The sequence below is a fragment of the Pseudomonas sp. LRF_L74 genome, from assembly GCF_965644255.1.
Classification (GTDB): Bacteria; Pseudomonadota; Gammaproteobacteria; order Pseudomonadales; family Pseudomonadaceae; genus Aquipseudomonas.
Map to the genome: position 1 here is coordinate 55176 of NZ_CBFFRH010000007.1, position 227532 is coordinate 282707.

Consider the following 227532-nt stretch of genomic DNA (forward strand, 5'->3'; position numbering starts at 1 on the left):
TAGACGCGCATGCGGAAGCTGTCCGGGTATTTCTTCAGCAGGGCCTGGGCACCCTCGGACAGGCGATTGGCATACTGCCCGACATTCTGCGCGGTGATCTCGAACAAAGGCTTTTCGCTGGCGAATACCTTGGCCGGGATATCGCCCACCGTGCCGCCCGATACTTCGACTCCGGTGGCGCCTGTCCATCGCGGAATGCCGCCGTCGGCATTGCCGGCCATCTCGCCGCCCAGCGGCATCAGACTCTTGCCCAGCTCAGCGGCCTTGCCCGCCTCGACGGCCGCCTGAACCAGCGGCGCACTCAACATCAGGGCAGCCATGGCAACCCGGAGCATATTCTTGTTGTGCATGATCATGTCCTCTAACGGCAGTCAGAAAGTGCGCTGGACCGACAGCGAGATGAAATCGCGATCGCCATGGAAGTTGTCGTAGGAAAGCTCCGGCACTGTGGTGTCGTACTTGATCACTGAGCCGGCGGGGCCGTAGTAGTGCGTGTAGTTGAGGCCCAGTTGCCAGGCCTTCTGGTACTCGCCCTTGAGACCGAGACTGATGTTGCCGCCGTGCTCGGCGGGGAACAGCGCGCCATTGACCGAAGATCGGCCACTGATGCCATAGCTCGCGCCGATGGGCACCTGCAGGTCGAGACCGGGCATGACCTGGAAGTATTCCGGGGTGAAGATGAATTGCAGCGCGCTGGCATCGCGGGTCGCCAACGGGTCGAGCTGATCGCGGTTGTCCGTCACGCTGAGACGCCGGTTGAAGGCGAACTCGGCAACCAGGGAGGCACCGTCATACACCGGGCTGGCGGCGAACACGCTGATCGCCGAGAGATTCAGGTGCAAGGTGCGCCCTACGGGATAGGCGGCATGCTTGTCGTTGTCGGCGCCGGCCAGCCCCGAGAGCAGCACCGTATTGCCGGATGCGACCAAGGGCATGTTGTCACGCACCGAGACTTCGCCGGCCACGTTGGTCTCGCCAAGCAGGGTGCTGAAACTCGCGCCCAGGGTGCGGATGTTCTCGCCATAGACCTGCTCGTAACGACCGGTATCCGGGTACACGTAGAATTGCGGCATCTTGTCGTGGTACTGCGCGGCGTAAATACCGTACTCGGTATCGCCCAGGGTGAACTTGACCTGCACGCCCCCCTGCCCGGAATCACGCGCCTCGATGTCGTTGTCGCGATAGACCACCGCGCCCGGTCCGAGGATCAGGCTCTCGCCACCGTCATCGATGAAGTCGGCGAAGCTGAAATAGCTGCCTGCGGCGGGCAGGCGGCTCTTGCGCCATTCGAGCTGGTAATAGGCGCCAATCGAGACGTCTGGGTTGATCTGCAACTGCGCGGAAACCTGCCCGACCGGACGCAGGATCTCCTTGAACTGCGAGTTGGGCACCGAGAGCGCCTTGATCAGGTCGAGAGAGGTTTGCGCCGCGGCGATGCCGTTGCTGCCAAAGAACAGGCTCTCGCCATAAAGCTGGGTAAAGCGTCCGGCCTTGAGGTTGAGGCTCATGTCCGAAACGTCGAAACCGCCATAGACGAACGCATCCAGCAACTCGGCCTTGCGCCCGTGGAGCTTCTCGGTATCGCGGGTGAACTCGTCGTAGCGCACCGAGGTCGAGTTGATCAGTGCGCCGCCGAGAGCGCCCGGGTTGTCATTGGACTTGTTGTAGACGTCGTCGTACCAGGCCGCCCCGCTCAGGCGCAGGCCGTAGCGGCGCTGATAGCGCAGGTCCAGTTCGGAAAGCAGGTCGAGGCGGTTGGAGATCAGCCCCTTGTCGAAATTCAGGTCGCCGTCATTGGTGTTGGCCTGCACGCCGGAGGACTCGTCGGCGACATCGCTGGCCGCGCCACTCAGGCGCCAGGCCGCGCTGTACTTGACGGTGTTGTCCCAGGACAGGCTGAGATCCGGGTTGCCGGTGTCGATCGGCATCGCCGCCGTCACACCACTCAATGACAGGCCTACAGCCATAGCAACGGCCGATAACGGAAGCGCCCCCACTGCCGCAGGCGCACAGGTGTTCTTGCACATGCCCTTCTCCTCGAAATCTTTTTTGTTTTTGTGAATTTCGTTCCCGTCCGCCTTGCGGCCTGACGAGAAGAGAACTGGCTGTAACGGTATGGGCCACGAGGATTACCGTCCAATACCATAAAGCCAGCCACTCGATACCCATTCGGTATCGAATACAGCCTTTATGATGGGTAATTGCCACGTACGGATACCCTCGGCTAGCCTGCGAGCAAACGAGCATTACCTTCTCGGTATCGGGGAGAGGAGAGAGAACCTATGGACCTGCGCCACCTGCGCTACTTCATCGCCGTCGCCGAAGAGCGCAATATCGGCCGTGCGGCCGCTCGCCTGCATATCTCCCAGCCACCGTTGACCCGGCAGATTCAGCAACTGGAAGAAGACCTGGGGGTGCAACTGTTCACCCGTACGCCAAAGGGCATGGAACTGACCCCGCCAGGCCAACTGCTCCTCGACGACGCACGCAATATCCGCGCCCTGGTCGAGCAAGCGACCGAGCGCACTCAACGCGCCGGCCAGGGGCTGCTCGGACGCCTGGACATCGGCATCTTCGGCTCGGCGATCCTCTACACCATTCCTCGCCTGTTGCTGGCTTTTCGCAATGCCTATCCCGACGTCAAGGTGGTATTGCACAACCTCAACAAAGAGCAGCAGATCGAAGCACTGAGGCAGCATCGCATCGATCTGGGCTTCAACCGCATGATCAGCCCGAACACCGATATCGTCTGCGAGCGCATCGCCAGCGAACGCCTGCTGGTCGCCGTACACGAGAGCAACCCGCTGGCCGGCCAGGACGTCATCGCCTTCCCCGATCTCGCCGGGCATCCGCTCATCCTCTTCCCCAGCGGCCCGCGCCCCAGCTTCGTCGACAAGGTCATGGGCATGTGCCAACAGGCCGGCTTCACCCCCGAAGTGGTCCAGGAAGTCGGCGACACGGTCACCGGCATTGCCCTGGTGGCGAGCAATTTCGGCATCTGCCTGGTCCCCGAATCAGCCACCGTGTTGAGCCTGCCTGGCGTGCTTTATCGACCGCTGAGCGAGGTTCCGGGTAATGGCCGGATCGATTTGAGCTGTATCTATCGCCAGGATGACGCCTCGTCCATCCTCGCGTCGTTCTTGACGATCGCCAGGCAGCAAGGCACCGACACAGATCGCTGAGCGAAAAGAAAGCCTAAAAAGAAGCCCCGCACTAGGCGGGGCCAAAAAGGAGCATCGTTGAAGTTCTTGCGGATGTAACGCTTAGAACGCGTATTGGGCGCGAACGACGAAGCCGTCGCCGCTGTCGTCGCCTGCGGCTGCCGAGTTGATCACGCCGTCAGCTTTGGCCTTGACGTAGGTGGCGCTGATGCGAACGGCTTCGTTGGCGTACCAGTTGACACCCAGGTTATGGGTCTTCAGATCGACGTCGCCGACAGCACGAGTCGCAGTCGCGACGGTGACGTTGTCGTCTTCCACAGTGAAGTCATCGTAGCGGTAGAAGACTTCCCAGGCGCCGATCTGCTTGTTGGCAGGCTTGATCGCATCGAACTTGCCCAGCTTGTAGATGCGCGGCTCGCCCGTGATGGTGTAGGCCGCCTGCAGATAACCACCTTTGGCCTCACGGTCGGCGATGGCGGTGTCAGCTTTCAGCTTACGGGTCATGTACTCGCCTTGCAGGGAGAACGGCCCCATCGCCCAGGCTGCTTCCAGGCCCCAGGCCGTGTCGTTGTCCCAGGCATTCTCAGCGGTGAAGTTGCTGCCAACGCTCACGCGGTTGCCGTTGTCGCCGGCACTGTTACCGCCGTCGGTCGAAACGCCACGCATGCCCATACGGGTACGGAAACGCGACTCGTAGCTCGCAACATCGGCATCGCGACGCGCGAAGTTGGCACCGAAGTGCAGTACGTTGCCATCCGCATGCAGCGGAGCGAAGACTACGCGGGCGTTGAACTGCTTGGTGCTGTCGCCGTCGGAGTCGTTTGCGTCCTTGGCCGTGATGCCAGCGGAACCGTAAACGGAATCGGCGACGCTACCGGAGAGTTGCACACCCAGGCCGCCATCGTGGCTGTTGACCCACTCCATCAGGTCGTAGCCGATGTTGCGCTCGGGAGCCGTTACCCACTTGGAGCTGGTGGCTTTCTCCAGACCGAAATCAGGGTCGAAGCGACCGACCTTGATGACCAGCGGACCGAAACCGGTGTAGGCCAGGGACGCTTCGTCGAAGTAACCGTCGCTAGCCTTGTCGCTGCCGCCGGAGTTGTGGGACAGGTCGTAGTTGATCTGGTATTTCCAGTCGGTGAACATCGTGCCGCCGACTTCCAGGAAGGCGCGACGGAAGTAGGCCGCATCGGCATTGTCGCCATTGACGGTGTAGAGACCGTCGAACGTGCTGTAGTCGGCCTGGACACGACCGCCGATCTTGAATGCGAAAGCCTTGTCGGTGGTTGCGACTTCGAGGCCACCCTTGGTCTTGACTACGATGTCGGCACCGTCGGTGGTGACGGTACCGGCGAAAGCCTGGGCGGAAACGGCCAGGGCCAGGGCGCTGGCTGCGAAACCGGCAAAGTGCTTACGGATCATTAAAGATTCCCCTATTGGTCTTTAGCGTCGGAAACACGCGGGCCTCTGGCTCGCGGTGTTGGTGGGGAATCTTGGCGGGGGGGTATTTCAGGCAGGTTTCCGGTAGGTGAAAGTTAAATGACAACGGAACTTTTTATCTCGAATATAAATAAGGACGTTGTGCCCACAGCGCTGCCTCACCTCTCATACATGTGCGTGATAGTGCCTCTCAGGAATTGCAATGCTGCGCTTCTGGTCATCCGTTTCACTGCTACTTCTGCTTCTCGGGGCGCTAACCTGCCACGCCGGCGAAGTGCTGGTGATGGGCGACTCCACGTATCGCCCCGTTGTCTACCTGGACCGCTTCGGCCGACCTTCCGGCCTGCTGGTCGACATGCTCCGCCAGTACAGCAGGATCAGCGGCAACCCGGTCACCGTGCGCCTCTACCCGTGGAGCCGCGCCTACGGCAGTGCGCGGGATGGCGAAGGCGGCATCATCGGCCTGTCGAAGACCGAGCAGCGGGAAGCCCTGTTCGATTACTCCGCGCCCCTTTATGACGACGACATTCTGGTCGTGGTGCGGGCAGACCGGACGTTCGCCTTCGACAGCCTGGACGACCTGCGTGGCAAGAGGATCGGCGTGCAGCAGGGTGCCAGCTACGGCGCCGAGGCCAATGCCGCCATGGCCCACGGCACGCTCGAGGTGGTACCGGACATCAACGCCCGCTCACGCCTGCTCAAAGTGCTCTATGGGCGCATCGACGCGGCGTTCATCGGCAATGGCAAGGCCGGACTGGAATCGTTGCTCAGCGCCGATCCGGAACTGGCCGCCAGCCGTGGGCGCTTCGTGGTTCTGGAGCGCCCGTTGGTCCACGACACGCTTTATCTCGGCTTTGCCAAGTCGATGGGCATGCGCGAATTCCTCGACGACTTCAACCGCGTGATGGAACAGATACGGTTGGAGAAAAACCAACCCGAGTGACGAATAACGGCCGAACCGCAGTTGCAGTTTCGCCCGCGAATTGCTGAAGAGCCTGGCTATTGCAGCGACGTTACTCGAAATGCGCAGCGGCCGTTGTGCGATGGCGTTCCCTCCAGCGTTTCGGCGATTCGTCGAACCATCGGTTGAACGCGTGGGTGAAGCTGGATGTTTCGGTATAGCGCAACAGCTCGGACAACCTGGAGATGGTCATGTTGGAGCGCTCCAGGTAATGGCAGGCGAGCTGCCGACGCACGGACTCGAACAGGCCGGTAAAGGTGTGCCCCTCGTCCTTGAGTTGCCGGGTCAATGTCCATACGGGCAGGCCGAGTCGCTCGGCGACGTGTTCGATACGGGGTATATCGGTATGGATAGTCTCGATGATGTCGGAGCGGACACGCTCGGCGATCGTGAAACGCACCGAACTCGATAGCCTCAGGGCGCTGAAGCTTTGCTTGGCGATCAGCAGCAACTGGGGATCGGCCCCCGGCATCGGGCGGGCCAGGTCCGACGCGTTGAAAATGAGCGCATTGGTCTCTTGCCCGAAACGTACGTCAGCGCGAAACGCTTTGTGATGATCCTGCCAGCAGTCTGGCCGGCCGTGGTTGAAGTGGACCTCCAGCGGGGACCAGCGCTCGCCCAGCGCCCGCCGCATCACATTGAAGACATTGCCCAGGGTCATTTCGGCATCATGCCGACGGCTGATGATATTCCCGTCGAGCAGTCCGTATTCCAGGCGCACCGTGCCGCGCAGGTAACTGAGCTTGAGCGTGCTACGGCTCTGAAACTCCGGGAAGTAACGGCTCATGTTCATCAGTGCTTCGCCGAGCGTCGCGGATGACAGCCCGATATACCCCCACAGCCCGAGAAACTCGGGTTGGTACTGATTCCCCAGCCAGAGACCGAAGTTATCGCTGTGGGTGAGCTGCGCAGCGGTATCGATGGCCTTGAGGAAGGCCGGCAGAGGGATGGGCTGGTTAGGATCGCCCAGCACGTCCGGATGGATGCCCGAGCGCTCGAAGATGTCCTCCGTTTCTGCGCCCTGACTACGCACGAACGAGGCGAACCCGGATACCACCGCGCCCATCACGGTGGTGGGCGTGGCGGCATCGTGAACAGGTATGGATCGGTGCATTTCCGACCTCCGCTTATGGAAACTCAGGCAGGTCACGACAAGCAACTCCTATACCGCGGGCTCGATACCCGTCTTTTCTGCCATGGTCTGGGTGCCCGGCACGAGGAGGCGCACCAATGGCGTGCCTGGCGCGCCATTTCGGACCACCCGGATGTTGTCCGGTAACAAGGAGTTGTCATTTCAAAACAAGTTTTCAGGGTGAGCATTTCTCAATACTGGCATCAACGTCGTGGCGGGTCGTTCCCCCTTCCGTCCATGAACCCATGACCTGATAGCCAATGATTGAGGGAGGCCTCCATGGGAGAGGTTGAAAAGAAAAAACTGCAGGGCTCGCTTGGCGTCGCCCCGATTGTGATGATGGTGGTCGCCACCGCGGCGCCCTTGACCGTGATGGTGGCCAATACCCCGCTGATGGTCAGCATGGGCAATGGTGTCGCGGCCCCGGTCGACGCATTCATCGCAACCGTGATCATGTTCCTTTTCACGGTCGGCTTCGTCGCCATGTCGAAGCACATCACCAATGCCGGGGCGTTCTACGCGTTCATTCAGAAGGGCCTGGGACGCTCCATCGGCCTCGGCTCGGCGACGCTGGCGGTGGCTTCCTACGCGATGATCCTCGTCGCGCTACAGGGTTTCATCGGCTATGCCACGGCGGATGCGATCAATAGCCTGCTTCACGTGGACGTCCCATGGTGGATGTACTCGTTCCTCGCGGTGGGCGTGATCGCCTACCTCGGATACCGCGATATCGAACTGAGCTCCCGGTTCCTGGGGATCGCCCTCGTGCTCGAGATCGCCGTGGTCATCCTGGTGGATATCGCCGTCCTGTGGGACAAAGGCCCGGCGGGAATGGAAGCAGCGTCCTTCGAGATGGCCAGTATCGTCTCCGGATCGCCTGGTCTCGGCATTCTGTTCGCGATCTTCAGCTTCATCGGCTTCGAGTCGACCGTGATCTATCGCGAAGAAGCGCGCGATCCGGATCGAACCATCCCGCAGGCGACCTACACCGCCGTACTCCTGGTCGGTGCGTTCTATGTGCTGTCCATGTGGTGCGCGGTCAGCGCGATTGGCCAGGCGAACATCACGGCATTCTCCGAGACTCATGGCGCCGACATGTACCTGGCCATCACCGAGCACTACTTCGGGGTCATCTTCATGGACGTGATGCATGTCCTGCTGATCACCAGCCTGTTCGCCTGCGCCCTGTCGCTGCACAACATCGTGGTTCGCTACAAATACACCCTGGGCCGCTTTGGCGTACTCAGCGATCGCTTCTCGAACGTGCACCCGGAGCATGGCTCCCCGCACATCTCATCCGCCGCCCTGTCCATCTTCAGCGTGGTCGCCTTCGTCATTCTGATCGTGATCGGTGCCGACCCCGCGACCGAGATCTATGCCTGGGGCGCGATGGCCGGAACGCTCGGCTACATGACGATCCTTTCCCTGACCTGTGCCGCTGTCGTCGTGTTCTTCCGTCGGGAGAAGACCACCGGCCAACTCTGGAAAACCCTGATAGCCCCCACCGGCGGCCTGATCGGAATCCTTGGCTGCCTCTGGGTCGCGGTATCCAACCTCCCAGACCTGATCGGTGGCGACAACGCCAAGACCGTATCGATCCTGGTCGTCCTGTTCATGCTGTGCACCTTTGCCTTCGGTTTCTGCATCGCCGAACGCTTGCGTACCCGCCAACCCACTCGCTACGAGGCGCTGCGCCAATTGGCGTAGGCCCATCAACCCCGCTCGCTCCCCGCCGCAAAGGAAATCCGACAATGCTCAATCGCCTTCCCAACACCGCTACCGTCGAACACGTCAGCGCCTCTCTCAAAGAACACGGCTACGTGATCATCGACCAACTGGCCAGCCCCGAGGTCATGGACAGGATCGCCACAGAAATGGCTCCGTACATCGAGAGCACCCCCTTCGGCGAAGACAAGTTCGTAGGTTTCAGCACACAGCGTACCGGCGCGATGATCCTGCGTTCCGAAACCTCCCGCGACCTGATCATGAATCCCTTGGTCGTCGCTGTGGCGGGCAATCACCTGAGCAAGGCGTCGACCTTCCAGTTGCACCTGACCCAGGTGATCACCGTCCATCCGGGCTCGCCTGCCCAGGTGCTGCATCAGGATCAACTGGCCTGGGACTTTTTCCAGTTCCCGGACGACTACGAAGTCCAGTGCAACACCCTGTGGGCCTTGACTGACTACACCGCAGAAAACGGCGCCACCCGCATCGTTCCTGGCAGCCAGTTCGCTGGTGGGGGCCAGAAGTACCCGCCGGAAGCGGGCATTCCCGCCGAAATGAAAAAAGGCTCGGTGCTGCTCTACACCGGCAAGGTCTACCACGGCGCCGGCGAGAACAAGACCGACCAGGTTCGCCAGGCACTGAACATCACTTATGCGGTGGGCTGGGTACGCCAGGAAGAGAACCAATACCTGGCGACGCCGCCTGAGGTCGCTCGCACGCTGCCGGATGACCTGCTGAGACTGATGGGCTATCAGTGCGGCTGCTTCGCCATGGGCTACGTACGCGACTTCGAAGACCCCCTCGCTTACCTCAAAGGCAGCACCGAGCGCCGCTCCTCGGGCTTCAATGCGCTGAGCGACACGGCCAACCAAAGCTCCTCCGAATATGCCAGCGCCCTCCTCTGACAACGACTGAATCCGAAGGCCACCGAATGACCACAATCGCCGAAACAGCCATGGCATTTTTCGAAGTCTGCGAGTCGGGCAAGGGCTGGCAGGAATGCCGCCGCTTCTGCCACGAAAACGCCACCTTCAACGTGCAGGCACACTCCCTGGAGCATCTCGGAACGGTCGAGGCATACAGCGACTCGATCCCTCATCTGCTGGAGATTCTTCCCGACGCCCACTACACGCTGGTGAGCGTGGCCACGGATGAGAAACGCCAGTCGGTGATCGCCTATGCCCGCTTCCACGGCACTCATAGCGGTATCGACGCGTCCGTGCCGGCCACCGGGAAAAGCCTGGTTTCCGACTACGTGTTCATCATGCGCCTAGAGGCAGGCAGGGTCGCCGAGGTCACCAAGGTCTGGAACGATGGCCATGCGGCCAGTCAACTGGGCTGGACCTGACAAGGTCAGGAGCATCCCCATGGATGCTCCGACTCGATGGCAGGCCGTGCTCATGCGCACGCGCAGCGCATGAGCGCTCCCGCCTTTCCCTCATCGCCCACTCCCCCCGACTCCCTGCCCGAATCCTGCGCAAACGTCTAGAATGCGCGCCCCGGTTCTTCCTGGCCTCTGACACCCAGGCAGGCCTGCCCCCCCAGAAACGCGATACCCGGAGTACACCCGATGAAGCACTGCGCAAGTGCCCTGGCCCTGGCCGGCGGCCTGCTCGTTGCCGGCCAGAGCATGGCCGGCGACCTTCTGCAATGGCACGACGAGAGCCTGACCTACCTCAACGGCGTCGATTTCAAGGTCGATCCATCCAAGCAGCAGACCCTCACCTTCGAGCACGCCAGTGGCTGGAGCTTCGGTGACCTGTTCATCTTCGTCGACGGCATCAAGTACAACACCGAGGCCACCAACGGTGCCGGCGATGGCCACACCTTCTATGGCGAGATCAGCCCACGCCTGTCGTTCGGCAAGATCAGCGGCAGCGACCTGGCTTTCGGGCCGATCAAGGACGTGTTGCTGAGCGCCACCTACGAATTCGGCGAGGACGATGTCGACGCCTACCTGCTCGGCCCGGCCATCGACCTGAACATCCCCGGCTTCGACTATTTCCAGATCAACACCTATCTGCGCGAAACCGATGGCAAGCGCGATGGCGACGGCGTCTGGCAGATCACCCCGGTATGGAGCTACACAGTACCGCTCGGCAATTCGGACCTGGTGATCGACGGCTTCATGGACTGGGTGGTGGACAACGACAAGAGCTACCACGCCAACCTGCACTTCAACCCGCAGATCAAATACGACCTGGCCAAGGCCCTGGGCTTCGGCAAGAAGTTCTACGTGGGCGTGGAGTACGACTACTGGAGCGACAAGTACGGCATCGAAGACAGCCGCGCGTTCCATACCGACCAGAGCGCGATCAGTGCGCTGGCGAAGGTGCATTTCTAGGTTATGTACGAAAAGTGCCTGCGCTCGGTGATGCTTCGTTAAAAACGGGTTCGGAATGCTCATTTACAACGCGTAAACTCCGCTTCCTCACCCGTTTTTGCCTCGCCTGCGCGGCCCGGCCTGACCTTCGCTCGACGACTTTTCGTACAGAACCTAAGAGCCCGTTCACGATCTCAGATCGGCTCCCCGGGTAGCGTTGAGGCAGGAACAGTCGTCCGGTGTGTTCAGTCGTCATTCCCGCGAAGGCGGGAACCCAGAAGACCCGGTTCATGAGGCCATGGACAGGCGCTCAAACGATCCTCAGCCGTTCGTAGTAATACGGCAGCCGCAACAAGGCATAACGCGCCGCCGCCGCGCGCACTTCGTTGCGGCGGCCTTCGAACTCGATGGTTTCGCTGACCACGCCCTCGTGCCCGTTGACACTCATCGAGCAGGCGAAACACATCAGGCCGTCGCGAGCGTCATCCTCGGAGTCGGCCAGGCCGGTGTTGGCCAGCACGATCTTCGCCTGGCTCAGCTTGAGCGCGCCGACGGCCATTTCCCGTGCCACCTCCTCGCTGCTCAGGCCATGCTTGCGCATGGTCTCGAAACTGACCCCGAGCAGGGTGTTCTTGGCGCTGGCCGAATAGACCACGAAACCGCTCTCCAGCACGCTCCCGCCGCCCGGCACGTCGGCGATCATCGACGCCATCAGCCCTGCCGTGCAGGACTCGGCGGTGGTCAGCGACAACTGATACTTCTCCAGGAAACTCACGACCTGCTCGACGCTTTGCATGGGGGGCATTCTCCTCTCGGGCTGGCTTGCCCGTGATGCTTCGAAACAGTGCGCATGCACAAAGTTCACGCGCGGTCCCGGTCCAGGGCCGGACGGTTTCCAGCGCTCGCCGACAACCGACGGATGGACGGTAAAAAAGTCGAAACTTCCGCGCCGCAGAGCCAGTCATCCACAAGGTGGGGGGCATTTCTCATCGAGGATCGAACCAACCAACGAGCGAGACGGTAGGTGTCGGCACGCCCGATGCAACGGTAGCGCAGGCATGTGGAGTGGCACGGGCATCGCTGTCCGGCCGGAGGCTGAACGACAACGGAGAGAGACCATGGCAAATGCTGCTGCGACCGCCAACGGCGACAAGAGCGAAACACGGGTCACCCGTCCGTCTTTCCATCTGGAATCCATGAACAGCCAGAAGAAGCGCGTGCTGTTCGTCACCAGCGAATGTTCCGACTTCATCAAGGCCGGGGGCCTGGGCGACGTGTCCTCCGCGCTACCCAAGGCGCTCAGCTCGCGCCACGACATTCGCGTCTTGCTGCCTGGCTACCGGCAGATCGTCAACGCCGGCCATGAGATCCGTATCGTCGGCCGCATGGGAGGCCATGCCGCCCTGCCCGCCTGCGAGGTCGGCCGCATCGACCTGGCCGATGGGCTGATCGTCTACGTGCTGCTCTGCGCCGAACTCTACGAGCGCGATGGCACGCCCTACGGCGACGAACGTGGCCATGACTGGCCGGATAACCACATCCGCTTCGCCCGCCTGGGCCTGGCCGCCGCCGAGATTGCCGCCGGCACCGCCGGCATCAGTTGGTGCCCCGAGCTGGTGCACGCCAATGACTGGCCGTCGTCCCTGGCTCCGGCCTACATGGCCTGGCGCGGCCAGCGCACGCCCAGCGTACTGACCATCCACAACCTCGCCTACCAGGGGCTGGTGCCGATGGAGTGCAGCCCCGAGCTGGGCCTGCCAGCCTCGGCCTGCTCGCCCGACGGCATGGAATTCTACGGCAAGCTGTCGTTCCTCAAGGCCGGCATCGTTTATTCCAGCCACATCACCACCGTCAGCCGCACCTACGCCCACGAGATCACCACGGCAGACTTCGGTTGCGGTCTCGACGGCATGTTGCGCCGCAAGGTGGACGAAGGGCTACTCAGCGGTATCACCAATGGCATCGACGACAGTTGGGAGGCGTCGACCGACAGGCATCTGGTGGCGACCTTCGACTGCAACGAATGGCAGGGCAAGCGCGCCAATGCACGCCACGTCGAGCAACTGTTCAGCCTGGACCGCGACGAAGGGCCGCTGTTCGCTGTGGTCTCGCGCCTGGTGCAGCAAAAAGGCATCGACCTGACCCTGGCCATCGCCGAACGCATCGTCGCCGCTGGCGGGCGCATGGCCGTGATCGGGCGTGGCGAAGGTGGCCTGGAACAGGCCCTGCTCAAGCTGGCCCAGGATCATCCAGGGCGGATCGGGGTGAATATCGGCTTCAACGAGACCGATGCCCGGCGCATGTTCGCCGGCAGCGACTTCCTGCTGATGCCGTCGCGCTTCGAGCCCTGCGGCCTGAGCCAGATGTACGCCCAGCGCTTCGGCTCGCTGCCTGTTGCCCGGCGTACCGGCGGCCTGGCCGATACCATCGAGGATGGCGTCAGCGGTTTCCTGTTCGACGAAGCCGATCCCGAGCATTACTTCGCGGCCGTGCAACGCGCCATCAATGTCTACCAACACCCCGAGCTGCTCAACGCCATGCGCTGCAAGGCCATGGCCTCGCCGCAGTTCTGGGCACAGTCGGTCGATCCTTATGACCGTCTCTACCAGCGCCTGCTGAAGAACGCCGCTCGCCAATTGCCAGGAGCGGTCGCCCGGGGTCAGGCTTGATGGCCACGCCCGAACGCAGCCACGGTGCCGTGTTGCTGGACGACGCGAGCACCCGTTTCGCGCTCTGGGCACCCTCCAGCCGCGCAGTGGCGCTGGAGTTGGCCAGCGGCGAGACTCACGCCCTGCAACAACGGGCCGATGGCTGGTTCAGCGCAACCCTGCCTTGCGCCGCCGGTACGGCCTACCGTTTCATCATCGAAGGCCACCTGCATGTCCCCGACCCCGCCTCGCGCGCCCAGGTCGATGGCGTGCATGGCTGGAGCCAGGTAGTCGATCCCCGCCGCTACGCCTGGCGCAATCCGGACTGGCCGGGCCGGCCATGGCACGAAACCATCCTCTACGAGGTACACGTCGGCTTGCTCGGCGGTTTCCTTGGCGTCGAGGCCTGCCTGCCGACGCTGGTCGAGCTGGGCGTCACCGCCATCGAGCTGATGCCCCTCGGCGAATTTCCCGGCGAGCGCAACTGGGGCTACGACGGCGTGCTGCCCTTCGCGCCGCATCGCCGCTACGGCACGCCCGACGAACTGCGCGGCCTGATCGACAGCGCTCACGGTTTGGGCCTGATGGTATTCGTCGACGTGGTCTACAACCACTTCGGCCCGGACGGTAACTACCTGCATGAATACGCCAGGGCGTTCTTTCGCGAGGACGTGCACACGCCCTGGGGCGCGGCCATCGATTTCCGCCGCCCGCAGGTACGGGATTTCTTCTGCGAGAACGCCCTGATGTGGCTGCTCGACTACCACGTCGACGGCCTGCGCCTGGATGCGGCGCATGCGATCAATGACAATCCATTCCTGATCGAGTTGGCACAGCGCGCGCGCGCGGCCGTGGCCGGCGACCGCCACATCCACCTGGTGCTGGAGAACGAACGCAACGACGCCGACCTGCTGCGACAAGGCTTCGACGCGCAGTGGAACGACGACGGCCATAACGTCCTCCACCATCTGCTCACGGGCGAACAGGAGGGCTACTACGCCGAGTTCGCCAAGGATGCCACGGCCAAGCTGGCGAGTTTCGTCGGCGAAGGCTTCATCCACCAGGGGCAGAGCGACCGGCATGGCGAGCCCCGTGGCCAGCCCAGCGCGCACCTGCCGCCAAGCGCCTTCGTGCTGTTCCTGCAGAACCACGACCAGGTCGGCAACCGCGCCCTGGGCGAGCGCCTGGCCAGCCTCGTCGCGCCCCAGGCACTGCGCGCGGCCAGCGTGCTGTTGCTGCTCGGCCCGATGATCCCGCTGTTGTTCATGGGCGAGGAATGGGGCTCGCGCCAGCCCTTCCTGTTCTTCACCGACCATCACGCCGAGCTGGGCGCCGCGGTACGCGAAGGGCGTCGCGCGGAGTTCGCCGAGTTCAGCGCCTTCGCCGACCCGCAGGCGCGCGAAGCGATCCCCGACCCGAACGCCCTCGCCACCTTCAGCGCTTCGCTGCCCGACCATGACCCCGGCAACCACCCCGAGCATCGCACCTGGCGCGCCTTCTATCGCCACCTGTTGCACCTGCGCCAGGCGCAGATCGTGCCGCGCCTGGTCGGTGCCCGCGCACTTGGCGTGGAGGTATTCGGCGCCAAGGCGATCTCGGCGAGCTGGCGCCTGGGCGATGGCAGCCTGCTGCGCATCGACCTGAACCTGAGCGATACAACCCGGCCGGTCAACCCTCCAGAGGCCCACGCCACCCTGCTGTTCGGCCAGGCCATCCACACCCACCAGGGGCAACTGCCGCCCTACAGCGCAGTTGCCCTGCTACAGGACGCAGCATGAGCGACAGTCAACTCGCCGACCTGGCACACGCCGCCGGCATCAGCACTGCCTGGATCGACGCCAATGGCCGCCAGCAGCATGTCAGCCCGCCAGCCCAGCGTGCCCTGCTCGAAGCGCTCGGCTATCCGGCGCAGAGCCCGCAGCAGATCGCCAGCAGCCTGGCCACGCTGCAGCATGCAGAGCAGGAGGCCGGCCCCGGACCGCTGATCGTTCACCAACAGGGCCACAGCCTGGCGCTGGGGCAGTATTTCCGTAGCCATACGCGCTGCCAGATCAAACTGGAAAGCGGCGGCATCATCGACGCCAGCCTGGATGCCGATGGTGGCCTGGCGGCGATCGCCGAGTGCGGCTATCACCAGCTTCTCATCGCTGACCAGGCGCTGGCCCTGGCCATCGCTCCGCCGGCCTGCCCGAGCCTGCGCGAGCTGATCGGCCGCGACCATGCCTGGGGCCTGACCGCCCAGGTCTATGCCCTGCGCCGCCCTGGCGACGGCGGCCTGGGCGACATGGCCGCGCTCGAGGCCCTGGCCCGCAGCGCTGCCGAGCAGGGCGCCGACGCCCTGGCGATCAGCCCGCTGCACGCGATGTTCAGCGCCAACCACGATCAGTACAGCCCCTACTCGCCCTCCAGCCGCCTGTTCTTCAATCCCCTGCATGCCGCCCCCGACAGCCTGCTCGGCCAGGACGAGGTGCTCTGCGCCATCGCCAACTGCAACCTGCTGGAAGAATGGCAGCGCCTCGAACAGCTGGAGTTCATCGACTGGCCGGCCGTGGCCAGCGCCCGTTACCGGGTGCTGCGGCGCCTGCATGAGCAATTCGTCGCCAGCGCGCCGGCCCGACTGGCCCTGGACTTCGCCCGTTTTCGCCAGGAAGGCGGCGACGCGCTGCTCCAGCACTGCACCTTCGAAGCCCTGCACGGCGTCATGAAACAGCAGGGCGAGTCTGGCGACTGGCGCGTCTGGCCGGAACACTATCGCGCCCCTCAGCACGCGGCCGTGGAGCGTTTCGCCATCGAACACGCCCAGGAAGTCGAGCTGCACGCCTTCAACCAATGGCTGATCGCCCGCGGCCTACAACGCGCGCAAGACGCCGCCCGCGAAGCCGGCATGGGCATCGGCCTGATCGCCGACCTGGCGGTGGGCGCCGACGGTGCCGGCAGCCAGGCCTGGGCCAGGCAGAGCGAGCTGCTGCCATCGGTAACCGTCGGCGCGCCGCCGGACATCCTCAATCGTTCGGGCCAGGCCTGGGGCGTTTCCGCGTTCTCGCCCAAGGGGCTGCGCCAGCATGGCTTTCGCGCCTTCATCGAGATGCTGCGTGCCAGCCTGGCCCATGTGGGGGGCGTGCGTATCGACCACGTCATGGGCCTCAAGCGCCTGTGGGTCATCCCCCAGGGCGCCGAATCCCGCGAAGGGGCCTACCTCGACTACCCATTCCAGGACCTGCTGCGCCTGCTCGCCCTGGAAGCCTCGCGGCATCGCGCGCTGGTCATTGGCGAAGACCTCGGCACGGTGCCGGACGGCCTGCGCGAAGAACTGGCCCGGCGTCATCTGCTGGGCATGCGCGTACTGCTGTTCGAACAGCGGGATGGTCGCTTCATCGCGCCGCCACACTGGCCACGGGATGCGCTGGCGACCACCACGACCCATGACCTGCCGAGCATCCGAGGCTGGTTCGCCGGGCGCGATATCGACTGGCGCCTGCAGGCCGGCCACTGCACCCCGGAACAGACCGAAGTCGATCGCCAGCACCGCCCGGGAGAAGTCGCGGCGCTGCGCGCGGCCCTGGCCGAACAGGGCGAGCTGGAGCATGGCGACAGCGACGAGCACTGCCTGGATGCCGCCATCGGTTTCATCGGCAAGACGCCCGCACCGTTGGTGTTGCTGCCGCTGGAGGATGCCGTCGGCGAACTGGAACAGGCCAACCTGCCCGGCCCCGGCAATATCCACCCGAACTGGCGGCGGCGCTGGAGCCGCAACGCCAGCGAACTGCTCGACCAAGCCGATGCCCGGCGTCGCCTCGCACGCCTGGACGCCGCTCGGGATGGCCGCCAGCATGATTGATCTGCGGGCAACCATCCGCCTGCAACTGCACCAGGGTTTCACCCTGGATGACGCCGCTGCGCAGGTGCCCTATTTCGCCCGGCTCGGTATCAGCCACGTCTATGCATCGCCGCTGCTCAGCGCACGGCCAGGCTCGCTGCATGGCTACGACGTGATCGACCCGACCCGGGTCAATCCCGAACTCGGCGGCGAACCGGCCCTGCAGCGCCTGGCCGCTGCCCTGCATGCGCAGCGCATGGGCCTGATCGTCGACATCGTGTCCAACCACATGGCCGTCGGCGGCGATGGCAACCCCTGGTGGCTCGACGTGCTCGAATGGGGCGCGAACAGCCGCTATGCGCAGTTCTTCGATATCCAGTGGCAATCCCATGACCCACTGATGGTCGGCCAGCTGCTGGTGCCCTTCCTGCGCAGCGACTATGGCGAGGTGTTGGCCAACGGCGATATCAGCCTGCATTTCGACAGCCATGACGGCAGCCTGTATGCCCGCCACTACGAGCATCGCCTGCCGCTGACGCCATCGAGCTACGGCGAGGTATTGCGCCTGAGCGGCGACAGCGCCTTGGTCGACCTGGCACCGTCCTTCGATGCGCTGCAGGGCGAACCCAATGCCTGGCGCCAGGCCCCGGCCTTGCGCCAGGAACTGGCCTACCTCGCCCGTCAGCAGGCTTCGGCGGCGGCCCTGGAAAAAGCCCTGCGACTCTACCGGCCAGAGACCGAGCAAGGCCTGCTGCGCCTGCACAACCTGCTCGAACGCCAGCACTATCGGGTCGCCAGTTGGCGCACGGCGACGGACGATATCAACTGGCGGCGCTTCTTCGACATCAACGAGCTGGGCGGCCTGCGCGTCGAACGACCGGAAGTGTTCGAAGCCACCCACGGGAAGATTTTCGAACTCATCGAACAGGGCCTGATCGACGGCCTGCGCATCGACCACATCGACGGCCTCGCCAACCCACGGGCCTATTGCCGGCGGCTACGGCGTCGCGTGCAAAGCCTGACAGGCAAGCGCCCCCAGGCCTTGCAGCAGGCCCATTTGCCGATCTTCGTGGAAAAGATCCTCGGCGCCGGCGAGCGCTTGCCTGGCGACTGGAAAGTCGACGGCACCACCGGCTACGAATTCATGAACCAGGTGTCGCTGCTGCAGCACGATCCATGCGGCGAACAGCCGCTGAGCGCACTCTGGCATGCACTCAGCGGCCGCCCGGCCGACTTCCTGGCCGAGGTTCGCGAAGCGCGGCAACTGCTACTGGCCACCGCCCTGGCCGGCGACCTGGAAGAAGTCGCCCAAGGGCTGTTGCAAGTCGCCCGCGGCGATATCGCCACCCGCGACCTGACCCTCGGCGCGATCCGCCGGGCGCTGCTCGAATTGATCAGCAACTTCCCGGTCTATCGCACCTACGCTGGCGCGGCGGCACGCAGCGAACAGGACCGGCGCTGCTTCCAGCAGGCCCTGGCCGGCGCCCATGAACACCTCGGCGAGGCCGACCGGCCCCTGCTCGCCCACCTCGACCGCTGGCTCGGCGGCCAGCGCCTGCGCGACGTGCCGCCCGGCCCGGCGCGGCGCCTGCGCCAGAAGGTGCTGACGCGCTTCCAGCAACTGACCTCGCCGACGGCGGCCAAGGCCGTGGAAGACACCGCCTGCTACCGCTCCGGGGTGCTGCTGTCGCGCTACGACGTGGGCTTCGATCCACAGCATTTCAGTGCACCGGCAAGCGCATTCCACACCGCCTGCGGCGAACGCGCGGCCCGCTTGCCGCGCAACCTGCTGGCCACCGCCACCCACGACCACAAGCGTGGCGAGGACACCCGCGCACGCCTGGCGGTACTCAGCGAACGGGCCGGCTGGTATGCCGAACGGGTGCGGCACTGGCTCGGACTCGGCACCAGGCTGTGCCGCGACCTCGACGGCGAAACGGCCCCCAGCGCGGCCGACCAGGCCTTGCTGTTCCAGGCCCTGCTCGGCAGCTGGCCACTGGAGTTGTCGGCCGAGGATAACGAAGGCCTGGGGAACTATGCCGAACGCCTCGCCGGCTGGCAGGAAAAAGCCCTGCGCGAAGCCAAGCTGAAAAGTACCTGGAACACACCCAACGAAGCCTACGAGTCAGCCTGCCGCAACTACCTGGATAGCCTGCTTCGCACGGAGCGAGGGCATGAACTGCGCAGCTCCATCGCACAGGCCGTAGCCGAAACTGCAGCGGCTGGCGCGCTCAACAGCCTGGTCCAGTGCACCCTGCGGCTGACCACGCCTGGCGTGCCGGACCTGTACCAGGGGACCGAGTTCTGGGACTTCAGCCTGGTCGACCCGGACAACCGGCGCCCGGTGGACTACAGCGCGCGCGCCGAGGCCCTCGGCCATCTGAACGAATACGCCGAACTGATCCAGCGCTGGCGGGACGGTCACCTCAAGCAGGCCCTGATCCACGCCCTGCTGAGCGTCCGCAAGGCCCAGCCGCAGTTGTTCAGCCAAGGCGACTACCGACCGCTGAGCGTGGAAGGCGTACACGCCGACAAGGTCCTGGCTTTCTCGCGCAGCCATGCCGACCGCCACCTACTGGTGGTGGTGCCACGCCTGGCCCGCGACCTGCTTGGCGACAGTCCGCTGCCGCACATCCCTGCCGGGCGCTGGGGCGATACCCGCGTGCGCCTGCCGCAGGCCCTGGACGCAGGTCGCCTCACCAGCCTCTGCTCCGAACGCACGTTCCACGGCGACCAGGGCAGCTTGTCGCTGGCCGAGGTGCTGGTGGACTTTCCCGTCAATGTCCTCTGCCTGAAATCCTCTCTACAGGAGCACCGCCCATGAGCGCCGACGAAACCCGCATCCGTGAATTCGCCTATCAGATCTGGGAGTCCGAAGGGCGCCCCGATGGCCAGGACCTGCGCCACTGGGAAATGGCCCGCAAGCTCGCCGAATCGGAAGCCGCCGGCCAGGCCGGCAAGCAGCAGCCGAGCACCCCGGGCAAACGCATCAGCAAGCCAAGGGCGGTGACCCTGGCCGAAGCCGAGGCCGGCGCCGACGAGCCGGCGCTGCTGAAAAAACCGCGCGCACCGCGAACCGCCAAACCCAAGGCCGAGACGGAGAAACCGGCGCTGCTGCAGAAACCCCGGGCACCGCGTACGCCCAAAGCCTGATTCGAAGCGGAGCCGTTCATGAGCAAGACAGACAAGGACAGCAAGACCATTGTGCCAGTCCAGCGCTCGCGGGTCAGTGAAGGACACCCCTTCCCCCTCGGCGCGACCTGGGATGGACTGGGCGTCAACTTCGCCCTGTTCTCGGCCCACGCCACACGGGTCGAACTGTGCCTGTTCGATGCCCGTGGCGAGAGCGAACTGGAGCGCATCGAACTGCCGGAGCGCAGCGACGAAATCTGGCATGGCTACTTGCCCGATGCCCATCCCGGCCAGGTCTACGGCTACCGCGTGCACGGGCCGTACGAACCGGATGCCGGCCACCGCTTCAACCCCAACAAACTGCTGATCGACCCCTACGCCAAGCAACTGGTGGGCAAGCTGCGCTGGTCGGAGTCGCTGTTCGGCTACACCATCGGCCACAAGGACGGCGACCTCAGCTTCGACACCCGTGACAGCGCCGCCCATGTACCCAAGTCCAAGGTCATCGACCCGGCCTTCACCTGGGGCAAGCACCAGCCAGTGCGCGTGCCGTGGGACAGCACGGTGGTCTACGAGACGCACCTGCGCGGCATCAGCATGCGCCACCCTGCGGTGCCGGAACACCTGCGCGGCACCTTCGCCGGGCTGATGAACCGCGACCTGCTGCAGCACATCCGCTCGCTCGGCGTGTCGAGCATCGAACTGCTGCCGATCCACGGTTTCGTCAACGACCAGCACCTGCTGGAAAAAGGCATGAACAACTACTGGGGCTACAACAGCATCGCCTTCTTCGCGCCCCACGCGACCTACCTGGCCAGCGGCCAGATCAGCGAATTCAAGGAGATGGTCGCGCACCTGCACGACGCGGGCCTGGAGCTGATCCTCGACGTGGTCTACAACCACACCGCCGAAGGCAACGAGCTGGGCCCGACCCTGTCGATGCGTGGCATCGACAACGCCAGCTACTACCGCCTGATGGCCGAGCAGAAGCGTTACTACATCAACGATTCCGGCACCGGCAACACCCTCGACCTCAGCCATCCCTGCGTGCTGCAGATGGTCACCGACTCGTTGCGCTACTGGGTCAGCGAGATGGGCGTGGACGGCTTCCGCTTCGACCTGGCGACCATCCTCGGCCGCTACGCCGAGGGCTTCGACGAGCGCCACAGCTTCCTGGTCGCCTGCCGCCAGGACCCGGTGCTGAGCAAGGTCAAGCTGATCGCCGAGCCCTGGGACTGCGGCCCCGGCGGCTACCAGGTCGGTGGCTTCCCGCCCGGCTGGGCGGAATGGAACGACCGCTTCCGCGACAACGTCCGCGCGTTCTGGCGCGGCGACGAGGGCCAGCTCGGCGAACTGGCCAGCCGCCTGACCGCGTCCGGCGACCTGTTCAACCAGCGCGGCCGCCGCCCCTTCGCCTCGGTCAACTTCATCACCGCCCATGACGGCTTCACCCTGCGCGACGTGGTGTCCTACGACCACAAGCACAACGAAGCCAACGACGAAGGCAACCGCGACGGCAACGACAACAACATCTCCTGGAACCACGGCGCCGAAGGCCCAAGCGAAAACGAAGAAATCCGCGCCCTGCGCCTGCGCCAGATGCGCAACATGATGGCCACCCTGATCTTCGCCCAGGGCACGCCGATGCTGGTGGCCGGCGACGAGTTCAGCCGCACCCAGCACGGCAACAACAACCCCTACTGCCAGGACAACGAGATCAGTTGGGTGGACTGGAACATCGACGAAGAAGGCCGGTCGTTGCAGGACTTCACCCGTCGCCTGCTCAGCTTGCGCCGCGCCTATCCGGTCCTGCGTCGCGGACGCTTCCTGGTTGGCGACTACAACGAAGACCTCGGGGTCAAGGACGTCAGTTGGCTGTCGCCCTGCGGCAACGAGATGACCCCGGAGCAATGGCAGGACCCGCACGCACGCTGCCTCGGCATGCTCATGGACGGCCGCGCCCAGCCCACCGGTATCCGCAAGGGCGGCGGCGACGCGACGTTGCTGCTGATCCTCAACGCGCACCACGACATGGTCAATTTCGTCCTGCCGGAGGTCGCCGAAGGCAACGCCTGGACCTGCCTGGTCGATACCAACCGCCCCGAACTGCGTACCCGCGAACAATTCGCCTTCGCCGACGAGTTCGCCGTCACCGGGCGTTCGCTGCTGCTTTTCGAACTGCTGCGCTAGGGGGTGTTGACGTTTCGGCTTGGCGGTTTTGAGGCAGGAGCGGACGCTTACGTTCACCGTCATTCCCGCGCAGGCGGGAATCCAGAAGCGCTTTTTTGGGCTCCCGCCTTCGCGGGAGTGACGGCTAAACACACCGAGTAATGACGTCCGCTCCTGCCTCGTAGCAGCCATTCAAGCTGAAACGGGAACAGGCCCTAGCTTCAGCTCGAAAGACCTTCCCGGATGCGCCGATGGTTGCTCACCACTTCATCGATCACCGCGCGAAAGACGTGCAGAACCAGCTCTTGCTTGACGCCATGGCGCGCCGCCAACTCGCCATACCTCAGTGCCTGCCCCGCCTCCCGGGCAGGATCGACCGCTTGCAATCGGCGGGTGGCCTTCAACAAGCCCACCTTGTCGGTCGCCTGGAATCGCAAGCCGAGCAGTTCGATGATTCGCTCATCCAGGCTGTCGATCTCGGCCCTTGCCGCCCACAGTTCATCGTCACTCATCAATGCCACTCCTCAGGGTCTGCCCCCTAAAATAACGTCCGCGCGTCTCCCCGATAAACCGGCAGATACACCGCGCACCTGCGAAATCCACGCTGCGGGTTCAACTGCGTACCTGAGCACAAAGCCATCGCGTCTTGCTGGACAGACGTGCCTCGCTGCTCTACAAAAGCCCCTCGCAACGGGAACCCCACCTTTTCGCTACGGTCTTTTCTGCTCCATGCGGTGATGATTACAAGGATGGCGATGGCAATTTCACAGCAAGGGCGCATGGCCCAGGTCACCAGCCCGCTTGGCACCGACGTGCTGCACCTGCAGCACCTGGATGGCCACGACGAGTTGGCCCGGCCATTCAGCTACGACCTGGCGCTGACCTCGGCCAACCACGCCCTGCCGCTCAACGCCATGCTGGGCAAGCCCATGGGCCTGGCCCTGCGCCTGGCGGACGGCAGCGACCGCTATTTCCACGGCATCGTCGCCACCTGCAGCCAGTCGGCCGGGCGCGGCCAGTTCGCCAGCTACCGGGTGGTCATCCGGCCCTGGCTGTGGCTGCTCTCGCGGACCTCGGACTGCCGCATCTTCCAGAACATGACGGTGCCGGACATCATCAAGCAGGTGTTCCGCGACCTCGGCTTCTCCGATTTCGAAGACGCCCTGACCCGCTCCTACCGCGAGTGGGAATACTGCGTGCAATACCGCGAGACCAGCTTCGACTTCGTCAGCCGGCTGATGGAGCAGGAAGGCATCTACTACTACTTCCGTCACGAGCAGGCCCGCCACGTGCTGGTGCTCGGCGATGCCTATGGCGCGCACCATGCGGCGCCCGGCTACGCCAGCGTGCCCTACTTCCCGCTCGACGACCAGATGCGCGAGCGCGACCACATCTACGACTGGCACCTGAACCACGAGGTCCAGCCCGGTTCGCTGGAACTCAACGACTATGACTTCCAGCGCCCCAGCGCGCGCCTGGAAGTGCGCTCGATCATCGAGCGGCCGCATGGCAACGCCAGCCACCCGCTGTACGACTACCCCGGCGAATACGTGCAAAGCAAGGACGGCGAGCAGTACGCGCGCAACCGCATCGAGGCCCTGCACACCCAGTACGAACGCGTGCGCCTGCGCAGCAACGCGCGGGGCATCGCCGCCGGCCATCTGTTCAGCATGACCGGCTACCCACGGGAGGATCAGAACCGCGAGTACCTGACCGTCTCCAGCCGCTGCACCATCACCCAGGAACTCTATGAAAGCGGCGCCGCCAGCGGCACCTTCCAGTTCGAGAGCAGCCTGGACTGCATGGATGCCCAACAGGTCTTTCGCCCCTTGCCGGTGACGGCACAGCCCATCGTGCGCGGGCCACAGACCGCCGTGGTGGTCGGCCCCGCCAGCGAGGAGATCTGGACCGACGAGTACGGCCGGGTCAAGGTGCATTTCCACTGGGACCGCCACGACCAGTCCGACGAAAACAGCTCCTGCTGGATTCGCGTGTCGCAGAACTGGGCCGGCAAGAACTGGGGCGCGATCCAGATCCCACGGATCGGCCAGGAAGTCATCGTCAGCTTCCTCGAAGGCGACCCCGACCGGCCGATCATCACCGGCCGCGTGTACAACGCCGAGCAGACCGTGCCTTACGAACTGCCGGCCAACGCCACCCAGAGCGGGGTGAAAAGTCGCTCCAGCAAGGGCGGCACGCCGGGGCAGTTCAACGAAATCCGCATGGAAGACAAGAAAGGCGCGGAACAGCTGTACATCCACGCCGAGCGCAACCAGGACATCGTCGTCGAGAACGACGAGACCCATGCCGTGGGTCGTGACCGCAGCCGATCCGTGGGGCGCAACGAAACCGTCGACGTCGGCGCCAACCGGACCAAGAAGATCGGCCGCAGCGAGCGCTACAGTATCGGCCACAACAAGACGGTCAACATCGGCCGCTTCAAGGTCGAAAGCATCGGCATGGCCAAGATGACCAACGTCGGCATGGGCTACAACCGCAACATCGGCATGGCGATGTTCTCCGCCATCGGCCTGAGCCGTACCGACTTCATCGGCAAGACCTGGTCGGTGGCGAGCGGCGACAAGATCGAGTTCAAGGTCGGCGACTCGCAACTGACCCTGACCCCGGACGCCATCTACCTCAGCGCCAAGGACATCCACCTCAAGGCCGAAAAATACCTGCACGCCGATGCGCCATCGGACATCCTGCTCAACTCCGGCACCTCGCAAGCGGCACCGGAGCACAGCGGCAAGGTCGAGCCCGGCACGTCGGTCGGCGCTCTCGGCGTGGTCGCCGGTGTACTGCGTGACCTCGGCTCGCAAGTGCTGAACAAGGTCCTGGGCAAAACGGCCAAAGAGCCGGCCGCGACCCAGGACAGCCTGACCTTGCAAAGTACCCAGGCGGCAGCCAGCGTGGCCCCCGCCTCGACGTCGGTGAGCACGGGCCTGGGCAGCGCGGTGGATGCCATCGCCGCCCAATCGCCCACCCTGCAAGGCAACCTGCGTCAACTGCAGGAGGAAGGCTGGCAGATCGCCTACGGCCCGGCTGGCGAAGGCACCTACGTGCAGCAGGAAGGCGACCTGAACAAGATCGTCATCGACGGCGACCTGCGCAATGACCCAAGCACCGTGGCCCAGGTCCTGGCCCACGAGGCCGGCCATGCGACCAACCCCTACGAGGCCGACCTGACCTCGCGCGCCGCCTATGTCCAGGGCGCGCTGGCCGACGAAGGCGCCGCGGTGCTGAACAATATCAAGGTCCAGCGCGAGATCATCGCCAACGGCGGGCCGGACATCGGTATCAACGGCAGCAGCCCCACCGCCTACAACGCCATCTATGATCGCTACCTGGGCACCGGCGACACCGCTGCCGCGCAGCAAGCCATCGGCCAGGTCTGGGGCTCCGAAACGTCCTCGGTGAAGCGCGATGGTCAATTCGTCAATTACAACGACTACTACGGCGGCTGGTATGACGACCAGGCCAGCGACTAGTTTCCAACGGCATTCACCCAGGTGGCTCGGCGCCCTGCTTCTGGCCTGCGCCGCCTGCTCAACAGCGAACGGGATCGAACAGATGAACCAAGCCCCTCTCACGCTCTGGCAAGTCATCGAGCGCCTGGCCAGGCTGGCGCCCCCGAGCCCCGCCCGGATCGAGCAAACGCTGGGCAACAACCTGCGTCTCGAAGCGCAGGACGAGCATCGCACGCGCTGGGTCGGCGATGAGGTACTGCTCAAGGACAACGTGCGCATCGCCCAGACCGGCCTGACCCTGCTGACGCGCACGCGGCAAGCCACTGTCGGCCTGTTCATCGGCGGCGCCTGCATCGGCCGCGACGCCCTCGACGCGCAGTACGGCGAACTGCGCCTGGTCGCCGCACCACGCGGTCGTTCGCTGAACGAGTCCAGCGTGTGGGAAAGCGCCCAGCCCTGGGGCCGGTTGCGCTTCTCATTCAAGGAGAGCAACCCGGAGTGCCTGCATAGCGTGTCCATCGCGCCTTCGGCCCCCGGCGCCGCCGAGTAGCCAGGTTCGACGTGCGGATCGATAACAGAAGCGGCTTTCCCCATGCCTGGTTCGAGAAGACCGGCCCCGGCGGCGTCGTCTACGACGTGCTGGTACTGCGTGGCACTTTCGCCTTGCGCGGTGACAACCGCCGCCTGGAACGCGCCGACGAACAGGCGCCCATCGTCTACGCCGACGAATACGACGGCCATCCCGAAGCCAACCCGCTGCAAAGCGTGTTGCGTCGCGAGGGTGACCTGACCCTGTTCAAGCCGGCCAGCGACGTCTACATCACCGGCACCGCCCATGCCGAGGGTGGCCATGCGCAGCCCGCCTGGCTCGCCGGCATCCGCATAGGCAATCGGCGCAAGCTGGTGCGCTTGCACGGCCCACGTCGTTTCCTGCGCGAAGGCCAGGCATGGCGCTTGAGCGAAGCCGAACCGACCACCCAGGTGCCTCTCGACTATCGGCATGCCTTCGGCGGCTGCTATAGCCTGGCAGCCACCGAGCAAGGGCCGCTGGAACGGGTCTACAACCCCGAAAACCCTGCGGGATGCGGCTGGCTGCCAACCGATGCCGATCTGCAAGCCCTCTCCCCCGAAGCCGCCGAACTGGTCCGCCAATGGCGCGATGGACTGGATGAGTTACCAGCCCCCCAGATCGAAGACCCGCAGGCACCGCTGGCCAGCCCCTACGATGCCCTGCCCGTCCAGGGCCTGGCGCCGCTGGCGCGCTGGTGCCAGTCACGCCTGCAATATGCCGGCACCTACGATGAGCGCTGGCAGGCCGAGCGCCATCCACTGCTGCCGGAAGACTTCGACGAACGCTTCTACCAGGCGGCGCCCAGCGACCAGGTCCAGCCGGGCTACCTGGCCGGCGACGAACACGTCTCCCTGCTCGGCCTGCTGCCCGAGGGCCTGAGCCACTTTCGCCTGCCGGGCATAGTGGCGCTGGCGGCGCTGACGCCCTTTCGCGGGCCGGTGAAAAAGGGGGCGCTGGTACTCGACACCCTGGCCATCGACCTCGATACGCGCCTCGTCTCGCTGGTCTGGCGCGCCACCTTCGAGCGCGGCGCCCCCCTGCGGCGGCTGGCGCTCGGAACCCTTGAGCTGTCATTGGCCGAGGACAGCGGGCATGGATGAGATCGTTCTCCCCACCCTCGTCATCGACGAGTACAGCAACGCCGATGCGTTTCGCCTGGACTTCGGCATCGACAGCCTGGCCCAGGCCCAGGCCGTTATCGACAACTCGGATCAGTTATTCGCCGCTCACGGCCAGGACTGGGAAAACGACCGGGCCTACTTCGACGAGACCGCCCAGGAAGTAAAACGCTACTTCGAGGAAGGGCGGTACAAGGAAGGCGAACTGGCCGAGTCGAAACCCAGCGAAGACGGCATGGACCTGTGGGGCGACGCCCGCCACGCCGCCAACGACAGCCACGACTGGAAGGCCGTCTGCTCGACGCCCGACTTCTGCAAGGTCGGCAACGCGGTGGTGCCCTTCGACAGCTTCGCCACCATCGGCAACCAGACCCAGTCCTCGCCGGACGTGAAAGCCCAGGGCGTGCCGGTGTACCGGGTCGGCGACATGCACAAGGGTGTGCAGGGCGACGCCGGCTCGCATATCGTCGCCGGCACCTCGCTGGGCGGCGGCTACGTCAAGTTCCTGCAGGGCCAGGATAACGTCAAGGTCAATGGCATCCCCCTGGTTCGCCAGGACAATTTGTGCCTGGTCAACTGCAACGCCGCCGGAGTCGGCGGCGCGCTGGGCAAGGTGGTGACCACCCAGCGCAGCGCCGACAGCCAGGCGGAAAAGCCAGCGGAGCAGGAGACCAACCCGCAATTGCAGGCACTGCTCGACGCCGAGGCGGACGAGCGCTCGTTCTGGGAAAAGACCAAGGAATTCGGTTCCGGCGCCTGGAGCAGTACCAAGCGCATTGCCAACGCCAGCGCAGACGATCCGCTGGATACCGGGGTCGGCGTACTCAAGGGGATCGGCAACCTGCCCTCGGACCTGTGGAACCTGGTGGTGATGGCCAGCAAATACAGCTCAGCAGGCGGCATGCCGAGCATTGCCATGCAGGCCAACGCGATGGAGAAAGCCGCCCTCGCGGCCCACCAGGCGGGCGACCTGGACAAAGCCAATGAGTTGGCCCGCCAGGCCAACGAAATGATGAACAGTGGGTATGTCGGCGATATCTTCGAACCCACCAGCGACGCACAGAAAGGCGGCGCCGTCCTGTCGATGTTCGTGCCGCTCGGTGCGGCGGCGAAAGGCGCCGGTGCGCTGGGCAAGGCGGCACGTGGGGCCAAGGCCCTGGATGCGGCGGCCGACACCGTCAAGGCCGCCGATGTCGTGGCCGATGCAGGCAAGGCCGAACATATCTCCGAAGCGGCCAAGACAGCAAACACCGCAGACGAAGCCTCGAAGGCAGCTGACGCCAGCAAGACAAACCAGGGAAAATCAGGCGTCCAGATCAAGAAACGCCGACTCAAAGCCAACCACAGCTACGAATACAATGGCTACAAGTACACCACAGATGCCGAAGGCCGAATCAGTTCGGTAGAAGGCAAGCTGTCCCTCAAGAAAGCCGAACGCAACGAGTATGCTCAGCGCACGGTTGGCAAGGACGATGGTCGTCTGGCAGACGATCAGGGTGGACACCTGATAGGTTCGCAATTCAATGGTTTCGGCGGCAAGGAAAACCTCACCCCGATGCATAAGAGCATCAACAACTATCACTCGGGCGAATGGGGACAGATGGAAAAGAACTGGGCCAGTGAATTGGCCGCTGGCAACGATGTGCAGGTTAAGATCAAGCTCGTCTATGGCGACAGCAGCGCACGCGCCACAGAGTTCAGGATTACCGAGACCATTGGTGGCGTCTCGAGCAAACGAACGATAGTCAACCCAACGGGACCCTGACATGACCCCAGAAATACAGCACCTTCACCAGACCATCGCCCAAGGTATATACGATGAACTGCCGCCAGACGGCTGGAGCACGGCCCGTTACCAGTTCCTGGCGATCACCCGTTTTTTCGAGGAAAACGGCACGTACCAGTCGAGCGACGGCCAGCAGCGCTCATTCGTCGTCGAAGACGAGGTAAGCGATGCATTTCGTGAGTTGCGCGGCAAGATGGCAGCAATCAATGAAAAAGGCCACGCTTGGTATACGTGCATCGTCGACATCACCCCGGATGGCAATTTCAAGCTCGACTTCGTCTATGACGAGCTCCCCTCATTCAAGGTCATCCCTTCGGCGGACAAATGGGACGACGAATTTCGCACCTATCCTCGCCCCGAACTGAAAAGCCACGCCCCTACTCAACCGAATAGCTGAGTGCCTGCGAGAAACCGCAAGACGAGCCTGACTGTGGCTGGCGTTTTCCTCGGCGGCGTGAAAGTCAACGCCTATACGGCAACGCTCACCTGCCTATCATGATTTGCGCCTCACGCTTTCCGGCTACAAATTCAGCGGGGAAGTGTCAAGCGCTCCAGGCTTTGGAGAATCATGAAGCGAGCAACAAATGCGCCTGCTTCGACGAGTGGATCGCTTTCAATAAGGAGATCGTTGGCAAACGCCAAACCCGGCTGGATCAGAAGGTAATCGCGGCGGCGGATAAAAGTTTTCGCGACCTGAGAGATGTTTCGCACACGACTGAACGCTGCAATCACACGCGACTCCAGGGGCGACAGCTTCGACAAAATAAGAACCGCGCACGGGCATCTTGACTGGGCGGATGACAGCGAAGCAGGTCGCCAACCACCCTCCTTTAGTCGCAAATGGAATGCATCACCGATAGCAAAGTGTGCTCGCCCGTGTTTTTTCCGTTACCATCGCGCCCCGTCTTTGTGCACGACAGAGCGGCCGAGCACTTTTTCGGCCACCTGCAAGTCTGCCAAGGCGCCGCTTTAACGGACATCGCCACCTGGATCAGGCAGTCCCCACGTTCAATGACTCGGCCGAAACCGGACGAGCCTGCTTTTGGAGTTTTCTCATCAGTACGCCTGGAGTGAGGTTCGACCTCCTGGCCGTACAGACGCAATCGATGGTCCCGAACATCCTTGATGGGATGCGGACCGCCCCGAAGACCGATCCTATTCCAACAAACGGTCATAGCCAGCTCAGATACGCCATTGCGGCCCCACCATACAGGTGCGGCCTGCCGTGGCGTTTTTGCGTGGTGCGTCTTCGGTGCCGGCTTCGCGTTCCAACTGTTTCCAGCAAGATCTACAAGAGGTATTCCAGTTATGGATGCGGTAACAGCCGAAAAGGCAAAGCAGGAGCATGAAAGCAAGCTCAGCACGTCGCTGAAATCCCGGCACCTGACCATGATGTCGATCGCCGGCGTAATCGGCGGCGCACTGTTCGTCGGCTCTGGCAGCGTGATCCACAGCGCAGGCCCGGCTGCCGTACTGGCCTACCTGGCCGGCGGCATCCTGGTGGTGTTCATCATGCGCATGCTCGGCGAGATGGCGACCTCCTCGCCGGACACCGGCTCCTTCTCCACCTACGCCGACCAGGCCATCGGCCGCTGGGCCGGCTTCACCATCGGCTGGCTGTACTGGTGGTACTGGGTCATCCTGATGGCCTGGGAAGCCTACGTAGCGGGCAAGATCCTGCATGGCTTCTTCCCTGACGTCAGCGTCAACGTGTTCGTGCTGGCCACGACCCTGGTGCTGATCACGGTCAACTTCTTCAACGTCAAGCACTACGGCGAGTTCGAGTTCTGGTTCGCCCTGATCAAGGTGGTGGCGATCGTCTGCTTCCTCATCGTATGCACCGCGGCCGTACTGAACATCTGGCAGTTCGGTGAAGTACGCGGCATCACCCACCTGACCGCCGAAGGCTTCATGCCCAATGGCATCAGCACGGTGATCGGTGCGCTGCTCGGGGTGATGTTCGCCTTCCTCGGTGCCGAGATCGTCACCATCGCCGCCTCCGAAGCCAAGGACCCGGCGACCCAGATCGTCAAGGCGACCAACTCGGTGGTCTGGCGCGTGTGCCTGTTCTACGTCGGCTCGATCTTCCTGATCGTCTGCCTGGTGCCGTGGAACGACCCGCACCTGGGCGTTTCCGGCTACGGCGCCTACCGCCGCACCCTGGAACTGCTGGGCGTGCCTTATGCCGAGCTGCTGATGAACTTCGTGGTACTGACCTCGGTGAGCAGTTGCCTGATCTCCGGCCACTACACCGCCTCGCGCATGCTGTTCTCCCTGGCCCAGCGCGGCGACGCGCCGTCGTTCTTCAAGATCACCCGCACCGGCACCGGCGTTCCGGTGTACGCGATCATCGGCTCTTGCCTGGTCGCAGTGTTCTGCGCCGTGATCAATTTCAGCGAGACCCTGGGCCCGAAAGACGTGCTGGAAACCCTGATGAACACCACCGGCATGATCGCCTTGCTGGTGTACCTGGTGATCGCCTTCTCGCAACTGCGCATGCGTCGCAAGCTGGTCGCCGAAGGTAAGGAAATCCGCCTGAAGATGTGGTTCTTCCCGTGGCTGACCTACCTGGTGATCCTGTTCATCGTCGGCAGCCTGGTGACCATGGCCTTCATGCCTGACTACCAGGTGCTGGTGATCTCCACCGGCATCGCCGCCGCCGTCGTGGTGGCAGCCGGCCTGGTCGTCCATCGCCGCGCCGCCAAGCGAGGCTTGGCACACTGACGGCGACAAAGGGGCTCCTCCAGACCGTGTGAAAACTACTGCGCTTTCACACGGCCTGCTTCGAAGCCCTTTTCTTTTTGTCGCGAAGGCATCGGAAATTCAAACTGGTGGCGTCAGCCCACCGACTCCGATGCCTGCCCATACCTCTATCGCCGCCTCCCCATTATCTCGACCTGCTTCTCGCAGCAGCCCTCGGCCAAATGGAATAATGCGCCCCGCAAAATACTCGGAGGCCCGCATCGACGACATCCATGACCCGGAGAACGTCAGCCTGCACCAGGTGTTTTACAAGCCAAACCAATTTGGCGCTCAGCAGAATATGCTGCCCACCGTCAGGAGGTCGCCCCCCAATATGCATCCACTCGAATCTTCATGGGCTCCCGCCTGGGCTGGTATCGGCGCACTCGGCGATGGGCTGAACCACAGGCAGGCATTGCTCTCTGCATACAACGAAGGCCATCGCGTCTATCACTCGCAGCAGCACCTAGAGGAATGCCTGGAGTTCTTTGACGAAGTCCAGCGCCACGCCGAGGACGCCCCCGCGCTTTGCCTGGCGCTGTGGTACCACGATGCGATCTACCCCATCCCCGGCAAAGACAAAAAAGAGCGCAGCGCACGCCTCGCCGCCAAGCACCTGTTGGCCGCAGGCGTTGCCCCGGAACGGGTGCGACGCGTCGAGGCGCTGATTCTCGCCATCCGTCATAAATCCGTACCCCAGGACCATGATCAGTGCCTGATGGTGGATATCAACCTGGCGATCCTGGCCGCGCCCGACGAGCGTTTCGACGAATACGAACAACAGATTCGCCAGGAGTACCGCAAGGTTCCGGGTTTCCTGTTCCGACTGAGACGCAAGGCCATCCTGCGCTCCCTTCTCAAGCGGCCAAGGATTTACGCCAGCGAACTTTTTTACGAGCGCCTGGAAGATATCGCTCGCTACAACCTGAGGAGAGCCATCGCGTGATTCGTTTCGCCCTTTACCCCCTGGCGCTGCTGCTATCCATGTCCAGCCATGCCGACAGTTTCTGCGAGCGACAGAAGATGGACCGGGAGTTCCCCGCCGGCATTGAAGGCCTGTATCAGGTGGTCGGCAGGCGTAGCGTCGATGGCACGCCCTACTTCGGCACCTTGCAGGTCGAGTATGGCGATGACGCCTACACCTTGCGCCGTACCGTACAAGGCAAGACCCAGGCCGGGCGTGCCTGGTTCGAGCGCTGCGGAGCCGACCGGATATCCGGCCTGGCCATGGAGATCGGTGGCGAACAGGGTTTCTGCGCGACCGGCACAGATGGTGACAATTACTACCGGTTCACCTGCCGGCTCTCGGGCAAAGGCAAGGAGCGTCGCCAAGGCCTGGAGGCCTGGTTTCAGGAGCCTTGAGAACGGAGCACCAAGGCTCCCAACGGCGGTAGATCGACCAGCAGCGAATAGGCCTGCCCATGGCTGGCCTGCTCGACGGCGAAGGCCTCGTGCAAAGTGCCGGCATTGGAACCGCTGTAACGTGCGGCGTCACTGTTGAGCAGCACGCTCCAGACACCTGCGAGCGGCACGCCGATGCGATAGCCCTGGCGCGGCACCGGGGTGAAGTTGTGGATCACCAGCAACGGTGCGCCCTCATTGCCCACCCGTAGCCAGGCGTAGACGCTGTTGGTCAGGTCGTCACCGATCAGCCAACTGAAGCCATCGGCGCGCTCGTCTATCTGGTGCAAGGCGGGTTCATGGCGCAGCAGATGATTGAGATCGCGCAGCAGGCTTTGCACGCCCTGGTGCTCGGCATAGCGCAGCAGGTACCAGTCCAGTTGCGCATCGTGGTTCCACTCGCGCCACTGGCCGAACTCGCAGCCCATGAACAGCAGTTTCTTGCCCGGATGGGTCCACATGAAACTCAGGTACAGGCGCAGGTTGGCGAACTTCTGCCAGCGGTCGCCGGGCATCTTGTCCAGCAGCGAGCGCTTGCCGTGCACCACCTCGTCATGGGAAATCGGCAGGATGAACGACTCGGAGAACGCGTAGAGCAGGCCGAAGGTCAGTTGATGGTGATGGTGCCCACGATTCACCGGGTCTTCGCTGGCGTACTTGAGGCTGTCGTGCATCCAGCCCATGTTCCACTTATAGGAAAAGCCCAGGCCGCCTTCGCGGGCCGGCCGGCTCACGCCTGGCCAGGCGGTGGACTCTTCGGCGATCACCAGGGCACCAGGTACTTCAGCGGCGACTACGTCGTTGAGATGACGAAGGAAGTCGATGGCCTCGAGGTTCTCGCGGCCGCCGTGGCGATTGGGTATCCATTCGTCGGGCTTGCGCGAGTAATCGCGGTAGAGCATCGACGCCACCGCGTCCACCCGCAGGCCATCGATGTGATAGGCGCGCAGCCAGTGCAGTGCCGAGGCGAGCATGAAACCATGCACCTCGGTACGACCCAGGTTGTAGATGTAGGTGTCCCAGTCCTGATGAAAGCCCTCGAACGGGTGGGCGTATTCGTAAAGCGCCGTGCCATCGAACTGGCCGAGGCCATGGGCGTCGGTGGGAAAATGCGCCGGCACCCAGTCGAGAATCACACCAATGCCGGCCTGGTGGCAGGCATCGACGAACGCGGCGAAGTCGCTCGGGCTGCCATAGCGCGAGGTCGGCGCGAACTGCGACAGCGGCTGATAGCCCCAGGAACCACCGAACGGGTGTTCCATGATCGGCAACAGCTCAACGTGGGTGAAGCCGAGATCCTGCACGTAGGGAATCAACTGTGCGGCCAGTTCATGCCAGTCCAGCGGGCGAGGATCGTCTTCACCGTCATGGCGCCAGGAACCGACGTGTACTTCATAGATGGACAATGGGCGGTCATGGGCCTGGCGGGCCTGGCGATCCTCCATCCAGGCCGCGTCGTTCCAAGCGAACGCCAACGGCGCCGACACCACCGATCCCGTGGCCGGCGGCAACTCGGTGGCCAGGGCCAGTGGGTCGGCCTTGAGTGGCAGCAGGCCGTCCTCGCCGAGAATTTCGAACTTGTACACCTCGCCCGCCCGCAGACGCGGCACGAACAGTTCCCAGACACCGGCAGGATGGCGCAGGCGCATCGGATGCCGACGTCCATCCCAACCATTGAAGCTGCCAACCACCGACACCCGCCGCGCATTTGGCGCCCACACGGCGAAACGCACGCCGTCGATGCCGTCCTGGGTCATCAGTTGCGCGCCCAGGCATCTACCCAGCTCACGGTGGTTGCCCTCGGCGAACAGGTACAGGTCCATCTCGCCAAGCAACGGGCCGAACGCGTAGGGGTCTTCGCTATCCTGGACGCCCTCGGCCCAGTGGATGCGATAGCGATAATCGGGACGATGGCCAAGGCCCAGGATGAACAGGCCAGGCGCCTCGTCCTGCCGCATTTCGCCAAGCGAGTCGCCGCTGAGCGCATCGACCAGCTCAACGCGCAGCGCGCCAGGCAGGTAGGCGCGGATCTCCACGCCCCCGTTCACCTCGTGCGGGCCGAGAAAAGCGAAAGGATCGTGATGCTCGGCCCGTACCAGTGCCTCGATATCGGCACGTGAGCGGCGCGCGTTCTGGCTCATGAGTGGCTCCCCGGTAAATGCGTGCAAAGCTGCGCCAGCCAGGCCGTCCAGCGGAATATTCATCCAGTCCGGGCGATAGCGCGCTTCGTAAAGAATTTCGCAGGCGCTTTCTCGATGCTGGCCATTGCAAGAGCCATGCCCTCGCCTTCACTCCAGGCTTGAATCGCCCGAACAAGGTGCCGGCCGTCAGCGAAGACGTGACTGGCCCCTGGGCGTGGAAAGCACGGCAACACGTGAGTCACTGCCGTCACATCCGCGCCCCCCGTTCCTGTTCCGAGCCCCACCCTCTCGCAAAAGTTCAGGGAGATGCGGCGGGAGGCTGCCTTTCACTTACCAGAGCCTATTGCCCCGCGTAGATATCCGACTGTTTATAAACATCATGGACATGGCGCAGCAGCACCATGACGATCGCCGCCACCGGCAATGCCAGCAGCACCCCGGTGAAACCGAACAACTGGCCGCCGGCGAGGATCGCGAAGATCACCGCCACCGGGTGCAGGCCGATGCGGTCGCCCACCAGCAACGGCGTCAGCACCATGCCTTCGAGCAACTGGCCGACGGTGAACACCGCCACAACGCCGAGCAGCGGATAGAGTTCGATGCCGCCGTACTGGAACAACGCGGCAACCACCGCCGCGCCAAAACCGATGACGAACCCCATGTACGGCACGATGCTGGCCAGGCCAGCGAGCAAACCGATCAGCAGGCCCAGTTCCAGGCCGACGATCATCAGGCCGCTGGAATAAATGGTCGCCAGCGCCAGCATCACCAACAACTGGCCACGGATGAAGGCGCCGAGCACTTCATGGCATTCGCGCACCAGCCTGACCACCACGCTCTCGCCGGAGCGCGGCAACAGGTCGCGCAGCTTGCCGACCATGACATCCCAGTCACGCAGCAGGTAGAAACTCACCACCGGGATCAGCGCCAGGTTGGCCAGCCAGCCCAGCACGGCCAGGCTGGAAACGGTGACCTGGGCCAGTACCACGCTGACGATATCGGTGGTCTGGCCGATGTGCTGGCTGAGCGCCGCCTTGATCTTGTCGAAGCGCCAGAAGCCGTCGGCCAGGCCGAACTTGGCCTGAACCCAGGGCAGTGCCTGGTGCTGCAGCCAGTCGAGCATCTGCGGCGCCACCTCATACAGGCGCACCAGTTGCCGGCCGAGCATGGGGATCAGCACCAGCAGCAGGATCAGCAGCAACAGGCTGAACAGGGTGAACACCACCACCACGCCCCAGGTGCGCGACAGCTTCAGGCGCTCCAGGCGATCGACCAGCGGATCGCCGAGGTAAGCCAGCAGCATCGCCACCAGGAACGGCGAGAGGATCGGCGTCAGCAGGTACAGCAACCAGCCGCACAGGACGATGCCTGCCAGCCACATCCAGCGTCGTGAATCGGTCATGTCAGGCTCTCGCGAAGCGCCCCGGGCGGGGCGCGGTAAGTATGGAAAGAGGCATCACAGTCCTTTGTGACAGGTCGGCATCACTGCCAGCGGAATCGCAGCAGGTTATCGGGTTTCTTCTCGACGGGCGGCGTCGCGCCTGGAGCGGTCGCTGCCTGATCGGCAGGCTGGGCCGGATCGGCTGGCAGCGCCGGCACTTGCCCAACCTCATCGGCAGGCACCTCCTGCAAGCCGGCCAGTGCCAGTTGTGCGCGCAGTTGCTCGGCGCTGGCCTTGACCTCCCAGAGCATGCGGTCGCCCTCGACCTTGCTCAGGCGGCCGCCGAGCGGATCGAGCAGGTTTTCCAGCTCGGCATAGCGAGCCAGGTCGGCCCCCTGGATTTCCACCTGCAACGAACTGGCCGCGCCAGGCTTGACCACGAAGCGCGGCGCCAGGCGCTGACTGACATCCAGCAGCACGGCGTCGGCCAGGGCCTGCTGATTATCACCCTCCGCCTTGCCATTCTCCTTGGCCTCTCCCAGCGACAACGTCCACTGGGCACGCCATTTGCCGTCGGTCTCGCTGGCATGGACGATCAGCAGCGCATCGGCGCCATAACGCTCGGAAGCCTCGCGCAATGGCTCGACCTTGCCGGCGTCCAGCGCCTCGGGGGTCGCCAGCAGTTGCTCCTGCAGGTCGGCCAACGGCAGGCGCAGCGGCAGGCCACGGTGCTGGGCCGCCTGCAGCAGGGGCTTGGCGCTTTCCTGGGCATCGCCGACCAGGCTGTTGCCATCGGGATTGCTGCTCAGCCACCAGGTCAGGATTGCCGGGCGGTTGGCGCTCCACAGCGGCAGGCCAGCAGCGTGCAACTTGTCATCGGTGGTGGCCGGGTCGAAGTCGACCACCAGCGCATCGCCTTCATAGGCATAACGGCTGACCAGTTGCTGCGGGTCCTTGCGTACGCCACCCAGGCCAGGGCTCTGCATCGCCCTGGCATCGCCAGTCAGGCGCAGCACCAGGGTTTCCAGGGCCTTGCCCAGGGCCGCCTCGCGGACATCCGGCTGCTGGCTGGCCACCGGCTCACGTACCTGGTACAGGTCGGCGACCTGGGCAGCGAAGGACGGCAGACTCAGCAACGAACAGCCCAGGGCGAGCAGACTCAGATAAATGCGCATGGGGACTCTCATAAAGCAATCGGGACCGCGCGGCAAGCACACGGAAAGGGCTCTACCTTAAACAGCCACCCGCCGTGCGGCAACATCGGCAACGGCTTAGCCGGTAGTAGCTGGCGGGCAAGCCTGATAAAATCGCGCGCCTTCACGGACCGGTACGTCGTGCTGCCTGGTCGTCAACCGCATTCCCTCTGCAAAGGCCATACCCCATGAGCAAGCAACCCTCCATCAGCTACAAGGACGCCGGTGTAGACATCGACGCCGGCGAAGCCCTGGTCGAACGCATCAAAGGCGTGGCCAAGCGCACTGCGCGCCCGGAGGTGATGGGTGGCCTGGGCGGCTTCGGCGCCCTGTGCGAAATCCCGGCCGGCTACAAGCAGCCGGTACTGGTCAGCGGCACCGACGGCGTCGGCACCAAGCTGCGCCTGGCACTGAACCTGAACAAACATGACAGCATCGGCCAGGATCTGGTGGCCATGTGCGTCAACGACCTGGTGGTCTGCGGCGCCGAGCCGCTGTTCTTCCTCGACTACTACGCCACCGGCAAGCTGAATGTCGACGTTGCCGCCACCGTGGTCACCGGCATCGGCGCCGGCTGCGAACTGGCCGGCTGCTCCCTGGTCGGTGGCGAAACCGCCGAGATGCCCGGCATGTACGAAGGCGAAGACTACGACCTGGCCGGCTTCTGCGTCGGCGTGGTGGAAAAGGCCGAGATCATCGACGGCTCCAAGGTCGTGACCGGTGACGCCCTGGTCGCGCTGCCCTCCTCCGGCCCACACTCCAACGGCTACTCGCTGATCCGCAAGATCATCGAAGTCTCCGGCGCCGACATCGAAGCCACCGAGCTGGACGGCAGCAAGCTGGCCGACCTGCTGATGGCGCCGACCCGCATCTACGTCAAACCGCTGCTCAAGCTGATCAAGGAAACCGGCGCGGTCAAAGCCATGGCCCACATCACCGGCGGTGGCCTGCTCGACAACATCCCGCGCGTGCTGCCGGAAGGCGCCCAGGCGGTGCTCGACGTCGCCAGTTGGAAGCGCCCGGCGGTGTTCGACTGGCTGCAGGAACAAGGCAACGTCGACGAGCACGAGATGCACCGCGTGCTGAACTGCGGTGTCGGTATGGTCATCTGCGTCGCTCAAGACCAGGTCGAAACCACCCTCGCCAGCCTGCGCGCCTCTGGTGAGCAGCCGTGGCTGATCGGCCAGATCGCCCAGGCCGCCGACGGTGCCGAACACGTCGTGCTGAACAACCTGAAACAGCATTGATGACGGCAGCCTGCAATGTCGTGGTGCTGATCTCGGGCACCGGCAGCAACCTGCAAGCCCTGATCGACCACATCAACGCCGGAGAAAACCCGGCGTGCATCGGCGCGGTGATCGCCAACCGCGCCGATGCCATCGGCCTGCAACGTGCGGCCGCTGCCGGTATCGCCACCCAGGTGCTGGACCACAAGAACTACGCGGATCGCGAAGCGTTCGATGCCGCGCTGATCGAAGCCATCGACGCCCGTCAACCACAGTTGGTGGTACTGGCTGGCTTCATGCGTATCCTCAGTGCCGGTTTCGTACGGCATTACCGTGGACGTCTGCTGAACATTCACCCGTCTCTGCTGCCCAAGCACAAGGGGCTGCATACCCACCAGCGCGCACTAGAGGCCGGCGACAGTGAACATGGCTGCAGCGTGCACTTCGTCACCGAAGAGCTGGATGGCGGCCCCGTGGTCGCGCAGGCAAGAATCCCGGTGCGCTCATCCGATACCGCCGAGAGCCTTGCCCAGCGCGTTCACGCTCAGGAACACCTCATTTACCCCCTGGCCGTACGCTGGTTCGCCGAGGGTCGCCTGCAACTGGGTGACAACGGCGCACAACTGGACGGCCAAAACCTGCCGGCCACCGGCTGGCAGTTCAGTAATTAGGAGATTCGCCGATGCGTCGTGCCCTGCTGTTGCTCCTCGCCGCTGTCACCCTGCCCACCGTGGCAGCCGACAAGCTGGAGCCCTTCACCGCCAGCTACACCGCCGACTGGAAACAGGTCCCGGTCAGCGGCAGCGCCAGCCGCAGCCTCAAGCAACTGGACAATGGTCGCTGGGAGCTGTCCTTCGAAGCCTCCATGCTGGTCGCCAGCCTCAAGGAAACCAGCACCCTGCAAGTCGATAACGGCGTGTTCCTGCCGCAGACCTACCACTTCGAACGCAGCGGCCTGGGCAAGTCCAAGGAAATCGAGCAGGACTTCGACTGGACCCAGAAGAAAGTCCTCGGCAGCGACCGTGGCGACCCGATCAGCGTGACCCTGAATCGCGGCCTGCTGGACAAGTCGACCTATCAACTGGCCCTGCAGCATGACGTGGCGGCCGGCAAGAAAAGCATGAGCTACCAGGTCATCGACGGCTCGGAGGTGGAGGTCTATGACTTCCGCGTCCTCGGCGAGGAGCGCGTGGAAACCCAGGCCGGCACGGTCGATGCGATCAAGGTCGAGCGTGTACGCGACCCGACCCAGAGCAGCCGCAAGACCATCCTCTGGTTTGCCAAGGATTGGAACTACCTGCTGGTACGCCTGCACCAGGTGGAAAAGGACGGCAAGGAATACCAGATCATGCTCAAGGACGGCACGGTCGACGGTCGCCCGGTCCAGGGCGCCAAGAGCTGATCCAGCGACATCTGAACAAACCGGGCGAAAGCCCGGTGATGCCCGCAACGACTCAAATCCTGGTGCTCCGTTCGTTGCACTGATGCAACAGTCCTTTGCCGGCCGCACGGTTAATTAGCTTGCTAACGAAGTGTATAACGGACCTGCGACATCTCGCCGCACCCGTATTTCGAGGAGACAAGCATGAACGTGATCGTGCATGAGCGTGACAGCGAACATCTTTCCCAGGAAGCCCGCGCCCTGGGCATTCAGGCCTGGGATGTGATCCAGAACGGACAACTGGTCGGCATCTTCCGCTCCGAAGAAGAAGCCGACGCCTATCGTCAGGTGCTGGAAGAAGCACAGCCGCACTCCTGACGGCCTGCGAGGGCTAAGAACCTGTTCACGATCTCGCGCGCTGGAGATCGTGAACAGGTTCTTAGGAAACAGCCGCAAGCCTTCCGCAAGCCTTCACCACATAAGGTCGTCAGGAACCTGGTAAGCCGCATAGGGATCGTCTTCATCCGGCGCTTCGGTCGGCGTGTTGAGCAATACCACCCGATGGGCGTCACGCTCCTGGATCTTCAGCGCGGCGTCACGCGGGATCACTTCATAACCACCCGCATGGCGCACGATGGCCAGCGACCCACGGCTCAACTTGTCGCGCATCAGGTCGTTGACCGATAGGCGCTTGACCTTTTTGTCGTCGACGAAGTTGTAGTAATCCTCAGTGGTCAGCTTGGGCAACCGCGATTGTTCGATCAGTTGCTTGATCTGCGCGGCAAGGGCTTTCTTCTGGGCCTTTTCCTGTTGCTGGCGATTCAGCTCCTGGTCGCGGGCGGTCTTTTCCGCCTGGGCCTCCAGGGCCGCACGCTTCTGCGAATCATCGACCTCCACCTGGTTTTTCTTTTCCAGGCGCTGCTGTTTCTGCTTCTGTTTGCCGGCCTGCTTGGCCTGCTTTTCATTCACCAGTCCTGCCTTGAGCAACTGGTCGCGAAGGGAAAGGCTCATGCGTTATCCATATTCATTGCAGTGGAAGACGAAGGCGCACGTTGCGCCAGGAAGAATCTGAACGGGCAGCCCGTCTCATCTTCGATCAGTTCGAAACCGACCTCGGCGAGCAGCGCCGCGAAATCCTGTCGATGCCAGGCCTCGGCGAACGGCTCATAGGCACGCTTGGCCAAAGCCCGGAAATAGGCACCTCTCCAGCCATAGTGACGCCACAGCCAGGCATAGCCCCGCGCCCACTGCAACGGCGACGGTTCAAGCACCGCGAGACGGGCACCGGGGCGGGTAATCCGTGCCAGCTCCTGCAATGCCTTGCGCAAGTACATCGGCGGGATTTCATGGAACACAAAACATACCGCTATGGCATCGAACTGGCCATCGGCCAGGCGTGTTCTCTCGGCCAGCCCCTGAACCCACTGGATCCCCTGGTGACTACGGGCGGCATGCTGCAACAGGTAAGGAGAAGGGTCCAGCCCCCAGACCTCGCCGATGCCGGCATCTTTCAGGGCCTGCGCCTGGCGTCCGGCGCCGCAGCCCAGGTCCAGTGCGCTGGCGGCACCACGCAACGCGTCAGCCACGCGCTTGCGCCCGCCCGTGAGGGTGCCGAGCATGACCTTGTCGAAACCCTGGGCATAGCCGCGACTGAAGCACTTGGAGTAATTGCCGTTGGGCAGGTTATGGAACTCCTGCAGCACGTACTTGGGCAGCCAGTCCGCTCCCGGCACCCCGGCAGGCAGTTGCACGCGCTGGTGATTACGGCCGCTAAGGGTGCGCCATACGCGCCCCAGGCTGGGCAGGTGCTTCCAGTCCATCTGGTCGGCCCAGGCATCGGGAAGCTCGATGCTCGCCCAGTCGACACGCTCGGCGTCCAGGTGAGGGGGATCAACGACCGGTTCATCCTCGAACGGGCCTGCATCGGCAGTGGCGATAGTCGTGGTCATAATCGTACAGATCTGGCGATACGGATCTCCTTGGCCCCATGCCATCGCGCCGGGCCGCTCCCCTTCCGTATCCGTTACCCCGTAGGCCGGGAAATCAAAAACCGCCAGGCGATCTCAGCCGCCACAGCCGGTATGCTGTTTCTCCTGCTTTTTGGCTTCGCTCCAGAGGGCGTCCAATTCGGCAAGCGCGCAATTCTCGATTGGACGCCCCGCCCTGCGCAAGGACTCTTCGATAAAACGAAAGCGCCGCTCGAATTTAGCGTTGGCACTGCGCAATGCCGCTTCCGGATCGACCTTCAGGTGACGGGCCAGATTGGTCACCACGAACAGCAGATCACCAACTTCCTCGGCGATGGCCTCGGGCTCACCCTGGCTCATGGCTTCGAGCACTTCATCCAGTTCTTCGCGAACCTTGTCCACCACCGGCAAGGCTTCGGGCCAGTCGAAACCGACCTGGGCAGCGCGCTTCTGCAATTTGGCGGCACGACTCAAGGCAGGCAGTACGGCTGGAACATCATCGAGCAACGACAACTGTTCGGGCGCCTCGGCTTTTTCCGCGCGCTCCTCGGCCTTGATCTGCTCCCAGCGCTCCTTCACCTGTACATCGTCCAGGCGCGGCATGTCCGGTGCGCCATACAGGTCGCCATCGGGAAACACATGGGGATGGCGGCGCACCAGCTTGCGGGTGATGGCATCGATCACCGTGGCGAATTCGAAACGCCCTTCTTCCCTGGCCAACTGGCTGTAGTAGACGACCTGGAACAGCAGGTCGCCCAACTCGCCGGGCAGGTGATCGAAGTCGCCGCGCTCGATGGCGTCGGCAACTTCATAGGCTTCTTCGATGGTGTGCGGCACGATGCTCGCGTAGTTCTGCTGTATATCCCACGGGCAACCGTACTGGGGGTCGCGCAGGCGCGCCATCAGATGCAGCAAATCGTCGAGCACGTACATGGCAGCGCTCATCCCGCGCTACGGCTACGCCGCGCCTCGATGATGTTGGGCAATTGGGAAATCCTCGCCAACAGCCGGCCCAAGGCATCCAGGCCTGGAATCTCGATGGTCAGGAGCATGGACGCGGTATTGTCTTCCTTGTTCGACCGGGTGTTCACCGCCAGCACGTTGAGGCGCTCGTTGAGCAGCAGTTGCGAGACGTCGCGCAGCAAGCCGGAACGGTCGTAGGCGCGAATGACGATGTCCACCGGATAGGTCTGCACCGGCACCGGCCCCCAACTGACCTGGATGATCCGCTCAGGCTCGCGACTGGCCAGTTGCAGCACCGAGGCGCAATCCTGGCGGTGGATGCTGACGCCGCGCCCCAGGGTGATGTAGCCGACGATCGGATCGCCGGGCAGCGGCTGGCAGCAGCCAGCCATCTGGGTGAGCAGATTGCCGACTCCCTGGATCTGCACGTCGCCACGCTTGCCGGGCTTGTTCGAGCCGGCGCGGCGCGGGATCAGCTCCAGTTGCTCGTTGCCGCGCTCCGGCTCGACCAGTTGCTGGGCATGGTTGACCACCATCGCCAGGCGCAGGTCGCCAGCCCCCAGGGCCGCATGCAGGTCCTCGGCGGTGCGCAGGTTGCTCTTCTCCGCCAGTTTGTCGAAGTCCACGGCCGACAACGCCAGGCGCGCCAGTTCGCGTTCGAGCATGGCCTTGCCGGCGGCGACGTTCTGGTCGCGGGCCTGCAGCTTGAACCAGTGGACGATCTTCGCCCGCGCCCGCGAGGTGGTGATGTAGCCCAGGTTGGAGTTCAGCCAGTCACGGCTCGGCGCGCCGTTCTTGCTGGTGATGATCTCCACCTGCTCGCCGGTCTGCAGGCTGTAGTTGAGCGGCACGATGCGCCCGTTGATCTTGGCACCGCGACAGTTGTGGCCGATCTCGGTGTGCACGCGGTAGGCGAAGTCCAGCGGCGTGGCGCCCTTGGGCAGGTCGATGGCATGGCCGTCCGGGGTGAACACATAGACCCGGTCGGGCTCGATGTCCACGCGCAACTGTTCGGCCAGGCCACCGATGTCGCCCAGTTCTTCGTGCCATTCAAGTACCTGGCGCAGCCAGGAAATCTTCTCTTCGTAGTGGTCGGAGTTGCCCTTGACGTCGGTGCCTTTGTAGCGCCAGTGGGCGCAGACACCCAGTTCGGCCTCTTCGTGCATCGCCTGGCTACGGATCTGCACTTCGAGAATCTTGCCGTCCGGCCCGATCACCGCGGTATGCAAGGAGCGATAGCCGTTTTCCTTGGGGTTGGCGATGTAGTCGTCGAACTCCTTGGGAATGTGTCGCCACAGGCTGTGCACGATACCCAGGGCGGTGTAGCAGTCACGCACCTGCGGCACCAGCAGGCGCACGGCACGCACATCGTAGATCTGGCTGAATTGCAGGCCCTTGCGCTGCATCTTGCGCCAGATCGAATAGATGTGTTTGGCCCGGCCGCTGATGTCGCTCTTGATCCCGGCGTCCGCCAGCTCGGTCCTGAGTTGCTGCATCACATCGGCGATGTACTGCTCGCGGTCCAGGCGCCGCTCATGCAGCAGCGTGGCGATCTGCTTGTACTGCTCGGGCTCCAGGTAGCGGAAGGACAGGTCCTCCAGCTCCCACTTGATATGGCCGATGCCGAGCCGGTGCGCCAGCGGCGCATAGATGTCGAACACTTCGCGGGCCACGCGATGGCGTTTGTCGTCATCGGCGTTCTTCACCGCCCGGATCGCACACGTACGCTCCGCCAGCTTGATCAGCGCCACACGCACGTCGTCGACCATGGCCACCAGCATCTTGCGCAGGTTTTCCACCTGCGCCTGGGAGCCGAGTACCAGGGAGTCGCGCGGGTTGAGGCTGGCGCTGATCGCCGCCATGCGCAGCACGCCTTCGATCAGCTTGGCCACCACCGGGCCGAAACGCTGCTTCACCACCTCCAGGTTGGTCTGGCCTTCGCGCACCGCGCGGTAGATCAGCGCGGCGACCAGCGAATCCTGATCGAGCTTGAGGTCCGCCAGGATCTCGGCGATCTCCAGGCCCGTGTGGAAGCTGGAGCTACCTTCGGTCCATAGATTCTGCGCGGCGTTGGCCTGCTGCTCGACATCACGGGCGAATTCGCAGGCGGCCTTCAGCGCCTCGCGGTCCAGTGCCGGGTCGACGCTCAATGCGTGGTCCAGCCACGCTTCCAGGTTGATGCTGCCATCGACGTTGATGGGCTGTTGCGCCCTGACCTGCACCATTCTCTTACCTTCCCTACGGCGGCGGACAAGCCTCTCGCCGGATTTCACCAGCTTTCTACGAAGCGGGCCGACTTTGACCTGCTTCGAATAATGCCATCGCCTCGACATGCGCCGTCTGCGGGAACATGTCGAGAATTCCAGCTCGCTTGAGCCGATACCCCTGCTTCACCAGCTCGGCCGTGTCACGCGCGAGCGTCGCCGGGTTGCAGGACACATAGACCAGCCGCCGAATACCCAGCGCCCCAATCCCTTTGACTACCTCGAACGCGCCGTCGCGCGGCGGATCGAGCAACATCGCGTCGAAGCCCTTGCGTGCCCAGCCGGCCTCGGCAAGCGGCTTCGACAGGTCAGCCTGGATAAAGTGCAGATTGGCCAGACCGTTGGCCTCGGCGTTGGTCCGCGCCCGCTCGACCATCACCTGCACGCCCTCTATGGCCACGACCTCTTTCACCCTCTGCGCCAGCGGCAAGGCAAAGTTGCCCAGGCCACAGAACATGTCCAGCACCCGCTCCTCAGGCCCTGGCGCCAACCAGTCTAGCGCCTGCCCAACCATCGCTTCGTTTACCGGACCATTGACCTGAACGAAGTCGCCAGGACGGTAATTCAATTCCAGACCCCAGCTTTCCAGACGATAGCCGAGCGCCTGCTCACCGCCATCGGCTTCGGGCTCGGCGACACCTTGCAGCCATAACTGCGCCTGCTGGTCACCACAGAAATCCCGCAGGCGCTGCAGATCGTCAGCGCCCAGGGGCGCAGTGTGGCGTACCAGAATCGCCGTCGCATTGCCGTGGAACAACTCGACATGACCAATGGCCTGCGGCTTGTCCAGGCCACGCAATGCCCGGGGTAACGCTTCGAGGATTGGCTGCAAGGGCTGTACCAGCACCGGGCATTCGGCCAGCGCGACGATGTCCTGGCTGGCCGAGGCACGGAACCCCACCTCCAGCTCGCCGCACCGCGAATCCCAGCGCACGGCGATGCGCGCGCGCCGCCGATAGCCGTACTCGGGACCGCTCAGGGGGGCGGCCCAGGACTCGGGCTCGACAGCGGCCTGGCGCTGCAGCAGTTCGGCCAGATTGCGCTGTTTCAGGGCAAGCTGCTCGGCATGGGGCAGATGCTGCACACTACAGCCGCCGCAATGGCCGGCATGCCGGCAAAGCGGCTGGCGACGCATCGCGACAGCGCTGAAAACGCGCTCGGCACGGGCTTCGACCACCTGGCTGCGCGCAGCCTGCACACGGGCCTCGACCTCTTCGCCAGGCAAGGCACCGGAAACGAACCAGCTACGGCCGTCGAGAAAGGCGATACCACGCCCATCGTTGGCCAGGCGCTCGATCCGCAGGCGCTGCTTCTTGCCCACCGGCACCTGGGCCTTGCGCTCGCCGCCCGCAGGCTGGAAGCGCAGACCCGAACTTCGCTTGGCCATGATTACTCTACGTCGACGTCGTAGACGCCCGACGACAGATAACGGTCGCCGCGGTCGCAGATGATCGCCACCAGGGTCGCGTTTTCCAGTTCCTGGGATAGCTGCAGCATGGCGGCCACCGCGCCGCCGGACGATACGCCGCAGAAGATGCCTTCTTCGCGGGCCAGGCGCCGCATGGTTTCCTCGGCCAGGGCCTGGCTCATGTCGACCACCCGGTCGACCCGGCTGGCATCGAAGATCGATGGCAGGTACTCCACGGGCCAACGGCGGATACCGGGGATGGCCGAACCTTCCTGAGGCTGCAGGCCGACGATCTGGATCGCCGGGTTCTGTTCCTTGAGGTAACGCGACACGCCCATGATGGTGCCCGTGGTGCCCATGGAGCTGATGAAATGGGTGATCTGCCCGGCGGTCTGGCGCCAGATCTCCGGGCCGGTGCTGACATAGTGCGCCTGCGGGTTGTCGCCATTGGCGAACTGGTCGAGGACGATGCCCTTGCCCTCGGCCTGCATCTGCAGCGCCAGGTCACGCGCGCCTTCCATGGTCTCGCTGAGGATCAGCTCGGCACCGTAGGCGGTCATCGCCGCCTTGCGCTCGGCGGTGGAGTTGCCCGGCATAATCAGGATCATCCGGTAACCCTTGATCGCCGCCGCCATCGCCAGGGCGATCCCGGTGTTGCCCGAGGTCGCCTCGATCAACGTGTCGCCGGGGCGGATGTCGCCACGCTGTTCGGCGCGGGTGATCATTGACAGGGCCGGACGGTCCTTCACCGAGCCGGCGGGATTGTTACCCTCCAGCTTGAGCAGCAGCGTGTTGCTCGTCTCGCCGGCCAGGCGCTGGAGACGGACAAGCGGCGTGTTGCCAATGCAATCGGCGATGGTTGGGTACTGCACGGTCATGATCGGTCCACACACGAAATGGGCGCACATGATACCGGCAAAAGCCGCCAAGCCATATCGCGTAACGCTCACGTGGTATTACCGATTGGCATAAAGGCCGCAGGCTATGGGTCGCCAGCGTCAGGGAAGAGCAGAAACCCATCGTTTTTCGCCTGCCGCCTCAGACCACCCAGGCCGCGACCAGCGCCGGCACGGCGATGACTGGCAGCCAGTTGCTCAGCTTCGGCGCGTAGGGCAGGAGCAGCAGCAGAGCCAGGCCGGCCAGTGAGCACATGCCGAACCAGCCGACCGGGCCCATGGCCCAGCCCCAGCTCAGGATGCAACCGGCGAAGCTCGCCAGCAGGCACGCCCAACCCGCCCCGCGCAGCAGACGCAGCCGGCCAGCGGGCGCACTCGTGCCCCAGAACTGCTTGTAATGGCGCTCCAACCCTTGGCAGAGCATCAACATGCCGCAATAGGCCAATGTCACTGCGCTAATCAAGGACAGGCTCATCAGGCGCCCTCCGCGAGCTTGCCCGCACGGCGCGCGGCACGCGTCTTGGCTGGCTGGCCAACGCGCCAGCACGCCCAGGCCAACAGGACGCCCAGGAGTACCGAAGTCGCCTGCAACCAGACGTGGTTACCACGGCTGCTATCCACCAGGTCCAGAAACGGCAAACCGATGCACAACAGCGCCGCCAGGCCGAGTTGCTCGCGCCAGGCCCGCATTCGTGGCCGGACGATGGCGTGGGCCAGCGTCGCCGCCCAGACCAGGAAGAACAGATTGACTTCCCAGGCGCTGCGCTGCGCCAGTTCCACCGGCAACAAGCGCCCGCCCCACAGATAAGCCACGCACGCCAGGCTCAGGCCGGCGACCACCGCGATATTGATGCGCTCCGCCGCATGGTAGAGCACAACGCCTATCACGCCCTCGTGGTCATGGCGACGCTGACGCTTGACCGTGAACAAGACGACCCCGGTGGCGAGCATCGCACAACTGGCCAGGCCACAGATGAAGTACAGCCAGCGCATCGGATAGCCACCGAACTGGGCAAAGTGCAGCCCGCTCATGACCCGCTGGGTCAGTTGCGCGGGGCGGCTGGCGCTCGGCGCACGCAGCACCGCCCCGGTGACGCCATCGAACAGCATGCTTTCCCCCTTGGTCAGTTCGATGCGGTTGCCAAGCACCGGTCGCGCTTCGATACGCATGCCCGCCTGCCCGGGATTCTGGATCGACAGGCTGGCGATCGGCCCCAGCGTACGCTCGGCAACTGCGAGCAATGGCCCCAGTTCGGTCATGCGCGCCGCTTGATGCCCACGCCGCTCATCGCCGGCAGGCGCTGCCTGTTGCGCTGAACCTGATAAACCACGCCCCTGGGCCTGCCACTCCTCGCCCATGCGAGCGTCCCGCGAGCCACGTCCGGCCCTTTCCGGCTGGGCGGCCGGGGGGCGCACCGGCTCATCGTGCCCAGCGCCCGCATGCTGTGCGCCCCGCTCGGCTGGCCGCGCGCCATCCGGGGCCACCTCGGCCTGCTGCGCCGGGCGGCCGCCACGGCCGAACGCCTCGCGGTTGCCGTCGAACAAGGCATCCACCGCGGCCGGCATATAGATGAGGTAGAAAATCACCAGGCCGGTGTAGGTGATCATCAGATGAAACGGCAGCACCAGCACCGCCGTGGCATTGTGCGCGTCGAGCCAGGAACGCTGGCCCTTGGCTGGGCGGAAAGTGAAGAATTCCTTGAAGAATTTCTTGTGGATGACGATGCCGCTGAGCAACGCCACCAGCATCGCCATGGCGGCCAGGCCAACCACCCAGATGCCGATATTGCGCGGCATGTGCAGGGTGAAGTGAAAACCGAAGAAGAAACCACCGCCCGCGGTCTGGCGCACCGCGATGGGCTCGCCACTGATCGGGTCGAGAACCTGTCCGCCGCCACGTGCTCGCTCACCGGCGGAAACGCTCAGGGCCGCAGAACGTTCGGTTGGCAGGCCGATGTTCCAGGCCGGCGCGTCGCCCTTGTTGGCCCTGAGGTAATCGATGGCGACCTGGGCGGCACGCAGTTGATCGACATCGTGGACGGGGATTTCCGGACGCATCCAGCCATCGATCTCCTTGTCGAACACCGCCAGGCTGCCGGTCAGGAAGATCGCGAACAGCAGCCAGCCGAAGATCAACCCACTCCAGGTGTGCAGCCAGGAAAGCGACTGGGTCAGGGTTTTCTGTTTCATCCCAGTGCCTCCAACAGTTGCGACCAGAAGCCGATGATCGCCAATGGCCCGGCCAGGCCCAGGCCGATCCAGGCGCGCCAGGCACTGCGACAGCCGAATGCCCAGAGGACGGCCAGGGTGTAGACGAGAAACGCCGGCAATGTCGCGACGATGGGCGCGGTCATGGGATCAAGCGGCAACAGGCGAGCGAGCGCCGCAGTGAAGGCATAGGTGAACAGGTAGCCACCGAGTACGGCGGCGATGATTCGCGATACGACAGGCCAGGCGATCACGGAGGATTTTTCTTTCATTTTGTTCGGCACTCGCTACGACTGCGCCAGGCGTATGCCTGGCGCAGTCGACGAACCATTGACGGTCAGAAGGTCGTGGTGATGGAGGCGTAATAAGCGCGCCCGGGCTCGTTGTAGGTGTTGGCGCCGTTGGAGGTCTGCCGGTAGAGGCGTTTGTCGAACATGTTGCTGACGCCGGCGCCGAACGACAGGTTCTTGTTCAGCGCGTAGGTGCCGCCAAGGCTCCAGACATGGTAGGCCTCGCGCTCGCTCAACTGGGTCGCCGCGGTGACCGCCACGGCAGTGGTCGGGTTGAAAATGCGCGGCTTCTGCTTGCCGTAGTAGGTGCCGGTCAGGTTCAGCGAGAGATCCTGGGTGACCTGCCAGTCGAGCATGGTGTTGACCGTGTACTTGGGCACGATGGTCAGCGGGTTGCCGTCCTTGTCTTCGTTGTGCTGCATATAGGTGAAGTTGGTGTTCCAGCTCAGGGTCTCGCCGGCCTCGCCCAGCAGCGGGATGCCGAGGTTGCCTTCCCAGCCCTTGATCACCGCATCCTGGGCGTTATCCCACTTGAGGATGCCGGCGTACTGGGTCGGGTTGTTCGGGTTGACCACGGTGCCGGTGACCACGTTGGAGGAGACGATCTTGTTCTCGTAGTCGTTGCGGAAATAGGTGACCCCAGCCGACCAGCCATCGCGCGCGAAGCTGATGCCGATCTCCTTGTTGATACTGATTTCAGGGTCCAGATCCGCGTTACCCAGTACGTAGCAACCACCCGAGCTGGTGGTCCCCGCGGCACAGCCGTTGCCGTTGCTGCGATACAGGTAGTTGGGGTTGAGCTGGTACAGGTTGGGTGCCTTGAAGGCACGGGCGATACCGCCCTTGAGGGTGATGTCCTCGGTGAGCTTGTAGGACGTGTTCAGGCTCGGGCTCCAGTTCGCACCGAACTGGTCGTGGTGATCCATGCGCAGGCCTGGCGTGAGAATCCAGTCTGGCGTCAGCTCGATGTTGTCCTCGACGAACACCGCCATGATGGTCGCGTCCATTGCGCTGGAACGGCCGGCGGCGGAGTTTTCCAGGGCATACCAGGAACCCGTGCCGATATCGCGGTCGAGGGTCGCCGGGTCGTCCATTTCCTGGCGGTTCCACTCGGCACCGACGGTCAGTACCTGAGACACCAGGGCCTGGAAAGGAATATCCAACTGGCCTTGCAGCAGATAGCTCTCGTAGGTGCTGGTCTGCTTCTCGGCATTGGCGCTGATGTTGCCGTCCACCGAGCCGGTCTGGCCTTCGTCCAGGCGGCTGTTGCGGGTGTTCTCGTACTGCATCAGCACGCGCGAAGAACCGAAGTCCCAATCGCCACGGTGGGTGATCGAGAAGTCCTGGCGGTACATGGTGTTGGTTTCACGCCCGACCCAGGCGCCGGTGGAGGTGGTAGGCGTCAGGGCATTGGCGCTGCTGCCGGTGCCGACATCGCCCGTGTAGATGTTGCCCTGGCGGCCAAAGCCCGCTTCGAAGTCGATGGTCTGGCGCTCGTCCGGCGTCCAGCTCAACAGGCCCTTGATGTCCTTGTTGCGCACGCCTTCGCGACCAGCGGCCAGGGTCGTGCCGGTGGCCAGGCTGTCCTGATTGATGTCGGCATCGTCGGCGTCGGTCTTGGCCAGGTTGCCGTAGACGCGGAAGGTCAGCGAATCGGTCAGCGGTCCGGCCAGGCTGAAGTTGGTACGCTTGGTCATGCCTTCGGCGTCGTCTTCCGGGATGCTGGTGAACGCCGTGATGGAACCGGACAGGGCCTTGGTCGGGCGCTTGGTGATGATGTTGACCACGCCGCCCATGGCCCCGGAGCCGTAACGCGCGGCCGCCGGGCCGCGCAGGACCTCGATGCTCTCGATCTGGTCCGCCGGCACCCAGTTGCTGTCGCCGCGGGTATCGCGCTCGCCGGCACGGGTATAGCGCACCGAGTTGCGCGAAGTGACCGGCTTGCCGTCGATCAGGATCAGGGTGTTTTCCGGCCCCATACCGCGCAGGTCGATCTGCCGGTTGTTGCCACGCGAGCCGCTGGAACTGTTGCCGGTCAGGTTGACGCCCGGCATCTTGCGCACGATTTCGGAGATGTCGTTAACCGGCGGGCGCTTCTTGATGTCCTCGGCGGTGATGGTCGATACGCCCGGAGCCTGCTTCAGCTCCTGCTCCGCGGTGCCCAGCACGTGGGTGTCCTGCAGTTCCAGAGTCTCGGCTTCGTCCAGCGCATCCTGGGTTTCCGCCTGCACGTGCATGGGTACGCTGGTGGCCAGCAAGGCCAGGGTCAGGTAGCTGAGCTTGAATGGGGATTGCATCGGCATCTCTCTCCTTGGTGTGACAATCGGACACGAAGCGAGCGCCTAGCAGCGATCTGCCGTCGTCTCCGGTCCGCAAGCGAGCAGATGATATTTATTGCTAATTGAGAATAAAGACTATTTACAAACTATACACTTGCCAGCCTCAGGTTCAGCCGCAGGCCGTCCTGGCCGTTCTCGGCCCAGAGTTCGCCGCCCTGCATGCGCACCGCGCCACGGGCGATGGCCAGGCCAAGTCCATAGCCTTCGCCTCCCGGCCTGGCCGCCGAGAGACGGGTAAAGGGACGAAAGATAGTCTCCAACTGCTGCGGCTCCACACCACCGCCCTGGTCTTCCAGATGCAGATGCCAGTGGCTGCCGACCCGCTCACCGCCCAGGCGCACCCAGCCTCCCGCCGGTGAATGGCGGATGGCATTGCGCAGGATGTTTTCCAGGGCCTGGGCCAGGCCGTTGAGATGCCCCCGCACCCGGCAATCGGCAGGCAGCTCGCAACGCAGCCGCTGCGCCGACCAGCCGCTCTCGAAACAGGCATTCTCGCCAAGCACGCCCCACAAGGCCGGCACATCGATTTCCTCCAGCTCAGGCTGCGGTCGTTCAGTGTCCAACCAGACCAGCTCCAGGGTGTCGTCGACCAGTTGCTGCATCCCCTGCACTTCCCGTTCGAGACGCTGACGCAGGGCCTCCAGGTCCGTGGCGCACTCTCCGGCAACGCGCAGGCGCGACAGCGGCGTGCGCAGCTCATGGGACAGATCGCGCAACAACTGGCGCTGATGGCTCACCGTGTGCTGCAGGCGCTCGGCCATGTGATCGAAGGCCCTGCCCAGTTCGCCCAACTCGTCACGCCGCCTGCTGAACGCCGGGGACACCCGGGTGTCCAGGCGATCCGCCCGCCAGGCGTCGGCACGCTCGCGCAGATGGTTGAGCGGTGCCACCAGTTGCCGATAGATCAGCACACACAGCAACAGCGCCAGCACACCCGGCGCCAGGCCATGGATCAGCAATTGCGAGGCCCGGCCGAAGCCCTCGGGAACGAAGCGCTTGGGCAACTGGATCAGCAATTGCCCGGAGCCCGGCTCACGCGGAAAGGGCACGTTGAGGTACAGCAGCCCCTTGGCCCGCACGCTCATCAACCCATCGGGGCTGCGCAGCATGCGTATGCGCTCGAAATCCTTGGGCGTCAGGTCGCGGGTCCCCAGGCTGTGCATGTCCCGACTGGTGACCGCCAGCCAACTGTCCGGCTCGCGCTCCGCCATCTGCCCCAGCCAGCGCTCGACCCCCTCGCGCCCGCCGCTGGACCAGGCCTGCTCGGCTTGCGCGGCGTAGGCATGCAACTGCTGGCGGGCATCGCGACTGAGCAACGAGCCGTTCTGCTGCAACAGGTTCGACCAATACCAGGTGCCCCAGGCAATCAGCAGGCAGACCCCCAGCAGCAGCGCCGCCAAGCGCCAGAACAGCGAGTACCTGGCCAGCATGTCAAGCGTCCTCGCGCTGGAACTGGAACAGATAGCCCTTGCCCCACGCCGTATCCAGCCGGCCACTCAGATACCCGATGCCTTGCAGCTTGCGCCGGATATGACTCACATGCATGTCCAGGCTGCGATCATGCTGGGAATAGGAGCGATGCAGGACCTGCTGGTAGAGAAACGGCTTGCTCAGCACCTCGCCAGCGTGGCGCACGAGTATCTCCAGCAGGCGATATTCAGTGCCGGTCAACTGTGCCCACTGGCCGTCGCGGCCGGCATCCTGGCGCTCGTCATCCAACTCAAGCTCCGGTGCATTGGCGGCCGGCGGCACGTTGCGCTCATAGGCGACCCGGCGCAACACCGCTTCGATGCGCACCACCATCTCGCTCATGCTGAACGGCTTGGGCAAATAATCGTCCGCGCCCTGGCTGAAGCCGGCGATGCGATCCTGTTCGGCGCCGAGGGCGGACATCAGGATCACCGGGATGCCCTTGCGCCGGCGCAGGTCGGCGAGAACCTCCAGGCCACTGGCGCCGGGTAGCAGGATATCCATGAGGATCAGGTCGAAGTCGCAGGTGCCGAGCAGCTCGCGAACAGCCTCGCCGTCATGACGCAAGGTCACATCGAAGCCACGCTCGCTCAGATGGCTGCTCAGGTGGGAGGCGAGTACCGGGTCGTCCTCGATGGCAAGAATCCGAGGGACCGTCTGGATGGCTGTGAGCATAGGAGGAATGATTGCGGATGAGAATGGTTCCTCATGATCGCATTACGTCGACTTTCCTGCATATTCCTGATCATCGAATCGTTACACTGCGCAAGTCATTTATCCAAGGGCGTATGAGCGTGTTCAAGGAACTGGGCATAAAAGGCCGCGTGCTGCTCCTCACTCTGCTTCCCACCAGTCTTCTGGCACTGGTCCTCGGCGGTTATTTCACCTGGATGCAACTGGCCGACCTCAAGGATCAGCTACAGCGGCGCGGCGAACTGGTGGTCCAGCAACTGGCGCCCCTGGCCGCGCCCTCCCTGGCCCGCAACGACGCCAAGCGCCTGGAGCGCATGGCCAAGGAAACCCTCAACCAGGACGACGTGCGCGCGGTCGGCTTCCTCTCCAACGACCGCCAGCCGCTGGCCCAGGCCGGCCCGAAGATGCTCACTCCGGCGCCACTGAGCGACGGCAGCCCGCTGATGCACAACAGCAGCGAAGATGCCACGCGCTTCCTGCTGCCGGTCTACGAGCGTCATCGCGTACTGGCTGGCGAGGAATACGACACCGACGGCGACCGCCTGATCGGCTGGATCGAGCTGGAGCTGTCCCACCACCGGACGCTGCTGCAGGGCTACCGCAGCATGCTCACCAGCCTGCTGCTGATCATCACCGGGCTGGCCGTCACCGCCCTGCTCGCCCTGCGCATGAGCCGCTCGATCAACGAGCCGCTGCGGCGCATCACCCAGGGTGTCGCGCAGCTCAAGGACGGCAACCTGCACACCCGCCTGCCGGCCCTCGGCAACAGCGAACTGGATGAATTGGCCTCCGGCATCAACCGCATGGCCGAGTCGCTGCAAAGCGCCCAGGACGAACTGCAACACAGCATCGACCAGGCCACCGAGGACGTACGCCAGAACCTGGAAACCATCGAGATCCAGAACATCGAACTGGATTTCGCCCGCAAGGAAGCCCTGGAGGCGAGCCGGATCAAATCCGAATTCCTCGCCAACATGAGCCACGAGATCCGCACCCCGCTCAACGGTATCCTCGGCTTCACCAATCTGCTGCAGAAGAGCGAGCTGAACCCGCGCCAGCTGGACTACCTGGGCACCATCGAGAAATCCGCGGAAAACCTGCTCGTGATCATCAACGAAGTCCTCGACTTCTCGAAGATCGAAGCGGGCAAGCTGATCCTGGAAAACCTGCCGTTCAACCTGCGCGACCTGATCCAGGACACCCTCACCATCCTCGCCCCCGCCGCCCACGAAAAGCAGCTGGAGCTGGTCAGCCTGATCTACCGCGACACCCCGCTATCGGTGCAGGGCGATCCGCTGCGCCTGAAGCAGGTGCTGACCAACCTGGTGAGCAACGCCATCAAGTTCACCCGCGAGGGCGGCATCACCGTGCGCGCCATGCTCGAAGAGGAAAGCGACGACCGCGCGCAACTGCGCATCAGCGTGCAGGACACCGGCGTCGGCCTGTCCGATGACGACATGCGCGCACTGTTCCAGGCCTTCAGCCAGGCCGACAACTCGCTGTCGCGCCAGGCCGGCGGCACGGGCCTGGGCCTGGTCATTTCCAAACGCCTGATCGAACAGATGGGCGGCGAGATCGGTGTCGACAGCAGCCCTGGCACCGGCTCGGAATTCTGGATCAGCCTCAACCTGCCGAAGAGCCACGACGATGGCGATGCGCTTTCGCGCCTGCAACTCAACGGGCGTCGCGCGGCCCTGCTGGAAAGCCACGAACTGACCCACCAGGCGCTTACCCACCAACTTGAGGATTGCGGCCTGGAAGTGCTGCCCTTCGCCAACATCGAGGCCCTGCTGGAAAGCGTCACCACCCGCCACCAGGGCGAGCAGCACATCGATCTCGCGGTGCTTGGCGTGCGTGTGCGGGAGTTGCCGCCCGAACAGCTGCGCCAGTACATCTGGGAGCTCGACCAGCTCGGCTGCAAGACCCTGTTGCTCTGCCCGACCACCGAGCAGGCGCTGTACCACGAAGCGCTGCTGGACACCGGCAACCAGTTGCAGGCCAAGCCGGTCTGCACGCGCAAGCTGCACCGCGCCCTGTGCGACCTGATCAGCCCGCGCCAGTCGCGCATCGACACCCGCGCCCCGCTGACCAGCCGTGCGCCACGCCTGCTGTGCGTCGACGACAATCCAGCCAACCTGATGCTGGTGGAAACCCTGCTCGGCGACATGGGCGCCGAAGTGATCGCCGTGGACAGTGGCTATGCCGCGCTGGAAAGCGTTCAGCGCAACAACTTCGACCTGGTGTTCATGGATGTGCAGATGCCCGGCATGGATGGGCGCCAGACCACCGAGGCGATTCGCCAGTGGGAACACGAGCGCGAACGCAGCCCCATGCCCATCGTCGCCCTGACCGCCCATGCCCTGGCCAATGAAAAGCGGGCCCTGTTGCAGAGCGGCCTGGACGACTACCTGACCAAACCGATCAACGAGCGGCAACTGGCCCAGGTCGTGCTCAAGTGGACCGGTCTGGCCCTGCGCGCCAATACACCGGCCGCCCTCGACCAGGCGCCGGCCAGCAGCAGCCTGCGTATTCTCGATGTCGAGGAAGGCCTGCGCCTGGCCGCTGGCAAGGCCGACCTGGCGGCCGACATGCTGGGTATGCTGCTCGCCTCCCTGGACGCCGACCGCCAGGCGATCCGCCAGGCACGCGAAGTGGACGACCGCACCACCCTGATCGAACGCGTGCACCGGCTGCATGGCGCAACCCGCTACTGTGGCGTACCCCAGCTACGCGCGGCCTGTCAGCGCAGCGAAACCCTGCTCAAGCAGGACGACCCCGGCTATAACGCCGCACTGGATGAACTGGACGCCGCTATCGCTCGCCTGGCTGACGAAGCACACAACGTCACGCCTTAGGGGCTACTGGCACTTCAGATCAGGTGGCTGCGTCGAGGCAGAAGCGGACGTTCGTGCGATGACCGTTATTACTCGGTGTATTTAGCCGTCATTCCCGCGCAGGCGGGAACCCAATAAAAAAGCGCTTCTGGGTTCCCGCCTGCGCGGGAATGACGATTGAGGGTAGAGCTGGCGTCCGCTTCAACCTCGCAGTTGCCATTCGGCGCCCCCGCAAGCTGAAACGCTCTGGCATGAAACGGAGACAGGCCCTATCCGTGGTAGCATCCGCGCATTTTCCGGAGGCACCATGGCCGAGCACGATTTCCGCTATACCCTGTTCAACCCTGCCCACACCCTGATCGAGTGCCGCGCCCTGGCACCCGGCCGTTATCAGGTCACCGGCAACGGTGGCGCCATCCAGAACGGCGACGTCCTGCTGGTCACCCTCAAGGGCAGCCGCAGCCTCACCCTGCGCCTGGAAGTGGAAAAGGTCCGTCACCTGATCAACCCGCCGGGCCAATGGCTGGCCGTGGCCACCGGCCCGGTGTTCCGCGAGCTGTCGATCCTCAACTGGCAGGTCAAGTGCGACAGCTGTAGCAAGGTGCTCGACTTCGAATTCGCCGTCGACGCGGCCCTCGGCGAGGCGGCTCGCCAGCCGGCGGCCGAAGCCCGCATCCATGAACTGGGCTGGCGCAACCTCGACGGCCAGCACCGCTGCCCCCGCTGCCTGGAAGGAACCCCATGAAACGCATTGCCGGCCTGACGCTGATCGCCTCCAGCCTGCTCGGTTGCGCTGCCGAGCCTGTCAGGCTGGAACAGGAAAGGACTTACCAGGTGGAGTGGATCGGTGGGCGCCCATTGATCGATAACAGCCGCCTCAGCGTCACCTTCGGCGAAGATCAACGCGCCTACGGCAACGCCGGCTGCAACCACTGGTTCGCCCACTACAGCCTGGACGGCGAAAGGCTCAGCTTCGGCCCACCCGGCAACACGCGCAAACGCTGCGCACCAGCCTTGATGGAACAGGAAAAACGCTTCCTAGACGCCCTCGGCAAGGTGCAACGCTGGGATATTTCCTCCCAGCAGCAACTGCGCCTGTGGCCCACCGAAGGCAAGCCAATCCGGCTGTGGCTGGAGAATCGCTGAGGCAGCGAGCGCCGCATGCCCCAAGCGCCAAGCGCCAAGCGCCAAGCCGTAGACTCCGAGCCGCGTCCAACTCGTACGACCACCCACCTTAGTGGCTTGCGGTCGCGCCCGCCTCATCCTCGCGCACCCGGTACCAGGCCACGTACAAGGCAGGCAGGAACAGCAACGTCAGCAGCGTCGCACTGAAGATCCCACCGATCATGGCGTAGGCCATCGGCCCCCAGAACACTTCGCGGGCGATGGGGATCATACCCAGGCTGGCCGCGGCGGCGGTCAGCAGGATCGGCCGGCGGCGGTGATGGGTCGCCTCGATCACCGCCTGCCAGCGGCTGTAGCCCTCGGCAATGAAGGCGTCGATCTGGGTCACCAGGATCACCGAGTTGCGGATGATGATGCCGATCAGCGCGAGGATACCGAGGATCGCCACGAAGCCCATGGGCGTGCCGGTCGGCACCAGGGCCAGGACCACGCCAATCAACCCCAGCGGCGCCACGCTGAACACCAGGAACATCTTCTGCACGCTGTGCAACTGGATCATCAGGAAGGTGGCCATGAGAAACAGCATCAGCGGCACCACCTGGGCAATCGGCCCCTGGGCCTTGCCGCTCTCCTCGACCACGCCGCCCACCGCCACCTTGTAGCCGTCCGGCAGCTTGTCGGAGAAGGCGCGGATCTGCGGTTCCAACTGATACACCAGGTCGGTCGGCTGGATGCTGCCGTTGACCGCCGACTTGAGGGTGATGGTCGGCTTGCGGTCACGCCGCCACACCAGCGGCTGCTCCAGTTCGTAGCGCACGGTGGCGAAGGCGCGCAGCGGAATCGAGGTGCCGCTGGAGTTGGCGATCTGCAGGTTCTCCAGGGTCTCCGGCGAACTGCGCTCACTGTCCTCGGCGCGGCCGATGACATTGATCAGGTAGATGTCGTCCTTGACCTGGGTCACGGTCACCCCGCTGACCACGCTGTTGAGCACCTTGGCCACGTCTTCGGAAGAAAGCCCCAGTTGCCGCGCGCGATCCTGGGCGATGTCGATGCGCAGCACCTTGCCCGGCTCGCTCCAGTCATAGATGGTCTCGCCGATATACGGGTTCTGGTCGAGCATGCCGGCCAGTTGCAGGGCCAGGGTGCGTACCTTGTCGAGGTCCGGGCCGCTGACCCGGTACTGGATCGGCCGGCCCACCGGCGGGCCCATTTCCAGCGGCTGGACGAAGGTGCTGACACCGACGAACTCGTCGCGCAGGCGCTGTTTCAGGCGGGCCATCAAGCGCCCGCGCGATTCCAGGTCCTTGCTCACCACCACGACCTGGGCATAGAAGGGATTCTGCAACTGCTGGTCCAACGGCAGGTAGAAACGCACCGCGCCCTGGCCAATGTAGGTACTCCAGCGCTCGATGTCGGGATCATCCTTGAGCAGCGCCTCGAGCCGGTCGACCTGGGCACGGGTCTCGTTGATCGACACGTTCTTCGCCAGGTTGAGGTCGATCAGCAGCTCCGGCCGGTCCGACGTGGGGAAGAACTGGTTCTGCACGAAGCGCATGCCGAAGATCGATCCGGCGAACAGCGCCACGGTGATGCCGATGGTCCACCAGCGGTGACGCATCGCCAGTTGCAGGCCGCGATCGAAACCACGCTCGACCCGCCCCGGTGGCTTCTCGCCCTTGTGGCCGAGGGACTTGGGCAGGATATGCACGGCGATCACCGGGGCGAACAACACGGCGACGATCCAGGAAAACAGCAGCGCCGCGGCGATCACCGCGAACAGGGTGAAGGTGTATTCCCCCGCCGCGCTGCCATTGAGACCGATGGGCACGAAGCCAGCGACCGTGACCAGGGTGCCGGTGAGCATCGGGAAAGCCGTGGAGGTGTAGGCGAAGGTGCCGGCATCGTGCAACGAGTCGCCCTTCTCCAGGCGCGTGACCATCATTTCCACGGTGATCATCGCATCGTCCACCAGCAGGCCGAGGGCGATGATCAGCGCGCCCAGGGAAATCCGCTGCATGGTGATGCCGCTGTATTCCATGAACATGAACACCATGGCCAGCACCAGCGGGATCGAACAGGCGACCACCAGGCCGGCGCGCACGCCGAGGCTGACGAAACTCACCGCCATGACGATGATCACCGCCTCGAACAGCGCGCGGGTGAAACCGCTGACCGCCTCCTCGACGACCTTGGCCTGGTCGGAGACGGTATGCAGGTCGACCCCGACCGGCAATTCATTGGTCAGTTCGCCCATTTTCCGGTGCAGCGCTTCGCCGAAAGTCTGCACGTTGCCACCGTCGCGCATGGCGATGGCCAGGCCGATGGCCGGTTCGCCGTTATAGCGGAACAGGGTCTGCGGCGGATCGACGTAGCCACGGCTGATCTCGGCGATATCGGCCAGGCGATAGAAGCGATCCTGCAGGCGCAGGTTGACGTTGCGCAGGTCTCGCTCGGAAGCGAACTGGCCGCTGGTGCGCACGGAAATACGCTCGGCACCGGCCTCGATCACGCCAGAGGGGGTTACCGCGTTCTGTGCCTGCAACGCACCGAGCACCTGGTTCTGGCTGATGCCGAGGGCGGCCAGCTTGCGCGTGGAGAAACTCAGGTAGAGCACTTCGTCCTGGGCCCCGATCATCTGGATCTTGCCGATATCCGGCACACTGCGGATATCCGCGCGCACCCGCTCGACATAGTCGCGTAGCTGGCGTGGGCTCAAACCATCGCCGGTGAAGGCATAGATCGAGCCGAACACGTCGCCGAACTCGTCGTTGAACGCGGGTCCCTGGAGGCCCTGGGGAAACTCGCCCTGGATGTCGTTGATCTTCTTGCGCACCTCGTACCAGATGTCCGGCACGGTGGAAGCCTTGGTGGTGTCGCGCAGGAACACCATGATGGTCGAGCGGCCCGGCGTGGTGTAGCTCTTGGTGTAGTAGAGCGAGTCGAGTTCTTCGAGCTTCTTCTCGATGCGGTCGGTGACCTGGTTGAGGGTTTCGTCCACCGTGGCGCCGGGCCAACTGGTCTGGATCACCATGGTCTTGATGGTGAAGGACGGGTCTTCCTCGCGGCCGAGGTTGAAGTAGGCAATCACCCCCATCAGCAGGGCGACGAACATCAGGTACCAGACGAAGGACTGATGCCGCAGGGCCCAGTCCGACAGGTTGAATCCTTGCTTCATGGCTGTACGCCCCCGCCCAGCTTGACCGCCTGGCCATCGCGCAGGTCATTGACCCCGGCGCGGACCACCTTTTCCCCCGCTTGCAGGCCGCCGGCGACACTGACGAGACCGTCGTCGTGGGTGACCACCTGCACCACGCGCGGATGGACCACACTGCGTTCGGCATCGATCACCCAGACCCGGGTCTTGCCATCGACCGTCTGCACCGCGCCCACCGGCAGCACACTCAGTGCGGCCATCGGCCGCGACAGGCTGACGCTGATCGAAGTCCCCAGGCGCAGCGCCTCGGGCGTCTCATCCAGGCTCAAGCGCACACGCCGGGTGCGCGTACCGGACTCGGCGCGCGGTTCGACCTCGCGCACCTGGCCACGGGTTTTCAACGTAGGGTCGAGCTGCGAGACAATGTCATAACGCACATCGGCATCGAGGCCATCGGCCAGCGACAGCGGCAGATCGAACACCGCCTCCTTGACCTCCGGCCGTGCCAGCGTCACCACCTCCTGCCCTGCCGCCACCACCTGTCCGGCTTCGGCATGCCAGGCGGTGACCACCCCGGTGAAGTCGCTGGTCAGGCTGCTGTAGCCGAGGCGATCGCGCGACTGGCTGGCGCTGGCCTTGGCCTGGTCGCGATTGCTCAAGGCGTTGCTCAATTGCGTCTGCGCCTGTTCCAGGTTGGCCTTGGCACCGACGCCACGGGCGAACAGTTCCTGCTGGCGCTTGGCATCGGCCTGGGCATTGATCAACTGCGCCTGGGCCCGGGCCAGATCGCCCTCGCTGGCGCGCAGGGCGTTCTGCTGGTCGGTGGGGTCGAGCGTGGCCAGCGCCGTGCCGGCCTCCACCTGGCTGCCCACATCGACCAGGCGCCGGGCGATACGCCCTGGCACACGAAAGCCCAGGGTCGTCTCGTAGCGCGCCTGGATGCTGCCAGCGAAACGGCCGAGTTGCCGTTCGGTCTGCGGCTTGACCTCGACGTACAGCACCGGCCTGACCGGCGCCGCGGGTTCCGCTTCCTTGTCGCAGCCTGCCAATGCCCCAAGTATCAGTAGCGCGCCTATGCGTCGGTTCATCATTGGCCTTCCCTGGCGATATCCACGGTCTGTTGCGGATGCAGCAGTTGCCCACCGGCCACCACGATGCGGTCCCCCTCGGCGACACCGGCGCTGATGATCACCTTGTCGGTCAGGTAACGGCCGACCCGTACCGGTCGCAGTTGCGTACGCCCCTGCGCGTCCAGGCGCCAGACCGCCGGCTCGTGCTCGGCCTTGGTCAGGGCCGACCAGGGCAGCTCGAAGCTGCGCGTGGCAGCCGCATCGACCGTGGCACTGACCGCGGCCCCCAGGCCCATGGCCTCGGGTACCTCGTCCAGGGCCACCTTGACCTGCACCGTACCGGACTGTGCCGAGACGGTCGGCGTCACCTCACGGACATGGCCGCTGGCCCGTACCTTGGGATCATCGAGCAGCACCACCTCGATGTTCTGTCCCGGTGGCGCGGCCAGCAGCGCTTCATAGACGTTGAACACGGCGTCGCGCTCGCCGGCGCGCGCCAGGGTGAAGATCGGTGCGGTGGCCTGCACCACCTGCCCCACTTCGGCCTGGCGCGCGATGATCACGCCGTCGGCCTCGGCCTTGAGATCGGTGTAGCCAAGCTGTTCGCGGGCATCGGCCAGTTGCGCCTCGGCGGCGGCCAGGCTGTTCTTGGCGCTGCGCTGGTTGGCCAGCGCGGCATCGTATTCGCTGCGGCTGGTATAGCCCTTGGGCAGCAGTTGCTGCTGGCGCCAGAGGTTGGCTTCAGCCAGTTTGTGCTGGCTGCGGGCGGCATCGGCGGCGGCCTGGGCGGCGTTCAGGTTGTTCTGCTGGTCCTGCGGGTCGAGCCGCGCCAGCACCTGCTCGGCCTTGACCTGGTCACCGACCTCGACCAGACGCTCGATGACCTTGCCGGCGACACGAAACGACAGATCGCTCTGCACCCGCGCCTGGATATCGCCGGTAATCGAAGCGCTGGCCACGTAGTCGCTGCCGTGTGCTTCGATCACCCGCACCAGAGGGGGCTCCTTGACGGGGATGGAATCGTCACCACAGCCCGCGAGCGTGGCGATGGTGGCAACGGCCAGCCAGAGAGGCAGCGGTCGCGCGGGCAGCCCGGTCATGCAAACTCCTTGTGCGGGTGGATCGTCCGAATGCCTGGCCGGGATGTGCGCCGGTCATGGCTTCGAAATTGTTGTGATGCGCCTGCCAGCTTCATGCGCCGGTTCCCCAGGGGAACTATCGGCTGCATGAGCGGGGCGAGTGCTGATTTATACAGTGAAACGCTTCGCGTTACATGTCCTGAGTGTGACTGGATGGTCAATCGGCGACAGCGCCATCAGCCCTCGAACAAGGCATTGATCCGCTCGAACGGCATGGCGTTGCCGACGGCCGACAGGCTGCGCTCGCCGAACAGTTGCCGGGAGGCATCGAAGAAGGCGCCATAGGCGACTCGCGCCAGGCTCGAGCCGAGGCTGACGCGCTTCACGCCGAGTTCGGCCAACTCATCCAGGCTGAGTCTCAGGGCCGGCAAGCCGACCAATATGTTCAGCGGTTTGGGCGCCACTGCCGCGACCACCTCGCTTATCTGTTCGCGGGTAGTCAGGCCTGGCGCGTAGAGCACGTCGGCCCCGGCATCGGCATACGCCTTGAGACGATGGATGGTGTCGTCCAGATCAGGCCGGCCATTGAGGAAGTTCTCCGCCCGCGCCGCGAGCGTGAAGGCGAACGGCAGCGAGCGCGCCGCCTCGGCAGCGGCGCGGATGCGCTCGACGGCCAGCTCGAAGGCGTAGATCGGATCGCTCGCGCGCCCCGAGGCATCTTCGATGGAGCCGCCGACCAGGCCGATCCGGGCCGCCAGCCGAATGGTCCGGGCGCAATCCTCGGGCCCATCGCCATAGCCATTCTCCAGATCGGCGGCCACCGGCAACGGCGTCGCCTCGACGATGGCACGGGCATTGGCCAGCGCCTCCTCCCGCCCCACCGCCCCCTGCGCATCCGGCCTGCCCAGGGAAAAGGCCAGGCCGGCGCTGGTGCTGGCCAAGGCTTCGCAACCGAGGCTGGCGAGCAGCTTCGCCGAACCGGCATCCCAGGGGTTGGGCAGGATGAACAGACCGTCTCGCTGGTGCAGCGCACGAAAGGTCTCGGCGCGCTGGGCTTGGCTGGGCATGGAGAACGTCCTTGATGGGTGTACGGGGTCAGCATTTCAGCATGGATGGGCATTGCGCAGGCGTGTTCAACGCCGTTTAGCCGACGCGCAGCAAATCCTCAACAGGTTCTCAGAGCAAGCCAAGCTGCTCCACCGCCGGCTCGATCACAGGCAGAGCCGGCAGCCCTGGCAAACGCTCGCCCAGGCAGGCATGAAAACGCCGCGCCTGGGCCGCCGCCAACTGGTTATCGGGGGTATGCAGGAATACATAGGGCACCAGCCCTTGTTCGATCCAGGCTGCAACCTTGTCGATCCAGGGTTCGAGGAACGGCTGGTTGGCCTGCAGGTCCGGGCCGCCGATGAAACGCACCTGCGGGCTGGCACTGAACGCCGCCGGGCGGATCGGCAAGCGCGGCTTTTTCGATTGAGCATGCAGGACCGCCGGATCGCTGGAGGTGCAACTGAACAACGCTCGCGAATCCAGGCAGATGCGCTCCACACCACGCTCGAGCAGCAGACGATTGAGTTCCCGCTCGGCCTCGCCCTTGTCGAAGAATGCCGGATGGCGCACCTCCACGGCGATCCGTCGGGAGGAAAAAGCGTCCAGCCAGTCGATCAGCTCGCCCAGGCGCTGCGGGCCAAAACTGGCCGAGAGCTGTAACCACAGTGGCGCCACCTTCTCCTCCAGGGGCGCGAGCAGGTCGAGAAAGTCGCGCGTCGCGGCAAACTGGTCGCGCAGGTCACCTTCATGGCTGATATCACGTGGCAGCTTGGCGCAGAACCGAAAGCCGCCTGGCATCTGCTGTGCCCAGCGCTGCACGGTGTCCACAGAGGGGCGCGCATAGAAGGTGGTGTTGCCCTCCACGGCATTGAACATCTGTGTGTATTGGTTGAGGAAATCGCTCTGCCGGCAATCGTCGCTGAAGGCGACGCCACGCCAGGCGGGTTCGCTCCACGAAGGACAACCGAGGAAATAAGGCAGCATCAGGCGTACAGGTCGAGGCCGAGGACTTCCGTGGCGTCAAGCTCGTTGGTATAGGAAGCGGTATTGCCATAGGCGGCCAGCGCCTGGTTGGCCTTGGCACTGAGGGAGCGCTGCTGCTCCAAGCTGTCGCGCACGCTGACCGGCAGGTTGTCACTGCTGGCATTGCTCGACTGTACGCGGCGAATCTGCGCGACCTGCTCGAAGCCTTGCGTGCTGGACGGCGTCGAGGTGGTTTGCGTCGTGCTCTGCTCGACTTCCCGCTGCGCCTCGCGATAAGGCGTGACCGCACTGCCCGGGCGGGGCGTGCGGTCCAGCGAGTAGGAAGAGGTAAAGCCGTCGATACGCATCGGATACATGCTCGATTCAGGTGATGGCAATTTAGCGACGCGCAAGGCACTTGGCAAATGTTCCGCATGCGGCGCCAGACGGAAGGCCAACCCCTGTCAATAGCCCGTCGTTGGCAGGCAGAGTGTCAGATTTTCTACTGCGCTTTCGGCGTTGCCACATTGTCGCGCAGATACACCGGCAAGGCCTGTTCTGCCGGCAGCGCTTCGCCACGCTGCCAGGCGTAGCAGGCCAGCCTCAGCAAATCCTCGGCATGCGGCAACATGCCGCCATCGCGGGCCACCACCGGCAGCGCAATACGCTGGCCATAGCTGCCCCAGCCGGTCCCGGCGCCGAACCACGGCCCTTCGGCGCCACGCGGCACGCTGGCCTGTTCGGGCGGCAGCACCGCTTCGCTGCCCAGTAGCCTCATCTCCCCCGCCTCGGCCCGGTAGCAGCCCCAGTAGACCTCGTCCATGCGCGCATCGATGGCGCTCGCCACCTGCTGCGCGCCATGCTCGCGCAGCGCGCGCTGGGCCAGTATGGCAAGGTTGGAGACGGGCAGCACCGGTCGATCCAGGGCGAACGCCAGGCCCTGGACCACACCGATGGCGATGCGTACACCGGTAAAAGCGCCAGGACCACGGCCGAAGGCGATGCCATCGACCTCGGCCAAGGCCACGCCGGCCTCACCCAGTAGCGTACGCACCATCGGCAGCAGGCGCTGGGCATGCAGGCGCGGAATCACCTCATAATGGCTGAGCACCCGGCCGTCGTGCAGGAGCGCGACGGAGCAGGCTTCGGTAGCGGTATCCAGGGCCAGCAGCGTGGTCATGATCGAAACGGACCAGGGGAAATGGCCGCGCATTAAAACGGTTTGCGGGAGAGTTTTCCAGTGTCGGCAGTCGGCTGGAAGCGTTCTTGGCTTGAGCCCGCTACGCCCCCGCCAGGCTTTTACGCCCGGCGATCATCCCACCTTCCATATATCGCTGGCGTATTCGCGGATGGTCCTGTCCGACGAGAACCAACCGGCCCGCGCCGTGTTGAGCACGGCCGCCTGCCACCATTGCGCGGGCTTCTGCCAGAGCCTGTCGACCTGGCGCTGGGCGTTCCAGTAGGCATCGAAATCCGCGCAGACCATGAACCGGTCGTGGCTGAGCAGGTTGTCGATCAGGCTGACGTAGCGGCCCGGGTCATCAGGCGAGAACACGCCGTTGCGAATGGCCTCCAGCGCGCCGGCCAGCCGCCCGGAGCCGGCCAGCAGCCCATGCATGTCGTGCTGCCCGGCGCGATGACGGGTTTCGACCTGCTGCGCGGTCATGCCGAAGATGAACATGTTGTCGCGGCCGATCAGTTGGCTCATCTCCACGTTGGCGCCATCCAGGGTGCCGATGGTCAACGCACCGTTGAGGGCGAACTTCATGTTGCTGGTGCCCGAAGCCTCCAGCCCGGCCGTGGAAATCTGCTCGGACAGGTCGGCGGCCGGGATGATCACTTCCGCCAGGCTGACGTTGTAGTTGGGGATGAACACCGCCTTGAGCAAGCCACGAACGGTGGGGTCGGCATTGATCGTGCGGCTGATGTCGTTGGCCAGCTTGATGATCACCTTGGCCTGGTGGTAACTGGCTGCCGCCTTGCCGGCGAATATCTTCACCCGCGGCGCCCAGTCGGTGGTCGGATCGTTGCGGATCGCCTGGTACAGCGCCACGGTATGCAGCAGGTTGAGCAACTGGCGCTTGTATTCGTGGATACGCTTGACCTGCACATCGAAGATCGCCTCGGTATTCAGCACGACGCCCATCCGGTCGGCCACCAGTCGCGCCAGGGCGATCTTGTTCTGCTCGCGACAAGCGGCGAAACGCTTGCGAAACGCCTGCTTCCCGGCGTGGGGTTCGAGCCGCGCCAGTACCGTTTCGGGAGAATCCAGCACATCCTCCTCGATGGTCTCCACCAGCAGGCGGGTGAGCGGCGGATTGACCTGGTACAGCCAGCGGCGGAAGGTCACGCCGTTGGTCTTGTTGTTGATCCGCTCCGGGTAAAGGCGGTGCAGGTCGCGGAACACGGTCTTGCGCATCAGATCGGTATGCAGCGCCGAGACACCGTTGATGCTGTGCGCGCCGAGAAACGCCAGGTTGCCCATGCGCACGCGGCGCCCCTGCTCTTCCTCGATCAGCGAAACCGAGCGCAACAGCTCGAAGTCATGCATATCCTGGGCGCGCAGCGAGTCGATGTGATAGGCGTTGATCAGGTAAATGATCTGCATGTGCCGGGGCAACAGGCGCTCCATCAGCGACACCGGCCATGACTCCAGTGCCTCGGGCAACAGCGTGTGGTTGGTGTACGAAAGGGTCGCGACCGTAAGCGCCCAGGCACGCTCCCAGGCCAGCTCATAGAGGTCGACCAATTGCCGCATCAGCTCAGCCACGGCGATGGCCGGATGGGTGTCATTGAGCTGGATCGCGACCTTCTCCGGCAGCCGGTCGATTTCGCCGTGCTGCTCCATGTGCCGACGCAGCAGATCCTGCAACGATGCGGCGACGAAAAAATATTCCTGGCGCAGGCGCAGCTCCTGACCCGCCTCGGTGCTGTCGGCCGGGTAGAGCACGCGTGAGATGCTTTCCGCGCGCACCGTGTCGGCTACCGCGCCGAAGTGGTCGCCCGCGTTGAAGCGCTCCAGTTGCAGGTCCTCCTCGGCCCGGGCCCGCCACAGACGCAAGGTGTTCACGCCGGCACGACGCCAACCGACGATGGGCGTGTCATAGGCGATGGCGCGGATGGTCTCGGTGGGGTGCCAGACCATGCGCGGCGTATCGCCCTCGCCGGCATGGGTCGACACGCTACCGCCGAAACCGACGCTGTAGCTGACCTCGGGGCGCTCGAACTCCCAGGGATTGCCGAAGTCCAGCCAGGTCTCGGTGTGCTCCTGCTGCCAGCCATCGACGATCACTTGCTTGAACAAGCCATGCTCGTAGCGGATGCCATAACCGTGGGCCGGCAGGTTGAGGGTTGCCAGGCTCTCCATGAAACAGGCCGCAAGCCGGCCGAGCCCGCCGTTGCCCAGGGCGGCATCCGGCTCCAGGTCACGGACATGATCGAGGTCGACGCCCAGTTCGGCCAGGGCCGTACGGGCAGTATCCAGCAGCCCCAGATTGCTCAGGTTATCCACCAGCAGGCGGCCGATGAGAAACTCCAGGGACAGGTAGTAGACGCGTTTCTGCTGCTGCCGATCAGGCTGCTCGCAGGCGCCCTCCCAACGGTCGACGATGTGCTCGCGGGCAGCCAGGGCGACCGCCTCGAACCAGTCATGGCCGCAGGCGTTGTTCGGTTCCTTGCCGACGGCGTACTTGAGCTTGTTCAGGATATTCGACTTGAACGTCTGAACCGCCTCTTCGCTCGGGTGCTCGGGAGTGGCCATACTTCACCTCGTTTCGGTTCCATTGCGGGGCACTGTGTCGTCTTGTCGCCCATCGACGGGCGCTGGCGGCACGGCTCCTTGCCAGCACCGAAACGCACCGACGAGGCCTTCTGCAAGATGAGTCAACGCTTGCCGCGAAGAGGTTCCATATTTCGCGAACTCGCACTCGACGGGCTCTTGTCGCCGCGCAGAACCTGACCTGCGCGCATTCAAAGCGGTATTCACAGGGCAGGAAGCCTCAATTCCCGGTCGAAGCAAGGAACCTGCCAAGACTGACGCCAGGAGCAACGGAGCGCAGTCCGTACCGATCCATCCACGCTCACTCAACACAGCATGGGGTACGGGCACGTCCACTTGTCCGTGAGCCATTGCCATCGCCTGCCCGTTGCTGGTATCTGTATATACGAACAGTATTTGCAACAACGTCGCCACGCGCAGCAGATCGTGAACAGGTTCGCAGGATGGGTGTCGAATCCGCCCTGCGCGCCTCCCCCACTTACCCGTGAACTCATCTCGCCCCCGCCATGCAAGATCCCCGCTTCTACTACCTGGCCAACTTCCACAAGGTGCTGGCCTGGATCGCCGAACGCTACGATGACTTGCTCGATGCGCAGGAGCGGGCGTTCATCTTCGGCTTCCGCGATCTCGAACAGGCCTCCCAGGCCTTGCTGGTGCGCATGATCATGCGCAAGGGCCGACACTTTCGCGCCAGCAAACTGGACTACGAGGAAATCGGCTGCCCACGACAGGCCGCCCACGCATTGCTGGCCGCAGGCTGGATTGTCGACGACGAACACCTGGCACTGGCCGAGCTCTTCGCCCTGCTGCGCAAGGACGAACTGCTTGCCTGCCTGCCGCTGACGCGCGAGCAACTGCGCCTGCGCAAATCCGAGCTGCTGGCGACCCTCGGCGAAACCAGCAGTCGACCACTGCGCGAGTGGACGCCAGAGCTCGACGAGGTCGTCTACTCACTGACCATCGACGGCCTGTGTGATCGCCTGCGCCTGATGTTCTTCGGCAACCTGCATCAGGACTGGTCGGAGTTCGTCCTCGCCGAGCTCGGCATCAACCGTTACGAAAACGTGGTTCTGGACAGTGCCTCGCGTGCGCTGCGCAGCCGTGCCGACCTGGAACTCTACCTGCACCTGCATGCCTGTCGCGATGCCTTCGACAGCGGCGAAGCATTGGACGCGGTGATCGAACGCATCGGCCCGACCCGCAGTGACAATCCCTACCTGGCCAAACGCCGGGACAAGCTGCTGCTGCGCATCGGCCAGCAACTGGAACGCGAAGAACAGTGGGACAGCGCGCTTGAGGTCTACGCAGCCAGCGCCTATCCCGGCGCGCGCTGGCGCCGCATTCGCGTGTTGGAGCGCTGCCAGCGCCACGAACAGGCGCTGGCCCTGAGCCAAAGCGCCTGGGATACGCCGGAAAACGATGCCGAACGGCAATTGGCCGAACGCGCCCTGGCCCGCCTGCGTCGGCAACTCGGCCTGCCCTCGGCCGCCAAGCCACGAACCCCGGCCAGCGAGCGCCTGGAACTGAGGTTGGTGCGCCAGGCTGGCCTGAGCGTCGAGCAATGCGTGCAGATGCATCTGCGGACAGACGAAGCACCGGTGTTCTATGTCGAGAACACCCTGATCTGCAGCCTGTTCGGCCTGCTCTGCTGGGATGCGATCTTCGCCCCGTTGCCTGGCGCCTTCTTCCATCCGTTCCACAGCGGCCCGGTCGACCTGCTCAGCCCCGATTTCGCCCAGCGCCGCAGCCAAGCGTTCACCACCTGCCTCGGCCATCTGCGAAGCGGCAGCTACCAGAGGGTCATGCGCCAGGCCTATGCCGACAAGTTCGGCACCCTGTCGCCGTTCGTCTACTGGAGCGTGCTCGACCCTGAATTGCTCGACATCGCCTTGCAGTGCCTGCCCGCAGAGCACCTGCTGGCCTGGTTCCAGCGCTTGCTCGACGACATCCAGGCCAACCGTGCCGGCATGCCGGACCTGATCCAGTTCTGGCCCGCCGAGCGTCGCTACCGGATGATCGAGGTCAAGGGACCAGGGGATCGCCTGCAAGACAACCAGCGCCGCTGGCTGGCCTTCTGCGCCCAGCACGACATGCCCGTCAGCGTCTGCCATGTGCAATGGCACGAGGCTCGAGAACTGGCATGAGCTACCGGGTCGCCGTTCGCGCACTGTGCGAATTCACCGCCAAGATCGGCGACCTCGACCTGCGCTTCACGCCCGCCCCGACCGCCCAGGAAGGCATGGCCGGCCATGCCACGGTCATCGGCCGGCGTCCGCCTCACTACCTTTCCGAAGTGCCCGTGGCCGGCGACTACCCCGGCCTGCAGGTGCGCGGCCGTGCCGATGGCTACGACCCGCTCGCCAAGCGCCTGGAAGAGATCAAGACCTATCGCGGCGACATAACCCGCATCCCGGACAATCACCGGCAGTTGCACTGGGCCCAGGCCAAGGTCTATGGCTGGCTGCTGTGCCAGGAACTGGGGCTGGCGGACATCGAGCTGGCGGTGGTCTATTTCAATGTCATCAGCCAGAAGGAAAGCGCCTTCCGCGAACGCTACCGTGCCAGCGAGTTGCGCGAGTTCTTCGAGTTACTCTGCCAGCGCTTCGTCACCTGGGCGGAGCAGGAGGAAGCCCACCGCCAAGCGCGCGACCTGGCGTTGACCGATCTGACCTTTCCTCACCCGCAGTTTCGCCAGGGTCAGCGCCAGCTCGCCGAAGCGGTATACCGTGCCGCCCGCGACGGCCACTGCCTGATGGCCCAGGCCACCACGGGCATCGGCAAGACCCTCGGCACGCTATTCCCGCAACTCAAGGCGGTACCGGCCCAAGGCATCGACCGCCTGTTCTTCCTGAGCGCCAAGACGCCAGGTCGACGCCTGGCGCTCGATGCCCTCGGTACCCTGCGCGAACATGCGCCGAGCCTGCCCATACGGGTACTGGAACACGTCGCGCGGGACAAAGCCTGCGAACATCCCGACAAGGCCTGCCATGGCGAATCCTGCCCGTTGGCCAAGGGTTTCTATGATCGCTTGCCTGCCGCACGCCGGGCCGCCCTGCAGCGCAACTGGCTCGACCATGCCGCGCTCCGCGAGGTGGCCAGCACCCACCAGGTCTGCCCGTACTACCTGAGCCAGGAGCTATGCCGCTGGTCCGATGTGGTGGTGTGCGACTACAACTATTACTTCGACATGAGCGCCCTGCTCCATGGCCTCACGCTGCTCAACGACTGGCGCGTCACCGTGCTGGTCGACGAAGCCCACAACCTGGTCGAGCGCGGCCGCAAGATGTACACCGCCGAACTTGGCCAGGGCGCTTTCAATGCCCTGCGACGCAGTGCGCCCAAGGGTCTGAAGGCATCCCTGGATCGGGTCGCCCGGCACTGGAACCAGTTGCACAAGGATCAGGCCGTCGACTACCAGGTCTACCCGGCCGCGCCCGACCTGTTCCTGCTGGCCTTGCAAAAAGCCGTCAGTGCGATCACCGATCACCTGACCGACCAACCCACCGGCAACGACGTAGAGCTGTTGCAGTTCTACCTCGATGCCATGACCTTCTGCCGCCTGGCCGAGGCGTTCGGCGAGCATTCGCTGTTCGACATAACCCGCCATGAAAGCCGTCGCGGCCAGGCTCTCTCGACCCTGTGCCTACGCAACCTGGTGCCGGCACCATTCCTCGCCGAGCGCTTCGCCAATGCCCACAGCGTGACCCTGTTTTCCGCGACCCTGAGTCCACCACACTATTACATCGACTTGCTCGGTCTTGCCAAGGACACGCCATGGATCGATGTAGAGTCGCCATTTCGTGCCGAGCAACTGCAGGTCCGCGTGGTCAGCGACCTCTCTACCCGCTATCAGGATCGCGAGCGCTCACTGTTGCCCATCGTCGAACTCATGAACCGTCAGTTCCATGAAAGGCCCGGTAATTACCTGGCCTTCTTCAGTAGCTACGCCTATCTGCAACAGGTGCTCGATCTGTTTCGGCGGGAATACCCCGAGCTACCGACCTGGGCCCAGTCACGACAGATGGACGAAGCGGCACGCCAGCAGTTTCTCGATCATTTCAGGCCAGGCGGGCAAGGTGTTGGCTTCGCCGTTCTGGGCGGTGTATTTGGTGAAGGTATCGACCTTCCCGGCGAACGTCTGATCGGCGCCTTCATCGCGACCCTGGGCCTGCCACAGATCAATCCGGTCAACGAGGAAATCCGCCAGCGCATGCAGGCCCTGTTCGGCGGCGATGGCAGCAGCGGCTACGACTACACCTACTTCTATCCCGGTTTGCAGAAAGTGGTGCAGGCCGCCGGGCGGGTGATTCGCACCCAACAGGACAACGGCGTGGCCTATCTGATGGATGACCGCTTCGGCCAACCTGCGGTCCGCCGTCTGTTGCCGAACTGGTGGAAGGTTGAACGTCTTCGACTGTCCCGCGATCTATCCATTAGCCCATGAAGTATCTCGGCAGGTCGCCGGGAGGTTGTCGTGCAATTTGCAATGCGCGCATGCCTCGCATCGTGCATATTGCCATGCGTCGAATCCATCATATAAATATAAGCTATTGATTTTATTTAAAATAAAATCTTATTGAACCTGGCATGGGTCCTGCTCCCTTTCTCCTATCTGCACAACGAGATCGGAGATTCCCCCTATGGAACTTGCACTGAACGCCTTCTACGAAGCCTTCCCCGAGCACATCGTCTCCGTCAAACCACGTCCGGACGGTTCGGTGCTGATGCAGTTGGAAAAAGCCGACGAAGAGAGCTTCAGTCGAGCCATAGAGGTGGAGGACCTGTTCTGTGCGAAACGTGCTGGCAAGATCATCGGCCAGATCCAGCGTGACATGCATCTGCTGGGCGGCGACCAGTTTCTGAAGAACCAGCAGGCCATCAAATGCGATTTGCCCACCTACCTGGGTGAACCTATCCATTTGCGAGCCATGCAGAAGCTTGTAGCCAACAGGAAAATCCGCTGATTTTCATCCGCTGTAAACTTTGTAAAAAAACCGGCGATCAACGCCGGTTTTTTCATTTCTCGATCAGCTATTGGCTGCTCGCTTGCCTTGTTCGGCAACCAGACGATAACGTCGCTTGCCATCGCGCTCGATCAAGCCGCAGGCGTGCAGGCGACACAACACCTGACGAACACTGAGGATGGAAATCCTCTCGTCTTCGTCCATCAGACGCGCATGCAGGGCTGCGGCTGGTAGTCCCAGGGCCTGTGTTTCCGCGCGCTGCAGGACTTCGACGATCTTCAGGCGCATCAGACTGACCTTGAGGCCGGCGCTTTGCAAAAGGTCTTTCTGTTCCTGATGATGACTTGGTGGCATGTCTGGTTTCTCCCTAGTCTGCTTTTACCGCTCCCAAAATTCATATCGTCATCAATGGTCTTCGCCATTTCATGACAGTCACCTATAAAGACGAACGAAACACAAAAATCCTGCACTTCTCGTCCACTTTTTTTAATTCGCCACTGGAACGGGCTTTGTGCTATCAGTGTCCGCCCGATCGGGTGAGATTGATGCAACGCAGCGACTGCACCAAAGAACTGCGGCATTACCCGGCGGAAACTTCAAGCTCAGGAGCATTCTGTCCTGGCAAGCCATTTTGGGGGTTTAGTATGAAAAGGCTTGTTCTGCTGATTCTGCTCATGACTGTCGTGGGCTGCAGTGCTACATCGAAATCCTATGAAAAAAAGGGTCGCAAAGGGTTGAACATCAATTGCTCGGGCCTATCGTCGAACTGGGATCAATGCGAAAAGAACGCAGCGGCCTCATGCGGTACGAGGGGCTACAAGGTCATCGCACGCTCAGGCGATGACGCCAGCAGCGATGACTCGAATACGTTTCTCTTCGGTATCAACCCCGCCGGCTTCTCCAGCCGCAGCATGGTCGTCATCTGCCGCTGAACCTGACCGCCCGCCTCGTCAACGGACGACGAGGGTGCGGTCTTCCCTGTCCTCCTGTCGCGGCCCTTCTTCACTCATTCGGCACTTGCGCCTGAGCCATCACCATCGCCGATTTCCGCCATGGACCGATGTGGCAATTCCCTGCATGCATTCACGTGGGCGGCCTCGCGTGTCACTGGATCGCGAGCCGCGACACTACGTCAGACCACCCCCAGCAGGATGAGAACAAGGAGAACCACCACGACGGCACCCAGGCCGCCACTAGGCCCGTAGCCCCAGGCACGGCTGTGCGGCCAGGCAGGAATGGCACCGACCAGCAACAGGATCAGGATGATCAGCAGTATGGTTCCCAAGGTCATGGCGACTCTCCTCGGACTCGATGAAATTGTTGGCAGGCGCCGAGTCCGTAGGCGCCATCTGCCTGATGGGCTTCATCGCCCCTTGTAGTCAGAGACTGGCGGTGTTCGAAAATGGTTTAGGAAGAATCGCTCGATCGGTAATGGATCACAGCCTGCGGCCGGAGAACAGGTTGGGAAATGACAGCAAAGAGGCAGGAGCGGACCTTTCAGTACACCGTCATTCCCGGCGCCGCAATAAATAGCTGTCCATGATCCAGCCATGGGCTTCGCGGGCCTCGGCGCGTACGCGGCTGATTTCGTCGGCGACTTCGTCGAGCGGGCCGCAGACGAGGAGTTCGTCGCCTTCCATCCCCACGTAGGCGCCCCAGTAGATATCCAGGTTCTGTCCTCGGTAATGGCGGAAGCTGTCCTCGGCATCGAGCATCACCAACACACTGTCGGCCTCCGGATAGCTGGCCGCCAGACGCCGGCCAGTGGTCACCTCGATAGAACGACCGATACGGTTCAATGGCACCCGGTGCTGGGCCGCCAGGGCCTGGATGCTGGTAATGCCGGGGATGACTTCATACTGCAGTTCATGACGTCCGCTCTGGACGATGGCCTCGACGATCCGCGAGGTACTGTCATACAGGCCGGGATCACCCCAGATCAAAAAGGCCCCGCACTCGCCTTCGGCCAGTTCATCGCCGATCAGGCGTTCGAACAGTGCCTGCTTGTCGCGGTTGAGATCGACCACGCTGCCCTGGTAATCGGCCACGCCGCGAACCCGCTCGGGAATCTCGGCCTCGACGATGCGGTAATCATCACGCTCGATGTAGCGCTGGCAGATTTCCTTGCGCAAGGCCACCAGCTTGTCCTTGGCCGGCCCCTTGTCCATGACGAAGAACACGTCGACCCGGTTCAGTGCCTTGACCGCCTGCATGGTCACGTAATCGGGATTACCGGCACCGATGCCGATGATGAGGATCGTCTTCATGCCACTGACTCGTTGTGCAAAGGGCGCAGCATACTGGGGATCGCACGCCTGGAAAATCATCTGAACCGCGCCCGTATCTTTCAGTCTGCATATCTACGGAACCATGCAAGGGGAAAGCGCGATGGCAACCATGCATGCGGCGCGTATTCATGAATTCGGCGGGCCGGAGGTGATTCGCTTCGACGACGTGGAAATTCCCCGTCCTGGCCCCGGCGAAGTGCTCGTCGAGGTCAAGGCCGCCAGCATCAATCTGGTGGACTGCAAGATTCGCGAGGGACGCTTCCCCCCCGTATGCAAGGAACAGTTGCCGCTGGCCCTGGGGCGTGACCTGGCCGGCATCGTCGTCGAACTGGGAGCCAACGTGACCTGCCTCGCACTGGGTACGCCAGTCTTCGCCATGGTCGATACCGATGGCAGCTATGCCGACTACGCCCTGGTCAGGACGGAAAATCTCGCCGTCATTCCCAGCCCACTCGACTTCGTCAGTGCCGCAGCCGTGCCGCTCGCCGCCCAGACTGCCTGGCAGGCGCTGTTCCAACATGGCCAGTTGCACGAGGGACAGCGGGTGCTGATTCATGGGGGCAGCGGCGGGGTTGGCCATTTCGCCGTGCAATTCGCCAAGGCCAAGGGCGCCGTCGTGTATGCGACGGGATCGAGGCACAGCCAGGCGTTCATGCGCGCCATCGGTGCCGACCATGTGATCGATTACCGCAGGCAGCGTTTCGAACACGCTTGCAGGGAGATGGACCTGGTCATCGACCTGGTCGCCGGGGAAACCCAGGTTCGCTCCTGGTCCGTGCTGCGCAACGGCGGCCGGCTGGTTTCCACGCTTGCCGAGCCGGATATGACCCATCCACAGGCTGCCGGCAAGTCAGGCTGCTTCTTTCTCGTGCAGCCCAATGGCCGTCAACTGCGCACCATCGCCCAGCTGATTTCAGATGGCATCGTGCATGCGGCCCTGAGCAGGACCTTTCGCCTGGAGCAGGCTGCCGAAGCCCAGCGCTACCTGCAGCAGCGCCATGTCGAAGGCAAGGTCGTGATGAAGATCGAGCGATAGAGGCGCAGGAGGATGAACGCAGGAACGCCGTCGGCAACGGGTCTCAGGTTCCGGGACCGATCAGCTCCCGGACCTTGGCGATCACGGCGAACACGTCGAACGGCTTGTCGAACACTGCGGCGAACAGCTCGGGGCTGGTCCTGCCGACACTGCTCTGGGCACCGCTCATCAGGATGATCGGCAGGTTTGCCGATGCAGGCCTGGCCCGAATGGCCTTGGCGAACTCGAGGCCGTCCATGATCGGCATCATGAAGTCGGTGATCACCAGTTCCGGCCGTTCGCGGTCGAGCACCTCCAGACCCCGACGGCCATTACTGGCCTTGACCACCATATAGCCCTCGTCCTCCAGCGCGTAGCCGAGAATATCCGCGATCAGATACTCGTCATCGACTATCAGGATGGTGGTCATGCTGAATCTGCCCGACGCTGCCTGTTAAGCATTCTGAATCGGTTTGGCACTGCCCGTCAGGACACCTGCCGCCTGTTTGAACGCCTTGTGAAGATCGATGCCATTGTCGTGAATGACAACCTCCAGAAGAGCGGGATCATAGAAACTGTCCCTCATTTTCAGAATCGACAGCATCCGCTTAAGTTCAGACTCAATCTCGACGAAACGCATCAGGAACAGGTTGTCGACCACGCTGGAAAGCTCGGGAGCCGGAGCATTGACGTCGGCACTGAACAAGTCGCGCATCTCCCAGGTACCCAGCACCGTCACGTCACGGGCACGCAGTTCGTTCATCAGGGCACTGAAGAACTCGATCAGCCGTGGCGTATTGGTCGTGACCCGGGCCATACCGCCGAGACTGTCGATGACCACGCGCTTGATGCCCTTTTCCTCGACAGCATTGAGCAAACGGATGCCCAGGCTGTCGAGCAGCCCTTCGCTGGTCGGCTGCCAGATCAGATGCAATGCGCCGTTGTCTTCCATTGCCTGCAGGTCGATACCGATGGCACGGGCTTTCAAGCGCAGGCGCTGGGGCGTTTCATAGAAACCGAAATGCAGCCCCGGCTCCTCGGGGGTCGACTGAGCGAGAAAGCTCAGCCCCATGCAGGTCTTGCCGGTCCCGGCCGGGCCGGTCGCCAGCGTCACCGAGGCCTTGGGCAGACCGCCTTCGATCAACGCGTCCAGGCTGGCGATACCGCTGCCAATACGCGACTCATCGGCGCAATCGATACGCGTAGGCTTGCTGTACAAGCTCTCCAGGCGTGGATAGACGACCAGGCCATCGTCGGTGATCTCGCACTCGTGCAGACCTGACAAGGCCCCGCTGCCACGGGTCTTGCGCAACTGAATGCGACGTACCGAACGGGTGCCGAACAGCTCCTCGCCCATCTCGATCACGCCGTCGACCATGGTGTGCTCGGGGCTGCCTTCGTCGAGTCGCGAACTGGTGAGGAACAGCACCGTGCAACCGGCGAAGGCGGCGTGGCCTTGCAGTTCGGAAATGAACTTCTTGGTGTCGATCTGGTTTTCCGCCTTGGAGCGGGCATTGAGCAGGCCATCGACCACCAGCACCGTGGCCTTCTGCCGGCTGATCTCGCGGCGCAGCAACTTGACCACTTCGTCCAGGCCCTCGTTCTCCAGGGTGTCGAAAGCACTGACGAACTGAATCTCCGCCCCCACTCGCGAAGCGTCGAAGAAACTCAGGGTCGAAAGGAACTGGAACAAGCGCTCATGGGACTCGGACAACAAGGTTCCGACAAGAACCCGACCGCCACTGCGTATGTGATTGAAGGCGATCTGGTTGGCCAGGATGGTCTTGCCAGACCCCGGACGCCCCTGGACGATGTAGGACGCGCCCGCGACCAGGCCTCCCTTCAACAGAGCGTCGAGCCCAGGTATTCCGCTTTGAAGGCGTTTTAGCTGTTCCAAGTCGGGCGGCCTCACGAAAGTTGCGCGCTGACAGCCTCCGCGCCTGCACGCCCAAGACCGCCTGAAAGATAGCGATTGAAAAGTGCAGCTACTTTACCCGCAGCAATCCGGCCACGCCACCAGACGCAGCCGTGATGCGGGCACGTCACGAACACGCACGCCGCCACCCGCGATACGCGTTGCGAGCCTACACGCTGTCCAGATGAGAAGCGGCCGGCAGGTAGAGGCTGACACGCGTTCCCGCCTCCGGGCTCGTATCGATCAGCACCTGCCCACGGCTTTGCCGGACGAAGCCATAGACCATCGACAGGCCAAGGCCTGTGCCCTGCCCCACCGGCTTGGTGGTGAAGAATGGATCGAACGCTCGTTCCAGCACGTCTGGCGGCATGCCGCTGCCTGAGTCGGCGACAGTGACCACCACATAAGTGCCCGGCCGCATGTCTGGCCGGGTCGAGGTGTAGGCCTCGTCCAGCTCGACGACCTCGGTCCTGAGCAGCAGTTCGCCGCCGCCCGGCATCGCGTCGCGGGCATTGATCGCCAGGTTGAGGATGGCGCTCTCCAACTGGTTGGCATCGATGATCGCCCGTGGCGTATCGGCGGCGTATTCGCTGCGCATGACGATGCCCTCGGTGATCGTGCGCTCGATCAGTTCCTCCAGCGAACCGAGTAGCGCCGTTACATCCACGGCTCGCGCATCCAGGGACTGGCGCCGGGAAAAGGCCAGCAGCCGCTGGGTCAGGCCGGCGGCGCGGTTGGCCGAGGCGAAGGCGGCGTCCATGAAACGTTCCAGATCGTCCTGGCGGCCACTGGCGATACGCCGCTTCATGATGTCCAGGGCGCCGATCACACCGGTCAGCATATTGTTGAAGTCATGGGCGATGCCGCCGGTGAGCTGGCCAACCGCCTCCATCTTCTGGCTTTGCCGCAACGCGGCCTCGGCCAGGGCGCGATTGGCCATTTCCTCATTCAATGCAGCGGTGCGCTCGGCGACCTTCTGCTCAAGGCTTTCGGCGGTCCCGCGCAGCACCTCCTCGGCCATGCGCTGCTCGGTGACATCCAGCACCAGCACGTGACAACCATCGACCTGCCCGGCTTCGTCGTAGCGCGGCAGGTAACGCACATCGGCCTCGCGCCGGCTACCATCGCGATACGGCCAGCTCACTTCCTGGCGTGAAGCGATCCCGGCCAGGGCGTGCTCCAGTTCCGGCAGGCACAGTTGCAACTCGGGCGGGCCCAACACCTCTTCCAGCGACAGGCCGATCAGGTCCAGCGCCGGGCGATACAACCACTCGCGGGAGGCACGGTTGACGAAACGCAGGCGCCACTCGATATCGACGAAAGCGATCAGCACCGGCAGCGAGTCGGCCACCAGGCGCAACTCACGCTCACTGGCCTGCAAGGCCCGGCGACTCTCGGCGAGTTCGATCAACTGCGTGCGAATCAGAAACTGCTTCTGCCGCGCGCGCATCGCCGAGGCGACCGCACTGAGCAACGACATGGCCCCCAGCGGCCGTTCCAGCACGATGACACTGGCGGCGATGCGTGGCAGACGCATCCAGGCGCTTTCAGGCTCGCGGCTCTGCCCGTCACGCCGGGCGGCGAGGATCAACAGTGGAATGTCCGACCAGGGGGCCTGGTCCTGCAAGGCACGCTGCAGTTGAGAAAGATCGTCGGTCAACGCCTCCTCTGCGATGACCGCCACCCCGGCTTCTTCGTTGAGGGAGTCGGCCAGGCCATCGAGATCGGCGCACAGGCCGATCTCATAACCGTTGTCTCGCAGAACGCCGAGGGACGTATCGGCGGCACTGGCGAGAATCAGCACGCGGGTGCCATCACGGGTACGCTCATACATCACGGGAAGCAACCTCCCGCCAGTGGTATACCGCTGGTCATGCGCTTCCAGGCAAGTCCTTTGCTGGATGATTTCATGCGTAATCCTCATGGATGCATGGACAATAAGGACGACGCCCGTTCATGTCTCTCCGACATGAACGGGCGTCGTGCGTTCAGTTGTTGCGCCGGCATGACGAAGAGCCAGAACCAATCCGGACGTTCTAGGGTCAGAAACTCAGGTCCACTTTAGTCCACAACGTGCGCCCCGGCTCGTCGATCGCCACAGGCTCGGCAGGAAAGCCGAAACCTGCGTCACCCGCCAGGTTCAGGTGCTCTGAATACGCCTTGTCGAACAGGTTGTCGACACCTGCGCTGATTTTCACCTGCTCGCTGATCCGATAGGCGCCATTGAGCGAGAACACGCCGAAACCGGCACTCTTGCCGAAATCCTGGCCGACCACGTTGCCCTGCCCTTCGGCGACCCGGTTCTGCGCTGCCACCAGGCGCCACAGCGCACCCGCACTCCAGTCGCCCTGCTCATAGCTCAGGCCCAGGCGAGCTTCCAGCGGCGGCATCTGCGGCAACGCCTTGCCATCGGAACTGTTCTTGCCCCAGGCGTAGGCAAGGGTCGCATCGGTCTTCCAGGCATCGCTCAGGCGATAGGCGGTGCCCAGTTCACCGCCCATGATGCGCGCATCGATGTTCTCGGCTTGTGAGGTGTCGCCCATCATGCCACCCGAGGTGTAAGTGAAGAGGATGTAGTCGCGAACCTGGCCGACATAGCCCGAGGCCCAGGCCTGCAGATCATCGCTGGCGTATTGCACGCCAAAGTCCAGTTGCGTGGTTTTCTCCGGCTTGATGCCGGCGAAGGCATTGGCCGCACCGTCCGGTCCGTCATCGGCGGAGAACAGTTCCCAATAATCGGGAAAACGCTGGGCATGGCCGAGCCCGGCGTAGAGCGTGGTCGGCGAATCGGCGAGATCGTACTCGTAGCGGGCGAAGCCGCTGGGCAACGTATCAGCGCGGGTGTCGCCAGCGGTCGGGTTCGGTGAGCTCCCCATCATGCTGCTGATCGAGGTACGCCAGTCCTTGGCCGAGGCGCGGTCCACACGTGCACCGCCGATCACCCGCTGGCGCTCGGCGAGGTTCCAGGTCAGCTCGGCGAAGACGCCGTAGTTGTGCATCGTCGCGTCCTTGCTCCAGGCGAACTTATCCGTGTCGGTGTAGATGTCAGTCATCATCGAGTAGCTGGAACTACGGGCGCGGTGCTCACTGCGCAGCGCATCGATCCCGGTTACCAGTTCGACATCGCTCCAGCGCAGGGTAGCGGCAACACGAGTACCGAGGGTGCGCCGATCGACCTGGGCAGCCATCGGCATGGGCATCGAGCTGGTCGGATCAGGCGTGCGCAGGCGGAAGTTGTCCATCACGTGGTCGGCGTAGTTGTAGTAGACCTGCGCCTCCAGCTTATCCAGCACACCGCCGAGATTGGACTTCTCGAAGCGCAGGCCCAGGCTTTCGCGCAGGAACTGCGAACCGTCCATGCTGCGCCCGGCATAACGCGCCTCACCATTGCCACGGCCAGCGGTCAGTTCGATCAGGGTGTCCTCGTCCGGCGTCCAGCCCAGGGCGACGTCGGTATTCCACTTCTTCCAGCGCGACGGCACTTCGTCGCCGCTGCCCGAATCGTAGTCATCGGCCTGGGCCTGGTTGCCGATCAGCCGCAGGTAGCCTTGCGAGCCGCCGACCGCACCGTCGATCACCTTGTCGAAGCGACCGTTGGAACCGCCGAGCAGGCTGGCATGCAAGCGGCTGCCCAGTTCGCCGAAGTGCTCGGGCTCACGTTCGAACAGCACCGTGCCGGCCGATGCGCCCGGTCCCCAGATTACGCTTTGTGGCCCCTTGATCACCGTGAGCTTGTCGTAGGTTTCCGGCGCTATATAAGAAGTCGGCGCATCCATCCGGGCCGGGCAGGCACCCAGCATCAGGCCGCCATTGGTACGGATGTTCAGGCGCGAGCCGAACATGCCGCGCAGCACCGGGTCGCCGTTGCTGCCGCCGTTACGGATCGCCGAAAACCCGGGGATGGTCTTCAGGTAGTCGGCACCATCGCTGGCCGGCACCGGCTGACGCGGCGCCTTGGGGTCGGTGACCACCGTCAGCGGCGATTGCTGCTGTACGGCGGTGACCACGGTCGGTTCCAGTTCGCTTTGCATCACCGCGCCGGCCAACGGCTGGTAAACATGTTCTTCGGCATGGGCTCCCGTGCCCACGGTCAATCCGGCGAACAAGGCGAAAGCAGGCTGCCAGCGGCGCTGCCACGGTGAAACGATGAGACGGCTGCAGCCGACAGAAACATGCAGATTCATGGACATTCCCTAGCGAAATTCAGATACGTGCCGCCGCTGAGCCGCCTTGTCGGATCGGCTCATGGAGGTCGGGAAAACTGATCAGGCGTGGAAATGTCGTGGTGGCGCCCGGGGCTGGAGCGCATATCGAGCGCTCTTGAAGAGGCTTGCCGGCGGCGCGAGGAAGACTGTCAGCGGGCGCAGCCATAACGATCCGTCCGCCTGCACCGGCAGGCTGCTACCGAGGGCCGGGCTACCCGCCAGCAACGAACAATAGCCACAGGCATCGTCCAGGTGGGCGGGAGCGGGTTGCGCATGGCCATTGCCATGGCAATCCATTTCGGCCATGACGCGCTGCGCAGCCGCCTGCGCCTGCGACCACAAGGGCGCGGCGTAGAGCAGCAGCATCGCCAGCAGGCCGAGGCAGGCGGCCAGGCGACGGGTACGCAGCGATTGCATCGACACACTCAGTGCGCGTGCATGTGTTCGTGCTGCTCGGGCTCGTTCTTCTGCACCGCGACCTCGACCTTGACGTCACCGGCTTTCTCGAAATGCAGGGTCAGCGGAAAACGGTCGCCCTCCTTCAGCGCCTGCTTCGGCCCGAACAGCATCACGTGGTAGCCCATGGGCGCGAACACCGCCTCGCCACCGGCCGGTACATCGACCGCCTGGACATGCTGCATCTTCATCAAGCCATCCTTGTGGATGTGTTCGTGCAGCTCGGCCTTCTCCGCCACCGGCGTGTCGGCGCCGAGCAGGCGGTCAGCGCTGTCGCCCTTGTTGTGTACGGTGAAATAGGCCGAGACGTTCGGCGCATTGGGCGGCAGCTCGCGCGACCAGGGATGGTCGATGTGCAGGTTGCCGGCATCGTACTCGTGGGCACTCGCAGCCAACGGGCAAAGCAGCGAGGCAACGACGAAGAGATGACGCAGTTTCATGGTGATTTCCTTGCGAGGATCGAATTTCGGACAGGTACGGACACGGCGATCACACCGTGGCGGCACTCAAGCGTTCACAATTACAGCAGGCATTTGCCGGCGCTGAGGCAGCCAGCGAGCGCACGAGACGAATCAGGCGTCGAGGCGGGGAGACGCGCGGGGATTGAGCGAAGGCCAGGCTTCGCGGGGCGGCGGTTGCGCGCGGTTGGGCAGTTCCAGCGGGGCACTGGAGGCGTCGGCCGGCAAGGCGGCCAGCAATGGCGCCGAGCCCAGGGCAGCGGCCAGGCCGGACGACGAGCACAGTGGGCAGGACATGGCGTCGAACTGGGCATCGTGCTGCCCGTCACCCAGGTCATGGCTGGCCGCACCGTCGCGGCTTTCCGAGCAGAAACCACTGCCCAGGCCACTCAGGGCCAAGCCACTCATCTGCCCATGGTGAATACCGCAGGCGAACAAACTGAACAGGACACAGGCATACAGCGTCCAGGCAATCAGCGTTCGGTCGTGACGGGCGATGTTCATGGCGCCAGACTGTAGCACCGCTCAGGACCTGGGTTGAAGCGCAATGGCGTGGTCGATTGCCGCACAGAGACATGCCTGGCTCTTGCATACCCCCGCGCCTGGCCTGCTAAGGTGGCATCCCCACACCTCGCGGAGGCAACGTTCAACCATGTACCACGGGGAACGACTCAACGCCTGGACCCACCTGGTCGGCGCGCTCCTGGCCGCTGTCGGCGCCATCTGGCTGATCGTCCTGTCGAGCCTGGACGGCAGCCCCTGGAAGATCGTCAGCGTCTCGGTCTACGGCGTCGCCCTGGTGCTGCTCTACAGCATCTCCACCCTCTACCACAGCCTGCGCGGCCGCACGAAGCGGATCATGCGCAAGCTCGATCACCTGTCGATCTACCTGCTGATCGCCGGCAGCTACACGCCCTTCTGCCTGGTCAGCCTGCGCGGGCCATGGGGCTGGACCCTGTTCGGCATCGTCTGGGGCCTGGCCCTGGTCGGCATGCTGCAGGAGATCAAGCCGCGCTCCGAAGCCCGCGTGCTGTCCATCGTCATCTATGCGGTGATGGGCTGGATCGTGCTGATCGCCGTCAAGCCACTGCTCGCCGCCCTGGGCACCGCCGGTTTCGCCTGGCTCGCAACGGGTGGCGTGCTGTACACCGTGGGCATCATCTTCTTCGCCTTCGACCAGCGCTTCCGCCACTGGCACGGTATCTGGCACCTGTTCGTCATCGCCGGCAGCCTGCTGCATTTCGTGGCGATCATGTTTTACGTGCTGTAGGGCAAGCGCATGGTTTGCCCTACAGCACGCCGCTCGCTATAGTCCGCCGCCTGGGCGCTCGCCACGCCTGCGGTCCGCGCGAAGGGTTGACCACGGCCACTGCATATCGCCAAGGACCTGTTCACACGCTTTCGTGAACAGGCCACAACCGACTCCGGCCCCAGGCGGACATGGCCCGACAAGGAGTTGGCATGCCTGCCGTTTCCCGTTCCGATGGTCTTGCGGACCTGTCCTTCCTGCGCCAACGCGCCAAGCACCTGCTCAAGGCCCTGCGCCTGGGCCAGGCCGCCGAACAGCGTGCACAGTTGTTCACCCTCGGCCGCCCCGGCCCGGACTTCCAGTTGGCCGACAGCCAATGGCTGGTCGCCCGCGAAGCCGGCTTCGCCAGTTGGCCCAAGCTCAAGGCCCATGTCGACGCCATCGCCTTCGCCGCACGCCATCCCGGCTTCAGCGCCGCCCATGAGGCCGGCGTGCAACACTGGCGCTGCGGCAACGATATCGAACACAGCCTGCGCACCGCTGGTTTCAAGGGCGCCTTCCACATGCTTGCCGATCCCTTGACCATGGGACCGGTCCGCGATGTGCCACTGGCCGACTACATGGCCCTGCGCGGACCGTTCCTGGCCAAGGCATTCAACCTCGTGCCGGCCGATTCGCACGGCCGTCTCGCGACTGAATATGGCGCCTTGAACGCCATCGATACACAGCATGAAGTCGTGCTGTGGTGCGAAGCCGATGCCTATGACCAGTTGTTCCTGATCCGCCTGCTGGCCGGGCTGCGCGAGCTGCCACGGCGCCTGGAGTTGATCGAGGTGGCCAGCGTACCTGGCGTCGCGCGCTTCATCGGTATCGGCCAACTGGCTCCCGACGTGCTGGCCTGGCTCTGGCCGCAGCGCCGCCCCCTGGCCGAGGAGGCGCAGGTTGTCGCGCGCGAGGCATGGCATGCCTACACCAGCAGTGATCCGCGGCGATGGGCGCAACTGGCGCAACAGCAGCACCCGGCCTTGCCACTGCTTGCCCCGGCACTGGCCAGGCAGTTGCAGGAACTGCCCGGCGTGGACGACGGACTCAGCCTGACCGAACGCATGACCTTGCGCACCCTGGCCGAACAGGGCGAGCAAACCGCTGGCAAGGTATTCGCCCATCTGATGGCAGTCGCAGACCCGCTTCCCTACCTCGGCGACCTGATGTTCCATGCCCTGATCCGTCCGCTGATCGAGGCTTCCCATCCATTGCTCATCGAGGGTGAAGGGGCGAACTGGGCGCAACGCACGCTGCGCCTGAGCGATCTCGGTGAACGGGTCATGGCGGGACAAGCCCATTGGCTCGACCAGTCCCCCGCCGAACGCTGGGTAGGCGGCATCCGCCTGGCCGCAGGCGAACCAGCCTGGATGGTCGATGCAAGCGGGCAGGTGCAGCAGCGTTAGAAACGGACCGCTTCGAGGCACAAGCAGCCACTGATACTCCGCAAAGCAACTCAGCGGGCCACGGCTCTTTCCCCCTGAAGCTTGCACGCCATGCCTGACCTATACTGGCCAGGCGCCCAGCGGCCAGGCTTTCGCGGTCTGGCCGCATAACCTCATCAGCGCTGGCCGGCGAACGCAAGGGGGCCCCGACGTGTCGATCCTGCACGAACTGCTCTATGCGTCCCCCACGCTGCTGGGCGTCAGCCAACTGCTCGCCTGCGCGGTCGCCAGCACCAGCATCCTGTATTTCTGCCGTCCCTCACGCGGCCCCGGCTACTGGGCCACCTGCTGTTGGTTGCTGGCGATCAGCTACGTGTTGTTCGCCATCGACCATGTCAATGACAGCCTGCAGATCTTCTGGCTGACCGACCTGCTGCTGATCGGCGCCCAGGCATTCATGATGCTCGGCATCTACAGATTTCTTGGCCAGCCCTTGCCGCTCTGGATCATCCCGGCCAGTACCGTGCCGATGCTGCTGGTCGATGTGCTGCGCGGGCACGATCATCTGCCCCAAGCGCTGGCGGACGCCGCCTACTGCCTGCTGGTGATCGGCCTGGCGCTGAGCACCATCAAGGGCTTGCGTGGCCAGGAGCACGCCCGTGCGGTTCGTATCTTCATCATCTGCTCGTTGGCCGCCTATGCCCTGAGTCATCTGATCCGGCTGCTACTGGGTCTGGGCCATGCCTGGTCTGGCAGCCTCCCGGTCTTCCAAGAAGCCGATTCGATCCCGCTGCTGTCGTTCTACAGCGGCCTGCCTTTCCTGGTCATCGCCCTGGTCGCGCTGACGGCCATGAGCCTGCACCGCACCCTGGCGGAAAGCCGCAAGCATGCGACGCAGGCCCGGGCCAATCTGATGCGCTTCGAGCAATTGATGCGCATCAGCAGCGCCGCCACCCTGCTGGTCCATAACGGGCGCATCGCCGACAGCAACCCCAAATTGGACGAACTCTTCGGTTGCCGATCCAACGCCCTGCACGGGCGTCTTTTCAGCGAACTGTTTCATCAGGACACCGATCCCCAGCTCTTGCGGCAACTGGGCGAAGAAGCCCCGCTCAACCTCATCGCCATCCGCGTCGACCAGGGCAGCTTCCAGAGCGAAGTGACCTTGCGGGCCCTCGACGAAGACCACGACCTCGTGGAGATCCGCGATGTTTCCCGACAAAAAGCCATGGAAGCGCAACTGGCGAGGCTGGCCAGCACTGACCCTCTGACTGGCGCACTCAACCGACGGGCTTTCGACGAACGCTATCGGCAGGAACAGCAGCGCGCCAGCCGCCAGCCCGTGGACCTGTGCCTGGCGGCGCTGGACCTGGATCATTTCAAGCAGATCAACGACCAATATGGCCATGCGGTCGGTGACGACGTTCTGGTCACGTTCACCCGGATCTGTCGCCAACACGCGCGCGCCACGGACATCTTCGCCCGCTTCGGCGGAGAGGAGTTCGTCTTCCTCCTGCCGGACTGCCGCCCTGACGATGCCCTGCAACTGCTGACACGCATCCGCCTGACGCTGTTGGAAACCCCGATCGACGGAATCCAGGCCGACCGCCGTATCAGCTTCAGCGCCGGCCTTACCATCTGCATAGCCGGCGCCTCGCTGGACGATACCCTGCGCAACGCCGACGCCGCGCTCTACCACGCCAAGCAGAATGGCCGGGACAGGATCGAAGTGGCGAGTTGAGGACATCTGAAACTCAACATGCCAGCACGTTTTCGCCCTCAAGACTTTCACATAGCCGAGGAAAAACCTTCATTCGTACCAAACGAACCTGCCCACAGGCACTTTCGTCCTGCGCCCGGCCTTTGGTCCTCTCGAAACCCGCCCCTACCGCCGCCTATCCAACAGATTGACCACGACCCGGTCCAGCCAACCCCACAGCCGCTGCTTGAAACGCTTGAACAGCGGTTGGCTCTGCCAGTCCTCCAGGGTTATCTCCATGGCGTCGGCAAAGTCGCGCTCGAAGCATGCGGCGACCGCCGCGGTGAAGGGACGATCCAGGGTTTCCAGGTTGGCTTCCAGGTTGAAGCGCAGGTTCCAGTGGTCGAAGTTGCATGAGCCGACGCTGACCCAATCGTCCACCAGGACCATTTTCAAGTGCAGGAAACGCGGCTGGTATTCGTAGATGCGCACGCCGGCGCGCAACAACCGTGGGTAGTAGCGCTGGCCGGCGTAACGCACCGGTGGATGATCGGTGCGGCGGCCAGTGAGCAGCAGCTTCACCTCGACGCCTCGCCGCGCGGCACGGATCAACGCGCGGCGGACCTTCCAGCTCGGCAAGAAATACGGCGTGGCCAGCCACACCCGCTGCTTGGCCTGGCGGATGCTGCGCAGCAGCGACTGGACGATATCGAAGTGCTGCCGGGCATTGGCATAGGCCAGGCGGCCCATGCCCTGGCCGATCGCCGGGCTGCTCGGCAGACGTGCCTGGCCTGGCTCGTGCTGCGGTTTCCAGGGCAGGCGCTCGCGGCTGGCCCTCCACTGGTAGTCGAACAGCAGCCGCCAATGCTGCACCAGCGGCCCCTGGACCCGCGCCATCACCTCATGCCAGTCGCTTTGCGGTCGCTCCGGGCTCCAGAACTCGTCAGTGGAGCCCGCACCGCCAATGAACGCCAGGTGTTCGTCGATGACCATGATCTTGCGATGGTCGCGGTACAGGTTGCGCAGCCAGCGGCGCAAGCGAATCGGGTTGTACAGGCGCAGTTCGATGCCGGCATCGGCCATGCGCTTGCGCAGCGCACTGCCCAGGCCCAGGCTGCCGAAGCCATCGAACAGGCAGCGCACTGCCAGACCGCGCCCTGCCGCTTCTTCCAGCGCGGCGATGAGCATCTCGCTGCAGCGGCCATCCTCGACCAGATACAGCTCCAGCGCCACGCAGTGCCGCGCCTCGGCGATGGCCTGGAGCATCTGTGGATAAAAACTGTTGCCGTCGACCAGCAGGTCGAAACGATTGCCCGACTTCCAGGGGAAGACGGCGCCGCTCATCGGCTGGTGAAGATCATCACGGCGCCAACCGGCACCGATGGGTTGATCGAGGAAATCCGTGAGGCCTTGCGCATGGCCTCGACGCTTTCGCCCAGGCCGAAGTCGGCGACGTTCAGCACCAGTGGCGCCAGGGTCACCACCTGGAAGCGATTGTCGTCCAGGCGCGTGGCCAGCAGATCAGCCATGTAGCCGTGCTTGCGACCGTGGATCTGCACCTGGATCGGCAGGCGCAGTTCCACCTGGGCGCCCGGCGCCAGGTCGGTGATCGGCGCCAGGCGGATGGTCGCCATCACCAGCGCTTCGGGGAAGGCGCTGACCTCGAACAACTGCTCACGCAGGCGCTCGTCGCGCAACGGAATGCCCGTGCTGACCGAGTCCAGTTCGATGCGCAGGCGGGCCTGGCCTTGCTCGTCGATCTGTCCGTGCAAGGTCAGGAAACGGGCGACTTCCGACTGATTGCCGGCCTTGGTGGAAATGAAGGTCAGGCGCGAGGACTCGTTGTCCAGGTACCAGTCGGCGTGCACCGGCAGGGCGCAACAGGCAGCGATGAGGAAGGTGTACAGCTTGGTCATTGGCACAGTCTAGTCAGACGGAAAAGCGCAACGATAACGGCATGGACCGGCAAAGCAAACCAGAGTTGCGTCGTGATTCTTCATCGCTTGCCTTGCGTAGCCTCGTCCTGCTGGCGCGGCCAGATCAGGCTGAAATGGGCGCCGCCCAGATCGACGCTGCGACCGATATGGGCGTGACCGGCATGCCAGTGGATGATCCGGCGCACGATGGACAGCCCCAGGCCGTGCCCGCCAGAGGCCCGGGTGCGGCTGTCATCCAGGCGCAGGAATGGCGCGAACACGCGCTCCCAGGCTTCCTCGGGAATGCCCGGCCCGTCGTCCTCGACATCCAGGCGACAACGGCGATGACCGAAGCGGTAGCTGATCCGCACCCGTGATTCGGCATGGCGCATGGCGTTGCTCAGCAGGTTCTGCAAGGCACGTTGCAGGTAACGCGGCTCGGCCTCCAGCCAGGCGCCCTCGTTACCTGGCGCATTACGCGAAGGCCCCAGCTCGACCCGAACCGAAGCCTTCAGCGGCGCCAGCTCCGCGATCAGGCGCTCGATCATCGCGTGCAAGTCGACGCGCTGGTAATTCAGCGCTGGCGAGCCCTGTTCCAGACGCGCATACACCAGCATCTCGTCGACCAGCCCGTCGAGGTCCTGGATATCGCTGTCCATGCCCTCCATATATTTGCGCCGCGCCTGCTCGGTCTCGGCATCGCCGATCATTTCCAGGCCGAAGCGCAGGCGGGCGACTGGCGTGCGCAATTCATGGGACACCGCGCGCACCAGTTCGCGCTGCATGCCAAGCAGGTTCTGCAAGCGCTCGGCCATGCTGTTGAACGCCGCAGCCAGGCGCCCCACCGAATCGACGCCCGCGCCAGGCACGCGGGTATCCAGATGCCCGCTGGCCAACAGGCTCGCCGCCTGCTCCAGGCCCTGCAGGCGCCGCTCCAGCCGGCGTACCAATAGATAGAGGATCAACCCGGTCAGGCTCAGGCCGAGCAGGCTGACCAGGATCAGCAGCTCAGGCGGATAGGGATTCATCTGGTCGATCGGCCCCGCCTCCAGCACCCAGGGCGTGCCGACCATGCCGGCAATCACGCGGATCGAATTGCCGTCCTTGCCGAACGCCAGCACCGTATCGCCCTCTTCCACCCGGCGGCGCTGGTCGTCGTCGAGATCGACCTTTTCCAGGGTCACCAGGCGCAGGTCGAAACCGAACTGCTTGGCTTGCCTGATCTCGGCCAGACGATGCGGTTGCTCGATAACCGGATAACGCACCAGTTCGTCCATCAGCAGGAACACCGTGGCCCGTGCCAACTGCTCGCTGATCTGCTCGACCTCGGCGGTCAGCACCCGCCGTGCTTCGACATCGACGACGCTGTAGACCTTCACCGCGTGCGGGCCGGTCTGCTCGACCAGCACCTGGCCGCGCAGGATGCGGCTGCGCGCGCGATTGTCCAACGGTTCATCGGCAAGGCTGCGCAACGCCAGCGGCACACCGAGCAGGCGCCCCCAGGTGGCCAGGGCGCGCTGACGGTCGATCGGCTCCATACGCGCCAGGTTGTCCGACATCAGGCGAAACGTGCCACGCGCCAGTTGCTCACGGTACTGGTCGCTGCGCACCTCGTTGGTCAGGCGTACAGCCGCCGCGCCAAGCAGCGCCACCAGCAGCAGGACGGCAACGATACCGCCATAGATACGCAGGAAGATCGAATTCACTTCACGCCAGCTCCACGGCCGCCTCGCCGACGAACAGGTAACCCTTGCTGCGAATGGTCTTGATCACCCGCGGGTGCTCCAGATCGTCGCCGAGCTTGGGCCGGATGCGCGAAATACGTACGTCGATGGAACGGTCCTGGCCGTCGTACTCGATCCCCCGCAGCAGGTTGAAGATTTCCTCCCGCGAAAGAATGCGCCCGGCATTGGCCGCCAGCAGCCAGAGCAGGTCGAACTCGGCGCCGGTCAGCTCGATCGGCCGCCCGCTCAGCCACACCTCGCGCATGGCACTGTCCATCACCAGCTTGCCGAAGGTCAGGCGCCTGGCGCCTGGCGCAACGGCCACCTCGGCTCCCGCTTCACGCCGGCGCAGCAGCGCACGGATGCGCGCCAGCAGCACGCGTGGCCGCACCGGCTTGCAGACATAGTCGTCGGCGCCCATTTCCAGGCCGAGGATTTCATCCATGTCGTCGGTGCGCGCGGTGAGCATGAGGATCGGCCCGGCATAGTGCTCGCGCACCTTGCGGCAGATACTCAGGCCATCCTCGCCCGGCAGCATCAGGTCGAGCACCACCAGGTCCGGCTGCTCCCTTATGATGCGCGCCGCCGCCACGCCGCCGTCCGCCTCGATGCTAACGACGAGGCCATTGCCTTGCAGGTATTCGCAGGTCAATTCGGCCAGTCGCCGATCATCCTCGACGATGAGCACATTCCAGGCTGGCTGATCCACGGAGCCTCCTCGCGAGGTCGGGCAAAGACGCGCATTGTAGCAATCGCCGGCAGCGACAACGCATCCGGGGGTCTTGACAAAACAGCGGCCAATCAGGTCTTCGGCGCTGGAATAAAACCCTACATATTGTGTTTTTGTGAACCACTGAAAACTTTCACGCGATGGTAAAAAAACCTATTCATCATCGACAAACGGTAGCTCGCGGCCACATCCAGCTACCATGCGGCTTATGGCCTCTTACCCCAAGATAACCCACAGATTTATCCACAGAGCGAAGGCCTTGCCATCTCCTCACCATCGCACTATCTTGTATTCCCATTGCGACAAACCCCAACATGTTGGGGTTTCAGCGAAAAGAGACACAAGCATACTTGCACCGAAACAGTCCACCCGTAGGGCTAAAAAAGTGCAGGAATGAAACGGAAAAAGGTGCTGCGGCGCCCTTCGTTCCAGCGGGATGCCACAGACGCCACACGGACAGAGCATCCTCACAGACAACACAACATCTAGTGGTGCCGCGCCAATGCGTGGCACAAGACTTTAAAAGCGCCAGGGAAGCAGGCCACCGTCGTCCTTCCCTGCCTTGTTCACGAGTCCCGGCCAAGCCATTGTGCGTGTCCGACGTTGTTGAAATGGAATGAACGGTGGTTCGCCGCGGCACTCAACCGCTCAAGCGTCCGACTTTCTATAGATAAAGAACACGGAGATCCCATCCCCATGCATACCGACACAACTCGCGAGAACCCGCAGGCAGCGGTGCCGCAGGCCACAGATGCGCAGCAGAATCTGAGTGCCACGGCTCCCGGCCAACTGCGCGTGATCAAGCGCAACGGTACTGTCGTGCCCTACACCGACGACAAGATCACCGTCGCCATCACCAAGGCGTTCCTCGCAGTTGAAGGCGGCACCGCCGCCGCCTCGTCGCGTATCCACGACACCGTCGCGCGCCTGACCGAACAGGTCACCGCCACCTTCAAGCGGCGCATGCCGTCGGGCGGCACCATCCACATCGAAGAGATCCAGGACCAGGTCGAACTGGCCCTGATGCGTGCCGGCGAGCAGAAAGTCGCCCGCGACTACGTGATCTACCGCGAAGCCCAGACCGCCAAGCGCAAGCAGGAAAACAGCGCGGAAATCGCCCAGCCGCACCCGAGCATCCGCGTGACCAAGGCCGACGGCAGCCAGCAGCCGCTGGACATGGGTCGCCTGCAGACCATCATCCGCGAAGCCTGCGAAGGCCTGGCCGAAGTCGATGGCAGCCTGATCGAACGCGAAACCCTGAAGAACCTGTACGACGGCGTCGCCGAGAAGGACGTCAACACCGCCCTGGTGATGACCGCCCGGACCCTGGTCGAGCGCGAGCCGAACTACTCCTACGTCACCGCCCGCCTGCTGATGGACAACATCCGCGCCGAGGGCCTGGGCTTCCTCAACGTCGCCGCCAGCGCCACCCACCACGAGATGGCCGAGCTGTACGCCAAGGCCCTGCCGGCCTACATCGAGGCAGGCGTGGAGTTCGAACTGCTCGACGCCAAGCTCAAGGACTACGACCTGGCCAAGCTCGGCAAGGCGATCAACCACGAGCGTGACCAGCAGTTCACCTACCTGGGCCTGCAAACCCTGTACGACCGCTACTTCATCCACAAGGACGGCATCCGCTTCGAACTGCCGCAAGTGTTCTTCATGCGCGTGGCCATGGGCCTGGCCATCGAGGAGAAGCAGAAGGAAGAGCGCGCCATCGAGTTCTACAACCTGCTGTCGTCCTTCGACTACATGGCCTCGACCCCGACCCTGTTCAACGCCGGTACCCTGCGTCCGCAGCTGTCCAGCTGCTACCTGACCACCGTGCCGGACGACCTGGGCGGCATCTACGACGCCATCCGCGACAACGCCCTGCTGTCCAAATTCGCCGGTGGCCTGGGCAACGACTGGACCCCGGTGCGCGCGCTGGGCTCCTACATCAAGGGCACCAACGGCAAGTCCCAGGGCGTCGTGCCATTCCTGAAAGTGGTCAACGACACCGCCGTCGCCGTGAACCAGGGCGGCAAGCGCAAGGGCGCGGTCTGCGCCTACCTGGAAACCTGGCACATGGACATCGAGGAATTCCTCGAACTGCGCAAGAACACCGGTGACGACCGCCGCCGCACCCACGACATGAACACCGCGAACTGGATTCCGGACCTGTTCATGAAGCGCGTGTTCGACGACGGCAAGTGGACCCTGTTCTCGCCGAGCGAAGTCCCGGACCTGCACGACCTGACCGGCAAGGCCTTCGAAGAGCGCTACGAGTACTACGAAGCCCTCACCGAGTACCCAGGCAAGGTCAAGCTGTTCAAGACCATCCAGGCCAAGGACCTGTGGCGCAAGATGCTCTCGATGCTGTTCGAGACCGGCCACCCATGGCTGACCTTCAAGGACCCGTGCAACCTGCGCAGCCCGCAGCAGCACGTGGGCGTGGTGCACAGCTCGAACCTGTGCACCGAGATCACCCTGAACACCAACAAGGACGAGATCGCCGTGTGCAACCTGGGTTCGGTGAACCTGGTCAACCACATCGTCGATGGCAAGCTGGACCTGGCCAAGGTCGAGAAGACCGTGAAGACCGCGGTACGCATGCTCGATAACGTCATCGACATCAACTACTACTCGGTGCCGCAGGCGAAGAACTCCAACTTCAAGCACCGTCCGGTCGGCCTGGGCATCATGGGCTTCCAGGACGCGCTGTACCTGCAGCACATCGCCTACGGTTCCGACGCGGCCGTCGAGTTCGCCGACAAGTCGATGGAAGCCATCAGCTACTACGCGATCCAGGCTTCCTGCGACCTGGCCGACGAGCGTGGCGCCTACGAGACCTTCGCCGGTTCGCTGTGGAGCAAAGGCATCCTGCCGCTGGACTCCCAGCAGATCCTCATCGAAGCCCGTGGCCAGAAGTACATCGACGTCGACCTCAGCGAGTCCCTGGACTGGGCACCGGTGCGCGAGCGCGTGCAGAAAGGCATCCGCAACTCGAACATCATGGCCATCGCACCGACCGCGACCATCGCCAACATCACCGGCGTATCGCAGTCCATCGAGCCGACCTACCAGAACCTCTACGTGAAATCGAACCTCTCCGGCGAATTCACCGTGATCAACCCCTACCTGGTACGCGACCTCAAGTCCCGCGGCCTGTGGGACCCGGTCATGGTCAACGACCTGAAGTACTACGACGGCTCCGTGCAGCAGATCGAGCGCATCCCGCAAGACCTGAAAGACCTGTACGCCACCGCGTTCGAAGTCGAGACCAAGTGGATCGTCGATGCCGCCAGCCGTCGCCAGAAGTGGATCGACCAGGCGCAGTCGCTGAACCTGTACATCGCCGGCGCCTCGGGCAAGAAGCTCGACGTGACCTACCGCATGGCCTGGTACCGTGGCCTGAAAACCACCTACTACCTCCGTGCCCTGGCCGCGACCAGCACCGAGAAGTCCACCATCAACACCGGCAAGCTCAACGCCGTGTCGAGCGGTGGCGACAAGGAAGGCCTGCAGGCCGCTCCGGCGGATTCGAGCAGCCTGCCGACAGCCGGTCCGGCGCCCGTGCCAAAAGCCTGCGCCATCGACGAGCCGGATTGCGAGGCTTGCCAGTAAGGTAGTCGCCGGGACTCTGGATCCCCGCCTACGCGGGGATGACGGGGGATATCTCGTCATTCCCGCGCAGGCGGGAATCCAGACTCTCGACCCAAACCCCAAAAGCTTGGCTACAAACGCGAACCCAGGGCCTGTTCTGTATTGCGCAGTAACAGCACGCGGCACATACGCCCTACGAGCACACGGTCCGGGAGCCGCACAAATCCCCACGAACCATTCACCAGCCCGGCAACTCACCGCCGCGCGGATCAAAACCAAAAGTCAGTCATTGCCTTTGCGTGCAAAGCAACGAACCGACTGGAAACTCACACAGGCCCCCGCCATCGGCGCACGGCCGCAAGCAGGAGGAAACCCCATGCTGAGCTGGGACGAATTCGATAAACCAGAAGAAGGCGCCGCACCGGCAAAACCGGGCAACGCGCAACACGCCCACGCCGCTGCCGACTTCGACAAGCTCGACAGCGAAGCCGCCGGCTCAGTGGAAGAGGCCCGTGCGGTCGATGCCAGTGATTCCGAGGCCGTCGCCCGCGCCAAGCGCTCGCTGGACGAGCTGGACATCCAGGAAGGCCTGGACGACCTGGAAGGCTCCGCGGCCCGCGTGCAGGTCGGCGACAAGCAGATGATCAACGCCCGCGCCGACCTCAACCAGCTCGTCCCCTTCAAGTACGACTGGGCCTGGCAGAAGTATCTGGATGGTTGCGCCAACCACTGGATGCCGCAGGAAGTGAACATGAACGCCGACATCGCCCTGTGGAAATCCACCGACGGTCTCAGCGAAGACGAGCGTCGCATCGTCATGCGCAACCTGGGCTTCTTCTCCACCGCCGACAGCCTGGTCGCCAACAACCTGGTGCTGGCCGTGTACCGCCTGATCACCAACCCCGAGTGCCGCCAGTACATCCTGCGCCAGGCCTTCGAGGAAGCGATCCACACCCACGCCTACCAGTACTGCATCGAGTCGCTGGGCATGGACGAAGGCGAGATCTTCAACATGTACCACGAGATCCCGAGCGTCGCGAAAAAGGCCTCCTGGGGCCTCAAGTACACCCGCTCGATCTCCGACCCGGAATTCAAGACCGGCACCCCGGAAACCGACCGCCAGTTCCTGCGCAACCTGATCGCCTACTACTGCGTGCTGGAAGGCATCTTCTTCTACTGCGGCTTCACCCAGATCCTTTCCATGGGCCGCCGCAACAAGATGACCGGCACCGCCGAGCAGTTCCAGTACATCCTGCGCGACGAATCCATGCACCTGAACTTCGGCATCGACGTGATCAACCAGATCAAGATCGAGAACCCGCACCTGTGGGACGCCACCATGAAGGACGAGGCGACCCAGATGATTCTCCAGGGCACCCAACTGGAAATCGAATACGCCCGCGACACCATGCCCCGCGGCGTCCTCGGCATGAACGCGGCGATGATGGAGGACTACCTCAAATTCATCGCCAACCGCCGCCTGACCCAGATCGGCCTGAAGGAAGAATACCCAGGCACCGCCAACCCATTCCCCTGGATGAGCGAGATCATGGACCTGAAGAAAGAGAAGAACTTCTTCGAGACCCGGGTTATCGAGTATCAGACTGGTGGGGCGCTGAGCTGGGATTGATGGCTTGTGGAGGCGCATGGACGCGCTGACTATCGAGAGATAGCGATTTAGCAAGTAGCCCGGACAACACCGCCAACGGTGGATGAAAAAAGCGTCATCCACCCTACGGGATATCGTGCGGGTTTGGAGCTACCGCGTAGGGTGGACAACGCGAAGCTTGTCCACCATGGTTCAGGCAACGAAGATGCTCAAGGATGAGCCGCCATGCCCGATTACCGTCGCGCCCGTGTTCCGGGCGCTACTTATTTCTTCACCGTCAATTTGCGTGATCGCTCGAGCGATCTGTTGATCCGCGAAATCGATCTGCTGCGTGAGACGGTACGCGCTACGCGCGCTCGACACCCCTTTCATATCGACGCCTGGGTGGTGCTGCCCGAGCATATGCATTGCATGTGGACGTTACCGCCGGGCGACGCCGACTTTGCATTGCGCTGGAATATAATCAAATCCGCCTTCTCCAAGCGCCTGCCCATCGTTGAAACACGTACCGCCAACCAACAGCGCCGACGTGAGCGTGGTATCTGGCAAAAGCGTTATTGGGAGCACTTGATCCGTGATGAACGGGACTACCAGAACCACTTCGATTACATCCATATCAACCCGTTGAAACATGGGCTTGTCGAACGGTTGGCGGATTGGCCGTATTCGAGTTTTCATCGGGTGGTGGCGATGGGTGTTTATCCGGAGGATTGGTGTGTTGATCCGGATGAGGGGGATTACGGGGAGTGAGCAGATAACCGGCTCCGATGGTGGACAAGCTTCGCGTTGTCCACCCTACACACTATATCGCACGGCGTTTCGAGGATGAATCGAATGACGCGGGCATGCCTGCCGCGCAAGGAGTCACGCATATGGATATCCGCTTTCTCTCGCTCAGCGAATTTCACAGCCTCTATTTCTACCGTTTCATCACCCTGGCGATCCTGCTGGCAATTGGCGGATTGATTCTGTTCAAGCTGTTCGAGACACCGCTGTCCGATACTGCCCTGGTCACCGGCTGCCTGTTGGTCATGGCATGGCGGTTCGCGGTGGAATGGCGCCGCGTGCAGAAAAGCGCTCCCGCCTTCCTCCATAACGATGAACTGGTCATTGCCTCGGCTAACAGCCACCAGCAAATCCCGCTGGCGAAGATCCGTTCGATCAAGTCCCGCCACTGTATCTTCATGGCCCGACGCTATCGGTCATGGGACGATCACGTAGCCTTTCTGGAAATCACCCTGAACAATGGCGAGCGGGCGTTCACGCTTGTCGAAAGCGCAGTGCTGGAATTCCCGGCCGGCAAGCAAACACTCGAAGCGTTACGTGCGACAGTCGCTACCGCAAAAGCGAAGAGCCTGGCCCAGAAGACGACGTGATCGTTTTTGCGCCCCTGCCGGCAGACCGCTACAACTCACTGATCGCCGATCAGGCCAAGAGCGAGCAGCTCAAACAGCAGTTCCAGCAAAGCGTACGGTCGGACGAGCATCTGATGGGGCTGATGCAGAAAATCGGTATCCCGCTCAGTTGATGCCTGGGCTGCGATCTACCTTTTGACGCACACGAACACCCCGTTCCCCGAGACCTCATCCCACGGGACGATCTTCTCGTAGTCATGCTCGAAGACATGAACGTCGAACCACGGCTGCAGGATGACCTGCAGCTCGGCGAAGCTCACCGCCACCATCGGGTGTTCATCGTGCCAGACCAGGCGCTCAGTCGACGTGGCCTTTTCGATGCTGAGTTTCAGCGATTGCCGTTCACCTTCACCACTGTAGTGCCAGCCGGAGCTGAAGGTGAAATGCCCGTCCTCGTGCGTGGTCGTATGGCTGGCGAACAGCGCGTTGTCGATGCGGTTCTTGTCGACGGCGTTGAAGCAGAACACGCCCCCCGCGTCGAGGGCGGCGTGCACGCTGGCGAGGCAGGCTTTAAGCCGCGCGATGCTGGCGCTGTAGTGGATGGAATAGAGAAAGCAGGTGATCAGGTCGAGCGGCTCATCCACCACGAAACCACACATATCCTGAAGGGCAAACTGCGCTTGCGGGCAACGTGCAGCGGCGCGGTCCAGCATCGGTTGGTTGATATCGAGGCCGCTACTCTTGTAACCGGCATCAAGAAAGTGACGAATGTGAGGTCCAGTACCGCAGGCCAGATCGAGATGGCGACGCCCGCCATTGCCGAAGATCTGCTGCAGCCGCTGCACGCTATGGCTCTGCGCACGGTAGTCGATGTCGGCGCACATCAGGTCGTAGTAACCGGACAGGTCGGTATAGAGGGCGTTGACGGACATGCTGGCCTGGCGATCTTCGATAAGGCTTGAGGGCGCGCATCATATCCCAGCCAGAACAGGAATCCGCATCGACTCAGCGGCTACAATAGCGCCACCCGACCCGGAGCCCGTTTGTCGATGTTCACCCTCGTTCACCTGGACACCCCGCCGCCCGAATCCCTGAAAAGCCAGGTCCTGCAGATGGCCGTGGACTATTTCAGCGACATCAGCCCGCTGCCGCTGACGCCCAGCAACCCGCTGTATCAACTGTACCAGTACGTGATCGGCTACGAACTGCACCTTTATCTGCAGGCCATGGGCAGCGACCCGGAAAGTTCGGCGCAATTGATCCTGGCCCTGGACGATGAAGATCCATCCCAAGTGCTCGGTTTCACCCTGTACCTGCCGAGCCGCGACGACCCAGAGGCCTGCACCCTGCCCTACCTGGCCGTGCAATCCAGTCACCGCCGACAGGGCATTGCCCGCGCCATGTTGCAACGGGTCAGCACGCAACGCCCCCATGTCGAACTGGCCTGCGCGGTGAGCAAGGTGACGTTGTTCGAAATGCTGGGTTTCCACGTGCTGGCCGCCCAAGGACCGCACGTGCTGATGAACACCCGCGAGCATCGTTCGAACGGCCTGGTGGCGGTACAGGACCTGGCGCCCATCTTCCAGTCCAAGGAAGTGCGGCAGATCCATGCCTACCTGCTGAAACAGAACGGCAAGCAAGCGATGAGCGAAGCGGAAGACGAGCGCGACCGCCTGCTCGACCAGATGGCCTTCCAGGCCCAGGCGCTGGTGAAGGAACGGTTCCCGACGATTCATTGATGCGGTCACGGAACGTGCCCGAAACGCCCCGACCCAGCCGACCGCCTGCCCCTGCGAAAACGCCACCAGGCACTTACAATCAGTGGTGAAAAGCGTTTCCATACGCCTGTCCATCTCCCTACCCGAAATACAGGTCACCTCGCACATGGCGTTCGACGCCCCCACCATGATGACCCTCAGCATCGTTCTCGCAGCGACTGCGGCGCTCTACCTGGCGCTGGAGTGGCGCAGTGTGCGTGAGTCGCCCTTGCTGTTCTGGAGCGGAGGTTTCGCCACCATCACCATTGGTTCGACCCTCGCCCTGCTGCGCGGCAGTGGCCTGATCTTCATCGGGATCTGGTTCGCCAACGGTTTATTGGTGACGGCTCACCTGTTGTTCCTGCTGGGTGTCGTGCGCTTCACCGAAACACGGCTGTCACGGGCCTGGTACCTGGTATTCGTCGTCTGGCTGGCGATGCTGTTGCTGCCGGAGGGGCCGCAATGGTCGAAGATCATGCTGCTGACCAACTCGCTGCTGGTCGCCTCGCTGACGCTCAAGGCCAGCTTCCTGTTGTGCCCCCATGGCACGTCATTGAGCGTGGGGGCAACGCAACTGCGCTACGTGCTGCTGGTGCATGGTTCGTTCTATGTCGCCAAGGCACTGACCGCCGTCACCCCTGGCACGCTCATCGACCTCACCGCCTTTCGCGGCGAGATCATCCAGATATCCCTGGTCGAAGGCGCGATGGCGATCATGCTGATCGCCATGTCGATGACCGGGACCGTGCGCTGGCGCCGCGAGAAACGCATCGCCCGGCTGGCAGCCCGCGACCCGCTGACCACGCTGTACAACCGCCGCGCCCTGGAAGTCCGCGCGCCGCGCCTGTTGAACGACGTATCCGCTGCTCGTCCCGGTGCCCTGCTGCTGATTGATATCGACAACTTCAAGCCGATCAACGACCTGCATGGCCACACTGCCGGTGACCGCCTGCTGGTCACCCTTAGCGGGATGATTCGTGCGCACCTGCCCGAAGGTGCGCTGGCCGCGAGGTTAGGTGGCGACGAGTTCGTCATCCTCCTGCGCGAAGCCTCGAATGAACGTATCTTCAGCCTGGGTAACGTCCTGCGCGAGCAGTTCCACCTGGAAACCTCGCAAACCTTTGCGACCCCCGAGGCGGTCACCCTGAGCATCGGTGCCAGCCTGTTCGACCAGCCGCCCGCCAGCCTGGCCGCCCTGATCGAGCAGTGTGATGCGGCGTTGTACGAGTCCAAGCGCAACGGGCGCGACAGCATTCGCCTGCTAGACCGGACCGCATCGGGTGAACCGACGCCTTCACGCGAAACGCTGTAGCAGAAACTCAACGAAACTGCGCACCGTCACCGAACGCCAACGCGCCTGCGGATAGACCACCCCAAGCGGGCGGGTCAGCTCCTGCCTCTGAAACAGCCGCACCAGATTGCCGGCCTCGACATCGGCCCGCAGCAGGAAGGCCGGTTGCAGGATGATGCCCAGCCCCTGCAGGGCGGCGAGGCGCAGCGCCGGGCCGCTGTTGATGTACAGGCGACCGCGCGGCAAGGGACCAATGCGCTCGCCGGTCTGCTCGCTCCACTGAGCAAGCGCTTTGCTGTCCATGCCCAGGCAATCGTGCTGCGCCAGTTCCTCGAAGTGACGTGGCACACCGCGCCGCTGCAAATAATCCGCTGCCGCACAGCACCACATGCAGTACGGCTGCAGCGGCCTGGCCACCAGCGACGAGTCGGTCAACGTACCGATGCGTATGGCAACGTCGATCCCCTCCTCCACCAGGTCAACCACGCGGTCGCTGAGCATCACGTCGAGGTTCACCTCTGGATGACGCTCCAGGTACTCACCCAGCACCGGGGTCAGCCCGTAGGTCCCGAACGACAGCGGCGCCGACACCCGCAACGGCCCGGCCGGCTCCAGCCGCTGGCTTTCCGCATGGCGCTCGGTATCGGCGACCAGATCGAGGATTTCGCGGCAGCGGGCGTAGTAATCCTCGCCAAAGGCGGTCAACCGCTGACGACGGGTCGTGCGTACCAGCAACTGCATACCCAGCCGTTGCTCCAACGCTCGCAGGTGATTGCCCGCCATGCTCGGCGATATGCCATGGGACTGGGCAGCCGCGGCCAGGCTGCCATGATCGACCACCTGCACGAAGACACGCATGCTTTCGAGCAGATCCATTGAACACTCCTGCTTATCAATCAATGCACATAGAGCTGGTTTATCTCATTTAACTGACGGATCAATCTAGCGCCATCTACTCAATGGAGGTGTTCATGGACCTGCAACTGAATCAACGCACCGCTCTGATCACTGGCGCCAGCAGCGGCATCGGTGCCGGTATCGCCCGAGTACTCGCCGCCGAAGGTGTACGCGTCGCCATCGTGGCGCGCCGTGGCGACGCGCTGGAAAAACTGGCCAGCGACATTTCCGAAGCCGGCCATCCGCGCCCGCACGTGGTCGCCGCCGATATCACGCGTGCTGACGAAGTCCAGCGTCTGGCCCGAGCGGCAGAGCAGGCATTGGGCCACGTCGATATTCTGGTCAACGCCGCTGGCGGCTCACGCCCGATGAGCATGAATGCCAGCGATGAAATCTGGGACGAGGCGTTCAACCTGAACTTCACCGCAACTCGCCGGGTGACCCAGGCCTTGCTGGAGGGCATGCGCTCGCGTAGCTGGGGCAGGATCATAAACTTCAGCGGTAGCATGGAACCACGGGACATAAACGGTGCGGGTGCCGCCAAGGCGGCGGTGCACTTCTGGTCCAAGGGTATGGCCAGCCAGTTGGCCAGCGAAGGCATCACGGTCAATACCATCGCGCCCGGACGGATCAACTCCGAACAGATCCTGCAGAAGCTGCACCCTACGCCCGAGGCACGCGCGGCGTTCATCGCCAGAAATATCCCCATCGGTTACTTCGGCGAACCCGCGGACGTCGCGTATCTGGTCGCCTACCTGGCCTCGCCGCTGGCGCGTTACCTGACGGGTGAAGTGATCGCCGTGGATGGCGGCATGCACACCTTCGCGCACTGACGAGAGGGAACATCGCTGGCTTTCGATGCCCGACATGAAGCGACTCGCCCGTTTCCCCGAGCGAGTCGATCCCAGATGGGGTGGCAAGCTCACCGACCTTTACCGCAGCTACATCGACTGGCCCCAGTTGGGCCGCTTCATCGCCAATGCTCAACGGATCGCGGTGTCATCCTCGAGAAAATCCGAGCTGTCGAAGGCATCCGTGTCTATTTCCTCCATGCCAGCGAAGATGTCTTTTCCATGAACCGCCTCGACAGGCAAAGGCGCGTCAGCGAGAGGTTGCTCTTGGGAAACCAAGGGTGCGACCTCGTTGGCCGGCATCACCCCCCCCATGTCGCCGGTTGCGCTGCGTAGCGCAGAGGTCATGAAGCGGGTATCCCGAGACTCACCAGCAGCAGATGATGAACGACCAGCAGAAAGAAGCGGCCATTTACCGTCGCCAAACAGCCCTGCCAGGAAACCGTTTGTGCTGGAACGCTCCTGATACTGTTGGGCAACCTGCACTTCCAGGAGCTGGATACGCTTGTCCAGATGCCTGATCTCCTCCTCCTGAACCAACAGAGCCTGCGCCATGTAATAAGGCGCGAACGCTTGCCCAGCCAGGTGCTGGGCGATCCTTGCCTCGGCTTCGGCATCCCGCGGGGTGCTCTGGCGCTCGGCGTCCCGCAGACGCGAGAACAGGTCGTCGATCAGCGCTTGTTCTTCGGAATTCATGGCGCCCTCGATTGAAGCGGATGAAACATCCGTGTGTGGATCAGGCATCAATGCCTGTCGAATCAGGGGTTTGAGGGAAGCCGTAGGGACAAGTTCCAGGCCAGGGACAATCAACGCGGCAGCCCGGCAGGTATGGATACGTCGTGAACGACACTGACGAAGACGCACCTGAGAACGCCATCCAGGCAGGTGGAGGAGATCATCGCCTCACTCGACCTACCAACAAGAATTCATTGCGAGGGAAGACGGATGAAAGACTCCGCGCGCGGCCTGCTGCTGGTGACGACCGGGATCGTCGTTTTGAGTTTCGACGGCCTGCTGGTGCGCCTGGCCCAGGCCGATGGCTGGAGCATCGTGTTCTGGCGCGGGCTGTTCATGTTCCTTGCCCTGGGCATCTTCTCGCTGTCGGCGAAAAGCCGGGCGAGCCTGAGGACACAGCCACTGCCATGCGGTTGCTCCGCGCTGCTGCTCGCGCTGATCTCGATCTTTTTCGTCCTGGCGGTCATTCACACCCGGGTCGCCAACGTGGTGGTCATCCTCAGCACCGCCCCGCTGTTCGCCGCCCTGCTCACCCGCTTCTTCCTGCGCGAGCAGGTAGCCCTGCGCACCTGGCTGGCGATCGGCGTGGCGACCCTGGGGATTTTCATCGTCTTCGCCGGCTCGCTGTCCCGGTCGGACATGGTCGGCAATCTCTACGCCTTGCTCTCGGCCGCCGCATTGGGCGCCAACCTGACGCTGCTGCGCCGCCATCCCGCTATCGCGCGCATGCCGTTGATCGCCCTCGGCGGGCTGATGGCCGCGCTGATCAGCCTGCCCAATGCGCAGCCCTTCGGCCTGGCCAGCTCAAGCTACCTTGCCCTGGCACTCATGGGCCTGGTGCAGATGCCGGTGGCCACGCTGCTGATCAACAACGCCACCCGCTACCTGCCCTCGGCCGAGGTGGCGCTGTTCTATCTGCTGGAAAGCGTGCTCGGCAGCCTGTGGGTCTGGTGCCTGCTGGACGAAGTACCGGCCAGCGCGACGCTGTATGGCGGGGCCCTGGTCCTCATCACCCTGGCGGCCCATGCCGGCATGAGCCTGCGCGCAAGAACCCCGCTCCTCGCCTGAATCAGCTCACGGCATGCAGCACTGCTTGTGCTTCTTGCCACTGCCGCACGGGCACGGGTCGTTGCGCCCGACCTTCGGCTCTTCGCGACGGACTGGCAGCAACGGTTCGCGACGCGCCAGCCAATAGGCATGCAGCTCGATGGCCGAGGCCTCGATCAGGTCCAGCGAGGTTTCGTACTCTTCCGGCGTGAAGCCGGCGACGATCTTTTCGCCTTCTTCGGTGCAGTGCAGGGCGATCACGGAAATAAGCTCGGTCAGCTCATCGTCCTGCTCGTCTTCGAGCCAGCCGGCCAGGTCCGCGCCGTTCATGTAGCCGAAACACCAGGCCTCGACGATGACCTTCTCCTCGTCATCGACCATGAACAGCGCCTCGTAGGACTCCGGCTCCTCCGTAAGCGCATAGATCGCCTGGTTCATCAAGGTGATGGCCAGCTTCAGGAAGCGCTCGGCTTCCTCCGGGGATTCCCAGGCAGGCTCATGGCCCTCGCCCCAGATCGCCGGATACCAGACGCTGTGCGGAACGACCTTCGGTCCCGAGGCAATCGCCGTCAGGAAACCATCCAGTTCACTGGCACTGAAGATGGAGTTCTCACCGCCATACTTGCTCAGAAGCTGATCGATCAGTTCTAGTTCTTCGTCCACGTTCAGGCCCTTCCAGATGAGTTGAGCAGGCGACCACAATCGGTGCGCGCTTGCGACAGGGCGGCAAGCCTACACGATTGCCTTACGGCTGCGCAGCAGCAGTCAGAGTGTAGCCACGGACACGGCCTGCGCAGGCGCTGTTTCATCAGCCAACACGGCTGGCGCCTGGCCGTTCCATTCATGCAGAGGCCGCGAGGCATGCCGGGAAAACAACCATCCAGTGCGCCCGCCGACCAACGTCGTCACCGCATGGGCACGACTCGCCGGCATATGCCGGGCCAGGAACAGCAGGGTATCGCGCAGCACGCTGAGGCTGCGGCTGTGCGACTGGAAAAGCGGCGTCAGCCAACGGCTGGCCTGGCGGTAATAACGGATATGGCTGCTACGCAGCTTGCCGTACGCGGTGAAAACGGTTGGCCAGTCGGTCTCCTGCCCGCGTTCGCCGACCTGGCCAAGCGCCGCGCTCAATGCCGCCGCATCGATCAGCGCCATATTGGCGCCCTGCCCCAGTTGCGGGCTCATGGCATGGGCGCAGTCGCCGATGGCCAGGACCCGGCCGTCGTTCCAGCGCGCCATGTACACATCGGCATAGGCGGCAAGGGTGAGTTGCCCGGGCTCGCCGATCTGTTCGAGGAACGCCTCGGCCGGGTCGCCGGCCAACTGCCTGATCTGCTGCTTCCAGGCGTCCAGCCCGGCTTCGCGCCAGGCCGGGTAGTCGGCGACCGGCAGGCTCCAGAACAGGCTGGTCAAGCCTGACGAATCCAGGCTGGCACGCCCGGTCGGCATCAGGCCGAACATCTGCGCGCAGTGGCGATACCACTGGCGCAGTTCATCGGTCTGCCCGACGGGCGTCGGCAACATGCTCCACAGGGCTCCCCAAGGGTATGGCCTGGCGCTCTGGCGCACCCGCATCTGCTCGCGCAGCGCCGAGCGAGTACCGTTGGCCAGCACCAGCGCGGCGAAGTCGCCAAGCGCACGCTCACCTTCCGGCCCCTCGGCGAACAGTTGCACGTGGCTGTCGGCCTGCTGATAGCGGCTGACCCGCACGCCGGTCTCGATCACCACGCCCGCCGCTACGGCGGCCTTGTACAGCGCGCTCATCAACGCGGAACGGTGCATGCCCAGGCCGAAGCTGCCGGGGCGCCAATGATCGTAGCGGGTGTCGAGAATCACCCGCTCGGCGCAGGCGCTGGTGCCATACAGACGACTGATCGGCGCCCCCAGACGGGTGCACTCGTCGAGTATTCCCAGTTCCAGCAACACCGCCATGCCAGCAGGCTGCAACAGGACGCCGGCGCCTATCGGCCCGAGGGCGGGCACCTGGTCCAGCACGCGCACGCGATAGCCTTGCCGGGCCAGGTAGATGGCCGTGGCCAGTCCCGCCGTGCCCGCGCCCACGATCGCCAGATCCTTCATACCGCCACTCCTTGAACTGCCCGTGATGCCATGCTGGTTGTCGGCGGCGATTACAAGCCAAGCGGCGCAGGATGTCCACCCGGCAGGCGAAGGTGGCGAGTGCCTGCCAGACCGGTACAATGCGCTCCTCAACCGTGCCCCGGAAGGTGTTTGCCAACGCTCGCTGCGTTGGCAAGCGCCTTCTTTGCCTAAAAAAGAAAAATCATGTCCTTGCCCAAGAACCATCTGGAATTGCTCAGCCCTGCGCGCGATGTAGAGATCGCCCGCGAGGCCATCCTGCATGGCGCCGACGCCGTGTACATCGGCGGGCCGAGCTTCGGTGCGCGGCACAACGCCTGCAACGAGGTCAGCGAGATCGCCGGGCTGGTGGAGTTCGCCCATCGCTACCACGCGCGCATCTTCACCACCATCAACACGATCCTGCATGACGATGAGCTGGAGCCGGCACGCAAGCTGATCCACCAGCTCTACGACGCAGGCGTGGATGCGCTGATCGTGCAGGATTTGGGTGTGATGGAGCTGGATATTCCACCCATCGAGCTGCACGCCAGCACCCAGACCGACATCCGTACCCTGGGCCGGGCCAAGTTCCTCGACCAGGCCGGCTTCTCGCAACTGGTCCTGGCCCGTGAGCTGAACCTGCAGCAGATCCGCGAGATCGCCGAGCACACCGACGCGGCCATCGAGTTCTTCATCCACGGTGCGCTGTGCGTGGCCTTTTCCGGGCAGTGCAACATCTCCCATGCCCAGACCGGCCGCAGCGCCAACCGCGGCGATTGCTCGCAGGCCTGCCGCCTGCCCTACACCCTGAAAGACGACCAGGGCCGCGTGGTCGCCTTCGAGAAGCACCTGCTGTCGATGAAGGACAACAACCAGAGCGCCAACCTGCGCGCCCTGGTCGAGGCGGGCGTGCGCTCGTTCAAGATCGAGGGGCGCTACAAGGATGTGGGCTATGTGAAGAACATCACGGCCTACTACCGTCAGCGCCTCGACGACATCCTCGAAGACCGCCCGGACCTGGCTCGCGCCTCCAGCGGTCGCACCGCGCATTTCTTCGTGCCCGACCCGGACAAGACCTTCCACCGCGGCAGCACCGACTACTTCGTCAGCGAGCGCAAGGTCGACATCGGCGCCTTCGACTCGCCGACCTTCACCGGCCTGGCCGTGGGCCACGTGGAAAAGGTCAACAAGCGCGACCTGATCGCCGTCACCCACGAACCGCTGTCCAACGGCGACGGCCTCAACGTGCTGGTCAAGCGCGAGGTCGTCGGCTTTCGCGCCAACATCGCCGAGCTGAAAGGCGAGTTCGTGGAAGACGGCGAGAAACGCTGGCGCTACCGGGTCGAACCCAACGAAATGCCGGCCGGCATGTTCCGCCTGCGTCCCAACCACCCATTGAGCCGCAACCTCGACCACAACTGGCAACAGGCGCTGCTCAAGACCTCGGCGGAACGACGCATCGGTATCCAGTGGAAGGCGGTATTGCGTGAAGAACGCCTGAAGCTGACCGCCATCAGTGAAGAAGGCCTGAGCGCCACGGTCAGCCTGGACGGCCCGTTCGGCGTTGCGAACAAGCCGGAGCAGGCGCTGGATGGCTTGCGCGACCTGCTCACCCAGCTCGGCACCACCCTCTATCACGCCCAGGGTGTGGAGCTGGACGCACCACAGGCGTTCTTCGTGCCCAACTCGCAGCTCAAGAGCCTGCGCCGCGAAGCCATCGAGGCGCTGACCGAAGCCCGCGTGGCCGCTCATCCGCGCGGCGCGCGCAAGGCCGAAAGCAGCCCACCGCCGGTGTACCCGGAGTCGCACCTGTCGTTCCTCTACAACGTCTACAACCACAAGGCCCGCGACTTCTACCATCGCCATGGCGTGCAACTGATCGACGCCGCCTACGAGGCCCACGAAGAACTGGGCGACGTGCCGGTGATGATCACCAAGCACTGCCTGCGCTTCTCCTTCAACCTGTGCCCGAAACAGGCCAAGGGCGTCACCGGCGTGCGCACCAAGGTCGCACCGATGCAACTGGTCCACGGCGATGAAGTGCTGACCCTGAAGTTCGACTGCAAACCCTGCGAGATGCACGTGGTGGGCAAGATGAAGGGGCACATCCTCGACCTGCCGCTGCCGGGCAGCTCGGCGGCGCAGGTAGTCGGCCACATCAGCCCGGAAGACCTGCTGAAGACCGCCAGGCAGCGTGCCCCGCACTGAGAACCTGTTCACGATCTGCTGCGCGTCGGCCAAACAAGGTTGAAAGCGACCTCGGAATGCTCATTTACAACTCGTAAACTCTGCTTCCTCGACCACTTTCGCCCATGTTTTACTCTAGCTCGCGAGATCGTGAACAGGTTCTGAGCCCAGGACGGCTGCGGGCTCGTCGGGGGCCCGCGCACCTTCTAGCGAAGGCGCCTCACCACTGCCCGCTGAATATGCAGGTCAGCGCCTCGATACCACTGAACACATACCAGGGTGCCGGATCGTCGCAACCGCTGACGAAGAGGGCGATGGTGGTGTCTTTCGAGTGCAGCGAGTCCTGCGCCGAGGCGAACACATCCGGATGCGCGGATGTACGCGCATCGGTGGATAACAACCTGGCGAGATCGCTCTGCGCTTGGCTGGCCGGGCTCAGAGAATGAGCACTGCTGGCCTGGGCCGAAAGAGCGGCGGCACTGGTAATAGTGAAGGCGGCACTGAGCAGCAAGGCTTTTCCGAAGCGTTCCATGGCGGTTTCCTTGTAATGAGCTGAAGGCGCCGCATGCACTTCAGCGGCACGCCCCACCTTAAGACCGTACCGGGCAGGGCTCCATAGAACGGGCGGGCTAATGGCACGTCGATATGGCGAAGCGGCAGGGCTCATTGGCGCTGGGCGCGCAATACATTGGCCACGTCGATCTGGCGTCGGTACGCGGGCGCCTCGACCGCATTGAAATCACGCGAATAGCGCCTGGCGAACTCGGCGCTGCCCCACTCCCGGTACTGCTGCACATGCCACAGTTCATGGGCCCACAACACCACGTCATGCTCGGCCATCTCGCGGCTGCGAAAGACGATGATGTCGACCAGGGTCACCGCCTTGACGTCGGGATTCTGCAACATGGTACGCGCCGCACTCATGTCATCGTTATCGCCGACCTTGTAGCGCACGCCATCGAGCAGTTGCGCCGGATAGAACGGCAGCAGCCGGCGACGAATCTCCATAGGTATCGGCAGGGTTCCCTCGCGCGCCGCGGCTGCCCGGGAGCGCAGAATCCAACCTTCCAGCGCAGAGGCAGCCATGCCGCCAGCCTGCTCCTGCAGCGGGCCGAGCACACCGTTGGGGTCGTTGATACAGACGCAACCGCCCAGGCACACCTCGGTCCGGCCAGGACCACAAGCGAGGGCAGGCAAGGCCGAGCACAAGCCGATGATCAGGACAACGTTTCGCAAGATGGATCTCGGCATCAGAACCTTCCGGTTATGTTCAGGATTGATTGCTCCTATCGATAGCAGGGTGCGTACTCCGCGGCGGCTATCGCTTCGCCGCGGCGCCACCTACGAGCGCTGCGCCTAACGTGGCGCGCCGAACACCTGGGTCCAGTACACCGACGCATCGCTCTGCGGATTGACCGCGTGGGCCGCCCCCATTTCGCTGAACTCCGCATTCATGACGTTGAAGCAATGCTGCGAGCTGGCCAGCCAGCCGGCGACCACTTGCTGCGGCTCGCCCTGGCCCGCGGCGATGTTCTCGCCGATCCGCTGCCAGGCGTAACCGGCCTGGGTCGCACGCTGCCCGGCGAGGCTACCGTCCCTGCCCTGGTGGCTGAAATAGTTGTTCAGGGCCATCTCGCGGCTGTGGGCCAGGGCGACCTCGCCCAAGGTCTGGTTCCAGGCCAGCGGCGCTGCCGCATCGACCCGCTGGTCACCGCAGTAGCGGGCACTGGCGCGGGCTTCGTTGACCGCCTTGAGGATCGCCTGGCCAGTGCTCTGCCAGTCGCCCAGGTTGGCTGGCAGCAGAGGCCGTGCAAGCACCACCTGCCAGGTGTTGCCACTGTGCAGCACACCGATCTGCGCGTACTGCGGATCGAGCAGGCGCGCACAGTGCATCTGCTGCAAGGCCTGCATCGCGCTCGCAGCGTTGGCCGGGCCACGCACAGCCAGCATCTGCACCGCTGCCGGTTGGTAGCCGGCCTGGCGCAGGGCGTCCTGCAACTGCTCGGAGGACATCACCAGGCGCCCGGCCAGGCGTGCTTGCGGCGCCAGCGGTCCGATCCCCAGCGTCTGCTTGCCAGCACAGGTCTGCGGGGACTGGCGGTAGTCATTGATCAGGCGCACCAGGATCTCGGCGTCATCCGCCGCAACCACGTGCTGGCAAAGCAGCGCTGCCAGTATCGGCAGGCCACGTAAAATCGATTGGCGCACAGCCTTCATGTTCCACCTCGTTGGAAACATCCGGTTAGATCGAGCGGACGAACCTTTACCCGAGCGACCTGCTCGAAGCAATTCATTCCTGCGAAGAGCCCTGCCGTGTTCGATTCCCTGACCATCAGCTACCGATATCTCTTGAAAACGTTCGGTTACGTCGGCTGGGCCTTGTTCTGGCTGCTGTTGTGGGACATTGCGGTGACGGTCGACTACATGCTGTTTCTCGACCGCCGGATCGAACTGCCCTCGATGCCGTTGACCCTGCTCGGCTCGGCCCTGGTGGTACTGATCAGCTTTCGCAACAGCAGCGCCTACAACCGCTGGTAGGAGGCCCGCACCCTGTGGGGCTCGATGGTCAACAGCTCACGCAGCTTCGCCCGCCAGGCGCTGACCCTGATCGACGACAATGGCGTGACCAATCCGGTCAAGAGCCTGTTGCTGCGCCGCCACGTGGCCTATATACGCAGTCTTTCCGCGGCCTTGCGTGGAGAGCCCTGCGCTGACGAACTGCAATCTTTCGTCTCCAGCGGCGAATTCGAGCGGCGCCATATCAGCAACAACTTCGCCAACGACATCCTCAATGGTTCGGCGGCGTTGCTGGCCCGGGAATACAAGAGTGGCCACCTGGACAGCATCCGCCTGGCGCGCCTGGAGTCGACCATGGTCGACCTGTCCAACGCCCAGGGCGGCCTGGAGCGCATCGCCAACACACCGCTGCCCTACCCTTACGTGTATTTCCCCCGCCTGTTCCTGAGCCTGTTCTGCCTGATCGTGCCGATCGGCCTGGTGGAAACCCTTGGCTGGTTCACACCACTGGCCTCGACCGTAGTGGGCTTCATGCTACTGGCGGTGGAACGCATCGGCAGCGATTTGCAGAGCCCGTTCCAGGACAGCGAGCACCGCATCCAGATGGACAGCATCTGCGAGACCATCGAACGCAACCTGGAGTCGATGCAGCGCGATGCGCAACTCGACAACGATGGGCGCTGGGCCGACTGATCGCCCACCCGCCTCCAATCCCCGTGTGCGGCCCGCGCAAGCGAAACGCAGACACCCCGGCCTGCGTTCCCACGACATGACAGACGGTCGTGCCGTTCGTCCCTGGGCGCTTAACGCCGGCGGTCATCCGCCGATAATCCCCCCGCGTGCCGATCACCGTGCCAAGAACCTCGTTTCTTCCCGGTGGCCATCGCGAGCGGAGCTCGATGCCGCCTGGGTCGCCCAGCCATGGGTGTCGATAGTTCGCATGTTTCAGGACCGTCATGAAGAAATCCTTTGTCGCCCGCCACCGCCGCGCCCTCGGCGCCATCCTGCTATGCCTCGTCGTCAATGCGGCTGCGCTCGCCTGGTTCTGGGGCTCCAGGCAACCCGTGGTCGCCCCGGCAAGGGATATTTCGGCCAGCATGCTGCAAGAACTGAAACAGTCCACCGCGCCCTGGAGCGAAAACCGCCGCGACCTCTCGACCCTGGTCAGCGACATGCGCGACGGCCGTATCGCCAGCGCCGCCCTGAGCGACGAAGCGATCTACATCTCCACCCATGATGGCCGGCGCTACTGGCTGGCCGACCAGTCCGGCCGGGTCGGCCAGATGCTCCTGCGTGACTACGGCAATGCCGGCGCCGCGCTGTTCCCGGTCGCCCTGTTCGATACCGACGGCGAAGCACCGTGGTACCGCGCCGTGCTGCAGCAATGGCCGTTGCTCCTGCTGCTGTTCGCTGGACTGCTCTTCGCCATCTGCAAGCTGCGCCCGCAACAACCACTGAGGCAGGACACCGGCATCAGCTTCGCCGACGTTATCGGTGCCAGCGAAGCCAAGCTGGCCCTGCAGGACGTCACCGCCTACCTGCGTGATCCGGCGGCGTTCAGCGCGCTTGGCGCCCGCCCGCCGCGCGGCGTGTTGCTGACCGGCGAGCCCGGCACCGGCAAGACCCAGTTGGCCAAGGCCCTCGCCAGCGAATGCAACGCCAGCTTCATCCAGGTCACCGGCAGCGATTTTTCGTCGATGTACTTCGGCGTCGGCATCCACAAGGTCAAATCGCTGTTCCGCAGCGCACGCAACAATGCGCCGTGCATCGTTTTCATCGACGAGATCGACGGCATCGGCCGGCGTGGCGAGCAAAGCCGCTCCAGCGACGCCGAGGGCAACCGCATCGTCAACCAGTTCCTCACCGAACTGGACGGCTTCGCCCCCGACAGCGGCGTACTGGTGCTCGGTGCCACCAACTTCCCCAACTCGCTGGACCCGGCCCTGGTCCGCGAAGGCCGCTTCGACCGCAGCATCGCCGTGAGCCTGCCGAGCCTGAGCGAGCGCGAGCAGTTGTTCCAGCTCTATGCCGGCAAGGTCAAGACCGCTGGCGCGGTGGACTTCGCCCAACTGGCACGCAACAGCGTCGGCCTGACCCCGGCGGCCATCGCCTACATCGTCAACCACGCCGCCCTGCTCGCCGCCCGCGGCCAGCAACGGCAGGTGGTGATGCAGCACTTCGTCGATGCCCTGGAGACCTGCCGCATCGGCGAGCAACCCAGCGGAGTCAGCGTGCTCTCGGAAAGCGACCGCACCCGCATCGCCGTGCACGAAGCCGGCCACGCCATCGTCGCCGCCGCGCTCAACTGCGGTCGCGTGGAAAAGGTCACCATCCTGCCGCGTGGCCAGGCCCTGGGCGTGACCCTGGTCACGCCGGTGGAAGACAAGCGCCTGCACCTGGAATCCGAACTGCGCGCGCGCATCCAGATGCTCCTGGCCGGGCGCAACGCCGAGCAGTTGTACTTCCACGAAGTGTCCTCCGGCGCCGGCCAGGACCTGCACGAGGCGAGCAAGCTGGCACTGTCGATGGTCGGGGCCCTGGGCATGGGGCCGAAAGGCTCGCTGCTCAGCCTGCAAGCGGTACGCGACGCCCACCTGGACAGCGACCCGCGCGAAGCCCTGGAGGCCGCCGACGACCTGCTCAGGCAGCTCGACCAGGAATGCCACGCCCTGCTGCTGAGCCTGAAGCCAGCCCTGGACCACATTGGCGAACGCCTGCTGCAGGAAGAAACCGTCCCAGGCGAAGACGTGGTGGCCGCCGTGGCACCGTTCATGAACGCCCTGCCCGGCAAAGTCAGTGTGCTGCCTGGCCATACCCCGCATCTGGAGCGGGTCGCCGCCAGCGCCTATGACGGCCTCGATCCGCTGTTCGACCTGTCGCTGGTCGAGGAAGAAGACGAGCCGCACACTGGGCCGGGGATGATTTGAGGACCATCCGGTCGTGCAAAGACGTAGGCAACGCTGGCTGGCTCGCCAGCTATTCACCGCGAACGCCAGATTGCGGTAGGCTCGGCCCCTTATCAAATTAGGAGCAATGCCCATGGCCCGCGCCACCGCCCGTCACATCCTGGTTGCCACTGAAGACAAGTGCAACGAACTGAAAGCCGCCATCGAAGGCGGTGCCGACTTCGCCCAGGTCGCCAAGGACAACTCCACCTGCCCGTCCAGCCGTGACGGTGGCAACCTCGGCTCCTTCGGCCCGGGCCAGATGGTCAAGGAGTTCGACAGCGTGGTGTTCAGCGCGCCGGTCAACGTCGTGCAGGGCCCGGTCAAGACCCAGTTCGGCTACCACCTGGTGGAAGTCACCAGCCGCCAGGACTGATCTCATCAAACCTGACGGGGGACGATACGCCGCGCCCCGTCGGGTCTTTCCGCTCTTCGCGACGAGGCGCTCGCACCCCATGGCAAGTCGCGATGGATGGAGCGCCTGCGATCGCTCCGGTGACCTGCCATTTCGATGGAGACTCACCATGCTCAAACGTCCACTGCTCCTGGCCCTGATCGCCGGTTTCAGCCTGCCGCTGTTCGCCGCCACGCCCGATGGTTCCGTACACTTCAACGCCGACCAATACGCCACGGTACTCGCCGGTGATTGGCGCGCCCCGGAAAACCGCGCCCGTGACAACGCCCGGCATCCCCGGGAAACCCTCACGTTCTTCGGCTTGGCTCCCGGCCAGACAGTGGTGGAAATCACTCCTGGCAATGGCTGGTACAGCGAACTTCTGGCCCCGCTGTTGAAACCGCAAGGCCAGTACATCGCCGCGATCAAGACGCCAGACACGCCTTACGACAAGCAGGCCGGCGAATCGCTGCGCGCCAAGTTCGCCGCCGATGCGAGCCGCTATGGCAAGGCCCGCCTCATCGAGTTCGACGAAGCGGCGCCAATCCTCGGCCAGCCAGCCTCGGCCGACCTGGTGCTGACCTTCCGCAACGTGCACAACTGGACCGTGACCAACCATGCCCCCGCGATGTTCAGCGCCTTCTACAAGGTGCTCAAGCCCGGTGGCACCCTTGGCGTGGTCGATCACCGTGCCGCGCCCGGCAGTCGGTTCGAGGCCGTGCAAGAAAGCGGCTACCTGCCCACCGACTACGTGATCAAGCTGGCCACCGATGCCGGTTTCATCCTCGCAGGCAGCAGCGAGATCAACGCCAACCCGAAGGACACCAAGGACCATCCCGAAGGTGTCTGGACCCTGCCGCCGGCCCTGCGCCTGGGCGACAAGGACAAGCAGAAGTACCTGGCCATCGGCGAGTCCGATCGCATGACCCTGCGCTTCGTCAAACCCGCCCAGTCCAAATGAGCCGCTTCCGCGGTTGAAACGAACTGCCGCGATGGCCGATGCTTGGGCTCTTTTATAAGGAGCCCGGGCATGCAGCCACTGCCAACACTTGAAACGGATCGCCTGATCCTGCGCCCCATCGAACTCAGCGATGCGCCTGCGATGCAGGCTGTGTTTCCGCAGTGGGAGGTCGTACGCTATTTGAACGACCGGCTGCCCTGGCCTTACCCGGAAGATGGTTCGTTGCGCTTCCTCTGCGACGTGATGCTGCCTGGCATCGAGGCGGGCACGCAGTGGCACTGGAGCCTGCGCCTCAAGCAACGCCCCGAGCGGCTGATCGGCGTGATCAGCCTGCTGGACGACGAAGGCGACAACCGTGGTTTCTGGCTCGACCCGGCCAGCCAGGGGCAAGGCCTGATGCAGGAAGCCTGCGAGGCCACCTCGGCCTACTGGTTCGACGTGCTGCAAAAGCCATTGATGCAGGTCTCCAAGGCCGCCGGCAACTTACCTTCGCGGCGAGTATCCCAACGCGGCGGCATGCGTTTGATCGCCACCGGCGAACGCAGCTACGTGAGCGGACGTCATCCCTCGGAAACCTGGGAAATCACCCGGGAAGAATGGCTGAGCCGCTGACTTTCCCCTCTCGCCGCAAAACCGCTAGGCTTGGACCACGACGATACATCAGACTAGGGCCGGGCCATGTGCATGGATGGTTACAAGAAGATAGGCATTCTGTTCGCTCTCGGCCTGCTGGCCGGCTGCGCCAGCAAGGGCTGTGACGAACCCTTGAGCGGCGAAGCCTGCCGCACCGAGCAACTGCTCTATCAGAACGACATGCTGCAGGCGAAGATGCTGATCGCCTCGGGCGACATGGATAACTACGAGCTGGCCAACGCCCTGCTGGAACGAGCCAAGACCCAGGACAAGCGCGGCGAAGTGAGCTTCTACCAGGCCGTGCTGAAGATTCACGAAGGTCCGCAGGCCGACGAAGTGCTCGACCTGCTGGAAGAAGCAGCCAACGCCGACCAACCCTACGCCGTCGCCCTGCTCTACAAGATCTACGCCGAACCCTTCCTCATCGAGCAGGCTGATCCGCTGAAGGCCGAGCAATACCGCGCGCGCTACGCCAATCTGGACGTCGCCAAGAGCGGCTACCCCTCGTTCGAGAAAGCCTCCGCCCTGGTCAACGGGCTGGTCAGTCCGCCAAGCGACAACCAGGTCAGCGAGTAAGCCTCATTTGATCGAAGGACCGATCATTCCCGCCACCTGCTCGTAGACACCCGGGCAGGTCACCAGCAGCGGGTTGCCATCGAGCAGCCCGTTATCGGCGAAGAAGTCGTTGGCGACACCGCCCGCCTCCCTGAGCATCACCAGGCCGGCCAGGCAATCCCAACTGTAGATGCGGGTTTCGTAGTAGCCGATCAGCCGGCCAGCGGCGACATACGCCGTCATCAGCGCACCAGAGCCATTGCGGAAAAACATGCCGCCGGCATCCAGCAGCTTCTGCAAAAAGGGAATGAAGTTCTCCTTGCCGGGACGATGCGTCGTGCCCACGCCCATCACCCCGTCGCGCACATCCTGCGACGTGTGCACCTTCAGCGGCTTGCCATTGACGAAGGCGCCGTGGCCGCTGCGGCCCTGGAACAGTTCGCCGTGGTTAGGGTCGGCAATCGCCCCCAGCGCCGGCTCGCCATCGACCAGCAGGCCGATGGACACACACCAGTTGTGCAGGCCGTTGACGAAGCAGCGAGTACCGTCGATAGGATCGATCACCCAGATGCAACGGGCATCCAGGTCGCAGCTCCCCTCTTCCTCGCCGATGAAGCCATCCTCAGGGAACTCGCCGGATAGCTCGGCACGAATGAACGCCTCCAGCGACTTGTCGGCGATACTGACCACATCCTGGGGATCATCGCCCTTGTGATCCACCACCAGCCCCTCGCGTTCGCGATAGAACGCCATGCCACGCTGGGCCGCCTCCTGCGCCACGCGCCTGGCGGCCTGGTAACGTGCATCGAGGTCTGGAGTGGGCTGGGTCATGGGAAACTCCCGCGGGTAATGAATGAACCCGAGCATGATAGCCGGCATGGAGCGCCTGCCGGCTATCAGGCCCGCGAAAGAAATCCCTGGAACTGCCTGAGCCCCCGCGAACTCTAGGCTCTGTTGAGGTTTCCTCACGCTGAGGATTCATAACAATAAGGATTCGCCATGAACCGCTTCTTCGCCGGTCTCGGCCAACGCCTGAGCGACCCGGCCCGCGTACAACGCTCGAGCACGGAGAAATCCATCGGCCAATGCCGTTGCGGCCAATCGATCTTCTTTCGCAACAGCCAATGCCTGGCCTGCCATGCGCCACTCGGCTACGAACCGCAACGAGGGCGCATCGTCAGCCTGTCCCCCGGCGAGTTCCAGGACACCTGGCGGATCGATGGCGAGTTCAATGGCCCCCTGCTGCGTCACTGCGCCAACCTGCAGACCCCGGCCGGCTGCAACTGGCTGCTGCCCTATGACGGTGGCGCCCAGCTCTGCGTGGCCTGCGGCCTGAACCGGACCATTCCCGACCTTTCGGTGGCCGGCAATGATCGGCGCTGGCACAAGCTCGAAATCGCCAAGCGGCGCCTGGTCGCGCAACTGCTCGATCTCGGGCTCCCCGTGATCGCCAAGAGCGAGAACGAAGCGATGGGGCTCGCCTTCGATTTTCTCGCCAGCGATGCCGAAGAGCGCCCCATGACCGGCCACGCCAACGGGCTGGTCACGTTCAATATCGAGGAAGCCGACGACGAACGCCGGGAACAGGTTCGCGTACAGATGCACGAACCCTACCGCACCCTGCTCGGCCATTTCCGCCACGAAGTCGGCCACTACTACTGGGATCGCCTGGTTGCCGGCAGTGCCTGGCTGGAAGCCTTTCGCTACTGGTTCGGCGATGAACGCGCCGATTACGGCGAAGCCCTCCAGTATCACTACGAAAACGGCGCCCCGGCCGACTGGCAGACGCGCTTCGTCAGCGCCTACGCCACCATGCACCCCTGGGAAGACTGGGCGGAAACCTGGGCCCACTACCTGCACATGATGGACACCCTGGACACCGCCCTGAGCCTGGGCATGCGCGCCGGCGATATCGAGCTGGAATTCCAGCCCTTCACCCGCGAGGCCCTCTACGACCCGAACGACCCGCAGGCCGACGAGTTCCTGCTGTTCATCAACGCCTGGATCGAGCTGGCGGCGATGCTCAACGAACTGTCGCGCAGCATGGGCCAGCCGGATATGTACCCCTTCGTGCTGCCGGCAGCGGTGATCGCCAAGCTGCATTTCATTCACCGCGTGGTGACCCAAGGGTTCTCGTAGGAGCAGGGCCGTCGGCGCTTGCCTCGGATGGCTTACACCTGCGCAAAGCGCAGGCAGAAGCGTGCGCCGCCCAGGTGCGAGTCATCCAGGCTCAGGCTGCCGTCATAGCTTTCGACGATGTCACAGGCCACCGCCAGGCCGATGCCCTGGCCAGGGTGCTGGTTATCCAGGCGTTCGCCGCGACGCAGGATGTCCGCTCGACGGTGCGCGGGCACCCCAGGCCCGTCATCCTCGATCCACAGCTCGCACTGTCCAGCCTCATAGCGTCCAGTGATACACACCTGGCGCAGACACAAGCGATAGGCATTTTCCAGCAGGTTGCCAAGCAGTTCGAGCAGCGCACCACGCTCCACCGGCAGACTGAAGCCAGCCGCCAATTCACGCTGCACGTGCACGCGTTTGTCGCGATAGACCTTGTCCAAGGCATCGCACAGGGTGTCCAGCAACGGCGCCAGCGGTTCCCGGTGACGCACCAGGCCACTCTTGCGCAGGCTGGCGCGCTGCAATTGATAGTCGACCTGCTGGCTCATGCGTTCGATCTGCCCCTGCAGTACACGCACCGGCTCCTCGTTGCCTGGCTGGCCAGCCAGCGTCTCGCTGACGCCCTGCAACACCGCCAGCGGTGTCTTCAGGCTATGCGCCAGGTCGCCCAGGGAATCGCGATAGCGTTCGCGCTGGCGTTGCTCGCTTTCCAGCAGGCGGTTGAGCGAGCCGGTCAGGCGCAGCAACTCGCTGGGGTGCTCGTCGCTCAGGCGCGTGCCGGTGCCGGCCTCGATCTGGTCGAGCTCCCAGCGCACCCGGCGCAAGGCGCGAAAGCCCCAGGTCAGGCCGGTCCAGAGCAATCCCAGCAACACCAGCAAGGCGCCGCCGAGCCACAGGTAGAGCTGCTCGCGAAAGCCCTGCAGCAACGCGTGGAATTCGCTGACCGGTTGCATGGTGACGATGCTGTAGGCCGCCTCCTTGCCTTGCAGCAGCTTGATCTCGACGTCGAAGACGAAGAACTCCTCGCCAGCGCTGTCGCGGGCACGTTTGAACTCGTTGCCGCGACCGTCGTAGCGGGGTTGATAGTCGATGCGCTCATCGCTGGCGGACGTCGAACGCCAGACCAGGCGGCCATTCTGGTCGTAGATATAACCGAGCAGCCTGGCCTCCGGCAGGTTGAACGCCTCCACCGGCAAGCGCTGCGGCATGATCAGGTGGGCACCGTCCGTGCGCGCGGCCGAGACCAGGGTCGCCACGTCCGCCGCCAGGCGCTGTTCGATGGTGTCCTCCAGGGCAATGCTGAAGGCATGCTGCAGCGCCGGCAGCAGCGCCAGCATGAACAGCACCGCCAGCGCGGCGGCACCGAGCATCAGGCGGATGCGCAGGGAGCGGATCACCGGCAGCGCTCGGTGAAGATGTAGCCTTGGCCGCGCACCGTCTCTATCGGACGAAAGCCCGAGCCGGCCTCGATCTTGCGTCGCAGGCGACCGACCAGCACCTCGATGACATTGGCATCGCGTTCCTCGTCATCGGGGTACAACTGCTCGATCAGGCGCTCCTTGGTCACCACCTGCTGCTGGTGGCGCATCAGGTACTCGAGAATGCGGTATTCATAAGCGGTCAACGCCAGCGCCTGTCGTGCCAGGGATGCCTGGCGGCGATTGAGGTCGAGCGACAGCGGGCCGGCCTCGATGCTCGCCTGGGTGAACCCGGACGAACGCCTTAGCAGGGCATTCAGACGCGCTTCCAGTTCCTCGAATTGAAAGGGTTTGACCACATAGTCGTCGGCGCCGGCAGCCAGCCCTTCGACCTTGTCCTGCCAGTTGCCTCGCGCGGTCAGGATCAGAATGGGAAAACGCTTGCCCGCCGAACGCAACTCGCGGATCAGGTCCAGGCCGCTGACGCCCGGCAAGCCGAGATCGACCACTGCCAGGTCATGATGGTATTCCCTGACCCGGTACAGCGCTTCCTCGGCATTGCCCACCGCATCCACCACATGCCCCTGCTCACCCAGCCGGGTAGAGAGGTGATGACGCAGCAAGGCTTCGTCTTCCACCACCAGCAACTTCATCCGCCCACTCCACAGTCGCGCCTGCCCGGCCAGGTGGCCGGGAGGCTGCGGACAATCTTAGAACTTGTAGTTGGCCCCCAGGTAAAACTGCGAACTGCTGTACAGGTCCACCGAACCGAGCTTAGGGCCGTCGTGCTCGATCACGTCGGTGCTAGCGTTGGTGCGCAGGTAACGGTAGCCGGCTTCGAGGGAAGCGTCCTTGCTCAGTTCCTGCAGGATACCGGCCTGCAAGCCGGCAGCGTAGCCGACGTCGCTGTCATGGTGATAGCCGCTGCTGTCCTGGTCCAGCTTGGTCAGGCCCAGGGTGGCGCCGCCGAACAGCTTGGTGTTGTTGTCCCCCAGGGGCAGGAACGCGTCATAGCTGCCGAGCAGGTTCTGCTGGCGCAGCTTGTAGCCCGCGTGATCACCGGCCACGTACTGATAGGTCGCGTAGTAACGGCCACCATCATTCTGCTGGCCGAGACGGAGACCCCAGGTGTTGTCACGCTCGATGGCTTTGTCGAAGTCCGGATCGTTCAGGTTCTGGTTGAGGGCGTTGGATTTCTGGATATTGTCACTGGTGATGCCCCAGGTCAGGCCGGCGAAATTGTCGGCGGCCTGGGCCATGCTGGCGGAACCCAGGAGGCTGGCGGCCAGTGCGACAGGCTTGAGTAGTTTCATGCGGTTGCTCTCCAGGTGGTGCGTTGATTCGACGCCATCAAGGTAAGGGGCAAACGCTGAACACCGGCTGAATGCTTTCTGAACCGGCGCTGAACGGAACCGCGATGACCGCTCACGGCGCGCAGGGGTGCCAGATGTCGACGAAGCGACTAGAATCGCCTCCCTAATTCGAGGACTCACCAGCAAGAGAACGACCATGGGCGCACAGTGGAAAGCCAAACCGAAAGAAGCCGCAGCCAACGCCAGGGGCAAGATTTTCGGCCGTCTGGTAAAGGAAATCATGGTGGCCGCGCGTAACGGCGCCGACCCGGACATGAACCCCAAGCTGCGCCTGGCCGTGCATCAGGCGAAGAAAGCCTCGATGCCCAAGGACACCCTGGAGCGGGCGATCAAGAAAGGCGCGGGCCTGACCGGCGAGACCGTCAACTTCGAACGCACCACCTACGAGGGCTTCGCCCCGTACCAGGTGCCGCTGATCGTCGAGTGCCTGACCGACAACGTGAACCGCACCGTCGCGGAAATCCGCGTGCTGTTCCGCAAGGGCCAGATGGGGGCTTCCGGCTCGGTGGCCTGGGATTTCGACCATGTCGGCCTGATCGAAGCCTCCAGCGACAGTGGCGCCGATCCTGAACTGGCGGCCATCGAGGCCGGGGCACAGGACTTCGACGAAGCCGACGAAGGCAACACCCTGTTCATCACCGACCTGACCGACCTCGACGCCGTCAGCCGCGCCCTGCCGGAGCAGGGCTTCACCGTCAACTCGGCCAAGCTCGGCTACCGGCCGAAGAACCCGGTGAGCAACCTGACGCCCGAGCAGCTCGAAGAAGTCGAAGCCTTCCTCGAAGCCATCGACGCCCACGACGACGTGCAGGACGTCTACGTCGGCCTGTCCGCCTGACCTGATGAATCGCCAGGCCTTTCACCAGCAGCACGCCGCCCGCGCCGAAAGCGAGGCGCGGCGCCTGCTGGAACAACGAGCGCCGCTGGGCAACCGTTGGCTGGCCTGGGTCGCCACCGAACTGTACGGCCTGCGGCCGCCCGAGTATGCGGCGATGGTCCGGCGTGAACTGGAACGGCTGAAACCATGAACCACCTGCGTATCGCTGCCGCCTGCCTGTTCGACGACGACGGACGACTGTTGCTGGTACGCAAGCGCGATACCCGCTTTTTCATGTTGCCGGGCGGCAAGTTCGAAGCCGGCGAAAGTGCCCGCGAGGCACTGCGCCGCGAACTGTTCGAAGAATTGCACCTGCAATTGCCCAACGATGCCTTGCAGCCCCTTGGCCGCTACCAGGCGCCAGCGGCCAACGAGCCCGGCCTGCATATCGACGCCGATATCTTCGTCGCCCGCCTACCCCGGCCGGTCAGCGCCGCCGCAGAGCTGGAAGAGTTGGCCTGGCATGTCATGCATCAACAGGCCACGTGGCCACTCGCGCCGTTGCTGGTCGATCATGTGCTGCCGGCACTGGCAGGACGCGTCGATCCCATTCGTTGATCCGAGGCAACTCGATGCGGTTCGATCTCATTTAGGGTCCTGCAGATAGGCTGGCATCCCGCCCGGCCTGCCATCGCGAGATCACGCCCATGAGCATCACATCCGCCGCAATCTGCGTCGCCGCCGACGAACTGAAAGGTTTCGTCGGCTTCAATGCCAAGACCGGCCGCTACATCGTGCGCTTCAGCGAAGACTCCTTCGGCCTGGACATTCCCGACGGCAGCATCGTGCCGTGCAACGAATTCGTCTGGCTGCCATTCGAGGGCGACCTGATGACCCTCGACCGCTCGCGCCTGGCCCTCTTGTTCGAACAACATATCGACGATCGCTTGAACATCGGCGAACCGTTGCGCGTGTACATGCGCCGCAGCGACCTGCCGGCCATTACCGCGCAACGGCGGATCGTGGCCTGAGGCACACGCTTGTAGCTGCGCTAAGTTGCCGATCTGGCTTTCAGCATTCAGTCTGCGGCGATTGCCCGGGCAATGCCTGTACGTTAGCGAACAGAGCCGCTAAGGCCCTGCGCGCAGTCTGAATCGCTGCGCACCATGGAGGGGGCTGAAGGCGTTTTGGCCGCTACGTCACTTCCCGCTGGTCACTCGGGTCCACAGCCGGGTACTCGAGCGCATCCCCGCGGGCGACAAGGTCTTGATCGGGAACAGCGTATCGAGTACCGATTCGGGCGGGTAGACTGCCGGATTGCCGCGCAGCTCAGGCGTGATGTACTCCAACGCCGCCGCATTGCCGTTTGGGTACTTGACCGTATTACTGATGTTGGCGATGACCTTTGGCTCCAGCAGGTAGTTCAGGTACGCATACCCGTTGTCCCGATGCGGTGCCCCCTTGGGCATCACCACCATGTCCACCGCCACTGTCGCCCCCTCCCGCGGAATGCTGTAGCCCACGTTCACCCCGTTGCCCGCCTGCTGCGCGCTGCCCATGGCCTGCAGCACATCGCCGCTGAAGCCGATCGCTACGCAGATGTTGCCGTTGGCCAGGTCGCTGACGTATTTGGACTGGTGGAAATAGCTGATGTAGGGCCGCACCGCCAGCAAGGCTGCCTCGGCTTTCTTGAGGTCTTCAGGCTTCTCGCTGTGCGGGTCCAGGCCCAGGGCCCTTAGCGTGATCGAAATGATCTGCGTCGGGTTGTCGAGGAACGCCACGCCGCACTGGCTCAGCTTCTGGATGTTCTCCGGCTTGAACAGCAGGCTCCAGGATTGCGTCACCTCCGTGCTGCCGAAGATGGCCTTGATCTTGTCGGCGTTGTAGCCGATGCCGGTGGTAACCCACATATACGGGATCGCATAGCGGTTGCCCGGGTCGCTCGCCTCCAGGATCTTCATCAGCTTCGGATCGAGGTTGTGCCAGGCGGGCAGCTTGCTGCGGTCCAGCTCCTCGATGGCCCCAGCCTTGATCAGTCGCGGCAGGAAGTGGTTGGACGGGCTCACCAGGTCGTAGCCACTGTTGCCGGCCATCAGCTTGGCTTCGGTGGTCTCGTTGCTGTCGATCAGGTCGTAGGTGGTCTGGATGCCCGTGCGCCGGGTGAACTCGGCCAGGGTGTCGTCGGCAATGTAGCCGCTCCAGTTGGCAATGTTGACCCGTTCTTCTGCCTGCACTGCCGCAGCCAGTAATGCTGAGGACAACAGGGCCATGCAAGTGTGCTTGATCATGGGATAGCTCTCTTTCTTGTTTGCGAGGTAATTGAAATGTCAGCGTTCCAGCCGCGCACGGCGTACTTCCCAGGCCATGCGCACTTTGGCGCCCAGGTCGAAGAACGGGCGGGGCGGCAGGTAGCCAGGGCTGGCCTGGCCCAGCACGTCGCCGAGCAAGGGCGAGTCGATGCCGAGTGCCATTTCGACCAGCAGGCGGCCCCACAGGGTGCCGCGAGCAACGCCGGAGCCATTGCAGCCGGCCACGGCATGCAGGCCGTCCGCGACCCGGGCGAAATACGGCTCGCCTGTGCGGGTGCCGCTGAGGTGGCCGGTCCAGGTGTATTGCAGATCCTGCGCAGCGATGCCCGGGAAGCGCTTCTGCAACCCCAGCAGGTGTGCACCCTGGCGTACGGCCAGGCCACGGCTGTCAATGTCGTGCTGACGGTATTCCACGGTGTTGCGGATCAGCAGGCGGCGCCCCGGCAGCAGGCGCAGGGTGCAGCCGCCCGGCAAGGTGGACAGCACGCCCCAGCCCTGTTCGTCGAACAACTGCTGCCAGTGCGCCCCGGTCAGCGGGCGGGTGATGCTTGCACTCAGCTCCAGCGGGAAAGTGCCGCTGCGCTTGAGCCCGATCCTGGGCAGGAATGCGCCGACGCAGGCCAGTACCTGCCGGGCTTCGATCTCGCCAGCCTCGGTGCGGGCAGTCCAGCCCTTGCCCGGGCGACGGCGCAAGTCGGTCACGGCGCTTTGCTCGAACACGTCCACCTGTTCTGGCAGGCCGTCAGCCAGCCCTTTGACGTAGCGCGCCGGCTGCATCAGACCGTTACCGCCCGCGCAATGGATCGCGCGTGCATAGAACGCGCTACCGAGGCGCCGTTGCAGCGCTTCACCCTCGTGGTAGCTTGCCTGGGCGCCCACGGCGCGCAGGGTTTCCAGTGCCTGCTCGGCGTGCTGCAGATGCGCTGGCTCGTGTACCGCGAAGTGGTAGCCGTTGTCGCTGAACTCGCAGTCGATAGCCAGCGACTGGATGCGCTGGCGCACTTCATTACCCGCCGCGGCACCGATGCGCGAGGCGACCTGATAGCCGGAAAACCCGGGTGTACCGATCAGTTCACCAACACCTGGCAGTTCATGGCTGACCACGAAGCCAGAGTTGCGTGCCGAAGCGCCCTGGGCGACCCGCTGGCGCTCCAGCAGCATGATCCGCTGTGACGGAAAACGGCGCGCCAGGGCGTGGGCTGCGGACAAACCGGTAATGCCACCGCCGATGATCAGCCAATCGGCCTTGTGGGTGCCTTGCAGGCGCGGCCGCTCCGCTGATTCACCGGCCAGCGCAATCCAGCCACAGTGGTTGTTCATTGCGCGTCACTCCCTCAATATCGATGCACAGGCGTTATTGGCTACTGCCCGCAAAAGCGTGCCCTGGCTCCAATCTACGGGGGGCAAGGCGCAATTTCTAACGCTAATAATTCATTCATCCATTCGGAATTTGCATGGATAAGAACCTTCGTGTGCCATCGTTGCAGGCGTTGCAGGCCCTGGTCCGGGTAGCCGACACCAGCAACTTCACCGAGGCTGCGCGCCAGTTGCACCTGACCCAGAGCGCCATCAGCCGGCAAATCCAGCAACTTGAGGAGCATTTCCAGACCACGTTGTTCGATCGCACCAGCCGCAAGGTCGCGCTGACCGCCCATGGGCACGAGGTGTACGGGGTGGCAAAGGGCATGCTGCAAACCCTGCGCACGCTGGAGGAAAAGCTGGCACCGACCCCGCTGGACCGCCCATTCCGCGTGCGCATGTTCGTATCGCTGGCGGTACGCTGGCTGTTGCCGCGGCTGACCTCGTTCTATGCACTCAACCCAGGCCTGACCCTGTCGATTGAAACGGTCGGCGGCGACCTGGTGGACACCGGTGGCGACTGCGACGCGTATGTGCTGTACCTGCCGGGCGGCCTTGACGAGCGCCCGTTGACGCCACTGTTCGACGAGTACCTGATCCCGGTCTGCGCGCCCGTGCTGGGCGACGGCCGCGCCCCGCCTCGGTGTGCCGCCGAGCTCGTCGACCATGCGCTGATCCACGGCTCGACCTCGCGCTACGAATGGACCCTGTGGCTCAAGGCCCAACAGGCCCCGGTCGAGCACAAGTACCAGGACCTGTTGTTCAATCTTGACGACCTGGCACTGGACGCGGCTGCCCGAGGTATGGGCATCGCCATGACAGACCGAATGCTGGCCCACGATGCGTTGGTACGCGGCGACCTGGTGGTGCCCTTCGGCGAGGCGCTGAAGACCGGTGGCGTGTATGCCCTGTGGCTACGGGACAGCGGCGTTGCCCACCCCGCGTGCCAAGCCGTGCTGAAGTGGTTCGAGCAGCAGGTGGAGCAGACCGTTCTGCAAGAACAGCGGCCCCGGCCACATCAGCTGCGAAGCTGAAAACCGGGTACCGCTTTGCGCCACGTTCGCGACAAGGCCGCGCCTACACTGTCGGCAGGCGTTTTTCCATTGGCTGGTAGACCATCCCGGCAAACTCGCCCATTTCGCCCGTAGCGTTGGAAGGCAGGCACCGAAGACAACGATGCCTTGACCGTCACGACGTCAACCCGGGCATGTTCCAGCGCCGCATTCATCAGGCGCGTGCCGATGCCCTGGCGGTGCCAGCCCGGCGCGATGAACAGCATCGCAACGTGGCAGCCTTCCTTGAGTTCGATCAACCCCGCGATGGCGCCCTGCGCGACACAGGCCAGCATCAGGTTGTCGCCCAGCATGCGTTCGGCAAACGACTGGGGTGCTGCCACCTTGGTGAAGGTTTCGATACCTTGCCCCGACCAGGTATCATGCCGCGCTTTTCGAGACGTGGCCCTTATGCCCAAGCGCTTCATCGCCCTGCTGTTCTGCATCGCCAGCCTGTTTCTCAGCACTGCACAGGCAGACGCTCCCCGTACCTTCGCAGAAGCCAAGAAAGTCGCGCGCAAGCTCTATGACAAGCAAGCGGTGGAGTTCTACTGCGGCTGTCGCTACCAGGGCCAGCGCGTGGACCTCAAGAGCTGCGGCTACGTACCACGCAGGAATGCCCAACGTGCCGCGCGCATCGAATGGGAGCACATCGTGCCGACCTGGGTCATCGGTCATCAGCGGCAGTGCTGGCAACAAGGCGGGCGCGGCAATTGCTCGCGCCACGACAAGACCTACCAGCGCGCCGAGGCCGACCTGTTCAACCTGGTACCCGCCATTGGTGAAGTGAACGGCGACCGCAGCAATTACCGCTTCGCCTGGCTGCCACAACAACCGAGCCAATATGGCGCCTGCCAGATGGTGGTCGACTTCAAGAGCCAGCGTGTGATGCCACGCTCACAGATCCGCGGCATGATCGCCCGCACCTACTTCTACATGAGCGACCGCTACAAGCTGAAGCTGTCGAACCAGGAACGCCGATTGTTCCAGGTCTGGAGCCGGCAGTACCCGGTCGATGCCTGGGAACGTCAGCGCAATCAGCAGATCGCCTGCACCATGGGCTGGAGCAACCCACATGTTGCTGCGGTCGACCTGAAACGCTGCCCCACACCGGTGCGCTGAGCGCCGCCGAGCAGGAGCATGAAGAAATCGTTAGGCGTTTCCCGGTTTAGGTTGTAGGGTTGCAAGGCTACGCGAGGCGATGCCCGCGTATGACTATAAGAAGGGCACGAAAGGTTCGCTGCCTTATTCATCTATCGAGGAATGTATTCATGTCCCAACGCCAGACCGGCACCGTCAAATGGTTCAACGACGAGAAAGGCTACGGCTTCATCACTCCGGAAAGCGGTGCCGACCTGTTCGTGCACTATCGTTCGATCCAGGGCGGTGGTTTCAAGAGCCTGAAGGAAGGCCAATCGGTATCCTTCGTTGCCGTGCAAGGCCAGAAAGGCATGCAAGCGGACGAAGTTCAGCCGCTCTGATACCGGCCTCGAAAAAGACCGGCCCACGGGCCGGTTTTTTTATTCCCTCATGAATCCCAGGCCCTTTTTCAGGAGAGGACGATGAAAGTCAAAGTCACCAATAAACCGTCGAAACCACAACCCGCCGTAGAGACCCGCGAGTCCATCGAGGCACAGATCGCGGCGTTTCTCAATTCCGGTGGCGAAATCCAGCAGATCGCCAAGGGCGTGAGCGGCCAGACCGGTACGCCGAGCCGCCACATCACCATCAGCCGCAAGTAACTGCTGCATTGGATCGTCGAGCGGCTTAGCCTCGCGCTGCAGCCGCGACGATCAGCTGTTTCATCTCGGCCACGGCGGCCTTGAAGCCGACGAACAGGGCATGGGCAACAATGGCGTGACCGATGTTCAGCTCATTGACCCCGACGATCGCCGCGACCGGCTCCACGTTGTGATAATGCAAACCGTGGCCGGCGTTGACGATCAGCCCCTGTGAGCGGCCGAAGCTGATGCCATCACGGATGCGCGCCAGCTCCAGCGCCGCCTCTTGCGGAGTCTTCGCATCGGCATAGCGCCCGGTGTGCAGTTCGATAGCCGGAGCGCCAACCCGGCGAGCGGCTTCGATCTGCTTCTCGTCCGCATCGATGAACAGCGAAACTTCCGCGCCGATATCGGCGAGACGCGCCACCGCAAGACGAATGCGCACTTCCTGGCCAGCGACTTCCAGGCCGCCTTCGGTGGTCAGCTCCTGACGGGTTTCCGGCACCAGGCACACATGCCGAGGGCGAATCTCTTCGGCAAAAGCCAGCATGGCATCGGTGACCCCCATCTCGAAATTCATGCGAGTCTGCAGCACCTCGCGCAGCACACGTACATCCCGATCCTGGATGTGCCGACGGTCCTCTCGCAGGTGCACGGTGATGCCATCGGCACCCGCCTCCTCGGCATCCAGGGCAGCCTTCACTGGGTCCGGATAACGTGTGCCCCGGGCCTGGCGCAGGGTAGCGACGTGGTCAATGTTGACGCCGAGCAGAACACGATTGGCTTCAGTCACGAGGAGGCTCCTTGAGGGTCATGAACAGTTCACGGCTGACCAGTGGCTGGCCACCCAGGTGTGGGGCGAGGGCCTGACGCATCAGGCGCTTGGCGGCAGCGAGCGCGCCGGGAGAAGACCAATCGGCGTCTGCCATGGCCAGCAGGTCACTGCCCTGGAACAGGCCTGGCTGCAACTGGAACACCCTTTCCAGCCCTGCGTCGGGCAGCAATCGGTAGAGCGCATCGGTGGCGATGGACTGGCCATGTACATCGATATCCAGCGCGAAACCATAGCCCAGATCGTCCAGCAGGCGCCATTCGAAAGCACGCAGCAACGGCTCCAGCGGCGGGTTGGCCGCCAGTGCGCGCAAGGTCAGCGCATAGTGCTCGAACAGTGCGGGATGGGGATCTTCCGCTGGCAGCAGGCGGATCAGCAACTCGTTGAGATAAAGGCCACTGAACAGTGCGGCGCCGCTCAGAAGGTTGGGGATTCCCGCCGCTTCCAGGCGGGCAATATTCTTCAACTCGCCACGGCCACGGAACTCCATCTCCAGCGGCACGAAAGGCCGCGCCAGGGTGCCGGCCTTGCCACGCGCACCGCGCAATACCGCGCGCCAGCGCCCCGATGGCGTCAGTACATCGACCAGCGCACTGCTCTCGCGGTAGGCGCGACTATGCAGGACATAAGCCGCCAATGCGCCGGTCTGCATGGATCAGAGGTCGTTGTAGCCCAGCGAGCGCAGTGCCCGTTCGTCGTCGGACCAGCCGCCCTTCACCTTGGCCCAGAGGTTGAGCATGACCTTGGAGTCGAACAGCACCTCCATGTCCTTGCGCGCCTCCTGGCCGATACGCTTGATGCGCTCGCCCTTGTCGCCAATGATGATTTTCTTCTGCCCATCACGCTCGACCAGGATCAGCGCGTGGATATGCAGGATGCGCCCCTCCTGCTTGAACTCTTCGATCTCGACGGTGATCTGGTAAGGCAGCTCGGCGCCGAGCTGGCGCATGATCTTTTCGCGGACCAGCTCGGCAGCCAGGAAACGGCTCGAGCGGTCGGTGATCTGGTCTTCGGGGAAGAAGTGCTCGCTCTCGGGCAGGAACTTCGCCACCAGTTGCTCCAGGGCGTCGAGGTTGTGCCCCTGCTGCGCGGAGATCGGCACGATCTCGGCTTTCGGCAGTTGCTCCTGCAACCACTGCAGGTGCGGGATCAACTCGGCCTTGTCATCGAGACGGTCGGTCTTGTTGATCGCCAGGATCACCGGTCCCTGCACGTACTGGATGCGCTCCAGGACCATCTGGTCCTCTTCGGTCCAGCGTGCGCGATCGACGACGAAGATCACCACGTCGACGTCCTTCAGGGCCGAGGAAGCGGTGCGGTTCATGTAACGATTGAGCGCCTTGTCGTTCTGCTTGTGCAGACCGGGCGTATCGACATAGACAGCCTGCACGTCGCCCTCGGTCTTGATGCCGAGCATGTTGTGCCGGGTGGTCTGCGGCTTGCGCGAGGTAATCGCCAGCTTCTGCCCGAGGATATGGTTGAGCAGTGTCGACTTGCCCACGTTCGGGCGGCCGACGATGGCGACATAGCCGCAACGGGTTGTATCAGTCATGGCCATTCTCCACGCCCAGCGCGACCAGCGCGGCGGCGGCGGCGACCTGCTCGGCGATGCGCCGGCTGGCGCCCTGCCCCTGGGTCTGTTCAGTCAACAATGCCACTTCGCACTGGACGAAGAAAGTGCGGCAGTGGGGCTCGCCCTGGATTTCGATGACCTCGTAGCGCGGCAACTCGGCACCGCGCGACTGCAAGAACTCCTGCAGGCGCGTCTTGGGGTCCTTGTTGGTATCGACCAGCGTCAGGCTATCCAGCTCGTTGCTCAGCCAGGCCAGCACGCGTTCGCGGGCGACATCCATGCCGGCATCGAGGTAGATGGCGCCGATCAGGGCTTCGAGGGCATCGGCGAGGATCGACTCGCGACGATAGCCACCGCTCTTCAGCTCGCCGGAGCCCAGGCGCAGGTATTCGCCCAGCTCGAAACCACGGGCCAGCAAGGCCAGCGTCTCGCCTTTGACCAGGCGCGCACGCAGGCGTGACAGCTGGCCTTCACGCGCCTGCGGGAAACGCTCGTAGAGCGCCTCGCCGGCCACGAAGTTGAGGATGGCATCACCGAGGAACTCCAGGCGCTCGTTGTTGCGCCCGGCAAAGCTGCGATGGGTAAGTGCCAGGACCATCAGGTCCTGGTCTTTGAAGGTATGACCGAGCTGACGCTCAAGACGATTCAGGGATGCACTCACTTGGCTCTTACACGGAATTCTTTATCGAATTTGGCCACCAGATCGAGATTCTGGATCAGTGGCTCGCGTTTTTCGTATTTAAGGTGAACCTGGAAGTCACCGTCTTGCAGTTTGATTTCGATGGCATCGCGAGAGTTGAGGTCACGGATACTGTTGATCTGCATGGACTTGTCGATATGACTATAGAAGTCGCCGACCGTACGAACATCCAGATTCTTGTCGTTTTCCACCGAAGTGATGGCCTTTTCGATGGACAGGTAGTCCATGTAATGCGGCAGCATCTTGAAGGCGACACTGGCGAAGAACGCCACCAACGCCAAGACAACCAACCAGCCAAGCAACGACAAGCCTTTCTGCGAACGCGCCAATGCCATGATCAACCCCAGCTATCGAATGATGGCGGCCTGCCCTCTCGGTGGCATGGCCTCGTTATGAACAGGTACGGCTCGTTCGAGCCACACCGCTCGATCAGTTAATCAGCCCCACCCGGGAAAGGGTCGGCCAATGTTCGAACTTCGGCGACGGCCAACTCAACCAGACTGCGAACGCCTTGCCGACGATATTGCGGTCAGGAACCATACCCCAGTAACGGCTGTCGTTGGAGTTGTCGCGGTTGTCGCCCATCATGAAATAGTGCCCCTGCGGGACCACCCATTCGTTGGCGGCGCTACGGTCGTTGCGATTGACTTCCTTGCGGATCAGGTGATCGGCTTCGCCAAGTTTCTCCTGGTAGAACTCGGCAGTGCTCAGGCTCTCCGGGTCCATGCCAACCAGTCGATTGGCCACCGGCTGACCATTGACCAGCAGTTGCTTGTCTTCGGTGTACTTGATGCGGTCGCCCGGCAGGCCGACTACGCGCTTGATGTAATTGATGCTCGGTTCCTTCGGGAAACGGAACACCATCACGTCGCCACGCTGCGGCTCACCGACATCGACGACCTTGGTGTCGACCACTGGCAAGCGGATGCCATAGGCGAACTTGTTGACCAGGATGAAATCGCCGATGTTCAAGGTAGGCAGCATCGAGCCCGAGGGAATCTGGAACGGCTCGAGCAGGAAGGAACGCAGCACCAGGACGATCGCCAGCACCGGGAAGAAGGACTTGCCGTACTCCACCAGCAACGGTTCCTTGTCCAGCCTCTCCACCACCTGCGGATCGGGTTCGCCGACCTGGCCCGCATAGGTGGCGATTGCTGTACGACGCCGTGGCGCCAGCAACAGCAGATCGATAAGGGCGAGCAGACCGCACACCGCCACAGCAATGACCAGCAACAACGGAAAATTGAAAGACATGGTTCTCAGCTATCCACTTTCAGTACGGCCAGGAAGGCTTCCTGGGGAATTTCGACGCTCCCCACCTGCTTCATCCTTTTCTTACCGGCCTTTTGTTTTTCCAGCAGTTTTTTCTTACGTGAAACGTCACCGCCATAGCACTTGGCCAAGACATTCTTCCTCAGCGCCTTGACCGTCGTCCGCGCGATGATCTGGCCACCGATGGCAGCCTGGATCGCAACGTCGAACATCTGCCGAGGGATCAGCTCTTTCATCTTCTCGGTCAACACGCGCCCTTTCTGGTGCGCGCGATCACGATGCACGATGAGTGCCAGTGCGTCGACCTTTTCAGCGTTGATCATCACATCCAGGCGCACCAGGTTGGCCGACTGGAAGCGGTCGAAACTGTAGTCAAGCGAAGCATAGCCGCGACTCACCGACTTCAGGCGGTCGAAGAAGTCGAGGACTACTTCATTCATCGGCAGGTCATAGGAAACCTGAACCTGGCTACTGAGAAACTGCATGTCACGCTGTACGCCACGCTTCTCGATGCACAGGGTGATGACGTTGCCCAGGTGTTCTTGCGGCACCAGGATATTGGCGCGCACGATCGGCTCGCGCATGTCGAGGATGCCAGCCGGGTCCGGCAACTTGGACGGGTTATCCACATACAGGGTTTCGCCGCTCTTCATCTCGACCTCGAAGACCACGGTCGGCGCCGTGGTGATCAGGTCAAGGTTGTACTCGCGCTCCAGACGCTCCTGGATGATCTCCATATGGAGCATGCCGAGGAAGCCGATACGGAAACCGAAGCCCAGTGCATCGGAACTTTCCGGTTCGTACTGCAAGGCCGCGTCGTTCAGGGTCAGTTTCTGCAGGGCTTCGCGGAAATCCTCGAAGTCATCGGAACTGACCGGGAACAGGCCGGCGTAGACCTGCGGCTTGATGCGTTTGAAACCAGGCAGCACGTCCACGTCCGGAGTGGCGGAAAGGGTCAGGGTATCCCCCACCGGGGCCCCCAGAATCTCCTTGATTCCCGCGATGACGAAGCCTACTTCACCGGCTTTCAGGTCCGCCGTTTCAGTATGTTTGGGGGTAAATACGCCGACACTGTCCACCTGATGGATCTTGCCGGTGGACTTGACCAGAATCTTGTCGCCTTTCCTCACCCGGCCATGCTTGACCCGGACCAGCGACACCACCCCCAGGTAATTGTCGAACCAGGAGTCGATGATCAGCGCCTGCAACGGTGCATCGATCTTGCCTTCTGGCGCTGGAATGACCTTGACCAACCGCTCCAGCACATCGATCACGCCCATGCCGCTCTTGGCGCTGCAGGGCACCGCGTCAGTGGCATCAATGCCGATGATGTGCTCGATCTCGTCCTTGACCCGCTCCGGCTCGGCCTGGGGCAGGTCCATTTTGTTCAGCACGGGCATGACTTCGAGGCCCTGCTCGATCGCCGTGTAGCAGTTGGCGACCGACTGTGCCTCGACGCCCTGGCCAGCATCGACCACCAAGATCGCGCCTTCGCAGGCCGCCAGCGAACGGCTGACTTCATAGGTGAAGTCGACGTGGCCGGGGGTGTCGATGAAGTTGAGCTGGTAGGTCCTGCCATCCTGGGCCGGATAGTGCAGGGTCACGCTGTGCGCCTTGATCGTGATTCCGCGCTCGCGCTCCAGGTCCATGGAGTCCAGCACCTGAGCCTCCATCTCGCGATCGGACAAGCCGCCGCAGATCTGGATGAAGCGATCCGCCAGGGTCGATTTGCCATGGTCGATGTGGGCGATGATGGAGAAGTTGCGGATATGACTCAGGTCACTCACGGATCAGCACTCGAAAAAGCCGCAGGCAGGCTGCCCGCCGAAAACAGCCGCGCATTCTACCCGAATGCTCGCGTGAGCGTCACGCCTACAAAGGAAAGGGCGGCAAATGCCGCCCTTTCCCTGCCTGTGCCGACCCGATCACTCGGCCAGCTTGAACGTGATGAAGCTGGCTCGCCCCTGGCGCAGCACACGCATGGACACCGAACGATCCTTCGGCAGACTCTTGGCCACATCGGCAAAGGCCTTGCTCGAGTCGATCGACTGGTTGTTCAGGTGTGTGATCACGTCACCCGGACGCAGGCCAATCAGCGCCGCCGGGCCATCCTGAACCTCCTTGATCACCACACCGCCACGCAGGTCCAGGGATTTGCGCTGCTCGGCACTCAGATCGGCTACGGACACGCCCAGGCGATTGCTGCTGCGCTCGACGGAACCACCCTCGCTGATGGCGGCCACCTGGTCTTCGTCCTCGGGCAGGCTGCCAACCGACAGTGACAGGGTCTTGCGATCACCGCCACGCACGACGTCCAGGGACACCTTGCTGCCCGGCTTCAGGCTACCGACCAGATGCGGCAAATCGGCCGACATGATGATCGGCTGACCATTGGCACTGAGAATCACGTCGCCGACCTGCAGGCCGCCCTTGGCTGCCGGACCGTCTTCCAGCACCTGGGCGACCAGCGCGCCAGCCGGCTTGTCCAGACCGAAGGACTCAGCCAGGTCCTTGTTGACCTCCTGGATGACCACGCCGAGCCAGCCACGGCTGACCTTGCCATCGCTCTTCAACTGATTGGCCACGTCCATGGCTACATCGATCGGGATGGCGAAGGACAGCCCCATGAAACCACCGGAGCGGGTGAAAATCTGCGAGTTGATACCGACCACTTCACCCTCCAGGTTGAACAACGGGCCACCGGAATTGCCGGGGTTGATCGCCACGTCAGTCTGGATGAACGGCACATAGTTCTCGTTCGGCAGGCTACGGCCCTTGGCACTGACGATACCGGCGGTGACCGAGTGGTCGAAGCCAAACGGCGAGCCGATAGCCAAGACCCAGGCACCGACCTTCAGCACCTCGGACTTGCCGAGCTTGACCGTGGGCAGGTTCTTGCCCTCGACCTTGAGCAGGGCAACGTCGGTACGGGCATCGGCACCGATCAGCTTGGCCTTGAGCTCACTGCGATCGGACAGGCGAACGATGATCTCGTCAGCATCCGCCACCACATGGTTATTGGTCAGCACGTAGCCGTCCGCGGAAATGATGAACCCCGAACCCAGCGACTGCGCCTCACGCTGCCGCCCGCCCTGGCCACGCGGGGTTTGCGGCAGGCTGCGTTCGAAGAATTCGCGAAACATCGGCGGCAGGCCTTCAAGGTCAGGCATCTGCTGACTCGCGACTTCGCGCTGGGGCAGGTTCTGTCGCGTACTGATGTTGACCACCGCCGGCGATGCCGCCTCGACCAGGTTGGTGAAATCGGGCAATTCAGCTTTGGCGACAGTGACCTGGGCCATCAGCACCAGTGCGAACAGGCCGGATAAATAGGATCTCATGCTAAGCATCAACTACAGCTCCCATCCACGGGTGGAGAGGCGTCTTTTCACGGACGCGCAAGAAAACCGCCAGGAAGGCGGTTCATCGAATTACAGCGAATGAAACGGGTATTCACGCAAGCGTCTACTCGCAGGTGAAACAGGTAAACCAGACACAGCCCGGGTTTACCTGTCAGCGGGTTGCGGTATCAGCAGGAACACTGGCCTGCATGCCCTGCATGGACAACGCAACCCGCTCCGCAGTTCCCGAAGGGATTTCACCAATTACGGTAACCATCACATCGCCATCGACAGTGACCATACGCCGGGAGATCACCGCGGTTGGTCCGAGCTGCGCCCTGGCATCCTCGATCAACGCACTGTGCAGCGGCTCGAGGAACACGGAAAACTGCGCGATACCATCCCCGTAGGTCATGCTCGCCACCTGCTCGGATGACGCAGGGCTCTGCCGACTCACAACCTGGGAAAGCTGGAAGCCTGGGGGCAGCCAGCCAGCGCGCCAGGTTTGCGGCACCGCCTTGACCGGTGCCGTCGCAACCACGGCCTGGCAACCATCACCAGGTTTCAGGGCATCGGCTTTGGGACTGGATTGCAGGTCGAGCGAAATGAACTGAAAACGCTCCAGCAGCCGTCCCTTGTCATCGAGCAACAAGGACTTGAGCGGCAATGCGGTCTCTTTATCCAGTTGCAGCTCGACGCCATAGCGGTACTGATCACGCGGCTGAAGCTCGACCACTACAGCCTGACGCCCAGCAACCCTGGACTCGCCCGTCACGCTCATATCGTAGTATTCGGCAAGCCGTAACGGATCGAGCGCTTTGACAGCAGTGGCCTGCACGCCGTCCATATCTTCGACACGGCCACCACTGACGCATTGCGTACGGCCATTGACCCTGACCACTTCCCATAACGGACCATCCAACTGAAGGAGGCGCTCTCTGCTCCCTTCAGCTCCACCCAAATGCCACACACCGTGGGTGGAGAAACTACCATTGCGCTCATACACGAAAGTACCCTGGTAACTTCGCTCCTCCGACTTCACGGAACGAGACAACCAATCCTGAGCCTCACTTGCCGGGAGAATCGGCGAGACCAGAAAGCTTCCTAACAACGCTACCAGAGAGACGGCGCGCATACGCCTCCCTTATTTATTGGTTTTCGACACTGGCGGAGCGCGCGTACGGCAGCGCCTCGGCCCCTGAAGCCCCAGCCTGCTGGGCATGCTGACGCAGATAGGTCGGCAGGCGCTGCTCATGCCACTCAGCAGACTGCTGCTCGGCCGTGGAGGCCTTGGCTGGCTCGCCACCTTCGCCGGCGGTATAGCCAGCCAGGATTACCGGGCCTTTCGCCTGAGGCATCGCCAAGGCAGGCTGAGTGCCTTGCTGGGCCAACTGCGCGGTAGAGATTTCATCCTGGTTGTAGAAACGTACGCCAGCCAATACCGCGACGGTCACGGATGCAGCCACGGCAACGCGACCGATATTGCGCCACAGGCCACCGGCTTTCTTCGGCGCGGCCTCGGACTCGAGGGCTGCCGCAACCGCGGCAGCGATGTCGAGACGAGGCTCGATCAGTTCCTTGTGCATGGCCGCACGGGCAATCTGATAACGCGACCAGGTCGCGCGCAGGTCAGGTTCGGCACTGGCTGCGAGCACACGTCGCAGCTCCAGCTCGTCCGCCTGGTTATCCATCACCGCGGACAGCGATTCCTGCAGGGTTTCACTACTCATGGTGGTTCCTCTCTTGGCAATAGCCGCTGTCTCAGGTTTCCTGCAACAAGGGTTGCAGCGCTTTATCAATCGCCTCGCGAGCCCGGAAAATCCGGGAACGCACGGTACCAACAGGACACTGCATGACGCTGGCGATGTCCTCGTAACTCAATCCGTCGAACTCGCGCAGGGTCAACGCCGAGCGCAAGTCTTCCGGTAACTGCTGGATGGTTCGATGCACGGTGGCTTCGATTTCATCGCGCAGCATCGATCGTTCCGGTGATTCGATATCCTTTAGAGCGTGATCGCCGTCATAGAATTCCGCATCTTCGGTACTTACATCGCTGTCCGGCGGACGGCGTCCGCGCGAGACCAGATAGTTCTTGGCGGTATTGATTGCAATCCGATACAGCCATGTATAGAAGGCACTATCGCCGCGAAAGTTACCAAGTGCGCGATACGCCTTGATGAACGCCTCCTGGGCGACATCCTGAGCTTCGTGATTGTCATGCACGAAACGCACGATCAAACCGAGAATCTTGTGCTGGTACTTCATAACCAGCAGATCAAACGCACGCTTGTCGCCGCGCTGTACCCGCTCGACCAGCTGCTGATCGTCTTCCTGGGTTAGCATGAACTCTCCTCATGAGGTCCGGAGCAATTCTGCGTAGGCCAGTGAATCCATCTGCTGAAATAGACCCAGGGGTTTCGCAAAAGTTCTGTCCTCCGAACAAGGCTTCTTGCGGCGCTCACCACGCTCGCACGAAACAACGCAGCAGGACCCATTGCCCTGCTGCTTCTAATCGTAATTACTGACCAAAGTGCAACGTTAGAGGGAGCACGGTAGGCCGGCACCTATCCAAAACGGTGACTGCCTATGGAACCTGAACCCATTGGAAAGTTCATGGCATTTTCCCCGACTCACAAGCGCGCTATTGTGGCGCCCATCGCGTCGATATACTAGCGTCCGCCTCCATCCGGATCCCAGCAGATGAGCCAACATTTCCGCCATGATGTATTGATTATCGGCAGCGGTGCAGCAGGCCTCACCCTAGCCCTGACCCTGCCCTCCACCTTGCGCATCGCCGTTCTGAGCAAAGGCGATCTGGCCAATGGTTCGACCTACTGGGCACAAGGCGGCGTGGCTGCGGTCCTGGATGACACCGACACGGTTGAGTCCCACGTCGAGGACACCCTCGTCGCTGGCGGCGGACTGTGCCGGGAAGATGCCGTGCGTTTCACCGTAGAGCACAGCCGCGAAGCCATCCAGTGGCTGATCGAGCAAGGCGTGCCGTTCACCCGAGACGAAGAACAGGACCGGGAAGATGGTGGTTTCGAGTACCACCTGACCCGCGAGGGCGGTCACAGCCACCGGCGTATCATTCATGCCGCCGACGCGACCGGGGCGGCGATCTTCAATACCCTGCTGCAACGCACGCGGCAATTGGAAAATGTCGAGTTGCTCGAACAGCATGTGGCCGTAGACCTGATCACCGAGCGCAAACTGGGCGGCAGCCGGCAGCGCTGCCTTGGTGCCTATGTGCTGAACCGCGCAAGCGGCGAGGTCGATACCTTCCATGCGCGCTTCGTGATTCTGGCCACCGGGGGGGCGGCCAAGGTCTACCTCTATACCAGTAACCCAGACGGTGCCTGCGGCGACGGTATCGCCATGGCCTGGCGCGCAGGCTGCCGGGTCGGCAATCTGGAGTTCAACCAGTTCCACCCGACCTGCCTCTATCACCCTCAGGCCAAGAGCTTTCTTATTACCGAAGCCCTGCGCGGCGAAGGCGCACACTTGAAACTGCCCAATGGCGAGCGCTTCATGGCCCGCTTCGATCAACGGGAAGAACTGGCACCACGGGATATCGTCGCCCGCGCCATCGACCATGAAATGAAGCGCCTGGGTGTCGACTGCGTCTATCTGGACATCAGCCACAAGACGGAAAGCTTCATCAAGACGCACTTCCCCACTGTTTATGAGCGCTGCCTGAAATTCGGCATCGATATCACCCGCCAACCGATCCCGGTTGTGCCCGCCGCCCACTACACCTGCGGCGGCGTGCTGGTGGACTCACGCGGCCTGACCGACGTCCCCAACCTGTATGCCATCGGCGAAACCAGCTTCACCGGCCTGCACGGCGCCAATCGCATGGCCAGCAATTCGTTGCTGGAGTGCTTCGTCTATGCACGTTCGGCGGCCGAAGACATCGTTTCCCGCCTCGACTCGGTGCCCATGCCCGAAGACTTGCCCACCTGGGATGCCAGCCAGGTGACCGATTCGGACGAAGACGTGATCATCGCGCACAACTGGGATGAACTGCGGCGCTTCATGTGGGACTACGTCGGCATCGTGCGCACCAACAAGCGCCTGCAACGCGCCCAGCACCGGGTGCGCATGCTGCTTAGCGAAATCGACGAGTTCTACTCCAACTACAAGGTCAGCCGCGACCTGATCGAACTGCGCAACCTGGCACAGGTCGCCGAACTGATGATCGAGTCAGCCATGCTGCGTCGCGAAAGCCGTGGCCTGCACTTCACCCTGGATTATCCCGAACGACTGGACCAGGCGCGGGACACTATCCTGCAACCGCCCACCTATTGCGGCTGAACCTGAGTCGCACACGCAACTGCCTGTGGATATCTGCAGACAGGCTGTCGCCAGGGAGACAGACGGAGCCCGCCAGGATGTGTCCCGGCCGGCGATAACGCAACACAATCAACTGAGGCAGCGCGAGGCTGTCAGGTCGTAGCTCGACCGCCACCCATTCGCCGGCGACCATCAGGCTCCAGCCCTCCTCATCGACCCGTAAGCCCGTAACGGAAGCGGTATGGTTGAGCACAAGATGGCGAGGCACGACCCAACAGGCCTGGGCAGCGCACAACAAGAGCAATAACCCTTTCAGTGCCAGTGGAATATCCAGCAATCCAATAGCCAGGCCAGCCAAGGCCTGGACCACGACATAACCTGCCAACAGCCGGCGAGACGGCTGCCAGTGGCACTCGAAGCGCTTATTTTGGCTGGACACGGTCCAGGATCATGCGAACGATGCGTTGCAGGTCAGGATCTTCGGGCTCTTCACGCTGCATGAACCAGCCGAACATGTCCTGATCCTCGCACTCCAGCAATTTGACGTAGCGCGCCTTGTCTTCGGCATCCAGGCTCGAATAGACCTCCTTGACGAAGGGCACCAGCAGCACATCGAGCTCCAGCATGCCACGGCGGCTGTGCCAGAAAAGGCGGTTCAATTCGGTATCGTCGGCCATGCCAGAACTCCTGTGGAAAGTGGCGCAGTATAGCGGCCGATGCGACGTGAGGCACCCGCTGACAAGCTCGCCCCCCGCCTCTATGATGGCGGCTATACATTCAAGGCACAGACTGACGATGGCCACTCCAGCTTTTTTCTGCCCCCTCACACACGAAGGGGTGCTCGCCGTACGCGGCCCCGACGCCAGCAAATTCCTTCAGGGCCAGGTCACCTGCAACCTCAATTACCTCAACGAAAACACATCCAGCCTGGGTGCCCGCTGTACCCCCAAGGGGCGCATGCTATCCAGCTTTCGCGTATTGACGGTCGAAGGCGGCCTGCTGCTGGCAATGGCCCGAGAACTGGTCGAAAGCCAACTGACCGACCTGAAGAAGTACGCGGTCTTCTCCAAATCCGTGCTGAGCGACGAAAGCGCATCCTGGGCACGCTTCGGCCTGGCCGGGGCAAACGCAGCCCTCGCCGAGCTGGGCCTGGCCCTGCCTGAAGAACCCGGCAGCGTGGTGCGCAACGACATGCTGGTAGCAATCCGGATCGACAGTCAGCGGGCCGAACTCTGGGCCCCTGCCGAACAGGGTGAGGCCCTGGCCGCCCGCCTGGCCGCCCGATTGCCAGAAGCAACGCTCGACCAATGGCTGCTCGGCCAGGTACGCGCCGGTATCGGCCAGGTCTTCGGCGCTACCCGCGAGCTGTTCGTGCCACAGATGATCAATCTGCAGGCCGTAGGCGGCGTAAGCTTCAAGAAAGGCTGCTACACCGGCCAGGAAATCGTCGCGCGCATGCAGTACCTGGGCAAGCTCAAGCGACGCCTCAAGCGCTTGGGCCTGGATGCACAAGCGCCCATGGTCGGAACACAACTGTTCTCCCCGGTCCACGGTTCCAGCGTCGGCGAGGTCGTGCTCGCTGCGCCTGACGGCGAGCGCGCAGAACTGCTGGCCGTCCTTCAGGAGGACGCCGCCGAGGATGGCCGTATTCACGTCGGCAGCCTCGACGGTCCGGCCCTGAAATTGCTAGAGCTTCCTTATACCCTGGATGCCGATCGAGAAATCCAGCGCTGATTCGAGCAGAGTCGGGGTCACCGACCGTCCCAACACTTACAGCAGGACGCCCCAGGCAGCCTGAAAAGATTCAACGATCGAGAACAGACATGAGCAAGCTTGCCGAGAAAGTCCAGTTGGACCTGATCCACGCCATCGAAAACGATGAGCTGGTGCTACCGACCCTTCCCGAGGTGGCACTCAAGGTCCGCGAGGCTGCGGAAGATCCGAACATCAGCCCTCCGGCATTGAGCAAGGTCATCGGCAACGACGCCGCCCTGACCGCGCGCATCATCAAGGTGGTGAACAGCCCACTGCTGCGCACCAGCAAGGAAATCACCGATCTGCAGATGGCCGTGTCGCGCCTCGGTATCAACTACACCTGCAACCTGGCCACTGGCCTGGCGATGGAACAGATGTTCCAGGCGACCTCGGACGTCATCGACCGCAAGATGCGCGAAGTGTGGAACCGCAGTACGGAAGTCGCCGGCATCTGCCATGTCCTGTGCAAAACCTTCACCCGCCTGGCCGCCGACCAGGCGACCCTTGCCGGACTCGTGCATCAAATCGGCGTGCTACCGATCCTGACCTATGCCGAGGAGAACAACGAGCTACTCGCCGACTCCATCAGCCTCAACCACGTGATCGAGCGCATCCACCCACTGATCGGCGAGAAAATCCTGCGCACCTGGGACTTCCCGGAACACATCGCCATCGTCCCCGGCCAGTTCCTCGACTTCAGCCGCGACTCGGCCAAGACCGACTTCGTCGATATCGTTCAGGTTGCGACATTGCAGAGCTACCTGGGCAGCGATCATCCCTATACCCAACTGGACTGGGCGCAGATCCCCTCCTTCGCCAAGCTGGGACTCGACCCGCGTGTCGACGTACAGGAAGACGAAGACCTTTCTGCGGCCATGGAAGCCGCCACCAGCATGCTGCAGTAAGCCTGCGACCAGGGCCTGCCCTGCGCAGGACGGCAGGTCTTTACGGTGAGGGATAACCGATGCGCCAGTCAGTGCTGTTGTACGTTCTGCTGTTCGCCTGCTGCGTTCGGGCAGAAAGTATCCGCCTGACCAACGGCGAGTGGAGTCCTTACCTGGGGCAGAATCTGCCCTATTACGGCGTGGCCTCGCGCATCATCGAGGAAGCCTTCGCCCTCGAAGGGGTACAGGTACAGTGGGACTTCTATCCCTGGGCGCGTGCCCTGCTCACTGCCGAGCGCGGGCAAGCTGCCGGCTCGGCGGTCTGGCTGCGCAATGCCGAGCGTGCCCAGGCCTTCCTGATCAGCGAGCCGGTAATCGACAGCAGCTACTACCTGTTTCACCGCAAGGACCACCCGATCGACTGGCAACGCCTGCAAGACCTGCGGGGCCAGCGCCTGGCCGGAGTCATCGACTACGACTACGGCCAGGCACTACAGCGTGCGGAACACGACGGCAGCCTGTCGCTCCTGCGCATCGGCAGCGAGGAACAGGGGCTGCGCATGCTGCTGGCCGGCAGGATCGATGCCTTTCCGATCGACAAGGTCGTGGCCATGGATCTGCTGTACAACCGCTTCGAAAAAAGCCAACGCAGCCAGTTGACGTTCAGCCCTCGGCCGCTGTCCAGCGACACCCTGCATTTATTGCTGTCTCGTCGGCTATCGACAAACCAAACCTTGCTCGAACGCTTCAACCGGGGCCTGGAACGCCTGCGCAAAACGGGCAAGGTCAGCCGCTATCTACTGGATATCGAGCGGCCACTGAGCCGCACTCCATAGCGCTGAAATCCGACGCGACACGGCATTCTTTAGCGAATATTTCCTGCCGAACGATAAGCCGCTCGACTGTCTTAAGCTTTGCCATCCCTCGATGCCGAGCACAGCCATGTCCAAACGCCTGCGCGTTGCCCTTCTGCTCTTACTCATGACGACAGTTGCCGCCTGCAACCGCCTGGACCTGGGTTATCGCAACCTCGACTGGCTGATTCCCTGGGCGCTCGGTGATTACCTGAGCCTGGATGGCGAGCAGAAATCCTGGTTCAAGCCGCGCCTGCGCGAGCACCTCAAATGGCATTGCACCACTCAGTTGCCAGCGTATTCCGCCTGGCTGCAACGCACGCGCGAGCTGGTAGACAAGCCAAGCGTCACGATGGGCGATTTCAATGCCCAGTTCGACGATTTTCGCCACGCCATCGATGCCCTTGCCATGCAGGTCACACCCACGACCGTCGAACTGCTGCGCGGCCTGAGCGACAAACAGGTCGACGAGTTGCAGGGCAGGTTCGGTGAAGAGCGACAGAAAATGCACAAGGAATACCTGGAACTGGCCCTGGACAAGCAAGTCGATGAACGCTCCGAGCGCATGGAGGAACGACTCAAGCCCTGGTTCGGCAAGCTTTCGGCTGGGCAACGTCAACGTATCGGCCAGTGGTCGGCGAGCCTTGGCGAACAGAACCAGGCCTGGCTGGACAACCGCATCGTCTGGCAACGGCAATTGATCAGCGCCTTGCGTGAACGGAACCAGGACAGCTTCCCATCGCGAATCGCCCAACTCCTGCAGAAACGCCACGAGCTCTGGACGCCTGCCTATCGCCAGCAGTTCGAACGCTCGGAACAGGCTCTGGCCGAACTATTCGCCGACCTGTTCAACAGCGCCGATACCAGGCAACGCGAACACCTCAAGAAAAGCCTGGGCGACCTGCGCGACAACCTGGCCAACCTGAGTTGCCCGAAAGACTAGGTTCTGTTGACGATTCAGCTTGCACGGCTGCATGAACGGACGCTCGGCCAACCAGCGTTGCATGAAACGAGAAATTCGAATGGCCGCCGCAGCCTCAAAGCGGCGGCAGGCTCCAATCGATCGGTGCCAGGCCGCACTGTTCGAGGTACTTGTTAGCGCGACTGAAGTGGCCGTTGCCCAGGAAACCACGGTGGGCCGAGAGCGGCGAGGGATGGGCCGACTTGAGCACCAGATGGCGGGTCGTATCGATCAGGCGCTGCTTGCTCTGTGCGTGAGCGCCCCAGAGCAGGAATACCAGATTGCCCGGGCGGGCATTGACCACCTCGATGACCTTGTCGGTGAACGGCTGCCAGCCTTTGTTGGCATGCGAGCCCGCGTTGGCCTGCTCGACGGTCAGCGAGGTGTTGAGCAATAGCACGCCCTGCTCTGCCCAGCTTTGCAGGCAGCCATGCCTGGGAATATCGATGTTCAGGTCACGCTTGAGCTCCTTGAAGATATTCTGCAAGGATGGCGGGGCCGGCACGCCAGGCTGTACGGAGAAGCACAGGCCATGGGCCTGACCCGGGCCGTGATACGGGTCCTGGCCGATGATCACCACCTTGACCGCGTCCAGCGGTGTGGAATTCAGGGCATTGAAAATCATCGGTCCAGGCGGGAAGATCACCTTGCCAGCCGCCTTCTCTCTACGCAGGAAATCACCCAGGGCCGTCATGTAGGGCGCATCGAACTCATCGCGCAATGCCTGTTTCCAGCCTGGCTCGAGTTTGATGCGATCTTCTACGCTCATACCTGATCATCCCCAACGAAAAACGGCACGCTAAGCAAGCACACCAGGCAAGTCAAGGCTGCACGCCTGATGTCGCACGATAGTGAACCGGAGACTACATCCCATGGAAAGCCAAACCGAAGGCCTGAAGTACAGCCTCTACTTCAACTTTCTCAAGGGCGACGCCAAGGTTCCGCAGATGCCCGAGACGTCGCTACGCCTGCGCAAACTGCTGGCATCTGATCACGCCTCGCTGGAACAGGTCACCCGTTTGCTGCACGGTAATCCGCCACTGGCAGCCTACTTGCTGCAATTCGCCGAAAGCCCTCTGCTGCGGGGTGGACGCCCGGCCAGTAACCTGCAGGACGTCATCTCGCGCCTGGGCATGCAACGCCTGAACAACCTGGTGCTCACCTTCACCCTGCAGCACCTGTTCACCAAACAATCTCCGGTCCTGGTCAAAGTATTCCGCCAGCGCTGGAGCGCCTCGTTGCGCTGTGCCGCCCACGCTGCGTGCCTGGCACAAGCCTTCACCCGGATCGCCCTGGAGGACGCCATGCTTGCCGGCCTGATCCAGGATATCGGCAGCCTGCCCTTGCTGGACGAAATCGAAGACTGGGCAGGCCGGGTGCCCAGTGAAGAGAAACTGCAGGAACTGTGCGACAAGTTGTCTGCCGATACCGGAGTGATCGTCCTGACCACCTGGAAGCTGCCAGCCGAATTGGTCGATTGCGCCCGCCATCGCGACCATTGGCAACGTGAACATCAGCCCCCCGCCGACTTGATCGACCTGGTCCAGGTGGCCCTGCGCCTGAGTGCGCAGGAGCAGGACGATAGCAGCCTCGAGCTGTTGCCGGCATGGCGGCGCCTGCTGGGCGAGCGCGATCCGGTGGCGGTTCGCACGGAACTGGCTGACGGCATCCGACTCTGGTCAAGACTCCTGGGTGTAAAGTCATGAGCACAAGCAGCGGCCTGCTGGCGCTCGCATGGCACGCCGCTGGTCATCAACCCTTTCGCGAGAGCACTTCATGAGCACAGCCCTAGAAGCCTACAAACCCGGCCTGTTCGACCTGACCCACAAGCTGACCGTGGAAATCCACGGCCATACCGCCCTGATCACCATCAACCATCCGCCAGCCAACACCTGGGACCGGGATTCGCTGATCGGCCTGAAACAGGTGGTCGAGCACCTCAACCACGATGACGACATCTATGCCCTGGTGGTGACCGGCCAGGGCGGCAAGTTCTTTTCCGCCGGCGCCGACCTCAAGCTGTTCGCCGATGGAAACCGGGAACATGCCCGCGAGATGGCCCGGCGCTTCGGCGAAGCCTTCGAAACCCTGCGTGACTTCCGTGGCGTATCGATCGCCGCCATCAACGGCTATGCCATGGGCGGCGGCCTCGAGTGCGCCCTGGCCTGCGACCTGCGGATCGCCGAACAGCACGCCATGCTGGCCCTGCCGGAGGCCGCGGTAGGCCTGCTGCCCTGTGCCGGCGGCACCCAGGCACTGCCCTGGTTGGTCGGCGAAGGCTGGGCCAAGCGCATGATCCTCTGCGGCGAGCGCGTCGATGCGCAGACCGCCCTGCGCATCGGCCTGGTCGAACAGGTGGTCGACAGCGGCGAAGCCCGTGGCCATGCGTTGCTGCTCGCGGCCAAGGTCGCCCGCCAGAGCCCGGTCGCCATCCGTGCGATCAAGCCATTGCTGCAAGGTGCCCGCGAGCGCGCCCCGAATACCTGGCTCAGCGAGGAGCGCGAACGCTTCGTCGACCTGTTCGACGCCGAAGACACCCGTGAAGGCGTCAATGCCTTCCTGGAAAAACGCGAAGCCCACTGGCGCAACAAATAATAAGGATACCCATGAACGTGCACTTCGAAGAACGTGCGGGTTTGCACGGTTACCGCATCGGTCTCGCCAGCCTGGATGCGCCAAAGAGCCTCAACGCCCTGTCCCTGCCGATGATCGGCGCCCTGAGCGAACGCCTGCGGGAGTGGGCGGACGATGAGCAGATCGCTTGCGTGGTGCTGCGTGGCAACGGCGAACGAGCCTTTTGCGCGGGCGGTGACGTCGTGCAACTGGTCCATGAGTGCCGCGAGCACCTGGGGGAAGTTCCGCCCCTGGCGCGACGCTTCTTCGCCGCCGAATATCAACTCGACCACCAGCTTCACAGCTTTGCCAAGCCCCTCATCTGCTGGGGCCACGGCCATGTGCTCGGTGGCGGCATGGGCCTGCTGCAAGGCGCCAACATCCGCATCGTCACGCCAAGCAGTCGCCTGGGCATGCCGGAAATAAACATCGGCCTGTATCCGGATGTCGGCGCCAGTTGGTTCCTCAACCGCCTGCCGGGCAAGCTGGGCCTGTTTCTCGGCCTGACCGCCTCATCGATCAATGGCCGTGATGCGCTCGACCTTGGCCTGGCCGATCGCTTCCTGCGAGACGACCAGCAGGATGCCTTGCTGGAAGGCCTGGTCCAGCTCAACTGGCAAGAACAACCGGCCCTGCAACTCAATAGCCTGCTGCGCGCCCTGGCCAGCGATGCCCGCACGAGCCAGCCCGACGCACAATGGCTGCCGCGCCAGGCACGCATCGATGAGCTGCTCGATGTGACCGATGCAGCGTCTGCCTGGCGAGCGCTCAGCGCCTTGCAAAACGACGGTGACAGCTTGCTGGCCAGGGCAGCGCAGACCCTGGCCAATGGCTGCCCGGTCACCGCCAGCCTGGTCTGGCAACAATTGCGCCGAGCACGCTATCTGTCGCTGGCCGATGTCTTGCGCATGGAATACACCATGAGCCTGAACTGCTGCCGCCATCCGGAATTCGCCGAGGGCGTACGCGCGCGCCTGATCGACAAGGACCAACAGCCCCGCTGGCACTGGCCGGACATCGCCCATATCCCGCCAGCAGTGATCGAAGCCCACTTCCAGCCAGCCTGGGAGGGCGACCACCCACTCGCCCTACTATAAGGGCAGGCCGTCATTTCACGTGCCTGGCTTGCCGCTCGTAGCTTGCGGCTGAGTCTGCCTGTACGCCATCCGGCGAGCGCCGTACAATGCCGGCCACCGCTCAAGCAACCGACATAGCGACCCAACATGCGCACCAGTCAGTACCTGCTCTCGACCCTCAAAGAAACGCCCTCGGACGCCGTGGTCATCAGCCACCAGTTGATGCTGCGCGCCGGGATGATCCGCAAGCTGGCATCCGGCCTCTACACCTGGCTGCCACTTGGCCTGCGCGTGCTGCGCAAGGCCGAACGCATCGTGCGCGAAGAAATGGACGCCGCCGGCGCCCTGGAAGTGCTGATGCCGGCCATCCAGCCGGCCGAGCTGTGGCAGGAGTCCGGCCGCTGGGAGCAGTACGGCCCCGAGCTGCTGCGCATCAAGGACCGCCATGGCCGCGACTTCTGCGTCGGCCCGACCCACGAGGAAGTGATCACCGACCTGGCGCGCAACGAGTTGAACAGCTACAAGCAGTTGCCGATCAACATGTACCAGATCCAGACCAAGTTCCGTGACGAGATCCGTCCGCGCTTCGGCCTGATGCGCGGTCGAGAATTCATCATGAAGGACGCCTACTCCTTCCATGCCGACCAGGCCTCGCTGCAGGAAACCTACGACCGCATGCACCAGGCCTACTGCAACGTGTTCAGCCGCCTGGGCCTGAACTTCCGCCCGGTACAGGCCGACACCGGCTCCATCGGCGGCACCGGCTCCCACGAGTTCCACGTGCTGGCCGCCTCCGGTGAAGACGATATCGCCTTCAGCGATACTTCCGACTACGCCGCCAACATCGAGAAGGCCGAAGCCCTGCCGCGCGAGAAGAGCCGCCCGGCCGCGACCGAGGAACTGCGCCTGGTCGATACTCCCGACGCGAAAACCATCGCCGCGCTGGTCGAGGGCTACGGCCTGGCGATCGAAAAGACCATCAAGACCCTGATCGTGCACGCCGCCGAGGAAGGCAAGCTGATCGCCCTGGTGGTACGTGGCGACCACGAACTGAACGAAATCAAGGCGGCCAACCTGGAGCAGGTCGCCAGCCCGCTGACCATGGCCAGCGATGCCGAACTGCGCGCCGCCATCGGCGCCGGCGCCGGCTCCCTCGGTCCGCTGAACCTGCCGCTGCCGATCATCATCGACCGCTCGGTGGAGCTGATGAGCGACTTCGCCATCGGTGCCAACATCGACGACAAGCACTACTTCGGCGTGAACTGGGAACGCGACCTGCCGGTTCCTGCCGTCGCCGACCTGCGCAACGTCGTCGAGGGCGACCCGAGTCCGGATGGCCAGGGCACCCTGGTGATCAAGCGCGGCATCGAAGTCGGCCACATCTTCCAGCTCGGCACCAAGTACAGCGAAGCGCTGAAATGCACCGTGCTGGGCGAGAGCGGCAAGCCGATCACCCTGACCATGGGCTGCTACGGTATCGGCGTTTCCCGCGTAGTCGCCGCCGCCATCGAGCAGAACTGGGACGAGCGCGGCATCATCTGGAGCGACGCCCTGGCGCCATTCCAGGTCGCCCTGGTACCGATGAAGTACGAGAACGAAAGCGTGCGCCAGGCCACCGACGCCCTCTACGCCGAGCTGAGCGCAGCCGGCTACGACGTGCTGCTGGATGACCGTGACAAGAAGACCAGCCCCGGGGTGAAGTTCGCCGACATGGAGTTGATCGGCATTCCGCATCGCCTCGTCATCAGCGAGCGTGGCCTCGCCGAAGGCAATCTGGAATACAAGAGCCGTCGTGAACCCGAGCCGCAGTCCGTGCCGGCCAATGATGTGCTGAACTTCCTCGGAACCCGTATCGGACGCTGATTCACTCATCATGCACACGCCCCACCGTATAGGCGCCGCCCTGCTCGGCGCCCTGCTCCTCTCTGGCTGCGCCAACCACCTGCCTCAGCGCAGCGAGCAGGAGGAACGCATCGAGCGCAAGCTGCTCGATCACAGCCTGCAGATCGATGTGGGCGAGCCCAAGGTGCTGGAACTGCCACAGCGGCGCATCAGGATCAACGAACAGAAGACCTTCGAGGTCACCGAGTTCGAGGTCACCCGCCGCTATGACCGCTATACGCCCTACCAGCCCTGGCGCGAGGTCTACGAAATACCGCTGGGCGCAGTGGCCATCGTTGCCGGGGTCGGGGCCAACATTCTCAACGTGGCAATGCTCGGACGCCTGCCCGATACGGCAACCAAGGACTGGATCAGCTACGGCTTCGCCGGCATCAACCCGGCGATGAACGTCGAATCCAATGGCCGCTCCGAGCAGAACCTGGCAAGCATCGACGAGAAACAGCTCGACAAGCGCACCGAGTACTCCAGCCTGCCCTGGGCCGACCGGCCGGTTACGGTCAAGGCGGGCAACCAGACTCACGAGCTGACGACCGATCGCGGCGGTATCCTGCGCCTGAACCTGCTCGACGATCCGTTCGCCGAGCAGGACCTGCGCCAGGTCGGATCACTGCTGCTGAGCATCGAAGACCCGAGCGACGATACCCGCGCCGATGCGCCATTGCTGGTCAGCCACAACCTGCGCGGCAAGTTGCAGGAAGCCCACCGATTGATCTTCGACGACCTGGAGGACGACGAGGTCTACCAGTGGGTCCATCGGGTCAAGCGCCTGTCGGAACTGGGCCTGGAAGAAGAAGCCAGCGAACTGGAACAGAGCCTGATCGAACTGACCCGCAACGATCCGGAACTGCAGAAGGAGTTCCTCGGCAAGTTGATGAAGGATGCCGGGCGTCTGGCGGCCGATCCAGGCGAAGACCGGGAAGAGTAGCTCCAAGCCACGAGCAAAAGCCTGACTCTTGTTCATCTTGCTTTCACTTGGAGCTCGCCGCTGGCTTATCCCTCCTTGCGCAGTGCCTCCAAGCGCTCCAGCAACCCCGCCGCCGTCTGCTCGCCGACGCGTCGTTCGCGTAGCTTGCCTTTGCCATCGACGATGTAGGTCACGGGCAACACATCGTTATGGGGCAATCCATAGCGTTGCGCCGGATCGCTCGCCAATACGGTGAACGCGATCTTGAAGGTGTCGGCCGCATCGCGCAGCGCCTCGCCCTGCAAACCGTCGAAGTTGACCCCCAGGACTTGTGCGCCACGGCTCTTCAATTGCGCGTTGAGCGCGTTAAGCTCAGGTATCTCGGTGCGGCAGGGTATGCACCATTGAGCCCAATAATTGATGATCAGCCACTGGCCTTCGAATTGCGCTGCCGTTAACGTCTGACCATGTTGATCCATGCCCATGTCGTCGCTGCAGCCACTGACTAGAATTGCGGACAACAGACACGCCATTAACCGGAACCGCACTCCCATGTCCTTTTCCTCGTACGCACAGGGTTGATATGACGCTGGATGCCTCACGTCTCGATGTACCTGACCTTCTTGAAGAGAACAGCGTTCCCCTGGCCGATCTCGGCTGGCTGCTGAGCGAAGCGCGCGCCCAATCGACCGAACAAGGCCAGCAGCAGATGGCGGCGTTGTTGTTCCGCCTCAACCGCAGCGCCATGACCTTACTGGAAAGGCAGCGCGTGCTGCAAAGCTTCAGCGAAGAATACCGGCACTACGCGATGGCCTATCAGGGCCACGAGAAACCCTCGCGGGTCTTCCTGCGCCTGTGCGGCGAACTCGCCATTGGCTTCAAGCACCTGCTGCTACAGATCATGCAGAGCCGCCACCCCTCGCGCCCGCACCTGGCCTGGTGCCTGTACATGGCCGAGCATTTCGTGGTGCAGGCCCTGCTGCGTCATTACCAGCTCTATCAGGAGCCGCCAGCGAATCTCTGGCAAGACAGCCATACCCTGTATCACATCGCCGAACAGCAACAGTGCCTGGACGAACCCATCGCCGCAGCCTTCATCCCCGCCGCCGCCAACACCTTGCGTGGAATCTACCAGCAAGGGCTACTGCTGGCCCTCAGCGATCCGTTCCACCTGGAAGAAGGTGAATGCCTGCTGCTGTTCAGTGCCCTCACTCCTTTGGCGGCGCTTGCACGCCTCACGACCTGGGACGAGGAAGAAGAAAGCGAAGGACCGCTGGTCGACCTGAACAAGGCCCAGGCCTACCTGCTGCCCGAACCCATCACCGAACCCGCCAGCGACCAGTTGCGGCGCCTGGAACTGGGCCCGCTGCTGGTCGCCTTGAGCGACCCTGCGCCCCTGCAGAGCCAGGCCGAACACGAATTGCTCGACCGCATTCAGGTGCACTGGTCCGGGCGCCAGCGGCGCCGGCATTCACGCGCGGACTTCAACGTCACCTGCAACCTCGCGGTCGGCTTGCCGAGTATCCATGCACAACTGCTGGAAAAACGCCCGCCGATCAGCAGCGTGCAAATGCTCGACGCCAGCCCGGGCGGTGCCCGATTACTCTGTCCCGACGACCAGAGCGGGCAATTGCCCGTGGGCCAGTTGGTGCTGGTGCTGACCCATCGCGGCACACCAAGCCTGGCACTGGTCAGGTGGCGCCACTTGAATGCCGACGGCCTGCACCTTGGGCTCCGTTACCTGAAAGGCCTGCCCCGCCCGGCCTGGCTGAGACGCACGCCCAGCGCCCACACACACCCGGCGGTACTGCAAAGTACACCCGCGCCAGGCAGCAACTGGCACCATGGTTTGTGGCTGCCGACCGGGCAATTCGTCGAAGGGGAAAACCTCTGGCTGCAACTGGCCAACGTCAACAACCAGGCTGAACTGCCGCTGCCGGCCAGCAACCTGGAGACGCCTTCGGTGGCACGCTATCCGCTGCGCCTGGCCTGAGATCGTGACCAGGATCACACAAAGTGACGGCCAACCGCACATTTTCTGGGGACAAGGCGCACCTATAATCGATGCCCCCAAAGCAAACACAACGGAGACCGACTATGTCGCAGATCCCCGACTCGCTGATCGGCACGGTGCCTGCTGCCATCGTCGACGCGGCCATGGCGCACCGTGACAGCGGGATCGTCGAGTTCAACGTGGCCACCTGGCTGAGCCTGCCGGGACTGGCCGAGCTGCCCGTGTCACTACTGGTCAGCTACGTCGATGGGCGGCAGCAGCGCGAAATAATGGTCGACCACAGCACGATCAATAGCTATAAAAAAGTGATGCTTTCAGGCATCGCGCGTCTGCCAGTGAAACAGCGCATCGAAGACATGCAGATTCGCCTGCGCTGCGCCGTAACAGTGAAGAACCTGATCGTGGAAGAGCTGTTCGTGCAGCCCGTCGAGCTGCCTGGCGGCCAAGCCAAGCCAGCATTTGCCTGAAAGAATCAGGCGATATCAGCCTCCCTGGGCTGCTCGATCACCGCGGGCTCGGGCTGGGTAACCAGCAGCGACTGCGGCCAACGCGTGAACGTCAGCCCGGTGATGCGATTCAAGCGTTCCAGCGCGCCTTGCAAATCGCGCTCGTGCAGATGGATGACCTTGCGCTCCGTACTACTCATGATGCCTCCCAGCAACGGCTGAACGGTTGCCTCGAGGAATTAGCGAGAAATGTGCCAACCCCGATACAGATCGAGCGTAGCCGGAATCCGAGGAAGAGATCGTGCGCGAGGGAAGATAGAAGCGAACCTTAGCCTCGGCCAGGGTACTCCGAGCCCTCGTTGCCTGAAGCTGGCGGCTGCCAGTGCCAGGAACAAGACAATCCTTCCCAGCCGAAACTGACTTTTTTTGTCACTCCGCTGGGCGCTGCTCACCGCGCAGCCAGGTCGCCAGGCTTTCACCGAACAGCTCGGCCTTTTGTCGATCCAGCACCTTCAGGGCTTCGCGGAAGGCCGGATACCAGGCTTCATCGAGGTCATCCGGCAACTGGTCAGGCCGGGGAATCGGCCAGGGGCAGCGGACCAGCAGGGCATGCAGGCTGAAATGCTCGAGGTCGCGGCACAGCGCCCAGCCGTCGCCACCGCTGACTCGACAGACCAGATGCTCATCCTCGAGGAATTCGAGGATTTCCTCCCACTCATGCTCCTGCAGCAGCCAGCCTTCGCGCTGCACATCGCCATGGCGCAGTGCCTTGCCGCGCTGCTGCCCATCATGGAACAGGCGCAACAGCCCGAACAGCACCAGCACCCTGGGCAAGTTCTTGCGCCGCCACTCGTAGGAAGAAGACAGGTTGCACACCAGCTCGGCGCCGAACAGCACGATCAGCCAGGACACATAGACCCACAACAGGAACAACGGCACTGTGGCGAATGCGCCGTAGATCAACTGATAGCCCGGGAAGAAGCTGACGAAAAGGCGGAACAGCCACTTCGCCACCTCGAACAGCACGGCGGTGAACACCCCGCCCAGCAGCGCATCGCGCAGTGGCACACGGGTGTTCGGCACCGTCGCATAGATCAGGGTGAAGGCCGCCATGCTGGTGAGCAGCGGCGCGAAACGCAGCACCGTGCGCGCCTCGATCACCGCATTGGGACCCGACAGCAGCGACAGCGAAGTGATGTAGGTGCTGGCCGCGAAGCCGGCGCCGAGCAGCAGCGGGCCAAGGCTGAGGATCGCCCAGTACAGCAGGAAGCTGGACACGCCACGACGCGGTTCACGCACGCGCCAGATGGTGTTGAACGCCTTCTCGATGGTCAGCAGCATCATGAACGCGGTCATCGCCAGCAGCACCACCCCGACCCAGGTCAAGCGCCGCGCCTGGGTGATGAAGTCATGCAGGTAGCCCTGCACGGTCGCCCCCGACGAAGCGACGAAGTTGCGGAAGATGAAGCCCTGGATATCCTCGCCCATGCCCTGGAACGCGGGCACCGCGGAGAGGATGACGAAGGTCACGGTCATCATCGGCACGACGGCGAACAACGTGGTGTAGGTCAGACCGGCAGCCGCCTGCATCGCCCGATCGGCGAAAAAACGCCGCAGCAGGAAACGCCAGAAATCCACGGTTTCGACCATGCGTTGCCGCATCATTGCTCCTTAACGCTTGAATGAGACTCGCCATACCGGCACTCAGGCACCAGCGGGCGACCAGGGTTCCGTCGCGGCGAAACGCCACAGCCCCGGTCGCCTGCCGTGGCGAGACGCGTAGAATAGCGCCCACCCTAGGCCTGAGGCGACCTGTCCATGACCGATCTGACGCTCTATCACAACCCGCGCTGCTCGAAATCCCGTGGTGCCCTGGAAATTCTCGAGGCACGCGGCCTGGCGCCGAGCATCGTGCGCTACCTGGAAAGCCCGCCCAGCGCCGCCGAACTGCGCGCCCTGCTTGGCAAGCTCGGTCTCGGCGCCCGCCAGTTGCTGCGTACCGGCGAAGACGAATACCGCGAATTGAACCTGGCCGACAACGGCCTGAGCGACGAACAGTTGATCGACGCCATGAGCAAGCATCCCAAGCTGATCGAGCGCCCCATTCTCGTCGTCGGCGACAAGGCGGTGATCGGCCGGCCGCCAGAGAAAGTGCTGGAGCTGCTGCCATGAGCGCGCCCTACATCCTGGTCCTCTACTACAGCCGCCATGGCGCCACCGCCGAGATGGCCCGGCAGATCGCCCGGGGCGTCGAAAGCGCGGGCGTGGAAGCCCGCCTGCGCACGGTCCCGGGGGTATCGGCGGATTGCGAAACAACTGCGCCGAACGTGCCGGAAGACGGCGCGCCCTACGCCAGCCTTGACGATCTCAAGCATTGCTCGGGCCTGGCCCTGGGCAGCCCGACACGCTTCGGCAACATGGCCGCACCGCTCAAATACTTCCTCGACGGCAGCAGCGGCCTGTGGCTGACCGGCGAACTGGTCGGCAAACCGGCCGGCGTGTTCACGGCGACCTCCAGCCTGCACGGCGGCCAGGAAAGCACCCTGCTGTCGATGATGCTGCCGCTGCTGCATCACGGCATGCTCGTCTGCGGCCTCCCCTACAGCGAAAGCGCCCTGCTGGAAACCCGTGGCGGCGGCACCCCCTATGGCCCCAGCCATCACGCCGGCAGCGATGGCAAGCGGCCGCTCGACGAACACGAGACCAGCCTGTGCCGTGCCCTGGGCAAACGCCTGGCAACCACCGCCGCGCAACTGGAGCGCAAACGTGGCTAGACGCGACAACCCCCTGCCCAGCCCCGACTGGCTGCAACCACGGGTGCGACTGAGCCGCGCCCTGAGCCTGTTCAGCTTTGCCGCCCTGGTCGTGCTGCTGGTGATCTGGAGCCTGGTCGCCGACCTGCATGGCGCACGCGCCTGGGTCATCGCCAGCGTCCAGTTGCTGCCCCTGGCGATCCTCGCTCCCGGACTGATCGCCGCCAGCCCTCGGGCCCACGCCTGGACCTGCTTCGTCGTCAACCTCTACTTCATCCAGGGCGTGCAAGCAGCCTTCGACCCCGCCAACGCAGTGTTCGGCTTTCTCGAGTCGATCATCAGCGCCAGCCTGTTCTGCACGGCCCTGCTGTATACGCGCTGGCGTTTTCAGTACGAGCGGGCAACGTCGGCCAACGCGCAATGACGTGACAGGGCCAGACCCGGCCCTGCTGTCGATGAGCCGGGCGGTCGCCCTCCCCTCGCCGGCCAGCCCAGGCCAGCGCCCATAAGCAAAAGGGATACCTGCTTAAAGATTTCCCAGAGGCATGCCCAGGCATCGCGGGCTTACAGTCGCCCCACGCCATGCAATGGCGAGGGTGGTTCCCTGTGGGCATCGGCTTTTCGACGCCCGCGGAACTTCACCACGACAAGAACAAAAGGTGAACGAACATGCTCAACAAACCTGTCGACGTCAAAGACTGGATCGACAATCGTCCGGTCTCGGCCTATCAATGGCTGATCCTTGCCCTGTGTTTCCTGATCGTCCTGTTCGATGGCTTCGACGTCGCGGTGATGGGCTTCATCGCCCCATCGCTGATGCAGGAATGGGGCTTGTCCCGCGCGGCCTTCGGCCCGGTGATGAGTGCCGGCATGGTCGGCCTGGCCATCGGCGCGCTGACCGCCGGCCCCTATGCCGACCGTATCGGTCGCAAGCGCGTACTGTTGATCGCCGTCACCTGCTTCAGCCTGCTCACCGTAGCCTGTGCCTTCGCGCGGAACCCCATCGAGCTGGCGGTGCTGCGCCTGTTGACCGGCGTTGCCCTGGGCGCGGCACTGCCCAACACCACCACGCTGCTGTCCGAGTACCTGCCCGAGCGCAGCCGCTCGTTCCTGATCACCGTGATGTTCACCGGTTTCAACCTGGGCTCCGGCCTCGGCGGTTTTCTGGCCGCCTGGCTGATCCCTAACCATGGCTGGCACGCGGTATTGCTGGCCGGCGGTATCCTGCCGCTGATCCTGCTGCCATTGCTGTGGCTGCTCCTGCCCGAGTCGGCCCGCTTCCTTGCCGCTCGCCAGGCACCCTCGCAGCGGATCGCCGCCGCCCTGGGCAAACTCGGCGGCCGTTTCGCCGAGGGCACCCGCTTTACCGTCAGCGAGCCGCCCCTGCAGCACAAGGCGCCGGTGCGCATGCTGTTCATCGAGCGTTATCGCCTCGGCACCCTGGCGCTGTGGACCACCTATTTCATGGGCCTGGTGGTGATCTACCTGACCATGGGCTGGCTGCCGACCCTGCTGCGCGATGCGGGCCTGTCCATCGAGCGCGCCGCCACCATCACCGGGCTGTTCCAGATCGGCGGTACCGTGGGCGCCCTCGTCGTGGGCTGGATCATGGACAGGCAAAACCCCAACCGGGTGATCGCCATCGCCTACGCCTTCGGCGGCGTGTGCATCCTGTCGCTGGGCAGCATGGGCCTGGAGTCCAGCCTGCTGGCGGTGGGCGTGGCCCTTGCCGGGTTCTGCATGAGCGGGGCGCAGACCGGCCTGAATGCCTTCGCCCCTGGTTACTATCCGACCGAATTCCGCGCCACCGGCGTGAGCTGGATGCTCGGTATCGGGCGTTTCGGCGGCATCTTCGGTTCACTCATCGGCGGCGCGATCCTCGGCTTCGGTTTTGGCGTACCCGTCCTGTTCACCGTCCTCGGCCTGCCGGCATTCGTCGCGGCGCTGGCGATCCTGGCCAACGGCCACGCCCGCCGTCGCGCCGCACAAACCCTGGTCGCGCAATAACCTGAATCCAAGGAGTTCGCATGGCACGCATCATTGGTGGCCTCGCCGTTTCACATACACCGACCATCGGTTTCGCGGTCGACCACGACAAGCAGGAAGAAGCCGCCTGGGCGCCGATCTTCAAGAGTTTCGAGCCGATCCGCGCCTGGCTCGAAGAACGTCAGCCCGACGTGCTGTTCTACATTTTCAACGACCACATCACCTCGTTCTTCTTCGACCACTACGGCGCCTTCAGCCTTGGCGTGGACGAGCGCTACGAGGTCGCCGACGAAGGTGGCGAGCCGCGCCAGTTGCCAGCGATCGGCGGACACGCGGCGCTGTCGCGGCATATCGGTGAAAGCCTGATGGCCGATGAGTTCGACATGAGCTTCTTCCGCGACAAGCCGCTGGATCATGGTTTCTTCTCGCCGATGTCGGCGCTGCTGCCTTACGCAAACGGCTGGCCATTGCAGATCGTGCCGCTGCAGATCGGCGTGCTGCAGTTCCCGATCCCTACCGCACGCCGTTGCTACAAGCTGGGCCAGGCGCTGCGCCGGGCCATCGAGAGCTACCCGGAAGACCTCAAGGTCGCCATCGTCGCCACCGGCGGCGTGTCGCACCAGGTCCACGGCGAGCGTTGCGGCTTCAACAACCCGGAGTGGGACGCTCAGTTCCTCGACCTGCTGGTCAACGACCCCGAGCGCCTGACCGGGATGACCCAGGCCGAATACGCCACCCTCGGCGGCATGGAGGGTGCCGAGGTGATCATGTGGCTGATCATGCGCGGCGCCCTCTCCGCCCAGGTGAACAAGCTGCACCAGGATTACTACCTGCCCTCGATGACCGGTATCGCCACGCTGATTCTGGAAAACCAGGATCGCCCGGTGCCGGCGCCGGTCCACGAACGCCATCGCCAGCACATGCGCCAGCAACTGGCCGGCGCCGAACACCTGCAAGGCACTTACCCCTACACCCTGGAGCGCAGCGCCAAGGGCTACCGGATCAACAAGTTCCTGCACCGGATGATCGAGCCGCAGTGGCGCCTGCGCTTTCTCGAAGAGCCGGAGGCGCTGTTCGAGGAGGCCGCGCTCAACGAGGAAGAACGCGACCTGCTACGCCGCCGCGATTGGCGCGGGCTGATCCACTACGGGGCGATCTTCTTCGTCCTGGAGAAACTCGCCGCGGTGGTCGGCACGTCCAACCTGAACATCTACGCCGCCATGCGTGGCCAGAGCCTGGAGGACTTCATGAAGACGCGTAACCAGCAGGTGACCTACTCGGTGGCCGGCAAACGCTGAAAGACTGGCTTATTCGAAGTTCGCCTGCTCGCTGATGACCTCACGAACACAGGTCATCAATGCCGCCGCGACAGGCGAATGCAGACAGCCATTGCGATAAGTCATGCCGATGGGGCGGGTCGTGTCGTTCAGTTGCAACGGCAACGCACACAACTCGCCCGAGTCGATCTCGTACTCCAGTTGGTGCGTGGAGACAGCGGCCAGCATATCCGACTCCAGCAGCAGCCCACGGATGATCGCCAGGTCGCCACTTTCCACCACCGGCCAGGGCGCGGCCATGCCGGACGCTTCGAAGCGCGCATCCAGCAAGTGGCGCGCCGGCGAGCCGGCGCGCGGCAGCACCCAGCGCGCCCGTTCCAGGTCGGCCAGCATCACCTCGCGCTGCAACAAGGGGTGGCCCTTGCGCGCCAGCAGCAACATTTCCTCGGTGAGCAGCGCCTCGCCAGTCAGGTCACTGGCGTAGTCGGCCGAGCGCACGGCGCCAAAGACGAAATCCACATCCCCCGCCCGCAACTCGGTGGCCAGCAGGTCGAACGGGCTTTCATTGGTGATCACTCTGACGCCTGGATGCATACGGGTCAGCCGCACGATGGCTTCAGGCAGGATGCGCGTCCGTCCCAGCGGTAATGCACCGACGTGCACCACCCCACTGAGACTGCCGCGCATGGCGCTGAGATCGCTGTGGATATGGCGCAACTCGTTCAGCGCGCGGCGGATCGGGAAGACGATCTCGTGGCTGGCCCGGGTCGGCTGCAGGCCACGCGGCGTACGCTCGAACAATGACACGCCACAGCCCCCTTCCAGCACCTTGAGCGCCGAACTGACGGCCGGCTGGCTGAGGCCGAAGTGGCTGGCCACGGTCTGCATGTGGCGGGTCTCGCAGAGCTTGACGAAAATCTCCAGGCGGCGTGCCTGGAACAGGTACAGCGGCTCGACTGGCGCGGCGCCGAGCAGGCGCGGAACCTCATCCAGCTCGGCCAGCACGCGGCGCGCGCGCGGCAGTACACAGTTGCCGTATTCGGTCAGGCGCATGCCATTGGCGTGGCGTTCGAACAGCAGCGCATCCAGCCAGATCTCCAATTCGGAAATGGCCCGGGTGACCACCGACTGGGCCCGGAACAGCGCCTCGCTGGCCCGCGACACGCTGCCGAGGTCGGCCACCCGCACGAACGCGCGGACCTGCATCAGGCTGGGTAGCGCTTCGCGCTCCATTCTTCGGCTCCCGCCACATAAGTTTCGGCCATGGTAGCGCCACAGCCCCGGAACGCGGGACTATGCGCCGCAACAACGCACACCTCAATAAATAAAACGCATACCCGTACAAGGTGAATGCATTAGTCCGCCCCGGCCCCCGATGACATCCTGCCGTCATCCCCCGCAGGAGCTACCGAACATGCAATCACTGGAAAAATCCGCCCTGGTGGTCAGTGCCCACTCCGCCGACTTCGTCTGGCGCGCCGGTGGCGCCATCGCCCAGCACGCCGCCCAGGGCTATGCCGTGCACATCGTCTGCCTGTCCTTTGGCGAGCGTGGTGAATCGGCCAAACTGTGGCGCAAGGGCGAGATGAGCGAAGCCAAGGTCAAGGCCGCGCGCCGTGAGGAAGCCCAGGCGGCTGCCGACATTCTGGGCGCCAGTGTCGAGTTCTTCGATATCGGCGACTACCCGATGCGCGCCGACACCGATGTGCTGTTCCGCCTCGCCGACGTCTACCGCCGCGTGCAGCCCGAGTTCGTCCTCACCCACTCGCTGAAAGACCCGTACAACTACGACCACCCGCTGGCCACCAACCTGGCCCAGGAAGCGCGCATCATCGCCCAGGCCGAAGGCTACAAACCTGGCGAGAAAATCATCGGTGCACCGCCGGTGTATTGCTTCGAACCGCACCAGCCCGAGCAGTGCGAATGGCGCCCGGACACCTTCCTCGACATCACCGAGGTCTGGGACAAGAAATACGCCGCCATCCAGTGCATGGCCGGCCAGGAACACCTGTGGGAGTACTACACCCGCGTCGCCCTGCAACGCGGCGTGCAGGCCAAGCGCAACGTCGGCATCGCCAGCACCCGCAACATCGTCTACGCGGAAGGCTTCCAGAGCATCTTCCCACGCGTCACGGAGAACCTGGCATGAGCGCCCTGATCGGCAAGACCGGCATCGTCGTGCGCAACATCCCCCGTGCGCAGCAGGCAATCATCGACGCCCTCGGCCGCCTCGGCGTGGCCACGGTGCACGAAGCACAAGGTCGCAAAGGCCTGTTGCACAGCGCTATTCGTCCGATCCAGCAAGGCACGAGCCTGGCCGGCACGGCAGTGACCGTGCTGGTCGCACCAGGGGACAACTGGATGTTCCACGTCGCCGTCGAGCAATGCCGCCCCGGCGACCTGCTGGTCGTCGCACCCAGTTCGCCGTGCACCGACGGTTACTTCGGCGACCTGCTCGCCACCTCGCTGAAGGCGCGCGGCGTGCGCGCCCTGGTGATCGAGGCCGGCATCCGCGACAGCCATACCTTGCGCGAGATGGGCTTCCCGGTCTGGTCGAAGGCGATCAGCGCCCAGGGCACGGTCAAGGAGACCCTCGGCTCGGTGAACCTGCCACTGGTGTGTGGCGGGCAACTGGTCAATCCGGGCGACATCGTGATCGCCGACGACGATGGCGTGGTCGTGGTCCGCCACGACGAAGCCGAGCAGGTGCTGCAAGCCGCCAGCAAACGCGCCGACCTCGAAGAGCAGAAACGCCTGCGCCTGGCCGCCGGCGAGCTGGGCCTGGACATCTACGCCATGCGCCCGCGCCTCGCCGAGAAGGGCTTGCGCTACGTCGACAGCCTCATTGATCTGGACGACTGAGCGATGAGCCAGACCCGCATTCCCTGCCTGCTGATGCGCGGCGGCACATCCAAGGGCGCCTATTTCCTCGCCGACGATCTGCCGAGCGATCCGGCGCTGCGCGACCAGGTGCTGCTGGCGGTGATGGGTTCGCCGGACACGCGCCAGATCGATGGCATCGGCGGCGCCGATTCGCTGACCAGCAAGGTGGCGATCGTCCGCCGCTCGACACGCGACGACGCCGATGTCGATTACCTGTTCGCCCAGGTGCTGGTCGAGGAAGCGCGGGTCGACTATGGCCAGAATTGCGGCAACATCCTCGCCGCTGTCGGCCCCTTCGCCATCGAGCGCGGGCTGCTGCCAGCCGGCGATGCCCAGACCTGGGTGCGCATCTTCATGGAAAACAGCGGGCAGGTCGCCACCGCCCAGGTCGCCACCCCCGGCGGCGTGGTCGAGTACGCCGGCGACACCGTCATCGACGGCGTGCCCGGCGGCGCCGCGCCGCTGGTCGTGGAGTTCGCCGATATCGCCGGTTCCAGTTGCGGTGCGCTGCTGCCGACCGGCCATGTCCGTGATCGTTTCGATGGCATCGAGGTCACCTGTATCGACAACGGCATGCCGGTGATCCTGCTGCGCGCCGAAGACCTGGGGCGCAGCGGCTACGAAAGCCGCGAGGAACTGGAGGCCGACGCAGAACTGAAGGCCAGGCTGGAATCCATTCGCCTGCAGGCCGGGCCGCGCATGAACCTTGGCGACGTCAGCCAGCGCAACGTGCCGAAGATGTGCCTGGTCTCGACGCCACGCCATGGTGGCGCGCTGAATACCCGCTCGTTCATCCCGCATCACTGCCACGCCTCCATCGGCGTGTTCGGCGCGGTCAGCGCGGCGACGGCCTGCCTGGTCGCCGACTCGGTGGTGCAAGCCGTGGCCAGTCCGGGCGAGGGCGAATATCGCCGCCTCTCGATCGAACACCCCAGTGGCGAGTTCAGCGTAGCGTTTCGCCTGCATGGCGAGCAGATCGTCGGTTGCGGGCTGGTGCGCACGGCGCGGCTGCTGTTCGACGGCCAGGTGTGCATCCCACGCAAGGTGTGGACCGGTCGGCGCTAGGCCGGCCCCTGGCCGCTTGCCGGGCGCTAGCCAGTACCGAAGCCCCGGGCGCTCGACAACGGCTTCGCTGCGAGCCTCTGGCGCCCTCGCCTCCCAGGCGCCCCCAGCGCCCAGCCGCTCACTGGCAATCAGGCAAGCGCTGTATGCACCGGCGCAATAAAAATCCCTGAAACGCAGGTGTACACTGCGCCCATGCGATGCTGCAATGCTTGGCTCAGCGCTGCCACACTTACGCAATCTCCAGACGGCGACCCACCATGATCGAAGTAACCGAATGCTCCATTGCCGAATTGCGCGATGCGCTCGTATCCGGAAAGGCCACGGCCGTGCAACTGGTCGAAGCCTATCTCGCCCGGATCGACGCCTATGATGGCCCCGATACCGACACCGCGCTCAACGCCGTGGTCGTACGCAATCCGGATGCCTTGAAGGAAGCGGCAGACGCGGATGCCCGCCGCGCCCGTGGCGAGACCCTGGGGCCGCTCGATGGCATCCCTTATACGGCCAAGGACAGTTACCTGGTAAAAGGCCTGACCGCTGCCTCGGGAAGCCCGGCGTTCAAGGAACTGGTCGCCCATCGCGACGCCTTCACCATCGAGCGTCTGCGTGCTGCGGGCGCCATCTGCCTGGGCAAGACCAACATGCCGCCGATGGCTAACGGCGGCATGCAACGCGGTGTCTATGGCCGCGCGGAAAGCCCGTACAACGCCGCTTACCTGACCGCCCCTTTCGCCTCCGGCTCGTCCAACGGCGCCGGTACGGCCACGGCAGCCAGCTTTTGCGCCTTCGGCCTGGCCGAGGAAACCTGGTCCAGCGGGCGTGGCCCGGCCTCCAACAACGGCCTGTGTGCCTATACCCCGTCGCGCGGCGTGATTTCCGTGCGCGGCAACTGGCCGCTGACACCGACCATGGACGTGGTGGTGCCCTATGCCCGGACCATGGCCGACCTGCTGGAAGTGCTCGACGTGGTGGTCGCCGATGACCCGGACAAGTCCGGCGACCTCTGGCGCCTGCAGCCCTGGGTGGCGATCCCGAGCGCCTCGTCGGTGCGCCCGGCCTCCTACCTCGAACTGGCCGTCGACGCATCGGCCCTCTCGGGCAAGCGCTTCGGCGTGCCCCGCATGTTCATCAACCAGGACAGCGCGGCCGGAACCAGCGAGAAGCCCGGGATCGGCGGCCCGACCGGGCAGCGTATCGACACCCGCGCCTCGGTCATCGCCCTCTGGGAGGATGCCCGCCATGCCCTGGAGGCCGCTGGTGCGACGGTGGTCGAAGTGGATTTCCCGCTGGTTTCCAACTGCGAGGGCGACCGCCCCGGTGCGCCAACCGTATTCAACCGTGGGCTGGTCTCCCGGGAGTTCCTGCATGACGAACTCTGGGAACTGTCGGCCTGGGGGTTCGACGACTTCCTGCGGGTCAACGGCGATCCCAGGCTGAATCGCCTGGCCGACGTCGATGGCCCACGGATATTCCCCCACGACCCCGGCACCCTGCCCAACCGCGAGGACGACCTGGCCGCTGGCATGGACGAATACGTGCGCATGGCCCAGCGCGGCATCAAGACCTGGGACCAGATCGCGACCCTGCCGGACGGCCTGCGCGGCCTGGAACAGACCCGCAAGATCGACCTCGAGGACTGGCTGCAGGAACATGGCCTGGACGCGGTGCTCTTCCCCACCGTGGCCGACGTTGGCCCGGCGGATGCGGACGTCAACCCGGCTTCCGCCGACATCGCCTGGAGCAACGGCATCTGGGTCGCCAACGGCAACCTGGCGATCCGTCACCTCGGCGTGCCGACGGTGACCGTCCCCATGGGCATCATGGAGGACATCGGCATGCCGGTCGGCCTGACCTTCGCTGGCCGCGCCTATGACGACTCGGCGCTGCTGCGTTTCGCCGCCGCCTATGAATCGACTGGCTCCAGGCGCGTCATCCCGCCGCGCACGCCGCCGCTGAAGCGCGCTTGAGCGGCGAACGCACCGCGCATCAGCGCTTGCTGATCACCGACAGGGTGTTGCCATGGAAGAACGCCGGCGTGCGCCAGCGGGCGAACAGCATCAGCACCAGGCCGAGCAGCAGGATCACCACGGCGATGATGAACACCAGGCCGATGCCGCCGATGTGCGAGCCGCTGCCGAACGCCGGGGACATACTGTCGATGACGGTTCGCCAGAAGATCACCGAGAGCATCGTCGCGCCCAGCAGCGGGCACAGGCCACGCATGAAGAAATGCCGCAGGCTGTCGAACAGGCTGTGGCGGAAATACCAGACGCAGGCGAAGGCCGTCAGCGAGTAGTAGAAGCAAATCATCATGCCCAGGGCCGTGATGGTGTCGGCCAGCACATTGTCGCTCAGGGTACGCATGGTCACGTAGAACGCGCCGGTGGCGATGCCGGCGGCGACAGTGGCGTAGCGTGGCGTGCGCGAACGTGGGCAGATGCTGGCGAAGCGCTGCGAGACCGCGCCGTAGTAGCCCATGGCGAGCAAGGTGCGCGCCGGCGAAATGAAGGTCGATTGCAGCGATGCGGCCGTGCTGGCCAATACGGCGATGGACATCAGGATCGCCAGCGGGCCCATCACCGGACCGGCCAGGTGGGCGAAGACGTTCTCCTGGATCTCGGGATTGCCCAGGCCCAGGCCGTCTTCGCCAATGCCGGCAAACTGCAGGGTGGCGGCCGCGGTGAACAGATACAGCGCGAGGATCACCAGCACCGTCAGGGTCGCCGCGCGTCCGGGCACCTTCTCGCTGCCGACCGACTCCTCGCTCACGGTCAGGCACAGGTCCCAGCCCCAGAAAATGAAGATCGACAGCGACAGCCCGGCGGCGAAGGCCGAGAACGAATCGATGTTGAACGGGTTGAACCACTCGGGATGGAACACGACCGGAGCCGACTCCGGCGCGGCATTGAACGCGGCGATGGAAAAACCGATCAGCACCGCCAACTGCAACGCGACCAGGCCATACTGCACGCCCATGGTCATGCCGATGCCACGGCAACTGATCCACACCGCCAGGGCGATGAAGGCGCAACAGGTGACGATGTTCAGCAGAAGGTTGTGGCGCAGATCGGCCAGCTCGCTCCAGCCGGTGAGCTGGGAAAGGAACAGATAGAAGAAATCCACCGCCACGCCGGCCAGGTTGGAAAGAACGATGGTGGTGGCGGTCACCAGCCCCCAGCCGCCGATCCAGCCGATCATCGGCCCGAAGGCCCGTGCCGACCAGGTGAACGATGTGCCGCTGTCGGGCTCGGCCGCATTCAGCTCGCGGTAGCCCAGGGCAACCAGCAGCATCGGCAGGAAGCCGACGATGAACACAGCGGGAAGGTAGACGCCCACTTCGCGCACCGTGGGCCCTAGCGCCCCGGTCAGGGTGTAGACCGGGGCGATGGTGGAAATCCCCAGCACCACGCAGGCGAACAGGCCGACCTTGCCCTGCGCCAGGCCCTTGGCGGAATGCGTGTCGGCCGCAGCGGCCGACTCCTTGCTCTGGCCGGCCCCGGCCAACCCGCTGTATTCACTCATAAGCCTCTGCTTCCTTTTGGAATTATTTTCAGAGCCGCTTCAACGCCCGGGAAACAGGCTCATGATGCCCGGCGCGTCTCGGCGTAATCCTGGCAGGCCTCCTTGAAGGCCTGGAACAACGCCAGCGATTGAGGGTTGTCGTTGAAGCGCCACTCGGGGTGCCATTGCACGCCGACAGCGAAACCCGGCGCATCGCGTACCGACACCGCTTCCACCAGGCCATCCGGCGCCACGGCCTCGACCCGCAACGGCGCGGCCAGGCGGTCGATGCCCTGGCTGTGCAACGAGTTGACCTGGAACTCGAGCGGCAAACCGAGTCCTTCGAATACCCCGCCGGCCTGCACCTTGACCGCATGCCGCGGTGCGTACTGCTCGGCCAGCGATTCGCTCTGCGGTTCGCGGTGATCGAGATAACCCGGCAGTTCCTGTACGCGCTGATGCAGCGTGCCGCCGAGGGTCACGTTGAGTTCCTGAAAGCCACGGCAGATGCAGAACACCGGCACGCCCCTGGCGATGGCCAGGCGCAGCAGCGGCAAGGTATTGGCATCACGCTCGGCGTCATGCTGGGTGCCTTCGAGGCTCGACGCACCCTGGTAATGGCGCGGCTCGATGTTGGACGGCGAGCCGGTGAACAGCAGGCCATCGAGGTTCGCCAGCAGTTGCCGCGGATCGCTCGGCACGCTGCGCGCCGGCAGCACCAGCGGCAGGCCGGCATGCGCCGCCGCCTCGACGTATTTGTCGCCGACGGTATGCGAGTCGTACTTGCCGAGCCGTTGCCGGCAGGCGGTAACGCCGATCAGGGGTAGACGGGACATGGTCATCCTCCGCAATCAAATACCCAGCCGGTCACGCAGCTGGTAGTAGGCCGCGCCCAGGGCGGTGAACGGTACGCGCAACAATTGCCCGCCCGGGAACGGGTAATGCGGCAGACCGGCGAATGCGTCGAAGCGCTCGGCCTGGCTGCGCAGGGCCTCGGCCAGCACCTTGCCGGCGAGGTGGGTGTAGGTCACGCCATGGCCGCTACAACCCTGGGAGTAGTAGATGTTGTCGCCGATGCGGCCGACCTGCGGCAAACGCGACAGGGTCAGCAGGAAGTTGCCGGTCCAGGTGAAGTCGATCTTCACGCCCTTCAGTTGCGGGAAGGTCTTGAGCATCTTCGGCCGGATGATCGCCTCGATATCCGCCGGGTCGCGCGCACCGTAGACCACGCCGCCGCCATAGATCAGGCGCTTGTCGGCGGTCAGGCGGAAGTAGTCGAGCAGGTAGTTGCAGTCCTCGACGCAGTAGTCCTGCGGCAACAGGCTGTGCGCCAGTTCGTCGGACAGCGGCTCGGTGGTGAGCACCTGGGTGCCGCACGGCATCGACTTGGCCGCCAGCTCAGGCACCAGGCCGCCGAGATAGGCATTGCCGGCGACCACCACGAACTTGGCGCGCACCTGTCCCTGCGCGGTATGCACCACCGGGCGCTCGCCACGCTCGATACGCGTCGCTGCGCTTTGTTCGTAGATCGCGCCGCCCAGGGACGCCACCGCCGCCGCCTCGCCCAGGGCCAGGTTGAGCGGGTGGATATGCCCGCCACTCATGTCGAGCATGCCGCCGACGTAGCGCTCGCTACCGACCACCTCGCGGATGCGGCGTTCGTCCAGCAACTCCAGCTGGGTATGGCCGTAGCGCTCCCAGAGTTTCTTCTGCGCTTCGAGATGGCCGAGCTGCTTGGGGGTGATGGCCGCGAATACGCCGCCGTCCTTCAGATCGCAGTCGATGCCATAGCGGGCCACCCGCTCGCGGATGATGCGCCCGCCCTCGAAGGCCATTTCGCCCAGCAGTTGCGCTTGCCGCGCGCCGACCTGGCGTTCGATGACATCGATGTCGCGGCTGTAGCTGTTGACGATCTGCCCGCCGTTGCGTCCCGAGGCGCCGAAACCGACCCGCGCGGCTTCCAGCAGCGTCACGCTGAAACCGTTCTCCAGCAGGAACAGTGCGGTGGACAAGCCGGTATAGCCGGCGCCGATGATGCAGACGTCGCTCTCCACCGCTTCGGCGAGGCGCGGATATTGCGTCTGCTGGTTGCGCGACGCGGCGTAGTAGCTGGCTACGTGATGACTCATAGGTGACTCCTTGACGAGCGGACCGGCCTCACAGCCTGATCCAGGTCGCTTTCAATTCCGTGTACTTGTCGAAAGCGTGCAGGGACTTGTCGCGGCCATTGCCGGACTGCTTGAAACCACCGAACGGCGCGGTCATGTCGCCACCGTCGTACTGGTTGACCCACACACTGCCCGCCCGCAGGGCACGCGCCACGCGGTGGGCGCGCGACAGGTCGCGGGTCCAGAGCGCGGCGGCCAGGCCGTATGGCGTGTCGTTGGCGATACGCACGGCTTCTTCTTCGCTGTCGAAATCGATCACCGACAGCACCGGCCCGAAAATCTCTTCCCTGGCGATACGCATGGCGTTATCCACGCCGTCGAAGATTGTCGGCTCGATGTAGCTGCCGCCGGTTTCCTGCAATGCTTGTCGGCCACCACAGAGCAAGGCCGCGCCCTCGTCGCGGCCGGCTTCGATGAAGCCGAGCACGGTGTCCAGGTGAGCGTTGTCGACCAGCGCGCCGACCCGGGTCTGCGGGTCCAGGGCATGGCCGGGTCGCCAGTGCCGCAGCGCCTCGACCAGCCGCGGCAGGAAGCGCGCCTTGATCGAACGCTCCACCAGCAGGCGTGAACCGGCGATACACACCTCGCCCTGGTTGAAGGCGATGGCACTGGCCGCCGCCTGCGCCGCCGCGTCGAGATCCGGCGCGTCGGCGAACACGATGTTCGGGCTCTTGCCGCCCGCCTCCAGCCACACGCGCTTCATGTTCGATTCGCCGGCATGGATCAACAACTGCTTGGCGATGCGCGTGGAGCCGGTGAATACCAGGGCGTCGACGTCCATGTGCAGCGCCAGGGCCTGGCCGACGGTATGGCCGAACCCCGGCAGCACGTTGAACACGCCGGCGGGAATGCCTGCCTCGAATGCCAGTTGGGCGATACGGATCGCGGTCAGCGGCGACTTCTCGGAAGGCTTGAGGATCACCGAGTTGCCAGTGGCCAGGGCCGGGCCAAGTTTCCAGCAGGCCATCATCAGCGGGAAGTTCCACGGCACGATGGCCGCCACCACGCCGACCGGCTCGCGGGTGACCAGGCCGAGCTGGTCGGGCGCGGTTGGCGCCACTTCGTCGTAGACCTTGTCGATGGCCTCGGCGCTCCAGCGGATGGCGTTGGCCGCCGCCGGCACGTCGATCCCCAGCGAGTCGCCAATCGGCTTGCCCATGTCCAGGGTTTCCAGCAGCGCCAGTTCCTCGGCATGGGCCAGCAGCAGGTCGGCGAAGGCGATCAGCACACGCTTGCGCTGCACCGGCGCCAGGCGCGACCAGTCGCCCCGCTCGAAGCTGGCCCGCGCGGCCCGCACCGCCAGCTCGGCGTCCTCGGCCATGCAACTGGCGACGCTCGCCAGATGACGGCCGTCCACCGGGCTGCCGTTGGCGAACGTGGCGCCGCCAACGGCATCGCGGTAGGCGCCATCGATGAAGGCACGCTGCTCGATGGCCAGGCTACGGGAACGTTGCTCCCACTGTTCACGCGTCATGTCCAGGCTCCATCAGACCGTATGCAGGTACCAGTTGTATTCGAGATCGGAGACGGTGCTTTCGAACTCCTCCAGCTCGGCCTCCTTGCAGGCCACGAAGATGTCGATGTAGTCAGGGCTGATGTACTGGTTCAGCACGGCGCTGTCGTCCAATTCGCGCAGGGCGTCACGCAGGTTGTTCGGCAGGCTTTGGTCGAGTTGCTCGTAGGAGTTGCCCTCGATCGGCTGGTTGGGCTCGAGTTCATTGGTCAGGCCGTGATGGATGCCGGCAAGGATCGACGCCATCATCAGGTACGGGTTGGCGTCGGCACCGGCCACCCGGTGCTCGATGCGGATCGCATCGCTGCTGCCGGTCGGGATGCGCACCGCCACGGTACGGTTGTCGAGGCCCCAGCTCGGCGCGTTCGGCACGTAGAACTGGGCGCCGAAGCGGCGGTAGGAGTTGACGTTCGGGCAGAGGAAGGCCATCGACGCCGGCATGGTTTCCAGCACCCCGGCCACGGCATGGCGCAGCGTCGCATGCTGCTCGGGCGTGTCGCTGGCGAAGATGTTCTGGCCGGTCTTCTTGTCGATCAGCGAGATGTGCACATGCAGGCCATTGCCGGCCTGGCCGGGATAGGGCTTGGCCATGAAGGTCGAGTCCATCTCGTGGTCGTAGGCGATGTTCTTGATCAGGCGCTTGAGCAACACGGCGTAGTCGCAGGCCTTGAGCGCATCCTCGACGTGGTGCAGGTTGACCTCGAACTGCGCCGGGGCGCTTTCCTTGACGATGGCGTCGGCGGGAATGCCTTGCTCCTTGGCGGCTTCGAGCATGTCCTGCAGGCAATCGACGTATTCGTCGAGGTCGTCGATCAGGTAGACCTGGGTCGAAATGGGTCGCTTGCCGGAAATCGGCGAGCGTGGCGGCTGTGGCCGGCCGTTCACGTTCTCCTGGTCGATCAGGTAGAACTCCAGCTCGAAAGCGGCACAGATGGTCAGGCCCAGCGCATCGAACTTCTGCACCACCTGGCGCAGCACTTCGCGCGGGTCGGCGAAGAACGGTTTGCCGTCGAGTTCGTGCATGCTCATCAGCAGTTGCGCGGTGGGGCGCTTCTGCCAGGGCTCGTTGCTCAGGGTATTGGGAATGGGGAAGCAGATGCGGTCGGCGTCGCCGATGTCCAGGCCGAGGCCGGTGCTTTCCACCGTGGAGCCATTGATGTCCAGCGCGAACAACGAGGCCGGCAGGTTGATGCCCTTTTCATAGACCTTGTGCAGGCTGGCCCGCTCGACGCGCTTGCCCCGGACGACGCCGTTCATGTCGGTGATCAACAGATCGACGAACTGGATTTCGGGGTGCTCCCTGAGGAAAGTGTTGGCCTCGTTGAGCTGGACGATGCGGGGGGATATCGAGTTCATGGATGTACATCCTTGACGCTGACGCGCTCCGGCAAAGAAGTGTCTTCGCGGCTCGGGCAGCGTATTTATTGGGCTTGTCGCTGCGGGCGAGGAAGGCCCCTGGCCCGATTGATTCTGAATAGCGCGCCGAGTATAAGTTGGCGTCCGTGCAGACCAACATCGGCAAACTGGCAAAGGAAGATTGCGTGAATGCAATATCAAGTCACCCATGGCGACCTCAACCTGGTGCTTGCACTGGTACGCGGCCGCACCCTGGCCAGGGCTGCCGAGCAACTGCACGTCGACGTGTCCACGGTGTTTCGCGCCATCCGCAAGCTCGAAGCCAACCTGGAAGTCGCCCTGTTCGAGAAGAACCGGCGCGGCTATACGCCGACGCAAAGCGCGAAAGCGATCGCCGAGCAAGCCGAACGGGCCGAACAGGCGCTGGAAACGGCACGCATCGCGCTTGCCCATGGAGAGAACGTCATCAGCGGCACGGTGCGCGTGACCTGCACCGACGCGGTGCTGCGCAGCCTGCTGGTTCCCGGCCTGGCCGAACTCATGCCGCGCTATCCGGCCATTTCCCTGGAAGTGGCGACATCCAATACCTTTGCCAGCCTGAGCAGGCGCGATGCAGACATTGCCATTCGCCTGTCCAATTCTCCGCCAGAACACCTGGTTGGCCGTCGCCTGGGCAGAAGCGCCTACTTCGTTTGCGGGCACGAGCACTATCGCAACGGCTACCAGCAAGCGGCCACCGATCTACCGTGGATAGCCCCTGATGACTCGCTGGCCGACCACGTCTCGGTAACATGGCGCAGCCAAGTCTACCCAGGCCTGGTGCCACGCTACCGCTGCAGCAGTATTTCCGCGGTCGGCAGCCTGGTCGGCAGCGGCCTCGGCGTGGCCGCCCTGCCCGACTTTCTGATCAGCAGCCTGGACCGGGTCGAACGCCTGGGCGGTCCGCTCGAGGGCTGCGGCACGGACATCTGGCTGCTGACCCGCCCAGACAACCTGTCGCTGCGCTCGGTCCAGATCCTGTTCGACGAAATGGCCAACCTGCTCCGGGCCAGGATAGAAAACAGCAATGCGGGATGAGGCGGGCCAGCCGACGAGCGGCGCCGGCCTCCAGTCCGGTCCCGCGATCCAGGGCACTTTCGGCGCGATTTAGCCAATGCCCGGCGGATCGCGGACAAGCCTGAAAACAGAGTCGAAAATTACAGCACCCAGAAACACGCCCCCTGGTTGAAATGCCGCCCTCCTGATCCACGCCTGGTGAGTTGGACAGGGATTTTCCATGCCACTACTCTGCTTTCCGATATCGTCGGCACGGACACGAGTCGCACGAGCATCGGAAACTCTACAAAGGACTGCTTGAGTATGCTGGGCATGTTTTCCGAAGGCGTCGCGCTGCTTCAAAAACAACCAGAAATCGCCCTTTTCTTCGTCCTGGCACTGGGCTACGCAATAGGTCAGATTCGTTTCGGGCCGATTCAGCTCGGTGGTATCTGCGGAACGCTGATCACTGCGCTGGCGGTGGGACAGCTCGATATTCATCTCGCCGACAGTGTGAAGAACATGTTCTTCATGCTCTTCATCTTCGCGCTCGGCTATGCCGGCGGGCCGCAGTTCTTTGCCAACCTCAATGCCAAGGGGTTGCGGATGGGCTTGCTATGCCTGGTCGAAGTGGCCGTGGTGTTGGCGCTGGTGCTGTCAGCAACCTGGTGGCTGCAACTGGATCAGGGCACAGCTGCCGGGCTGATGGCCGGTGCCGCGACGGAATCGGCCGTGGTGGGCACGGCCACCGATGCGCTGTCCAAACTGGCATTGCCGGCAGACACGATCCGCCAACTGCAGGCCAATGTGGTCACCGCCTACTCCATCACCTACGTATTCGGGCTGGTCGCCATCGTCGTGATCACCAGCCAGGTATTTCCACTTCTGTTGCGCGTCGACCTGCGGGCGCAAGCGGATGCGCTATGGCGAACGCTGGGCGGCGGCTCAGACGATACGGGCCACAGCGCCACGCCTGAAATGGTCGGGCGGATATACAACGTAGCCCAGGGGCATGGACGTACGGTCGGCACGCTGTCGGCCGTGTCGCAGGGCGGCGCGGTCATCGAGCGCGTCGTGCGCCATGACCAGGAGCTGTCCGTGGCCCCCTCGTTACGCCTGCAGACCGGTGATCGCGTGCTGGTCATCGGACACCGTGAGCGGCTTGCACGAGTGGCAGAGCTGCTGGGGCACGAACTTGCCGATACCGCCGGTTTCGAGGCGTTGGTCGAGAATACGGGGGTTGTACTGATCCGGCGCGAGCACATCGGGCAACCCCTGCTGGCCTTGTGCGACGCAATGCCTGACAAGGTACAGATCGTCGGCCTGTCACGTGGCGGACACACGCTGCCGCTGCTACCGGAGATGCCACTGCAGCGCGGCGACATCATCCACCTCTACGGGCCTGCCAGCACGATCGACGAAGCGGTGGCCGTGGTGGGCGAGCGGGTCTCGGTGTCTGTGCGCAGCAACATCAGCTACGCGTCACTGGGCATCCTGCTGGGCGTGTTCATCGGCGGTTTCAGTATCACGCTGGGCGAGGTGCCGTTTTCCCTGGGGACCGGGGGTGGCGCATTGCTGACCGGACTGGCCTTCGGCTGGTACCAGGCCAGGAACCCGCATCGCCTGAGTATCCCCGACGACGCCCTGAACCTGATGAAAGACCTGGGGCTGGCAACCTTTATCGCCTGCGTCGGCCTCGCCTCCGGGCCGCAGGCGATCGCCCTCATCAAGCAGTTCGGCGTAGCCCTGCCGCTGGTAGGGGTAGCGGTTGCCGTCGTCCCCGCGTGCCTGTCGCTCTTCATTGGCCATCGCCTGCTCAAGCTGGAGGCTCCGGTGCTGCTGGGGGCCATTGCCGGGCAACAGTGCAGTACGCCCGCGCTCAGTGCGGTACAGAACGCGGCCGGAAACTCCACCCCGTTGCTAGGCTACACAATCACCTATGCGATCTCGAATGTGGTCTTGCCGTTGATGGGCCCACTCATCGTGGCACTCGCCGGCATGCTGCCAGCACATTGACCCACCGCACTCACGTCAAGGAGTCGACTCATGGAATGGCTGCACGAACTGTTCAGAAAATCGCCGGAGATGGCGATCTTCCTCTCATTGGCCGTGGGCTACGCGATAGGCAAGATCAAATTCGGTAAATTCCAGCTCGGCGGTGTCGCAGGCTCATTGCTGGTGGCCGTGCTGGTAAGCCAGGTTGGCGTGGAAATCGACAGCGGCATCAAGGCCGTGTTGTTTGCTCTGTTCATCTTCGCCGTGGGCTTTGAAAGCGGGCCGCAGTTCTTCAGCTCGCTAGGGCGTCAATCGATCAAGGAAATAGTGCTGGCAGCGGTGATGGCGGTTACCGGCCTCGTCACGGTCGTCGTGATGGCAAAGCTCTTCGCCCTCGACAAGGGACTGGCTGCTGGCGTGGCGGCGGGCGGACTGACACAGTCGGCGATCATCGGAACGGCGGGCGACGCGATTGCCAAGTTGGGCCTGAGTGCCGAAGAAACCGCACGCCTGCAGGGCAACGTCGCGGTCGGCTATGCCGTGACCTATGTCTTTGGCTCCTTTGGTGCGATCCTGGTGTGCGTGAACCTCCTGCCCCGGCTCATGGGCCGCAGTCTCCGCGATGACGCGGTAGCGGCCGAAGCGGCCATGCTGGCCGGCGCGCAAGTGCTCGGGCCGGACCAACAGGAAGCCGCCCCCTCGCTCGTGGGTCGCATTTATGAACTCACCGATGATCCGCGGCGCAGCATCCGCGACATCGAGAATGCCAATCCAGCGACCACCATCACCATCGAGCGGGTCAAGCGTAACGGCAAACTGATCGAACCGAGCCCTGAACTGGTCCTGCTCCGTGGCGATATCGTGCTGGTCGTGGGCCGCCGCGAGGCAGTGGTGACGGATGCCCCGCTCCTGGGACGCGAGGTATTCGCGGTCGAGGGCATGGAACTCACCATGCTCAAGCGCGAGGTCGTGCTGACCAACAGGCGGTTCGACAAACAGACCGTCGCGCAGATCCGTGCCGACACCGCCAGCGGGGTGCGCCACGGTATCTTCGTGGTGCAGTTGAGCCGCATGGATGCAGTACTGCCGATGCAGCCGGATACCGTCGTTCACCTGGGTGACGTGGTATCGATCTATGGCGCCGAGCAGGACGTCAAGCGTGTCGCCACGATCATTGGCGACACCATCGTGCCGAGTGCCAAGACCGATTTCGTCTACCTGGGGGCGGGTATCGTAGTCGGCCTGCTGATTGGCCTGCTGAGTGTCAAGCTGGGGAGCATTCCGCTCACGCTGGGTTCTGGCGGCGGCGCACTGCTCTCCGGCTTGCTGTTCGGTTGGTACCGCGCCAGGAAGCAGACCTTGGGCGCACTGCCGCCCGGTGCCGTGCAGTTGCTCAAGGATCTGGGCCTGGCCGGCTTCGTCGTGGTGGTCGGCCTGCAGTCAGGCCTGCAGGCCGTGGAAACGGTGCGCCAGTTGGGCCTGACCATCTTTGGCGTGGGCGTGGTGGTGACCATCGTGCCGATGGTGCTGACCATGCTGTTCGGGCGCTATGTGCTGCGCTACTCCAACAGCGCCATCTTCGCCGGTGCGCTCAGCGGCTCGCGCAGCGCCAATCCGGCCTTCGGCGAGGTACTCGACAAAGCCGGCAACGCCATCCCAACCGTCCCCTTTGCCATTACCTACGCACTGGCCAACGTATTCCTGACCCTGCTGGGACCACTGATCGTGGCTCTCGTCTAGGCCGCTTCATTTCATTCAAGAAGGAGTATTTCCATGGATTTTGATGACCTGCAGAAACTCGCCGGCCTTAGCCCCTTCGAGCTGAAAGACTCATTGATCAAGATAGCCGGCAGCGGCAGCCAGCTGATCCTGAATGCCGGACGCGGCAACCCCAACTTTCTGGCCACCACGCCACGCCATGGCTTTTTCCAATTCGGGCTGTTCGCCATGACGGAAAGCGAACGCTCCTTCATCTACATGGATGGCGTAGGCGGGTTCCCACAGCGCGAAGGCATCGAGGCCCGTTTCGAGATATTCACCAGGGCCCATGAAGGCCAGCCTGGCATACGCTTCATCGAAGCCGCCGTATCCTACGTGCGCGATCAGCTCGGCCTGTCGGGAGGCGACTTCATCTACGAGATGTGCGAAGCCATCCTCGGCTGCAACTACCCCGTGCCAGACCGCATGCTGCGCCTTAGCGAAATCATCGTTGGCCAGTACATTCATCAGGAAATGATCGGCACGCACCCCTTCGTCGGCCGCTTCGACATGTACGCGGTCGAGGGAGGAACCGCGGCGATGACCTACCTGTTCAACAGCCTGCGCGAAAACCATCTGCTGGAGGTCGGCGACACCATTGCCCTGGGCATGCCGATCTTCACCCCCTACATCGAGATACCCAAGCTCAACGATTATCAGTTGGTGGAGCTGCTGATCGACGCGCCCCCCGAAAACGGCTGGCAGTTCACCAACGAGGAGTTGCAGAAACTGCTCGACCCGAAGGTCAAGGCCTTCTTCCTGTGCAATCCGAGCAACCCGCCCTCAGTGAAACTCAGCGACGACGTGCTGGAGGCCATCGCCGATATCGTCAGGCAACGGCCTGACCTGATCATCCTCACCGATGACGTGTACGGCACCTTCGCCGACAACTTCAAGTCGCTGTTCGCCATCTGCCCACGCAACACCATCCTGGTCTACTCGTTCTCCAAATACTTCGGAGCGACGGGCTGGCGCATGGGTGTGGTGGCCACGCATGAAGACAATATCCTCGACCGGCAGATCGCCGCATTGCCTGAAAGCACGCTCAGGGAACTCGACGAGCGCTACGGCTCGATCACCACCGAGCCTCGCCAATTGAAGTTCATCGACCGTCTCGTCGCGGACAGCCGCACCGTGGCGCTCAATCATACTGCCGGCCTGTCCACCCCGGTACAGGCGCAGATGGTGATGTTCTCGCTGTTCTGCCTGCTCGATGAGCCACAAGCCTACAAACAGTCGATGAAACGCATCGTCCTGCGCCGCAAGGAGGCGCTATACCGCGAGCTGGGCCTGCCGTTGCCGGTCGATCCCAATTCGGTGAGCTACTACCACCTGCTCGACCTGCAGGACATCGCCACGCAAATGCACGGCGCACGCTTCGGCGAGTGGATACTGACGCGCCTGCAACCCAACGAGGCATTGTTCCGAATCGCCCAGGAAACCGGCATCGTCCTGCTTCCGGGGCGCGGTTTCGGGGGTACGCATGCGTCAGGGCGGGTGTCATTGGCCAACCTCAATGAGTACGACTATGCCAATATCGGTCGTTCATTGCGGCGCATCGCCCTGGAGTTCCATGAGGTTTTCGAGGCAGAAAACGCAGGCGCTTAGCTTAGAGGTGCCGGGAGAGGCCAGACTTGCGGTGCCTGAACCGCCCTGGCTGCCCCGGAGGCTCCAGCCTTCAGAGGATGGAGCCCCCGGAAGTCCGAAAACAAATGGTTCGTTTGGGGCTGGAACACTGGATCGCGTCCCAGTGGCAATGGCGTATCCACTGTAACGCCGTTCTGACCTCTTCATTCCCACGCTAGATCCAGCCAACGTTAGCCACTCATACCTGAATGGCCTGGCGGATCGAGCGCGCGGCATCGCGGATATCGGCACGCAACGCCTCGGCGGCCTCCTCCGGATTGCCCTTGGCGATCCCGGCAATGACATGGTCGTGGTGCTCATGGCCGGTCTTGGAAAGGACGTTGCTGCGTACCGTGTTCATCAGCGGGCCATAGCGCATCCACAGCAACTCGATCATGTCGATCAGGTCTTCGTTGGCGCAGTTACGGTAAATCGTGAAGTGGAACCGTTGGTTCAGGCGCAGATAACCCTTGCGGTCCTCGGCGATCACCATGGCATCCAGTTCAAGGTTTATCGCCTCCAGCTCCTTCGCGAGCGCCTCACCGCCCGTTGCCGCAGCGAGGTGAGTGGCTTCACCTTCAAGTAGCAAACGGAGGGGTAGAAGACTATCCAAGCGCGAGGTAGTCGCTTCCGGCACCCGCAGAGAGCGGCGCGGCAAAGCCTCCAGAGCCCGTGCGGCAACCAGCCTGTTCATGGCCTCTCGAATCGGCATCTGGCTGGTGCCGAAGGCCTCTGCGAGCAAGGGCAACGTGAGCCGCTGGCCAGGCTCGAACTCGCCAATCATGAACGACTGCTTGAGCTCTCCATAGATGTACTCAAGGTCGGATATCGGTCTGCGGACCTGAAATTCCGGCAGTTCCTGCTTGTTTCCCGCCACGTTGGTTTTCCCGAATCAGTGCTGAACGAAGGTCTCCCAGGCGTACCGCCAGCGCGTATTTCCAAGCGAGAAACCTGGCGCCAAGGGTATCACCGGCCTTTTGAAATTACATCTTGATCAGATATCAGATCAGGCGTATGTTTTTTCAAAATACGATATCTGATCAGATATCAGTTTATTGGAGGTCGTGACGTGGCTACTGAAACGAAGGGTTTGGCAAACGAGGTGAAAACCGTCGCAGTGATCGGCGCCGGCCTGATTGGCTGCAGCTGGGCCTCTCTGTTCGCCGCCTCGGGGAGGCGGGTGCATGTCTATGACAGCCGCCCGGATGCGGCGAAGGTGATGGAGGATTTCTGGGTATCGGTAAAACCGACGCTGATCGAGCTAGGCCTCGCCAACGCGGAAACGACGCCAGACCTGGAAGTATTCAATACGCTGGCCGATGCGGTGACCGGCGCGGACTTCATCCAGGAATGCATTCCAGAACGCCTGGACATGAAGCGGGAACTGTACAGCGCGATGGAGCCTGTACTTGCGCCACACGCGATCATCGCCACCAGCTCTTCCGGCCTGAAGCTGTCGGACCTTCAAGAAGGTTTGAAAGATCCGGGCCGCATCATCATCGCTCACCCGTTCAACCCGCCTCATCTGATTCCATTGGTCGAGCTGTATGGCAACGAGCTCACCGCCGCCGGCGTGCTGGAAACCTCAGGCGCGTTCTACGAGAGCTGCGGCAAGGTGGTGATCACCCTCAAGCGCGAAGTGCTGGCGCATGTCGCCAACCGCCTGCAAGCCGCGCTATGGCGCGAGGCCATCCACCTGGTGACCGAGGGGGTCGCCAGCCTCAAGGACATCAATACCGCCGTCAGTGCCGGCCCAGGCCTGCGCTGGGCCGTGATGGGCCCGCACATGCTGCTCAACCTGGGCGGCGGCGAAGGCGGCTTGCGTGCCTATTGCGAGCAGTTCCATGACAGCTACCACACCTGGTGGGACGACCTCGGCAAGCCGCAACTGACGCCGCAGACCATCGACGCACTGGTCGACGGCCTGCGTGAGGAAATTGGCGAGCGCGATTATGCGTCGCTGCGCCAGGAGCGTGACGACAAGCTCGTGGCGATCCTGGCTGCCATGAAGCAAGTGGATGCGGCAAGAACTTGAGAACAACAGCAAAAACACCTGATGAACCCGGAGTGCTTATGAAACGTAAAGTAGTGCTGACCTGCGCGGTCACTGGCGATGGCCCCTTGCATCCGAAATACCCCGACTACCCCATCACCCCGGAGCAGATCGCCAATGCCTGCCTGGAAGCCGCGCGGGCAGGCGCTTCCGCCGTTCATATCCACGGCCGCGATCCACACACCGGCCTGGGTAATCGCTCGCCGGAAATCTTCCGCGAGATCGTCGAGCGGGTTCGCGCCGAGAACAGCGAGATCGTGATCAACCTCACCACCGGCATGGGCGGCACCTTCGTCCCGCATCCCGACAACGAGGCCCTGGCTCACCCGACCACTGACGTCGCCAGCGCCGAGGATCGCGTGCGCCATGTGCTGGAGAATCGTCCGGAAATCTGCACTCTCGACGCCACCACCATGAACCTGGAGGGCGGCATCGCCGGGGCACCGGACTGCGTGTTCATGAACACCCCGGGCAAGCTGCGTGACATGGCCGCCCTGATCCGCGAAGCGGGCGTGAAGGTGGAAATCGAGGCCTTCAATCCAGGCGACATCCTGCTGGCGCGCAAGATGATCGAAGATGGCCAGATCGACGCACCGCCGCTGTTCCAACTCTGCCTCGGGGTGAAATGGTCGGCACCCGCCGATGTGAAATCGCTGGTCTACATGAAGGACTTGCTGCCGGCCGATGCGCTGTGGAGCGCATTCGGCGTATCGCGCAACCAGATGCCGATGGTGGCCCTGTCGACGATGATGGGCGGTCACTGCCGGGTCGGCCTGGAAGACAACATCTATCTGGAGCGCGGCGTCTTCGCCACCAACGGCCAGTTGGTCGAACGTGCCGCGCGTATCATTCGCGACCTCGGTTGTGAAGTCGCCACGCCGGACGAAGCGCGGGAAATCTTCGGTCTCGGTGGCGCCGCATCCCTGCCCCTGGCGAAAAGGGCCTGAGCCATGAGCGAGCAAACGCTCAGCCTCGGCTCGTTCGTCGTCCATCAGTGGCACTGTGATCACTTCGGGCACATGAACGTTCGCCATTATGCCGGCATGTTCGATGACGCAACGTTCCTGTTCTGGGGGCAACTGGGTTTCACCGCGCCCGCTTCTGGAGAAACGGGAGTCGTGCCGGTAACGGCCGAGGTGAAAACCAGTTTTCTCTCAGAAGCGGTCGTCGGCTCGATCGTGACGATCCAGGCACTCATCATTCGCGTCGGTTCCAAGTCCGTGGCGCTGCGCTTTGAAATGCACGAAGCACGAACCCGCGACCTTCTGGCGACGTGCGAAGCGATCGAGGTGTTCTTCGATACCCGATCCCGCACGAGTCACACGATCCCGCAAGCGATCCGAGATCGCCTCGAGAACACCTAAGCAAGCCCCTGTAAAAACCTACAAGAACGATAAGAAAACACCCAACCGGAACCTGACGAGGAACAGGTCAAAGCCTCACCCCAGTTGATTTCGTCCTCTGGACAACTGCTCCCCGAACACGCGGGCGCACAGCCCGCACAATCAAAACAAAGCGAGGGCATAGACATGATGAGAAAACGCACAGTATTGGCCGCATGCTTGCTGGCGATCGGCGCGAGTGCCGCGACGGCGGCGCAGACCATAAGCTTCGTCAGCTTCGGAGGGATGACCCAGGACGCGCAGAATACGGCGTGGGCGGTTCCCTTCAGCGAACAAAGCGGTGTCAGGGTGGTGATGGACGGCCCTACCGACTACGGCAAGTTCAAGGCCATGGTCGACAGCGGCAATGTGACCTGGGACGTGGTCGACGTGGAAGCCGACTTCGCGATCCGCGCGGCAGCCGAAGGCCTGCTCGAACCCCTGGACTTCAACGTCATCCCGAAAGACAAGATCGTACCCGGCTTCGTCACGGATCATGGTATCGGTTCGTTCTTCTACTCCTTCGTCCTCGGCTACAACGACAGTCGCTTCTCCGGCTCGGCTGCGCCGCAGGATTGGAATGCGCTGTTCGATACGGCCAAATATCCGGGCAAGCGCGCCCTCTATCGCTGGCCCAGCCCCGGCGTGCTGGAAACCGCACTGCTCGCCGATGGCGTGCCGGCCGACAAGCTCTACCCGCTGGATCTGGATCGCGCCTTCAAGAAACTCGACACGATCAAGAAGGACATCGTCTGGTGGAGTGGCGGTGCCCAGTCGCAGCAACTGCTCGCCTCTGGCGAAGCGACCCTCGGGCAGTTCTGGAGCGGCCGGGTCTACGCCCTGCAGAAAGATGGTGCCCCCGTGGCGATGAACTGGAAGCAGAACCTGGTCATCGGCGATTTCCTGGTCGTGCCCAAGGGCACCAAGAACAAGGAAGCGGCGATGAAATTCCTCGCCACCGCCACCAGCGCCAAGGCCCAGGCCGACTTTTCCGACCTGACCGCCTACGCCCCCGTCAACACCGACAGCCTGCCGCTGCTGAACAAGGAACAGGCACCCGACCTGCCGACTGCCCATGCGCAGACGGACGGCCAGATCACCCTCAACTTCGCCTACTGGGCCGAGCACGGACCGGCAATCGCGACGCGGTGGAATGAATGGCTGGTGAAATGAAGATGGCAGCGTCGACGAATGTCGGCGCGAGCCGTTCCGCTGTGGCGGGCCAATCGATGCTCGCCCGACTGCGCAAGTGGTCGGGTGCGGGCAGCCTGACACCGGCCGTGCTGTTCCTCGGGGTGTTCTTTTTCATCCCGCTGATCGGCCTGCTGCTGCGCGGCGTACTCGAGCCCACGCCCGGGCTCGGCAACTACGCGGAGCTGTTCGCCAACTCCGCGTACTCCCGCGTGCTGATCAACACCTTTTGCGTCGCCGGGCTGGTCACGCTGTTCAGCCTGCTGCTCGGTTTCCCGCTGGCCTGGGCGATCACCCTGGCACCGCGCGGGTGGGGTCGCTGGCTGCTGAACATCGTGCTGCTGTCGATGTGGACCAGCCTGCTGGCACGGACCTACTCGTGGCTGGTGCTGTTGCAGTCCTCGGGGGTGATCAACAAATGGCTGATGGCGCTGGGGGTCATCGAGCAGCCGCTGGAAATGGTGCACAACCTTACCGGCGTGGTGATCGGCATGACCTACATCATGATCCCGTTCATCGTCCTGCCATTGCAGGCCACCTTGCAGACCATCGACCCGATGGTGCTGCAGGCCGGCTCCATATGCGGCGCCAGCCCGTGGAACAACTTCCACCGGGTGTTGCTACCGCTGTGCCGGCCTGGCCTGTTCTCCGGTGCGCTGATGGTGTTCGTCATGTCGCTGGGTTACTACGTGACCCCGGCCCTGCTCGGCGGCGCGCAGAACATGATGCTGCCCGAGTTCATCGTCCAGCAGGTGCAGACCTTCCTCAACTGGGGGCTGGCGAGTGCGGCGGCGGCGCTACTGGTCTTGATCACCCTCACGCTGTTCTACATCTACCTCAAGCTGCAGCCGGAATCCCCGGTCAGCTCGAATCATGAGAGGTGAGCCATGCTGCTGACTCCCAACGCCATGGGCTGGCGCCTGCGCACGGGTCTGTTCCTGAGTACGGCGATGATCGCGGCATTCCTGCTGCTGCCCATCGTGTTCATCGTGCTGCTGTCGTTCGGCTCATCGCAATGGCTGGTGTTCCCGCCTCCTGGCTGGAGCACCAAGTGGTACCTGCAATTCTTCTCCAACGCCAGCTGGATGGATGCCGCCTGGTCCAGCCTCAAGGTCGCGCTGCTGACCACCCTGTGCGCCGTGAGCCTGGGCTTGCCAAGCGCGTTCGCCCTGGTCCGTGGGCGCTTTCCGGGGCGCGAGCTTCTCTACGCCCTGTTCACTCTGCCGATGATCGTGCCGCTGGTGATCGTCGCTGTGGCGGTCTATGCGCTGTTCCTCAAACTGGGCGTGACGGGCACGCTGTTCGCCTTCGTGGTCAGCCATGTGATCGTCGCCCTGCCCTTCACCATCATCTCGATCATCAACGCGCTGAAGCTGTTCGACCGCTCCATCGAGGATGCCGCGGTGATCTGCGGCGCCTCGCGCTGGCAGGCCATCGTCAAGGTGACCTTCCCGGCGATCCGTCCCGGCCTGGTCTCGGGCGCGCTGTTCGCCTTCCTGGTGTCGTGGGATGAAGTGGTGCTGAGCGTGATGATGGGCAGCCCGACCCTGCAGACGCTGCCGGTGAAGATGTGGACCACATTGCGCCAGGACCTGACCCCGGTCATCGCCGTGGCCTCGACGCTACTGATCGGCCTGTCTCTGCTGGTCATGCTGGTGGCCGCCTGCCTGCGCCGCCGTACTGAAGACTCTCTTCGCTAGGAGCCCGCCATGAGTGCAGTCCTGAACGAAACCGCACAACGACCTCTGCTCAGCGTGCGTCAACTGAACAAGCACTACGGCAGCTTCGTCGCCGTGGATAACCTGTCGCTGGAGATTCCCGAAGGCGAGTTCCTCACGTTTCTGGGCTCCAGTGGCTCGGGGAAAAGCACCACGCTGTCGATGCTCGCCGGATTCGAAACCCCGTCCTCGGGGGAAATCCTCCTGGCGGGGCGCTCGCTGGTCAATGTACCGCCACACAAGCGTGACATCGGCATGGTGTTCCAGCGTTATTCGCTGTTCCCGCACCTTTCGGTGCGCGACAACATCGGCTTCCCGCTGACAATCCGCAAGGTTCCCGCTGCCGAGCGCAAGCGCAAGGTGGACGCCATGCTCAAGCTGGTGCAACTGGAGGAATTCGCCCATCGGCGCCCCGCGCAGTTGTCAGGCGGCCAGCAACAGCGGGTGGCCATCGCCCGGGCGCTGGTCTATGAGCCACGCATGCTGCTGATGGATGAACCGCTTGGCGCGCTGGACAAGAAGCTGCGCGAAGAACTGCAGGACGAGTTGCGCCACCTGCATCGGCGCCTGGGCCTGAACATCGTCTATGTGACCCATGACCAGGAAGAAGCCATGCGCCTGTCCCAGCGCATCGCGATCTTCAGCCACGGCAAGATCGTCGGCCTGGGCACCGGCTACGCGCTTTACCAGAATCCACCGACCGCCTTTGTCGCGTCCTTTCTGGGCAACTCGAATTTCCTGCCGGTCACGGCTCAGGGCAATGCTGCCGGGACCTTCGAAGGCAACGGCCTTGGCATGCGCCCGACGCCCGGCATCAGCCAGGGCCAGGGTCTTTTGCTCATGCTGCGCCCGGAAAAGGCACTGGCGCTCTCGCCATCCGAAGCACGAAGCACTCCGCTGCCTGCGGGTTGGAACGAGCTTTCCGCCAAGGTCACCGAGTTGCTCTTTCTTGGCGAAAGCCAGACGTGCAGTGTGGTCACCGCCGGCGGCACCGCGCTGACGGTCAAGGCCCTGTCGAGTGCGGCGCTGGCCTTGCGACCTGGCGATGAAGTGAAAGTGCGCTGGGCAATTGCCGAAGCGTGCATTTATGACAGTTGGAGTGCGGATGATCTGAAAAAAGCCAACAGCGTTAGCTGACCCCCTGCGCCTGCACATAATGCCGGCAGGAGCAGCTCGCGGTCCTCCCGTGAGTTGCTCCACGCAGCGCACTCGCTCCAGATACATACCATTCACCTGATCCCCCCTGACGCCCACTTCCGTCCTCAGGCTTACCCGCCGCGATGCCATGCTTTACCAAAGCAAGCGGCAGGATGGCTTGCGCAATATCGTTAGCCTCCTTAGAATTTTGAACTCTGTATCCAGAACACAAAGGTAATCAGGCCCATGGCCTCCGTGCTCAGCGTCATCCTTCCGATCTTCGCCCTCATCCTTGCGGGTTACCTCTGCCGCCGCTTCGGCCTGATGGGGGCTCATGCCGCATCGGAGATCAACCGCATGGTGGTCTGGCTCTGTCTACCCGCCCTTCTCTTCGAAGCCATGGCCACAGTGGCCTGGGCCGATATCTGGCAACCTGGATTCATCTTCTCCTACGGCGCGGCAACGCTGGCGATATTTGGCATGACGCTCGCTTGGCATGCATGTCGCCAGCGCAGCCTCGCCGATGCGAGCATCAAAGGACTCAGCGCCTCCTACGCCAACACCGGCTACATGGGAATCCCCCTGTGCCTGCTGGTATTTGGCGATGCCGGAATGGAGCCGGCGCTGATCGCATCACTGATCATCATCTGCGTGTTGTTCGCGCTGGCAGTGGTCTGTATCGAGATCGGTCTGCAAAACGAACCGAGTCTGTACCGCGCGGTGAAGAAGGTCTGCATGGCCCTGTTGAAGAACCCGGTGGTGATTGCGCCAGTTCTTGGTGGGTTGTGGGCGGCGACGGCTCAGCCACTTCCAGCGCCCATTCACCAGTTTCTAAAGTTGCTCGCTGCAGCGACCGGCCCTTGCGCCTTGATCTCGCTCGGCCTTTTCCTGGCCCACAAACATACGGGCACGGCGGATCGGGGCATCGGCCTGGTACTGCTCAAGCTATTCGCCCATCCGGCAATAACCTGGGTACTGGCCACCTTCGTATTTCACCTACCCGCGCTGTGGACCAAGGCCGCCGTATTGCTCAGCGCCCTGCCAACCGGCACGGGTCCGTTCATGTTGGCTGAGTTCTATCGCAGGGATGGCGCGCAAGTATCCAGCACCATCCTGCTTTCCACACTGGGCTCTCTTCTGACGCTCTCAGCGTGCCTCTACTTTATTGGCCACTAGGTACGGTTTCCGCTCGTCGAGAGGATCGTGGCCTTTCCTGTGCGTGTCGAAAGCCGCCACATCGGCGCAGAACTGTTCGATGAAAACCCGCAGCGCCGGGTTTTCTCGCTGGTACTTGCGATAGGCCAGGGACACTTCCCGGCGCGGTGCAAAATCCAACCTGCGAACGATGCTGCCGCGTTGATCGATACACATCGGCTGTCCCAGGCTAATTGCTACGTCACCTGCCTCGATGAGCACCCGCATCATTGCGAAGCTGGCGTATCGCGCCGTGATACAGGGAGAAACGTCCACTCCAGCGAAGCCATTCGCAAGCATCAGGAAATAGGCCGGAGGCATCGCGGCGATGGCAACGTTCAAACCATCGAGGTCCGCCAGGGCAAGATGCCCCCTGGAGGCGAGCGGATGATGGCGGGGCATGCCGATGTAGAAGAAATCGTCCATCAGCGCAACGGTTTCAATGAGGCTCTTGTCGACGCTGACCTGGTTGTCGATGAGCGCCACGTCAATCGCAAAATCGCTCAAGGCAGACAACGCCTCTTGAGCCTCCATCTCGTTGACGTTCAACTCGATACCTGAATGCGCCTTCAGGAGCGTTGAAATCGTGCCCGGTATTAGCGTCGCCACGGCAGATGGAAACGCGCCAATACGCACATGGCCCACCACCGAATGCTTCAATGCCACGAGCTCCATCCGCGCGGCCTCCAACTCGGAAAAGATCCGGTCTGCCCGCGCCACCAGCTTGCGACCCGCAAAGGTCAGGCGAACGCCGCGACCGCAGCGCTCGATCAGGTCGACACCGAGCTCTCGCTGGAGGTTGCCGATCTGCTGGGAAATGGCGGACTGCGAACGATGCAGGGCTTCAGCGACTGCCCCGATGGATTTGCGCCTTGCCAATTCCCGCAAGGCTCCAAGCTTGATGATGTCCACACGTGACTCCAGGCATGAGCCGTTGCCCGTTGCGGCACTGGGCGCCGATGGATACAGCCAGCCCAGTTCCGAGCAGCGGCAACCATGCTCACGCGACAACTTCGCAACCCCCTGGGATTGTGCAATCGAACGGCCGCACCTTCCCGGATCAGGGCTCGGATGGTTGATGGTTACAGGTCGAGAAGCAGCGTTGGACTCTTCGCTCTGGAGACACAGGCCGTCAGGCATGAGCCTCTTTCCGAGTCGTCCAGAATGAAGTCCTGATGGTCCACTTCGCCCGCGAGATAGCCGATCTTGCAGGTGCCGCACAGCCCTGACAGACAAGAGGTCTCCAAGGGATATCCCGCTTGCTGGAGCACATCCGCCAGGTTCTGATCAGGAGCGACATGAAGCTTCTCGCCAGTACTGGCGATCTCGGCGATGAAGCCGTCCTCGGCAGCGGCATCGTGCGCTGGCGCCTTGGTCGGCGCCTTGAAATGCTCGAAATGGACAGAGCCCTCCGGCCAGTGCTGCGAAGCGACCCGGCAGGCCTCCATGAAGCCACCTGGCCCGCAGTAATAGAGATGGCATTCGTCCCCAGGACTTTCGAGGACTGCGGTAATGTCCAGGCTATTCTTGGGATCGCCGCCATCGAAGTGAAACCTGATCTTGCCGAACTTCGCCATGTCCTCCAGCTCATCCTGGAAGGCAGCGTAATCGGCGCCCTTCGAGCAGTAGTACAACTCGTAGGGAATGCCTTGCGCCTCCAGCTCATGGGCCATCGACTTCATTGGCGTGACACCGATACCGCCAGCGAGCAGATAGACCTTCCTCTGCCCCGCAACCAACTCGAAATTATTGCGTGGAACGCTGACACGAACCGTGTCGCCGACCTTGATGCGTTCATGCACCGCTACGGAACCACCGCGTCCATTCGGGTCCTTGAGAACGGCGATCACGTAACGATGCCGATCGCTCGGCGAGTTGCACAGGGAGTACTGCCTGACGACGCCAGGGGCCGCCTGGATATCGATGTGCGCTCCAGCGGTGAATGGCGGCAGCACAGCGCCATCCGGCGCGACGAATTCATAGGAGTTGATTCCGTTCGCCTCCATCCTGATCTGCTTCACCAACAGTTCAAGATGCGTGACGGAAGTCCCTTCGAAAATAGCGTTCATAGCTCACCTCGGCATCAGCTTGGCAGAGCCAGAAGCCTCGGCTTCCGGACCCTGCGCTTTGTATTTTTATTTTCTGAAGCTCTGCTCTAGTTGCTCGAAGCGCTCCTTGACGAACACCTCCCTGTCACGCCCTTTCAACTGATCCGCCTCGCTGAGAATCGCCACGGCTTCCTTGGCCAGACGCCGGCGGTTGGCCACCTCTTCCTCGACGTTTTCCGACTTGGCCAGCTCGAAGACGTTACCCGTGCAATAGCTGTTGGGTTCGCCTGCCATGCTGCGCAGCCACTCAGCAAAACCATGGGCGGAAGCGGGCGCGTTAGTGCCGCGGATACCGTCACGCAACATCTTGCGGAAGGCGTACAGGCCCGCATCGAACTTCGTCGGGTTCTCCAGCTTGTGCACGGCGATCGGACGCTGCGAAATGATCGCCTCGTAGTCGCCTGGCGCGTACTGGGCGTCCTTGTAGTTCTCGCGCTCGCGGTGGTTGGATGGAATCGGCGGAATGTCCTCCAGCCTGTACTTGCCGAAGCGTTCTGGCCGGCGCATCGCCACCTGGCCTTCGAGGAAGTCGATGGTCTCGTAGCCGACCATCTCCTTGTTACCGACACCACGGGTGTCGATGCCCGGGCCCATGACGCGCCAGCCGATCATCTTGCTGTTCTCGTCATCGACCGGCACGGTCCAGCGAACGATGTGGAAGCGGCTGAACAGTTTCTTCTTCGAACCGTCCTCCGAGGTGTAGGCGTGCAGGCTGAGGTTAGGCAGAACCTGATGCTGGATACGCAGGAACATCTTGTCGTTATCGACGCGACGAGCGCCCGCACAGGCGAGGCTGCGGCCCTGGTGGACAGGAATGAACTGCATGTCCGGCGCGACTTCCATGGACGCCGCACCGACCTCATCGAAGGTCGTGCCTTGAAAATGCTCGTCCACCACGTTCTTCGCCGCATGCAGGGCGGTCGGGTGGAAGTTGTCGGCGGCGTTGTCCTGCACCTGCAGCCAGTTACAGTGCTGGAAGTTGCTGTAGGGCACCAGCTCGTCGCCTTCCATCACCGTGAAGTTGCCTTCCCATTCCGGGAACGGTGGCTCTTCTTCCGGCGGCCCCATGTAGGCGAAGACCAGGCCGTGACGCTCGAAGGCCTTGTAGGCGCCCTGGCGAATGGAGCTGGCGTATTTCTCTGCTTCCTTTTCCTCACCGGCCGGAAATGGCACATGAAGACAGGCGCCATCCACGTCGAAGATCATGCCGTGGTAACAGCACTTGATGCCTTTTTCCTGAATCGCGCCGTACTCCAGCGATGCGCCACGGTGGCAGCAATGTGCGTGCATCACGCCGACCTGGCCGCTGCCATCACGGAACGCGACCAGTTCCTCGCCCATGATTTTCAGGAAGCGCGGCGTATCGGTCAGTTCCAGCGACATGCAGACCGGATGCCAGAAGCGACGCAAGTATTCGCCTGCCGGCGTGCCCGGTCCGGTCTCGGTCAGTTCGGGATCATGATCCGGGGTCTTGTTGGTGTGGTAGCCACCGTAAGCGATCAGCTTTTTCGGGATCGCGGCACCACCACCGGCACCTTTCGCTTCGTGTTTTTCGAGTTTCTCAGTCATGGCATTGTCCTCGTTTCTTGTAGGTATCTTGAGCTCTGATCACGGAACTCTGTATACAGATTGTTTGAGCGCAATGACGCGGGTTTATCAGGCTTGTTGCTCTCCTCGCTTTCTGGCTATTCGGTCAGTTCTGGGTTTTGTCGACCAGTGCGGACGCCTTGATCCACGGCATCATCGCCCTGAGTTTCGCCCCCACCACTTCCAGTTGATGGCGTTTGAGCTGGTTGCGTTTCGAAGTCAGTACCGGGTTTCCGGACTTGGCCTCCAGGATGAATGCCTTGGCATAGGAGCCGTCCTGAATGAAAGCCAGGGCATCGCGCATGGCGTTCTTGGTGTCCTCGGTAACGATCTTCGGCCCGGTCAGGTATTCACCGAATTCGGCATTGTTGGAAATGCTGTAGTTCATGGTGGACACACCGCCCTCGTAGAGCAGATCGACGATCAGCTTCAACTCGTGCAGACACTCGAAATACGCCAGTTCGGGCGAATACCCGGCCTCGACCAGAACCTCGAATCCCCCCTTGATGAGCTCGACCGCGCCACCGCACAGGACGACCTGCTCGCCGAACAGGTCGGTTTCCGTCTCTTCACGAAAGTCGGTTTCGATGATGCCGGACCTACCGCAGCCAATAGCCGTCGCATAGGCGAGCGCGAGCGCCTTGGCCTGGCCCGACACATCCTGGGAAACCGCGATCAGCGCCGGCACCCCCGCCCCCTCGACGAAAGTGGAGCGAACGGTGTGGCCAGGTGCCTTGGGCGCAACCATGAACACATCCAGGTCGGCCCGCGGTTCGACCTGGCCGTAATGAATGTTGAATCCATGAGCGAAGACCAATGCCGCACCGTTGCGCAGAGCCGGCTCGACCTCCTTCGCATAGACCTCGGCGATGCTCTCGTCAGGGATCAGCATCACCACCAGATCGGCCTCTCGCACCGCATCCGCAACAGGCATCACGGAAAGCCCGGCGGCTTCGGCTTTGGTCCAGGATGCCTTGCCCTTACGCAGCCCCATGACCACGTTGGCACCGCTGTCGCGCAGGTTCAAGGCCTGTGCATGACCCTGGGAGCCGTAGCCGACCACCGCGATACGACGGTTGTGCAGCAGCGAAACATCGGCGTCTTTGTCGTAGAAAACTTTCATCGTTCACCTTCTTATGGTTTTAGAACTCTGTATACAGAGTTCCGAATCTAACGTACTGTCTCCGGAAGTCAAGAGATGAATTGGAATCAGCGTGGAGAACGTGGACAATGGCCATCACTAACAAGCCGATACTGCCAAACGCCGCCATGACGACTAAGTTGCGAAAGATCCAGGCCCGCCCCGACTACGTCGAAGAGGTCTACCAGACCTTGCTGGATGCCATCAGCGACGGCACCCTCGCACCGGGTACGCGTCTTACGCAGGAAGAAATCGCCGAGCAGATGCAGATCTCGCGCTCGCCCGTGCTGCAAGCGCTGCGCCTGCTGAAAAAGGATGGCTTGGTCCAGGATGCCCCGGGCCGTGGCGTGCTGGTCACGCCGCTCACGGTGGAGTCGATCAACAACCTGTATCTGATCCGTGGCGCACTGGACAGCCTGGCGGCGAAGATGGCGGCCGAGCACACATTCAAGATCGATCCGAAGATCATCGAGAACGGCCGGCGCCTCGCCAAAGGCAAGGATGTCAAAGCGATGATCGAGGCTGACGTTGCCTTTCACAGCGCCATCTATGAAGCCTCCGGCAACCCGCTGATCGCGCAAAGCGCACAGGTCTACTGGGTGCATCTACGTCGGGCCATGGGCGCTGTTCTGCAGTCGTCGGAGCAACGTCAATCGATCTGGGATGAGCATGAGGCCATCGCCAACGCCATCGCCGAAGGCGATTGCGTGCGTGCCGGGGAGCTGACCGATATTCACACGACCATCGCGCGCAAGAACCTGACAGCCCGGCTGAATGACTACCTGATGCAGGGCAATGCCAAGGTACGCTAACCGCCCCCTTCCCGTGGCCGGTCGCCGGCCACGGGCGCCTTTCTGACGGCCGCGCCGAAACCTCCCTAGCTATCGACCCTGCACGCGTTGACCAGCCAATCGTGGAACGCCACGATCTTGGGGGAGTTTCGCTGTGTGTGGCGGTAGCAGAGAAAATGGATTTCACGCATCACAGGCCGGCATCCCTCGATGTCATATTTGACCAGGCGCCCATCAGCCAGCTCCTGTTGTGCGAATCGCTCGCTTTCCAGGGCCAGCCCGAGACCATCGACAGCGGCGGCTATGGCCAAGGCGCCCCGGTCGAACGACGGTCGATGGATGATTTCCGGCAGTGGCTTTCCATGCTGGATGAAGTAGTCGCGCCAGGAGAGCGGGTTCAACTGGGATTCGATCAGGGGGATGCAATTCAGCCTCTGCAAGGCAATCTCTCCGGCTGCGCCCAACAAGCCAGGCGAGCCGAGGGTACAGCACGCCTCCAACCCCAAACCCTGAACACAGATACCCGGACTGTTGATCGCAGCGGAATAAGCAATGGCCATGTCGAGCTCAGGGTGCTTTTGCAGATCCACCGGCGTCGCGCTGGATGACAGGTTGAGGGTGTACTGAGGGTACTTGCTGAAAAAATCTGGCAGTCGCGGCCCCAACCATTTGCTCGCAAAGCTCGGCGCACAATGCACGGCCAGTTTTTCCGTTTCGCTAAAAGGCCTGAGCGCCGTGCAAATTTGATCAATGGAATCGAAAGCGGGTTTTATTACATCGAATAATCGACGACCTTGGTCGTTTAGTTCGAGATGTCGACTGTGCCGAATAAACAAAGAAAACCCGAAGAAACTCTCCAGGCTTTTAATTTGATGGCTTACAGCCGACGGCGTTTGATGCAATTCAGCAGCCGCAACACTGAAATTGCCGTGACGGGCTGCCGCTTCAAATGCACGTAATGCGATCAGGCTCGGTTTTGTACTCATTATTTTAATCGTACCTGTGAATTCTTTTCACAACAATGTGAAATAGCATCATTTGTCGCTCCCGGCAAGGTTTGCAAAGGTACAGGCCTTCGCAAGCCAACCGAGAAGTCGCAGATGAATATCAGTATTAAACAACCCGACAGTAACTTGGCCCAAGCCAAAAACAGAATTTCCATTTATCAACCTGAACAAGAAGGTCTGATATATCCAGAAATCCCTGAATTCAACAACTTCGCTGACCACCGTCGTCACCTGAAAGAGCGCCTCGTAGCAGCCTGCCGGGCATTCGCAGTACACGGACTCGACTACGGCTTTGCCGGTCACCTGACGGTCCGCGATCCGGAATTCCCGGAGCTCTACTGGACCAACCCGATGTGCGTGCATTTTTCCCAGGTGAAGATCTCCAACCTGATCCTGGCTGATCACGGCGGCAAGGTGATTGAAGGGGACTATGCCATCAACCGGGCTGGCTTCGTCCTGCACGCCAACGTCCACGAAGCGCACCCGCACATCCTCGCGATGTGCCACGCGCACACGGTCTACGGCGGAGCATGGGCCGCAACAGGCCTGCCGCTGGAACCCATCACCCAGGATGCGGCGGCCTTCTTCGAGGACCAGTTGGTGATTACCGCGGAAGCCGGAGCCGTGGCGGTGAAAACCGATTCGGGCAAATCCATCGCTTCGCTCTTCGGCAAGCACAAGGCGATCCTGCACCAGAACCATGGCCTTCTCACTGCCAGCACGCACAGCATCGACAGTGCGGCGTTCTGGTTCATCGCACTAGAACGCTGCTGCCAGCAGGCTCTGCTGGTCGCCGCTACGGGTATCAAACCGAAACTCGTAACCGATGAACGTGCCCGCTTCAGCCGCGAGAACGTGGGCAGTGACTATATTGGCTGGCTGCACTTCCAGACACTGTGGGGGCACTTGGCAGAAACACAACCCGACATGTTCGGCTAAGCACTCCGTAGTGATGAAATTATAAAACCAACACCACCCCTTGCAGTGCAACAAGACTGCACAGGGGTGAGACGCGAGCCTATAAATTCAACAATGCTTGGAGGCGTCATGAACACCATTGCCGACCGTGCACGGCCTATCGCTGACGAGACTATAAACTTCGAAGATGCCATCTATCGAAAAGTTATTATGCGTCTCGTCCCATTCATGTTTCTTTGTTACGTCTGCTCCTATTTAAATAGAATCAACGTCAGTTTCGCCAAAATCCAGATGGCCCAGGAACTCGCCTGGAGCGATGCGGTTTATGGATTGGGCGCGGGGATGTTCTTCATTGGCTACTTTGCCTTTGAAATTCCTAGCAATATCATCATGTACCGGGTGGGCGCGCGACGCTGGATCGCCAGGATCATGATTACCTGGGGCATCATTTCTGCTGCGATGATGTTCGTCAGCACGCCGATGCAGTTCTATGTCATGCGCTTCCTGCTGGGTGTCGCCGAGGCCGGATTCTTTCCCGCTATCCTGCTGTATCTCTCCCAGTGGTTCCCTTCCTCCAAACGCGCGAAAGTCACCTCGCTGTTCATGGCGGCCATCCCGATGTCAGGCGTTATCGGCGCGCCACTCTCAGGCTGGATCCTGCATTCGCTGAGTGGTGTGCAGGACCTCGCAGGCTGGCAGTGGCTGTTCCTGATCGAAGGCATCCCGACCATCCTCGTCGGGGCGTTTGCCCTCTTCTATCTCACCGACAGAATCGAGGACGCGGGCTGGCTCACGGGTGAGGAGCAACGGGTGCTTCGTCATAACATCGACCAGGAGTCCGCCGGCAAGCATCTGCACAAACTGATGGATGGCCTGGCCAACCCGAAGATCTGGCTGCTCAGCTTCATCTACCTGTTCTTCACCATGGGACTCTATGGCGTCAGCTTCTGGCTGCCCACCTTGATTCAGGCTTCCGGCGTCCAGGATTCACTGCACCTCGGCCTGTTGACCACGATTCCTTATGCGATGGCCACGGCCGCCATGATTCTGGTAGGAAAAAGCTCCGATCGCTTTCGCGAACGTCGCTGGCACCTGGCCGTACCAGGGGTGCTCGCGGCGACGGGCTTCCTGATCAGCACGGCCTATCAGTCGAATCTGATGATCAGCCTGCCAGCGCTGTGCCTGGCCACCATGGGCGTGATGACCACGATCTCGCAATACTGGACGCTACCGCCCGCCATTCTCACCGGGGCGGCAGCGGCAACCGGCATCGCCCTCGCCAATTCGATTGGCAGCGCATCAGGTTTTATCAGCCCATTCGCCATGGGCTCGATCAATGCCGCCACGCAAAGTACGTCATCGGGAATCATCATGCTGTCCGGGGTGTTGGTCGTCGGCAGCATCCTGGTCTTTCTGGTTCCCAAGCATCTACTGACGTGCAAGTGACTCGCCAAGCCCTCGAAACCGAGGGCATTGTGAATTAAGGTCTAATGGCCTGCAGATGATGACGAGGACAATAACAATGAAAACCATGACCTTGATTGCCCTGTGTGGAAGCTTACGCAAGCACTCAAATAACGCAGCGCTCATTCAAACCATGAGGTCCGAGCTTCTGCCCGCAGATACCCGGCTTGATCTACACAGCCTGCAGGCTATTCCACCTTATAACGAAGACGACGATAATGGCGCCGTCCCCCAATCCGTCATTGAACTTCGCCAGTCGGTCCAACACGCGGACGGCCTGTTAATCGCGTCGCCTGAATATAACCAGGGTATTTCTGGCGTACTGAAGAATGCCTTGGACTGGCTATCATGCCGTCATGCGCAATCGCCGATGGAAGGGAAGCTCACCCTGCCCCTTACAGCGTCTTCCTCTTTGACGGGTGGCAGCCGTGCGCAGCAGCAGCTCAGCCAGACCCTCTGGGCAATGGGGGCCGAGCTTGTGGCATATCCCCCCATCGTCATTACCGAAATCGATTCGAAAATCGATGAAGGTCGTCTTATCGACGCAGCGACGCGCCAGGTTCTCTCCCAGGCACTGACAATACTGAGAAGCACTTATAACGACGTCTCGAATGGCGCAACGCTCATCTGGGCTTGATCTGACCAGGCCGCGTCTACCAGGCGAAACTTGAATAACGACGCGGTCCGTAGCGCTTACATATAGAAACACCGACCGATACTTCGCCGTACTGGCGAGCGGGTTCGCCATTGCCGGAATTCGGGCATTCCAATGAATGGCAACCGATTCGGTACATAAGTTCCATGCGCCACGCCAGCGCCACAACACAAAACAACAAGAACCTGTTCACGATCTCGCGAGCTAGAGCCAAACAGAGGCGAAAGTGGCCGAGCAACGGTCGGAGTCGCGGGCAACTTCACGAGCGGTAGATGAGCATTCCGACTGGGCTGGCATTCCAGGTCGCTTTCAACCTTGTCTGGTCGACGCGCAGCAGATCGTGAACAGGTTCCAAGAGGAGATACAGCATGACAATGTCCTATACCCACTCACCGCTTTTCCTGGCGCTCATGGGGCTGCCGCTGATCGCTCAGGCAGGCTTCCTCGAAGACGGCAAGGCCAGTCTCGCCATCACCAACTACTACTTCAACAGCGACTACCGGCAAAGCGGCGCCAGCCAGTCCAAGCGCGACGAGTGGGCCCAAGGCTTCCTGCTGCGCTACGAATCGGGGTTTACCGAAGGTACGGTCGGCTTCGGCGTGGACGCCATCGGCATGCTTGGCATCAAACTCGACTCCAGCCCAGAGCGGATCGGCACCGGCCTGCTTTCGGCGGATAACGACGGCAATCCGCAGGATGACTACAGCGAACTGGGATTGACCGCCAAGGCGCGGCTGTCGAAAAGCACCCTGCGGGTCGGCACCCTGATGCCGAAAATGCCCACCGTGCTATCCAACGAATCGCGTCTGTTGCCGCAGACCTTTCGTGGAGCCTACGTGGAATCGAAAGAGTTCGATGGACTGACCCTGGACGGTGGCCGTTTGACTCAAAATAGCCAGCGCAACGACAGCAGCAGCGACGACATGAGCGTGACGGGGTCAGCGATCACCGGCGGGCGGTTCACCGATGCGTTCGACTTCGCCGGCGCCCGCTACACATGGAACGACAGCCTGACCACCACCTACAACTACGGTCATCTCGACGGCAACTACAAGCAACATATCGTCAACCTGGTGCACACGCTGCCCGTTGCCACGGGCCGGCTGAAGAGCGACCTGCGCTACGCCCGCTCCACCGACGATGGCGCCAGCAATGTCGACAACACGGCCCTCGGCGCCATGTTCACCTACAGCCTCAGTGGCCATGCAGTGAGCGTCGCCTATCAGAAAATGAGGGGCGATACTGGCTTCCCCTATATCAATGGCACCGACGCCTTTCTGGTCAACTACGTGATGCTCGCGCCGGACTTCGCCAATCCTGACGAGCAGTCCTGGCAGGCCCGCTACAGCTATGACTTCGCCGCGCTTGGCATTCCTGGCCTGAATTTCATGACCCGCTACGTCAGCGGCGACGGCTTCGAACGTGGAGGGCGCAGCGCCAAGGAATGGGAGCGCAACAGCGAGATCGGTTACGCCTTTCAAAATGGCATGTTGAAGAACCTTTCAATCATCTGGCGCAACGCGACCTACCGCAGTGCAGGCGCCAGCGACATCGACCAGAACCGCCTGATCCTCAGCTATACCCTGCCGTTGATCTAGAGGTACGGGCGCCGGAACCCATTTTTCCCGCCCGCCACACACACGAGGTACTACTTCATTAGCAGAGGATAGTTTCGTGGACCTACAACCGATTCCCCAACATCGAGCGGTATCGCCAGATCATCAATCGCTGGTGCGTACCCAGCGTACAGCCTCCATCGACAGTACCGCCGCACGCAACCAGGTACAGATCGCCACCCACCTGCGCAGCATGTTCATGAGCTGTGGCCTGAGAGATGACGCTCTCGACAGAATGGTCGAGACCCGCTCAACCGCACTCGCGGCAAAAGGCAAGAACTGGGAAGACGTCAAACGTACGCTGGATAAAGGCAAGGGCCTCGATAGAACAGCCAGTATCCTTGCCGGCTTAGTGAAGTCCCTGCCGTTTGGCGCGGCCGGGGCGTTGCTGACAGGCAAGCCAGAAATTCTCACGCCGGGTGGGCATCAGGTCAGCGCGCTTGCCCAGAACTTCATTACGGCCGCGGTCTTTGTCGCCTGCAACTCCATCGGCGCAGGCGTTCTCGACAGATCCACCAAAGACATACTGTGGATGGCCGCCCAGGATAAAGACCTTGAAGAGAGCATGAAACGGCATGCCCAAAATAGTGAGCCCAGCGCCTTGAGAAGGGGGTTGGAAAGCAGTGCGACAGTGCAAACGTTTTCCGTCAAGAACAGCCTGGGGTCAATGCTCAGGTGGGGCTCGGACCGAATCGCGACCAACTTCACCAACGCGGACAAGGCCGCGAAAGTCGCGGACTATATCAAATCCGGATTCTCTTCCGTAGGCTCGCCACTAGCGGGGGCGGCGATGAATTACCTGCAACAGCTCTGGAACGAAAAACACCAGCGCGTAGGCAGCGAGTTCCTGCTGGGCAGGACCGATTGGGAAAGTCGCTTCGATGAGCTGGATAAGCATAATGTGCCTGCCCGCATGCTCAATACGGGCAGCCGTGTCATGCACATTCCCTTGGATGTCGTACAAGACTTCAGTAAGTCGGTAAGGTCCATGTTCACCCCCCAGGGCATGGTGTCAGATCTACTCGCCCTGGGCGGAGGCATCATCGCCGGCGAACTCGTGCGCGCAAGGGTAAAAGAATCGGCACTGAACGCCGGCCAGTCAAAACCAGAAGCGACAGTGATAGCGGACATGGCGGTTTTCCCAGTGGAAGCAGCCTACTTCGGCGCCTGGGCGCTTACCGCAGCAGTCACTCCACAGGCCGCTGACTTCGCCAATAGGATCATCGACAAGATGCGTAGCCGCGGAGCCCTTGAGGAAGGGGATCTGGCGGAGGGACAGAACTTGCTGGAAAGCTCGGGGGGAACTGTAGGAAATAGCGACGAACAGTCCATGCATGACCACATGCAAGGGCAGAGCGCGGCAACGAGCTGAAGCCCTGTGCGCAGACGCGGGTGGGCCCGCGTGAAAAGCGAAGCGATACCCAGCCGATGGGTATCGCTTCGCCAACCCGTCAAGCCGACACGGCAATCGAACCCAGGTGTTTCTTGGTCAGGTAATGCCGCTGCATACCCTGCACAGGAAAATCCTGCAACGACGTATGCAGGACATAGCCCTGCTTGAGGTAAAACGGCAATGCCTGAAAGCTCAGCGTATCGACCAGCGCATGACGACATCCCAGCTCGACACCTTCCTGCTCTGCCCTGCTGACCAGGGCGCTTCCCAACCGGCTGCCGCGCGCTTGATGGTTGACCCACAGAGAATCGATGCATAGCCACGAGCCGGCCTGATAGGCGATCAAGCCGCCCGTCATCACGCCCGCCTCATCCCGGCAATAGACACCGATTGCTCCCCATCTGTTGTCGATGAACTGCGCGTTGAAGTTCCAGAGCCCCAGCGCGAGTTCTTTCCTGTCGGCATCGGTGATCTCGTTGGTAACCATGATCTGCATATCAACCAGTCCCCCTCGAGGTGACCTGAAGCAAGCCGGAACGTCCAGGCAGCGGAAAGCGCTGGCGTTCCGGCACAATGATCCTTCGCACCTTGGCGATCACATGAACGGGTCGACTTCGCGTCTCAACTGCTCACGCGCCCGGGATAACCTCGACCTCACCGTGCCAATCGGCACGCCCAGGGTGTCGGCGGTGGCCTGATAGTTGCCATCCATCACCAGGCTGACCCTGAGCACCTGCTGCATATTCAGTGGCAGCTCCTCGATCGCCTCGACGGTACGCCACAGTTGCCGGTGACCATCCACCTGCTGGCCGATATCGCCATAGTGATCGTATTCATAGTGCCACTGGTCTTCCCAGGCTTCCTGGTATGGCTGGCTGTAGAGTCGCCGGAAATGGTTGCGGATAAGGTTCAGCGCGATGCCGCACAACCATGTCTCGGGTTTGCTGGCGTGCTGGAACTTGTGCTCATTGCGCAAGGCCTCGACGAACGTGCATTGCAGGATGTCATCGGCATCGTCTGCGTTCATCACGCGCTTGTGAATGAAAGCGCGCAGCTTGCGCAGCTGATCGCTGGTGAGCTGGCGAATACCAGCGGTATGACGGGGTGTGACAGGACTGATTGCAGCCATGGTTCGCTCTCCTTGGTGAGTACGAACGGGCTATAGCGACAACCATGCCACGCGAAAAAACACATGTAACAACATGATAAATAAGTAATTTTAATATTTTAAAAGCTTCACCTTGAGCAACATCCTGCATTCGCCGATCGGGACCCGAGCCGAATGTTGCACGTAGCGGAAATATGGAACCGGCAAACCTCGTCGACCACTCAGGCAGCCAGAGACCTTCCCAGGCACGCCCATGAGAATATCGGCCCCGATAACGGCCCCATCGCCCCACACACCTCCGGCCACCAGCAGCAGTGGGGCGGCCCACGGCCTTGCCAATTCGCAACTTCGCAGCGGGACCACGCCTCCCAGCGGGACCTCGGCACAACAGGTATCGCGATTCAACTCGGACCTGATGCAGAACAGCGTGGCGCTGAGCAAACGCAACGTGCTGAGCACTCTCAATGCGCTGCAGTCGCAGGCGATGAAACAGTACGAGCTGGCACACGCCCTCGCGGCTGGCCACGAGAAACACCTGGACGAAGCCGTACGCACGCTGCGCCGCAAGCTGCACAAGAAACTGGAGCGTCAGGCGTTTGGCAACGTACTCAAGCAGGTGCTCGACAGTGTCAACGGCAATACCGCGCGTGCCTATGCCGTGCTGCGTGCCGCAACCCAGCAAGCCAGGCGCGAACGCTCAGGCGATGAACAGCAATTGTTCGGCCAGCCACTGAAGCAGTTGCAGCAGCGCTTTGGCCGCCAGGCACGCCCCCTGCTTGGCAAGGGCCGCTTCTCTTCGAAGATCGAGGACCCCATTCGCCGCGACAGGGTTCGCGGCTTGTCCAGCGTGGCGCTCTCGGGACGCCTGAGCGTACTCGAGCTGACTCGCGCGATCAGCGACAACGAGGAAGAGGAAGGTGGCTTCGCCGCCGATCTCGGCGACATCCTGGTCGATCTCAACCATCGCATGGCGACGGCCAGCGACTTCGCCACGCCGCAACAACTGCGCACGTTGATGAAAGCCAAGGGCACGGCGCTGTTCGTCAAGGAACTGCACACCAGCAGCCACCACTTACTGGGTGAGATGCGCAGCAAGAACCCGGCGATGCAACTGGATACCCCTGGGTTTCTCACCCAACTGCAACAACTCATCGGCAAGGGCATGGACCTCAAGGACACCCTGCTGTTGACCCAGAAGATCGGCGGCAACCGGCTCGATCACCAGTTGGCCTTCATCAATCGTCTGCTGGCCATGCTGCAGGAACAGAAATACATGATCTGGAGCGACGGCAAAGCCCGGGAAAAAGCCCTGAGCAATGTGCTCATGCTGTCCACGGCCCTGGTCAACGAAGAGCAGAAACGCCTCAAGGAGAGTCTTGTCTGATGAGCGCCATCATCAACCTGCTGAACGCCATCGCACTGGCGGCGATGCGCCGCTCGGAAATAGTCGGTGCCTTCGTGGTCATCGCCATCATCTTCATGATGATCACGCCGATGCCCACAGGGCTGATCGATGTGCTCATCGCGATCAACATCTGTATCTCCTGCCTGTTGATCATGCTGGCGATGAACCTGCCGCGACCGCTGGCGTTTTCCACGTTCCCCGCGGTCCTGCTGATCACCACGATGTTTCGCCTCGCCCTGTCGATCTCCACCACCCGGCTGATTCTGCTGGAGCAGGACGCCGGCCATATCGTCGATGCCTTCGGCCAGTTCGTGGTGGGCGGCAACCTGGCGGTCGGCACGGTGATCTTCCTGATCATCACCGTGGTCAACTTCATGGTCATCACCAAGGGCTCGGAGCGCGTGGCCGAGGTCGGCGCGCGCTTCACCCTGGATGCCATGCCCGGCAAGCAGATGTCCATCGACAGTGACCTGCGGGCCAACCTCATCAGCGTTCACCAGGCCCGTTCGCGCCGCGAGGAACTGGCCAAGGAAAGCCAGCTTTTCGGTTCCATGGATGGGGCGATGAAGTTCGTCAAAGGCGATGCCATCGCCAGCCTCATCATCATCGCCATCAACATGATCGGTGGCATGGCCATCGGTGTCATGCAGATGGGCATGAGCGCAGGCGATGCCGTGCATATCTACACCATCCTCACCATCGGCGACGGGCTGATCGCGCAGATCCCGGCGCTGATGATCTCCGTCACCGCCGGGATCGTGATCACCCGCGTCCCCGACGGCACACCCACCGCGCAGTCCAACATCGGCCGCGAGATCGCCGAGCAGCTCACCAACCAGCCCAAGGTCTGGATCATCTCGGCGGTGGCCATGCTCGGCTTTGCCGCGCTGCCGGGCATGCCGACCCTGGTGTTCATCGTCATTTCGCTGATCTGCGGAGTGGGCGGGGTGCTGCAGATGTACCGCGAACGTCCGGCCGCCGAGGCTGGAGAAGACGAATTCATCGCCCCTGAACTCAATGGCGATGAGGACCTGCGAACGTTCAACCCCAGCCGGCAGTTCGTCCTGCAGTTCCATCCCAGCCAGGACCCCGCGCAGATCGCGGCGCTGGTCAGCGAGATTCGCCAGAGGCGCAACCGGCTGGTGGTGCAGTATGGCCTGACCCTGCCGGCATTCATCATCGAACAGGCCGAACACATTCCGCCGGACGAGTTTCGCTTCACCGTCTACGAAGTGCCGATGATCAAGGCTACCCTGGCCACGGACCTGGTGGCGGTGGACGCCCGGGCACTTCCCGACGGTAGCACCGACGAGCGAATAGAAGGCAGCAGCGAGCGCCAGGAAGCCGAGTGGGCCTGGTTGCCCGGTGATTCGTCCCTGCTCAGCAGTGGCGAGCTTGAAGCGGTAAGCGCCGTAACCCTGATCAGCGAGCGTATGGAACGTGCCCTGCATGCCTGTGCGCCGCAGTTCATCGGCCTGCAGGAAACCAAGGCGATCTTTGGCTGGCTCGAATCCGAGCAACCCGAGCTGGCCCAGGAAATGCTCCGTGTCCTGCCGCTTGCGCGCTTCTCTTCGGTGCTGCAGGGGTTGGCTGCCGAACGCGTGCCGGTCCGCTCGGTGCGGGTGATCGCGGAAACATTGGTCGAACATGGCCAGCACGAGCGCGATATCGCCATGCTGGTGAACTACGTGCGCATCGCCTTGCGCTCGCAGATCTACCACCAGTACGCCGGCTCGGAAGGCTTGCCGGTCTGGCTGCTGACCCCCGAAAGCGAAGGCATCCTGCGCGACGGCCTGCGCCAGACCCAGACCGAGACTTTCTTCGCCCTGAGCAACGAGACCAGCCAACTGCTGCTCGAACAGCTGCACATGGCCTTTCCGCTGCGCTCGCCCGAGCCCGCCGTGCTGCTGGTTCCTCAGGATCTGCGCAGCCCGCTGCGCACCATGCTGCAAGAAGAGTTCTACCACGCTCCCGTACTGTCTTTCGCCGAGATCAGCAGTACGGCCCAGGTCAAAGTCATCGGCCGTTTTGACCTGGGTGAAGTCATGGACCTCGACGAGCCGCTGGATCTGGATGATGAATATGCCGCCTGAAGCCATACAGAACGAGCTGTTCGAGCTGAGAGTCCTGAGCGGCCTGCACCAGGGCGCAGCCTTGCCGCTCATCGGCGAACACTGGTCGATAGGGGCTGACGACGATCGCGACCTGGCGTTGCACGACACGGGCGTGGAGCCTCTGCACTGTGAACTTCGCCGCGATGGCGAAGCGTGGCAGTTGAAGGCCGAGGCCGGCCGCATCGTCGATATCGAAGGCCATGCCCTGAGCGAACTGCACGCCGGGCATACCTTCGCCCTCGGCAACGTCTGGGTCTGTCTGTGCGCGGCGGACAGCCCCTGGCCCAGCCTGCCGGCGATCATCCCCCACGAAGCCGAGGACCCGACCGCCGAACGGGCTTCGGCGGATACCTCTTCCCTGCTGCGCCGGCGCTTGCTGAGCAAAGGCACGGGTATCACCCTCGGCGTCCTGCTGGGCATCGTCGGCAGCGCCTGGAGCCTGAGCCGCCCGCTTCCCGTTGCGGCGACGACAACCGCGAACAGCCATGAGGACGCGCCTGCTCAGGCCAAGGATCTGCGCAAATCGCTGAACCTCGATGAAGCCACGCGTCAGCTCAAGACGATGCTCAGTGAACGCTTGCTCAACCCCGTCACTATCGGGCGCAATGCCAACGGGCTGGTGCTCAGCGGTACGTTGCAAAACGACGCCATGCTCGTCTACGAGCGGATGCTGCAGCGCTTCGAGCGTGACTATCGAACCAGTTTCACGGTGCACGATCAGGTCAGCGACGGCAGCGCCGGCCTGCCCTTCGTGATCACCCAGATCATCGGCGGTCCCCACGGGCATCTGGTGATGAGCGACGGGCGGCGGCTGTACGTCGGGGATCGCCTGGATGGCCTGCGCCTGGTGCGCATCGACGATGGCCGTATCCAGTTCGACGGTAAACGCCAATTCGAGGTGAGCTGGTGAATGCCTCGCTGCGGGCGCTCGATGCCTGGGAGCGAAGCCAGGCCGCGCGCCTGGCCCGCTTCTCGGCGGTCAGGGCCAGCGGCCGGGTTACCGCGGTCAGCGGCATCCTGCTCGAATGCCAGGTGCCGGCTGCCAAGGTAGGTGACTTGTGTGAAGTGGCCAAGGCCGATGGCAGCGAAATCCTCGCCGAGATCGTCGGTTTCACCCGTGACTGCACGCTGCTGAGCGCACTGGGAACCCCCGACGGCATTCAGGTCGGCGCGCCCATCCGGCCATTGGGCATCGCCCACCGCATCGGCGTCAGCGAGCAGTTGCTGGGCTGCGTGCTCGACGGCTTCGGCCGTCCCCTGCTCGGCTCACAGGGGGCATTCGCCGGCCCGCACGATGCCCGCCAGACGCTCCCGGTGATCTGCGATGCACTGCCGCCCACCCAGCGTCCGCGCATCACCACGCCGCTGCCAACCGGCATCCGCGCCATCGACAGCGCCTTGCTGCTCGGCGAAGGCCAGCGTGTGGGGCTGTTCGCCGGTGCCGGCTGCGGCAAGACCACGCTGATGGCCGAGCTGGCCCGCAACATGGGCTGCGACGTGATCGTTTTCGGGCTGATCGGTGAACGCGGCAGGGAACTGCGCGAGTTCCTCGACCACGAACTGGACGAGACGCTGCGCAAGCGCTCGGTGCTGGTGTGTGCCACCTCCGACCGCTCCAGCATGGAACGAGCCCGGGCCGCGTTCACCGCCACGGCTATCGCCGAGGCCTATCGCGCCAAAGGACTGAAGGTACTGCTGTTGATCGACTCACTCACCCGTTTCGCCCGCGCCCAGCGTGAGATCGGCATTGCCGCTGGCGAACCGCTGGGCCGTGGCGGCCTGCCGCCTTCGGTCTACACCCTGTTGCCACAGCTGGTGGAGCGCGCCGGCATGAGTGAGAGCGCATCGATCACCGCGCTCTACACCGTGCTCATCGAACAGGACTCGATGAACGATCCGGTCGCCGACGAAGTGCGCTCGCTGCTCGACGGGCACATCGTGCTGTCACGCAAGCTCGCCGAACGCGGGCACTACCCCGCCATCGACGTGCCCGCCAGTATCAGCCGGGTGTTGAGCAACGTCGCCGGGCGCGAGCACCAGCGGGCCAACAACCGCCTGCGCCGCCTCATGGCCGCCTACCGGCAGGTCGAGATGCTCCTGCGCCTGGGCGAATACCAGGCCGGCGCGGACCCCGTCACGGACTGCGCGGTGCAGCTCAACGGCCCCATCAACGCCTTTCTCCAGCAGGATCTGCGCGGCCCCTCGTCGCTGGAGGACACCCTGGCGGCCCTGACCCAACTGACCGAGGCATTACCGGAGTGAGCATGGAAGAAGAGCTGGAAGCAGACCCTCAGCGTGCCGCCCTGGAGCAGGCCATCGCCTTGCTGAAACCGTTGCGCCAGCATCGCCAGGCCAGCGCCGAGCGCCAGCAACGGCAATTGCAGCAGACGCTCGAAGACAACCAGCGGCAACTGCAACAGAGCGAAATGCAGTTGATCAGCGAACGGCAACAACAGCAGGCGCGCCGCGAAGCGCTGGCGCGCGAACACCTGAGCCAGTCGCTGGCCATGGACGAAGTCGAGCGCTGGCATAACCGCGAGCGGCGCATGCTCGACCATCTGGCCGGCCTGCGCCAGGACATCCACCAGCAAGGCAGCCACATCGAACACCTGCAACAGCAACTGCAGCAGGCCCACGACAACGCCAAAGCCGCACAGCGCGCCGTGGAAAAACTCTCCTGCCTTGCCGAGGCCCTCAACGATGAAAACTGAACAACAGGTCCAACCCAGGCAGCTCCAGCCGCACCGCGAACCCGTCACGCTCACGCCGTCCGGCAGGGCTGCCCAGCCATTGCCTGGAATGCGCCGCAGCGATACGGATATCGGCCGGCTCCTTGCCGCCCTGGAAACGACGTCGCCGACCCTGATGGCCGACGGCGTGCTGTTCAATCAGTTGATCCAGCCAGTGGCGCGGAGCACAGACCAGGGCGACGGTGTCGGCGGTAGCGGTTTCGCCCCTTCCGCGCTTGCCGATGTCGCCACCGCGCAACTGGTGGACGAACTCGCCCAGCGCCTGCCCGAGACCCTGGCCGGCGCCTTCAACGTCAGCCTGCTGATGCCCAACCTTGGCCGGATTCAGGTTCGCGCCGGCAAACGCGACAACCAGTGGGACATCAATCTGGGGTTCGCCCGTCGCTCCGCCTTCGAGCGCGTGCAGTCCTGCCGTGGCGAATGCGAGGCCGCGCTGGCCAACGTACTGGCCCAGCCGGTCAATCTTACGATGAGCAGCGAGGCACCGGCATGAACGCAGTGCCCAGGCGCCACCTGAGTGCCGAGTACGCCCAGGCCTCGCGGGCGCTGGGTGCGGGGGTGGCCATGCCATTCACGGCCCATGGCCGCGACGGCGAGCTGCGCCTCACGCCTCTGCCAGCCGCTACGTCCGTCGCGGACGGCGTGTGGCTGGGCAGTGCCATCGGTGCCTTTTGCCTGAGTGATGCCGACGCCATCCTGAGCCTGCTCGGCGAGCTGCCGGTGAGCACGGCCGGCGCGCATCAGGACTGGTATTGGCCGGTCGTCAGCCAGCGCCTGGCCGGTGTCATAGCCGACAGCTTGAGCCCGCTCGCGCCGCTGGCCGAAGAGCCTCCGACAGCGCAGCCCATGCGCTGCAGGATCGAGGTGACGCTGGGTGACGAAGGCGTGCACGGCCAACTCAGCACGAGCGCCGAAACCCTGCTGGCCTGGCTGCAAGCGCCGATGTGGCGGGCCATTCGCCGCCCCAGCCCGGAGTCACTGAGGCTCTGCACGCCGTGGGTCCTTGGCGAATTGCAACTGACCCTGGAACAGCTGGCCTCGCTACGGCCGGGCGACGTCGTCCTGCCCACCACGATGCATGTCGATAGCCTCGGCACTGGCCAGCTGGCGCTGGCGGGATCGCACTGGAGCATCCAGGCGAGGCCAGAGGACGCACGGCTGTTCCTCACACTGACTGGACAAGGGAACGACTCGCAATGAACACCGACGAAACGGCCTATGAAAGCACCGTCCTCGAACCAGACCAGGATGCCGCCGAAGCGGGACCACTGAACGAGGACACCCCAGAGGATGCGCTGCCTGCCGCGGAAATGGCCAACGCCGACGAAGACCCGCCTGCTGCCGAGGAGCAAGAAAGCAGCGCCGAGCCGCCGCCACTCGAACCGCTCGCACACTTGCCCCTGCAACTGACCCTGCGCAGCGGCCAGCTCAGCCTGACCCTGGAACAATTGCGCCGTCTCGACACCGGCAGCGTGCTTGAGGTGCATGGCACGGCGCCCGGCTACGCCACCCTCCTCCATGGCGAACAACTGGTGGCCGAGGGCGAACTGGTGGATGTCGATGGCCGTCTCGGCCTGCAGATCACCCGGCTGGCCTCGCTATCATGATCCTCGACGGGATGAACCCGGTTCTCCTCGCACTGTTTCTCGGCGCCCTGTCGCTGGTGCCGTTCATGCTCATCGTATGCACGGCCTTTCTCAAGATCGCCATGACGCTGATGATCACCCGCAATGCCATCGGCGTTCAGCAGGTGCCGCCGAACATGGCCGTGTACGGCATCGCCATCGCCGCCACCCTGTTCGTCATGGCACCGGTCGCCCATGAGGTACGGGAGCGCCTGGACCAGACCCCTCTGGACTTCTCCACCACCGACGCGCTGCAAGCCAGCTCCGGCGGCATCATCGATCCGTTGCAGCAGTTCATGAGCCACAACACCAACCCGGATGTCATGACTCACCTGCTGGAAAACACCCAGCGCATATGGCCCAGGGATATGGCCGACAAGGCCAGCAAGGAGGACCTGCTGCTGGCGATCCCCGCCTTCGTCCTCTCCGAACTGCAGGCGGCCTTCCAGATCGGCTTTCTCATCTACATCCCATTCATCGTCATCGACCTCATCGTCTCGAACCTGTTGCTGGCGCTTGGCATGCAGATGGTTTCGCCAATGACCATCTCGCTGCCACTCAAGCTGCTGCTGTTCGTCCTGGTCGATGGCTGGACCAAGCTGCTGGACAGCCTGTTTCTCTCCTACCTGTGAGGCGACCATGGAAGCGCTGGCGTTGTTCAAGCAAGGCATGTTCCTGGTGGTGATCCTGACCGCGCCGCCACTCGCGGTGGCAGTGCTGGTCGGCGTCACCACCTCGCTGTTGCAGGCGTTGATGCAGATGCAGGACCAGACCCTGCCGTTCGGCCTGAAACTGACAGCGGTGGGCCTGACCCTGGCGATGACCGGGCGCTGGATCGGCCTGGAACTGATCCAGTTCGTCAACATGGCATTCGACCTGATCAGCAGAACCGGCGGTGGGGGCTAGGGTCTGCTCCCGTTTCGTCACGGCCGCGACGGAGCCAGTTTTTGCGTGGATCTAGACGCGAGGAGTGTGGTTTGGTTATTCCCAATGAACGACGAGTAACGACGATCCGCGTGAAAACTGGCCCGTCCCGAAGGGTTGCGCGAGAAATTGCGCCATGCGGCGTTGCGGGACTTGAAAAGGGGAACGCCATTTCCTGCGTCCCGCGCCTTGCCTGGCGCAATTTCTCACAGCAACGCGGTTCGCGACGAAACGGGAACAGACCCTAGATGCCGTTCGACGCCGACAGCGCATTCCAACTGATGCTGGGCATTGCCCTCGGGGCCGCACGCCTGACGCCCTGCATGCTGATGGTGCCGGCCTTCTGCTTCAAGCACCTCAAGGGTCCGTTGCGCTATGCGGTGGTGATCGCCGTCGCCTTGATTCCCGCCCCGTCGATTGGCGAGGCCCTGAGCGGGCAGGCGGAAAGCTTCGGCCTGATCATCGGCCTGCTGCTCAAGGAGGTGGCGCTGGGCGCGCTGCTCGGGGTCTTGCTGCACATGCCGTTCTGGATGTTCGCCTCGGTAGGGGCTCTGCTCGACAGCCAGCGCGGAGCCTTGAGCGGCGGCCAGATGAACCCTGCCCTGGGGCCGGATGCAACGCCCATGGGGGAGCTGTTCCAGGAAACCCTGGTCATGCTGCTGATCGTACTCGGCGGACTGCCGCTGATCCTGCAAGTGATCTGGGACAGCTACCTGATCTGGCCGCCTACCGCCTGGTTGCCGATTCTCGACGGGGATGGCCTGGCAGTGCTCCTTGAACTGTTGAGCCGCACGCTGCATCACATGCTGCTCTACGCCGCCCCGTTCATTGCCGTGCTGCTGCTGATCGAGGCCGTCATGGCCATCATCAGCCTGTACGCCCAGCAACTGAACGTGTTCATTCTCGCCATGCCCGCCAAGAGCATTGCCGGTATCGCTTTTCTGCTGATCTATCTGCCGACCCTGCTGGAACTGGCCAGCGGCGAGATACAGCACATCCAGGTCATCGGCACCCTGCTGGGTGACCTTCTCAAGGTGCCCGCCCCATGAGCGAGAAAACAGAAAAGGCCACCCCCAAGCAACTGCGCGATGCCCGGGAAAAAGGCCAGATCGCACAGAGCCAGGATGTCAACAAACTGCTCATCTTCCTGGTCGTCAGCGAAGTCACGCTGGGCCTGGCCAGCGCCAGCGTGGATCGTCTGCAGCAATTGATCGCGCTGGCCGTCAACGCCACCAGACAACCGTTCGCCCGCATCGCCGAGCAGCTCCTGTCCGAAGCGATCACCCTGCTGATCAGCTTTCTGGCCTGCAGCGTCGGCCTGGCCATGCTGATGCGCCTGGCCGGCGGCTGGGCGCAGTTCGGCATACTGTTCGCGCCCAAGGCACTGACCGTCGATTTCAACAAGCTGAACCCATTCGGCCAGATCAAGCAGATGTTCTCCGCCCAGAACCTGATCAACCTGCTGATGAGCATGCTCAAGGCCAGTGTGATCGGCACCACCCTCTATCTGCTGCTCAAGCCGGAACTGGCTACGCTGATTCTGCTCGCCAACTCCGACCTCGCGACCTACTGGCAATCGCTGCTCGAGCTGTTTCGCCACATCCTGCGCACCACGCTCGGCCTGCTGCTGACAATCGCCGCGGTGGACTTCGGCATGCAGAAATACTTCCACGCGAAAAAGCTGCGGATGAGCCATGAAGACATCAAGAAGGAATACAAGCAGTCCGAAGGCGACCCGCACGTCAAGGGCCAGCGCCGGCAGTTCGCCTTCGAGATTCTCAACGAGGAACCCAAGGCGCCCGCCAAGCCCGTGGAGGACGCCGACATGCTGGTGGTCAACCCGACCCACTACGCCGTCGCCCTGTTCTATCGCCCCGGCGAGACGCCGCTGCCGCTGATCCATTGCAAGGGCGAGGACGACGATGCCCTCGCGCTCATCGCCAGGGCCAAGCGCGCTCGTGTCCCGGTGGTGCAGAGCGTGTGGCTGGCCCGCACGCTGTACAAGGTCAGAACCGGCCGCTATATCCCCAGGCCGACCCTGGAACTGGTCGCGCAGATTTACCAGTTGGTCAGGCAACTCGATGAGGTAACCGATGAAGTCATCCGCACGGACGATCTCTAAGAACCTGTTCACGATCTCGCGAGCTGGAGCAAAACAGGGGCGAAAGTGGCCGAGGAACGGTCGCAGTCGCGGGCGACTTTACGAGCTGTAAATGAGCATTCCGACTGGGCTGGCATTCCAGGTCGCTTGCAACCTTGTTCAGCCGACGCGCAGGCACTTGCCATGCAAAACCGAAGGCGTCGATACATCGACCTGCAACGCCCTCCGCTATCGTCGATGACCGCGCCGGACCTACTGTCCGGCGCTGTGCCAACTCAATGGCCAACCAGGTGATCGAGGCCCGCCAGGGCCAACTCCTCGTGGCAGATTTCATCCAGAGACAGGGCCTGGTCCCAAGGCCCGGGGGCGGCATGCCAGACGACGAAGTCACGTTGCGGGTTGAGCATCAGAAAGTAGTCGTGAAAGCGATCCGCCTGGGAAAAGCGCCGGGCCAGCGTGTCGCGCAACTGTTGCGGCTCGAGCATGGCATTCTCGACATGCAACGCCACCCCCCAATTCTGATGCTCCTGCCGGCTGACGAAGGCCACGCCGGCGGCGAGTGGCCAGACGGCATGGCACTCTGCGGCGGCGAGTTCGAGAAAGGCATGCTTTTGCGAAACCTGCACCACGTTCAGTCCTCGAGCGGGATGACGGAATAGTCACGCGTGCGGTCGCGATCGTACTCATTGAGCCCCTGGCGCATCTCCTCCGGCCACCAGATCACCAAGGCACGATTAGTCGAATCCGGTCGCTTGCAAGCCTCGCCCGTACAACCGGGGCGGTTGGCACAGCCGGCCAGCAGGCCGAGGATCAATAACGCACAGCCACAGCGAACGGCACTCATTGCACGGCCTCCTGCAACAGCGATGGTCGCTGCTTGAACGATTGTTTGAGAATGCGCGGCTTGCGCAACGCGATGTACACCTCGCTTTCTTCCCCCGGATTCAGCCAGGCACGCGGCCAGGCGCTCACGCCCATGACCCAGCGTCCGCCACATCGGCTCTCATCCAGTCGCCGCGGTTCGTCCGACTCGTTGCGCACCACGACGACGGCAACGCCCCAGTCTTCGCGCGCGAACCACTGCGAACGCTTGCTGTCCATCCGCAGCCCGCCGTCCACGTTACACAGCGTCTCAGGCGCGAACGGTGCCTGGCTGGCGCTGAAACCTGTCGGCGAGGCGCCATCGAGCAGCGCCGCGAACGCTTGCTGAACGTCCTCGCGGGTAGGCAGCTCGGCGCCGTGACGACGGTCCTGGACGTCCTTCAACTGCCTGTCCAACTCATGGGGGTTGCCATGCTTGACGTAACGCGACGGGTTGACCTGATCGCCGATCAGGCGCGGAGTAAGGATGAACAGCCGCTCACGCTGCGTGTACTCCCGGCTGCGCGACTGGAACAGGAGCTTGCCGATGATGGGGATGTCGCCAAGCAACGGGATCTTGTTGAGGCGATCACTGGCCTCGACCCCGTGAAAACCACCAATCACCAGCGAGCCATGCTCGGCGATCACCGCCTGGGTGCTGACGTTGCCGCGGCGTACCGATGGCTGATCCTCGCTGATCTGCGACTCGATGATCTGGCCGTCTTCGATATCGACGATCAGTTGCACCTGCGAGCGGCCATCGTGATCGAGCGAGCGCGGAATCACCTTGAGGCTGGTGCCGGCGGTGATCTCCTGGATATTCGCCACGCGCTCGGCCAGCGCGGTGAGGTACTCGGTACGGCTGAAATCGATCACCGCCGGCAAGTTTTCCAGCGTGAGGATCGACGGGTTGCCGACGATCGATGCCGCGCCCGTGCCCTCCAGGGCGTGCAGATCCGCCGCGAAGCGCCCGGCATCCTGGATGAACAGCGTGGATGAGGTGCCTGACTCGAACAGGTCCGCACCACCACTGACACTGCCGGATGCGAACGACCAGCGACTGGACAGTTGAGCCAGCTCATTGCGGTCGATATCCAGGATGATCGCGTCGATCTCGATCACATTGCGCGGCACGTCGAGTTGCTTGATCAACGCCTGGTACATGGCCTTGCGCGCGGGCAAGTCGTAGATCAGCACGGCATTGTTGCGGATATCCGCACTGACCCGGATGCGCCCACGGTTGCGTGTCTCGCCGCGACTGTTGCTCTTCGCGCCGGAAGAGGAACCAAGCCCGAGCGCCTGGTCCAGGTTCTTATCGAGCAATCCGCTGTCCAGCCCCCCCAGCACACCGGATGACAGGCCGAACGAACCATTGTGATTCAGCCCCTGGGCGACTCCACTTCCCGACTGATACATACCTGTCGTGCTGCTGGAAGCGCCCTGGGATCGGCTTTCCAGCAGCTCTTGCAGAATGCCGGCAACGCCGGCGACACGCAGCTCCTGGTCACGATAGCGGATGCTGCGATCGGCGGCATTGGCATACTTCAGGGGAAACACGATGACGTCCTGCTTGTCGGCCTCCTCTGGCACCTCCACCTTCTCGCCGTATTCGCGGACGAGCTGCACGTACTTCGTCGGCCCGCGTACCAGCACCACGCCCTCTTCCGGCAGCAGCCCCCAGCCGAAGCGCGGATCGAGCAAGCCGATGTCGCTGAGAGCGACCTTCAGGTCATCCACCGAGTCGGCGGAGACCTCGATCCTTGCCGAGGTTTGTTCGCGGGTGGGACTGACATACAGGGTGTCATTGAAGACGAACCACTGGAAATGATGCTCGCGCCCAAGCCGCTCAAGAAACCCCTGGGGGTTTTCAGCACGGATCCGCCCATCGACACGGCCATCCATGACCGGCATATCCAAGGTCATGCCGAACTCGCGGGCAAAGTCGCCCAGAGCGGTCATCAAGTCGGTCTGCCGGGCGTCATAGGCATAGGCCGTACGCTTCCAGCTGTCCGGCGGTAAGGCACGGGCCGGCAGGCAAACGACGAACAGCAGCCAGGGCAACCAGATCAGGACGTTGCGCATTTCATACTCCAGAAGACAGGCGATCAGGATTCGCCAGCCACCCGTCCTCGGGGGTTGGCACTGCGGAGGTGTTCATCAGGTTGAGCAGGGTCGCCCGCTGATTGGCCAAGCCTTCCAGGCTCGCCAGCAGCGTTGCGCTATCGCAGGACACCTGGCACCACTCGACCAGCACCAGGCAATAACTGTCGGGATCGATGGCCAGCGCCCCGTTACAACCGCACGCGAGCCCTGCCGCACCGTTGTGCAAGATGCCATCGAGCAGCCGTTCGGCCATGCAGTCGAAGGCATCCAGCACCTCCAGGCTGCAACGCACACCCTCACCCAGGAGCGCCAGGCGGGCCTGCGCGTCATCAATCCAGCACTCGAACGGCTCAGGCGATCGCTGCGCCAGCCAATGTTCCAGGACGGCGCTGAACTCATTGAATTCCATCAATGATCGCTTTGGTCAGGCCGTGCTGCGCGCGCAGTTCCTCAGTGACCACCGTACCGGTCAGTTGGGCGCGTCTCGCCGCATCGTTGTAGGCCAGCATGTCATCGACATCGGCGCTTTCAGAGGCCTGCAGCAATGCATCCTCCACTTCACTCTGAGCACGGTCGTTGGCACGATCCAAGCGATTGCGTAACGCATCCAGACTAGACATCTCGACTCTCCACGGTGGGGTAATACCCGTGAGTGGCACGATGCCGGAGGGCGGTTCCCAACAGGAGAAGACCTGGACGCCTCTGGTGCGAGGCTCAGGCAGTGGCGTCGGAGACAGGCGCCCCCGCAAGCAGCGCCTGGCGAAGACCTGTCCAGTCGAGGTCGAATGCGCCCTGCTCGTGGCTAAGGCGAATAGCGTCCGGCGCCAGGCCGGCATCGCCCTCCACCTTCCAGACGGCAGAAAACCGCGAAGCCGCCAGCCAGCTTCGTAGCGCGTCGATATTGTCCGGGTGGCAGATCAGCGAGGCACTGGAGTCGGTGCCCTGGCTGTCGGCCAGGTTTTTCAACAGGGCCCGGATGCGTTCCGGCAATGTCGTGTCATCGAGAACCCTTGCCAGGGCAAGGTTGAGCAACCGCTCGACCGCTTCCAGCGATGCGCGCTCCAGTGCCATCTGCTCCTGGCGCAGCGCGTCGAGAAAACTGTTCGCCTGTTGCCAGAAAGCGGCCTGCGCAGCGTCGACGCGCTGTCGACTCTCCTGCTCGGCGGCATCCAGGATCGCTTCGGCTTCCCTTCGAGCCTGCTGCAAGCACTCGCTGGCCCTGCGCACATCCTGCAGCGTTTCACGCCGCACAATGGGCTCGTCCAGCACCTGTTGGGCCCAGACCAGGCTACGCCGGGCAAGCATCGTCGCGCTCCCTGGCGACACGCCACAATACCGCCCCCCACAGCGCCTTCAACCTGTTCATCGGCAGGCCTGCCGGTGGCGATCCGAGCCCCTCGGGAGACCATTGCAGCTTCACCCGACTCCAGCATTGCGCCCCGACCCATGCGCCCAGCAGCATCCGTGGATCATGCACAGGCTCGCCCAGCCAGAGACCTGGCCGTAGCGCCTTGCCGATGCTTCGGCACCACCCCGCATACGGCTCACGGCGCTCATGCCACGGGGCAGCCGGCAAACAGATATCGCCCACCAGGGCCAGGGCCAGCTCCCGCCGCCTGTGATCCAGGGCGACCCAGCTCAGCACCGCTTCATCTGGTGCGGGAGGCTGCATGAGCGCACCTTCCGGGCAGGCGCGCGCGGCACGGCGGCTGACAGGCAGGCCGTCGAGCCAGGCAACCTCGTTGGCAGCCCCATGGCTCCAGCCAGGATGAGCCTGCTCGCCGGCCTGGAACCACCACTCGATCCATTGCTCCGCCTGCCGGCTCATGACAGAGGACTCGGCAGGTTCGCGGATGTACGCCGTATCCGCCCTCGCGCCAGCAGCGCCTGGCGCCAGTCGGCGCGAAGGGCCAAAACCAGCCCCGCGACAAGCACGACTATGCCCAGGGGCAGCAGCCAACCGGCCACCTTCCAGAAGCCGACTTGCTGTTCCTCAAGCAGAAACGGCCCCCATTGGGCCAGGCGCTCGGTCTCCTCGAAGGCAGCGGCTGGGACGAATACGATGGAAAACTTGTCGTTGTCCGCCAGCGCGGCGCCGGACATCCCCGGAATACTGCTGGCGACCATCTGCTGGACCCGCAGGCGAACGGCATCCGGCTCAAGACTGGCCGCATGCTTGATGAACACCGCGGCCGATGCAGGTTGCACCGGCTCGCCTGGAGCGATCCGCTCGGGCAGCACGACATGCACCCGGGCGACGATCACGCCATCGATCTGCGAAAGCGTCGACTCAAGCTCCTGAGACAAGGCATAGATATACCGCGCCCGCTCTTCGAGAGGCGTCGAGATCACACCTTCCTTCTTGAATATCTCGCCCAGGCTCGTACGTGCCCGACGCGGCAGCCCGGCCGCATCGAGAACCCGTATCGCCCGATTGGCGTCCTTGCTATCGACCGAAACGACGACGCCAGTCTTGTCCGCTCGTTTACTGACCTCAATCCGGTATTCCCCCAGCGAAGCCAATATGTCGTTGGCATCCCGCTCGGACAAACCACTGAAGAGGTCGGTCTTCTCACTGCAACCGGCGAGCAGCGAGACAAGCACGAGCAACACGGCAAGATGTCTTTTCACAGCAAGAGCCCTACTGCATGTTGGTGAGTTTTTCGAGGGCCTGGCCGCCCTTGCTGACCACCTTGGTGGTGATAGCCATCTGCAACGAATACTGCGACAACGCCCGGCTCATGTCGGCGATGGCGCCTGGATCGTTGGCAATCACCGCCTCTTTCATACTGCGCTTCGCCGTATCCGAAAGCTTGTCGATCGAAGCCATGCGGTTACCGATCGCCTCCGCCAGCATGGCGCCACTCTGGCTGGGGTCCGCCTCTTTCTCCTGCATCAGGTTGGAAAAAAGCTCGACATCATGCCGAGACGGCTCGCTGACCAGCCCTTGATCCAAATCCGGCCCAGCACTTTTCGCGACGCTCCGCAGATCGTCGATCTTCGCAATGCTCATCAGGTCGCTCCACATCAGCGACAGGCGAACGGGCCTGTCGAGGCACTGCCCTCATGCCTCCCTGCATTAACGGGCAGCAGGGTAAAGGTCAGCTGTTCTGCTTCGGCAACATTCCGCCGACCAGAGCATTGGCCGCATCCATCGCGCTGCTTTTCAGGTTCTGCATCTCGAGCTGCTGGGTCAGGTCCTGCAAACCATCCATCAGGCCACCCAGCGTCTTGGTCAGGTCCTGCAGCAAACTGCTCGACTGCCCAGAGGAATTGCCCAGGCTTCCCAAGCCGCCTTCGCCGCCCAGAGAGCCCGTCGATTGCAGACCCGACTGGCCAGTCGAGTCGCCTCCCGCCTGCCCCGATGCCTTGGCACCCAACTGGCTGCCGATCATGTCGATGGCTGACTGAAAGGAAGAGGTTTCGCTTTCATTCAGGAAGTTGTCTTCCTGCAGTTCGTTGGCCCAGGAACCGGAATCCGGTGCCGGAAACTGGCTCGGGTTGGCATCCATGAACTTGCCGACTTCCTTCAGCATCGACATATCATCGCTGGAGAACTTCGAACCCTCGCCACTCTTGCTCAACAGATCATCCAGCGAGGACTTGGCCAGCCCGCTGAGTAGCTGATCCATCAGGCCGGACAGCCCGGAATTTTCACTGCTCCCTGACGACCCTGACTTGTCTGCGCCGAAGTCGTCTCCCAGCTTGTCACCGATCAGTTTTTCCAGCGCACTGGTGAGCGCCTTTTCCGGCCCCTGCACAGCCATCTGAAAGGGGTCGACCTTATCCTTGAGCATCTTGCCGAGCCCGGACTCGGTGTCGGTCTTGCCGCCGGAACCGCTCAATGCCTCCACCAACTTGCTGATGACCTCTTCCAGCCCCTTCAAGGACGAAGACTGCTCGGGTTTCTTCTCGGCCAATACACCGCTCGCAACTCCACCGGTCATCGAATTTGTTGCTACCAAGTTCATAGCTAACTCTCCCTAAAACAGGAATGCACCCCCGAAGGGGTGCTGATCATCAGTAGCTGATGCCCTTGGCATTCTGTGCTGCCGAACTGATTTTCTTGTTCGTGGTGTCTTCCTTGCCCGACTGAATGGCGTTGTCGACATCCTGCTCCTGCTTCTGGATGTTCGCCGCCGTCTGTTTCGCCGTCATCTTCGCGCCATGCGCATCCATCGCAAGATTCGAAGCGTCCTGGGCCATCGAACTCAGGCCACCACCACTGAGAAAGCTCGCAGTTGTAAGACCGCTCATAGTCATTTCCTCGTCTGTAGAACCCGCATTATTGCGTGGTGCTAGTAGGTGGCACGCACCCATGAACGGGTTCCAAACAGATGGAAATTTTCTCGTTACCTGCTCAGACCCCCAGCTCCTTCATCCGGTGATAAAGCGTGCGTCGTGGAATCTCCAACTCGTTCACCACCGCCTGGATACAGTGATCATGGCGTTTCAGCGACTCCTGGATCAGCGCCTTTTCGATAAGGCGCAGTTGCTCCTTGAGCCCCGCACTCGCCGACTCCATCGGCTTGTCATCGAGCAACGGCAGGCCCAGGACGTGGCGTCGGGCGGCGGACTTCAACTCGCGGTAGTTGCCTGGCCAGTCATGTTCGAGCAGGACCATTTCCTGCTCGGCATCAGGCGAGCGGGCAGGCATGCCGAGTTCATCGGCGGCGTGCTCGATGAAGCGCTGGAACATGGGCCCGATGCGTTCACGCTGCTCCCGTAGCGGCGGTAGCTTCAGGCTCATCACCCCAAGGCGGAAGTACAGGTCGCGGCGGAAGAGTCCGCTCTCGACCAATTTATCCAAGGGCTGCTGGGCCGATGCGATCACACTGATATCCAGGGGTATCGAGCGGGTCGAGCCCAGTCGCTCGACACGCCGGCTCTCCAACACACGCAGCAGCTTGACCTGCAAGCCCAGCGGCATGCTGTCGATCTCATCGAGATAGAGCATGCCGCCCTGGGCCGCCTCGAGATAGCCGGGACGATCGCGATCGGCACCGGTATAGGCACCGGTCACCGCACCGAACAACTCGCTCTCGAACAGGGACTCAGGAACCGCTGCACAGTTGATCGCGACAAAAGGCCGATTGGGCCGTGACAGCTGGTGCAGGTGCCGGGCCATGGTGTCTTTGCCGGTCCCGGTTTCACCTTGCAGCAATACGTCGATACCCAGCTCGGCAATGCTTTGGCCGAGCACATTGACACTCGCAATGCCCTGCTCAAGCATGCATCGTTCAAGCGTGGCTTTCATATTCAACCTCTGACAGGCAAAGAGCTATCAGCGGCGGGTCAACAAACTACGGACCGTTCGCACACAGGCCTGGATCTTTAAACGCCCAGTTCCCTCATTTTTTGGTAGAGCGTGCGCTTGGGAATGCTGAGCTCCAGAGCGACCGAGTCAAGGCAGTTGGCATGACGCCTCAGGGCGTCGTTGATCAGGGCTTTTTCCACCTGGCGCATTTGCCTGCGCAGGCCTGCCCCTTCTTTTTTTGCATCCATGCGCGCCACGCTCAACGGCGAAGCACCCATGACGAAACGTTTAGCGGCCGAATTAAGCTCACGGATGTTGCCGGGCCAGGGATGGCTCAACAGCATCGGGGCGATGCACGTATCCAGGGCTGGCAGCACGCGCTGCAGGCTGGCCGCGGCAGATCGGCAGAACGCATTGAACAACGGCAATATCTGCTCGCGGCGCTCGCGCAACGGTGCCAGGCGCACCGTAACGGCATTCAGACGAAAAAACAGGTCCCGGCGAAAGGCACCCTGCTCCACCAGCTCCGCCAAGGAGCGTTGCGCGGAGGCGATGACCCTGAGGTCCAGCGGCAGGAAGCTCGTACTGCCGAGCCGCTCCACGCCCCGCTCCTCCAGCACGCGTAGCAACTTGGCCTGCAAGGCCAGGGGCATGCTGTCGATTTCATCGAGGTACAGCGTGCCGCCATGGGAAGCCTCGATGTACCCTGGCCTCGCCCGCGTGGCACCGGTAAAGGCGCCACTGGTGACACCGAAGAGCTGGCTCTCCGCCAACGCCTCCGGGATGGCGGCGCAGTTAAGGCCAACGAAAGGCCCCCGACGTGCGGAAAGCTCATGAATGCGTTTTGCCAGCGTGTCCTTGCCGGTGCCGGTCTCTCCGCATAGAAGCAAATCCACGCACAAAGACGCAGCAGAAAACGGCAAACCCAACTCCGATGTATCACGCTCGTGCTCAGGCACGTATTGGTGTGTGATCTCTACGATCATTGCAGCCCTCACAGTATCTGCATGTGCATCGAGCTCATGGCAGGGCCTCAAGCACGCTCCCTGGGCATCGTCATCCCAGGTGCAGCCTCAGCGGCCTTTTTCCGGTTACTGCTGTAAGTCTTGTTGCTCTATTTTCCAGGCGTCCTGCATCGGCGCTCACAAATGAATCTGTTCCGATACAAAAATCACTCAAACACTCATACAGTCCGCACGGTCTGAAGACTGGCCATAACGGGATCGGTTCAATCACTACGTCGCAAAACGAGTACCTGGTCGCATTGCATGTAACAAAATCTAAACAAAACCGAGGTAGCGGCTATTTGCCTTCCATTTCCGCTGAGGCCCTGTGTTTTCAAGCGTTGGCTCTGGCAAAAACAGCCTGCGCACAGCCCACAGCGGAAAGCATGCTTGCCACTTTCATTTTTCTCAACGTATCCATCGAATAATTCGCTTTTCAGGTACGAGGCACGCCAAGCCACATGCCAATCGGCCTGCGAGATGGAATCGAGTGGCTAACCGGGCACGTCCATGCAGCGGAAAACCGAACCTGGAAGGCTCGAACTCAGGGCAATTGCTTGCCCCGGATGTTCAGACGCCAGGCAGCGTCTGCGCAGCAGGCACGACGTGACTCACGGCTGAGTCAGCCTCGCTGCTGGCGATGGGCTCGTCCGTCCTGGGCCTGATCCCACCCAGAGCCTTGAGCATTGACCCCGGTTCGGTGTTGAGCCGGCGTGATGCGGTGATCGGCAGTAGCAGGCGTTCCTGCGCGTGGCCACGGCCTGCCGCATTGAGCAGGCGGACTTCGCGCTCATGAACCCCGGAAAGCGCCGCGACCTGTGCAAGATTCACCGGCTGCGACAACGCGATCACCTCGAAATAAGGACGATCTGCGACAGGTGCGAGGTTCACGCCATAAGCCTGGGGCGCATCCACCACCTGCGCCAATGCAAGCAAACGAGGAACGTAGTCCCGGGTTTCCTCAGGCAAGGACAGATGCCAGTAATCCGTTGGCAATCCTTTCGCGCGATTACGCGCCATCTCCTTCTGCACGCGCCCCTCGCCGGCGTTGTAGGCCGCCAGCGCCAGTAGCCAGTCGCCCTCGAACAGGCCGTGCAGATGACCGAGATAGTCCATGGCCGCACGGGTCGACGAAGGGATATCGCGGCGCTCGTCGTAGCCAGCACGCTGCCTGAGCGCATAGCGGCGTCCTGTCGAGGGCATGAACTGCCAGAGCCCAAGGGCCTCGGCCGAAGACCTGGCAAGCGGGTTGTAACCACTCTCGATGGCGGGCAGCAACGCAATCTCCAGCGGTATCTGGCGCTTGTCGAGTTCTTCGATGATGAAGTGCAGGTATCGACTGCCAGAGCGCCCCACAGTGTCAATGAACGACGGCCGCGCGAGCAGCAATCGTCTCTGCCGGTCGATGCGCGTCCTGCCCTCCTCGACCCTCGCCAGAGCGAAGCCTCGACGCATACGCGCCCAGAGATCGTCGTCACCACGGTATGCGGCCACGGCCTCGACAGAAGCGCCAGGGCCTACCTCCAGCCAACGAATCCCGGTCCCCACCCGAGGCTCCTGCACAGCGTCCGAGGGCAGCGTCATGGATGAACAGCCCGCGACGGAGAACCCCATTGCCAGCAGCAAGCCGCAAGGGGAAATACGAGCATTGGAACGGTTGGAAAGAGTCAAAGCGAACATGGGTCAATATCCCTGACAGGCTGTCCGCTGGGTGGTATCCAGGCATCCCTCGGTTCCACTGCATCGGCCAGGCGAGCGCACGGACCGCAGAGCAGTACCGCGAGCAGCCGGCCCGAAAGCCAATGCCCGCATCGCACGATACGGGCATTGGCTGGGAGGTCATGCGTTCACACCGCCGGCATGAAAATGCTCAGCAGGCCCGCTACATTCAGGCGGCCTTGCCACGCAACTGATCGGCAATCTGCTGAACCTTCTCGGCATACCCTTGCGCGTCGATCTCGCGACCGTAGGAGTCCGTCGCACCCGGCGCCCAGTTGTCGCCGCCGTTGTACTTCATCAACTGGTTGGTCGCATCGCCGCCTTTGCTGCCCATGATCACCGCAGCCAGTTCGACCTGGTCCGACTGGCTGCCGTGGTCATAGTCTCGGCCTGTCTCCTGGCGGAACTTGTCGGCGTAGGCCTGGCGAGTGCCAGGCTCCACCTGCATGACGCCGTCGCCGCCGCTGCTTCCGGACAGGTCGGCGCCGAAGCTCGTCTCCTGCTTCGACTGCGCGGCAAGAATGTAGGGATCGACGCCATGTTTTTCACCGGCCTTGACGCAATCCTCCCACAGCGACTGCGGCATCCCCTGGGGAGCCTGTCCGGCGTCTGCCTTGGCCTCACTTGACCCGGGCTTGATGTCCGAACTGGACTTTGCAGGTGTCGGCTCCCCTGACGCCGGTGTGTTGTTCTGTGCGGAGAAACCAGGGGTCTGGCCAGAGCCAACCGGCGTCTGCTTGTCCGCGGAGCCGCTCTCGGAACCGTTGCTGGCTTTCAGCTTGTCGAGAAA

213 protein-coding genes and 3 pseudogenes (2 of these 216 running past the window's edge) are annotated in these 227532 nt (G+C 63.2%); 111 read left to right on the top strand and 105 right to left on the bottom strand.

Translation table 11 applies throughout. From position 1 onward, the window contains the following. Together ACSZPK_RS18255 and ACSZPK_RS18260 are read right to left on the bottom strand one after the other, a co-directional pair. Positions 1 to 350, bottom strand: the 5' end (the start) of a protein-coding gene (locus ACSZPK_RS18255; protein WP_437882944.1) for a DUF1329 domain-containing protein. Its footprint begins 1006 nt before the window's first position; only the first 350 of its 1356 coding nucleotides appear in the window; its start codon is at positions 348 to 350; its stop codon lies off the left edge, out of view. A 21-nt stretch (positions 351 to 371) separates the two neighbouring features. Further along, positions 372 to 2027, bottom strand: coding sequence for a DUF1302 domain-containing protein (locus tag ACSZPK_RS18260; RefSeq protein WP_437882945.1), 1656 nt, complete (start codon positions 2025 to 2027; stop codon positions 372 to 374). Between the two features lie 255 nt (positions 2028 to 2282). Here ACSZPK_RS18260 and ACSZPK_RS18265 point away from each other — a divergent pair, with 255 nt between their 5' ends. Then, positions 2283 to 3182 carry a LysR substrate-binding domain-containing protein gene (locus ACSZPK_RS18265; RefSeq protein WP_437882946.1) on the top strand — a complete coding sequence of 300 codons (900 nt, stop codon included), beginning with the start codon at positions 2283 to 2285 and terminating at the stop codon, positions 3180 to 3182. A gap of 81 nt (positions 3183 to 3263) precedes the next feature. On the opposite strand, the gene ACSZPK_RS18270 is transcribed toward ACSZPK_RS18265, so the two are convergent. Next, entirely contained in the window at positions 3264 to 4583 is a 1320-nt protein-coding gene (locus ACSZPK_RS18270) for an OprO/OprP family phosphate-selective porin (protein ID WP_437882947.1), read from the bottom strand. A gap of 220 nt (positions 4584 to 4803) precedes the next feature. On the opposite strand from ACSZPK_RS18270, the gene ACSZPK_RS18275 reads away from it, so the two are divergent. Beyond that, the gene (locus tag ACSZPK_RS18275; protein WP_437882948.1) at positions 4804 to 5544 is read left to right on the top strand and encodes a substrate-binding periplasmic protein; all 741 of its coding nucleotides are present in this window, start codon (positions 4804 to 4806) and stop codon (positions 5542 to 5544) included. A 70-nt stretch (positions 5545 to 5614) separates the two neighbouring features. Here ACSZPK_RS18275 and qhpR read toward each other — a convergent pair whose 3' ends face one another. Then, complete coding sequence (gene qhpR, locus ACSZPK_RS18280; protein ID WP_437882949.1) at positions 5615 to 6712, bottom strand: AraC-like transcriptional regulator QhpR; 1098 nt, start codon at positions 6710 to 6712, stop codon at positions 5615 to 5617. 261 nt (positions 6713 to 6973) lie between these two features. Between qhpR and ACSZPK_RS18285 the strand changes: the two genes are divergently transcribed. The 4 genes from ACSZPK_RS18285 to ACSZPK_RS18300 all read left to right on the top strand — a co-directional run bounded on the left by ACSZPK_RS18285 (position 6974) and on the right by ACSZPK_RS18300 (position 10763). Continuing rightward, on the top strand, positions 6974 to 8401 hold the full coding sequence (locus tag ACSZPK_RS18285) for an APC family permease (protein ID WP_437882950.1): 1428 nt from the start codon (positions 6974 to 6976) through the stop codon (positions 8399 to 8401). A gap of 44 nt (positions 8402 to 8445) precedes the next feature. After that, positions 8446 to 9324, top strand: a complete 879-nt coding sequence (locus tag ACSZPK_RS18290) for a phytanoyl-CoA dioxygenase family protein (RefSeq protein WP_437882951.1) — start codon at positions 8446 to 8448, stop codon at positions 9322 to 9324. A 50-nt stretch (positions 9325 to 9374) separates the two neighbouring features. Next, complete coding sequence (locus ACSZPK_RS18295) at positions 9375 to 9767, top strand: ester cyclase (protein ID WP_437882952.1); 393 nt, start codon at positions 9375 to 9377, stop codon at positions 9765 to 9767. Positions 9768 to 9989: 222 nt separating this feature from the next. Further along, a complete protein-coding gene (locus tag ACSZPK_RS18300; RefSeq protein ID WP_437882953.1) occupies positions 9990 to 10763 on the top strand; it encodes an outer membrane protein OmpK in 774 nt (257 codons plus the stop codon). Between the two features lie 289 nt (positions 10764 to 11052). On the opposite strand, the gene ACSZPK_RS18305 is transcribed toward ACSZPK_RS18300, so the two are convergent. Then, positions 11053 to 11538, bottom strand: coding sequence for a CinA family protein (locus tag ACSZPK_RS18305; protein ID WP_437882954.1), 486 nt, complete (start codon positions 11536 to 11538; stop codon positions 11053 to 11055). Between the two features lie 322 nt (positions 11539 to 11860). Here ACSZPK_RS18305 and glgA point away from each other — a divergent pair, with 322 nt between their 5' ends. From glgA to glgX, 6 genes are read left to right on the top strand one after another with little or no spacing between them, the layout of a single operon-like run. After that, positions 11861 to 13411, top strand: coding sequence for a glycogen synthase GlgA (glgA, locus tag ACSZPK_RS18310; protein WP_437882955.1), 1551 nt, complete (start codon positions 11861 to 11863; stop codon positions 13409 to 13411). After that, on the top strand, positions 13411 to 15168 hold the full coding sequence (gene treZ / locus ACSZPK_RS18315) for a malto-oligosyltrehalose trehalohydrolase (RefSeq protein ID WP_437882956.1): 1758 nt from the start codon (positions 13411 to 13413) through the stop codon (positions 15166 to 15168). Before glgA ends, treZ begins: the two co-directional genes overlap by 1 nt. Further along, on the top strand, positions 15165 to 17228 hold the full coding sequence (gene malQ / locus ACSZPK_RS18320; protein WP_437882957.1) for a 4-alpha-glucanotransferase: 2064 nt from the start codon (positions 15165 to 15167) through the stop codon (positions 17226 to 17228). The genes treZ and malQ overlap by 4 nt, the downstream gene beginning before the upstream one ends. Then, a complete protein-coding gene (locus ACSZPK_RS18325; protein WP_437882958.1) occupies positions 17221 to 20031 on the top strand; it encodes a malto-oligosyltrehalose synthase in 2811 nt (936 codons plus the stop codon). Before malQ ends, ACSZPK_RS18325 begins: the two co-directional genes overlap by 8 nt. Then, the gene (locus ACSZPK_RS18330; RefSeq protein WP_437882959.1) at positions 20028 to 20360 is read left to right on the top strand and encodes a DUF2934 domain-containing protein; all 333 of its coding nucleotides are present in this window, start codon (positions 20028 to 20030) and stop codon (positions 20358 to 20360) included. The genes ACSZPK_RS18325 and ACSZPK_RS18330 overlap by 4 nt, the downstream gene beginning before the upstream one ends. Before the next feature lie 18 nt (positions 20361 to 20378). Continuing rightward, on the top strand, positions 20379 to 22529 hold the full coding sequence (gene glgX / locus ACSZPK_RS18335; RefSeq protein WP_437882960.1) for a glycogen debranching protein GlgX: 2151 nt from the start codon (positions 20379 to 20381) through the stop codon (positions 22527 to 22529). 200 nt (positions 22530 to 22729) lie between these two features. On the opposite strand, the gene ACSZPK_RS18340 is transcribed toward glgX, so the two are convergent. Then, the gene (locus ACSZPK_RS18340; protein ID WP_437882961.1) at positions 22730 to 23020 is read right to left on the bottom strand and encodes a chorismate mutase; all 291 of its coding nucleotides are present in this window, start codon (positions 23018 to 23020) and stop codon (positions 22730 to 22732) included. A gap of 243 nt (positions 23021 to 23263) precedes the next feature. Between ACSZPK_RS18340 and ACSZPK_RS18345 the strand changes: the two are divergent. The 5 genes and pseudogenes from ACSZPK_RS18345 to ACSZPK_RS18365 form a co-directional block, all read left to right on the top strand. Next, positions 23264 to 25111 (top strand): annotated as a pseudogene (locus ACSZPK_RS18345) (type VI secretion system Vgr family protein); the annotation flags it as partial. 970 nt (positions 25112 to 26081) lie between these two features. After that, a complete protein-coding gene (locus tag ACSZPK_RS18350; RefSeq protein ID WP_437882962.1) occupies positions 26082 to 26528 on the top strand; it encodes a hypothetical protein in 447 nt (148 codons plus the stop codon). A gap of 11 nt (positions 26529 to 26539) precedes the next feature. After that, entirely contained in the window at positions 26540 to 27649 is a 1110-nt protein-coding gene (locus ACSZPK_RS18355) for a DUF2169 family type VI secretion system accessory protein (protein WP_437882963.1), read from the top strand. Continuing rightward, on the top strand, positions 27642 to 29432 hold the full coding sequence (locus tag ACSZPK_RS18360; RefSeq protein ID WP_437882964.1) for a DNA/RNA non-specific endonuclease: 1791 nt from the start codon (positions 27642 to 27644) through the stop codon (positions 29430 to 29432). Before ACSZPK_RS18355 ends, ACSZPK_RS18360 begins: the two co-directional genes overlap by 8 nt. 1 nt (position 29433) lies before the next feature. Continuing rightward, the gene (locus ACSZPK_RS18365; protein WP_437882965.1) at positions 29434 to 29850 is read left to right on the top strand and encodes a hypothetical protein; all 417 of its coding nucleotides are present in this window, start codon (positions 29434 to 29436) and stop codon (positions 29848 to 29850) included. Between the two features lie 131 nt (positions 29851 to 29981). On the opposite strand, the gene ACSZPK_RS18370 is transcribed toward ACSZPK_RS18365, so the two are convergent. Beyond that, positions 29982 to 30185, bottom strand: a complete 204-nt coding sequence (locus ACSZPK_RS18370; RefSeq protein WP_437882966.1) for a hypothetical protein — start codon at positions 30183 to 30185, stop codon at positions 29982 to 29984. A 576-nt stretch (positions 30186 to 30761) separates the two neighbouring features. Here ACSZPK_RS18370 and ACSZPK_RS18375 point away from each other — a divergent pair. The 3 genes from ACSZPK_RS18375 (at position 30762) to ACSZPK_RS18385 (ending at position 33557) form a co-directional block, all read left to right on the top strand. Further along, positions 30762 to 32177, top strand: coding sequence for an amino acid permease (locus ACSZPK_RS18375; protein WP_437882967.1), 1416 nt, complete (start codon positions 30762 to 30764; stop codon positions 32175 to 32177). A gap of 208 nt (positions 32178 to 32385) precedes the next feature. Beyond that, positions 32386 to 33141 (top strand): HD domain-containing protein, encoded by a 756-nt coding sequence (locus tag ACSZPK_RS18380; RefSeq protein WP_437882968.1) that lies wholly within the window; start codon positions 32386 to 32388, stop codon positions 33139 to 33141. Continuing rightward, complete coding sequence (locus tag ACSZPK_RS18385; protein WP_437882969.1) at positions 33138 to 33557, top strand: hypothetical protein; 420 nt, start codon at positions 33138 to 33140, stop codon at positions 33555 to 33557. The genes ACSZPK_RS18380 and ACSZPK_RS18385 overlap by 4 nt, the downstream gene beginning before the upstream one ends. Here ACSZPK_RS18385 and glgB read toward each other — a convergent pair. The 3 genes from glgB to ACSZPK_RS18400 form a co-directional block, all read right to left on the bottom strand. Beyond that, complete coding sequence (gene glgB / locus ACSZPK_RS18390) at positions 33545 to 35737, bottom strand: 1,4-alpha-glucan branching protein GlgB (protein ID WP_437882970.1); 2193 nt, start codon at positions 35735 to 35737, stop codon at positions 33545 to 33547. The two genes, ACSZPK_RS18385 and glgB, sit on opposite strands and share 13 nt — an antisense overlap. 340 nt (positions 35738 to 36077) lie before the next feature. Continuing rightward, on the bottom strand, positions 36078 to 37139 hold the full coding sequence (locus ACSZPK_RS18395) for an AI-2E family transporter (RefSeq protein WP_437882971.1): 1062 nt from the start codon (positions 37137 to 37139) through the stop codon (positions 36078 to 36080). 80 nt (positions 37140 to 37219) lie between these two features. Beyond that, on the bottom strand, positions 37220 to 38293 hold the full coding sequence (locus ACSZPK_RS18400; RefSeq protein WP_437882972.1) for a DUF2066 domain-containing protein: 1074 nt from the start codon (positions 38291 to 38293) through the stop codon (positions 37220 to 37222). 206 nt (positions 38294 to 38499) lie between these two features. Between ACSZPK_RS18400 and purM the strand changes: the two genes are divergently transcribed. The 4 genes from purM to ACSZPK_RS18420 all read left to right on the top strand — a co-directional run bounded on the left by purM (position 38500) and on the right by ACSZPK_RS18420 (position 41296). After that, positions 38500 to 39558, top strand: a complete 1059-nt coding sequence (gene purM / locus ACSZPK_RS18405) for a phosphoribosylformylglycinamidine cyclo-ligase (protein ID WP_437882973.1) — start codon at positions 38500 to 38502, stop codon at positions 39556 to 39558. Then, positions 39558 to 40208: a phosphoribosylglycinamide formyltransferase gene (gene purN, locus ACSZPK_RS18410; protein ID WP_437882974.1), complete on the top strand. Its 651-nt coding sequence runs from the start codon at positions 39558 to 39560 to the stop codon at positions 40206 to 40208. The genes purM and purN overlap by 1 nt, the downstream gene beginning before the upstream one ends. 11 nt (positions 40209 to 40219) lie before the next feature. Continuing rightward, positions 40220 to 40939, top strand: a complete 720-nt coding sequence (locus ACSZPK_RS18415) for a DUF3108 domain-containing protein (protein ID WP_437882975.1) — start codon at positions 40220 to 40222, stop codon at positions 40937 to 40939. Between the two features lie 183 nt (positions 40940 to 41122). Further along, on the top strand, positions 41123 to 41296 hold the full coding sequence (locus ACSZPK_RS18420) for a hypothetical protein (RefSeq protein ID WP_437882976.1): 174 nt from the start codon (positions 41123 to 41125) through the stop codon (positions 41294 to 41296). A gap of 93 nt (positions 41297 to 41389) precedes the next feature. Here the strand turns inward: ACSZPK_RS18420 and ACSZPK_RS18425 are convergent, their stop codons facing one another. The 12 genes from ACSZPK_RS18425 to ACSZPK_RS18480 all read right to left on the bottom strand — a co-directional run bounded on the left by ACSZPK_RS18425 (position 41390) and on the right by ACSZPK_RS18480 (position 55398). Further along, positions 41390 to 41929 carry a DUF2058 domain-containing protein gene (locus ACSZPK_RS18425; RefSeq protein WP_437882977.1) on the bottom strand — a complete coding sequence of 180 codons (540 nt, stop codon included), beginning with the start codon at positions 41927 to 41929 and terminating at the stop codon, positions 41390 to 41392. Beyond that, on the bottom strand, positions 41926 to 42867 hold the full coding sequence (locus ACSZPK_RS18430; protein ID WP_437882978.1) for a class I SAM-dependent methyltransferase: 942 nt from the start codon (positions 42865 to 42867) through the stop codon (positions 41926 to 41928). The genes ACSZPK_RS18425 and ACSZPK_RS18430 overlap by 4 nt, the downstream gene beginning before the upstream one ends. Positions 42868 to 42981: 114 nt before the next feature. After that, positions 42982 to 43818, bottom strand: a complete 837-nt coding sequence (gene mazG / locus ACSZPK_RS18435) for a nucleoside triphosphate pyrophosphohydrolase (protein ID WP_437882979.1) — start codon at positions 43816 to 43818, stop codon at positions 42982 to 42984. Positions 43819 to 43826: 8 nt separating this feature from the next. Continuing rightward, positions 43827 to 46073: a GTP diphosphokinase gene (gene relA, locus ACSZPK_RS18440; RefSeq protein WP_437882980.1), complete on the bottom strand. Its 2247-nt coding sequence runs from the start codon at positions 46071 to 46073 to the stop codon at positions 43827 to 43829. A 55-nt stretch (positions 46074 to 46128) separates the two neighbouring features. Then, positions 46129 to 47499: a 23S rRNA (uracil(1939)-C(5))-methyltransferase RlmD gene (gene rlmD / locus ACSZPK_RS18445; protein ID WP_437882981.1), complete on the bottom strand. Its 1371-nt coding sequence runs from the start codon at positions 47497 to 47499 to the stop codon at positions 46129 to 46131. Positions 47500 to 47501: 2 nt separating this feature from the next. Continuing rightward, entirely contained in the window at positions 47502 to 48398 is an 897-nt protein-coding gene (gene cysM, locus ACSZPK_RS18450) for a cysteine synthase CysM (protein ID WP_437882982.1), read from the bottom strand. A gap of 160 nt (positions 48399 to 48558) precedes the next feature. Beyond that, a complete protein-coding gene (locus tag ACSZPK_RS18455; RefSeq protein WP_437882983.1) occupies positions 48559 to 48891 on the bottom strand; it encodes a DUF3325 domain-containing protein in 333 nt (110 codons plus the stop codon). Next, on the bottom strand, positions 48891 to 50606 hold the full coding sequence (locus ACSZPK_RS18460; RefSeq protein WP_437882984.1) for a PepSY-associated TM helix domain-containing protein: 1716 nt from the start codon (positions 50604 to 50606) through the stop codon (positions 48891 to 48893). Before ACSZPK_RS18460 ends, ACSZPK_RS18455 begins: the two co-directional genes overlap by 1 nt. Further along, positions 50603 to 50896 carry a DUF3649 domain-containing protein gene (locus ACSZPK_RS18465; protein ID WP_437882985.1) on the bottom strand — a complete coding sequence of 98 codons (294 nt, stop codon included), beginning with the start codon at positions 50894 to 50896 and terminating at the stop codon, positions 50603 to 50605. Before ACSZPK_RS18465 ends, ACSZPK_RS18460 begins: the two co-directional genes overlap by 4 nt. Before the next feature lie 65 nt (positions 50897 to 50961). Continuing rightward, on the bottom strand, positions 50962 to 53211 hold the full coding sequence (locus ACSZPK_RS18470) for a FepA family TonB-dependent siderophore receptor (protein WP_437882986.1): 2250 nt from the start codon (positions 53209 to 53211) through the stop codon (positions 50962 to 50964). Positions 53212 to 53339: 128 nt separating this feature from the next. Beyond that, positions 53340 to 54683: a histidine kinase sensor domain-containing protein gene (locus ACSZPK_RS18475; protein ID WP_437882987.1), complete on the bottom strand. Its 1344-nt coding sequence runs from the start codon at positions 54681 to 54683 to the stop codon at positions 53340 to 53342. A 1-nt stretch (position 54684) separates the two neighbouring features. Beyond that, the gene (locus ACSZPK_RS18480; RefSeq protein ID WP_437882988.1) at positions 54685 to 55398 is read right to left on the bottom strand and encodes a response regulator transcription factor; all 714 of its coding nucleotides are present in this window, start codon (positions 55396 to 55398) and stop codon (positions 54685 to 54687) included. 119 nt (positions 55399 to 55517) lie between these two features. On the opposite strand from ACSZPK_RS18480, the gene ACSZPK_RS18485 reads away from it, so the two are divergent. From ACSZPK_RS18485 to ACSZPK_RS18495, 3 genes are all read left to right on the top strand, one after another. Further along, positions 55518 to 58271, top strand: a complete 2754-nt coding sequence (locus tag ACSZPK_RS18485; protein ID WP_437883225.1) for a response regulator — start codon at positions 55518 to 55520, stop codon at positions 58269 to 58271. Between the two features lie 286 nt (positions 58272 to 58557). Then, positions 58558 to 58995 (top strand): hypothetical protein, encoded by a 438-nt coding sequence (locus tag ACSZPK_RS18490; RefSeq protein ID WP_437882989.1) that lies wholly within the window; start codon positions 58558 to 58560, stop codon positions 58993 to 58995. Then, positions 58992 to 59396, top strand: coding sequence for an META domain-containing protein (locus ACSZPK_RS18495; RefSeq protein WP_437882990.1), 405 nt, complete (start codon positions 58992 to 58994; stop codon positions 59394 to 59396). The genes ACSZPK_RS18490 and ACSZPK_RS18495 overlap by 4 nt, the downstream gene beginning before the upstream one ends. A gap of 88 nt (positions 59397 to 59484) precedes the next feature. Here ACSZPK_RS18495 and ACSZPK_RS18500 read toward each other — a convergent pair whose 3' ends face one another. From ACSZPK_RS18500 to ACSZPK_RS18535, 8 genes are all read right to left on the bottom strand, one after another. Continuing rightward, complete coding sequence (locus ACSZPK_RS18500) at positions 59485 to 62550, bottom strand: efflux RND transporter permease subunit (protein WP_437882991.1); 3066 nt, start codon at positions 62548 to 62550, stop codon at positions 59485 to 59487. Further along, positions 62547 to 63617: an efflux RND transporter periplasmic adaptor subunit gene (locus ACSZPK_RS18505; RefSeq protein WP_437882992.1), complete on the bottom strand. Its 1071-nt coding sequence runs from the start codon at positions 63615 to 63617 to the stop codon at positions 62547 to 62549. The genes ACSZPK_RS18500 and ACSZPK_RS18505 overlap by 4 nt, the downstream gene beginning before the upstream one ends. Further along, complete coding sequence (locus ACSZPK_RS18510) at positions 63617 to 64699, bottom strand: efflux RND transporter periplasmic adaptor subunit (RefSeq protein ID WP_437882993.1); 1083 nt, start codon at positions 64697 to 64699, stop codon at positions 63617 to 63619. The genes ACSZPK_RS18505 and ACSZPK_RS18510 overlap by 1 nt, the downstream gene beginning before the upstream one ends. Positions 64700 to 64914: 215 nt before the next feature. Next, positions 64915 to 65745 (bottom strand): isocitrate lyase/PEP mutase family protein, encoded by an 831-nt coding sequence (locus tag ACSZPK_RS18515; protein ID WP_437882994.1) that lies wholly within the window; start codon positions 65743 to 65745, stop codon positions 64915 to 64917. 109 nt (positions 65746 to 65854) lie between these two features. Then, complete coding sequence (locus tag ACSZPK_RS18520) at positions 65855 to 66709, bottom strand: DUF72 domain-containing protein (RefSeq protein ID WP_437882995.1); 855 nt, start codon at positions 66707 to 66709, stop codon at positions 65855 to 65857. Beyond that, positions 66709 to 67056 (bottom strand): hypothetical protein, encoded by a 348-nt coding sequence (locus tag ACSZPK_RS18525; protein ID WP_437883226.1) that lies wholly within the window; start codon positions 67054 to 67056, stop codon positions 66709 to 66711. Before ACSZPK_RS18525 ends, ACSZPK_RS18520 begins: the two co-directional genes overlap by 1 nt. 134 nt (positions 67057 to 67190) lie before the next feature. Continuing rightward, entirely contained in the window at positions 67191 to 67868 is a 678-nt protein-coding gene (gene tsaB / locus ACSZPK_RS18530; RefSeq protein ID WP_437882996.1) for a tRNA (adenosine(37)-N6)-threonylcarbamoyltransferase complex dimerization subunit type 1 TsaB, read from the bottom strand. 132 nt (positions 67869 to 68000) lie between these two features. Then, positions 68001 to 70448: a glycogen/starch/alpha-glucan phosphorylase gene (locus ACSZPK_RS18535; RefSeq protein ID WP_437882997.1), complete on the bottom strand. Its 2448-nt coding sequence runs from the start codon at positions 70446 to 70448 to the stop codon at positions 68001 to 68003. 524 nt (positions 70449 to 70972) lie between these two features. Here ACSZPK_RS18535 and ACSZPK_RS18540 point away from each other — a divergent pair. The 3 genes from ACSZPK_RS18540 (at position 70973) to ACSZPK_RS18550 (ending at position 75430) form a co-directional block, all read left to right on the top strand. Further along, positions 70973 to 72610, top strand: a complete 1638-nt coding sequence (locus ACSZPK_RS18540) for a VRR-NUC domain-containing protein (RefSeq protein WP_437882998.1) — start codon at positions 70973 to 70975, stop codon at positions 72608 to 72610. Continuing rightward, positions 72607 to 74910: an ATP-dependent DNA helicase gene (locus tag ACSZPK_RS18545; RefSeq protein WP_437882999.1), complete on the top strand. Its 2304-nt coding sequence runs from the start codon at positions 72607 to 72609 to the stop codon at positions 74908 to 74910. The genes ACSZPK_RS18540 and ACSZPK_RS18545 overlap by 4 nt, the downstream gene beginning before the upstream one ends. Positions 74911 to 75106: 196 nt before the next feature. After that, positions 75107 to 75430, top strand: coding sequence for a DUF3509 domain-containing protein (locus ACSZPK_RS18550; protein WP_437883000.1), 324 nt, complete (start codon positions 75107 to 75109; stop codon positions 75428 to 75430). 63 nt (positions 75431 to 75493) lie between these two features. On the opposite strand, the gene ACSZPK_RS18555 is transcribed toward ACSZPK_RS18550, so the two are convergent. Continuing rightward, a complete protein-coding gene (locus ACSZPK_RS18555) occupies positions 75494 to 75784 on the bottom strand; it encodes a transcriptional repressor (protein WP_437883001.1) in 291 nt (96 codons plus the stop codon). 290 nt (positions 75785 to 76074) lie between these two features. Between ACSZPK_RS18555 and ACSZPK_RS18560 the strand changes: the two genes are divergently transcribed. Beyond that, positions 76075 to 76362, top strand: coding sequence for a hypothetical protein (locus ACSZPK_RS18560; protein ID WP_437883227.1), 288 nt, complete (start codon positions 76075 to 76077; stop codon positions 76360 to 76362). A gap of 200 nt (positions 76363 to 76562) precedes the next feature. Here ACSZPK_RS18560 and ACSZPK_RS18565 read toward each other — a convergent pair whose 3' ends face one another. Next, positions 76563 to 76721: a DUF3309 family protein gene (locus ACSZPK_RS18565; protein WP_437883002.1), complete on the bottom strand. Its 159-nt coding sequence runs from the start codon at positions 76719 to 76721 to the stop codon at positions 76563 to 76565. A 217-nt stretch (positions 76722 to 76938) separates the two neighbouring features. Continuing rightward, the gene (cobF, locus tag ACSZPK_RS18570) at positions 76939 to 77697 is read right to left on the bottom strand and encodes a precorrin-6A synthase (deacetylating) (protein ID WP_437883003.1); all 759 of its coding nucleotides are present in this window, start codon (positions 77695 to 77697) and stop codon (positions 76939 to 76941) included. 121 nt (positions 77698 to 77818) lie between these two features. On the opposite strand from cobF, the gene ACSZPK_RS18575 reads away from it, so the two are divergent. Next, the gene (locus ACSZPK_RS18575) at positions 77819 to 78754 is read left to right on the top strand and encodes an NADP-dependent oxidoreductase (protein WP_437883004.1); all 936 of its coding nucleotides are present in this window, start codon (positions 77819 to 77821) and stop codon (positions 78752 to 78754) included. A gap of 43 nt (positions 78755 to 78797) precedes the next feature. Here the strand turns inward: ACSZPK_RS18575 and ACSZPK_RS18580 are convergent, their stop codons facing one another. From ACSZPK_RS18580 to ACSZPK_RS18610, 7 genes are all read right to left on the bottom strand, one after another. Next, positions 78798 to 79163 carry a response regulator gene (locus ACSZPK_RS18580; protein WP_437883005.1) on the bottom strand — a complete coding sequence of 122 codons (366 nt, stop codon included), beginning with the start codon at positions 79161 to 79163 and terminating at the stop codon, positions 78798 to 78800. 24 nt (positions 79164 to 79187) lie between these two features. Beyond that, positions 79188 to 80630 (bottom strand): ATPase domain-containing protein, encoded by a 1443-nt coding sequence (locus tag ACSZPK_RS18585; RefSeq protein WP_437883006.1) that lies wholly within the window; start codon positions 80628 to 80630, stop codon positions 79188 to 79190. A 187-nt stretch (positions 80631 to 80817) separates the two neighbouring features. Next, positions 80818 to 82482, bottom strand: coding sequence for an ATP-binding protein (locus tag ACSZPK_RS18590; RefSeq protein ID WP_437883228.1), 1665 nt, complete (start codon positions 82480 to 82482; stop codon positions 80818 to 80820). Positions 82483 to 82690: 208 nt separating this feature from the next. Next, positions 82691 to 84832, bottom strand: coding sequence for a TonB-dependent copper receptor (locus tag ACSZPK_RS18595; RefSeq protein ID WP_437883007.1), 2142 nt, complete (start codon positions 84830 to 84832; stop codon positions 82691 to 82693). Between the two features lie 81 nt (positions 84833 to 84913). After that, positions 84914 to 85270, bottom strand: coding sequence for a DUF2946 family protein (locus tag ACSZPK_RS18600; protein ID WP_437883008.1), 357 nt, complete (start codon positions 85268 to 85270; stop codon positions 84914 to 84916). A gap of 8 nt (positions 85271 to 85278) precedes the next feature. Next, positions 85279 to 85749 carry a copper chaperone PCu(A)C gene (locus ACSZPK_RS18605; RefSeq protein ID WP_437883009.1) on the bottom strand — a complete coding sequence of 157 codons (471 nt, stop codon included), beginning with the start codon at positions 85747 to 85749 and terminating at the stop codon, positions 85279 to 85281. 132 nt (positions 85750 to 85881) lie between these two features. Then, positions 85882 to 86271, bottom strand: coding sequence for a DUF2946 domain-containing protein (locus ACSZPK_RS18610; protein ID WP_437883010.1), 390 nt, complete (start codon positions 86269 to 86271; stop codon positions 85882 to 85884). A gap of 148 nt (positions 86272 to 86419) precedes the next feature. On the opposite strand from ACSZPK_RS18610, the gene trhA reads away from it, so the two are divergent. From trhA to ACSZPK_RS18625, 3 genes are all read left to right on the top strand, one after another. Next, positions 86420 to 87037: a PAQR family membrane homeostasis protein TrhA gene (gene trhA / locus ACSZPK_RS18615; RefSeq protein WP_437883011.1), complete on the top strand. Its 618-nt coding sequence runs from the start codon at positions 86420 to 86422 to the stop codon at positions 87035 to 87037. 191 nt (positions 87038 to 87228) lie between these two features. Next, a complete protein-coding gene (locus ACSZPK_RS18620) occupies positions 87229 to 88464 on the top strand; it encodes a DUF1835 domain-containing protein (RefSeq protein ID WP_437883012.1) in 1236 nt (411 codons plus the stop codon). 190 nt (positions 88465 to 88654) lie between these two features. After that, a complete protein-coding gene (locus tag ACSZPK_RS18625) occupies positions 88655 to 90184 on the top strand; it encodes a sensor domain-containing diguanylate cyclase (RefSeq protein WP_437883013.1) in 1530 nt (509 codons plus the stop codon). A gap of 144 nt (positions 90185 to 90328) precedes the next feature. On the opposite strand, the gene ACSZPK_RS18630 is transcribed toward ACSZPK_RS18625, so the two are convergent. The 4 genes from ACSZPK_RS18630 to ACSZPK_RS18645 form a co-directional block, all read right to left on the bottom strand. Beyond that, complete coding sequence (locus ACSZPK_RS18630; protein WP_437883014.1) at positions 90329 to 91486, bottom strand: phospholipase D-like domain-containing protein; 1158 nt, start codon at positions 91484 to 91486, stop codon at positions 90329 to 90331. After that, the gene (locus ACSZPK_RS18635; RefSeq protein ID WP_437883015.1) at positions 91483 to 92058 is read right to left on the bottom strand and encodes a YceI family protein; all 576 of its coding nucleotides are present in this window, start codon (positions 92056 to 92058) and stop codon (positions 91483 to 91485) included. The genes ACSZPK_RS18630 and ACSZPK_RS18635 overlap by 4 nt, the downstream gene beginning before the upstream one ends. Positions 92059 to 92138: 80 nt before the next feature. Next, complete coding sequence (locus ACSZPK_RS18640) at positions 92139 to 93764, bottom strand: ATP-binding protein (RefSeq protein WP_437883016.1); 1626 nt, start codon at positions 93762 to 93764, stop codon at positions 92139 to 92141. Between the two features lies 1 nt (position 93765). Then, positions 93766 to 94491 carry a response regulator gene (locus tag ACSZPK_RS18645; RefSeq protein WP_437883017.1) on the bottom strand — a complete coding sequence of 242 codons (726 nt, stop codon included), beginning with the start codon at positions 94489 to 94491 and terminating at the stop codon, positions 93766 to 93768. Positions 94492 to 95208: 717 nt separating this feature from the next. Between ACSZPK_RS18645 and ACSZPK_RS18650 the strand changes: the two genes are divergently transcribed. The 5 genes from ACSZPK_RS18650 (at position 95209) to ACSZPK_RS18670 (ending at position 101234) form a co-directional block, all read left to right on the top strand. Beyond that, complete coding sequence (locus ACSZPK_RS18650; protein WP_437883018.1) at positions 95209 to 98118, top strand: ribonucleoside-diphosphate reductase subunit alpha; 2910 nt, start codon at positions 95209 to 95211, stop codon at positions 98116 to 98118. Positions 98119 to 98473: 355 nt separating this feature from the next. Further along, positions 98474 to 99727, top strand: coding sequence for a ribonucleotide-diphosphate reductase subunit beta (locus tag ACSZPK_RS18655; RefSeq protein ID WP_437883019.1), 1254 nt, complete (start codon positions 98474 to 98476; stop codon positions 99725 to 99727). A 204-nt stretch (positions 99728 to 99931) separates the two neighbouring features. Then, positions 99932 to 100456 (top strand): REP-associated tyrosine transposase, encoded by a 525-nt coding sequence (locus ACSZPK_RS18660; protein WP_437883020.1) that lies wholly within the window; start codon positions 99932 to 99934, stop codon positions 100454 to 100456. 95 nt (positions 100457 to 100551) lie between these two features. Further along, positions 100552 to 101082, top strand: a complete 531-nt coding sequence (locus tag ACSZPK_RS18665; RefSeq protein ID WP_437883021.1) for a hypothetical protein — start codon at positions 100552 to 100554, stop codon at positions 101080 to 101082. Next, on the top strand, positions 101079 to 101234 hold the full coding sequence (locus ACSZPK_RS18670; protein ID WP_437883022.1) for a hypothetical protein: 156 nt from the start codon (positions 101079 to 101081) through the stop codon (positions 101232 to 101234). Before ACSZPK_RS18665 ends, ACSZPK_RS18670 begins: the two co-directional genes overlap by 4 nt. Before the next feature lie 15 nt (positions 101235 to 101249). Here ACSZPK_RS18670 and ACSZPK_RS18675 read toward each other — a convergent pair whose 3' ends face one another. After that, entirely contained in the window at positions 101250 to 101993 is a 744-nt protein-coding gene (locus tag ACSZPK_RS18675; RefSeq protein ID WP_437883023.1) for a class I SAM-dependent DNA methyltransferase, read from the bottom strand. A gap of 117 nt (positions 101994 to 102110) precedes the next feature. Here ACSZPK_RS18675 and ACSZPK_RS18680 point away from each other — a divergent pair, with 117 nt between their 5' ends. Then, entirely contained in the window at positions 102111 to 102800 is a 690-nt protein-coding gene (locus tag ACSZPK_RS18680; protein WP_437883024.1) for a GNAT family N-acetyltransferase, read from the top strand. A gap of 145 nt (positions 102801 to 102945) precedes the next feature. Further along, on the top strand, positions 102946 to 104130 hold the full coding sequence (locus ACSZPK_RS18685) for a GGDEF domain-containing protein (RefSeq protein WP_437883025.1): 1185 nt from the start codon (positions 102946 to 102948) through the stop codon (positions 104128 to 104130). On the opposite strand, the gene ACSZPK_RS18690 is transcribed toward ACSZPK_RS18685, so the two are convergent. Continuing rightward, complete coding sequence (locus ACSZPK_RS18690; protein ID WP_437883026.1) at positions 104113 to 104985, bottom strand: LysR family transcriptional regulator; 873 nt, start codon at positions 104983 to 104985, stop codon at positions 104113 to 104115. The genes ACSZPK_RS18685 and ACSZPK_RS18690 overlap by 18 nt on opposite strands. Positions 104986 to 105080: 95 nt before the next feature. Between ACSZPK_RS18690 and ACSZPK_RS18695 the strand changes: the two genes are divergently transcribed. Further along, on the top strand, positions 105081 to 105839 hold the full coding sequence (locus tag ACSZPK_RS18695) for an SDR family NAD(P)-dependent oxidoreductase (RefSeq protein WP_437883027.1): 759 nt from the start codon (positions 105081 to 105083) through the stop codon (positions 105837 to 105839). 150 nt (positions 105840 to 105989) lie between these two features. On the opposite strand, the gene ACSZPK_RS18700 is transcribed toward ACSZPK_RS18695, so the two are convergent. Continuing rightward, positions 105990 to 106553 (bottom strand): DUF2076 domain-containing protein, encoded by a 564-nt coding sequence (locus tag ACSZPK_RS18700; RefSeq protein WP_437883028.1) that lies wholly within the window; start codon positions 106551 to 106553, stop codon positions 105990 to 105992. 249 nt (positions 106554 to 106802) lie between these two features. On the opposite strand from ACSZPK_RS18700, the gene ACSZPK_RS18705 reads away from it, so the two are divergent. Continuing rightward, positions 106803 to 107660 (top strand): DMT family transporter, encoded by an 858-nt coding sequence (locus tag ACSZPK_RS18705; protein ID WP_437883029.1) that lies wholly within the window; start codon positions 106803 to 106805, stop codon positions 107658 to 107660. 6 nt (positions 107661 to 107666) lie between these two features. Here the strand turns inward: ACSZPK_RS18705 and ACSZPK_RS18710 are convergent, their stop codons facing one another. Continuing rightward, the gene (locus tag ACSZPK_RS18710; RefSeq protein WP_437883030.1) at positions 107667 to 108302 is read right to left on the bottom strand and encodes a UPF0149 family protein; all 636 of its coding nucleotides are present in this window, start codon (positions 108300 to 108302) and stop codon (positions 107667 to 107669) included. 102 nt (positions 108303 to 108404) lie between these two features. Further along, on the bottom strand, positions 108405 to 109718 hold the full coding sequence (locus ACSZPK_RS18715; protein ID WP_437883031.1) for an FAD-dependent oxidoreductase: 1314 nt from the start codon (positions 109716 to 109718) through the stop codon (positions 108405 to 108407). Between the two features lie 204 nt (positions 109719 to 109922). On the opposite strand from ACSZPK_RS18715, the gene ACSZPK_RS18720 reads away from it, so the two are divergent. Next, positions 109923 to 111926: a peptidase U32 family protein gene (locus ACSZPK_RS18720; RefSeq protein ID WP_437883032.1), complete on the top strand. Its 2004-nt coding sequence runs from the start codon at positions 109923 to 109925 to the stop codon at positions 111924 to 111926. Positions 111927 to 112125: 199 nt separating this feature from the next. Here ACSZPK_RS18720 and ACSZPK_RS18725 read toward each other — a convergent pair whose 3' ends face one another. The 3 genes from ACSZPK_RS18725 to ACSZPK_RS18735 form a co-directional block, all read right to left on the bottom strand. Then, positions 112126 to 112437 carry a hypothetical protein gene (locus tag ACSZPK_RS18725; protein ID WP_437883033.1) on the bottom strand — a complete coding sequence of 104 codons (312 nt, stop codon included), beginning with the start codon at positions 112435 to 112437 and terminating at the stop codon, positions 112126 to 112128. Between the two features lie 131 nt (positions 112438 to 112568). After that, positions 112569 to 113156 (bottom strand): eCIS core domain-containing protein, encoded by a 588-nt coding sequence (locus ACSZPK_RS18730; protein ID WP_437883034.1) that lies wholly within the window; start codon positions 113154 to 113156, stop codon positions 112569 to 112571. Positions 113157 to 113261: 105 nt separating this feature from the next. Then, positions 113262 to 114122 (bottom strand): CAP domain-containing protein, encoded by an 861-nt coding sequence (locus tag ACSZPK_RS18735; protein ID WP_437883035.1) that lies wholly within the window; start codon positions 114120 to 114122, stop codon positions 113262 to 113264. 96 nt (positions 114123 to 114218) lie between these two features. On the opposite strand from ACSZPK_RS18735, the pseudogene ACSZPK_RS18740 reads away from it, so the two are divergent. From ACSZPK_RS18740 to ACSZPK_RS18765, 6 genes and pseudogenes are all read left to right on the top strand, one after another. Next, positions 114219 to 115115 (top strand): annotated as a pseudogene (locus ACSZPK_RS18740) (bestrophin family protein). 263 nt (positions 115116 to 115378) lie between these two features. Beyond that, positions 115379 to 117349 carry an AAA family ATPase gene (locus ACSZPK_RS18745; protein WP_437883036.1) on the top strand — a complete coding sequence of 657 codons (1971 nt, stop codon included), beginning with the start codon at positions 115379 to 115381 and terminating at the stop codon, positions 117347 to 117349. A 112-nt stretch (positions 117350 to 117461) separates the two neighbouring features. After that, a complete protein-coding gene (locus ACSZPK_RS18750) occupies positions 117462 to 117743 on the top strand; it encodes a peptidylprolyl isomerase (RefSeq protein WP_437883037.1) in 282 nt (93 codons plus the stop codon). Between the two features lie 148 nt (positions 117744 to 117891). After that, positions 117892 to 118722 (top strand): class I SAM-dependent methyltransferase, encoded by an 831-nt coding sequence (locus ACSZPK_RS18755; protein ID WP_437883038.1) that lies wholly within the window; start codon positions 117892 to 117894, stop codon positions 118720 to 118722. A 69-nt stretch (positions 118723 to 118791) separates the two neighbouring features. Continuing rightward, entirely contained in the window at positions 118792 to 119334 is a 543-nt protein-coding gene (locus ACSZPK_RS18760) for a GNAT family N-acetyltransferase (RefSeq protein ID WP_437883039.1), read from the top strand. A 72-nt stretch (positions 119335 to 119406) separates the two neighbouring features. Then, the gene (locus ACSZPK_RS18765; protein WP_437883040.1) at positions 119407 to 119931 is read left to right on the top strand and encodes a hypothetical protein; all 525 of its coding nucleotides are present in this window, start codon (positions 119407 to 119409) and stop codon (positions 119929 to 119931) included. Between the two features lie 3 nt (positions 119932 to 119934). On the opposite strand, the gene ACSZPK_RS18770 is transcribed toward ACSZPK_RS18765, so the two are convergent. Next, positions 119935 to 120741: an inositol monophosphatase family protein gene (locus ACSZPK_RS18770; RefSeq protein ID WP_437883041.1), complete on the bottom strand. Its 807-nt coding sequence runs from the start codon at positions 120739 to 120741 to the stop codon at positions 119935 to 119937. A 168-nt stretch (positions 120742 to 120909) separates the two neighbouring features. Here ACSZPK_RS18770 and ACSZPK_RS18775 point away from each other — a divergent pair, with 168 nt between their 5' ends. Then, positions 120910 to 122049 carry a zinc-binding metallopeptidase family protein gene (locus ACSZPK_RS18775; RefSeq protein ID WP_437883042.1) on the top strand — a complete coding sequence of 380 codons (1140 nt, stop codon included), beginning with the start codon at positions 120910 to 120912 and terminating at the stop codon, positions 122047 to 122049. Positions 122050 to 122081: 32 nt separating this feature from the next. On the opposite strand, the gene ACSZPK_RS18780 is transcribed toward ACSZPK_RS18775, so the two are convergent. The 3 genes from ACSZPK_RS18780 to ACSZPK_RS18790 are packed head-to-tail and all read right to left on the bottom strand — an operon-like array spanning position 122082 to position 124762. Next, the gene (locus ACSZPK_RS18780; RefSeq protein WP_437883043.1) at positions 122082 to 123428 is read right to left on the bottom strand and encodes an ATP-binding protein; all 1347 of its coding nucleotides are present in this window, start codon (positions 123426 to 123428) and stop codon (positions 122082 to 122084) included. Continuing rightward, positions 123425 to 124102: a response regulator gene (locus ACSZPK_RS18785; protein ID WP_437883044.1), complete on the bottom strand. Its 678-nt coding sequence runs from the start codon at positions 124100 to 124102 to the stop codon at positions 123425 to 123427. The genes ACSZPK_RS18780 and ACSZPK_RS18785 overlap by 4 nt, the downstream gene beginning before the upstream one ends. Before the next feature lie 57 nt (positions 124103 to 124159). Continuing rightward, entirely contained in the window at positions 124160 to 124762 is a 603-nt protein-coding gene (locus ACSZPK_RS18790) for a hypothetical protein (RefSeq protein ID WP_437883045.1), read from the bottom strand. Between the two features lie 196 nt (positions 124763 to 124958). Here ACSZPK_RS18790 and ACSZPK_RS18795 point away from each other — a divergent pair, with 196 nt between their 5' ends. The 4 genes from ACSZPK_RS18795 to ACSZPK_RS18810 all read left to right on the top strand — a co-directional run bounded on the left by ACSZPK_RS18795 (position 124959) and on the right by ACSZPK_RS18810 (position 126670). After that, positions 124959 to 125660 carry a YebC/PmpR family DNA-binding transcriptional regulator gene (locus tag ACSZPK_RS18795; RefSeq protein WP_437883046.1) on the top strand — a complete coding sequence of 234 codons (702 nt, stop codon included), beginning with the start codon at positions 124959 to 124961 and terminating at the stop codon, positions 125658 to 125660. Positions 125661 to 125664: 4 nt separating this feature from the next. Beyond that, positions 125665 to 125850 (top strand): hypothetical protein, encoded by a 186-nt coding sequence (locus ACSZPK_RS18800; RefSeq protein ID WP_437883047.1) that lies wholly within the window; start codon positions 125665 to 125667, stop codon positions 125848 to 125850. Further along, positions 125847 to 126257 carry an NUDIX hydrolase gene (locus ACSZPK_RS18805; RefSeq protein ID WP_437883048.1) on the top strand — a complete coding sequence of 137 codons (411 nt, stop codon included), beginning with the start codon at positions 125847 to 125849 and terminating at the stop codon, positions 126255 to 126257. The genes ACSZPK_RS18800 and ACSZPK_RS18805 overlap by 4 nt, the downstream gene beginning before the upstream one ends. An 89-nt stretch (positions 126258 to 126346) precedes the next feature. Next, a complete protein-coding gene (locus ACSZPK_RS18810; RefSeq protein WP_437883049.1) occupies positions 126347 to 126670 on the top strand; it encodes a DUF2025 family protein in 324 nt (107 codons plus the stop codon). Between the two features lie 168 nt (positions 126671 to 126838). Here ACSZPK_RS18810 and ACSZPK_RS18815 read toward each other — a convergent pair whose 3' ends face one another. Beyond that, positions 126839 to 127927: a polyamine ABC transporter substrate-binding protein gene (locus tag ACSZPK_RS18815; RefSeq protein WP_437883050.1), complete on the bottom strand. Its 1089-nt coding sequence runs from the start codon at positions 127925 to 127927 to the stop codon at positions 126839 to 126841. A 39-nt stretch (positions 127928 to 127966) separates the two neighbouring features. Next, positions 127967 to 129268, bottom strand: a complete 1302-nt coding sequence (locus tag ACSZPK_RS18820; protein ID WP_437883051.1) for an NAD(P)/FAD-dependent oxidoreductase — start codon at positions 129266 to 129268, stop codon at positions 127967 to 127969. Between the two features lie 134 nt (positions 129269 to 129402). Here ACSZPK_RS18820 and ACSZPK_RS18825 point away from each other — a divergent pair, with 134 nt between their 5' ends. Beyond that, positions 129403 to 130341: a LysR substrate-binding domain-containing protein gene (locus ACSZPK_RS18825; protein WP_437883052.1), complete on the top strand. Its 939-nt coding sequence runs from the start codon at positions 129403 to 129405 to the stop codon at positions 130339 to 130341. Positions 130342 to 130384: 43 nt separating this feature from the next. Here the strand turns inward: ACSZPK_RS18825 and ACSZPK_RS18830 are convergent. Further along, positions 130385 to 130739 (bottom strand): annotated as a pseudogene (locus ACSZPK_RS18830) (GNAT family N-acetyltransferase); the annotation flags it as partial. Positions 130740 to 130770: 31 nt separating this feature from the next. Here ACSZPK_RS18830 and ACSZPK_RS18835 point away from each other — a divergent pair. The 3 genes from ACSZPK_RS18835 (at position 130771) to ACSZPK_RS18845 (ending at position 132101) form a co-directional block, all read left to right on the top strand. Further along, a complete protein-coding gene (locus ACSZPK_RS18835; RefSeq protein WP_437883053.1) occupies positions 130771 to 131481 on the top strand; it encodes an endonuclease in 711 nt (236 codons plus the stop codon). A 149-nt stretch (positions 131482 to 131630) separates the two neighbouring features. After that, on the top strand, positions 131631 to 131840 hold the full coding sequence (locus ACSZPK_RS18840) for a cold-shock protein (RefSeq protein WP_437883054.1): 210 nt from the start codon (positions 131631 to 131633) through the stop codon (positions 131838 to 131840). Between the two features lie 81 nt (positions 131841 to 131921). Continuing rightward, positions 131922 to 132101 (top strand): hypothetical protein, encoded by a 180-nt coding sequence (locus ACSZPK_RS18845; RefSeq protein WP_437883055.1) that lies wholly within the window; start codon positions 131922 to 131924, stop codon positions 132099 to 132101. A 25-nt stretch (positions 132102 to 132126) separates the two neighbouring features. Here the strand turns inward: ACSZPK_RS18845 and pdxJ are convergent, their stop codons facing one another. The 11 genes from pdxJ to rpoE form a co-directional block, all read right to left on the bottom strand. Continuing rightward, positions 132127 to 132873, bottom strand: a complete 747-nt coding sequence (pdxJ, locus tag ACSZPK_RS18850; RefSeq protein ID WP_437883056.1) for a pyridoxine 5'-phosphate synthase — start codon at positions 132871 to 132873, stop codon at positions 132127 to 132129. After that, the gene (gene recO / locus ACSZPK_RS18855; RefSeq protein ID WP_437883057.1) at positions 132866 to 133564 is read right to left on the bottom strand and encodes a DNA repair protein RecO; all 699 of its coding nucleotides are present in this window, start codon (positions 133562 to 133564) and stop codon (positions 132866 to 132868) included. The genes pdxJ and recO overlap by 8 nt, the downstream gene beginning before the upstream one ends. Positions 133565 to 133567: 3 nt before the next feature. After that, a complete protein-coding gene (gene era, locus ACSZPK_RS18860) occupies positions 133568 to 134464 on the bottom strand; it encodes a GTPase Era (RefSeq protein ID WP_437883058.1) in 897 nt (298 codons plus the stop codon). After that, positions 134457 to 135146 carry a ribonuclease III gene (gene rnc / locus ACSZPK_RS18865; protein ID WP_437883059.1) on the bottom strand — a complete coding sequence of 230 codons (690 nt, stop codon included), beginning with the start codon at positions 135144 to 135146 and terminating at the stop codon, positions 134457 to 134459. Before rnc ends, era begins: the two co-directional genes overlap by 8 nt. Next, positions 135143 to 135520, bottom strand: a complete 378-nt coding sequence (locus tag ACSZPK_RS18870) for a DUF4845 domain-containing protein (RefSeq protein WP_437883060.1) — start codon at positions 135518 to 135520, stop codon at positions 135143 to 135145. The genes rnc and ACSZPK_RS18870 overlap by 4 nt, the downstream gene beginning before the upstream one ends. 94 nt (positions 135521 to 135614) lie before the next feature. Next, complete coding sequence (lepB, locus tag ACSZPK_RS18875; protein WP_437883061.1) at positions 135615 to 136439, bottom strand: signal peptidase I; 825 nt, start codon at positions 136437 to 136439, stop codon at positions 135615 to 135617. 5 nt (positions 136440 to 136444) lie between these two features. Then, entirely contained in the window at positions 136445 to 138244 is a 1800-nt protein-coding gene (gene lepA, locus ACSZPK_RS18880) for a translation elongation factor 4 (RefSeq protein WP_437883062.1), read from the bottom strand. Between the two features lie 138 nt (positions 138245 to 138382). Continuing rightward, entirely contained in the window at positions 138383 to 139795 is a 1413-nt protein-coding gene (locus tag ACSZPK_RS18885) for a DegQ family serine endoprotease (RefSeq protein WP_437883063.1), read from the bottom strand. A gap of 172 nt (positions 139796 to 139967) precedes the next feature. After that, positions 139968 to 140930: a MucB/RseB C-terminal domain-containing protein gene (locus ACSZPK_RS18890; protein WP_437883064.1), complete on the bottom strand. Its 963-nt coding sequence runs from the start codon at positions 140928 to 140930 to the stop codon at positions 139968 to 139970. A 13-nt stretch (positions 140931 to 140943) separates the two neighbouring features. Next, positions 140944 to 141525 carry a sigma-E factor negative regulatory protein gene (locus ACSZPK_RS18895; protein WP_437883065.1) on the bottom strand — a complete coding sequence of 194 codons (582 nt, stop codon included), beginning with the start codon at positions 141523 to 141525 and terminating at the stop codon, positions 140944 to 140946. Positions 141526 to 141556: 31 nt separating this feature from the next. Beyond that, positions 141557 to 142138, bottom strand: coding sequence for an RNA polymerase sigma factor RpoE (rpoE, locus tag ACSZPK_RS18900; protein ID WP_437883066.1), 582 nt, complete (start codon positions 142136 to 142138; stop codon positions 141557 to 141559). Positions 142139 to 142495: 357 nt separating this feature from the next. On the opposite strand from rpoE, the gene nadB reads away from it, so the two are divergent. After that, positions 142496 to 144112, top strand: a complete 1617-nt coding sequence (gene nadB / locus ACSZPK_RS18905; protein ID WP_437883067.1) for an L-aspartate oxidase — start codon at positions 142496 to 142498, stop codon at positions 144110 to 144112. Here nadB and ACSZPK_RS18910 read toward each other — a convergent pair. Both ACSZPK_RS18910 and ACSZPK_RS18915 read right to left on the bottom strand, forming a co-directional pair. Further along, the gene (locus ACSZPK_RS18910; protein WP_437883068.1) at positions 144081 to 144530 is read right to left on the bottom strand and encodes a protein YgfX; all 450 of its coding nucleotides are present in this window, start codon (positions 144528 to 144530) and stop codon (positions 144081 to 144083) included. The two genes, nadB and ACSZPK_RS18910, sit on opposite strands and share 32 nt — an antisense overlap. After that, the gene (locus tag ACSZPK_RS18915; protein ID WP_437883069.1) at positions 144514 to 144768 is read right to left on the bottom strand and encodes a succinate dehydrogenase assembly factor 2; all 255 of its coding nucleotides are present in this window, start codon (positions 144766 to 144768) and stop codon (positions 144514 to 144516) included. The genes ACSZPK_RS18910 and ACSZPK_RS18915 overlap by 17 nt, the downstream gene beginning before the upstream one ends. 118 nt (positions 144769 to 144886) lie before the next feature. On the opposite strand from ACSZPK_RS18915, the gene ygfZ reads away from it, so the two are divergent. The 4 genes from ygfZ (at position 144887) to ACSZPK_RS18935 (ending at position 148527) form a co-directional block, all read left to right on the top strand. Next, positions 144887 to 145825 carry a CAF17-like 4Fe-4S cluster assembly/insertion protein YgfZ gene (gene ygfZ / locus ACSZPK_RS18920; protein ID WP_437883070.1) on the top strand — a complete coding sequence of 313 codons (939 nt, stop codon included), beginning with the start codon at positions 144887 to 144889 and terminating at the stop codon, positions 145823 to 145825. Positions 145826 to 145914: 89 nt separating this feature from the next. Beyond that, the gene (locus ACSZPK_RS18925) at positions 145915 to 146751 is read left to right on the top strand and encodes an HDOD domain-containing protein (RefSeq protein WP_437883071.1); all 837 of its coding nucleotides are present in this window, start codon (positions 145915 to 145917) and stop codon (positions 146749 to 146751) included. A 59-nt stretch (positions 146752 to 146810) separates the two neighbouring features. Then, positions 146811 to 147566 (top strand): substrate-binding periplasmic protein, encoded by a 756-nt coding sequence (locus tag ACSZPK_RS18930; protein WP_437883072.1) that lies wholly within the window; start codon positions 146811 to 146813, stop codon positions 147564 to 147566. Positions 147567 to 147672: 106 nt separating this feature from the next. Further along, positions 147673 to 148527, top strand: coding sequence for a DUF6279 family lipoprotein (locus ACSZPK_RS18935; protein WP_437883073.1), 855 nt, complete (start codon positions 147673 to 147675; stop codon positions 148525 to 148527). A 94-nt stretch (positions 148528 to 148621) separates the two neighbouring features. Here ACSZPK_RS18935 and ung read toward each other — a convergent pair whose 3' ends face one another. Continuing rightward, positions 148622 to 149314, bottom strand: a complete 693-nt coding sequence (gene ung / locus ACSZPK_RS18940; RefSeq protein WP_437883074.1) for a uracil-DNA glycosylase — start codon at positions 149312 to 149314, stop codon at positions 148622 to 148624. Between the two features lie 103 nt (positions 149315 to 149417). Between ung and ACSZPK_RS18945 the strand changes: the two genes are divergently transcribed. The 5 genes from ACSZPK_RS18945 to ACSZPK_RS18965 all read left to right on the top strand — a co-directional run bounded on the left by ACSZPK_RS18945 (position 149418) and on the right by ACSZPK_RS18965 (position 155061). Beyond that, a complete protein-coding gene (locus ACSZPK_RS18945; RefSeq protein WP_437883075.1) occupies positions 149418 to 150251 on the top strand; it encodes an HDOD domain-containing protein in 834 nt (277 codons plus the stop codon). A gap of 70 nt (positions 150252 to 150321) precedes the next feature. Then, the gene (locus ACSZPK_RS18950) at positions 150322 to 151140 is read left to right on the top strand and encodes an enoyl-CoA hydratase (RefSeq protein WP_437883076.1); all 819 of its coding nucleotides are present in this window, start codon (positions 150322 to 150324) and stop codon (positions 151138 to 151140) included. Between the two features lie 11 nt (positions 151141 to 151151). Next, entirely contained in the window at positions 151152 to 152255 is a 1104-nt protein-coding gene (locus tag ACSZPK_RS18955) for an enoyl-CoA hydratase/isomerase family protein (RefSeq protein WP_437883077.1), read from the top strand. 126 nt (positions 152256 to 152381) lie between these two features. After that, the gene (locus ACSZPK_RS18960; protein WP_437883078.1) at positions 152382 to 154097 is read left to right on the top strand and encodes a proline--tRNA ligase; all 1716 of its coding nucleotides are present in this window, start codon (positions 152382 to 152384) and stop codon (positions 154095 to 154097) included. A gap of 10 nt (positions 154098 to 154107) precedes the next feature. Continuing rightward, positions 154108 to 155061, top strand: coding sequence for a hypothetical protein (locus ACSZPK_RS18965; protein ID WP_437883079.1), 954 nt, complete (start codon positions 154108 to 154110; stop codon positions 155059 to 155061). Positions 155062 to 155126: 65 nt separating this feature from the next. On the opposite strand, the gene ACSZPK_RS18970 is transcribed toward ACSZPK_RS18965, so the two are convergent. Next, positions 155127 to 155594, bottom strand: coding sequence for a TlpA disulfide reductase family protein (locus tag ACSZPK_RS18970; RefSeq protein ID WP_437883080.1), 468 nt, complete (start codon positions 155592 to 155594; stop codon positions 155127 to 155129). A 29-nt stretch (positions 155595 to 155623) separates the two neighbouring features. Here ACSZPK_RS18970 and ACSZPK_RS18975 point away from each other — a divergent pair, with 29 nt between their 5' ends. Then, positions 155624 to 157033, top strand: a complete 1410-nt coding sequence (locus tag ACSZPK_RS18975; protein WP_437883081.1) for a PilZ domain-containing protein — start codon at positions 155624 to 155626, stop codon at positions 157031 to 157033. A 104-nt stretch (positions 157034 to 157137) separates the two neighbouring features. Beyond that, complete coding sequence (locus ACSZPK_RS18980; RefSeq protein WP_437883082.1) at positions 157138 to 157521, top strand: hypothetical protein; 384 nt, start codon at positions 157138 to 157140, stop codon at positions 157519 to 157521. Positions 157522 to 157526: 5 nt separating this feature from the next. Here ACSZPK_RS18980 and ACSZPK_RS18985 read toward each other — a convergent pair whose 3' ends face one another. Beyond that, positions 157527 to 157700 carry a hypothetical protein gene (locus ACSZPK_RS18985; RefSeq protein ID WP_437883083.1) on the bottom strand — a complete coding sequence of 58 codons (174 nt, stop codon included), beginning with the start codon at positions 157698 to 157700 and terminating at the stop codon, positions 157527 to 157529. 229 nt (positions 157701 to 157929) lie between these two features. Then, on the bottom strand, positions 157930 to 159162 hold the full coding sequence (locus tag ACSZPK_RS18990; protein WP_437883084.1) for a YihY family inner membrane protein: 1233 nt from the start codon (positions 159160 to 159162) through the stop codon (positions 157930 to 157932). A gap of 156 nt (positions 159163 to 159318) precedes the next feature. Between ACSZPK_RS18990 and arsC the strand changes: the two genes are divergently transcribed. From arsC to ACSZPK_RS19015, 5 genes are all read left to right on the top strand, one after another. Then, positions 159319 to 159672, top strand: coding sequence for an arsenate reductase (glutaredoxin) (arsC, locus tag ACSZPK_RS18995; RefSeq protein ID WP_437883085.1), 354 nt, complete (start codon positions 159319 to 159321; stop codon positions 159670 to 159672). Beyond that, a complete protein-coding gene (gene wrbA, locus ACSZPK_RS19000) occupies positions 159669 to 160274 on the top strand; it encodes an NAD(P)H:quinone oxidoreductase (protein WP_437883086.1) in 606 nt (201 codons plus the stop codon). Before arsC ends, wrbA begins: the two co-directional genes overlap by 4 nt. Then, the gene (locus ACSZPK_RS19005) at positions 160267 to 160677 is read left to right on the top strand and encodes a DUF2069 domain-containing protein (protein WP_437883087.1); all 411 of its coding nucleotides are present in this window, start codon (positions 160267 to 160269) and stop codon (positions 160675 to 160677) included. Before wrbA ends, ACSZPK_RS19005 begins: the two co-directional genes overlap by 8 nt. A gap of 245 nt (positions 160678 to 160922) precedes the next feature. Then, positions 160923 to 162260 (top strand): MFS transporter, encoded by a 1338-nt coding sequence (locus tag ACSZPK_RS19010; protein WP_437883088.1) that lies wholly within the window; start codon positions 160923 to 160925, stop codon positions 162258 to 162260. A 20-nt stretch (positions 162261 to 162280) separates the two neighbouring features. Beyond that, positions 162281 to 163537: a gallate dioxygenase gene (locus ACSZPK_RS19015; RefSeq protein WP_437883089.1), complete on the top strand. Its 1257-nt coding sequence runs from the start codon at positions 162281 to 162283 to the stop codon at positions 163535 to 163537. A 9-nt stretch (positions 163538 to 163546) separates the two neighbouring features. Here the strand turns inward: ACSZPK_RS19015 and ACSZPK_RS19020 are convergent, their stop codons facing one another. After that, positions 163547 to 164749 (bottom strand): LysR family transcriptional regulator, encoded by a 1203-nt coding sequence (locus ACSZPK_RS19020; protein WP_437883090.1) that lies wholly within the window; start codon positions 164747 to 164749, stop codon positions 163547 to 163549. A gap of 142 nt (positions 164750 to 164891) precedes the next feature. Here ACSZPK_RS19020 and galB point away from each other — a divergent pair, with 142 nt between their 5' ends. The 4 genes from galB to ACSZPK_RS19040 all read left to right on the top strand — a co-directional run bounded on the left by galB (position 164892) and on the right by ACSZPK_RS19040 (position 169431). Beyond that, positions 164892 to 165665 carry a 4-oxalmesaconate hydratase gene (gene galB / locus ACSZPK_RS19025; protein ID WP_437883091.1) on the top strand — a complete coding sequence of 258 codons (774 nt, stop codon included), beginning with the start codon at positions 164892 to 164894 and terminating at the stop codon, positions 165663 to 165665. Further along, positions 165662 to 166378, top strand: coding sequence for a 4-carboxy-4-hydroxy-2-oxoadipate aldolase/oxaloacetate decarboxylase (locus tag ACSZPK_RS19030; RefSeq protein ID WP_437883092.1), 717 nt, complete (start codon positions 165662 to 165664; stop codon positions 166376 to 166378). Before galB ends, ACSZPK_RS19030 begins: the two co-directional genes overlap by 4 nt. A 3-nt stretch (positions 166379 to 166381) precedes the next feature. Then, positions 166382 to 167464, top strand: a complete 1083-nt coding sequence (locus ACSZPK_RS19035) for a 4-oxalomesaconate tautomerase (RefSeq protein WP_437883093.1) — start codon at positions 166382 to 166384, stop codon at positions 167462 to 167464. Between the two features lie 257 nt (positions 167465 to 167721). Further along, entirely contained in the window at positions 167722 to 169431 is a 1710-nt protein-coding gene (locus tag ACSZPK_RS19040) for an amidase (RefSeq protein ID WP_437883094.1), read from the top strand. 19 nt (positions 169432 to 169450) lie between these two features. Here ACSZPK_RS19040 and ACSZPK_RS19045 read toward each other — a convergent pair whose 3' ends face one another. Genes ACSZPK_RS19045 through ACSZPK_RS19065 form a run of 5 tightly spaced genes read right to left on the bottom strand, consistent with a single transcriptional unit; the run spans position 169451 to position 176002 of the window. Beyond that, positions 169451 to 170986 (bottom strand): APC family permease, encoded by a 1536-nt coding sequence (locus ACSZPK_RS19045; protein ID WP_437883095.1) that lies wholly within the window; start codon positions 170984 to 170986, stop codon positions 169451 to 169453. Between the two features lie 59 nt (positions 170987 to 171045). Then, positions 171046 to 171801 carry a gamma-glutamyl-gamma-aminobutyrate hydrolase family protein gene (locus ACSZPK_RS19050; protein WP_437883096.1) on the bottom strand — a complete coding sequence of 252 codons (756 nt, stop codon included), beginning with the start codon at positions 171799 to 171801 and terminating at the stop codon, positions 171046 to 171048. Positions 171802 to 171816: 15 nt separating this feature from the next. Next, positions 171817 to 173094 (bottom strand): NAD(P)/FAD-dependent oxidoreductase, encoded by a 1278-nt coding sequence (locus tag ACSZPK_RS19055; protein ID WP_437883097.1) that lies wholly within the window; start codon positions 173092 to 173094, stop codon positions 171817 to 171819. A gap of 28 nt (positions 173095 to 173122) precedes the next feature. Then, the gene (locus tag ACSZPK_RS19060; protein WP_437883098.1) at positions 173123 to 174607 is read right to left on the bottom strand and encodes an aldehyde dehydrogenase; all 1485 of its coding nucleotides are present in this window, start codon (positions 174605 to 174607) and stop codon (positions 173123 to 173125) included. A gap of 12 nt (positions 174608 to 174619) precedes the next feature. Next, positions 174620 to 176002 (bottom strand): glutamine synthetase family protein, encoded by a 1383-nt coding sequence (locus ACSZPK_RS19065; RefSeq protein WP_437883099.1) that lies wholly within the window; start codon positions 176000 to 176002, stop codon positions 174620 to 174622. A gap of 189 nt (positions 176003 to 176191) precedes the next feature. Between ACSZPK_RS19065 and ACSZPK_RS19070 the strand changes: the two genes are divergently transcribed. The 4 genes from ACSZPK_RS19070 (at position 176192) to ACSZPK_RS19085 (ending at position 182398) form a co-directional block, all read left to right on the top strand. Next, positions 176192 to 177079 carry a LysR family transcriptional regulator gene (locus ACSZPK_RS19070; RefSeq protein WP_437883100.1) on the top strand — a complete coding sequence of 296 codons (888 nt, stop codon included), beginning with the start codon at positions 176192 to 176194 and terminating at the stop codon, positions 177077 to 177079. A gap of 282 nt (positions 177080 to 177361) precedes the next feature. Next, on the top strand, positions 177362 to 179053 hold the full coding sequence (aspT, locus tag ACSZPK_RS19075) for an aspartate-alanine antiporter (protein ID WP_437883101.1): 1692 nt from the start codon (positions 177362 to 177364) through the stop codon (positions 179051 to 179053). A 30-nt stretch (positions 179054 to 179083) separates the two neighbouring features. Beyond that, positions 179084 to 180772: an aspartate-alanine antiporter gene (aspT, locus tag ACSZPK_RS19080; RefSeq protein WP_437883102.1), complete on the top strand. Its 1689-nt coding sequence runs from the start codon at positions 179084 to 179086 to the stop codon at positions 180770 to 180772. Between the two features lie 33 nt (positions 180773 to 180805). Next, the gene (locus ACSZPK_RS19085; protein WP_437883103.1) at positions 180806 to 182398 is read left to right on the top strand and encodes a bifunctional aspartate transaminase/aspartate 4-decarboxylase; all 1593 of its coding nucleotides are present in this window, start codon (positions 180806 to 180808) and stop codon (positions 182396 to 182398) included. A 217-nt stretch (positions 182399 to 182615) separates the two neighbouring features. On the opposite strand, the gene ACSZPK_RS19090 is transcribed toward ACSZPK_RS19085, so the two are convergent. Beyond that, positions 182616 to 183293, bottom strand: coding sequence for a GntR family transcriptional regulator (locus ACSZPK_RS19090; RefSeq protein ID WP_437883104.1), 678 nt, complete (start codon positions 183291 to 183293; stop codon positions 182616 to 182618). Positions 183294 to 183485: 192 nt separating this feature from the next. Here ACSZPK_RS19090 and ACSZPK_RS19095 point away from each other — a divergent pair, with 192 nt between their 5' ends. The 8 genes from ACSZPK_RS19095 to ACSZPK_RS19130 all read left to right on the top strand — a co-directional run bounded on the left by ACSZPK_RS19095 (position 183486) and on the right by ACSZPK_RS19130 (position 191073). Beyond that, positions 183486 to 184451, top strand: coding sequence for a 3-hydroxyacyl-CoA dehydrogenase NAD-binding domain-containing protein (locus ACSZPK_RS19095; protein ID WP_437883105.1), 966 nt, complete (start codon positions 183486 to 183488; stop codon positions 184449 to 184451). 38 nt (positions 184452 to 184489) lie between these two features. Then, positions 184490 to 185416, top strand: a complete 927-nt coding sequence (locus ACSZPK_RS19100; protein ID WP_437883106.1) for a 3-keto-5-aminohexanoate cleavage protein — start codon at positions 184490 to 184492, stop codon at positions 185414 to 185416. Between the two features lie 3 nt (positions 185417 to 185419). After that, entirely contained in the window at positions 185420 to 185833 is a 414-nt protein-coding gene (locus ACSZPK_RS19105) for an acyl-CoA thioesterase (protein WP_437883107.1), read from the top strand. 165 nt (positions 185834 to 185998) lie between these two features. Beyond that, positions 185999 to 187024 carry an ABC transporter substrate-binding protein gene (locus ACSZPK_RS19110; RefSeq protein WP_437883108.1) on the top strand — a complete coding sequence of 342 codons (1026 nt, stop codon included), beginning with the start codon at positions 185999 to 186001 and terminating at the stop codon, positions 187022 to 187024. Continuing rightward, entirely contained in the window at positions 187009 to 187926 is a 918-nt protein-coding gene (locus ACSZPK_RS19115) for an ABC transporter permease (RefSeq protein WP_437883109.1), read from the top strand. Before ACSZPK_RS19110 ends, ACSZPK_RS19115 begins: the two co-directional genes overlap by 16 nt. Positions 187927 to 187929: 3 nt before the next feature. Next, positions 187930 to 188742 carry an ABC transporter permease gene (locus ACSZPK_RS19120; RefSeq protein WP_437883110.1) on the top strand — a complete coding sequence of 271 codons (813 nt, stop codon included), beginning with the start codon at positions 187930 to 187932 and terminating at the stop codon, positions 188740 to 188742. Between the two features lie 9 nt (positions 188743 to 188751). Next, positions 188752 to 189897, top strand: coding sequence for an ABC transporter ATP-binding protein (locus ACSZPK_RS19125; protein ID WP_437883111.1), 1146 nt, complete (start codon positions 188752 to 188754; stop codon positions 189895 to 189897). Between the two features lie 246 nt (positions 189898 to 190143). Next, positions 190144 to 191073, top strand: coding sequence for an AEC family transporter (locus ACSZPK_RS19130; RefSeq protein ID WP_437883112.1), 930 nt, complete (start codon positions 190144 to 190146; stop codon positions 191071 to 191073). Here the strand turns inward: ACSZPK_RS19130 and ACSZPK_RS19135 are convergent. The 4 genes from ACSZPK_RS19135 to ilvC all read right to left on the bottom strand — a co-directional run bounded on the left by ACSZPK_RS19135 (position 191044) and on the right by ilvC (position 195909). Then, complete coding sequence (locus tag ACSZPK_RS19135) at positions 191044 to 192003, bottom strand: LysR family transcriptional regulator (RefSeq protein ID WP_437883113.1); 960 nt, start codon at positions 192001 to 192003, stop codon at positions 191044 to 191046. The genes ACSZPK_RS19130 and ACSZPK_RS19135 overlap by 30 nt on opposite strands. A gap of 170 nt (positions 192004 to 192173) precedes the next feature. Next, entirely contained in the window at positions 192174 to 193160 is a 987-nt protein-coding gene (locus ACSZPK_RS19140; protein WP_437883114.1) for a PDR/VanB family oxidoreductase, read from the bottom strand. A 66-nt stretch (positions 193161 to 193226) separates the two neighbouring features. Further along, positions 193227 to 194768 (bottom strand): Rieske 2Fe-2S domain-containing protein, encoded by a 1542-nt coding sequence (locus ACSZPK_RS19145; RefSeq protein WP_437883115.1) that lies wholly within the window; start codon positions 194766 to 194768, stop codon positions 193227 to 193229. A gap of 124 nt (positions 194769 to 194892) precedes the next feature. Then, the gene (gene ilvC, locus ACSZPK_RS19150) at positions 194893 to 195909 is read right to left on the bottom strand and encodes a ketol-acid reductoisomerase (protein WP_437883116.1); all 1017 of its coding nucleotides are present in this window, start codon (positions 195907 to 195909) and stop codon (positions 194893 to 194895) included. Positions 195910 to 196055: 146 nt separating this feature from the next. Here ilvC and ACSZPK_RS19155 point away from each other — a divergent pair, with 146 nt between their 5' ends. Beyond that, positions 196056 to 196739: a GntR family transcriptional regulator gene (locus ACSZPK_RS19155; protein ID WP_437883117.1), complete on the top strand. Its 684-nt coding sequence runs from the start codon at positions 196056 to 196058 to the stop codon at positions 196737 to 196739. Between the two features lie 65 nt (positions 196740 to 196804). Here ACSZPK_RS19155 and ACSZPK_RS19160 read toward each other — a convergent pair whose 3' ends face one another. Next, the gene (locus tag ACSZPK_RS19160; protein WP_437883118.1) at positions 196805 to 197704 is read right to left on the bottom strand and encodes a LysR substrate-binding domain-containing protein; all 900 of its coding nucleotides are present in this window, start codon (positions 197702 to 197704) and stop codon (positions 196805 to 196807) included. A gap of 114 nt (positions 197705 to 197818) precedes the next feature. On the opposite strand from ACSZPK_RS19160, the gene ACSZPK_RS19165 reads away from it, so the two are divergent. From ACSZPK_RS19165 to ACSZPK_RS19185, 5 genes are all read left to right on the top strand, one after another. Further along, entirely contained in the window at positions 197819 to 198664 is an 846-nt protein-coding gene (locus ACSZPK_RS19165) for a class II aldolase/adducin family protein (protein ID WP_437883119.1), read from the top strand. Positions 198665 to 198772: 108 nt separating this feature from the next. Next, positions 198773 to 200089, top strand: a complete 1317-nt coding sequence (locus ACSZPK_RS19170; protein WP_437883120.1) for an MFS transporter — start codon at positions 198773 to 198775, stop codon at positions 200087 to 200089. A 76-nt stretch (positions 200090 to 200165) separates the two neighbouring features. Continuing rightward, the gene (locus tag ACSZPK_RS19175) at positions 200166 to 200744 is read left to right on the top strand and encodes an NADPH-dependent FMN reductase (RefSeq protein ID WP_437883121.1); all 579 of its coding nucleotides are present in this window, start codon (positions 200166 to 200168) and stop codon (positions 200742 to 200744) included. 386 nt (positions 200745 to 201130) lie between these two features. After that, positions 201131 to 202360, top strand: coding sequence for an OprD family porin (locus ACSZPK_RS19180; protein ID WP_437883122.1), 1230 nt, complete (start codon positions 201131 to 201133; stop codon positions 202358 to 202360). A 76-nt stretch (positions 202361 to 202436) separates the two neighbouring features. Next, entirely contained in the window at positions 202437 to 203750 is a 1314-nt protein-coding gene (locus ACSZPK_RS19185) for a hypothetical protein (RefSeq protein ID WP_437883123.1), read from the top strand. Between the two features lie 79 nt (positions 203751 to 203829). Here the strand turns inward: ACSZPK_RS19185 and ACSZPK_RS19190 are convergent, their stop codons facing one another. Both ACSZPK_RS19190 and ACSZPK_RS19195 read right to left on the bottom strand, forming a co-directional pair. After that, complete coding sequence (locus ACSZPK_RS19190; RefSeq protein ID WP_437883124.1) at positions 203830 to 204267, bottom strand: GNAT family N-acetyltransferase; 438 nt, start codon at positions 204265 to 204267, stop codon at positions 203830 to 203832. Positions 204268 to 204366: 99 nt separating this feature from the next. Beyond that, positions 204367 to 204900, bottom strand: a complete 534-nt coding sequence (locus tag ACSZPK_RS19195; RefSeq protein WP_437883125.1) for an RNA polymerase sigma factor — start codon at positions 204898 to 204900, stop codon at positions 204367 to 204369. Positions 204901 to 205294: 394 nt separating this feature from the next. Between ACSZPK_RS19195 and ACSZPK_RS19200 the strand changes: the two genes are divergently transcribed. The 12 genes from ACSZPK_RS19200 (at position 205295) to sctU (ending at position 215819) form a co-directional block, all read left to right on the top strand. Continuing rightward, positions 205295 to 206263: a TyeA family type III secretion system gatekeeper subunit gene (locus ACSZPK_RS19200; protein ID WP_437883126.1), complete on the top strand. Its 969-nt coding sequence runs from the start codon at positions 205295 to 205297 to the stop codon at positions 206261 to 206263. Next, the gene (sctV, locus tag ACSZPK_RS19205) at positions 206263 to 208377 is read left to right on the top strand and encodes a type III secretion system export apparatus subunit SctV (RefSeq protein ID WP_437883127.1); all 2115 of its coding nucleotides are present in this window, start codon (positions 206263 to 206265) and stop codon (positions 208375 to 208377) included. The genes ACSZPK_RS19200 and sctV overlap by 1 nt, the downstream gene beginning before the upstream one ends. Next, the gene (locus tag ACSZPK_RS19210) at positions 208367 to 209308 is read left to right on the top strand and encodes an FHA domain-containing protein (protein WP_437883128.1); all 942 of its coding nucleotides are present in this window, start codon (positions 208367 to 208369) and stop codon (positions 209306 to 209308) included. Before sctV ends, ACSZPK_RS19210 begins: the two co-directional genes overlap by 11 nt. An 8-nt stretch (positions 209309 to 209316) precedes the next feature. After that, the gene (locus ACSZPK_RS19215) at positions 209317 to 210660 is read left to right on the top strand and encodes a FliI/YscN family ATPase (RefSeq protein ID WP_437883229.1); all 1344 of its coding nucleotides are present in this window, start codon (positions 209317 to 209319) and stop codon (positions 210658 to 210660) included. Positions 210661 to 210662: 2 nt separating this feature from the next. Then, a complete protein-coding gene (locus ACSZPK_RS19220; RefSeq protein ID WP_437883129.1) occupies positions 210663 to 211109 on the top strand; it encodes a type III secretion protein in 447 nt (148 codons plus the stop codon). Continuing rightward, positions 211099 to 211641 carry a type III secretion system HrpP C-terminal domain-containing protein gene (locus tag ACSZPK_RS19225; protein WP_437883130.1) on the top strand — a complete coding sequence of 181 codons (543 nt, stop codon included), beginning with the start codon at positions 211099 to 211101 and terminating at the stop codon, positions 211639 to 211641. Before ACSZPK_RS19220 ends, ACSZPK_RS19225 begins: the two co-directional genes overlap by 11 nt. Next, positions 211638 to 212348 carry a type III secretion system protein gene (locus ACSZPK_RS19230; protein WP_437883131.1) on the top strand — a complete coding sequence of 237 codons (711 nt, stop codon included), beginning with the start codon at positions 211638 to 211640 and terminating at the stop codon, positions 212346 to 212348. Before ACSZPK_RS19225 ends, ACSZPK_RS19230 begins: the two co-directional genes overlap by 4 nt. Further along, a complete protein-coding gene (locus ACSZPK_RS19235) occupies positions 212345 to 212755 on the top strand; it encodes a FliM/FliN family flagellar motor switch protein (RefSeq protein ID WP_437883132.1) in 411 nt (136 codons plus the stop codon). The genes ACSZPK_RS19230 and ACSZPK_RS19235 overlap by 4 nt, the downstream gene beginning before the upstream one ends. Further along, the gene (gene sctR, locus ACSZPK_RS19240; RefSeq protein ID WP_437883133.1) at positions 212752 to 213405 is read left to right on the top strand and encodes a type III secretion system export apparatus subunit SctR; all 654 of its coding nucleotides are present in this window, start codon (positions 212752 to 212754) and stop codon (positions 213403 to 213405) included. Before ACSZPK_RS19235 ends, sctR begins: the two co-directional genes overlap by 4 nt. Positions 213406 to 213412: 7 nt before the next feature. Beyond that, positions 213413 to 213679, top strand: a complete 267-nt coding sequence (sctS, locus tag ACSZPK_RS19245) for a type III secretion system export apparatus subunit SctS (protein WP_437883134.1) — start codon at positions 213413 to 213415, stop codon at positions 213677 to 213679. Positions 213680 to 213945: 266 nt separating this feature from the next. After that, positions 213946 to 214746: a type III secretion system export apparatus subunit SctT gene (sctT, locus tag ACSZPK_RS19250; RefSeq protein ID WP_437883135.1), complete on the top strand. Its 801-nt coding sequence runs from the start codon at positions 213946 to 213948 to the stop codon at positions 214744 to 214746. After that, positions 214743 to 215819, top strand: coding sequence for a type III secretion system export apparatus subunit SctU (gene sctU / locus ACSZPK_RS19255; protein WP_437883136.1), 1077 nt, complete (start codon positions 214743 to 214745; stop codon positions 215817 to 215819). Before sctT ends, sctU begins: the two co-directional genes overlap by 4 nt. A gap of 254 nt (positions 215820 to 216073) precedes the next feature. On the opposite strand, the gene ACSZPK_RS19260 is transcribed toward sctU, so the two are convergent. The 15 genes from ACSZPK_RS19260 to ACSZPK_RS19330 form a co-directional block, all read right to left on the bottom strand. After that, complete coding sequence (locus tag ACSZPK_RS19260) at positions 216074 to 216427, bottom strand: type III secretion protein HrpV (protein ID WP_437883137.1); 354 nt, start codon at positions 216425 to 216427, stop codon at positions 216074 to 216076. 2 nt (positions 216428 to 216429) lie between these two features. Continuing rightward, a complete protein-coding gene (gene hrpT / locus ACSZPK_RS19265; protein WP_437883138.1) occupies positions 216430 to 216642 on the bottom strand; it encodes an HrpT family type III secretion system protein in 213 nt (70 codons plus the stop codon). After that, a complete protein-coding gene (gene sctC / locus ACSZPK_RS19270; protein WP_437883139.1) occupies positions 216639 to 218741 on the bottom strand; it encodes a type III secretion system outer membrane ring subunit SctC in 2103 nt (700 codons plus the stop codon). Before sctC ends, hrpT begins: the two co-directional genes overlap by 4 nt. A gap of 1 nt (position 218742) precedes the next feature. Next, positions 218743 to 219171 (bottom strand): type III secretion protein, encoded by a 429-nt coding sequence (locus ACSZPK_RS19275; protein ID WP_437883140.1) that lies wholly within the window; start codon positions 219169 to 219171, stop codon positions 218743 to 218745. Continuing rightward, positions 219158 to 219382 (bottom strand): type III secretion protein, encoded by a 225-nt coding sequence (locus ACSZPK_RS19280; RefSeq protein WP_437883141.1) that lies wholly within the window; start codon positions 219380 to 219382, stop codon positions 219158 to 219160. The genes ACSZPK_RS19275 and ACSZPK_RS19280 overlap by 14 nt, the downstream gene beginning before the upstream one ends. A gap of 94 nt (positions 219383 to 219476) precedes the next feature. Then, positions 219477 to 220067, bottom strand: a complete 591-nt coding sequence (gene sctL, locus ACSZPK_RS19285) for a type III secretion system stator protein SctL (protein ID WP_437883142.1) — start codon at positions 220065 to 220067, stop codon at positions 219477 to 219479. Then, positions 220051 to 220590, bottom strand: coding sequence for a type III secretion protein (locus ACSZPK_RS19290; RefSeq protein WP_437883143.1), 540 nt, complete (start codon positions 220588 to 220590; stop codon positions 220051 to 220053). The genes sctL and ACSZPK_RS19290 overlap by 17 nt, the downstream gene beginning before the upstream one ends. Next, a complete protein-coding gene (sctJ, locus tag ACSZPK_RS19295) occupies positions 220587 to 221393 on the bottom strand; it encodes a type III secretion system inner membrane ring lipoprotein SctJ (RefSeq protein ID WP_437883144.1) in 807 nt (268 codons plus the stop codon). Before sctJ ends, ACSZPK_RS19290 begins: the two co-directional genes overlap by 4 nt. 10 nt (positions 221394 to 221403) lie before the next feature. Further along, entirely contained in the window at positions 221404 to 221775 is a 372-nt protein-coding gene (gene sctI / locus ACSZPK_RS19300; protein ID WP_437883145.1) for a type III secretion system inner rod subunit SctI, read from the bottom strand. A gap of 88 nt (positions 221776 to 221863) precedes the next feature. After that, positions 221864 to 222709, bottom strand: a complete 846-nt coding sequence (locus ACSZPK_RS19305) for a harpin HrpZ family protein (RefSeq protein WP_437883146.1) — start codon at positions 222707 to 222709, stop codon at positions 221864 to 221866. 73 nt (positions 222710 to 222782) lie between these two features. Further along, complete coding sequence (locus ACSZPK_RS19310) at positions 222783 to 223019, bottom strand: hypothetical protein (RefSeq protein WP_437883147.1); 237 nt, start codon at positions 223017 to 223019, stop codon at positions 222783 to 222785. A gap of 103 nt (positions 223020 to 223122) precedes the next feature. Beyond that, positions 223123 to 224019, bottom strand: coding sequence for a sigma 54-interacting transcriptional regulator (locus ACSZPK_RS19315; RefSeq protein ID WP_437883148.1), 897 nt, complete (start codon positions 224017 to 224019; stop codon positions 223123 to 223125). 77 nt (positions 224020 to 224096) lie between these two features. Beyond that, complete coding sequence (locus ACSZPK_RS19320) at positions 224097 to 225005, bottom strand: sigma 54-interacting transcriptional regulator (RefSeq protein WP_437883149.1); 909 nt, start codon at positions 225003 to 225005, stop codon at positions 224097 to 224099. A gap of 588 nt (positions 225006 to 225593) precedes the next feature. Further along, positions 225594 to 226703 (bottom strand): transglycosylase SLT domain-containing protein, encoded by a 1110-nt coding sequence (locus ACSZPK_RS19325; protein ID WP_437883150.1) that lies wholly within the window; start codon positions 226701 to 226703, stop codon positions 225594 to 225596. A 208-nt stretch (positions 226704 to 226911) separates the two neighbouring features. Further along, a protein-coding gene (locus ACSZPK_RS19330) for a hypothetical protein (protein WP_437883151.1) crosses the window boundary here: on the bottom strand, positions 226912 to 227532 show its 3' portion. The gene runs 294 nt beyond the window's last position; only the last 621 of its 915 coding nucleotides appear in the window; its start codon lies off the right edge, out of view; it ends in the stop codon at positions 226912 to 226914.

Bases quoted from the DNA above. Each gene is read 5' to 3' on its own strand.
- ACSZPK_RS18260 (WP_437882945.1), bottom strand. From the start codon at position 2,027: ATGTGCAAGAACACCTGTGCGCCTGCGGCAGTGGGGGCGCTTCCGTTA.
- ACSZPK_RS18265 (WP_437882946.1), top strand. From the start codon at position 2,283: ATGGACCTGCGCCACCTGCGCTACTTCATCGCCGTCGCCGAAGAGCGC.
- ACSZPK_RS18270 (WP_437882947.1), bottom strand. From the start codon at position 4,583: ATGATCCGTAAGCACTTTGCCGGTTTCGCAGCCAGCGCCCTGGCCCTG.
- ACSZPK_RS18275 (WP_437882948.1), top strand. From the start codon at position 4,804: ATGCTGCGCTTCTGGTCATCCGTTTCACTGCTACTTCTGCTTCTCGGG.
- ACSZPK_RS18285 (WP_437882950.1), top strand. From the start codon at position 6,974: ATGGGAGAGGTTGAAAAGAAAAAACTGCAGGGCTCGCTTGGCGTCGCC.
- ACSZPK_RS18290 (WP_437882951.1), top strand. From the start codon at position 8,446: ATGCTCAATCGCCTTCCCAACACCGCTACCGTCGAACACGTCAGCGCC.
- ACSZPK_RS18295 (WP_437882952.1), top strand. From the start codon at position 9,375: ATGGCATTTTTCGAAGTCTGCGAGTCGGGCAAGGGCTGGCAGGAATGC.
- ACSZPK_RS18300 (WP_437882953.1), top strand. From the start codon at position 9,990: ATGAAGCACTGCGCAAGTGCCCTGGCCCTGGCCGGCGGCCTGCTCGTT.
- ACSZPK_RS18305 (WP_437882954.1), bottom strand. From the start codon at position 11,538: ATGCAAAGCGTCGAGCAGGTCGTGAGTTTCCTGGAGAAGTATCAGTTG.
- glgA (WP_437882955.1), top strand. From the start codon at position 11,861: ATGGCAAATGCTGCTGCGACCGCCAACGGCGACAAGAGCGAAACACGG.
- treZ (WP_437882956.1), top strand. From the start codon at position 13,411: ATGGCCACGCCCGAACGCAGCCACGGTGCCGTGTTGCTGGACGACGCG.
- malQ (WP_437882957.1), top strand. From the start codon at position 15,165: ATGAGCGACAGTCAACTCGCCGACCTGGCACACGCCGCCGGCATCAGC.
- ACSZPK_RS18325 (WP_437882958.1), top strand. From the start codon at position 17,221: ATGATTGATCTGCGGGCAACCATCCGCCTGCAACTGCACCAGGGTTTC.
- ACSZPK_RS18330 (WP_437882959.1), top strand. From the start codon at position 20,028: ATGAGCGCCGACGAAACCCGCATCCGTGAATTCGCCTATCAGATCTGG.
- glgX (WP_437882960.1), top strand. From the start codon at position 20,379: ATGAGCAAGACAGACAAGGACAGCAAGACCATTGTGCCAGTCCAGCGC.
- ACSZPK_RS18340 (WP_437882961.1), bottom strand. From the start codon at position 23,020: ATGAGTGACGATGAACTGTGGGCGGCAAGGGCCGAGATCGACAGCCTG.
- ACSZPK_RS18350 (WP_437882962.1), top strand. From the start codon at position 26,082: ATGAACCAAGCCCCTCTCACGCTCTGGCAAGTCATCGAGCGCCTGGCC.
- ACSZPK_RS18360 (WP_437882964.1), top strand. From the start codon at position 27,642: ATGGATGAGATCGTTCTCCCCACCCTCGTCATCGACGAGTACAGCAAC.
- ACSZPK_RS18365 (WP_437882965.1), top strand. From the start codon at position 29,434: ATGACCCCAGAAATACAGCACCTTCACCAGACCATCGCCCAAGGTATA.
- ACSZPK_RS18375 (WP_437882967.1), top strand. From the start codon at position 30,762: ATGGATGCGGTAACAGCCGAAAAGGCAAAGCAGGAGCATGAAAGCAAG.
- ACSZPK_RS18380 (WP_437882968.1), top strand. From the start codon at position 32,386: ATGCGCCCCGCAAAATACTCGGAGGCCCGCATCGACGACATCCATGAC.
- glgB (WP_437882970.1), bottom strand. From the start codon at position 35,737: ATGAGCCAGAACGCGCGCCGCTCACGTGCCGATATCGAGGCACTGGTA.
- ACSZPK_RS18395 (WP_437882971.1), bottom strand. From the start codon at position 37,139: ATGACCGATTCACGACGCTGGATGTGGCTGGCAGGCATCGTCCTGTGC.
- ACSZPK_RS18400 (WP_437882972.1), bottom strand. From the start codon at position 38,293: ATGCGCATTTATCTGAGTCTGCTCGCCCTGGGCTGTTCGTTGCTGAGT.
- purM (WP_437882973.1), top strand. From the start codon at position 38,500: ATGAGCAAGCAACCCTCCATCAGCTACAAGGACGCCGGTGTAGACATC.
- purN (WP_437882974.1), top strand. From the start codon at position 39,558: ATGACGGCAGCCTGCAATGTCGTGGTGCTGATCTCGGGCACCGGCAGC.
- ACSZPK_RS18415 (WP_437882975.1), top strand. From the start codon at position 40,220: ATGCGTCGTGCCCTGCTGTTGCTCCTCGCCGCTGTCACCCTGCCCACC.
- ACSZPK_RS18420 (WP_437882976.1), top strand. From the start codon at position 41,123: ATGAACGTGATCGTGCATGAGCGTGACAGCGAACATCTTTCCCAGGAA.
- ACSZPK_RS18425 (WP_437882977.1), bottom strand. From the start codon at position 41,929: ATGAGCCTTTCCCTTCGCGACCAGTTGCTCAAGGCAGGACTGGTGAAT.
- ACSZPK_RS18430 (WP_437882978.1), bottom strand. From the start codon at position 42,867: ATGACCACGACTATCGCCACTGCCGATGCAGGCCCGTTCGAGGATGAA.
- mazG (WP_437882979.1), bottom strand. From the start codon at position 43,818: ATGTACGTGCTCGACGATTTGCTGCATCTGATGGCGCGCCTGCGCGAC.
- relA (WP_437882980.1), bottom strand. From the start codon at position 46,073: ATGGTGCAGGTCAGGGCGCAACAGCCCATCAACGTCGATGGCAGCATC.
- rlmD (WP_437882981.1), bottom strand. From the start codon at position 47,499: ATGGCCAAGCGAAGTTCGGGTCTGCGCTTCCAGCCTGCGGGCGGCGAG.
- cysM (WP_437882982.1), bottom strand. From the start codon at position 48,398: ATGACCGTGCAGTACCCAACCATCGCCGATTGCATTGGCAACACGCCG.
- ACSZPK_RS18455 (WP_437882983.1), bottom strand. From the start codon at position 48,891: ATGAGCCTGTCCTTGATTAGCGCAGTGACATTGGCCTATTGCGGCATG.
- ACSZPK_RS18460 (WP_437882984.1), bottom strand. From the start codon at position 50,606: ATGAAACAGAAAACCCTGACCCAGTCGCTTTCCTGGCTGCACACCTGG.
- ACSZPK_RS18465 (WP_437882985.1), bottom strand. From the start codon at position 50,896: ATGAAAGAAAAATCCTCCGTGATCGCCTGGCCTGTCGTATCGCGAATC.
- ACSZPK_RS18470 (WP_437882986.1), bottom strand. From the start codon at position 53,211: ATGCAATCCCCATTCAAGCTCAGCTACCTGACCCTGGCCTTGCTGGCC.
- ACSZPK_RS18475 (WP_437882987.1), bottom strand. From the start codon at position 54,683: ATGCTGGCCAGGTACTCGCTGTTCTGGCGCTTGGCGGCGCTGCTGCTG.
- ACSZPK_RS18480 (WP_437882988.1), bottom strand. From the start codon at position 55,398: ATGCTCACAGCCATCCAGACGGTCCCTCGGATTCTTGCCATCGAGGAC.
- ACSZPK_RS18490 (WP_437882989.1), top strand. From the start codon at position 58,558: ATGGCCGAGCACGATTTCCGCTATACCCTGTTCAACCCTGCCCACACC.
- ACSZPK_RS18495 (WP_437882990.1), top strand. From the start codon at position 58,992: ATGAAACGCATTGCCGGCCTGACGCTGATCGCCTCCAGCCTGCTCGGT.
- ACSZPK_RS18500 (WP_437882991.1), bottom strand. From the start codon at position 62,550: ATGAAGCAAGGATTCAACCTGTCGGACTGGGCCCTGCGGCATCAGTCC.
- ACSZPK_RS18505 (WP_437882992.1), bottom strand. From the start codon at position 63,617: ATGAACCGACGCATAGGCGCGCTACTGATACTTGGGGCATTGGCAGGC.
- ACSZPK_RS18510 (WP_437882993.1), bottom strand. From the start codon at position 64,699: ATGACCGGGCTGCCCGCGCGACCGCTGCCTCTCTGGCTGGCCGTTGCC.
- ACSZPK_RS18515 (WP_437882994.1), bottom strand. From the start codon at position 65,745: ATGCCCAGCCAAGCCCAGCGCGCCGAGACCTTTCGTGCGCTGCACCAG.
- ACSZPK_RS18520 (WP_437882995.1), bottom strand. From the start codon at position 66,709: ATGCTGCCTTATTTCCTCGGTTGTCCTTCGTGGAGCGAACCCGCCTGG.
- ACSZPK_RS18525 (WP_437883226.1), bottom strand. From the start codon at position 67,056: ATGCGTATCGACGGCTTTACCTCTTCCTACTCGCTGGACCGCACGCCC.
- tsaB (WP_437882996.1), bottom strand. From the start codon at position 67,868: ATGACCACGCTGCTGGCCCTGGATACCGCTACCGAAGCCTGCTCCGTC.
- ACSZPK_RS18535 (WP_437882997.1), bottom strand. From the start codon at position 70,448: ATGGCCACTCCCGAGCACCCGAGCGAAGAGGCGGTTCAGACGTTCAAG.
- ACSZPK_RS18540 (WP_437882998.1), top strand. From the start codon at position 70,973: ATGCAAGATCCCCGCTTCTACTACCTGGCCAACTTCCACAAGGTGCTG.
- ACSZPK_RS18545 (WP_437882999.1), top strand. From the start codon at position 72,607: ATGAGCTACCGGGTCGCCGTTCGCGCACTGTGCGAATTCACCGCCAAG.
- ACSZPK_RS18550 (WP_437883000.1), top strand. From the start codon at position 75,107: ATGGAACTTGCACTGAACGCCTTCTACGAAGCCTTCCCCGAGCACATC.
- ACSZPK_RS18555 (WP_437883001.1), bottom strand. From the start codon at position 75,784: ATGCCACCAAGTCATCATCAGGAACAGAAAGACCTTTTGCAAAGCGCC.
- ACSZPK_RS18560 (WP_437883227.1), top strand. From the start codon at position 76,075: ATGAAAAGGCTTGTTCTGCTGATTCTGCTCATGACTGTCGTGGGCTGC.
- ACSZPK_RS18565 (WP_437883002.1), bottom strand. From the start codon at position 76,721: ATGACCTTGGGAACCATACTGCTGATCATCCTGATCCTGTTGCTGGTC.
- cobF (WP_437883003.1), bottom strand. From the start codon at position 77,697: ATGAAGACGATCCTCATCATCGGCATCGGTGCCGGTAATCCCGATTAC.
- ACSZPK_RS18575 (WP_437883004.1), top strand. From the start codon at position 77,819: ATGGCAACCATGCATGCGGCGCGTATTCATGAATTCGGCGGGCCGGAG.
- ACSZPK_RS18580 (WP_437883005.1), bottom strand. From the start codon at position 79,163: ATGACCACCATCCTGATAGTCGATGACGAGTATCTGATCGCGGATATT.
- ACSZPK_RS18590 (WP_437883228.1), bottom strand. From the start codon at position 82,482: ATGTATGAGCGTACCCGTGATGGCACCCGCGTGCTGATTCTCGCCAGT.
- ACSZPK_RS18595 (WP_437883007.1), bottom strand. From the start codon at position 84,832: ATGAATCTGCATGTTTCTGTCGGCTGCAGCCGTCTCATCGTTTCACCG.
- ACSZPK_RS18600 (WP_437883008.1), bottom strand. From the start codon at position 85,270: ATGCAATCGCTGCGTACCCGTCGCCTGGCCGCCTGCCTCGGCCTGCTG.
- ACSZPK_RS18605 (WP_437883009.1), bottom strand. From the start codon at position 85,749: ATGAAACTGCGTCATCTCTTCGTCGTTGCCTCGCTGCTTTGCCCGTTG.
- ACSZPK_RS18610 (WP_437883010.1), bottom strand. From the start codon at position 86,271: ATGAACATCGCCCGTCACGACCGAACGCTGATTGCCTGGACGCTGTAT.
- trhA (WP_437883011.1), top strand. From the start codon at position 86,420: ATGTACCACGGGGAACGACTCAACGCCTGGACCCACCTGGTCGGCGCG.
- ACSZPK_RS18620 (WP_437883012.1), top strand. From the start codon at position 87,229: ATGCCTGCCGTTTCCCGTTCCGATGGTCTTGCGGACCTGTCCTTCCTG.
- ACSZPK_RS18630 (WP_437883014.1), bottom strand. From the start codon at position 91,486: ATGAGCGGCGCCGTCTTCCCCTGGAAGTCGGGCAATCGTTTCGACCTG.
- ACSZPK_RS18635 (WP_437883015.1), bottom strand. From the start codon at position 92,058: ATGACCAAGCTGTACACCTTCCTCATCGCTGCCTGTTGCGCCCTGCCG.
- ACSZPK_RS18650 (WP_437883018.1), top strand. From the start codon at position 95,209: ATGCATACCGACACAACTCGCGAGAACCCGCAGGCAGCGGTGCCGCAG.
- ACSZPK_RS18655 (WP_437883019.1), top strand. From the start codon at position 98,474: ATGCTGAGCTGGGACGAATTCGATAAACCAGAAGAAGGCGCCGCACCG.
- ACSZPK_RS18660 (WP_437883020.1), top strand. From the start codon at position 99,932: ATGCCCGATTACCGTCGCGCCCGTGTTCCGGGCGCTACTTATTTCTTC.
- ACSZPK_RS18665 (WP_437883021.1), top strand. From the start codon at position 100,552: ATGCCTGCCGCGCAAGGAGTCACGCATATGGATATCCGCTTTCTCTCG.
- ACSZPK_RS18675 (WP_437883023.1), bottom strand. From the start codon at position 101,993: ATGTCCGTCAACGCCCTCTATACCGACCTGTCCGGTTACTACGACCTG.
- ACSZPK_RS18680 (WP_437883024.1), top strand. From the start codon at position 102,111: ATGTTCACCCTCGTTCACCTGGACACCCCGCCGCCCGAATCCCTGAAA.
- ACSZPK_RS18685 (WP_437883025.1), top strand. From the start codon at position 102,946: ATGGCGTTCGACGCCCCCACCATGATGACCCTCAGCATCGTTCTCGCA.
- ACSZPK_RS18690 (WP_437883026.1), bottom strand. From the start codon at position 104,985: ATGGATCTGCTCGAAAGCATGCGTGTCTTCGTGCAGGTGGTCGATCAT.
- ACSZPK_RS18695 (WP_437883027.1), top strand. From the start codon at position 105,081: ATGGACCTGCAACTGAATCAACGCACCGCTCTGATCACTGGCGCCAGC.
- ACSZPK_RS18700 (WP_437883028.1), bottom strand. From the start codon at position 106,553: ATGAATTCCGAAGAACAAGCGCTGATCGACGACCTGTTCTCGCGTCTG.
- ACSZPK_RS18705 (WP_437883029.1), top strand. From the start codon at position 106,803: ATGAAAGACTCCGCGCGCGGCCTGCTGCTGGTGACGACCGGGATCGTC.
- ACSZPK_RS18715 (WP_437883031.1), bottom strand. From the start codon at position 109,718: ATGAAGGATCTGGCGATCGTGGGCGCGGGCACGGCGGGACTGGCCACG.
- ACSZPK_RS18720 (WP_437883032.1), top strand. From the start codon at position 109,923: ATGTCCTTGCCCAAGAACCATCTGGAATTGCTCAGCCCTGCGCGCGAT.
- ACSZPK_RS18725 (WP_437883033.1), bottom strand. From the start codon at position 112,437: ATGGAACGCTTCGGAAAAGCCTTGCTGCTCAGTGCCGCCTTCACTATT.
- ACSZPK_RS18730 (WP_437883034.1), bottom strand. From the start codon at position 113,156: ATGCCGAGATCCATCTTGCGAAACGTTGTCCTGATCATCGGCTTGTGC.
- ACSZPK_RS18735 (WP_437883035.1), bottom strand. From the start codon at position 114,122: ATGAAGGCTGTGCGCCAATCGATTTTACGTGGCCTGCCGATACTGGCA.
- ACSZPK_RS18745 (WP_437883036.1), top strand. From the start codon at position 115,379: ATGAAGAAATCCTTTGTCGCCCGCCACCGCCGCGCCCTCGGCGCCATC.
- ACSZPK_RS18750 (WP_437883037.1), top strand. From the start codon at position 117,462: ATGGCCCGCGCCACCGCCCGTCACATCCTGGTTGCCACTGAAGACAAG.
- ACSZPK_RS18755 (WP_437883038.1), top strand. From the start codon at position 117,892: ATGCTCAAACGTCCACTGCTCCTGGCCCTGATCGCCGGTTTCAGCCTG.
- ACSZPK_RS18760 (WP_437883039.1), top strand. From the start codon at position 118,792: ATGCAGCCACTGCCAACACTTGAAACGGATCGCCTGATCCTGCGCCCC.
- ACSZPK_RS18765 (WP_437883040.1), top strand. From the start codon at position 119,407: ATGGATGGTTACAAGAAGATAGGCATTCTGTTCGCTCTCGGCCTGCTG.
- ACSZPK_RS18770 (WP_437883041.1), bottom strand. From the start codon at position 120,741: ATGACCCAGCCCACTCCAGACCTCGATGCACGTTACCAGGCCGCCAGG.
- ACSZPK_RS18775 (WP_437883042.1), top strand. From the start codon at position 120,910: ATGAACCGCTTCTTCGCCGGTCTCGGCCAACGCCTGAGCGACCCGGCC.
- ACSZPK_RS18785 (WP_437883044.1), bottom strand. From the start codon at position 124,102: ATGAAGTTGCTGGTGGTGGAAGACGAAGCCTTGCTGCGTCATCACCTC.
- ACSZPK_RS18790 (WP_437883045.1), bottom strand. From the start codon at position 124,762: ATGAAACTACTCAAGCCTGTCGCACTGGCCGCCAGCCTCCTGGGTTCC.
- ACSZPK_RS18795 (WP_437883046.1), top strand. From the start codon at position 124,959: ATGGGCGCACAGTGGAAAGCCAAACCGAAAGAAGCCGCAGCCAACGCC.
- ACSZPK_RS18800 (WP_437883047.1), top strand. From the start codon at position 125,665: ATGAATCGCCAGGCCTTTCACCAGCAGCACGCCGCCCGCGCCGAAAGC.
- ACSZPK_RS18805 (WP_437883048.1), top strand. From the start codon at position 125,847: ATGAACCACCTGCGTATCGCTGCCGCCTGCCTGTTCGACGACGACGGA.
- ACSZPK_RS18810 (WP_437883049.1), top strand. From the start codon at position 126,347: ATGAGCATCACATCCGCCGCAATCTGCGTCGCCGCCGACGAACTGAAA.
- ACSZPK_RS18815 (WP_437883050.1), bottom strand. From the start codon at position 127,927: ATGATCAAGCACACTTGCATGGCCCTGTTGTCCTCAGCATTACTGGCT.
- ACSZPK_RS18820 (WP_437883051.1), bottom strand. From the start codon at position 129,268: ATGAACAACCACTGTGGCTGGATTGCGCTGGCCGGTGAATCAGCGGAG.
- ACSZPK_RS18825 (WP_437883052.1), top strand. From the start codon at position 129,403: ATGGATAAGAACCTTCGTGTGCCATCGTTGCAGGCGTTGCAGGCCCTG.
- ACSZPK_RS18835 (WP_437883053.1), top strand. From the start codon at position 130,771: ATGCCCAAGCGCTTCATCGCCCTGCTGTTCTGCATCGCCAGCCTGTTT.
- ACSZPK_RS18840 (WP_437883054.1), top strand. From the start codon at position 131,631: ATGTCCCAACGCCAGACCGGCACCGTCAAATGGTTCAACGACGAGAAA.
- ACSZPK_RS18845 (WP_437883055.1), top strand. From the start codon at position 131,922: ATGAAAGTCAAAGTCACCAATAAACCGTCGAAACCACAACCCGCCGTA.
- recO (WP_437883057.1), bottom strand. From the start codon at position 133,564: ATGCAGACCGGCGCATTGGCGGCTTATGTCCTGCATAGTCGCGCCTAC.
- era (WP_437883058.1), bottom strand. From the start codon at position 134,464: ATGACTGATACAACCCGTTGCGGCTATGTCGCCATCGTCGGCCGCCCG.
- ACSZPK_RS18870 (WP_437883060.1), bottom strand. From the start codon at position 135,520: ATGGCATTGGCGCGTTCGCAGAAAGGCTTGTCGTTGCTTGGCTGGTTG.
- lepB (WP_437883061.1), bottom strand. From the start codon at position 136,439: ATGTCTTTCAATTTTCCGTTGTTGCTGGTCATTGCTGTGGCGGTGTGC.
- ACSZPK_RS18885 (WP_437883063.1), bottom strand. From the start codon at position 139,795: ATGAGATCCTATTTATCCGGCCTGTTCGCACTGGTGCTGATGGCCCAG.
- ACSZPK_RS18890 (WP_437883064.1), bottom strand. From the start codon at position 140,930: ATGCGCGCCGTCTCTCTGGTAGCGTTGTTAGGAAGCTTTCTGGTCTCG.
- ACSZPK_RS18895 (WP_437883065.1), bottom strand. From the start codon at position 141,525: ATGAGTAGTGAAACCCTGCAGGAATCGCTGTCCGCGGTGATGGATAAC.
- rpoE (WP_437883066.1), bottom strand. From the start codon at position 142,138: ATGCTAACCCAGGAAGACGATCAGCAGCTGGTCGAGCGGGTACAGCGC.
- nadB (WP_437883067.1), top strand. From the start codon at position 142,496: ATGAGCCAACATTTCCGCCATGATGTATTGATTATCGGCAGCGGTGCA.
- ACSZPK_RS18915 (WP_437883069.1), bottom strand. From the start codon at position 144,768: ATGGCCGACGATACCGAATTGAACCGCCTTTTCTGGCACAGCCGCCGT.
- ygfZ (WP_437883070.1), top strand. From the start codon at position 144,887: ATGGCCACTCCAGCTTTTTTCTGCCCCCTCACACACGAAGGGGTGCTC.
- ACSZPK_RS18925 (WP_437883071.1), top strand. From the start codon at position 145,915: ATGAGCAAGCTTGCCGAGAAAGTCCAGTTGGACCTGATCCACGCCATC.
- ACSZPK_RS18930 (WP_437883072.1), top strand. From the start codon at position 146,811: ATGCGCCAGTCAGTGCTGTTGTACGTTCTGCTGTTCGCCTGCTGCGTT.
- ACSZPK_RS18935 (WP_437883073.1), top strand. From the start codon at position 147,673: ATGTCCAAACGCCTGCGCGTTGCCCTTCTGCTCTTACTCATGACGACA.
- ung (WP_437883074.1), bottom strand. From the start codon at position 149,314: ATGAGCGTAGAAGATCGCATCAAACTCGAGCCAGGCTGGAAACAGGCA.
- ACSZPK_RS18945 (WP_437883075.1), top strand. From the start codon at position 149,418: ATGGAAAGCCAAACCGAAGGCCTGAAGTACAGCCTCTACTTCAACTTT.
- ACSZPK_RS18950 (WP_437883076.1), top strand. From the start codon at position 150,322: ATGAGCACAGCCCTAGAAGCCTACAAACCCGGCCTGTTCGACCTGACC.
- ACSZPK_RS18955 (WP_437883077.1), top strand. From the start codon at position 151,152: ATGAACGTGCACTTCGAAGAACGTGCGGGTTTGCACGGTTACCGCATC.
- ACSZPK_RS18960 (WP_437883078.1), top strand. From the start codon at position 152,382: ATGCGCACCAGTCAGTACCTGCTCTCGACCCTCAAAGAAACGCCCTCG.
- ACSZPK_RS18965 (WP_437883079.1), top strand. From the start codon at position 154,108: ATGCACACGCCCCACCGTATAGGCGCCGCCCTGCTCGGCGCCCTGCTC.
- ACSZPK_RS18970 (WP_437883080.1), bottom strand. From the start codon at position 155,594: ATGGGAGTGCGGTTCCGGTTAATGGCGTGTCTGTTGTCCGCAATTCTA.
- ACSZPK_RS18975 (WP_437883081.1), top strand. From the start codon at position 155,624: ATGACGCTGGATGCCTCACGTCTCGATGTACCTGACCTTCTTGAAGAG.
- ACSZPK_RS18980 (WP_437883082.1), top strand. From the start codon at position 157,138: ATGTCGCAGATCCCCGACTCGCTGATCGGCACGGTGCCTGCTGCCATC.
- ACSZPK_RS18985 (WP_437883083.1), bottom strand. From the start codon at position 157,700: ATGAGTAGTACGGAGCGCAAGGTCATCCATCTGCACGAGCGCGATTTG.
- ACSZPK_RS18990 (WP_437883084.1), bottom strand. From the start codon at position 159,162: ATGCGGCAACGCATGGTCGAAACCGTGGATTTCTGGCGTTTCCTGCTG.
- arsC (WP_437883085.1), top strand. From the start codon at position 159,319: ATGACCGATCTGACGCTCTATCACAACCCGCGCTGCTCGAAATCCCGT.
- wrbA (WP_437883086.1), top strand. From the start codon at position 159,669: ATGAGCGCGCCCTACATCCTGGTCCTCTACTACAGCCGCCATGGCGCC.
- ACSZPK_RS19010 (WP_437883088.1), top strand. From the start codon at position 160,923: ATGCTCAACAAACCTGTCGACGTCAAAGACTGGATCGACAATCGTCCG.
- ACSZPK_RS19015 (WP_437883089.1), top strand. From the start codon at position 162,281: ATGGCACGCATCATTGGTGGCCTCGCCGTTTCACATACACCGACCATC.
- ACSZPK_RS19020 (WP_437883090.1), bottom strand. From the start codon at position 164,749: ATGGAGCGCGAAGCGCTACCCAGCCTGATGCAGGTCCGCGCGTTCGTG.
- galB (WP_437883091.1), top strand. From the start codon at position 164,892: ATGACATCCTGCCGTCATCCCCCGCAGGAGCTACCGAACATGCAATCA.
- ACSZPK_RS19030 (WP_437883092.1), top strand. From the start codon at position 165,662: ATGAGCGCCCTGATCGGCAAGACCGGCATCGTCGTGCGCAACATCCCC.
- ACSZPK_RS19035 (WP_437883093.1), top strand. From the start codon at position 166,382: ATGAGCCAGACCCGCATTCCCTGCCTGCTGATGCGCGGCGGCACATCC.
- ACSZPK_RS19040 (WP_437883094.1), top strand. From the start codon at position 167,722: ATGATCGAAGTAACCGAATGCTCCATTGCCGAATTGCGCGATGCGCTC.
- ACSZPK_RS19045 (WP_437883095.1), bottom strand. From the start codon at position 170,986: ATGAGTGAATACAGCGGGTTGGCCGGGGCCGGCCAGAGCAAGGAGTCG.
- ACSZPK_RS19050 (WP_437883096.1), bottom strand. From the start codon at position 171,801: ATGTCCCGTCTACCCCTGATCGGCGTTACCGCCTGCCGGCAACGGCTC.
- ACSZPK_RS19055 (WP_437883097.1), bottom strand. From the start codon at position 173,094: ATGAGTCATCACGTAGCCAGCTACTACGCCGCGTCGCGCAACCAGCAG.
- ACSZPK_RS19060 (WP_437883098.1), bottom strand. From the start codon at position 174,607: ATGACGCGTGAACAGTGGGAGCAACGTTCCCGTAGCCTGGCCATCGAG.
- ACSZPK_RS19065 (WP_437883099.1), bottom strand. From the start codon at position 176,002: ATGAACTCGATATCCCCCCGCATCGTCCAGCTCAACGAGGCCAACACT.
- ACSZPK_RS19070 (WP_437883100.1), top strand. From the start codon at position 176,192: ATGCAATATCAAGTCACCCATGGCGACCTCAACCTGGTGCTTGCACTG.
- aspT (WP_437883101.1), top strand. From the start codon at position 177,362: ATGCTGGGCATGTTTTCCGAAGGCGTCGCGCTGCTTCAAAAACAACCA.
- aspT (WP_437883102.1), top strand. From the start codon at position 179,084: ATGGAATGGCTGCACGAACTGTTCAGAAAATCGCCGGAGATGGCGATC.
- ACSZPK_RS19085 (WP_437883103.1), top strand. From the start codon at position 180,806: ATGGATTTTGATGACCTGCAGAAACTCGCCGGCCTTAGCCCCTTCGAG.
- ACSZPK_RS19100 (WP_437883106.1), top strand. From the start codon at position 184,490: ATGAAACGTAAAGTAGTGCTGACCTGCGCGGTCACTGGCGATGGCCCC.
- ACSZPK_RS19105 (WP_437883107.1), top strand. From the start codon at position 185,420: ATGAGCGAGCAAACGCTCAGCCTCGGCTCGTTCGTCGTCCATCAGTGG.
- ACSZPK_RS19110 (WP_437883108.1), top strand. From the start codon at position 185,999: ATGATGAGAAAACGCACAGTATTGGCCGCATGCTTGCTGGCGATCGGC.
- ACSZPK_RS19115 (WP_437883109.1), top strand. From the start codon at position 187,009: ATGGCTGGTGAAATGAAGATGGCAGCGTCGACGAATGTCGGCGCGAGC.
- ACSZPK_RS19120 (WP_437883110.1), top strand. From the start codon at position 187,930: ATGCTGCTGACTCCCAACGCCATGGGCTGGCGCCTGCGCACGGGTCTG.
- ACSZPK_RS19125 (WP_437883111.1), top strand. From the start codon at position 188,752: ATGAGTGCAGTCCTGAACGAAACCGCACAACGACCTCTGCTCAGCGTG.
- ACSZPK_RS19130 (WP_437883112.1), top strand. From the start codon at position 190,144: ATGGCCTCCGTGCTCAGCGTCATCCTTCCGATCTTCGCCCTCATCCTT.
- ACSZPK_RS19140 (WP_437883114.1), bottom strand. From the start codon at position 193,160: ATGAACGCTATTTTCGAAGGGACTTCCGTCACGCATCTTGAACTGTTG.
- ACSZPK_RS19145 (WP_437883115.1), bottom strand. From the start codon at position 194,768: ATGACTGAGAAACTCGAAAAACACGAAGCGAAAGGTGCCGGTGGTGGT.
- ilvC (WP_437883116.1), bottom strand. From the start codon at position 195,909: ATGAAAGTTTTCTACGACAAAGACGCCGATGTTTCGCTGCTGCACAAC.
- ACSZPK_RS19155 (WP_437883117.1), top strand. From the start codon at position 196,056: ATGACGACTAAGTTGCGAAAGATCCAGGCCCGCCCCGACTACGTCGAA.
- ACSZPK_RS19160 (WP_437883118.1), bottom strand. From the start codon at position 197,704: ATGAGTACAAAACCGAGCCTGATCGCATTACGTGCATTTGAAGCGGCA.
- ACSZPK_RS19165 (WP_437883119.1), top strand. From the start codon at position 197,819: ATGAATATCAGTATTAAACAACCCGACAGTAACTTGGCCCAAGCCAAA.
- ACSZPK_RS19170 (WP_437883120.1), top strand. From the start codon at position 198,773: ATGAACACCATTGCCGACCGTGCACGGCCTATCGCTGACGAGACTATA.
- ACSZPK_RS19175 (WP_437883121.1), top strand. From the start codon at position 200,166: ATGAAAACCATGACCTTGATTGCCCTGTGTGGAAGCTTACGCAAGCAC.
- ACSZPK_RS19180 (WP_437883122.1), top strand. From the start codon at position 201,131: ATGACAATGTCCTATACCCACTCACCGCTTTTCCTGGCGCTCATGGGG.
- ACSZPK_RS19190 (WP_437883124.1), bottom strand. From the start codon at position 204,267: ATGCAGATCATGGTTACCAACGAGATCACCGATGCCGACAGGAAAGAA.
- ACSZPK_RS19195 (WP_437883125.1), bottom strand. From the start codon at position 204,900: ATGGCTGCAATCAGTCCTGTCACACCCCGTCATACCGCTGGTATTCGC.
- ACSZPK_RS19200 (WP_437883126.1), top strand. From the start codon at position 205,295: ATGCAGAACAGCGTGGCGCTGAGCAAACGCAACGTGCTGAGCACTCTC.
- sctV (WP_437883127.1), top strand. From the start codon at position 206,263: ATGAGCGCCATCATCAACCTGCTGAACGCCATCGCACTGGCGGCGATG.
- ACSZPK_RS19210 (WP_437883128.1), top strand. From the start codon at position 208,367: ATGCCGCCTGAAGCCATACAGAACGAGCTGTTCGAGCTGAGAGTCCTG.
- ACSZPK_RS19220 (WP_437883129.1), top strand. From the start codon at position 210,663: ATGGAAGAAGAGCTGGAAGCAGACCCTCAGCGTGCCGCCCTGGAGCAG.
- ACSZPK_RS19225 (WP_437883130.1), top strand. From the start codon at position 211,099: ATGAAAACTGAACAACAGGTCCAACCCAGGCAGCTCCAGCCGCACCGC.
- ACSZPK_RS19230 (WP_437883131.1), top strand. From the start codon at position 211,638: ATGAACGCAGTGCCCAGGCGCCACCTGAGTGCCGAGTACGCCCAGGCC.
- ACSZPK_RS19235 (WP_437883132.1), top strand. From the start codon at position 212,345: ATGAACACCGACGAAACGGCCTATGAAAGCACCGTCCTCGAACCAGAC.
- sctR (WP_437883133.1), top strand. From the start codon at position 212,752: ATGATCCTCGACGGGATGAACCCGGTTCTCCTCGCACTGTTTCTCGGC.
- sctS (WP_437883134.1), top strand. From the start codon at position 213,413: ATGGAAGCGCTGGCGTTGTTCAAGCAAGGCATGTTCCTGGTGGTGATC.
- sctT (WP_437883135.1), top strand. From the start codon at position 213,946: ATGCCGTTCGACGCCGACAGCGCATTCCAACTGATGCTGGGCATTGCC.
- sctU (WP_437883136.1), top strand. From the start codon at position 214,743: ATGAGCGAGAAAACAGAAAAGGCCACCCCCAAGCAACTGCGCGATGCC.
- hrpT (WP_437883138.1), bottom strand. From the start codon at position 216,642: ATGAGTGCCGTTCGCTGTGGCTGTGCGTTATTGATCCTCGGCCTGCTG.
- sctC (WP_437883139.1), bottom strand. From the start codon at position 218,741: ATGCGCAACGTCCTGATCTGGTTGCCCTGGCTGCTGTTCGTCGTTTGC.
- ACSZPK_RS19275 (WP_437883140.1), bottom strand. From the start codon at position 219,171: ATGGAATTCAATGAGTTCAGCGCCGTCCTGGAACATTGGCTGGCGCAG.
- ACSZPK_RS19280 (WP_437883141.1), bottom strand. From the start codon at position 219,382: ATGTCTAGTCTGGATGCGTTACGCAATCGCTTGGATCGTGCCAACGAC.
- sctL (WP_437883142.1), bottom strand. From the start codon at position 220,067: ATGCTTGCCCGGCGTAGCCTGGTCTGGGCCCAACAGGTGCTGGACGAG.
- ACSZPK_RS19290 (WP_437883143.1), bottom strand. From the start codon at position 220,590: ATGAGCCGGCAGGCGGAGCAATGGATCGAGTGGTGGTTCCAGGCCGGC.
- sctI (WP_437883145.1), bottom strand. From the start codon at position 221,775: ATGAGCATTGCGAAGATCGACGATCTGCGGAGCGTCGCGAAAAGTGCT.
- ACSZPK_RS19305 (WP_437883146.1), bottom strand. From the start codon at position 222,709: ATGACCGGTGGAGTTGCGAGCGGTGTATTGGCCGAGAAGAAACCCGAG.
- ACSZPK_RS19310 (WP_437883147.1), bottom strand. From the start codon at position 223,019: ATGAGCGGTCTTACAACTGCGAGCTTTCTCAGTGGTGGTGGCCTGAGT.
- ACSZPK_RS19315 (WP_437883148.1), bottom strand. From the start codon at position 224,019: ATGAAAGCCACGCTTGAACGATGCATGCTTGAGCAGGGCATTGCGAGT.
- ACSZPK_RS19320 (WP_437883149.1), bottom strand. From the start codon at position 225,005: ATGATCGTAGAGATCACACACCAATACGTGCCTGAGCACGAGCGTGAT.
- ACSZPK_RS19325 (WP_437883150.1), bottom strand. From the start codon at position 226,703: ATGTTCGCTTTGACTCTTTCCAACCGTTCCAATGCTCGTATTTCCCCT.